This window comes from Flavobacterium cheongpyeongense (assembly GCF_003202435.1).
GTDB classification, from domain to species: domain Bacteria; phylum Bacteroidota; class Bacteroidia; order Flavobacteriales; family Flavobacteriaceae; genus Flavobacterium; species Flavobacterium cheongpyeongense.
This window is the reverse complement of record NZ_QJHK01000001.1, coordinates 173015-403700: the sequence shown is the minus strand read 5'-3', so window position 1 is coordinate 403700 and position 230686 is coordinate 173015. Positions and strand designations below refer to the sequence as shown.

Sequence of the window (230686 nt, the reverse complement as noted above, 5' to 3'; positions counted from 1 at the left end):
AAGATATCGTATCTATTTTATCCGATACTCCAGACGAAAAAAGTACATGGTTGTTCTCTGCAACTATGCCACAGGAAGTTGCCAGAATTGCAAAACAATTTATGAGTGAACCAGTAGAGATTACTGTTGGTACTAAAAACTCAGGTTCTGCAACTGTTTCTCACGAATTTTACTTAGTGAATGCGCGTGATCGATACGAAGCCCTAAAACGTATCGCCGACGCCAATCCGGATATTTTCTCTGTAGTTTTCTGCAGAACAAAACGTGACACACAAGCTGTAGCAGAAAAATTAATAGAAGATGGATATAGTGCCGCTGCATTGCACGGAGATTTATCTCAGGCACAGCGTGATGGTGTAATGAAATCTTTCCGTGGAAGACAAATTCAGATGCTTGTAGCTACTGACGTTGCTGCACGTGGAATTGACGTTGACAACGTAACTCACGTTGTAAACTATCAACTACCTGACGAAATTGAAACATACAACCACCGCTCAGGCCGTACCGGTAGAGCTGGAAGATTAGGAACTTCTATCGTGATTGTCACTAAAAGTGAATTACGTAAAATTTCTTCTATCGAAAGAATCATTAAACAAAAATTCGAAGAAAAAGCTATTCCATCCGGAATAGAGATCTGCGAAATCCAATTATTACACTTAGCAACTAAGATTAAAGATACCGAGGTTGATCACGAAATTGACAACTATCTGCCTGCAATCAACAATGTTCTTGAAGATTTATCTAAAGAAGAATTGATCAAGAAAATGGTTTCAGTAGAATTTAACCGTTTTATTGCTTATTACAAGAAAAACAGAGATTTATCAACTCAATCTGGTGAAAGACGTGAAAGAAATGATTCTGAACCAAGAGAATTCAACAATAACGGAGCAGTTCGTTATTTCGTAAATATTGGTTCAAGAGATAATTTTGACTGGATGACTCTGAAAGATTACCTTAAAGAAACATTAGACTTAGGTCGTGATGACGTTTTCAAAGTAGATGTAAAAGAAGGTTTCTCTTTCTTCAATACTGATCCTGAGCATACTGACAAAGTAATGGAAGTATTAAACAATGTACAATTAGAAGGACGTCGTATTAATGTTGAGATCTCGAAAAATGACGGTGGCGGAAGACGCGACCATAATAATCGTGGTGGCGGAAGAAGTTCCGGACCAAGAAGAGAAGGAAGCTTTGCCCCAAGACGTGAGGGTTCTGGCGGTGGATTCAGGAGCGACCGAAATTCTGCTCCAAGACGTGAAAGTTCAGGAGGAGGTTTTAGAAGCGAAAGAAATTCTGCTCCAAAAGAAGGTGGTTTCAGAAGAAGTGAAGGAAGTTCAGACAGAGCGCCAAGGCGTTCAGAAAGCTTTGGTGATTCGCCAAGACCAAGAAGACCAAGAAGAGATTAATTCTCTTTGTTAATTTTCTGATAATTATATTCAGATACTGCGAAATATTTAATCCCGATTTACTACTTTTAGTGCTTTAAATCAGGATATGAAATATTTCGCAGTTTTCTTTTTTACACTATTCTCAACTATAGGTTTCGCACAAGAAGCAGTACCTACAGTTCCTCAAAGGGTTTCCGGTTATATTTATAACGATAACAGTAAAGAACCTATCCCCAATGTAAATGTCATCAATACAAACAAGGTACGTGGTGCAATGTCGAATGCAAAAGGATATTTTGAAATAGATGTTCAGGTCAATGACACACTTCATTTCTCTATCTTAGGTTTTCAATCCCTAAGAATCAGAGTAACAAACGACTGGGTAAAAAACAAGGTCACCAGAATTCAGCTTACTGAAAAAGCAATTGCCCTTGAGGAAGTTGTCATTGCACCCTTTCATTTAACCGGTTACCTTGAAGTTGATTCGAAATTAATTCCGACCAAAGAAAACTACCGTTACAGTATTTCCGGTCTTACACAAGGTTATGAAGCAGGTGAATACTCTCCAAACGCTTTCGGAAAAGTTTTGGGTTCTATTTTTAACCCCGCCGATATGCTTTATAATTTCTTTGGCAAAAACGGAAGAGAACTAAAGAAACTGAAAGAAATGAGAAAAGATGATACTGTCCGGAATCTATTAGAATCAAAATATGACCGTGAAACAGTAGCTGTTCTTTTAGGGATAAGCAAAGATGAAATTCCTCAAATTTTAGAGCGCTGCAGCTACTCCGAAGCTTTTATCCAGGAAGCAAATGATTTACAGATTATGGATGCCATCAGTGCCTGTTACGAACAATACAAAGTGCTAAAAAGAAATTAATCCCATAAATAGAACAATCCTCAATTTTTATTAATTGGGGATTTTTTTTACTCCGAAAAGCAATAAATAATTCATTACAAACTTTAATACGTACAACCACTAAATTAAAAACTATGTCAAAAGGCCAGGATGCTAAAAAAACAGCAAAAAAAGAACCACTAAAAACGGCTAAAGAAAAGAAAGAAGAAAAAAGAGAAAAGAAAAACACTCCTAAAAGAGATTAGTTTTCAGTCGCAGTGGCAGTTTTCAGTCTCAAAAGAGAAACTGAAAACTGTTACTGAAAACTGATTACTTTATTTCACCGGAATATTCGAAAGAATTTCCAATACAAATTTCCAATATTTCTGAGCAGATGAAATGCTTGCTCTCTCGTCTGGAGAATGCGCTCCGTGAATAGTGGGGCCAAAAGAAATCATGTCCATTTCCGGATAGTTTGTTCCTAAAATCCCACATTCTAAGCCTGCGTGGCAAGCTACTACTTTAGGTTTTTCGCCATTTTGTCTTTCGTAGATATCTTTTAAAACTTCTAATATTTCAGAATTTACGTTTGGGGTCCATCCTGGATAAGAACCAGAAAGTTCTACTTCACAGCCTACTAATTCAAAAGCTGAACGTAAAGAATTAGCCAGATCAAATTTGGATGATTCTACAGAAGATCGCGTCAGACATCCTATTAAAAGTTCTCCGTCTTTAATAATGACACGGGCAATATTATTTGATGTTTCTACTAAATCAGCCATATCTGCGCTCATTTTATAAACGCCATTATGAGCCGCATAAATTGCTCTTATAATACCTTCCTGAACACCAAGATCCATTACATTTTCAGGTAAATCACATTTTACGATTTCTATTGAAAGATTGGGTTCAGTTGTTTTATACTCCGCTTTTATATCGTTAATAATTTCCTGCATGTCAAAAATGTAAGCCTCATCAAACATTTCGGAAATAATCACTTTTGCAGTACTTTCTCTTGGAATCGCATTACGTAAGCTTCCCCCATTAATTTCAGCAATCTGTAGTCCAAAATTTTCAAAAGCGTCGAATAACAAACGGTTCATTATTTTATTGGCATTTCCTAATCCTTTATGAATATCCATTCCTGAATGTCCGCCATTTAGTCCTTTCACCGTAATGTTATAACCTACAGAACCTTCCGGTACTTCTTCTTCATGATAAGCTCTTGTTGCAGTTACGTCAATTCCTCCGGCACAGCCTATATCAATTTCGTCATCCTCTTCAGTATCTAAGTTCAAAAGAATCTCTCCCTTCAAAATTCCTCCCTTAAGGTTTAAAGCCCCTGTCATTCCGGTTTCTTCATCAATTGTAAACAAAGCCTCAATTGCAGGATGCGGAATATCTTTGCTTTCCAGAATCGCCATAATGGTCGCTACTCCTAACCCATTGTCAGCCCCAAGTGTAGTTCCTCGCGCACGAACCCAATCCCCATCCACATACATATCAATTCCCTGATTATCAAAATCAAAAACAGTGTCGGCATTTTTTTGGTGTACCATATCAAGGTGTCCCTGCATTACGATTGGCTTACGATTCTCCATTCCTGAAGTTGCCGGTTTCCTGATGATTACATTTCGGATTTCGTCTTCAAAAGTTTCTAAACCTAAACTGTTTCCAAAGTTTTTCATAAACTCAATTACACGTTCTTCTTTTTTAGAGGGACGCGGAACGGCATTTAAATCTGCAAATTTATTCCAAAGTGCTTTTGGCTCCAGATTTCTTATTTCCTGACTCATTATATTTTGTTTGAAGTTTAACATTTAAGTGGCTCAAAGTTACAAAGTTTAAAAGTTTTTCTGCCACGAATTACACAAATTAGCACAAATTATAATAGCTCTAAAAGTAGCTTTCATATATATCAATATTTTTATAGAATTATATACAATCGAGGATATTAATTATTGAAAAAATCGTGTTATTTGCGGCTAACTTTTTTTAATCAGTCAATAATGTCTTTATATTTACGTATCTAAAATTCAAATTGTGAACCGAAAATACATTTTACCTTTATTTCTTCTTCTTCAAATAATCATTTTAAAAATACTGCCCTATTTTTCAGATTACGTTGAAGGATTCTATAGCAACAATTTATATATTAGAATTTCTCATGTGTTAAGAACTGTATTAGGCAAAATTCCATTTTCTGTCGGCGATTGTGTATATGGATTACTAATCGTTTCTTTCATTAGCTGGTTTTGGAGCATACGAAAAACCTGGAAAATAAGCTGGCAAGATCATGTATTAAAAATACTGGGCAAAATTTCTGTTTTTTACTTTTTCTTTCATCTCTTATGGGCTTTTAACTATTATCGCGAGCCTCTCTTTGAAAAAATGAATATCAAAAAAGAATATACTGATGCTGAATTATTAGCTTTCACAAAAAGATTAATCGTCAAAACGAATGACATTCAGTTTCAGATTACCAAAAACGATAGTACAAAAGTAGTCTTCCCATATTCTCAAAAAGAAGTTTTTCAGATGAATTTAGACGGGTATGACAATTTAGCCAAAGAGCATCCTTACTTTAAATACAAGACTTTAAGCGTTAAAAAATCATTATTCAGCGTTCCGCTAACCTATATGGGGTTTGGAGGTTATTTAAATCCGTTTACCAATGAAGCACAGGTAAATGATTTATTACCTATGTATAACTTTCCTCTGACAAGTTCGCATGAAATGGCACATCAGATGGGTTTTGCCAGCGAAAGCGAATGTAATTTTATTGGCGTTCTTGCATCAGTTAAGAATAATAACCTATATTACCAATACTCTGGTTATAGTTTTGCCCTGCGTTATTGTTTAGGAATCTGGCAGATTAAAAACGAAAAAATTTTCGAACAATTAAAGAAACAAACCCATACCGGTATTTTAAAAAACTACAAAGAAAGCTATGATTTCTGGAGACAATACGACACGTTTATCGATAAGGGCTTTCATTTTCTGTATGATAATTTCTTAAAAACCAATAATCAAAAAGACGGAATGGAAGGTTACAGCAAGTTTGTAGATTTAATCGTGAATTATTATAAAACCAGAAAATTATAGTTTAGCTGTAACAAAATAGATTTTGATACTACTAATACCAATATGAGCGAAAACCTTGAACAGTCATTTGTTACGCAATTGCAGGAAAATCAGAATATAATCCACAAGATTTGTAGATTATATACTGCCGGCGAAGATGCCCATAAAGACTTGTTTCAGGAAATCACTATTCAGCTTTGGAAAGCATATCCAAAATTTAGAGGTGACAGTAAATTTTCGACCTGGGCTTATCGTGTAGCCTTAAATACTGCTATTACCTTATACCGAAAAACCAAACGAACCGTATCGACTGTAGCGTATGAAAGCCATCAGCATTTTGTAAAAGATGTTGATTATAATTATGAAGAAGAAGAGCAGATCAAATTGATGTACAAAGCGGTTTATCTGCTCAATGACATTGAAAAAGCATTGGTTTTCATGTACCTTGAAGACAAAGATTACCATGAAATAGCCGAAACTTTAGGAATCAGTGAAGTGAATGCACGTGTGAAAATGAACCGAATTAAAGGGAAACTTAAAAAAATATTAAATCCTTAAAATACCTCCATGAAAGAACTGGATTTATTAAAAAAAGACTGGAAAAAGAATGCGAATTCTTTTGAACAAATTTCTGAAATAGAAATTTATAATATGATTCATAAAAAATCATCTTCTATTGTGAAGTGGATTTTAATTATAAGCATTTTAGAGATTTCTTTCTGGACTTTTTCAAATATATTTATAAACACCGATGAAGTTTTACAAAAAATAAATCATCCTGAAATTGTATTAGCATTAGAATTTCTAACCTATTTTAATTATATCGTCGTACTTATTTTTGTTTTTATCTTTTATAAAAATTACAAAACCATTTCAACAACAGTAGCCACAAAATCTTTAATGACTGCCATTCTGCGAACCCGTAAAACAGTTCAGTATTATGTTTGGTATAATTTAGGAATGATTGTTATAACCACAATATTGAGCTTTTTTGTAGCCTTTGTTTACAATCCTGATATGGCATTTTTAAAAGAAAAAATGGCTGGAAACGGAAAAGCAATGTTTCTTTCTATTGCTATTTTAACTCTCGTCCTATTAGGTTTCTTTGGAATATTCTGGTGTTTTTACCGACTATTGTATGGAACGTTATTACGCCGCTTATATGCAAATTATAAGGAATTGAAAAAGATAGACTTCTAAAAACGCTTAAAACAAAGTTTCTCTAAATTTACTTTTGGGTCTTTAATTTAGAAACTAATTTTCATTTTCCGGGGACTTGTAACTCCATCTTCTCATTTCATTAAGTTCTTCTTCAACTTTGATTTCTTCAGCAGGAATAACTTTCAGGAATGACGGATGCTGCTCTATCGCATATTCTACTTTTTCTACGATTTCCTCTATCGTATCATTTTCGTAATCAATTTGAAGAGGTTCTTTGATAATGAATGACTGAAGAATATTTTTCTTTTTCATTCTCAGACCCTTTTTATCAAATGAACGACGGAACCCGTCAATAACAATGGGGATAACAATAGGTTTGTGTTGCTTTATTATATGCGCAGTTCCTTTTCGTACGGGTTTAAACGATTTTGTAGTACCTTGAGGAAACGTAATTACCCAGCCATCTTCTAGTGCAATCCTGATATTTTCAGTATCATTTGGATTGACATCTCTTTTTTCTGTTACGTCAACACCCTTGGCACGCCAGGTTCTTTCGACTGTGATTGCACCCACATAGGCTAAAATCCTTGGCAGCAAACCTGCCTGCATCGTCTCTTTGGCAGCAACATAATAAATATTCATCTTGGGCTGCCATAAATATCCAATATTTTTAATGGTATCCTGACGACCGCTTAGACTTGCATTAAACACATGAAACATAGCCACAACATCAGCAAAATACGTCTGATGGTTGGATATAAACAAAACGTTGGCATCAGGCAGCGTTTTAATAATTTCAGAACCCTCTATCTGTAATTCGTTAAAACCTCTGTATCGTCTGTGTGTCATGGTACCCAGAATTCGTATCAGCCATTTTTTGATAAGTAATATATGTCCGAAAGGATTTCGTTTAAACAATCCCATAGTAGTAAATTATGTGTTTTTGTTGAGTCGCAAACATACAAAAATTATTTTTTTGGTAATTATTATAAACAATTACCAAAAGAAATAATTATTATAATGAATATCAAATTATTAAATTTACGTTTTTAAATCCTTTCCTCAAAAGTAATTTTCAAAACTTCTCTTAATTCACTTAACATCATTGCAGTCGCGCCCCAAACCACATGGTTTTGAATATTAAATGCAGGAACTGATATATTTGCTGCATAAGAAGTTGACAAAATGGTTTCAATTATAATTTCATCATTTAAAAAAACAGAAAGTGGAAGTTCAATAATATCCGCTACTTCCCTTGCATCTGGATAAAATGAAAGCTCTTCTGAAGAAATTCCCAAAAAAGGATGTACTAAAAAATTACTTGGCGGAATATACATTGGTGTAAATTGCTTGATTACTTCTATCTTTTCCGGAGTAATTCCAATTTCTTCATTTGTTTCCCTTAGTGCAGTTGCTGCAAAATCGCTATCGGTCGTTTCGTATTTTCCTCCGGGAAATGCAATCTGGGAAGAATGTACCCCATTGTAGGCATTACGAACAATTAAAACTAAATGTGTTTTTTCATTCTTAGGGTAAAGAAGCATCATCACCGCAGCAATTCTAGGTTTTTTTGCGTCTATGTCTAAATTTTTCAACGTTTGAATACGTTCTAACGGAGCCATTTTGACATGTGCCGTTTCTGCCGGAAGTACAACCGGAATTAAATTAGGAACATATTGCAAAAAATCTTGAAAATCCATAATCAAAGTTTATTTTTGTATTTAAAACATAAATATAGTCCAGAAAACGCGTTTGCACAAGTTTTCTAAAATCAAACCCCTGAAAATGTACAGCAGAGAAGAATCACAAAAACTAAAAAGAGAATTCTGGGTGGCTTTTGCCGAGAAATATCCAAGAAAGTGGGTGCTTTACGATACAAAAATCAAAGACTTTTCTTTTAAATTTTATGTTGATAATAAAAAAGCGCAAGTCTTGATTGATATCGAACATCGAAGCGATGAAAAACGAATCCTTTATTTTGAAAAATTAGAAGCACTAAAAAACATCTTAGAAGAAGAATTCATTAAAGATTTGGTTTTTGAAAAAAATTATACGCTCGACAGCGGCAAAACCATCAGCAGGATCTGGGTTGAAAAACCTGGGGTTGGTTTTAGCAATCGCAATAACTGGAATCCTATTTTTGATTTCTTTTTTGAAAAAATGAATGCTCTTGAAATGTTTTATCTAGAGTATGATGAGTTTATTAAAGATATTGATTAGACTAAATCTTTATTTTTTTATGATGGGCTGTCCGAAAAGTACAATCAATGATTGTATTTCTGTATTTTGAAGAGAATTTAATAAAAGATTATGTTCTTAAAGAGTTTTTACTGAAACATGGTTAATACCCTCTGAAAATTATTGCTATTTTTCAGAGAGGTACTTTTCTTATAGCCTCATTGTGTGACTCTCGTTTGATTCCTGTTTATAATCAATGTTTTAGTATTTTATCATTCCACATAACTTCCTCTTAAGAACGTGTAAAAATAATTAATAAAGAAATCCCTATAATTGATTAAGGTTTATCCAAAATTTTTATATTTGAAAAACCTAAAACCATAATGAGAAAATTTTTATTAGTGTTTTTTTTAGTTTCATTTTCAAAAAACTATGCCCAGACTGATTACACTTCTGTTTACAATAGTGCGTCCATAATTAGCCAAGCTGAAAGCTTACGCGATAATAAAAAATATGACGAAGCCTTAAAAGAATATTACAAAATCAGCAAAACAGATCCCAAATATCTAAATGCTCAATATGAAATAGGTTTAACACTTAGCGCTCAGGAGAAAAAGGGCGAACTCAAAACATTATTAGAGGATTTATATTCGAAAGGAAAAATGGCTGAATATCCGGATTTATACAAGATGTACGCTGTATTTTTAAGCAATGAAAAAGAATATGATACTTCTGAAAAAATATTTAATGAAGGTGAAAAATATTTACCCAATTCATCTACATTTCTATATAATTACGCAATACTCTATATCCGTAAAAAAGAAAATCAAAAAGCACTTGACCTACTGGAACGAATTATTACAAATAATCCAAATCATGCACTATCGCATTATTTATTGGGTGTAATGGCTTTTGAAAACGGAAAAATAACCGAAGGCACTATGGCTTTAATGAGTTATCTTGCCATTGCTCCTACAGGACAATATGCTAATGAGGCTATTCTGACTCTGAATGCTAATTTTGGTCAAAATTACCTTACTGAAAACAAGTTAATCTTTTCAAAGTCAGGAGATAATTTTGAAGAAATTGAAACAATTCTAAGAAATCAACTACCACTAAAAAAGGTCTATAAAATTAAATCCAATATCGATGATAAAATAACACGTCAGGTTCAGGCAGTTGCCGAATACGCGACAGAACATAAAATGGGGGATGGCTTTTTTGAAACTACCTACATTCCGTGGATAAAAGATCTGGTTGAAAAAAATCAATTAGAGGGGTACTCTTACTTCAGTTTACTTTCTATGGAAGATAAACTTGGCAAAGAACTGAACAAACAAAAGAAAAAAATTACTTCTTTCCGTGATGATTATTTGCTAAAAGATTTTTGGTCTGTTTTTGCAAAAAGAAAACTGGATATTTTTGGAAACACAGAGGATGTTATCGTTACGATCAGAAATGAAAAACCTTTTATAATTGGGCCTCAAATAAATGGGGAATTCCACGGTAAATGCAAATACTTAAATGTTTATGGAAATTTAAACGGAGAATTGAATTTTAAAAATGGACTTCTTGACGGGCAACAAAAGTATTATAATGAAAAAGGAATCCTAAATGAAGAAAAATATTTTACTGCGGGAAAATTAGATGGTAAAAGAACTACCTATTATGAAAATGGAAATTTAGAATTAATTGAAAATTATAAAGATGACAAACTCGATGGAATCAGCACTTCCTATTATCCAAATGGTGGTAAAAACTGTGAAGTAAATTTTACTAAAGGTGTACGTAACGGTACTTTTATCTGTTTGTACGAAACTGGAACCAAAAAAATCGAAATTGATTTAACAGATGGAAAGCTTAGCGGAAAGTATAACTCTTATAATGAGACAGGAGCTTTAACAGAAACTTATAATTGTTTAAATGATAAAATTGAAGGGAACTATTTTCAATATTTTGATGGTAAACTTTTGAAATCTGAAGCAGTTTATAAAAATGGAGTAATCGAAGGAATATACAAATCTTACACCCCTAATACGGCTCTTGAAAAAGAGAATAGCTACACTTTAGGCAATATTACCAAATCAACCGATTATTTTGAAAATGGTAAAAAATCATATGAAGGTCTTTATAATGACAAAGGAGAACTAGAAACATATAGTTTTTTTGACAATGACGGAAATAAATATTTTGAAGAGAAATATAAATCCGGAGAGTTAAAATCTGGTGTTCAGTTTACTTCAAATTCACCAAAAGGAACAGAAGTAAATCTGACCAAAAAAAGTTTTGAAATCAAAAATTTTGATGGTTCGTTTAAAATAAAAGGTGCCTTTGAAAAAGGAAAAAGAACAGGCGAATGGAATTATTTATATTCCTCTGGTATTACCAGTCTAAATCAATTCTATCTTAATGGAAAGGCAAATGGAATTAGTACAAATTATTATTTAAATGGTGACTTATCAAGCAAATACAATTACATTAACGACACTATAAGCGGACGCTACGAAACTTATGATGGAAATAAAGTAAATCAAATTTATAACTACGAAAAAGGAGAACAAAACGGACCGTTCCAAACTTTTTATCCTGACGGAAAAGTCAGCACCGAAGGATTTATGGTTGCCGATAATGTTGCCTATGACAAATTTATATATTCTCAAAGCGGAAACGTATCTATGATTGAGCACTATATAAACAACTATTTGGTTAATCGAAAAACATTTGATGCCAAAGGAAAACTGGAAAATGAAATTGATTATAAAAACAAAAACGAAAAATTTACCGTATCCTTTCAAAATGGAACATACCTAAAAAATTATGAAATGACAAACGGTATTTTGAATGGTAAATTTAGTGCATTAGATAAATTTAAAACTAAAATAACTGAAGCTGAATATATAAATGGAAAGGTTCATAATGTATATAAAACATATAGTCCGCTTGGGCTTCTTCTTTCAGAAAGAAACTACTATTGCGGGAAATTAAACGGTCCAAGCAAACATCATGATTATGCCGGAAATTTAAGGCTTACTGAAGAATATCTTTTTGGAATTGAAAATGGAAAAACGATTCGTTACTATCACAACAAATCAAAAATGATGGAATACTCATCAGTTAACGGCTCAACTGAGGGGGAAACCATTTATTACAATCAAAAAGGAGAAGCTCTGGTAATTATTGGTTATCAAAACAATATCCCAAGGTATTTTATACAAAAAAACAAAACAGGAGAATTAAATAAAAAAGTAATTATTGAAAATCAAACTGCTGAAATTTCATCTTCTTATCCTAATGGAAAAATTGCAATTCAGTTTACTTTCAATAAAGGAAACATAAACGGTAAATTTATCATCAATAATAACGAAGGTAAACCAGAATATGAATGTACTTACAAAAATAACAATTTAGAAGGTGAAAGAATTGAATACTATGCCAATGGAAAACCATATAAAAAAGAAAACTTTGCTAATAGTGATTTTGAAGGCAAACAATTGTATTTTAACGAAGACGGAACACTCATTGCCGATCTATCTTTTAGAAACGATGAATTGCACGGAAACACTTTGATTTATACTGCCGGAAAACTTACACAAACCAAAAAATATGATTCAGATGAATTGGTCGAAATTATTAAATAAAACTTTTATTCTGACCGTATTCTTTGCTTTAAACTCAATTTTAGCAATTGCACAAAAATCTTTTCAGGATATCAAAAAGTTGTATCCGGATTATAATGAAATCATTTTGCAAAATTCTGAAGTGTATGATATTTCTATTGAAAATAATGGTTTGAAGATCATACAGGACAATCATTATGAATCAATGATTCTGACACAAAACGGAATCTTTAATAACAAAGAATCTTTTTCTTATTCAGATTTGATTTTATTAAAAAGTTATAATGCTTATACCATCACGAATGATAATGGAAAAGAAAAAAAGATAAAGGTAACCCAGAGTATTGAAAAACAATCACAGCAAAGTTCTGTGTTTTATAATGATGTAAAAGAACGCCAGCTTACTTTTCCAAATATAGAAACCGGAGCGAAAAAAGTATATGACTATCAAACACAATTTTTAGACCCGCATTTGCTTCATAAATTCATATTTGGTGATGCTTTACCAATACAAAGCTCTTTTTTGGAGATCAGAACTGACAAAAACATTGTCATTGATTACAAAATTTTTAACGATCCTAATGAAACCATTACCTATTCAAGAACAGAAAAAAAAGGAAAATGGATTCATAAATGGAGCTTATCTGATATAAAACCTGCTAAATATGAAGAAAATACACCCGGTTATTTATACATAGTACCACATGTAAATTTTTATATACGTGAATATACCGTAAACGGCAAAACTACTCCTGTTTTAGGAAACATTCCTGCGTTATATAATTATTATCAACAGTTTGTAAAAAACTTAAACAAGAAAGAGGACCCTAACTTAAAAGAACTGTCTTTAGAAATCACCAAAGACAAAAAAACAGATGAAGAAAAAATTAAAAGTATTTTTTATTGGGTCAAAGAAAACATAAAATACATTGCCTTTGAAAATGGATACGAAGGTTTTATTCCGCGTGAAGCCAGTTTGGTATTCGAACGAAAGTTTGGAGACTGTAAAGATATGGGCAGTATTATTTCATGCATGGCACAATATGCCAATGTAAAAGATGTTACCATTGCCTGGATTGGAACCCGAAGTATTCCGTATTCTTATAATGATCTGGCCACACCGTCAGTAGATAATCATATGATTGCCATTTTTAAAAAAGGTGATGATTATGTGTTCTTAGATGCAACTGATAAAGAAACACGCTACGGAATTCCAACAGCATTTATACAGGGAAAAGAAGTTCTTTTTAGTGAAAATAATCAGTATAAAATCCATAAGGTTCCTGTTGTTCCTGCCAATCAAAATGAAATTAAGGAAACAGTAAATTTAAAAATTGAAAACAATAAATTGACCGGATCTGCTAAAATGGAACGTTACGGTTACAATCGAAGCCATACTTTAATGCAAATTGGTGACGCATCAAATAAAGCACGTCAGGAAATGGTTAAAGGTTTAGTTTTAAAAGGAAACAATAAATTTGATTTAAAAACTTTTAAAGAAGAAAATCTGACCGACAAAGATTTGCCGTACGCAATTGATTACAATTTTGATCTCGATAACTATATCGTGAAAGTAGACAAAGAAATTTATGTTAATCTATTTTTAGATAAATTTTTAGAAAAAGCAATGCTTGCAAAAGATCGGGTTTCACAATATGAATTTGAATATCTGACACAGTTTACGACGCTATATAGCTTAGAAATCCCTAAAAACTATACTATAAAATACCTTCCCAAAAACTTCGATTTGGATAATGATTATTTAAAAGCACATTTTGCTTACCAATTAAAAAACAATATTCTTTACCTAAACATCAGCTTGATACAAAAAAAAATATTGCTCAATAAAAACGATTTTGAACCCTGGAACGAAGCAATCAAAAAACTAAAAACCAACTATAACGAAACCATAATTTTACAAGAAAAATAATGACAAAACAATTCCTAAAAATGTTCCTTGCATTTATTGCATTCCTAAGCACATCTGTTTTTTTTGCTCAGGATTATAGTTTTAAGACCTATGACTGGAGTGAAAAAGACACCAAAATTGACGTGCCAAAAAAGTATGAAGATGAAAAGGAATTTTTCCTAAACCGTACTATAAAAATCGAAATTGTTGTAGATAAAAATACAGCTACCCAGTACCGCTTAATACATGAAAAAAAATACATTAACTCTGATGATGCCATAGAACGCAACAACAAAGTTTACATTCCGTTTGGCAATCAGGAAAATATTCTGATTACCAAAGTACGTGTAATCCTGAAAAATGGAAAAACCATTATTTTGGATAAAAAGGATATTAAAGAAGAAATAGATGAGGAAAAAGGTATGAAATATAACTATTTTGCTCTCAATGGTCTTGAAAAAGGAGCTATTATCGAAAAGTTGTATGTATTGGAAGAAAATCCGGATTTAAATGGCAACACCATTAAAATGCAGGACGAATACCCAATCGCCGAATTTAATTTTGATTTGATTGCTCCAGCCCATCTGATTTTCAAAACTAAATCATACAATGGTCTAAGCGAACCTGTTTTAGACGAAAAAAAGATAGAAAATAAAAAAGTGCTGAGCATATCCGAAAAAGATATAACGGCTTTAAAGGATGACGAAGAATATTCGAATTGGGATGTGAGAATAAAACTTTTCCGTTACAAATTAGATCAGAATTTAATCTCTGGTGCCAAAAACCTTAATAACTTTAAAGAATATGCGACTAATACCTATGAGCGAATTAATCCGGTTTTAGATAAAAAACAAGAAAAAGCAATAGCAACATTCTGCAAATCCATTCCTGAATCTAAAGATCCTCAGGAGCAGATTTGGAATATTGAAAACAAGATTAAAAAAACTGTTATTTATGACAAATACATAGACTCAAAATTATCATTAAGCGATGTTATCAGTACAAAACAAGCAAATAGTCTGGATATTATAAAACTATATAGCGCGGTTTTTAAATATTTTAAAATAGAACAAAATATTGTTTTAACTTCAAACCGATATAAAATTCCTTTTGACAAAGACTTTGAAAGTCAAGAAAACCTGAGCGAGTTTTTATTTTATTTTCCAGGCATTAAAAAATACCTAAGTCCTACTGAAATTGAATATCGTTTGCCGCTTTTCCCAAATTATTTAGGGAACAATAATGGGTTATTTATAAAAGAAAAAGTTTTCGCAGGAATTTCTATGGGAATTGGTGAAGTAAATTTCATCGAAATCCCCGGAACTGAAATCACCCATGATTACATGGATATTACTGTTGATTTTACAAAAGACATAGAAAATCCTTTGGTAACAAGTAACATGACATATGGAGGGTATTCCGGATTAAATTTTCAACCCATGAAAGATTTTGTTTCCGCTGAACAATACAAATCAATGTTGAAAAATATTTCTGAAAATTATACTTTACAAGGCGAATACAAAACACTTACTACAGAAAATGACGGAACTGAGTTTGTTGGAAAAAAACCTTACAAACTTAACTTAACTTTTGATGGAAAAGAAATGATCCAGAAAGCAGGAGAAAATTATTTATTTTCTGTTGGACAAACTATTGGAAGACAAATGGAGCTTTATCAAAAAGACAAACGTATGCTTCCGATAGAAATTCATTATCCACATTACTACACCAGAAAGATTAAAATCATATTACCAGATGGGGCTACTATTAAAAATCTGGATAAATTTGTAATGGATTTCAAAACTGATCTGAATGGTAAAACAGAAGCTGCTTTTACAAGTAATTATACGCAGAACAAGAATGAAATTACAGTTGAAAACACAGAATTTTACAATCTTATAAATTATCCTTTAACGAGTTTTGAACAATACAAAGCAGTTATTAATGCCGCTGCTGATTTTAATAAAATAGTAGTTATTGTTACGAAATAAATTTCCGAAAACCCAAAAAATACCCCTGTAGTTTATTAAAAACGATAAGGGGTATTATTATTGTGACCTAAAGATTTTTAATACTTACACATTAAAAATATTATAAACAATAATATGTTCATCATAATTAATGTAAAGCTGTTTACGGTAATCTTGTTTCTTACGGGTAATAATTGAAATTTTGCAGTCAATTCCATTATTATCTTTACATATAAATGAGTAGACAATATCAGTATCATTTTCTTCCCTCTCCATATATTCTATGATATTAAAAAGCTGTATTTCTTGCGAATACACTACAATTCGGTGCTTTTCAGTGTCTAAAATTACCGACAGATTAACTAAATCAAGTTTTGACCATTCTCCCCATTTCCCTTTATCATTCTTTTCTAAAACACTAAAGCCTGAAGTCTTAAAACGATAAGACTGGCTATAGGATTGCTGTATCCCAATTACAAGAAAAAGAAGTACTATAGAGTTGCGTAAAATATTCATAATGTTTTTAAGGGGGCTATTAAAATTCAAATTTACCTTTTTCCTGATTGGCAATGTCAAAATCTGAAATAATTTGCTGAATAATTTGCTCTACAGGCAAAATGTCATGAATTAATCCTGCTATTTGTCCTATTTCTAGTTCCCCTTCTTCAAGATCACCTTCAAACATTCCTTTTTTTGCCCTTGCTCTTCCTAAAAGCTGTACTAAATCTTCTTTTGAAGGACACTTTTTATATAAATCCTGAACATCTTCATAAAACTTGTTTTTAATCAAACGCACAGGGGCTAATTCTTTCAATATCAACTGTGTATCCCCTTCTTTTACAGCAACTATCTTTTGTTTGAAATTATGGTGTGAAGATGATTCTGTCGACGCTGCAAAACGGCTTCCTATCTGGACTCCGTCAGCCCCTAAAATCATCACTGCCAGCATTCCTCTTCCGGTAGCGATTCCACCCGCTGCAATAACCGGAATCTCTATTTTTTCTTTTACCATCGGAATTAATGTCAACGTAGTGGTTTCATCACGACCGTTGTGTCCTCCGGCCTCAAAACCTTCTGCTACAATAGCATCAACTCCGGCTTCTTGTGCTTTTAAAGCAAAAATACTGCTGCTGACAACATGCGCAACCGTAATTCCTTTTGATTTTAAAAATGAAGTCCAGGTTTTAGGATTTCCTGCCGAAGTAAAAACAATTTTCACCCCTTCATCGACCACTATATTCATGATCTCTTCAATATTTGGATACAACATCGGGATATTAACACCAAACGGTTTATCAGTCGCTTTTTTGCATTTCTGAATATGCTCCCGTAAAACTTCAGGATACATCGAACCAGCACCAATAAGCCCCAGACCGCCAGCATTACTTACTGCAGAAGCTAATTTATAACCACTGTTCCAAATCATTCCTCCCTGAATAATTGGGTATTTTATATTAAAAAGCTGCGTAATTTTATTCATTCAAAACCTATTATTGTTTTATAATCTTTCCCGTTTTATGCAAACCATCTGCATCTAAAGTATAAAAATAGAGTCCGCTTTTTAATGATTCAACTGAAAGATTTGAGTCCTGGTTCGATATTTTTTTGTCGAGTACTTTTTGTCCTAAAATCGAATAAATAATAACGTAAGCACTATGTATTTCCGTTGAAGATGAAAATGTAATATAGGTATCAGCAGGATTAGGATACACAACAAAATCGTCATTTACAAAACTGTTAACCGTCAATGACGTACCAAAATTAGGAATTCCGTAGCCGTAGTTATTATCAGGTGTTAAATACTTATCAGAGGACTGAATGACCATATTTCTAATTTCCTGATTCGTTTTTTCCGGAAAAGCCTGCCATAAACAAGCAATCATTCCGGCCATAATTGGACATGAAAACGAAGTTCCGTCTGAGGTGACAATATTACCTGAGGTATCAGAAATTACAGCTGCAGAACCTTGCGCCATAACATCTGGTTTTATCCTTCCGTCATAACTTGGCCCTATAGAACTAAAATACGATTTTACTTTTGTACTTGTAACAGAACCTACTGCAATAACAGAAACTGCATCAGCAGGGCCTCCAATATGTTTTTCAGTCTTACCGCCTTCATTACCTGCAGAAGCTACAACGATTATACCTTTACTAAAAGCAATTTCTGCACCTCTTGATATAAAATTGGTTTTTCCGTCCATATCACTGTAGGTATGATTGTATTCAGGTTTTGTAAATTCTCCAAAATATCCCAATGAAGTAGTGATTATATCAACACCTAAACTATCTGCTTTTTCCGCTGCTTCGACCCACAGCGATTCTTCAACAGGACCTTCTGAAGCATTATCCTCTGTAATAAATAAATAATAAGACGAGTCAGGAGCTGTTCCTACCAACTGGTTTTCTTTATATCCTCCCATAGTTGAAAGTACTAAAGTCCCATGACTGTCTCCAGTATAAAAATCAGCATTTCGGGCAACATAATTATAGCCTCCGAGAATTTGGTTATTATCTCTTAACTTTTGAAAAGGCTGGGCTGTATTCACTCCCGGAAAACCACCATCCATCACAGCAATTATTTTTCCTGATCCTGTATAGTTTTGCTGATGAAGAACTTGTCCGTTTAGCATCTGAATCTGGTTTGCAGAAGTTCCGTAATTATAATTTACTGTCGTCTCAAGCTTGTTTTCTGTTTGTGAAACTGCACTTTGAGAAACCTTTTTCCCTGTTAAATTAAGTGATTTATTTGCAAAAACTACTTCATCAACAAAGGCAAATGCCTTTAAAGCATTAATATTTATCTGAGTTCCCCTTATATGAAGAGCATTCAGCCATTTTGACTTTGCCATGACGGTAATTCCCGTACTTGCTTTTACCTGATTAACATAGGTTGTTTCTAAAGGAGCGTCCGTAAAATTTAAAGCAATATTCTGATTTGTCCTACGCTCTATGGCACGCTGCGAAAGCATTAACAACGGAGAATTGAGATATGTCTGCGCACTAGGTTTGGCATTAAAATAAACCCAGGCATCTTCCTGTGAAAACATCACAGTAGAAATCAATAAGAATATAAAAGCGTAATGTATTTTCATAGTATTTCTTTTTTAAGACCAAAGTCTGATAAAAGTATAAAGCTATGAAATTACTCCCGAACCAACTAATTCATTTTCTAAATACCAGGCAACAAATTGTCCTTCTGTTATTGCTGACTGAGGTTCTTCAAAACCAACATACATTCCGTCCTCAAATTGATGCAAAGTTGCTTTTTGCAATGGCTGTCGGTAACGGATTCTTGCCATTACCTGCATTTTCTCTCCAGCTTTCAGGATCAGATCTTCACGAACCCAGTGTACTTCAGATTTTTCTATGAACAAGGCTTTTTTAAATAAACCAGGATGATGGCTGGTAAGACCTGTATAAATTGTGTTCGTTTCAACATCTGTTGCAATAACAAATAGCGGATCAGTAGTTCCGCCTACATTTAACCCTTTTCGCTGTCCAACCGTAAAATAATGAGCTCCCTGATGCTTGCCCATGATTTTTCCCATCTCCGGACGATATTTCAATTTTTGAGCTTCCTTTTTGAGTTCTTCTTCTAAAGATAAACCAGCAGGTTTTTCAATAGTGTAAATCGGGTCATTTTTATCAATCTGAACAATTTTTCCTTCTTTAGGCTGTAATTTTTGCTGCAAAAATTCAGGTAAACGTACTTTTCCAATGAAACATAGGCCTTGAGAATCTTTCTTTTCAGCAGTTACCAATTCCATTTCGGCAGCAATTTCACGAACCTCAGGTTTTGTCAAAGCTCCGATTGGAAACAAAGCCTTGGACAATTGTTCCTGAGAAAGCTGGCATAAAAAGTACGATTGGTCTTTATTGTTATCTGCTCCGGCAATCAATTGATAAACAGTTTTCCCGCCAACTTCAATTTCACTTTTTTGACAGTAATGTCCCGTTGCTACATAATCGGCACCAAGGCTTAATGCAATTTTCATGAAAACATCAAACTTGATTTCACGATTACAAAGCACATCAGGATTGGGAGTTCTTCCTTTTTCGTATTCGTTGAACATATAATCAACGATTTTTTCTTTGTATTCTTCACTTAAATCGACAGTCTGAAACGGTATTCCAAGTTTTTCAGCAACCAACAGAGCGTCATTGCTATCTTCTAACCACGGACATTCATTTGAAATAGTAACAGAATCATCGTGCCAGTTTTTCATAAAAAGGCCAATAACTTCGTATCCCTGCTGCTGCAATAAATAGGCTGCAACACTCGAATCTACTCCACCAGAAAGTCCAACAACTACACGTTTCATTCTAAATCGTTTATATTTTTACAAGGGTGCAAAGATAAATCAAATTATAGATAATCATGCTGCTTTTGATTAGTTTATGCAATCAAAGTGTAGATAAAACCTATGCCTTTTTTAATTACTTTTAACCATCAATTAAGATACCATGCTAAAATCCTTTTTTACTTTTGTTTTCTTTATCATTCTAACTGTTTCAAGTGCACAAAGCTATCGTTCTTCATTACCGGACTATAACGCTTACAAAGCTTTTAGAGGCAAACCTTTATCTGACAAATTCTCCAATATCGAATCAGTGAAGATGATTTATGACTTGAAAAAGCAAAAAATGTATTATTTTAACAGTACTCTTATACGGCTTCATTATGAGTTTGTTACCAATTATCTGGGGTATCCCAAAGATCTCGACATTTTTAATGATAACAATTACAGTAATACAGAGAAAGGCAGAGAATTTTTACTGGGAAACCTAAATCACATTAAAGGAACCAACAAATGGATTTTTGAATTAGCAGCTTCAGATCATATGCCGATTTTGTTAATTGAACGCTTTTATAATTTAATTGTAAATTCTTCTTTTATTGGTCAGGATTTAAAATTTTACCTCAATAATCCTGAGCAAGCTGAGTGGTTCCAACAACAAAAATTCAAGATTCCTTGTATAAAATCAAATTACATTTTTAATGAGATTAGCTATCAGGAAGTGGTTTCAGGAAGCAATGTCGGTATTCTGAAACAATATAAAATAAAGGATTTAGAAAAAACAAAACCAAGTCCTGATGAAATTATAATTCTGGACGGAACGCCTGATATTTTGCCCAATGTAAGAGGAATTATTGTAAATGAACTACAGACTCCGTTAAGCCACTTAGTACTTTTGGGTAAAAACAGAAAAATTCCGATAATGGCTTATACAACCGTTGATAAAGACCATAATATTAAAAATTTACTTTCAAAAAAAGTAGAATTAACAATCAAGGTAGATACGTTTTTCATTAAAGAAAGTAACAAAAAAATAGTTCCGAAAAACAATCTAAAAAAGAAAAAACTCATCATTGACAGTAGTGTCACCCAATTGGTAGATTTGTCTAAAATTACTAAAAAGGGAGTAAATTACATTGGTGCAAAAGCACAAAATATGGCGTATTTGATTGCGATTTCAAAAGAACTTTCTTTTAAAACACCTGAAGATGCGCATGCAATTCCGTTTTATTTCTATACCAGACATATTCAAAAGAAAACAATTTCGCCTCTGATAAAAGAACTTTTAACTTATCCAAATAAAGATTCTTCACAATGGGTAAATCAGCAGCTCAAAAAAATCAGGGATGCTATTAAAAAAGAACCCGTTGATCCTAAATTAATTGCTACTCTTAACAAAACCTTTGAAAATAAAGCTTTCAAAAATTTCAGATTCCGGTCTTCAACAAATGCGGAAGATTTAGATGATTTTAACGGAGCCGGCTTGTACGATTCTAAAACCGGGATTTTGGGTGATAGCATCAAAACATTTGAAAAAGCCATTAAACAGGTTTGGGCAAGTGTATGGAATGAGGCTTCTTATAACGAAAGAGAACTTTTTGGAATTGATCAGCAAAACATCGCAATGGGTGTTCTGGTACATCGTTCTTTCCCGGACGAACTGGCTAATGGCGTTGTGATTACAAAAAATATATTCCGGACCAATTTCTCCGGAATTACCGTTAACGTTCAAAAAGGAGAGAATTCAGTTGTAAAGCCAGAAAAAGGAGAAGTCTGCGAACAATTTATTATTTATCACTTTAATACCGGTACAAGCGATACAGATTTTGATGTAGATTATACTTCTAATTCAAATCTTAATAACAATGAACCCATATTGAATAGAAAAGAAATCAATAATCTTTTTGTGGTCAGTAGGAAAATTGAAGAAAAAATGTATCGCTACTGGAGAAAAAACCAATATCATCCTGTCGATATTGAATTCAAAATTGTTGGCGAAAACAGGGAGTTATACATCAAACAAGTAAGACCATTTAATGAATAATCAGTAAAAAACTAAAACATCAATTTCGTTTGTGACAGTATTTATATTTATGATTTTAAAGTCTAAATCTTTGATATTCATTTTGTCCTGTATAGATTTCCTGATAGTTTCATTATTTAAAGAAAAGTTAGGGTCTAATACAATTTTAACATTGACAGTATTCAAATATCTGGATACCTTTCTGTTCACTATTATGGAAGCAGCAATATAAAATCCTATTATAATGAATTGAAAAAATAGCAGAATTTCTATTTTTTCGTATGGATACATGATGTCTAAAATAGAAAGTGTAATCGTAGCAAAAAGAAAGATAATAGCATTTACGGTAAAAGATTGCGTACGAAATCTTAAAATTGAAAAAATGGCAAATAAGCCAAAACCGATTCCCACCCCAATTTCGATTTTTGTAAATAAATAACAAAGGGAAAAAGTACAAAGCCCCACAATGACCATTAAGGGATTTATAGTTTCATTATCCTTTCTGTTGGAGAAAAAATACAAAACCAAAATTGAAAAAAACAATAAAAAAAACCTTCCGGAAAGTTCGTTTATATCCATTTAATCAAAATATTAACAAATCAAATTTAACTCAATTATCCTTTTAAAACCTATTCCATTTTAGGTTTTGAATCTGCCTTATAGTTGCTTTTAGGATCGCTCATATTGACCTCCTTAGTTAATTTCCCTCTCAGGTAAAATTGCCACATTCCAACTTTTTTACCATTTAGGAATTTACCTTTCGAAGCTACTACCCCATCTAAATCATAAAAAACAGCATCCCCATTAAATTGGTTATTAGAATAAGTTGTTTGCTCTAAAATGATTCCGTTTTGTCCAAACTTTTTATAAACACCTTCTTTTAATCCATTTTTATAAGTTATTTCTTCAGCAACTTTTGCATTTGGATAGTAAACGGTTCTTTGCCCTTCTAACTTTCCGTTTTTATAGTTTTCAAGTGTCATTAACACTTTAGAAGCCTTATGGTAATATTTCCATTCTCCTTCATAATTTTTCCCAACAACTTTTCCTTCGCTTACTATGTTTTTCTTCTGGTCATAAAAAATAGTATAGGCACTTCCGTCATTTGCGCTAAAATCACGTGTTGCTATAACATCCCCTTTTTTAGTATCATCAAAAAACTTAAAAATTCCAGTTTCTTTTCCATGAATAAATGTACCTTCATAACGAGGTCTTTTAGAAGGTTCGTAAATACCCTTCCAAACACCGTCTTTTTTGCCGTTAGCATCTAATTTATTAAAATCCTGCGCAAAACAAGTGGCGCTTATTAAAAACAAAATCAAAAACTTTTTCATATTCTTTTTTTCTATACAACAACAAATATTGCATTTTAGTATTGCAAATGTATAACCATAAAAGAAAACATATTTATTTCATCAATAAAAAATCATCTAAAAATTAAAATAATCATTTTCTCAAATTCAATAAAATTTTAAAAAAGCTTTATAATTTATAGAATAACTTTTCCAATTTAAACTATATTCGCAGAAAATAATCCCCAAAAAAAAAATTAAATATTGACATTCATGAAAATCTTAAAATCACTTTTAATTACCCTTTTTGTAGGTGCTACACAGTTACATGCACAAGCTAAGGTTACCTCAATTATGTACAAATTCCACGAACATTTTATGACTACAGACATAGGTCAGCCTGTAGCTGGTATTTATTTAATTGAAGGGACAAAAAAACCTATTATTCAGATCAATGCTGATGGAACCGGTGTTTTTCAATTAGAAAATATGTCTAAAAAAGAGATGGTATGGGGAATCAAATGCAGTAATGAAGGTATTCCTATCTTTAAAGAAGGGTTCGACAGTGCCGCTTATACGTTTTGGTACAAAATAAAAGGAACAGGTGAATGGATTTACACCCAATTTCTGATTGTTCCCAATAAGAAAAAAATGTATCTCATGGGGGATCGTGTAAAAGACTATGGAGATAATACTGAAGTAAAGACTCCCGAATCTAACTAATTAGTTGTTATTTATATTATGATGTTACAGTGAAAATGAAAACGTTTTCGCTGTATTTAAAAAGCCTCCCAAGATTTTCGGATATTATTTTCCTAAATTAAAAATTTTATCTGTTTTTTATTTAATTTGCGGTAAAATTCAATATATCATATAAAATGGTTACAATCACACGCCTTTTTGATTTTCCCTATTATCAACAAGAAACTTACAATCTTCCAGTTGCATTGGCTACCAAAAAAAATGGTATCTGGGAAAAAACATCCAGCAGCGAATACATTGCTAAAGCGAATGCCGTTTCCAGAGCATTATTGCGAATGGGGGTTCAAAAAGATGATAAAATTGCCTTAATAACTTCTAATAACCGTACGGAGTGGAATATAATGGATATTGGTATCCTGCAGACAGGTGCACAAAACATACCCATTTACCCTACTATTTCGCAAGAAGATTATGAATATATTTTAAACCACAGTGGCAGTATCTATTGTTTTGTTTCTGATGAAGAAGTACTACAGAAGGTAAATGCCATAAAAGCAAATGTCCCTACATTAAAGGAAGTGTATTCTTTTAACGAAATTGCAGGAAGCAAACATTGGTCGGAATTATTGACTTTGGGTGCTGATGAAAGTAATCAGACAGAAGTTGAAATCAGAAAAAACAGCATCAAAGAAGACAATCTTGCTACGATTATCTATACATCGGGAACTACCGGAAAACCAAAAGGCGTAATGCTTTCTCATAAAAATATTGTTTCAAATGTTTTGGACAGTGCGCCAAGAATTCCGTTTGATGCAGGAAAAAGTACTGCTTTGAGCTTTTTGCCTATCTGCCATATTTTCGAAAGAATGATTTTGTATATCTATCAATATTATGGTGTTTCGGTTTATTTTGGAGAATCCATTGAAAAAATCAGTGATAATCTAAAAGAGGTACGCCCAACGGTAATTACAGCTGTACCAAGGCTCTTAGAAAAGGTTTATGATAAGATTTACGCTAAAGGAGCTGAACTAACCGGAATTAAGAAAAAATTATTCTTCTGGGCGATTGATTTAGGATTACGATACGAACCATACGGAGCCAACGGTTTCTGGTATGAATTCCAATTAAAAATCGCCCGTAAACTAATTTTCAGCAAATGGAAAGAAGGTTTGGGAGGAAGGCTGGAATTAATGGTTTCCGGAAGCGCTGCTTTACAGCCACGATTGTCAAGGGTTTTTGCGGCTGCCGAAATTCCTGTAATGGAGGGTTATGGTTTATCTGAAACATCTCCCGTAATTGCAGTAAACGACCAGAGAAACAAAGGTTTTAAAATTGGGACCGTCGGAAAAGTAATCCGCAATGTAGAAGTAAAAATTGCCCAAGACGGTGAAATTTTATGCAAAGGATCAAACGTTATGCTGGGTTACTATAAAGATGAGGAAAAAACAGCAGAGGCTTTACAGGATGGGTATTTTCATACAGGAGATATTGGAGAAATCGACAGTGAAGGTTTCCTGAAAATTACCGATCGTAAAAAAGAAATGTTCAAGACTTCCGGCGGAAAATATATTGCACCACAGCTTATTGAAAACGCCATGAAACAATCCCGTTTTATTGAACAGATTATGGTAATTGGAGAGGGCGAAAAAATGCCGGCTGCTTTTATTCAGCCAAATTTTGAATTTGTAAAAGAATGGGCGAAAATCCATAAAATTACTTTAGGAAGCACCAATGCTGAAATTGCATCAAACCCTGATGTCATTAAACGTATTGACAGCGAAATCGAAGAAGTAAACAAGAAATTCGGGCACTGGGAACAAATTAAACGTTTTGAATTAACACCAGATGTCTGGTCTATCGATGGCGGGCAGCTTACCCCTACTTTAAAACTAAAACGTAAAATCATCAAAGAAATTTACAAAGGTCTTTACGATAAAATCTACGGAATCCAGAATTAATCAAAATATAAATTAATCAACCCAAAAACGGCTGTCTTTTTAGAACAGCCGTTTTTTTTAGTCATTCCCATGTACAATTTATACTAATTCTTTTTTTTTAACAATTCAAAAATTTACTGGTATAAGGCTATAGTATAAAAAAACGCTGTTTTTATTAGTCTATATTTGGATACCTAATTTTTATTATTCTATTATAAATTTGTTTTCAACTCATAATTAAATCGTTATAAGCAACTTTAAAAAAACATAATATCTATTTTAAATTAGTTCTATTACAATCAAATTTTTTTTATTATGTTTGTTTTGAGTTTAAGAAATACCTTGCTTTTTCTTGTATAAAGAAAATGATGATGTTTCGTCATCGATGTAAAATTATTTCACATTCAGCACTACTTCTATCTTATGGATGAGAAAGGGTACTATACGTACAGTTTCGGTTCCACCTCCTTGAGATTAACTGTACGTATAGTACCCTTTCTCGGGAGTTGATAGACATAGTCCTCAGAAAATACGAAGGTTTTAAACTTTTAAGCCCTATTGCTGCAATAGGGCTTTTTTTAATATAAAAACAGCGATTATACTATGTCTGAACAGCTAAGTAAACAACAAATTTATGATAGAATAAGAGCAACTTCAAAAGATAGCTACATATTAGAAGAAATGCAGCGTTTAGGATTTTGGCAGTCAGGAGCTGAGCCTACACTTTCTGAAATCCTTATCAAACAGGAAGCTAAAATTGAAAAAGAATTAAATGATCTTTTAGCGCAAGACAGAAAGTACAGCAATAGAGAATCTATGATTCTTGAAATGCGCAAAGCAAGAATGAAAGCTGCGAAAGAGAAGAGGGCTGAAACCAAATTAAATAATGAGAAAAAACGTCGCGAAAAAGCTGAGAACTGGCAATTATTACAGCAACAGCAAATTTTATATTTAGGCGAAGAAGTATCAAAAGGGCTTTATTATAAAGAAAGTAATCTTACGCTTTTAGAAAAATACAAGCTGCCTTTTTATAAAGATGCGCTGGCGCTCGCAAAAAGTATGCAGATAGATCTGAAAGCATTACAATATCTTGCTTACAACAGAAAAGTATCCAAAATTAACCATTATCATACTTTTGAACTTGAAAAAAAATCAGGAGGCAAGCGAAAAATATCAGCCCCAAAACCGAAATTAAAAGAAATTCAAAACTGGATTTTAGAAAACATACTTCAAAAAATACCTTACACCACGGAGGCGCATGGTTTTATCAAAGAACGTTCTATTGTAACCAATGCCCAGCCCCACATCAACAAAGACATTGTAGTTAATATCGATTTAAAAGATTTTTTCCCAACGGTAACGTATAAAAGAGTAAAAGGATTGTTTCATAAAATGGGTTATTCTGAAGAAGTTGCTGTTATTTTAGGTTTGTTATGTACTCACTCTGAAATTAACGAGACAATATTAGACGGAGTTACTTATTATGTTCAGTCCGGTGAACGAAAATTACCGCAGGGTTCGCCTGCCAGTCCGGCTATAAGCAATTTGATAGTTTATAAAATGGATAAAAAAATCAATGGATTAGCTAAAAAATTAAATTTCAACTATACGCGTTATGCAGACGACATGAGTTTTTCTACAACTCAGGAAAACAGCAAAAATGTTTCGCGTTTACTATATTTTACTAAAAAAATAATCGAAACGGAAGGTTTTGTGATTCATCCCGATAAAATCCATGTGATGCGAAAAGGAATACAGCAAAAAGTGACCGGAATTGTTGTTAATAAAAAACCAAATATTGACCGAAATCAATTGCGGAAATTTCGCGCCTTACTTCATAATATTGAAAAAAACGGATGGAAAGACCAAAAATGGGGAAAAGCCATACATGTCATTAATGCGATAGAAGGTTACATCAATTATGTACGTATGGTGAATCCTGAAAAAGGAATCGTATTCAGACAAAATTTGAAAGATATTATAAAACAACATGGTTTACCTTATGTAGAAAAAATAAGTATTCCAGAAAAAATTACTCCAATCGTTATTCCGGTTCCGGATGAAACAAAGGAAATACCAATCGAGAAAAAACCGGAAAACTGGTGGGATATTTTTTAATTAACAGCCTTTTCGATTATGAAATTAATTAAGCAGATCAAACTTTTCTATAAAGAAGGAAATTCAGATAAAGTATACGAAATAGACTTATGTGCTATTGACGCCAATAATTATGTGGTAAATTTTAGATATGGAAGAAGAGGTACCGTATTAAAAGAAGGAACTAAAACTCCGGAATATGTTTCGGCTGAAAAAGCACAAGTTATTTTTGATAAGCTTGAAAATGAAAAAAAAGCAAAAGGTTACGCCTCAGAAATAGAAACGCTTATTGATCTTCCTTCATTAGAAAGCATAGAACCGGATTCTAAAAACGGTGTAATCCTGCAGCGTTTAGAAGATGCCGTAACAGGCAGACAGACTTTTAATACCGAATGGAAAACCAGCCGAGTAATTTGGAAAGCCGGTTTATTAAACATACAGGAAGCGATTCCGTACATTATTAAATTAGCATCAAAAGGAGATGATTTACAAACCTATTCGGCTATCTGGGCTTTAATAAAACTAAAAGCAGTTGCTGGTAAAGAAGTTTTTAAATCTAACGCTTTTCAGGGAAGACAAAAAGAATATATAAAAAACCTGGCTCATGAGGGGGTATTAGAAATCTTAAAAGAAGCTGAATTACAACAACATATCGAATCACTCCTGGAGACGATACCTCAGGAAGCAAAGTACTATATTGACAAAAAAGATTTTGATGCCCTAATTCATTTTCTAAAAGAGGAATTAGAAAATAATGCGATTACCTATCTGACCACTTTGTATTTAGTTTCTAAGTTTGATGCGAAACTACATGAAATTGTTGTATTTTTATTAGAAGCAGTTCCTTTTAAACCGCCTTATTTTAAGCATGTAAGGGCTATTTACAAACTAGCTCATTTACGAAATGATGCAGAGGCAATTGCCGTCCTAGCCTACCGTTTTGAAAATGAAAATCCAATGTTTACACGAACAGTTTCATTAGAAAGTGACTACGCTAACTCACAATTCATTTTCTCTTTAAATGAAAGAGTAAACATCGGTAAAGAACTTCGCAGTAAAGACAGTAAAATTGCATTTTCTAACTTTACTAAACTTTATTTTCAGAAAAACAGCCTTACTTTTTTGAAAGAAATGCATGCAACAGAGGATGCCAAAAAATACCTCAAATTTGCCGTTTCCATTTTATCAAAATACACCGAAGACGATTATACCAAAGCCGACAAATCACCTGTAAATATGTATGGTCAGTACAATTATAATGACAAAAGATACTATTATACTGTAATAGATTATCCGGAGTGTTCTAATCTGGCTTTGCTGTCAACCATTTTATTTGGAAATGATAAAACCCGAATTTTAAATTCGAAAATGAAGTTTATTTTGGGGCAGGAAGTTTTTTCCAGTAAAAATTATTATTATTCCGAAAATGATCCAACCAGAATAATAGACCGTAAACCAACCCAACAAACAAACAGAAATACCAATCAAAGTTCCAGCTCTGTTCTGGATGTGGCAAAAAAAGCCTTTGCTACTTTTTTTGGTAAAAAAGAAGAAAAAAAGACTCAATCACTGATAGTTTCCCTAGAAGAAAAACCCATCCAAAATGATAATCAAGATCGCTTAGAATTATTCCCGGAACATTGGGATGCTTTTCCGGAAGCTTATATTCAGCTGATTATGGAAGCGCAGATGAATATCATACATGAGTTTGCTTATAATAATCTAAAAGTCAGAAGCGATTTTAATACTCTGATCAATCGTTTTGATGAAACCAGCATTTTAAATTTGCTGAATAGTGATTTTGCTATTCCAAACTATTTAGGATTTGAAACCATACGCCTCAAAAATGACACACTCGTTTCTCAGGCTGGTTTTGTTGCCAATGTGCTGAATTCTAAAACAGAGGTTGCACGAAATTGGGCAAAAAAACAGATTGAATCTAATACAGCATTATTTCTAAACGATATTGAGGCTGTTGTAAAAATCTTTTTTAACGAGATTCCGGGTTTAAAAAACTGGATAAAAAACACTTTAGAAAACTTTGTATTTACTGAAGATAAAGCCAAAGTCATTACCGGAAAAGTAATTATTGAGCTGCTTTTACTTGAAGAATCCACTGCTAACAATACCTTAGCAGCACTTGCAATAAACAGGCTTAAAACAATAGCAACATCGCATCTGGAACAATTAAGCTGGGATATTGTGGCACGTTTAATTGCCTCTGATTTAAAAACGAACAACTTATTAGCCAGTAGTATTTTAATTTTGAAATCTAAAAAAGTAGCGTCACAGGAAATTCCGTTTTCGCTTATTGCCCTTTTTCTGCAAGATGATAATTTCGAAATTAGACAAAATGGCATCCTGCTTTTACATCAATATCAGGAAGATTATTTATTAGCCAATACGGAAACTTTATTAGAGTTATTACAAAATGAATATTCTGATGTCATTACGGCTGTTCTCGATCGCATTGTTCAATTAGGAAAATCAAATTCAGGCATACTTGACGCTGCCCTTCGCAGCAATGTTTATGCCCTGATTAGAAAAGAAAAATTTGGAGGTGCCCATATAATATTCAAAAAATTCACACTCGAACAAACTGCAATTCAATGGAATACAGCCTTAAATCCTCGTGACATCATCAAATTAATTTATGCCAATTACAGAGAAAGCCAGTTAACCGGATACGAAATATTGAAACAATATTCCCGTACTTCTGAATTTACAATTCTGCAGATTATCGCATTAGCAAACCACGAAATCCTGGCTGTAAGACAATGGTCATGGAATTATTTTATAGCCAATAAAGAACGAATTCGTACAGAGAGAAATAATGCGCTTACTCTGTTAGAAACCACTTGGGACGATACCAGGGCATTTGCATTTCATTTCTTTAAAACCGAATTTGTCGAGACCGACTGGGATTTAGAATGCCTGATCAGCATTGCAGATTCTGTCTTGCCCGCCGTTGAACAATTTGGAAAAGAAATGATTACACAACATTTTAATCCGGAAGACGGTATAACTTATTTAACAAAGTTAAGCCAGCATCCAAGCGTAAACATGCAGCTTTTTGTGACCAATTACCTCAACACTTACGCTGTAGATAATCTGCCAAAACTAAAAGAACTTACTTTTTATTTCCGTTCTGTACTGACACGAGTGCACAAAGCCAGAATTGCCAAACAACGCATTTTTCAGTTTTTACACCAGGAAGGAAAGAAAAATGAAGAAGCAGCTCTTTTTGTAACAGAAATTATGAATGACATTTCGGCTACTGTGGCTATACAGGATAAGGCAAGCTGTATCACTATTCTGACCGATTTAAAAACGCTTTATCCGCAATTGCATACCCATTTAATCCTTAAAAACTAAGTTATGTTATTTGATTATAAATATAACGGCAGCACGATTGTAAATAACACTTCTAATAGTACCAGCATGAGTTTTTCGCCGGATACTTTGCGGGAACCGACTTTTTTTGTTGGAAAACTCAATCAAAAAATAGCTTTTAGAGAGGCCATGTCTGCACTTCATGATGTCGTGATTTCAGATTTGCGTTTTTTTCCAAAAGATAAAGAACAATATAAACTATGGGCAGCTGAGCAGGAGAAAATCTGGCTGAGTGAATATATGGCCGATTTTCAAATCGAAAATGTACGGGCTCGCATTCAGGAACTAAAAGAAGAATTACGTGCTGTTCATAAAGAAAAAGCAACCGTAATGGGACCTTTTAACAAAGCTAAATCTGCCTATTTCGATTATCTATACAAAAATGATAAAGATGCCTGGTATGTTCTGGATCCTGTAATTACCGTTCATCCCGATGAAGTTTTTTTTGAATGTTTCAGCAAAGACGAATCGTCTTACGGTAAATTAAGCTGTAATTATAATGTGTTTACAGAAATCAGCGACTTTAAATGTGGGACAACCAATATTGATTATTCTGAAGGACTCTATAATGAATTTCAGAAAATAAGAAATTACAAAGAAACCGAGTTTAAGATTGATCCTTCTGGTTTTGAAGCTAAAACAACCAACGAAGAAGTTTACAAAGAAGTAAAAATAGAGCTGCCAGATTCCTGGGTTAGAGGATTTCTGCAGGTAAGTTCTGCAATGACGTTACCAGCAACAGTGCTTGATTTACATCCCATGGATATTTTTAGTTTGTGTCAGTATTTAAGACGTTTTAAAGAGAAGAAAGGACCGAGAGCTTTACGTTTTATACTCGAACCGGACAAACCTATAAAAGTGGTATTTGAACCTGCTTATGACGAATTAACGTTTCACCGCTCTCTTTTTCAGGGAAATGAAGCTAAAACAATCCGCATTTGGGGAAGACGCCGGTTATTGATCCTCGAAAGATTAATTCCTGTTGCACAAAATTTTAAAGTCGTATTATTAGGATCCGGACTACCATCGTTTTTTATTGCAGATCTTGGTGATATGTCGTATACATTAGGATTATCTGGCTGGACAAAAAATGACTGGAGCACAGCAGGAAATTTTGATTTGATGGCGCCAAGAACCAATGTAGATTTGTTTACGCAGGAAAAAGTTTTTGATGCCTTAAAAGAAAATTGGTTTGATACCTCTGCCAATCTGGCTAAAAAACTACAGCTTGATCCATCGGTAATTTCGGCATCCCTGACTGCTTACACTCAGGCAGGACGTGTTATTTACGATTTAAATTTAGGTTTATACCGTGTCCGGGAATTAACTCAGGAACCACTAAACATGAAAGCATTACGTTTTGCAAGTCCGCAGGAAGAAGTCGCCAATGGTTACATCACGCAAAACCGTGTCAAAATTGAAACAACGGTAAAAGGCGAACAATTACAGATCAAAGGAAAAGTAAACGACAACTATTTTACTTATACGACTTTGGCCGTTTTAGACAAAGACAACCGACTGATTGAGGGCAATTGTGAATGTTCTTTCTACAAATCCAATCAATTGCGAAAAGGCCCTTGCGAACATATTCTGGCTACCAGAATGGCATTGCATATCAAATAACCCTTCAAAATGTAAACAGCCATTTCAATACTGAAACGGCTGTTTCTATTTTACAAACTGCAAACATTACTTTTTCAGCTTCAGTTTATACTTCATCACATCTTTCAGCATTGACTTATTTTCTTTATTAAAATGAAGCAATTCTGAAGCTATATCCGGATTTTTATCAATCCTGCCTGCTGCTATTTCGTAAGCCATATTTTTGATCATCTCTTCAAGCTCTTCGTATTTAGTAAATTCATGTTTTAATAAGTGAAAAAAAACCGCCACATTAGTCTCAGCAACATCATTCTGATAAACACTTTGAATTGCCATTGATAATTCTTGTGCCTAATTAGTATTTGCAAAATAGTTATTGAGGCATTTTCCGGCATCTTTGTTAGCCCTCCAGCCCTCCATCAACAAATCCTGAGCCTGACTGCAATCCCCTATTTTATTTTTATAAACCAATGAAGCTTTTACGTATTGGAAATTCGTTTTATAATTTTCAATTACTTTTTCAAAATACTTATTTGCTTTTACTTTATCATTTAAAATGACATACAAATCTCCTACCTTTTCATCTTCATTAAGCTCTTTGTACAATGCAATTGCCTCCTTATACGCATGACCTTTTTCATTACATTCTGCCGCTTTGTTTTTGTTACGAAGGTATTTTAAATAAACAGCTCCGGCTTAACTTATAGTGAAGCTTTTTCACAAATATATCATTAAATCTAAACTTTGTTAAAATATTATTTATGCCTAAAATCACCACAATTTGGTTTATGCTTTGGTAAAAAGAGAAACCGCAAATACACAAATATCTGCAGTTCCTTCTGTCGCTATCACTTTTGTAAATGATCGCTGGTAACAAAAAACAATTCTAATTCTTTAAACACCAATGCAAAATCTTAGCAATATTTTTAGCATCATCAATTCCGCGGTGATGCGTTCCCTCCAACGGAATATTCAACAGATGCAAAGCACCGTTCATTCCGGTTGGTTTCTTTAAACCGAATTTCTCGGCAAACCATGTTTTTACATTAATATGCTCATCACCCATGGGATACGGAATTCCAAAAGATTTACATTGTTTCTGCAACATATTCAGGTCGTACTGACCGTAACTTGCCCAAGTATATAAATCGGGTTGGTATTCATCTGTTAATTGATTAATGGCATCTTCAAAACTTACTCCGTTTTTATCAAGTAAATCCTGTGTAATGGTGGTAAGTTCCGTACAAAACAAACTCACCGTTGAGCGTTGCGGCTTTATGAGAATACCTATGTTTTGGGTAATCTCTCCAGTTTCAGCATCCAAGACCGCTAATCCAATCTCAATAATTTCATTTTGTTGCCCTTTCGGGACTTCGCTCTGCCAGCATGTGGCCTCTAAATCGATAATAATAATTTTATCTGTAGTTTTCATTTTTGTTTAAATTTTAATAATTAATTTTTTAAAACCACCAGCCTTTTAAACTGGCGGTTATCCTCATTTAACGAAATCTTTTAGCTAATTGATCATCTTTTAGTTTTAATCATGATTCCCCAAAATCAGTAATTGGTACAACTCCATCTTTTCAATCTCTAAAATAATTTTGTCTTCCTCCTTCAATCCATTTTCAATAACTCCTGTCAGCGTTTATTCTTCCCTTATTTCCTGAGCAAAGATTCCTATATAACTGCGCAATTATTTTGCGTAGTTGCATTTTTTATTAAACTCAGTTGTTGATCCATTCTATAATACTCGAGACAAACCTCTCTCACAGCCTCATATCGGATAATATTCGGAATATGATTTATTTCTGACAGATAGGTTCAGTAGTGGCGGTAAATTCGCTTTCCCATTCTCTTGTAAAACGATGTTTGTTTTCGTAACAATGCCAGTTTCCCTGTTTTGCAACAGTATCTTCTGCTACGGTTACAGATGCGCCTGCACTTATAGTTTTAGCCTCTCACAAAGTCTTTTACACTTTAATAGTCATAAACTCTTCTTTAATTAAGCATATCACTTGGTTATTGATGCTTTTATTAATGCTTTTTTGTTCTTCTTTTTCCAAAACATCAAAAGCGGTTGGGTTGTCTTTTTTAAAATCAGTAATAATATCTTGTGATAACAATCCTACCAATTTCCCCATTAATTTTGGCTGAAATTCTCCATCTTTACTCAACACATTATACAATCTGTTGGTTGTAATATAGTTTTGAATATGCTCCCAAACACTTTGCGCTTCTCCTGAAAAATAAACTTCTTTATGTTCTTTTTTAAGCTTGTTGTTTTTACCTACCTCTGCCCATTTTTGATTCTTATTTTTCAAAATTACTCGTGATCCATTTCCAAAATACTTAGGAACATTAGGTTTAATAATAACTCCTTCACAAATATTATTTTCTAATTGAGGAAAACCCAACCAACCTGGTATCAAGGAATTAAACTCATTTGGATAACGAAATACTTCTTCTAAAGTCCCTTTAAACAAGGTCTTTGCATAAAAGAAACCTATTTTTTCAAACACACTATTTGCCGAATCAACGGTTAAATAATGCGTACCATTTACTTTAATGTCAAAAGCATAAAAATCGTTTTCCGGACAATAGTCTACTCCTTTTTGTACTTTGATAGCGTTTTTTGCTACGGGTACTTCTTTATGATTGTAATTCCCACCAAACAATTCCCCAAAAATGACAATAAATTGGGTTTCCTGAAATTCTGATTGTACGGTTTTAAAAGCTTCCAAAACTTTTTCTTTATAACGTTTTGCTACTTCATGAGCATTGTAAAAAGTCTCTTCTTCACTAACGAAATCAGTTCGCTTTGCAATTTTAATTGTTTCTCCATCAGTGTAGAAAGAGAAGTTAGCACCATGAACTTTTTCTTGTACGATATAGGTTTCTTTTTCAAAACCATGCATGATAATTTGTTCCAAAACTTGTCTTTGGTGTGTATTTTCTATTGAATTATATTTTCTAAATTCCATTTTTCTATTTTTTACTTTTATTGTTTATTTTGGATATCTCTCCGAGTGCGAAGCGTATCAAGAAACATTCTTCTAAAAATGACTATCGATACTTTTTTTGAAATTGCTTTCGAATTCTTAAAAAAACTCGAACTGACACTCTCCTAATCACTAATAACTCTTTACTAATTAGTATTATTCATTAAGCACTACTTCCAATCGCTTAATACCAAAATCAGATTTTCTTAACTTACACATTCTGCCATCTAGTTTGTGATGGAAAACAATACCTTCCATATCTGTTTCATCACTCATTAAGAAGGCTTTTAAATCTTCAAAGGCAACACTTTCCAGATCGATTATTTCAGAACCATGTTTTACCAATTGATGTGTTACTAATCTTTCCGGGTTACCTTGTACTTTGGGACCGCATAACTCGTAAGTTCCGTCTGTTTTGATTACTAAATTATCAAAACCTTCAAAGAAAAATTGATCTTCCGATTTTGTGCGATCGCATTTTAACCAGTGCGGGTGGTGTCCGGAAATTAAATCTGCTTCCTGACACGGAATTGCGCCTGACGGAATTTTTCTTCCTTTTTTGGCATCAAATCTCTTAAACAACTCTCCTTCAATAATAGCAACTGCCGTACCATCAAATTTTCTTGTCGCAATGGCTTCTCCATTTATTACCCAGGCATTTTCTGCATTTATTTTATTTACTACTCTTGCCAAATTTTTTGGATCTTTAGCAAACAAGGTGCTGATCTTTTTCATTTTAAATTTCTTAAAATTAAACTTCATTTTTGTACAGGAAGGGAGACTTGAACACTCAGAAAACAAATCCTAAATCTGCCATTTCACCATTCCTGTATTTGTCTGGGAAGCATTAAGGTGTTCACGAATGCAAAGCATTTAGAACCTGCTGCCTCCCGCATCCAAGGCGGGTATACAAGCACCGTTATCTTCCCCGGTTTGGGTGTTTTCAGGAATCGAACCCTTTTCTTCGGATTCACTGCCCGAGGTTTTACCAGATAAACTAAAAACACCATTTGCGGCTCATACGGGAGTCGAACCCGTTTCTCCCGAGAGACAGTCGGGAAGGTTAGCCAGTAACCCCAATGAGCCTGTTCTTTCTAGAGAACATTTTTTTGATTTTGGAAGGGTTCGAACCTTCAGCCTCCTGGGTAGTATCCAATTGCTCTGCCAATTGAGCTACAAAATCATTTTATTTTTCGGGCATAAAAAAAGCACCCGGTTAAAGGTGCTACATAAGATATAATAAGATATACGTATCCTATTGCCTGTATTCATGCACCTGTGCTGTAAAACATCCGTGATCTAATCCCGGTGTTTGCAGTTCTACGCTATATATTTTATAATTGAAATTCATTTTATATGCTGTATTATATTTTGAAATCTCTTTATGATATTGAAATTCTTTTTTCAGATTTTCTTCGGCAAAGATAAAGTCGAAAAAATCAATTATCCAAATCTTTTTTGAATTTATTTTGTTGATTATTAGTATTTTATAATAAAAATAGCGGTAAAAATCCCTGTCCGCATTCTTTGGCAGATTCTGTTTTGTATCAAATGACTGTCTCTCATCAGATTACTTTTCAAGATTATATTTCAATATTTAGGTTATGCATTAAACATTTGATTCTTTATTTTTTTAATTATTTTTAGTTAGGCGTCTGTTTTAAATCATTTTTTACTTCTATTTTCTAAAATCCTGATTGGTTTCTCTTTTGCTTTTTGATTGAAAACTGTCAGAAAACAAAAAAAGCGTCTCATTTTGAGGACGCTTTTTTGTATTTATGCTGATTTTAAAACTATACTTTACACTTCAATTTCATAAAAAATACTATCACATCCTGAGATCTCAGCCGGAAGAAATCCTTCTAAACGATCGTACTTTGGTTGTATTGACATGATAGTTGTTTTTATTTATTGTTATATTTCGAGTGCAAATATAGTTTTTATTACCTTATTTTAACAATTATTTATGAAAATTTAAAAATGGTACACGTTAAGAGCTAATTTAAGCATACGTTTTATCAATCTGTGTCAAAATTGTCGGATCCTGAATTTCATTATCTTTTGCCAGCAATAAAACCTTAGACATTACCTCTGCCGATTTTGGATCATCATCGGCAAACGGAAGAAACAAACGTCCGCGGTGTTGTGAATGAACCGGAAGAATCGACAGGTATTTTCCCGGCATTTGATGAACAACTGCGCTTCCTAAATGAACACTGTAATTGGCAAGTTCTCCTTTTATAAGGGCATGTTTTTCCTGGATTTCGACATTCTTTATTTTAAACAAACGCAATGTTTCTCTTAATAAAACGGTCCTCATTTCGATTGACGAATGACTTGCTTCAGGATCAACGCCACCAACATGGGCAATGCTTACCACCAAATCAATATCCCGCATGACTTCTGAGAAAATACGCGGATTGATATCTTCAAACGGAATGTTTTTATAGTCTTTTAAAGAATGAAATTCAATCGTTTCCAAAGTCGGACTTTCTACATCTGCCGGTGAGAACCAGTCTGCCATAGCGTACATTTTTACCTGATACCCTTCTTTATGGAAAACTTTCTGCAATCCTTCTTCATAATCAACTTTCCATCCCCTGTTTTTCAGTAAAGCCAACGTTTGTTTCGGCTGTACCTGATGTCCTGCGTAACGTCTTGAAATAGCTTTTTCGTTTAACTCATCTGCAGTCGGGATATATAATTCCCTAAAAATTTGCTTAAAGGGCTGCTGCAATTTATTATCAAAACAATACGACTGAAAATCGATCCAGACGTCGTTTTTATGCAAGTCAAAACAATGTGCAATCCTGAAAGTCTGCTTTTCGTTCAAATACAAAACTTCTCCCAGAGCCGAAATGAGGTTTCCATCTACATAAAAACCAATTTGATTATCATTTGATATAAAAACCAGTTTCTCCAGATGTTTCGAAATAATCGGATGCTCAAAAAGATTTTGCATTTCTGAGAATAAAAATTCGTCTCCGCGAATCATACTTTCTTCGAGACCTTTTCTGGATCTTGCCCATTGCTCGCGCATTGTTTTTCTATAATCTGTGAGTTCCAGTATGGCTTTTTCTTTCTTGTATTTTGGCGGAATCGCTTTTAATTCCTTGTCTCCTTTCAGCGTTACCAGATCTGCTTTTCCATCGTTATTGATGACCAGTTTTATAATTACATCATCAAGTCTGACTTCCGTTTCTTTGGATAAAATATTCTGTACCTGTTTGGTTTCCATCGCCCATGTTAAACGCACAGGATCCGGATAACCGGCATTTCTGGCCAGATTTTCGAGTGCTACCCTTATTGCAAGTGCTTCGCTGGTTTGTTTCATCGAGCCAAATTCCCGGCTTTCTTTTTTAAACTGCTGCAGGTATTCGTAACGCGACAAAATATCTTTTTCAGGACTGGTTTTACTCAACGGAACCAATCCGTAAACTCTTAGGTAATCCTGATCTCGTTTGTCTTTTACTTTTGTGGTAACTTCCCTGATTTTTAAATCGCCTGTCAACGTGCTTGCGTATAACTTTGCTCTTCGCTGACCGTTACCATCTGTTATGTATTTTGAGGACTCGTAAAGAATTTCCCATTTGGCTTTTCCTAATTTTTTATAGGCCGATGTAAACCAGTCTTTGTCAACAGCACCGTCTTTAAAATCCTGAATGTCCAAAGCTGAATATTTTGCTGCTTCACTTTCTAATTCTGCATTTACGCTTCCGTAGGCTGCAGTTTTGGTATGTGCATGAAGCCACCAGATTCCTTCATCAAGTCCGTTCCAGTCGAGGTAATTGCTGATAAATTGCTGCCATTGTGGTGCATAAATTGCTGCCTGAATTAACCTTTCTTCTGATATTTTCGCTTTTTTAATGGATTCATTAAAAAGTTCCTGAGTGTCTGATCTGAGCGGAAAGCATCTTTTTAATAAATAGCTAAACAATTTTTGTTTAGTCAAATCGGTATAATTCCAGGAATAAATATAGCCTTTGTATACACTCGCTTTTCCAAGTGCTGTAAGCAATTCGACCAGACGACTGATGCCAAAAATCTTCTCGAAGCTCTGCACCAAATGCGTAACCGGGGTATTTGAATCGCCTCTTTTGACTTCGATATCCAAAAAGGTTTCGCGAATTTTATCGATCATCGGAACCAAAAACGGAAACCTCTCCAATAATGCTTCACCCGCAACGTGCCTGTGCTGTTTTTTGTTTTCGCTGGTTAAAGTAGAGATTCTGTCACTTTCGAGAATCCCTTCATAAAGTTCTCCTTCTGTAATTGCATTTTGCTCAAAAGCGGCACAATACAAATACAATAGCGGTTTATTGTACGTACTATTGTGCTGCAATCCGTTTAATTGTCTCCATCTGTACAGGTTCCAGACTTTTATATTTTGCTCTTTGGTTAGATTTTCGACATTAATTGCATTCAGATAAATATCAAAAAAGTGCTGATTCTGCCAGCCGTTTCCGTTATTGGTATTATAATAATACTCGTCTTTTCCGGGTTTGTATTCAAATTCCAGAATCGATTTTGGCAGATCGGCATATAAGGCACTACAGGCATCGATTAAGAAATCGGTTTTTTCGTTAAACGAATATTTTTGCTGTAAAGCATTCAGGATTTGCAGAATCGCATTGTCCCAGTCGTAACCATTTTTTTTCTGATGTGGCAATAATTCTTTATAATAAAAAACATGTTTCTCCAGAAAATCACGAAAAACCTTTCGGTCACAACTGCTGATTAAGGTTAAAAGAAACAAATCTCTTTCTGCCAGTCCCGAGTTCTCAAACCAGCCCGACCAAACTTCGTACAACGGATAATTTGTGGCTGCAATTTGGGCATTTTCCTCTTTTAGATATTTAATCCGTCTAAAAGTATTTCCCAATAACAGTGTTATTTTGCTATTGTCATAATTCTCGACTTCGTATTCATAATTGCTGTTTTCGTGATAGCATTTGTAGAGCTTATCGATTTCTTTTTTAATATGCGGCATGGGTTTCGAAAAACCATATTGTGCTGTTTTTACTGCTTTTGCATACAACGAATCGGCTTCCGGTTTTGGCAGGTCGTAAGGCGAAATTTCGTTTGGCGTATAGAAACCGTATCCGTTTTCGGCACTTAAAATGTCTTTCTTTTTCTCTGGTTCTAACTGCTCCAGGAATTTGGTTTCTTTCTCTGTAATTTTTGGTTTGGCCAAATATTCCTTTACCCAGTCGTTTACTTTATCCGTAAGTTTATTGTTTTTTTGCAACTGCAGCATTACATCTAAAACTGACATACGCTGTTCCAGATCGCCTTTTTCTAAAGTCTGATTGACGAAGTTTTCGATTTTAGAATCTTCCTGTTTTAAAATAATGGCAATCAGGTTTTTCTTTAAAGTCGAATTTTTACGTTTGAACAATTCCTGAAAAATCTCTAATGCTGTTTCTGAGAGCACTACCCGATTCAAAACATTTATTGCCGAAGCTACCAAAGATTCTCCTCTGTCTTTTAAAATGCGAAGTGCAAAATCCCTTTGGAAGTCGGTTGGAATTTTTTCTTCGTTTCCGTTATTGTTTTTCATCGAATAATACGAATAGCTGTAGAAATTACCGAGAATTTCTCTTGTCAGGTTCTCTCTTAACGTCAACGACAAACTTTCGAATTTACGTAAAACCAGTTCCAGTCGCTCGTTGCTATCGCCAATTAAGTAAATAGCAGCAGCATAAAGCGAATCTCTTTCGAACTTTACGGTAAGCCAGGAAAATACTTTGCTTTCAAAAACTTTCTCTTTTTCGGTTATCGCTTCCGCTAAAGTGTAGACCTTCTCAAAAAACTGTGGATAATCCGGATTTTCGATGTAAAATTTAGATTTTGAATTGGCGTTTAACAAAGCATTCATTTGGGGTAATATAAAGGCCAGAACCTGAAGATTCTCATGCTCTAAAGCTTTAAAAAACAGTGGCATTTCGATATACGGATCTCCTGTTTCTCCTGCAAATTTCAGTGCGAGGCATTTTTTTTCGACCGAACCGTTTTCTAATAATTCATGCAGGTACGGAACTGTTTTTTCGACATCAAAAACGCCCTGTACCCAAAGTGCCATATATACCTCGTTGTTGTTTTTGCTCAGAATAGCTTTGGCAATCGAATCCGGATTGGCAAAATATCCGGCTGCAAGCTGCAGTATGTTCCTTACCGTGGTTTCTTTTTCAGATTCCCAGCCCAAACCTGTCCACGTATCAATTGCGCGTACTACCGATGAGAAACGGGTTAGTTTGTTTTCTAAAATCACATTCATCATATAGTGCAGTGCGCCAATACTTGTTTCGTCAAGCGCTTCCAGCACCGTTTGTCGCAAGCCTTCCTGTCTTTGTGCCGCCAGCAATAATTTTTCGACCAGCTCCCAGCATTCTTTTTTCTCCGTGTTTAAAAGTGCTTTGATGATATTTCGTGATACTTTTCCTCTTGGGTCTTTGTTGAAAATAATAGCTTCAAACAGCTGAAAAAGCCCTTCTTTTCCCTGTTCCAGTGCCGAAGACCAAAGCCTGAACTGATTCACGGGATTGTGCAACTCGGTATCGTACCGAATCTGGTCTTCGATACTTAAATCATAATAACTGCTGTTTTGATAATTGTAAATACTGGGACCGCCCAAAAGCGAGCGTAAAAAATTAACCTGGTTCACCAATAAAAAGCGGGCATTGTTGGGCGCTCTGAAAGAACGTCTGGCATATCCGTCCTGATACATTTTCTTCGGCAGGCGGTTCCAGGCATCTTTTACATACGCCGCACTTTCTGCACCAAAAAAGTAAACCAGCAGCTCGTAGTAATTTTTATCTTCCCACAGCTCTGTTTTGACGTATTTCTCAAATTCAGTATAATCCTTAGAACCCAGCGCAATATACACTCCGGCATAGTTGTCGTTGAGTTTTAGTAAAAGAAGACCCAATTCAGCCACCTCTTTTTTGAGTTTGCTTTTAGACAACAGCTGCGAAATAAGACCTGTATTTGCTATTGCTGCCAATTCCTTTTTAAACCTCTTAATCGGGTTTTCTACTTTTTTACTTCCGAGTATATCTTCGATTGTCATGTGTATTATTTAAGATTATAAATTATATCATTTTAGATTATACAACATCAAATATGATATAATTTGAATTTGTAATTGTAATTTGCCATTGCCTTTTGAAATTGTTTTTTTGAATTTGTTTTTTTGAATTTGTTTTTTTGAATTTGAATACTACCAATAACTCCCTGCCAAAAAGGTAAGCCTGATAAACGTGAGTGGTTTGTTTTCTTCGAGGTCGATTTCCTGATGCAACGTTTCCAGCTGATCGTCGCCGTAAAAGATGGCATACATTCCGTCTTCGAAAGCCTGGAGGGCGGTTTCCTGCGCTTTTGCCAGATCCACTTTATTGTGGTTGTAAAGAGCTCCAAAACCTGCTTTTCCGGTATCAGTAAGAAGGGGCAAATAGTTTTCTTTGGGAAGGTGTATTTTGTCTTGGTCTTCAAATTCAAACGACGATGCATGAAACAATTGTACCTGATGATCTACAATCGATTCTATGAGCTTTTGCGTGGTAATGACAGGATTTTCTATCGCCAGCGCTATACTTTTTTCCTGCAGGAGCGGATGTTTTTTTCCTAATTGTTTAACTGAGATGCTTATATTCATTAATGTCAGCTTTTATTTTGAAATGGTAAAGTAAGAATTTTAGAGTAATTTTTCCTTAAAATAATGTCTTTTTAATGTTAAAAAAATATTAGAAGTAAACTCTTCTGCGTAATTATTTTCAACACATAGAAACATAGTCTTTCCTTACGTTTAAAGGCGTTTCACTATTTTAAATTCACATAGTTTAGCTATTTTCAAAGTTTGTTTTCATGGAATTTGTCATTTCGACGTAAGGAGAAATCTTCGCAAGTAGCTCTACAAAGATTGGCAATATGCGCTAATGACAAGATTCTGTAGAATATGCCTATATTATGTACAGAAATTTATTTCTTATAAAATTAAAAAACTATTTCAAAAAAATACCCCGCCAATTGGTATTTGCGGGGTTTGGGTTTTTATTCGAATGATTTAGATTCTTTTCTTCTTTACTTTAGAAGTACTATTTTCACTAAGCCATTTTGCTTGTGCTCTTGCTTGCTCTAAAGTGACTCCTTTCTGTTTGGATATTTGCTCCATGCTTAACCTGGCTCTTTCCTGAAATGGTATTTTGTAGTTCATGTTTCATGAAGTCAAAGTTCAAAGACAAGAATAATCTTATTTATACAATTCTTCCCTGATTTCAATCAAAGTCTGAATAGCTTTATGCTCATTTGGTCTTTCAGGTAAAGTTGATGTCTGATAATGATTTTCGATTGAAGCTATTAGATTATCTGCCATTTGAAGTAAATCATCGTATTCTTTATTTCCGGCTTTGATGTCCAGAAGTTCCTCGCGGTTTTGAACCCTGATATTTAATTTTCCGGTTGACAGAATCTGCTCAGCGGTTTGCAAAAGCCTGATGGTGTGCATCATGTTTTTGCTGTCGTAATTTTTGCCGTGCTGCTGATTGGTATTGTAGCGGTCTTCGTTGCGTTTTTCGATCCAGTTCCAGTACTCGGTGTATTCTTTGCAATATTTGGAATAGCCATCCTGATTGCAAGACAAATAACCGATTGGTTTTTCACCTTTTGGAATCGATGAAAGCGAAACTTCATTGGAGTTTTCTTTCTGAATAATGCCTTTGTAACCTATGGTCTTATTTTCGTCGTAAAACATCGCAAACATTCCTTTTGAATTGGGCAAATCGACCAAACCAATTTGTTCCTGCTTTAAATTCTTTTCCGTTAGAAATTCTAATACCGAAACGGTTTTATAATCTTCTAAAACATAACAAAAATCCAAAAGGCTTTTCTTTTCCTTTGGCAGCGGATTTACGATTTTCTTGTTTAAACCTCTCGCCTTTTTGATTTGCGTTACGGCATAACCCGCAAAAGAATCTTTGCAGAGTTTAGATAGAAAATCTTTTAGTTGCAAATGCTCCATTAAAGGATGTTTGTACAAAATACAATCCTCAGGCGAAGCCAGAATTTCGAGAATATTAGGATTGTTTTTAAGTAACAATTCTACAAAACGACCAATCTCGTAATACACCTCATCATTGGTTTCATTACTGATTTGCGGAATATACTCCAAACCGTAAAATTGTTCTTTAGGCAAATAATAAACACCTTTTATATCGGTATCTGATGTGGGCGTATTTAACCCAAAAGATTTACTTCCTGAAATGACTTCGAAAAGAATTAGATTTTGGGATTTTAGGTTTTGGATGGTCATTTAAACTTTTATAATATTTTATCTAACTAAGATATTTACTTTAAATTTCAATCCTCTTGATAAAGTTGTGGAACTTTATGAACGTTTGGTTCAGGCTGAAAAAGATAAGGTTGAGTATTTAGAGAAGTTGTTGAAATTGAAATAGGAATTTTCTTTTTCTTTTATATAGAATAGAATTGGAAAAGCGCAAACTTTTTAAAAGGAGTTTGCGCTTTTTAGTTTTATTCAAATGTACAATGAAAAAAATTATTACTATTGGTATATTAATTCTTTAATTTACATAATACAAACCTTAATATATTGCTTAACTACAAATTGAAATAATACATATTTTGACTATGGAAATACTATTTTTATATATAGATGATTATAAAATCCTTAAAGAGGCAAACATAAATTTTGGAGGTGAATATCTATTCGAATATTCTAAGAAAACAAATAAATTATCGTATATAATTAATAAAAATTATATTGAAGGATTTTACAGTTTAGATGATAGTCAAGGAATAACAAATTATTCATATTTAGTTGGTAATAACGGAGCTGGAAAAAGTACAACTTTAGAATTTATAAAAGAAAATCTGGTTCAGGGCAGTAATCTTCGCAGTGAAGCAATCATCATCTATAAGATCAATAATGGTTTTAAAATAGAAACAACCTTTAGCATCAAAACTGATTTTAACTTTGCATCCCCAATAAAAAAACTAACCAAACCTAAATCTCAATTAGATTCAGGTTTCGATTTCGGTTATTCATTACGAGGTATTGAAAATTTAGATATAATTTTCTTTTCAAATATTTTTGATGGTAAAATTGAAGGAGGTCTAAAAGGTCTTCATAATATATCTACAAATTGTCTGATAATTGATGATTATAAGTTTTATGTTGAGCAAAAATTAATTAAACCAAATGAAAACCCCATAAACATTCATATCTCAGAAGAAGTATATCGGCAATTTAATTTTCTCACTTCTCAATTTAAAGAAGATTTTAATTTATTTAATATTTCTAAAGTACTCTATCTCAAAGTCTCTTTTAACACTGAAGCAACCCTTTTAGTAGAATTTTCCGATAAAAAATTATCTTCACAATACAATTTATGGAAAGATATCCTTTTAAATCATATAATTAATTTAAGATCAGAATTAAATGACTCCTTAAAATCTTATATCTGTTTTCTTATTCTGAATTTAATTAAAGAAATATTATCATATAATAATAGCAACATTGATATTAATATTCAAATTAAACATCGTTTTCCATATAGTTCAGAAGATGGATTTTCAGATATTCTAAATCGTATATTTCAAAATATTAATGAAGAAGCAAAAAAAACTGAGACCGTTTATCATTTAATTGAATCAGATATACAAAGGACATTTGATTTTATCGAATTCATTATTGTAAATAATGAAAAATTAATTAATAGAATTGGTAGCATTAATGATCCCTCATTTTATATATCAAGTGAGGAACAAATATTGATAAAAGAAATATTTAAACTATACAATAATTCAGTAAAAATAAATCCTCATAGTTTTTTCAATTTTAGCGGATTAAGTTCTGGTGAAAGGGCAATGTTAAATATTTTTTCTAGATTTTATAAAATTATAATGGATAATAATAAATACGGAAATTTATCCAATAATGTTCTTATTTTAATGGATGAACCTGACTTATATCTTCATCCATCATGGCATAAAAAGCTTAATTACTTCTTAATTAAATATCTGCCAAAATTATTTTTTAATACTAAAATTAATTCAAATAGAAATATACAGGTAATTATTACGTCCAATTCGCCAATTCCTCTGTCTGACATCACTTCTAATAATGTTAGTTTTTTTAAAATAAGAAATATAAACTCTGAAAATGAAATAAAAGAACTTGAAATTTCAAATTTTGAAACAAATAATACTCAAACATTTGCGGAAAATATTTATAGTTTATTTAAAGATTCTTTTTTTATCGATGATGGAATGTCAGGTAATTTTTCCACTCAGAAAATTACCGAATTAATTACTTTTTTAGAAAAGGATCAAGAAAAATCTTCATTTTGGGAAAAAAATGCCCTTAGATTGATAAACATGATTGGTGAACCAATCGTTAGGAATAGTTTAAGAGAATTATATTTTAAAAAATTTCAAAACCAAATTGACGATGAAATTAAACGATTAATGAAATTAAAATCTACATAAAAATGGTTCAAATAAATGAAAAGATACTAATCGCTAATATTGTAAAGTTTGATAAAGAAATAACCATATTAAACAAAAAGCTTTACAGTAAACTTATTAATTTTAGAAAAAACCATTCACACAAATTAGATATTCAACAAACAAATTATTTAAACAAATTAATTAGAATCTTAAAAAATGAAAACTTCATTAAACTAAATAAAAAGAGTATTAAGAACTATAAAACAGCTATTGGAAAAGTTCCTACTGGCATTTTTTTTTACAAAAAGAAAAATAAAGATTTTAAGGAGGTTATCAAAACAATTTTTAATTATTCTGATTTAAGAAATGAATTTTTACCTTCATTTTTTTATTCATTAAATATAAAAGCTTGTGTCTACTGCAATGCTAATTATACTACTGCAATTGAAAAAGAAAAAAATGTATTTGAAGCTAGATTTCAATTTGATCATGTCCTTCCTAGTTCAGAATACCCTCATTTTTCAGTGTCACTAATTAATCTTGTTCCTGCTTGTTTCAAATGCAATCATAATAAATCTGATCGTCCAATAAAATTTGATTTTTATTGTGAAACTCTTCCAAAAAATGAATATACTTTTAATTTAGATAAATCAAGTGTAATTAATTTTTTTAATAGTTTCAACAACAATGATTTAAAAATTATTTTCAACGATCCATATAGAATAACGCACAAAAAAACTTCTATTGATAACAACTTTCATATAAATAAAATTTATAATGAACATAAAGATATTGCTGAAGAAATCATAATTAAGTCTTACATATACAATAATTCATATTTGGACGATTTAAAAAAATTTTACGCAGAAAAATTACCTCATAGCAAAGTACCTTTTGAAAGATTAATTTCTGGAAATTATATGACTGAAAATGATATTCTACTAAGACCTATGGCAAAATTTACGCAAGATCTATATAAAGAGATTAAGCTTTTAAAGAATGATATTAACAAAATAATAGATTAGACATTCTTAAATCCAAAAAAGCTTTTAGCATTCCTCGTCGTTTCCTCCGCCACTTTATCCAAAGTAATTCCTTTAAACTGCGCAATTGTTCCGGCAACATAGGGAAGAAATGCAGGTTCACACCTTCGTTCTTGGTATTTTTTTAAAAGGCTGTTTGGGACATTTTTCGGGAGCATAAACGGCGCATCGGTTTCAATCATCATTCGGTCCAGCGGAACGTACTGAATTACTTCTTTTAAATGCTCAAAACGTTTACTGTCTGAAATCGCTCCAGTAAAACCCAAATAGAATCCGTTGTCGAGATACGTTTTGGCTTCCTGTAAAGTTCCGGTAAAACAATGTACCACAGCTTGGGGCAGTTTTGGCAGATACTCGTTTGTAATACTCATAAAGCGGCTAAAAGCGGCTCTTTCGTGCAAAAACAAAGGTTTCTGAACTTCAATTGCCAGTTCTAATTGGGCTTTGTAGCATTCTTCCTGCTTGTTTCGGGGCGAAAAATCGCGGTCAAAATCGAGCCCGCATTCGCCTACTGAAACTACGTGTTTTTGTTTTAATAAATTCCGCAGTTTTGAAATGCTTTGTGCATCAAAACGCTGCGCATCATGCGGATGGATTCCGGCTGTCGCATATAAAACGCCCGGATACTGCCTGGCAATTTTTGATGATTCTTCGCTGTTTCTTACGCTTGTTCCGGTAAGGATCATTTTGGTTACGTCAGCATCGATTGCGTCTTGTACGATATCGTCTGTATCGTTTTGGAATTGTTTATTCGTTAAATTAATTCCGATATCTATGTATGTATTCATTTTTTACTTTTAAGATTTTGTAGAAGAAAGAAGCAAGAGACAAGACTTTACAATCTTTTTTTCTTACTCTTCTATCTTTCTTTTTTTATACTTTTTATTTTAGAGAAAAGAGCAAAGACCTACACTTACTCTAAAGTCTATTTTCTTTACTCTATTCTCTTGCTTCTTGTTTCTTGCTTCTTGCTTCTCGTTAAAAATCCCCGTAATACACCTGGAAGCAAGGTAATTTCAGATCGTTTCGCCATGTGTCAACTACCTGATTTCTATCATCCAAAACAAATTCTACAAAATATTTGTCTTTTATAAGCTCGTTATAGATTTCAGTTTTGATGATGGAATCTTTTCGGCTGTCTTTGGTTTTTCGCATAATCAGATTGTTGTATTCTATTTCGTGTTTTTGAAGAAATCGTAATGTTGGTTCTTTGTATCGGTCTTCTCTTCCGGAAACTAGGAGAATTTCATAACCGAGTTTCTTGTAATTTCTCAAAACATTCGCTACTGGATTATTGATTTCGTCTTCGTCACATTTGCTCGCATCAAAAGGGTTTCGTCCGTTCATTAAAGCAAGCGTTCCGTCAAGATCACAAATTATGGCTTTTGGCAGATTGGAGTTTTGCTCGCAGTATTCCAAATTTTTATTTACTTTTCTAATGGGTTTAAAATCAAATTTTTCTTTTGTCTTTTGCAATTGATGGTACATGCTTTCAATTACCTTTTTTGGTACTTTTCGGTCTCTTTTTTCATTTCGGATAAAAAGTTCTTCCAATGGTAAATCAAAAACTTTGAATTCAATATTGGCCATTTCAGAAAAATCATTTATTGGTTGTTTGATATATTCTGACTTTACATTACAAGTATCCAAAATCACATTCCAACCATTTGCGAGCAGCGTTTTAATCTGTCCGTTTATGATTTTAGAAATCATACTTTCTGAGGCCTGATCCAAAGTTTCCTGAAATTGCGAAAACCTGATTTCATCACGACTGATTCGCATGGTTTTGGCTTCAGTTCTCACTTTCCATTCGGCAAACGTACTTTTTCCTGATGCCGGGCAGCCGACTAATATCGTTAATGTAGGTATCTTTTTCATTTTGTGTTTTATAATCTTGGATCTAATGTTTTTTCTATTTCTTCGTTATTGATTCGCTTTAAAAGCAATAAACGCATTAAATAATTTTCGTCTCCTAAATCTTTGTACGGAATCTGAAGCATCTTCTGATTGATTTCCCAGCCGTTTATGGATTGTTCCAGTTTCTTTTTTATGTTTCTCTTATCAATATAATGATCAAAATCCTGATGGAAATTCACGCCGTAAATCATCGTCAGGTAGTTGTTATTTCTAACTTTAAAACAAGGAGGAAGATTTTTTATATAATTCTGAACTGGTTTTATCATGATTCCTTCTTCATTGTCATTGGTTAGTTTTTCGAAGAAAGAATAAATCTCTTTTAGCTTTTGTTCTTTATTAGAAGCTGTAATTTCTAAATGCAGAAAAGCATCATCGTTTACCAGTTCATACGTTAAATTGCTATTTGGCAATGTTTCATCTCCAGAAGCTGTAACTATCTTTAGGATTGTAAAAGGTTTGAAATGTATTTCGCCTTCATTTCCAAAAGTATCAATCTGATTTTTGAATACCGTTAAAGACTCTTGCTGTTTATCTAAATCCGGAATTTTTACTGCCTGTACAGCTTCATACTGACGAACAATATGCGTTTTGTATGTACTCCCAAATTCTTTTCTGGTCAATTGCTTTTTATCCAAAACATAAGTTGTAAACGATTCCTCATTTTTTACCGAAACCAATTTCTCAAGCAATCCCGAAGCTTTCAAATACTCATTATACGTTTTTAAAGCTTCATAATATCCTGCAAATTCTTTTTCGATTAATCCCGCTCCTAAAATTTTCCATGGCAATACTTCGGATGCAATTAATATTGTTTCGAAATCAGGGAAAGTACTTACCATTTTAGTATGCAGCTCTTTCAAACTATCAATAGCTTTTTCAACATCGATATGATCCATTTTAAAACCGTTTCTGGAAACAAAATAGGTTTCTTCGAGATTTCTTTTTAAGTAAATAGTGCAATAAGAACCCATGTATTTTTTTTGAACCACGAATTCGTTCACATTTTTATCTAAATAATAGTTTATGGCTTCTTCAATGCTTTCTATTTCATTTTTTGACTTGTTTTTTGGAGCTGGAGAAATAGTTGGCGAAAAGTCATTTATTTTATTTTTACAAAACCAATCGATTCTGTTTCTTACTTTATAGTCTAGCATTTTTTTACTTTTTTTGAATGATTACTGCACTTGTTGGGTAAACTCCTTTTACATAATCTCCTACTCCGTAAAAAGTTTTGGGATTTGGAAAAATTTCATTAATCAACGTTACAAACTCTGCGTTTGATAATTCAAAATCGTGATCATCGTGCCTGAATTCTTCTGTTAGTTCATAATTTACATTGAAATCCTTATCCGGTGTTGTTACGAATAAGTTTGTAAACTTTGTATTGTCACGAATCCAGATTAATATTTTTTTTGCTTCTTGGAAAGAATTGTGTTCAATAACTTCACTCAAAATAATTTGACCTTGAAAATCTTTAAGCTCTTCTAATTTTTCAACCCAAACCAAATGATCTGCTCTTTCATTAGCCTGAATTTTATCCGCAACATGTTTAAAATCTACCTCATCGTAAGCATAATATTCCTGTGCAAATCCTCTTTTATTTAATAATTTGAAATATTGTAATTCTCCACAGCCGAAATCCAGAACAGTTTCATCAAAATTGATTTTACTGCAAATAAATTCTTTTCTGGATTGATGCGTATCTGTAAAAACAAATTGTACTTCGTTGTCAAAATAAGCTTCTAATTGTGGTTTGAATTTTTCAAACTGTACTGGCGAACGCATGATTCGTTTGATAAAAAGATAAAATACAAAATACGGAATACCCGAAATATTAGTCAGCATTGTGATATGCTTTTGAATAAAATAATCATCAATAAACGTGTAAACAGCGTATCTGTTGGTAAAATGGGTAAACAATGCAATTAGCGAAAATTTCTGAATTGCTTCCCTTACCGTTGCTCCTTCAATCGTTAATTCATAGTTATTCCCAATCTTATGTTTGATTGTTATTCCGTCAATATATTTCGACAAAAGATATTTTTCGTTTTTATACCAGCCGGAATCTATAAAGAACGTAGGAACTTCAATTGTTGCTTTTTCTGTGTCAATTTGACTATACGTTTTTTCAAGCCATAGAATAAACGTTTCATTTAGACTGTTTTTTTCTTTGTACAAATGATTGAAAAATTCCGTTCCCATATTCAGTGCCAATAATGGACTGCAATAACTTTGAAAATCGATTTGATTTCCTTCTTCGGGTAAATAACTGTGTTTACCATCTAAAAACACACAATGATATTCACTAGCAGAGATCACATTTCCTATAATAATTCCGTCTTTTAATTCTTTCAAATACAGACCTTGATCTGTATTGGGGTTTTTATATAGAATATCTAAAAAGTATTTATTTTCTGATTTAAGTTTTATAATCATGACATTTATTTTTGTTTGACAAATATAGTTTTGTCACTGCGCAATTATTTTGCGTAGTATTTGTTTTTTTTGATTATTTGTCTTTATGTGCAAATGGTTTTTCGAAATTTGGTTTGATTTTTTTCCAAATTATTTCTTTGTAATCTCTATCGTGAAGCATCGAAAACAGTACGCTCGGATGCTTACAAGTTTGAAAATACAATGCTGTTTCTTTTATGGTCTCATAAATTCGATATTCTTGCTTGCATTGGTATTCAATTGCTTTGAATTGATTTTCCAAATCGGCTTTGGTTTCTTTTACCCATTCAAAAAATTCATCGGGCACGCGTTCTAGAATTTCTTCCATAGATTGATTGGTTCTAAGATATTCCCAAATGTTTTTGTTGGAAACCTGTGTTACAATTCGATGCAGACGCAAATATTCGTCGAACTTAACTTTTACCCGAAAATTATCTGCGTATTTAATTACAAAGCCTTCTTTGTTTTCCTGGTTTAGTGCTGATAAAGTTCTGATATCTTTTATTCCGTCAAACATCAGAACTATTGGAAAACCAATATCTTCCAGCGGAAATTCTGCTCCGGACTGCGTATCGATAACAGCCAGTAAAACTAATTCTTCGGCTAATCCGTAATTTAAAACAATTCGGTTTTCAGGATAAATAATTTCAAACAAATAAGTCTTATTTTTATCCAAAAGCGGCCAGGAATTAATGTATTTTCCATGGAGCATTTCATTTGCTTTATCCGACTGATCGCTGGCAAACGAGCCCCGGCTCGCCATAAATGGAACATCATTTATCCAGTACAAAATGCCAAGCGAACCGTCCATTTTATCAAACACTTCAAAAGTTGTATTAGGAAGCATTTGATTTTCTATTTCACCCAAATTAAAAAACTTAGGAAAAGGTCTGGCTACAACATTAAAATTTTTATCTAAAATTAGACCTCGGCAGCTCAACGTTATTTCGTTCCAGACTCTCTCAAATTGGGCATTTTGAGTGTAATTATAAATATACAAATCATGTTCAGGGTGTTTGTTTACCCGCACATAATTTTGCGAAATCATTTCTTTTAAAAGTGCTGTATTCATGTGTTCTAATCTTTAAAACAAAGATTCAAAATTAAGTGCGCAATAATTCTGCGTAATTATATTATATTTTATTTTCATCTTCATATTTATACTCTGCCTTTTTTTTCATTTCAAAGCTTCTGTTTCTGAGTATAATGATAAAATTGAAAAGCCATTGCTGCAAGTTTTCAAAATCAGTATTTTCTTCTCTAAAAAGATATTTTCGCAAATCAGGAAACTCAAGTGCAATCTCGTTTTTTGTATAAAGTTCTTTTCCGTCATGAAGCGAAATCGCCTGTCCTAATTGAAATGCAATTGATTTTATGCTATCCAGGTTGTTTTTATCTTTTCCGAAAGAATCAATATGTTTTAAATCTATTTTTTCTAATGCCTGAATCTTTTCTTCCAAATCGCCTTTTAAAGCGTTTTTGATTAACAACCGATATGCTGTTTTACTTAAAAAAGACAAAATCATTCGGGTGCTTCTCAAAAACTTCAAATCGATATCTCTAACCAAAATTTTTGTTATTTGATTATCAAATTTCTGACTATGATTTTGATAGGTGTAGAATAATGCATTATTCAATTCGTCTGTTGTGCCTTTGTAAACCTGGATTAAATGACCATTTTTTTGAACGGCAAGATTGGCATTGATTTGCTTTTCGGGGTAAAATGATGTTATCGGTTCACTGAGTTTTTTGGATAATGAGAGTTTTTCCAAAATCGTTTCCGGCATTTCTTCAATAAAGAAAACCAAATCGAGATCGAGAGAATTTTCAGAACCGAATATTTGATGGATTGGTGGTTTCATTTTTTAATTTTTAAATAAATTTCACTTCAACTTAAATCGATCACCATTTTCTTGTTGCCGTAATAAAATTTCATGAATTCTATTAATCTCTTCTATAATTGGTTCTATTTGATATTCTACATTGAACATTTTAAAAATATGCTTATCATAAAAATATGCTCTAAAAAATGTTCTATTATTATCTACATAAGTTATTGGTCCCACGTATTTCGGCATTACTATTCCAATTGTAAACTCTTTTAAAAAATCATCTAATCTTTCATCAAAATGTTCCATAAGATTTCGCATATCTCTATTTTTTAAAACACTTGAATCATTAACATGATAAACTTCACGTAGCTTTTCCCCTCTAATCTTATAATCCACCATATTCTTATTCTTCGGATTATTCGGAGGCCAAAAAAATCGAGAAATACCTCCTACACTAAGAATTATGTTTTGAAGCAAATCTAAAATCACATCATCGTTCTGACAATCATAATATTCACTTTCGAAAATTTTATTTAATAATTCAACATCATTAAAAATTGAACGTGTTTTAGTTAATAAAGCTTGAATATAAAAAGCTTCATTAAAAGGATGGATTTCAAATTCTGAATTTCTCATGTTTATTAATTTATTTTTCAAAGATTCAAACTCTACTACGCAGTTATTTTGCGTAGTTTAAAATTATACAAAAATCAATGATCATTTTGAATCAAATTTTGAATTTAAAAGTTCTTCTATCTTTTTTTGGGTTTCAATAGATGCTTCTTCTTCATTCAAAAGATCTCGAGTTTTGAAAAGAATATCGTAATTATCAATACCAAGTTTTATAAATGGTTTTCCAACTTGCAATCGAAATTTGGCATGTTTAGAAATCTTATCTAACATATCCTTAGTAATAATTTCAGATGGTGTGCAAAATTCTCCATCCTTGTAAGAAGTGTAGAGACTATAATTTTTATAATCATTCGAAATAATAACATCATCTCTTTGAAATATAAATTCTTCAATCATTTTTTTAGAATAGCGACTTTTCTCAATTTGCAAAGCAAACATAAAATCAATACCCTGAGAAGTTTTAGTTTTAACTGTATGATTTCTAAAATCTTTAAAAAACCTTTTTGTCTCTTCAGCATCTTCTATATTACCATTTAAAACAAATTGAAATGTTAAAAATGCCTTTCCTATTTCTTCAATAGAAAGTTGAAAAAGTGTATAAGCTCGAGCCTTCTTATTATGTTTTGCTAGAATTTCAGCATCTTCAATTAATTCTTCTGCGTTATTAAAAGCTTTGTCAATAGCTTGAAAATATTTTTCTTTAACAAGTTTCATAAATATTTGATTTTAATTAAAAAAATGCCCTTCTTCATTAATAAACTTAAAACCACGAAATCAATTGAATGAATCCGTGGTTTAAATTTAATCTATTAATAATTGTGTCACAACCGCCGGATTCATCGCCCATTGCGCTGTATACACCTCATCAGCCATTTCATTTTCGGTAATCGTTAAGCCTTGAGCTTCCGCTTTTAGCTGTAACAAATTACCAATATTCAATTTGCTGTTCAATTTTGCCAATAGTGCCTGAACTCCTTTGAAATCCAAACCTCCAACAACCTGACCCCCGAAAGTCATCTCTAACCAAACGATTTCTCTTTTGGCTACATCCAACACTCCAAAAACCAAACCTTTGGCAACATTCTGCGTCACACGAACCTGATGATCGACACACGACGGATCGTACGCTACACCTGTTCGCTCCGAAATTTTCATCGGGTGTTTGCTGTTCATCCAACCTACAACCAAATTTGGCGTAATACTTCCGTTGCTGTATGCATTGCAGGTAAAAGTTACAAATTTTGCGTTGGCTTTCGCCAATTGGTCAATATTGATGTTGATATATTCAGCTGTTCCAATTTTATTCGGAATACTTCTGATATCACCACTATGCTGACATCCCGTTGTTGTCAATCGGCTGAAAGAACAAATATCTGAACTGTTTTCGTAAGCGATATGGCAGCTTAAATCCATATCCAGATGCTGAGCCGGCAAATCTTTACCCCATTGCATAAACAATCGCACTTCGTTACCTTCAACCGGAAAACGTGTTCCCATTAAAGCAACCGGCAAATCCTGAATGGTTTCGCTTCGATCTCCAATAGAAACCGGCATATTAAACAATTGCGGATCAATATAGATCGTTTTGTTTGAATTTGAAACCGATGCAAATCGTTTTTTCATTGCCAAAATAGTCAGGTTTTCAATTTGAGTTTTCATTGTATCCAACTGAGCACCATCATATAACTTCAACAACTGATTTGACGTAATTCTTTTGTTTGTTCCGCCCAAAGGTTTCACACTTCTCTGGATGTTTACATCAAAGTAATTCTGCGCATACATGTTTAATGTAAACACCAGTCTTGCCGGAACTTTATCGATGATTTCTTCAAAATGAACGATGGTTTCATCGGCTCCAAACCAAAGCATATTCGAAAATAACGACCGTGCAAACAAACCCGGACGCTGCTTCAATAAAGCAAATGTCTTATCGGCATCAAATTTCAATCTTGACGAATTCACTTTACTTTGCCAAACATCATACACCTGGTTGTAGAATACATCCATTAAAAAATTCAATTTCTCAAATCCTTTTCTTTTGCTGTATTCTGCCAAACGAAGCGCACGGATAAAACGAACCCACATTCCTCTTTTTGGATGCATAATTTCGCACATTGCTTCCACTTCCATATCCAAATTATTCAACCAATTGGCAACCATCAAACATTCTTTTCTTGAATATTTAAGCTTTAAGTCATTTTTAGATACGATTTTGGCGTGCGCACTTGTATCCATAAACTCATAAAAATGAGAATGGTTTTTCAATGCTCTTTTAAAAATCGTTTTTGGCTCAATTATTTGCAATAAACCTGTGTTTTTAAACCATAAATATCTTAAAATATCTGTTGGCGATTTAAAGTACTGAGACGCTTTTTCGGCCTGACCTTCTTCAATTAAAATATCGATTACCAACATCAAAGTTTCCTTCATTTCGATATCAACTTTTGGCAAAGGCAAATGTTTTAAAGCTATTTTTAAACTATCAACCTGAGTTGCGTCTAAAGCTGTTTTTGATTGTAATAATGAAATATAAAAATCCTGTAATTCTTTCTCACTCCATAATTCAAGGACTTTTAATTTGCTTCCTTGTCCGATATTTTCCAGTTTTCCAAATTCAAATGGAGTTCCGCAGAACGGGCAACCGTTATATCTTGCTAACGGAAAAGTATTATCCGGGATAATATGTCCGCATTGTAAAGTTGTTCCGTTTTTGACACCTAAAACATTCCAGAAATAAGTTAGAATATGATCCAAAACAGATTCTCCTGTTGGAATATTCCATTCTTTTATCAAAGGTGTCCAGTTTTTATCGGTTCCTAAAACTTCTCTTAGAACTTCTAAAACCTCGATTTTATAATTTGGGCTGACATTATTTAAAGCATGTAATAATGATTCGGAAAATGTAAATCCAAGTTTGGAAACATTGGCTACTAAAACCGATGTTGTTCCAGATAAATTTTTGTTATCATTCACAATCATTTCTGTTGGAATGAAAATTGCGTTTTGACGCAAACTGATTTTTAATAATTCTCTTGTTTTCATTTTTTTTAATTTTTAAAATTTAGATAATGGTGCTTCTGAGTTCTACCTAAAAGAGTGTTTGAAGTAAGAAGCACTTGACCTGAAATTTGAGTGTAATGGATTAACTTAACAAAATATCGGATTGGTAGAAGTAAGTTAATCTTGACCCTCTTTTTTTATTAATAATGATTTAAAACTTGCCGTACCCGAACCAGAAAAACCAATTTCCTGAAGTAAGTTTTAATTGACCATTACTAGTGGAGCAGACGGGATTCGAACCCGCGACCCGGACATTAGAAGTGTACGAAGTAAGTTTTGATTGACCTTTGAAGGATAATTTCAAAACTACCTGCTCTAACCGCTGAGCTACTGCCTCATAATAATTGAATAAAAAGGTAATGGTGTAAGTATGTACGTGGAAAGTGTTTTCGAAGTAACTCAAATTTGACCTGTTTTATTCTTTATTTTATTTCTATGAACGTTTGTTTTATTTCCTGAACAAAGATTTTAAAAGTACTACGCAGTTATTTTGCGCAGTAAAATAAATTATTTTAAAAAACAAAAAAAGCGTTCGGTCTGAACGCTTTTAAAACATTAAATTCAATCTAAAATTGACTAATATGCACTAAATCAACTTTATTGTATTTCGATATTATTTTACCAAAACCGCATTTACTTTGTTATTGGGAAATTTGTATTTAGCAATAAAATCTAAATTGTTAAGGTTTGATTCCCAAATTTTACCTTCATCGTTCATTCCTTTTTCATCTAATCCGGATCCCGCAGTATAAATTTTATTGTTTTTGATAATGATAGATTTAGGATTAGCTCCATTAATTTCCTTAACAAGAGTTCCGTTTTTCCAAATTTTACCAACAAAGTCATATTGATGTGTGTCGATATGACAACCTACGACATATACATCTGTGTTGTGGACAAATAAAGCATTGGCTTGTGAAAAGTCGTTTTCATCAGACAATGTAGCAGGACTATTATTTTTCCAAAGTATAGCCTTAGATTTAAATGAATTTCTTAAATATCCGGTAACATAAATGGCATTCGCATCCACATAAATATCTGTCGCTATACTCTCCAAATCATCTTGCTCTGAAGTTAAAACAGTTTCAACGCCATTTTTCCATACAATTGCTGTTTTTTTATCATCGATTATTTTGTAACCCGTTGCATATACATCATTGTTATACACATAAATAGCATTGGCTTCTGAAGTTTTATCACTTAGGCGAATGGCTTGTCCGTTTTTCCAGATCGTTGCGATTGAGGAATTCAAGGTTCCAATAAATTCATTTCCGGATATATAAACATTTCCCTCGTTTACAGTCAGATCTGTTGCTTCTACCGTATGGTTTCCGTCTGTTAAACTTTCACCGGTATTATTTTTCCATATTTTTAGTATAGCGTTGCCATTATTCAAAGATTCAGTTCCAACAATATAAGTGTCATTGTTATAGAAAGTAACAGCATTAGCCACAGATGACGATGCTGTGTTTGATAGAATAGTTGGTACGCCATCTATCCAAACCGAAGCAAGCTGGGTAAAATTATTGTCTTTATTTTTTCCGTAAGTACTGCCAACCGCATAGTATTTTCCGCCGCTTATCTGATTGTCATCAGCAGAATCATCTGAATTAGAACAAGAAATAATCGATTGGGTAAGTATCAAAAATGCAATTATTTTTTTCATGTTTTTTTTTGTAGGTTAATTAACACGCAATAATACAAGTTTTTTCTACTATTAAAATCATCATATTTAATGATTTATAAGATAATCTTTTACGCAATTGTTTTACGCAGTTAAAAAAGAATCTTATTTTTGAGAAAAAACATCATGAACCTCAAACAAAAATATTCTGAACTGCTTTTGAATATTGGTTTTAATGAAAAAGAGATTCAGCAAAACTGGCTTGATTTGGAAAAAGCATATTCAAAAAAATCAAGGCATTATCATAATCTGACGCATCTAAAAGAAATGATCGATGCTTATGAAACGTATTTTGATCAACTTCAGTTTCCGAACGAAATATTATTATGCATTTTTTATCATGATTATGTTTATCTAAGTTCAAAAAAAGATAATGAACTAAAAAGTGCTGAATATGCTTTAGCCATTTTACCTGAAAATGCGAAACTTGATAGGCAATTGGTTTTTGAAGCTATTTGTGCGACACAACTCCATCAGCATAATGAGATAGAAGATATCAACTGGTTAATCGATTTTGATTTGAAAATCCTGTCAAAAGAGTGGGAAGATTATAAAATCTATTTTGAGCAAATACGAAAAGAATACCGCATTTATCCTGATTTTTTATACAAACCCGGACGCGCAAAGGCTTTGAAACATTTTCTGGAGAATGAATTTATTTTTCAAACTGAGGAATTTCGGAGTTTGTATGAAGAGAAAGCGAGAAGAAATATTGAAAAAGAGATAAAGTTATTAAGCTAAAGAATTGAATCTCGCTAAGACGGTAAGACGCAAAGTTTTTATTTAAAGTATTAATTAAACGCACAGTTTGTCATTTCGACATAAGGAGAAATCTTCGCGAGAAGTTCTACAAAGATTGGCTTCTCGGTGTGGAGTTACTTGTGGAGATTTCTCCTTTGTCGAAATGACATAAAATGAGGAAAATCCTTTTAATCCTTTATCCCGATAGCTATCGGGAGTGGCAAAAAAAACTTTGTGCCTTCGCGACTTTGCGAGCAAAACCACACACAACCATGTCACAAAACAAAAATGCCTTAATACGATACAAAACGATCGACAAATGTCTGCAGAATAAATACCGGCAATGGACACTCGAAGATTTAATAGAAGAATGTTCTGAAGCTTTATCAGAATATGAAGGCCGTCAGAACCCAATAAGTAAACGAACCATTCAGATGGATATTCAATTGATGCGAAGTGAAAAACTGGGTTATAATGCGCCAATTGTAGTTTACGATAAAAAGTATTATAAATATGAAGATGAAGATTTTACGATAACCGATATTCCGCTGACAGAAACCGATATGAATGTTTTGACTGAAACGGTTTCGATGTTAAAGCAGTTTAAGGATTTCTCTTTATTTAATGATGTGTCCGATATTTTACAACGATTAGAGGATAAAATCTATGCAGAAAAATCGCACACCAAGCCGGTTATTTATCTGGATAAAAATGAAAAACTCAAAGGCCTTCATTATTTAGACGAAATTTATCAGGCGATTATCAAAAAAATGGTTTTGATCATTACTTATAAATCATTTAAGTCAAGAGAGGAAACCAAGTTTCATTTTCATCCTTTTATTTTGAAGGAATTTAATAACCGCTGGTTTTTAGTCGGAAAGAAAAAAAAATCGCAACCTATTACGAATTTGGCTTTGGACCGTATTATTTCGATTGATTATGATTTCAATTTGCCTTATCTGGAAGAAGATTTTGATGCCGATTTGTTTTATAAAAACATCATTGGCGTTACGGTAAACTCGGGTTTGCAACCCAGACGAATCGAACTTTGGATTGATGCTGAAAATGCGCCTTATGTTTTGACAAAACCACTGCATCATACGCAAAGACTGATTCAGGAAAATGAGGACAAAAGTATCATTGTTCATTTGTTAATTGCCCCTAATTATGAAATGGAACGCCTTTTATTGGGTTTTGGCTGCGGAATTGAAATCCTTCGTCCGGAGGGTCTGCGAAACCGAATGAAAAAAACACTTGAAAAGGCTCTTGAAAAATATAAAAATGATACCGAACAAAACACTGTTGCGGAAAAGGAAATTTAAGACCTTTTTTTTGCCTGAACAATAATTTTAAATAGCTTAATTTGATTAAAACTTAAAAAAGATTTGGTATATTTCAATCTAAAAAATGCATTTAATATGCTCCGGTTCAGAAAAATTTTCCTCACAAACAAAAATTTATCAAAAAATTATATGCACGCATAGTATTTTTTGATTATATTTGAAATCGATATAGTTATTTTATGAAAGATAAAACAATAGATTATATTTTAAGAGCAACCTGGCAGGCTGTTTCTCGAATGTACAATGAAGAAGCTGCAAAATATGATGCCACCATGGCAACCGGATTTGCGCTTTTAAGTATTGACAAAGAAGAAGGAACACCCTCTACTGCTTTAGGCCCAAGAATGGGAATGGAAGCCACGAGCCTTACCAGAACATTAAAATCAATGGAAGATAAAGGTCTGATCATCCGTAAGAAAAATCCAAGTGACGGACGCGGGGTTTTAATCTACCTGACCGAACACGGAAAAGAAAAAAGAGAGTTATCTAAAAATACCGTCCTGAAATTTAATGAAACCGTTAGAAAACATGTTTCAGAAGAAAAGCTTCAGCATTTTATCGAAGTTTCTGAAATCATAAATGAATTAATTCAGGATAAAAACATATTTAATCAAACAGAAAAAATAGAAAATGAAACGCACAATTAAGAAAGTTGCTGTAATTGGATCTGGAATTATGGGTTCAGGGATAGCTTGTCATTTTGCCAATATTGGTGTTGAAGTTTTACTGCTGGACATCGTTCCTCGCGAACTGACTGAAGCTGAAGCTAAAAAAGGATTAACACTTGAAAATAAAGCCGTTCGCAACCGTGTGGTAAACGAACATTTGGCGAATTCATTAAAATCAAAACCCTCTCCTATTTACAGTCAGAAATTTGCTAGCCGGATCACGACTGGAAATACGACTGATGATATGGCGAAAATTGCCAATGTTGACTGGATTATTGAGGTTGTGGTTGAACGTTTGGATATCAAGAAATTAGTATTCGAACAAATTGAGAAATTCCGTAAACCGGGAACCTTGGTTACATCTAACACCTCCGGTATTCCAATTCATTTTATGAGTGAAGGAAGAAGCGAAGATTTTCAACAGCACTTCTGCGGCACACACTTTTTTAATCCTGCGCGTTACTTAAAATTATTTGAAATTATTCCTGGCCCAAAGACTTCAACTGAAGTATTGGATTTCTTAAACGAATACGGATCTAAATTTTTAGGAAAAACGTCGGTTGTTGCAAAAGATACTCCGGCATTTATTGGAAACAGAATTGGTATTTACGGAATCCAGAGTTTATTTCATTTGGTTAAAGAAATGGGATTAACAATTGAAGAAGTGGATAAATTGACTGGTCCGGTTATTGGTCGTCCAAAATCGGCTACTTTCCGTACGGTTGACGTTGTTGGTTTAGATACTTTGGTACATGTTGCCAATGGTATTTATGAAAACTGCCCGACAGACGAACAACACGAATTGTTTAAACTTCCTGATTTCATCACAAAAATGATGGAAAATAATTGGTTAGGAAGCAAAACCGGACAAGGTTTTTATAAAAAAGTAGATAAAGACATTCTTTCTTTAGACTTAGATACATTAGAATACCGTGCTGCTAAAAAAGCAAATTTTGCTACACTTGAACTAACAAAAACTATCGATAAACCAATCAATCGTTTTAAAGTTTTAGTAAAAGGAAAAGACAAAGCGGGAGAATTCTACCGTAAGAGTTTCTCTGGAATGTTTGCTTATGTATCCAACAGAATTCCTGAAATCTCAGACGAATTATACAAAATTGATGATGCGATGAAAGCCGGTTTTGGATGGGAAAATGGTCCATTCGAAATTTGGGACGCTATTGGCGTTGCCAACGGAATCGAAATCATGAAAGCAGAAGGTTTAGAGCCAGCTGCGTGGGTTACTGAAATGTTAGCTTCCGGAAGTGAGAGTTTCTACACCGTAAAAGAAGGTGCTACGTATTTCTATGATATCCCTTCAAAATCACAAACTAAAGTGGCAGGTCAGGATTCCTTTATTATTCTGAACAACATCCGCGAAAGTAAAAAAGTTTGGAGCAATAGCGGTGCAATCATTCAGGATTTAGGAGACGGAATTTTGAACTTAGAATTCCAATCTAAAATGAATACAATTGGTGGCGATGTACTTCAGGCTATCAATAAAGCAATCGACTTATCTGAAAAAGAATATCAAGGTTTAGTTATTGGTAACCAGGCAGCCAATTTCTCTGTTGGGGCTAATATCGGAATGATTTTCATGATGGCAGTTGAGCAGGAATATGACGAATTGAATATGGCAATCAAATTGTTCCAGGACACTATGATGCGTGTTCGCTACTCTTCAATTCCAGTTGTGGTTGCACCTCACGGAATGACTTTTGGTGGTGGATGCGAAATGAGCTTACATGCTGATAAAGTAGTTGCTGCTGCAGAAACCTACATGGGATTAGTTGAATTTGGTGTTGGTGTTATTCCTGGTGGTGGTGGCTCTAAAGAATTAACTTTAAGAGCTTCCGATTTATTCCGCAAAAACGATGTGGAATTAAATGTTCTTCAGGAGTATTTCCTGACTATCGCAATGGCAAAAGTATCTACTTCCGGTTACGAAGCTTTTGATACAGGACTTCTTCAGCATGGTAAAGATGTTATCGTAGTGAACAAAGATCGTCAGATTGCTGAAGCTAAAAAACATGCTTTGTTAATGGCAGAAGCTGGTTATACACAACCGATCAGAAGAACTGATGTTAAGGTTCTAGGTAAACAAGCTCTTGGAATGTTCTTAGTTGGAACAGATCAGATGGAAGCTGGAAAATACATTTCTGAACACGATAAAAAAATCGCTAATAAACTGGCTTACGTAATGGCCGGAGGTGATTTATCTGAAGCGACTTTAGTTTCTGAACAATATTTATTAGATATCGAACGTGAAGCTTTCTTGAGTTTATGTACAGAAAGAAAGACTTTAGAGAGAATTCAGTATATGTTAACTAAAGGAAAACCACTTCGTAATTAGAGAATAGATGCAAGAAACAAGAAGCAAGACTTTAGAAATATCTTGCCTCTTGCCTCTTTCTTCTAATCAATCTTAAAAAACAAAAACAAATGAAAACAGCATATATAGTTAAAGCATATAGAACCGCAGTTGGAAAAGCACCAAAAGGGGTTTTTAGATTTAAAAGACCTGATGAATTAGCAGCAGAAACTATCCAATTTATGATGGATGAACTGCCTGATTTTGACAAAAAACGTATCGATGACGTGATGGTAGGAAACGCCATGCCGGAAGCAGAACAAGGACTAAACGTTGGACGTTTGATCTCATTAATGGGATTAAAAATAGAAGATGTTCCAGGAGTTACTGTAAATCGTTATTGCGCATCCGGATTAGAAACTATCGGAATGGCTACTGCTAAAATCCAATCGGGAATGGCAGATTGTATTATTGCCGGTGGTGCAGAAAGTATGAGTTTTATTCCGATGGGAGGTTACAAACCTACTCCGGATTACAAAGTTGCTGCTGCAGGTCACGAAGATTATTATTGGGGAATGGGTTTAACTGCTGAAGCGGTTGCCAAACAATATAATGTTTCAAGAGAAGATCAGGATGAGTTTGCTTATAACTCTCATATGAAAGCTTTGAAAGCGCAGGCTGAAGGTAAATTCGACAAACAAATCGTTCCGATTACGGTTGAACAGACTTTCATCAATGAAAATGGAAAAAAAGAAACTAAGTCATATGTAGTAAAACAAGATGAAGGGCCAAGAGCCGGAACATCTATCGCAGCTTTATCTGGTTTAAAACCCGTTTTTGCTGCCGACGGAAGTGTTACAGCAGGTAACTCATCACAAATGAGTGATGGAGCTGCTTTTGTTTTAATCATGAGTGAGGACATGGTTAAAGAATTAAACCTAGAACCAATTGCCAGATTAGTAAACTTTGCTTCATCTGGTGTTGAGCCAAGAATTATGGGTATCGGCCCAGTAAAAGCAATTCCGAAAGCATTAAAACAAGCTGGTCTAGAATTGAAAGACATTGACCTGGTTGAATTAAACGAGGCTTTTGCTTCCCAGTCTCTGGCTGTAATTCGTGAGCTAGGTTTAAATCCTGATATCGTAAACGTAAACGGTGGTGCCATCGCTTTAGGTCATCCTCTGGGATGTACAGGTGCTAAACTTTCTGTTCAGTTATTCGACGAAATGAAACGCAGAGGTAGCAAATACGGAATCGTGAGTATGTGTGTGGGAACTGGACAAGGTTCTGCTGGGGTTTACGAGGTGTTGTAGTCTTTTAAGAGGAAAGAAGCAAGAAACAAGACTTTATTTTGGAATGAAAATATTCTGAAAGCATGTTTTTGAAAGTAGTAAAAAACTTACTTTTAATTTTTCTTTCTTATCTTGCCTCAAAAAAACATGAGACATAATTTTAAGAATTTGAAAATTTGGATTTTAGCGATGAGTATTACAAATGATATTTATAAACTGACCTTAACTTTTCCAAAATTCGAGATCTATAGTTTGGTAAGTCAGATGAATAGATGCTCTGTTTCAATGCCATCAAATATTGCCGAAGGCTCAAACAGAGGAAATAAACATTTTCAACATTATTTGAATATTAGTTTAGGATCTTCATTTGAATTACAAACTCAATTATTGATAGCGTTTCAGAACGACTATTTATCAAAAGAAAAAACAGAAGAAATAGAAAACAAAATAATTGAATTTCAAAAGATGACCACTGGTTTCATAAGTAAGTTAGACAAAAATCTTTCTTCTTGATTCTTTCATCTTTTATTTAAACAAAAACAAAATGGCAGATACAATCGAAAAAAACGTAACCCGTGGTGGTCAGTTTTTAGTTAAGGAAACAAAGTGCGAAGATATCTTTACACCAGAAGATTTTTCGGAAGAGCAATTAATGATGCGTGACTCTGTAAAGGAATTTGTAGACAAAGAAATTTGGCCTAACAAAAATCGTTTTGAGAAAAAAGATTACGCATTTACAGAAGAAAGCATGCGTAAAGCTGGTGAACTGGGACTTTTAGGGGTTGCGGTTCCTGAAGAATACGGCGGATTAGGAATGGGATTCGTTTCTACCATGTTGGTCTGCGATTACATTTCGGGAGCAACGGGATCTTTCTCAACTGCTTTTGGTGCACATACAGGTATTGGAACTATGCCAATTACCCTTTATGGAACTGAAGAACAAAAGAAAAAATACGTTCCGAAATTGGCTTCAGGAGAATGGTTTGGCGCTTATTGCTTAACGGAACCAGGTGCAGGATCTGATGCTAACTCAGGAAAAACAAAAGCTGTTTTATCTGAAGATGGAACACATTATAAAATTACAGGCCAAAAAATGTGGATTTCGAATGCAGGTTTTTGCAGCGTTTTCATCGTTTTTGCCCGTATTGGAGATGATAAAAACATTACCGGTTTCATCGTAGAAAACGATCCGTCAAACGGAATTTCTATGAATGAAGAAGAGCATAAATTAGGGATTCGTGCCTCTTCTACCCGCCAGGTTTTCTTTAACGAAACAAAAGTTCCTGTTGAAAACATGTTGTCTGAAAGAGGAAACGGTTTTAAAATCGCAATGAATGCCTTAAACGTTGGTCGTATTAAATTGGCTGCTGCTTGTTTAGATGCTCAAAGAAGAGTTACCTCGGGGGCGGTTAAATACGCTAACGAAAGAATTCAGTTCAATACATCTATTGCAACTTTTGGCGCTATCCGTTCTAAATTGGCTGAAATGGCAACTAGCGCTTACGCCGGAGAAAGTGCTTCTTATCGTGCAGCAAAAAATATTGAAGACAGAATTGCTGCCCGTGAAGCTGAAGGAACTTCTCATCAGGAAGCAGAATTAAAAGGTGTTGAAGAATACGCTATCGAATGTTCTATTTTGAAAGTTGCCGTTTCTGAGGATGTTCAGAACTGTGCTGATGAAGGAATCCAGATTTTTGGAGGAATGGGATTCTCTGAGGATACTCCAATGGAAAGTGCCTGGAGAGATGCCCGTATCGCCCGTATTTATGAAGGAACCAACGAAATCAACAGAATGCTTTCTGTAGGGATGTTAATCAAAAAAGCAATGAAAGGACATGTTGATTTACTTGGACCAGCAATGAAAGTTCAGGAAGAATTAATGGGAATTCCATCTTTCGACACTCCTGATTTCTCTGAATTATTTGCAGAAGAAAAAGGAATCGTTGCCAACCTGAAAAAAGTATTCTTAATGGTTGCCGGAAGTGCTGTTCAAAAATACGGAGCAGATTTAGATGCTCACCAGCAATTATTAATGGCAGCTTCTGATATCTTAATCGAAATCTACATGGCGGAAAGTACCATTTTAAGAACGGAGAAATTAGCAAAATCTCAAGGTGAAGATAACGTTCAGGAGCAGATAGCCATGGCCAAATTATATTTATACAAAGCTGTAGATATTGTAAACTCAAAAGGAAAAGAAGGAATTGCCTCTTTCTCTGAAGGCGACGAACAACGTATGATGTTAATGGGATTAAAACGTTTTACAAAATATACTAACCTGCCAAACGTTGTGGCACTGAGAGAAAAAATCGCAGAAAAATTAGTAGCAGAAAATTCATATTGCTTCTAATTCAAAATAGTTTTTTAGCTTTTAATTTGTTAATCCGCATTTGTTTTAGGACAAATGCGGATTTTATAAAAAATGACATTGGTCTCAATATTGTTATTCTTTAACCTTTTCGGTATCTTGCTTTTTAATTTCCCCATCATAAGAAACCGGCGACCTGTTATTACTATTCACTAAAAGAGAAGCATTTCCGTTAGAAAAAATAGTAAAGAAGAGATTGTAAATATCATTATTGCCTTTTACAACTGCTTTTATATTATATGATTTGTTCTTTTTTACAATCTTAATATCTTCAGGAGTACCTTCGAATTTTATGCCACCATCTCCACTCCCATACGGAACACTAAATCCCCGTCCAAAAAAAGGCAAATCACAGATAGTCCTGGTTTCATTGAATTTCAAAAAATAAGTATTGTAATCCAAATTTAAAAGCCTGCCTCCCTGAGGTATAACTCTTTGTGCATCAAAAACAAAATTTTTAGAATTGATCATTACTTCGATCTCTTTTTGTTTTTGGGACTCTCTTTCTGCTTTAAGTTCTTTCTTAGATTTTTCCTGTGCTGATGATGGAATACTAAAAGAAAACAACAACACTAATAAGATCAATAGTTTAGTTTTCATAAATTATCTATTTAATAGTTCAAGAAAAGAGTTCTATTTTTTTGTGAATCGCATCCTTGCAGTATCACCTGAAATAAGATTTAAAGTTTTTCCGCCATCAGTAATGGTATAAGATGTTACACTTTCCAGCGTACTCATATAAACCTGTTCTCCCTGACCATCACCATCCAGGCACATCATTTTAGTTGCTGCCATAGGTTGCGTAAAATCAATTTTGTTTTCGGTTACGTTAGATTTCCCAGTATAAAAATTACAGCTGTTATTGCCCGAAACCAAATTTTCTTTAGTATTGAAATTTATCGTGGGTTTTTTATTTGGATACAAACCATCAAATGCGATTTGTGATCCGGTTATATCAGTAAGTTCCCAATTCCCTTCGAGTTTAGAAACAGCATCTTTCTTTTTGCATTTAAACACATTACAGGAAATTATTAAAAAGCTAAACAAAGCCAAAGTACATAGAATCTTTATCACAGTATTAAAATTTTAAAAATCAATGAATTACAAAAAAGTTAACATTTTATGATTAAAAAGATTTCACGAATTTAAAGAATATTTTTGAGTTCCTTTTCCAGAGAGAATTAAATTAAAGAGAATTGTTTTAGTTTTTTTTAACTTAAAGCTTTAAAAGATATCCTTTGTTTTATGCTAAATTTACTTCATCTTTAATTTTAAAGTCTCCTATATGAAAAAAATAATTGTTTCTTTCGCAATAATTACTGCCTTAATAATTGGCTGTAAAACTAGTACAAAATCAAATGATGTAAAAACATTAACCATAACTTTAGAACCCAAAAGCAATAGTACCGTTACAGGAACTGCAACTTTTACTGAAAAAAATGGAAAAGTAACTTTTACAGCAAAATTGGCCGGTTTACAGCCTGGAGTTCATGCCATTCACATCCATGAAAAATCAGATTGTACTGCTGCAGACGGAAGTTCAGCAGGCGGGCACTGGAACCCAACTTTTAAAAAACATGGTAAATGGGGAGTTGGGGAATATCACAGAGGCGATATCGGTAACTTTACAGCAAACGCAAATGGAAATGGAACTATATCAATGACGACTGATGAATGGGCTATTGGCGGTGACGATGAAACTAAAAATATTCTAGGCAAAGGATTAATTGTTCATCAGGGAGCTGATGATTTTACCTCTCAGCCAGCAGGAAATGCAGGTGCCAGAGTTGCCTGTTCCGGGATCATTAAATAATAAAAACCTAATAACCACTATTTTTTATCAATCTAGTGGTTATTTCATTTAAAAATTAATCTTAACAGAAGAAAAAGATATAGCTTTGCATCTTCAAATTAAAGTTAATGATTAACCCATCTGCACCCGGCTGGATAGATAAGTTTTTTAGTGAACAAAAATTCTCAGAAGCTATTCCTTTTGAGACTGCAGATTCCTTTTATTATAAAGTCAGGGAAACCGGTTTTATTTATGGCCATATCATTTCAATTGATTCTCAAATTCCAATTCAGATAAAAGGCTGGTTTAAGACTGAAATTTCAAAAATAGCCTTATTAAATACATTGTATCATGTTTTTTGTCTGGAAAAAAGAAATTCTGAACCTGATAACTTTATTTCTGAAGTTTTAAAATTTTATAAGGAAATGAATCCGGAAGGGTTTAATTTGTTTAAAATTTTACTTCCAAAAGACACGCCTTCACTTTCGTTAGAAACTATAATAGATCAGAGAGTGCAGACCAATGACAGTATCATTAGTAAAAATTTCTCTCATCTCGTAACTAATGCCTTGTTGTTTATCGATGTACTCGCCTTTAGACAATACCTGGAACATGGTGAAATCCCGGAAAAATATCTGAAACGAATTGAAGAAACTGTTCTAGGTATTGTAGGTTTGGCTTTAAAAACTAAGACCGTAAAATCTCATCATGACGACTTGCTTATTAAACTTTTTGAAGCTTCAATACGCTATTCTAAATTTTCTAAGGTAACAGTTGAAACTTTAGAAACTTTGCAACTGAATCACTTTAACAATACATTAGAGCATTATTATTTAATTGACATGGCAGGAATGGCTTTGTGGAGTGATGGCGTAGTAGAAAATGAAGAGGCTTATTTTTTGTATTCACTAGGGGCTATGATGAATGTTTCGGATGAATTTGTAACGAACAGTATTAAAACAACGAATACTTTTATAACAACTCATAAAAATAAAATTCCGTATTTCAATTATTCAAATCCGGTAAAGCATTTTTATGATCAGATGACACATACAGTTGTAAAATTGATTATAAGAAACAAAAACAGATTAGTTAAGGAAATTGTTCAAAGCAAAGAATTAATGGTTCTTCTTGCTTATTCTACCACAAGGGATTTAGATGCAAGCGAAAAGAAAAAAGTAAAAAAACAGCTTTTGGATATTTGCAAAACAATTCCGTCGCTGACCATATTTTTACTTCCCGGTGGAAGTTTATTGCTGCCTATTTTGATAAAATTTATCCCTACGATGCTGCCATCTGCTTTTAATGAAAACCTGGAAGAAAACGAATAAAAAAATCGCCCTTTTTAGGCGATTTTTATGTTTGACTTATACTTTTTCTTAAAGATCTAACTGATAAACCTGATCTAGTTCATCATTTGAACTGATTGTTACATTCAAATCCGTAACAAAACCTGAGTTCAATCCATAAACCCAACCGTGAATCATTAATTCCTGACCACTTTTCCACGCTCCCTGAACAATTGAGGTCTTAGCAAGGTTATACACCTGTTCTTTAGCATTGATTTCAACAAAAGTATTAAAACGTGCATCTTCATCCTCAATAGAATTCAGATATTTATCATGCAAACGGTATTCATCCTTAATATGACGAAGCCAGTTATCGATAATTCCAACAGACTGGTTGCCCATCGCTGCCTTAACACCGCCACAACCATAGTGTCCACAAACAATAACATGCTTTACTTTTAAAACATTAACCGCATAATCAAGAACACTTAGCATATTCATATCTGAATGAACTACCATGTTTGCAATATTCCTATGTACAAAAACTTCGCCCGGTTTAGCACCAATAATTTCATTTGCAGGAACACGGCTGTCAGAACATCCAATCCATAACAATGGCGGGGTTTGCCCCTTTGCTAAATCTGCAAAATAATTAGGGTCTTTTGCTAGTGAATCTTCGACCCATTTTTTGTTATTTTCAAGTATCTGTTTATAAAATTCTATCATTATTTTTTGTTTTTGAATGTATTGATGTGTGGTAAAGATTCTATAAGAACTCCTGTAAAATTAGGTAAATTTTAAGGTTACGCACTCTTTAGAAATACATTAATTACTTAATTTGTTTTAAAATTTTTCTTTTACCTGCTCTTTTTTCACTAATACCCTCTTAGCTACATCATAATAATGTTCAATAGAAACATGATTATTATTATCAGGAGTATTTTCTAGTTCGTAAGCTTCTTTAAAACCTTTAAGTTTTACCTTGATATTTTCATCAATTGCACGAGTTTCTTTAAATTCTCTGATTAAATCCAACACATCATGTGCAATATATTCGGTATCATGTGCATTGATGATAACTTTAGAGTTTTCAGGAATATCATTTAAAGTTTGTTTTATAGCTGCCTTATTCAAAAATGAAACTTCCTGAGCTAAATCGATGTGGATTATATCTCCATCTTCGTATTCTTCTTTTTTGAAAATATAAGCTCTTTTTAAGTTTCCTCTTAAAACAAAGATGATGCTAATAATAATTCCGATACCAACTCCCCAAAGCAAATCAATAAAAACCACAAAAAATAAAGTTGCAATAAATGGTATAAATTGATAAACCTTATCTTTTTTCCAGAAATGTAAAATGGTTGCTGGTTTTGCTAATTTATATCCCACCAAAATCAAAACAGTAGCCAAAGTCGCTAATGGAATCTTGTTTAAAATGGCCGGAATAGCTAACACACTTATTAACAAAAGTATTCCATGAATAATTGCCGACATTTTAGATTTTGCCCCTGCATTATTGTTTGCCGATGATCGAACCACAACTGATGTCATGGGTAAACCTCCTAAAAGAGAACTCACTATATTACCAATTCCTTGCGCCTTAAGTTCGACATTAGTATCAGTGTAGCGTTTTTGAACATCCATTCGATCCGATGCCTCAATACACAAAAGTGTTTCGATTGAAGCTACAATGGCAATTGTTCCTCCAGTAAGCCAAACCTTTCCCTGAGTAATCGCAGTAAAATCAGGCATTATCAGAATTGATTTAAATTCTTCAAAAGACTTTGGAACCGGTAATGAAACCAAATGTTCTTTCGCGATTGCAAGCGAACTTCCTGACGAAGTAAAGATTTCGTTTAAAACTACTCCAAGAATAACAGCAACAAGAGCTCCCGGAACCAATTTTAATCTCTTTAGGAAAGGAACTTTATCCCAGGAAATCAATATAAATAATGATACTAACGAAATTACGACAGCTCCTAACTGAATATGATTAATTACGTCGAATAAAAACGAAAATGAATTACTCCCGTCATTTTGAATAAAAGCCTGATCGCCTTCAAAATCTGCATCATAACCAAAAGCATGTGGGATTTGCTTGAGAATAATAATAATTCCAATACCCGCAAGCATTCCTTCGATTACATTGGTTGGAAAATAATTCGATATACTTCCGGCTTTTAAAAATCCTAATGCTAATTGAATTAATCCTGCAATGAATACCGACAGCAAAAACACATCAAAAGCACCAAAATCAGTAATTGCTGTTAAAATAATTGCTGTTAAACCTGCAGCAGGCCCTGAAACACTAATATGTGACTGGCTTAAAGAACCTATGACTATACCACCTATAACACCCGCAATAATTCCAGAAAATAACGGCGCACCTGAAGCCATTGCAATACCTAAGCACAATGGAAGAGCCACCAAAAAAACCACTAAACCTGAAGCAAAATCAGACTTAAGGTTGGCAAAAAGATTGATTTTTTTTGTCATAATACAATACTAAAAAATTATTCATTAAAGATTTACCACATTTAAAGAAATGCGGTTTAATTTCAAATAATCGGAAGTATCATATCAGGTTGGGAGGTGGAGCAAATATGCTTGGTGAAATATTGTCCAGTTTTACAATATTTTCAGATATAATTGTTTTTTTCTCTATACGAAGAGGCTCTAAAACCTCATGCTCCATAATCATAGCATGTACTGCTGCCTTAAATTCTTTATGAGCCTGTTCTTCTTCAGAAAAGTTGATAGTAATAGTTGCATTATTACTTTTCTTTATCGCCTGAACAATTGTTGGGGTCGATAAGAAAGCAATAAATATAAATAATAATATTCTGGCTTTTAACTTCATCAAAGCAAAAATAGCGTTAAACAAATAAAATCAAAGCGGGTAGTTAAAATTTTTATAGAAATTTAACATAAACAAAAAAGCGGAATATTGATTAAAAAACATACAGCTCCTTATTTCACTAACAAACAACTCATTAAAGTAAATCATCGAGCTACGCATTCATCATCCAGATGTTTTTTTTCTGTTCTGAAATTAAGTAACTCGTCTTAGCATTTGTACCTTTGTCGTTAATTTCACCCGATTTATTTAAAATTTCAAGTTCCATTTTTAGCAAATCAGAAAGAGAATTCAAAATTAACTGAAAAGCCTTTCATTCTTTGAAATATTCTTTCCAACCGTCAGTTTGTTGTTGTTTTGTAATCATCGAAAGCATTAAAATTATTCTTTGTATCCTTAAAGACCCTTTTTGGTATTCTATCCTTTTTAAATTCAGAACCAGTGTACAATTCTTCAAATCTCACATGTAAATCGAAGAGTCTTTTTTCACGGACATCCCAGTTAATTTCTCTTAGATTTTGATAATAAAGCTGAAAGTCAGACAGCAATATATTTTATTCTCTAACCAGTAAATCTGATTCTTTAATTTGGTAAACCTAAAATATTTGTTTTCATTTTTCATTAATTTTGTAGTATTTTTTAGAAATTGAAACAACTTCATCAAAAAAAACATAGTTAAAAATTATATTTCCTTATTTTTGCATCACAAAATACTATTAGATGACTATCACACAATTACAATATGTTTTGGCAGTAGCTGAACATAAGAATTTCACACTAGCAGCAGAAAAATGTTTCGTGACACAGCCCACGTTAAGCATGCAGATACAGAAAATTGAAGAAGAACTTAATATTTTAATTTTCGACAGGAGCAAAAAACCGATACAGCTTACAGATATCGGTCAGAAAATTGTAAATCAGGCTAAAAATATTGTAAACGAAGCAAATCGTATTCAGGATATTGTTGAGCAGCAAAAAGGTTTTATTGGAGGTGAATTTCGTTTAGGGATTATTCCAACGATCATGCCTACCCTTTTGCCTATGTTTTTAAATAATTTTATAAAAAAATATCCTAAAGTAAAGCTTTTGATTGAAGAATTAAATACGGATGAAATTATTGTAAAGCTAAAAAATGGTCATTTGGATGCTGCTATAGCCGCTACACCTCTTGAAGATGAAAAAATCAAGGAAATTGTATTGTATTTTGAACCATTTGTAGCTTATATACCAGAACATCATTCGAGCTTCCAAAAAGAAGAAATCGAAGTTTCTGATTTGAATATCAATGAAATTTTGCTTTTACAAGACGGACATTGTTTTAGAGACGGGATTTTGAATTTATGCAAAAATGGGACAGATATTGAGCAAAACAATTTTCAGATTCAAAGCGGCAGTTTTGAAACCTTAATAAAACTGGCAGATGAAGGTTTGGGCACAACATTACTTCCGTACTTGCATACTATGGATTTAAAGGATTCTGACAAATTAAAACTTCGCAATTTCAAAGAACCAAAACCGGCGCGTGAGGTTAGCTTAATTTACCCGAAGAGTGAATTAAAAATTCAGATTATAGATGCTTTAAGAAGTACGATTGCCGGAGTTGTAAAGGGCGCTATTGTTTTTCAGAATGTTCAAATTATTAGTCCTTTACAAAAAAAATAATCCCTGAAAAATTTGATTTTTTTTAAACTAAAAATCGTATCCGAACTATTAAAAAAGCTATTCGGATACGATTTTTTTATGATACTCACATCGATGGTTATTTAATTCCTTTTTTTAGTTTTTCAAGAGATGGATCATCCAAAAGTTTTATCTGATTAACCACTATTTCTGCAATTTCTGTTGCACCTTTTAATGAAAGATGTGTATCGTCATCTTTATCCTCTTTATAATATGGATTTTCTCCTGCTTTGAAATGCAAATGCAGCTGTTTTGATTTTTCAGGTCCATAAGATTGTTCTAATAATTCGGTATAATATTCTAAATCAATAAACGGAACGTTATATTCCTGTGCAACTAATCTTGTTTCTAAAGGATAATCTCCATGCGTACCAATTAACACCCCTTTTTCATTAAAATTTCTTCTTGCAATTGAACTCAGTAAAATTGGAATTGCACCCTTTGCACGCGTCTCTTTAACAAAACGAATCAAATTATGTCTGTATGCTGTATGAGGATTTGTGTAACGTAATGAATCCATATTTTTTGCATCATTATGACCAAACTCAATAAAAACATAATCTCCTTTTTTCAAATTCTGATATACGGCATCCCATTGTTTTTCTGCGATAAAACTTTTGGTACTTCTACCATTTAAAGCTCTATTATCTACAATGATATTCTCTTTAAAAAATGGCTGTAATACCTGAGCCCAACCATGCTCTGGATTTTTATCCGGATCTTTTTTGTTTGCCATTGTTGAATCTCCAATGGTATAAACAGTTGTTTTTTGTGCAAAACAAGTGACTGAAATCAACCAAAGAATTAAAATATAATATTTCATTTTTTATTATTTATTATTTATTGAACTATTTTGCTGCTGAAGGAATGGTAGCTTTCTCTCCAATGAAAACTTCATTTAAAATTACATTCTCAGCATTTGTGCTGGATATGGCATTTTTAGCCGATTTGATTTCGATATTGTTTAAAGAAATATTCTTGATCTTTTTATCTGCGAATCCCTCTATAACGATTCCTGATGCTGATGCTTTGTTACACGTAATATCAGAAAAAGAAACATTTGATATTTCAGACTGAAACCCTTTGCCTTCTCCGTGATAATTAGCTGTTATATAAAGACAATCTTCTACTTCGTCTAATTGGATATTTCGAACAAAAACATTTTTTATGAAACCACCTCTGTCTGCATTGGTTTTTAAATAAATCCCTCTTTTTAAATATCCTACTGTTTTGCAGTTTTCAACAAACACATTTTGTACTCCGGCAGACATTTCACTTCCAATTACCACTCCATGAAGTCCTTTAAAATTACAGTTTCTAACAACAATGTTTTCACTTGGAGTAGCTGTATGAGCTCTTCCTTCATGATCTCTTCCTGCTTTTATTGCAACGTTATCGTCGCCATTATTAAAAGTTACATTTTCGATCAAAACATTTTTGGCATATTCAGGATCTATTCCGTCATTGTTGTAATTTAATGATTTATAACTTATCCCTCTAATTGTGATACTTTCTGATTTTAGCAAATGCAAACACCAAAAAGGAGAATTCTCAATACGAACATTTTCAACCAAGATGTTCTTACAGTTAAAAAACTGAATCATTTGCGGACGCAAAAAGTAGCCTGTTCCAAATTTTCTATCTTTTAAAGGGACATTATCATGATTCATTTCACGACTCAGCTCTTTGCCTTTTCCTTCTTGTGCTTTAAAACTCTTCCAGGTCCTGCCTCCTTCTCCATCAATTGTTCCTTCACCAGTTAAAGCAATATTTGTACAATCGTATGCATAAATTAACGGACTGTAATTATAAAGCATTGTACCTTCCCAGCTGGTTAAAACCATTGGCAAATAATCTTCAGGAGTATCACTAAATTTGATTTTGGCTCCTTTTTCAAGCTTTAAATTGACATTGCTAGTGAAGTGAACAGGTCCCTTAAGAAAATAAACTCCTTTTGGCACTACAATGGTGCCTCCATTATTCTTTTTACACAATGCCATCGCTTTGTCAAAAAAAGGCTTAGAATTCGAAATCGAATCTCCTTTGGCTCCCAGTTTTACTACGTTAATCTGAAAAGACGGGAATTTTGGCAATTGTATGGCGTTCACTATTGAATCTACCTTTGCTGTTGGAAATTGATTATTCTGAGCAAAAGCAAAAGTGGTAAACGACAGAATTAAAAAAAGCCTGATATTCATATTTTTTATTTTAAAAGAATAGTGTTCAACAAAGAAATCAGATCTAATTAATGTTTAGAGAATTATTCTGTCTCACTTCTTTCAACATCATTCTTTTTAGCCCATTTTTTATATTTTTTCAAAACTTCTTTTGGCTCATTTGAATACCAGGAATAACCGTTTCTTCTTTCTTCTCCAATATCGGTTATATATTTCTTTTTAATTCCGTCACGGTCACAAAAGAATGCTTCGTTCGTATCAAGTTCAGCAAATCTTGGCCAAATTGGTGCAACATCCTCCATTGGATACATTTTTTTACCAATCACTTTTCCATTTTCATCATAAATGCGTTCTTCCTTAAGATTTGTAATTTTTGTTTTTTCAAACCAATCATAAGCACTTTTAACAGCCGTTTTGATTTCAGGTGAGGGATTATCAACAGACATTAGAAACAAAGTTACTTTAGCTGATTCTTTTCCGCTTAATGAAGCAAGCTCATAAGCTCTGGCATCTGCCGGAGCAAAAGTAACTTCGTCATGTTGTGCACACCAAACTGTCAGAACGCCATTCTGTTTGTATTGTGTTTTTAAAATACACTCAATTCCTTTGTTAACTGCAATTTTGGCTTTATCAACAACTTCCTTTGATGGTTTAATACTGTAATATGGTGTTTCATTTGCTATTTCCTTCAATACATTCAAAACATCCACCATTGAATTATCATTATAGGTGATGTGTGAATAATACCCTTTTTTCAACGGAAAATACTGAGGCCACCCTCCATTAGGATATTGCGCTGAGAGTAAATAATCAATTGCTCTTAAAAATGAATCTTTATATCTTTCATCATTAGTCTGCGCATACATTTTAGATACAAAAAGTATTTCCTGTGTAGTAGCTCTGTTGTCAATTGTACAATCTTTTCCTGAAGATTTTAGTGCCAATAATTTCGCTTTCTCTTCTTCGGTCAATTCATTCAACATCGGAATATTTTTTGGCCAACCACCTATATCTCTTTGGTATAGCAGGACATTTTCGCCTATTTTCTTCCCTTCCTCAGAGCCAAACCATGCGGAGTAACTTTTTACGATTAAATCCGGCCATTTTTTTGCTTTTTCCTGCGCATTAATATAACAGCTGGTTATGAGTAAAAGTAATAGTGCTGTCTTTTTAAGTTGATTCATTTAATTGGATAATTTAGTTATTTAATTATTTAGTTTTAGTTAGTTATTCTGAACCAGTCTATCGCAACACTTCCTGCATCATTTATAAATCCTTCTCGAAGTGCAAGAAATCCTACTTTAGCACCAATCCATTTGCCTTCCCTGGCTGTAAAACTACTACCAACGGGGTTGAATTTTTGTCCGTCTTCACTATAGAAAAAATTACAAATTCCACCTTGTTTTACTTTTACCTGCAGGAATATTGTTTTATCATTTACCGGAATTCTCGTACTCTCAGACTCTACACCTTTTTTATCAGCCTTTAAAGCTGTTTTTTGTGAAAGATACAATTTCCCCTCTTCTTGTTTCAAACATAAAAAACTATAATCCAGTCCCATAATTACCAATCCTGTATATTCACCGTCAAATCTGGAATTGAATGTAATTTTTGTTGTAGCTGTAAACTCATTCGCAGGTAACTTTTGTAAAAGCAGATTTGGAACATCAAACAGATTATTATAATCCTTTGGAACAGGAATACAATTTAAATTATAATATCCCATAGAAGTAGGAAGTCCCCAGGTTATTTGCGGATTTGCATGCCACTGCCATTGAAGTCCAAGCTGGGGCGCATCAAATTCATCACTGTCCGGAGGTGTTGCAATTGGATATGTTTTTTTACCTACATTTGGTTTTTTATACACCATAACTGGTTCCCCAATACCATCATTATTTTCATCATTTCCAATCACCGGCCAATCATTCTTCCATTTCATTGGCTGCAAATGAACTACCCTTCCGTAAGCAAACTGATCCTGAAAATGAATAAACCAGTCCTCACCCGTTTGTGTCTGAACCCAGGCTCCCTGATGAGGGCCATTTACAGTTGATTTTCCCTGATCCATTACTTTCCTCTTTTCATAAGGTCCAAAAACGTTTTTAGATCTCATAACAGTTTGCCACCCTGTAGCAACTCCTCCTGCCGGAGCAAATATGTAATAATAACCATTTCGTTTGTAAAACTTTGGGCCTTCAATGGTCGCTTCATCTTTATGACCGTCAATTACCATAATGTCATCATTATTTGCAGATAAGCCATCAGGATTCATTGAACAGACTGTCAAAACACTTTTTATACCAGCCCTGCTTCCTGCAAATGCATAACCTAAATATGCTTTACCATCTTCATCCCATAATGGAGTTGGATCGATTAAGCCCTTGCCTTCTTTAACCATAACGGGTTCTGACCACGGACCTTGTGCTTTTTTGGCTTTAACAACATAAATTCCAAAATCGGGATCAGGGTAATAAATATAAAATTCATTGTTATGAAAACGAATACAAGGAGCCCAGACTCCGTTACCGTGCTGGACTTTATTGTAAACTTCTAAAGGTTTTTGTTTCGAGAGTGCATATCCAATTAATTTCCAGTTTACTAAATCCTTTGAATGAAGAATAGGCAATCCCGGAATACAATTGAATGATGAAGCTGTCATATAATAGTCATCATCTACCCTGATAGCATCTGGATCTGAATAATCAGCATATAAAACAGGGTTTTTATAAGTCCCGTCACCCTGATCAGAAACCCAGACTTTCGAAAAATTATTTTCGTTCTTTTCCTGTGCTGTTAAATTTTGTATTATCGTACAGCAAATCAAAAGAGATGTTATTTTTATAAATTTCATTTGAAGATATTCTACTTATCTGTTTAATTCTAATGCAGCTAATATAAATGGCCCTGTAGCCTTCGGATCATTATCTTTCTTTTTTTCATTCACATAATATTCATACGAACCATCTCTGTATGGATTTCCTCCAAGTCCTGCTACCTGACAAGCCTGAGTTAGTGTGATTGTTCCATCAGCATCAACTTTTATTAATTGAGTTGTCAATCCGTCAAAAGCTTTGTTGGCTATTTTTTTGAATTTTGCAGGCAAATAGCCTTTGTTTACACCTTTTGCAAATGCATAAGCAAACATTGAGGAACCAGAAGCTTCCAGATAATTTCCTTCTTTACCCATTTTATCTGTTACCTGATACCACAAACCGGATTTATCCTGAAATTTCGCTAAACTTTCCGATACATTGTTCAAATACCCAACCAGTTCTTTTTGTTTTGGATGCTCTTTTGGAAAATAATCCAAAGCATCAACCAAAGCCATTACATACCAGCCTAAAGCCCTTGACCAGAAGTTTGGTGAATTTCCGGTTTCTTTATCGGCCCATGGCATTTGTTTACTTTCATCCCAACCGTGATATAATAAGCCTGTTACCGGATCGGTTGCGTGCAATTGAATTTGTTCGAACTGATGTGCAACATCGTCAAGATTTTTTCCGTTTTCAAAAGTTGCTGTATACTGGGCATAAAAAGGCTCACCCATATACAAACCGTCTAACCACATTTGGTTAGGATAGATTTTTTTATGCCAAAATCCTCCCGATTGTGTTCTTGGGTGCTCTGTTAATTGCTGACGCAATAATTGCATTGCTTTTAAATATTTCTCATCTTTTGTTTTGTCATAAGCATTAAACAGCAAACGACCGGCAACAATCATATCAATATTGTGTTTTTCTATTTCATACGTTTTTATTTTACCATCATTTTGAATCAATGCATCTAAATATCCCTGCACATAAGAGGCGTATCTTGCATCTGGATTCTTTTTATATAATTGCTCGAATGAATATAAAACAAGACCATGAACATAGTCCCATTTCGGAGCCTGTGAATCGTCAATCTGCCAGGATTCCGGATGACGCTTCATTAGGGTTAAAGCCATTTTATCAGACCACTTTAAATCTTTTGAAATTATAGTTTGATTTTGTAAATCAGCAGTTTTTAATGGTTTTGGAGAAGCCGTTTTACAACTAAAAAATGTGAATGAAACCAAAAGCGCCGTGACTTTTAAAGTGTTTAGTGTGTTCTTTAACATAGTAATTTATTTTGACTTTATTGAAATTCTATTTATCTAATTCTATTGCTGCAAGCAGAAAAGCACCTAATCCGTGAGAATTGTCGGTTACAATTTTTTCGTTCATGTAATATTCAAAAGAACCATCCCTGTATGGATTTCCGCCTAATCCTGCACTACCGCATACCTGAACCATGTGTATTTCTCCATTTTCATCTGCCGTAATAACCTTCTTTATTAATCCATTAAATCCTTTATTGGCCACTTTTTCAAATTTCGCAGGCAAATAACCATTATGAACTCCTTTGGCAAGAAAATATACTAACATTGAAGAACCTGAAGATTCTAAATAATTTCCTTTTTGATTTTGTAAATTCGGAATTTGATACCATAAACCGGATTTGTGCTGATATTTAGCTATTGCAGCAGCTAATTCATTCAAGTATCCAATCAATTCATTTCGTTTTGGATGGTCTTTTGGAAAATAATCTAATGCATCTACTAATGCCATGCCATACCAGCCAAGTGCTCTTAACCAGATATGAGGAGCTGTCCCCGTTTCCTTATTAGCCCATGCCATTTGTTTGCTTTCATCCCATGCATGAAAATATAAATCCGTTTTTCTATCAAATGTATGTTTGTGAAGGAGCTCAAATTGATGGGCAACATCATTTAATTTTTCTCCTCCCTCAAATTCAGCTGTATATCTTGCATAAAAAGGCTCTCCCATATAAAGTCCGTCCAGCCACATTTGATTCGGATAGATTTTTTTATGCCAAAAACCACCGGATTGTGTTCTTGGATAGTCATCAAAATTACTTCTTAATATTTTTATAGCTGTCAGGTATTTTTCTTGTTTTGTTTTAACATACAAATCAAAAAGTATTTTTCCGGCATTTATATTATCAAGACTATGATTTTTTGGATCAAACTTTTTAATCACACCAGTTTCATCTATAAAAACATCAGCGTATCCTTTGACATAATCATAATATTTAGGATCGTTTGTCTTGCCATATAATTTTTGATAAGCAGTCAGAATCATACCAATTTTATAATCCCATTTTGGTACCTCGTGCTTATCAATTTTCCATGCCTCAGGATATCTTTTAATTATTGACAAAGCCATTCTTTCTGACCATTTTAATTTATCAGAAATAATCCGATTCTGATCAACATCCTGAGCAATTGTTTTACCACAACAAAAAAGTAACATTACAATTACTTTTTTATAGAAATTATTTTTTGGTAAAAATATCATGTTTGTTATTATTTAATTTTCGTTTTTTGCTCTAATTGCTTTTAGTTAACGAGTTAAAAGACTTCTCAGAATATTCTTTTTTTATTAAATTATTTTAAAACTTTATCTAAAAACTGCGTCGTATAAAAAACAGTTTCACTAAACCAGGGGTTAAAAAACCAAAATGAATGAGGCGAATCTTTAATTGTATGAACTTCGTTATAAATGTTGTTCTGATTTAAAATCGCAATCATATCATCTCTTCCGGCATGAAACCGGGGAACACTACTGTTTATAAATACTATTGGTGGTGTATTTTTATCAGTATGTGTCAAAGCAGAAGCATTTTTCCAATTTTCAGGATTTTCTGCTACGGTCCCTTTTAGCCAGAAAGCTGCCATTTCACCCTCAGAAGATTCCGGATGTTTAAAAGCTAAAACGCCGTCTATATTGATAATTGCATTTACTTTAGATGACGATTTACTATTATTCTGAGCATCATTAAAAGCTGAATTTCCATTTGTAGTACCAGTCAAAGCAGCCATTTGACCTCCTGAAGAGCATCCTAAAACAGCAATTTTGTCTGGATCTACATTGAATTTTCCGGCATTATCTTTTATAAACTTAATTGCATTTTTAACATCATAAACGCCTTCTGGATATTTAGCTTCAAGAGACAATCTGTATTCTATTGCAAAACAGGAATAGCCTTTTGAAGCAATTTCCTGTGCCATTGTTTTCATCTGACTCTTATTTCCTGATCTCCAGCCTCCACCATGAATCATGATTACAGCAGGGTTTCTTTTTTTTGCTGTGTTAAAGAAAGCATCGAAATGCAAAGCTCTGTTTTTATCCTGATTATAAACCACATCACTAATTTTTTTGACATTTTTGTTTTTTGTCTCTTCAGCTATTCTTATAAAAGGATATTTTTTTATTAGTTTAGTGTAGCTACTTTTTATAGTATATGAGGTGTCTATTCTATACTGACTTTGAGCTAGCATCCAATAGAAAACGAATACTGATATTAACACTATTTTTCTCATTTGACTATATTGTTTTATTTAAGAAAGGAGTTTGGCAAATTGCCAAACTCCTTTTTAAAACTAACTCAAAAACAATGTTTTATTTAACACTTAAATGAATTAATATGCCGGATTTTGTGGGAAATTTTTATTTTGATTTAAGTCAAGAGCTAATTGAGGAATTGGTCTCAATATTTTCTTCTCACCATTTTTGCCATCAAAATTAGCAGCAGATTTGATTGTATAATTATACATTGAAGCTCTTACAATAAGAGTTCCTGTACGTTTCAAATCAAACCATCTTGTGTATTCCCCTAATAATTCTCTTCCTCTTTCATCAAGAATATAATCGATGTTGAACTGACCAGCAGTAGCATTGGCAACACCAGCCCGTCTGCGTACTTCGTTTAATCTAGCCAATCCAGTTGTAGGATCGCCTGCTTTTAAATAGGCCTCAGCAGCAATTAAATATGTTTCAGCTAAACGAGCTACCATAATGTCTCTCGTACTTACATTTCCTGTAGTTATAGGTGTAGTAGGAGTTGGATCGTCAAATTTCTTAACTGGTATAGTACCACAATCATTGGCTTTGTCTGGAGATGATGGATCATAAGTCCCCCATGCATGGTACTTATAGTTTGATGATTTTCTTATAGACGCTTCATAAGCAATTTTGTCAGCTGCGGTAAACCATTTTGGTTCGTAGAAATGTCTAACTTTTAAGTTTACATCTGTAGGCGAAATTGATTTGTCATAGTACGGAACATATAAAACGATTTTACCATCAGAAGGTCTCTTATATTCATAGATTTCGGTCATAAAAGTAGCAGCCCATCTTGTGTCTCCTTTTTCGTATAATCCCAATGCGTAAGCAGTCGGACATAAAGTGTAGCTTCTTAAAGGAGCACCATTTGTTTCAGCTCCACCTAAGTAAGGACCAAAATAATAGAATTGATTGTTCCCTAATGAAGTAGGACTTGTACTAGTTGAACTTAAATCATATTGAATTGAAAATAGTACCTCTGCATTCAAGTCATTATTTGCATTTGGTGAAATAGATATTTTAAACAAATCCGCAAAAGGCAAATTTAAAGCTTGCCCGGCAATAGCAGCATCAGCATATGCAGCAGCAGTTGCAAAATCTGTTGATTTTCCAAAAGTTTCATAACCTCTTGTTAGATATACTTTAGCAAGTAAATCATTTACAGCTCTTTTGTTTATTTTTCCGGAACTAGTATAAGAAGTTGTTCCTACAGCAACTAAAGATTCTTCAAGATCTTTGATGATATGATTATATACTTCTTCAGCAGTATTTCTATTGAAGGATAATACAGAACTGGTAATATGCTCATCTACAATCGGAACTCCTCCGTAGGTTTGTACCAACAAGAAATACGCTTGAGCTCTAATAAATTTAGCTTCACCAACGAGTAGAGGAACATCAGTGTTTTGTTCAGTTAAAGTTGAATAATAGATGGTTTTGTTTACCGATTGAATTGTTTGGTAACAACTCTGATATAATTGTTCAACAAATTGTGAATCTGGGATTAATTGTATGTACTGACTTAATCCTGCTGGTTCAGCATTTCTTCCTTCGGCATACATGTCGGTTCCAGCACAAAATAACCAAGGAGCACCGCCATATATATTTTTAAGACTAGCATAATTAGAATTAACTAATAGTTTAAAACCTGAAACTGTTTTATAAGTTGCATCAGCTGGAACGTTAGAAAGACTTTCTTCTTCGATATAATCGTTGCATGAGGTAAACAAAGCAGCGAAGAGGCCTAATAATATTATAGTTTTTTTCATTTTCTTAAGATTAAAATTTAGCACTTATACCTAATTGTGTTGTAACAGAAGCTGGACGGTTTACTCCAAAAGAAGAAGAAGCCCATTCTGGATCGTATCCATCAAAATCAGTAAATACAAATGGATCCAATACATTTATATAAAGTCTAAGATTGCTCATTTTTATTTTTTTAAGTAGCTCTGAATTAAATGTATATCCTAAAGAGATATTTTTGATTTTTACATAATCAACTTCCCTATAATAAGCCATTCCTGAGCTCCAAAATGCACCTGCACCTGTTGCTACTGGCCCCGGACGTGGATTTGTATTATTGGCATTTGCAGGAAGTCCTGCACCATTGGTAGGTACGAAGTATTCCATAGCTATTTTTTGGAATGACCTACCGCTTACATCTGCAAAATTTTGATGGAATGTACTAAGTACTGTTTGCCCTTGGCTGGTAAGTATAGAGAAATTAAAATCGAATTGTCCTATATTTAATTTTGAATACATACTTCCCTGCCATTCAGGGTTAGCATTACCAATTACTGTTCTGTCTTTTGCATCAAATTTACCATCGCCATTTAAATCTTTTATTTTAGCCTGGCCAGGAGCCATACTGTATTTAGCAGCTTCAGTTGCTTCACTTTCCTGCCAAACACCATCATAAATATAATTATAGTTAGGGTTTAATTCAGATCCTAAAATTAATTTATTTCCAATATCACTTACCTGATCTTGGTTGTATATTGATTCCAAGCTGTTTACGTTTTTAGTAAAAGTAAAAGTAGTTTCCCATGTAACAAGACTAGATTGTATGTTTTTCGTAGTTAATCCTACCTCAATTCCTTTGTTACTTACCGATCCAACATTAGAATAAGTATTATTCCAACCTGTTTCATAAGGTAATTTTTGTAAGTAAATTAATTTATCGGATAAACGATCGTAAACATCAACAGAACCTGTAATTCTATTATTTAAGAAACCAAAATCAAGACCTAAGTTAAGCTCTCTGGTTTTTTCCCAAGTCAAATCAGTATTGGCTAAGTTTTTAGATTGCCACCCAGGAACAACATTACTTCCATTAGCATAGAATGTTTGTTGGTCCAATAGTGCTTGAGAAGTATAAGGAGCTACATTGTCATTTCCAGTATAACCAAAACTAGCACGTAATTTTAAGTTAGAAACGCTACTGCTATTTGCTAAAAATGATTCTTTACTAATGTTCCAACCTAATGCTACAGAAGGGAAACTTTCCCATTTGTTTCCTTCAGCCAAAACTGAAGATCCATCCCAGCGAACAGATGCTGTTAGCAAATATTTGTCTTTGTACCCGTAGTTTACACGAGCAGCATATGAATTTAAAGTGTTTTTAGCATAAGCCGACGTAATTTGATAACTTGTTTGCACTCCAGAACCCATATTGTTCGATTCAACATTAAAAGGTTGATTGTTAGAATACATGTATTGGTTTTCATCGACATTAGAGTAGAAACTTTGTAGTAAAAGCCCACTTACAGCATGGTCTTCATTGAAAGTGTATTTCATATCAATTTGGTTATCCCATGTATAGTTGAAGTTTTGTATGTTTCTTACAGAAGCTGAATTTTTATTAGTTAATTGTACGCCTGCTTCAGTTTGAGCAGTGTAAGCAGTGCTATTTTTGCCATTAAGGATTCCTGCAGCAAATGTTGTCTTGAATGATAACCATTTTAAAGCTTGGTATTGGAAATATACATTTCCGATAGTTTGCCAGCTTTTTTCAGTCTGTGACGAATTAGCAATTTCCATTAGAGGATTCACTACACTGGTTTTATTTATAGCAAATGATCCATTAGGATAAGTCAGTTTTCCAGGTTGAAAAAATAAAGTACCTACTAACTCTTGTCCATTTGCATCAACAGCCCATGGTGACATAAGCGGATTTATTCTAAATGCATTTTGCATTGCTAAGTCACTTCCGAGTTCTGTTTCTACTCGTGCAACGGTAAGATTGGCACCTGTTGAAAATTTATCATTTATTTTATGGTTAACACCTAATTTGAAAGAGTATTTGTCCATAGAATCTTTATCGATTAGACCTTCATCGTTTTGAATACCGAAGCCTAAATTGTAAGATAAGCCATTATCTCCACGACCAGATAAGTTAATGTAATTGTTGGCTGTCATACCTGGTTGAAGTACGGCGTCATACCAATCAAAATTATAACCGCTGTTAGCTCTTGAAAGTAAAAGTGCATTTTGATTTGGTGTAAGTAATACTGATGATGCAAGTTGTGCCGGCGTTTGAGTTAAAGGAGTAGCGCTCAAAAAGGCAGCTTGGTGATATGCCCACCATTCAGCTCCTGTCATCATTTTTGGTAATCTTACAGCTGTTTTGGTTCCGTAAGAAGATTCCAAAGATATGCTTACACCACTTTTAGCAGTTGTTCCACTTTTTGTTGTAATAATGATAACCCCGCTAGCTCCTCTAGAACCGTAAATTGCTGCAGAAGAGGCGTCTTTCAATACATCCATACGAGCAATATCTTGTGGGTTCAAAAAGTCAATATTATCTGTTGGTACACCATCTACCACATATAGAGGAGTCGCATCAGATAATAAAGAGTTTTTTCCTCTAATTACTACATTATATCCATCTCCAGCCCGACCAGTACTAGAAGTAATTTGTACCCCAGGAGTGCTTCCTTGAATAGCTTCTAATGGATTGGTTGAATTTCTTTCAGTAATTGTAGCAGCACTTATGGTACTAATAGAACCAGTAACATCAGATTTTTTTGCAGTACCGTATCCAACTACAACAACTTCAGTAAGTGTGTTTGATTCTTCTGTAAGACTGACATTCACTTTCGATTTTCCGGCAACACTCACTTCCTGAGTCTTAAATCCTAAATAGCTAATTACTAAAATCGCTTTGCTGTTTGAAACAGTTATTTTAAAACTCCCCTCAAAATCTGTTGATGTACCGTTTTTAGTTCCCTTTTCCACAACATTCACCCCAGGCAGGGAAAGCCCGGTAGCATCAGTTATTTTACCTTCAATCGTATTGGATTGTCCTGATTGAGCATTCATAGTAATGCTCAACAGAAAATTAAGAAAAAATAAAAATACGAGATTGTATTTCATTCTTTTTTTTAATAATTGCTTAATATTCATAATTTTATTTTAATGGTTAATTGATAGTTAATTTTTAGTTTTTAATTGATTCTACTTTTTTGTCATTGATATAGGTATTTATAAAATTAAAATTCTTAATATTTTTCAATAGGTAAATGGAGTCCGCCTTTTCGATAACCACATTATTCAGTGTTATGTTTTCGACTGGAGATTCTTTATATCCTTCGGCCCAAACCCCATATTTTCCCGCTTTTTTTACTTTTACATTCTCTAAACTTACATTTCTGATAACCGGAATAAAGTTTCCTGTCTGAGAACCATATACATTATAAAACATGTTCAATTTCAGTACACATTCTTTAACGGTTCCTACTTCCAGATTTCTCACATAAACATGTTCAATTGTCCCACCTCGTTTAGAATTTGTCTTAATACGAATCGCTCTGTCCAGATTTGGACTATCCATAACACAATTTTCAACAAATACATTATTTACTCCTGCAGATATTTCGCTGCCAATTACCACTCCTCCATGCCCATCAATCATTTTGCAATTCTGCACAATAATATTTTTACTCGGTATTGCTACTCTTCTTCCGTCAGCATCCCTTCCTGACTTTATAGCTATACAATCATCCCCGGTATTAAATACACAGTTTTTAATAATTATATTTTGCGAATATTCAGGATCGCAGCCATCGTTATTTGGACCATGACTATTTATTGTAACCCCGTCTATAATAATATTATTAGATTTGATTGGATGTAAAATCCAAAAAGGCGCATTGATGATCTTAACATCTTTTATTAAAACGGTATTACATTCAAAGAATTCAATAAAATTAGGCCGCAAGTAACGCCCTTCTCCAAAAACTCTTTCTGCAACTGGCACGCCTTTTTCTGCCATATCAACCAAAACCTCACGATTTTCAGGATCATTTTGAGAGGGAACCCCTTTTTGCCAGCCATAACTTTTACCTCCTGACCATGCCCACCAGTTACTGTTATTTGCCTGACCATTCAGAGTACCTTTACCTGTTATCGCTACATTGGTTTTGTTTTTGGCATAAATAAGAGGTGAATAATTCATCAATTCTGTTCCTTCAAACGAGGTATGAACTACAGGGTAATCTTTCGGATTTGTGCTAAAAAATATTTCAGCACCTTCCTCCAGATGTAAATTTACATTACTCTCTAAATGAATAGGTCCGGTCAGGAACTTCCCACTTGGTACAATAACTTTTCCACCGCCATTATTAGCACAAAATTTTATTGCCTTTTCAAAAGCGACTGAATTAAATGTCACTCCATCTGCAACAGCACCAAAATCTTTTATATTAAAATTTTTATCCAAAAATCTCACCTGAGGAACACTCTCTTCAATTAAGCTCATTCTTTCCCATGGATTATCGATCGTCTTTTCTAACGTCTTACCACCACAAGACATAAAAAACACAATACAAGCCACTATTAAAAACACCAAATTCTTGTTTAAAGCCTTATATACTTCCATTTTGTACTACTTCTATTTCAGAATTAAGATTTTATTAACTATGTAATCGATTACACGAAAGTAAAAAAATAGATTGAATTCAACAAATTAATTTATCAAAAATTTACAAATATCTTTTTTATTATAATTTAAATTACATTTACAATAAAAAATAACATATATTTTTATTATAGCTAAATCTTTATTTGGCAATTAAAAGATTTTTGGTAATCGATAACATTTTATATTGGAATATCCAAAAAAAATGTATTTTTGTGTTAAAATAATCAAAATATTTTTTTTGAATGAGTGAAAAAATAACCATTTATGATATTGCAAAAAAACTAAATATCACTGCTGCTACGGTTTCAAGAGCTTTAAATAACAATCCTAAAATAAAGGAAAGCACAAAACAATTAGTCTTAGAGACTGCTTCTTTAATGAACTACAAGCAAAACAAATTAGCTTTAGCGTTGAAAAGTGGCAGAAGCAATAACATTGGTGTAATCGTTCCCCGAATAGACAGTAATTTTTTTGCATCTGTAATCAGAGGGATCGAAGAAGAACTATATCCTCATGGTTATCAGGTTATCATTTGCCAGACTCATGAAAATCCAAAAAGGGAAAGCGAGAATCTATATACCCTAATTGATGCACAGGTAGATGGTATTTTAATGTCTGTTACTGATGTTAATAATGAAAATGATGATGCATTTCATAACGTCCTAAAAAAAAATGTACCACTCATATTTTTTGACAGAAGTAAACACATAGATGGTGTAAGTTCTGTAACAATAAATGATTTTAAGGGAGGATACATTGCAACTAAACAATTAATTAATCAGGGCTGCAAGTGCATAGCACATCTTTCCGGAGATCAATCTCTGGAAATTTTCAAAAATCGTTTCCTGGGGTATAAACAGGCATTATTAGACAACGGAATTACATTTAACGAAAAGTATGTTATTCAGTCTAAAAGTAGTGTAGATGCAGGAAAAAAGGCAATTGATATGCTATTAGAACTTGATTCACCTCCAGATGCCATATTTTCTTCGAGCGACTTTGCTGCCTTGGGAGTTATTCAGGAATTAAAAGAAAGAAATATTGCCATTCCGGATGATTTTTGTGTAGCAGGCTTTAGCAACGAACCCTTTACTAAGTTTATGGAATTATCTATAACTTCTGTTGACCAGTCACCTCTCGAAATGGGAAGAATGGCTGCTCGTGTTTTCCTTGAACAAGTTGAAAAAACAGACACCATAAAAATCGAAAAAAAGGTAGTCCTTGCGCCAGAATTACATATTCGTAAATCTTCAACAAGAAAAAACTCTTAATATATCATTAACTAATTATAGTTTTAGCCTATCATCAGATTTATGAAAGTACAAAACATAAAAAAAATGAAATTTCTTATTTTATCTTCTTCCAATTTAATCAATTAAATGTGCTTTTTTCATTTATTTATTTTTTAGCATCAATTGCATTTATCGAAAAATTAGAAACTTTATATTTCTATTCTTACACGATAATTAAAATTATTATACCATTTTAGTAATCGATAATAATTTACATTGAATTATTCAAAAAAGAGGTATTTTTGTGCCAAAATAATCAAAGATATTTTTTTTGAATGAGCGAGAAAACCACTATTTACGATATTGCCAAAAGACTTAACATTACTGCTGCTACCGTCTCCAGAGCATTAAATAACAGCCCAAAAATAAAAAAAAGTACGCGTGAATTGGTCAAGGAAACGGCTGATTTGATGAACTACAAACAAAACAAATTAGCTTTGGCTTTAAAAAGCGGAAGAAGCAACAATATTGGTATTATTGTTCCTCGTGTTGATAATAATTTTTTTGGAACTGTAATTAGGGGGATCGAGGAAGAACTTAATCCTCATGGTTATCATGTAATTATTTCACAAACACATGATGATCCAAAAAGAGAAAACGAAAACCTTTATGCTTTAATAGATGCACAGGTTGATGGTATTTTAATGTCGGTTACAGATGTTGGTGATCAAAACTATGATGCATTTCTGAACGTATTACAAAAAAATGTTCCTTTGATTTTTTTTGACAGAACCCGACATTTTAATGGTGTTAGCTCAGTTACTATTAACGATTTTAAAGGGGGGTATCTTACTACAAAACACTTAATCAATGAAGGTTGCAGACATATTGCTCATTTTTCCAGAGACCAGTCACTTGATATTTTTAAGAATAGGTTTTTAGGCTACAAACAAGCGTTATTAGATAGCGGACTAACTTTTAAAGAGGAGTATGTAATTCCTATCAAGAGTAGTGTGGAATCAGGAAAAGAAGCGATAAGTATTTTATTACAACTTGAAACTCCACCAGACGCTATATTTTCCTCAAGTGATTTTGCTGCTTTGGGAGCTATTCAGGAATTAAAAGAGAGAAATATAAGCATTCCAACTGATTTTTGTGTAGCAGGTTTCAGTAACGAACCTTTTACTAAATTTATGGAACTTTCTATAACTTCTGTAGATCAGTCACCACTTGAAATGGGAAGAATGTCCGCACGTGTTTTCCTTGAACAAGTAGACAAAAACGACACTATTAAAATCGAAAAAAAGGTAGTTCTTGCACCAGAATTACACATTCGTAAATCTTCAACAAGAACCACCTTTTAATAGTTTTATATTCAGTTTAATTAAAGTGAAACTCCTCTTTTCCAAGGAATAAAATCATTCTGATTTAAAATCGCTGCTTTGGTCTTGATTGTTCCACTAGCAACATCAATTATAAACTCTAGCATTTCGTCTGCCATTTCATTAATTGATTTTTCTCCGGTAATAATACCACCAGTGTCAATATCAATAATATCAGACATTTTTGTAGCCAATTGCGTATTTGAAGATACTTTTACAACCGGAGCAATCGGATTTCCTGTTGGTGTTCCTAAACCTGTAGTAAACAATACCATATTCGCTCCGGAGCCTACCATTGCAGTAGTACACTCAACGTCATTACCAGGAGTACACAATAATGTAAAACCAGGTTCATTGATATATTCTCCATAATCATAAACGCCAACGATTGGTGAAGTACCTCCTTTTTTGGCAGCACCTGCAGATTTCATGGCATCTGTAATCAAACCATCTTTGATGTTACCCGGAGACGGATTCATATCAAATCCTGATCCTGCATCCACAACAGTTTTTTCATACCATTGCATTAATTCTAAGAAACGTTTTCCGTCTTTATCATCTACGCAACGGTTTACCAACTCTTGTTCTACACCACATAATTCAGGGAATTCCGAAAGAATTGTAGTTCCGCCCAAAGCAACTAAATTATCAGACAATACGCCTAACGTCGGGTTAGCAGAAATCCCTGAAAATCCATCAGAACCACCACACTCTAAACCAATTCTTAATTTTGACAATGGAGCAGGCTTTCTTACTATTTTATTAGCTTCTTTTATAGCAGCAAAAGAGTCTTTTACTACGGTACTCAACATTTCTTCAATTGTTCCAATTTGCTGTTGATCATAAATCAAAACAGGCTTATCACTATTTGGATTAATCGCATTCATTGCATCCTGAAAAATAGAGATTTGCAGGTTTTGACAACCTAAACTCAATACGGTAGCTCCTGCAACGTTTGGATTATTAACATACCCTGCTAATAATTTAGCCAAAGAGTGTGAATCCTGACGAATTCCTCCACAACCACCCTGATGCTGAATGAATTTTACTTCAATATTTTCAAACAAATCAACTTCTGTTGATTTTGCGACCGCATCTTCAGCCCCTTTTTCAGAATTCACTAAAGAACGAAGCAGCAATTGGTAGTCGTTTTCTTTTGGTTTTTTCAATTCTTTTTCAAAAATTCCTTTTAAGATTTCGATATTTCTGTTTTCACAAAATACCAATGGGAAGAACAACCATACGTTTTCAGTACCAACTTGTCCGTCTGTTCTGTGATAACCCATGAAAGTTTTATCTTTCCATTTATCAACATTAGGAACCGTCCAGCCGATAGATTCAGTTTTAGCAGTTACCTTTGCACTTTCGTGCTTCACATTTTCAGTAGAAAGTAAGCCTCCTTTTGCAATTGGAGCACTCGCTTTACCCACCAAAACTCCATACATAATAATGCGTTCTCCTTGTTCGAAAGGATACATCGCAATTTTATGCTTCATTTTCACATCAGACTCGATAGTGATTTCTTCTCCTTCAAAGTTAACAACTTCGCCAGCAACCAGATTAACTAATGCTACAGCTACATTATCAGAAGGGTTTACTTTTATTAATTTTTTTTGCATGATAATAATTTTAGAAAGTAACTATTCTAATTAATATTGTTTGCTGAAATGAGCATAACCTTTTTCAATTCCGTTAGCTTCAATTTCAGTTAAAGCTACTACTAATGCCTCAGACAGACCGTTAATTTTTGTTAAATCTTCACCCCAAAAATCTGTATTCGCTAAAACAGCAGCTACAACCGCATCCAAAGCCCCTAATTCCCACGCATCTTTAAATGCTTCCACTAATTCCGGAGTATCTTTTACTGGCAATGCTTCGTTATTCCATGTTCCTTTGTAAAACTGAATCAAAGAAGCCAGTGAAAAAGTCAAACTAACAGGTAATTTGTTGTTTGCATTATAATATCCTAATAAACTTGGCAAAACTCTTACTTTGAATTTTGAGATAGAATTTAAAGCAATATCAGCAAGTGCATGTTTGATAAATGGATTTTTAAAACGATCCATTACCTCTTCAGTATAGGCAGTGATTTCATTTTTATCCATTGCCAGAGTTTCGCTAATTTCACTGATAACACTGTTTACGAATTTTCCGGTAAAATCACCGTTAACAGTTTCCATAACTAATTTGTTACCGTACAAAAGTGAAGTAGGAACCATCGCTGTATGTGCACCATTCAAAATACGAACTTTTATCATTTTGAAAGGACGAATATCATCAACGATTTTCACATTCAAATCTGTTTTATGGAAAGGCAGTTTTTGTTTTAAATCTTCACCGCCTTCAATTGCCCAAAGGAAAAAAGGTTCAGCAGCAACAATTAAATTATCCTGATAATCTAATTTGCTATTATAATCTTCAATTTCTGCTCTTGGATATCCAGGAACAATTCTGTCGACCAAAGTACTGTGATACGTACACGCTTCTGAAACCCAAGTTTTAAATGCATCTTCTAATTTCCATAAATCACAATATTGTAAGATACATTTTTTTAGGGTTTCTGAGTTATAATCAATCAATTCACAAGGAATAACAGTCACTCCTTTTGAAGCATCTCCGTTGAAATGTTTGAATCTTTCGTGTAACAAAACCGTCAATTTTGCTGGAAAAGCTGCAGGCGGCTGCATATCTGGAGTATCTGTATCAAGAAATTCAATTCCGGCTTCAGTAGTATTTGAAACTATGAATTGAAGTTCTTCTTCTTTGGCTAGTGCTAAATAATCTGCAAAATCGCTATATGGATTTATCGCTTTTACAATATTAGAAATTAACTGGATATCTTGTATCTTTTCACCTTTTTTAATACCGTTCATAAACAAAGTATAAAGACCATCCTGATCGTTAATCAGGTGCACCATACCATCTTTTAATGGCTGAACAATTGCAATACCTGCATTAAAATCAACTTCGTTGTTTAATCTTTGAAAAGCATAATCAACGAAAGCTCTTAAAAAGTTACCTTCTCCAAACTGAACTACTTTAATTGGATTTAATTTTTCTAATCCTGTATTTACTCTATTTAATTTTTTCATTTTAAATCTTCTCTTAAAAGTGTTATAAATAACCTCATTAATCCCTTATCCGTTTTTTATTGTAAAAGAAACATTACACTTGTAAAGATTAAAATAAAGCTTGCTGTGAGGAGTGACAAGCTTTATTTTTCAAGCGTAATGTTCAATTACAACCTTTAAAACTCTAAAAAAAACTGCTTTAAAATAAGGAACTAACTAATTTATCCCTTATTAATTTTTTCTAATATCTTTTATGATGTTTAAAACATCACTTACTTTGTTTTTTAATCCTTCAAAATCTTGTTTATCAAGCAAATCTTTTGAAATTAATTGTGAACCAAGACCAACACAGGTAGCACCTGCATTTAACCATGACGACAAACTTTCAACCGTTGGATAAACACCTCCAGTAGGCATGATTGTTGTCCAAGGACAAGGTCCTTTTATCGCTTTAATAAACTCTGGTCCGTAAATATCTGCGGGAAACAATTTTACGACTTCACAGCCTAATTCTTCAGCCCTTGCAATTTCTGAAAGAGTTCCACAACCCGGAGACCATAAAACTTTTCTACGATTGCAGGCAATTGCAATATCCTCTCTAAAAACAGGAGTAACAATAAAATTAGCACCAAGCTGCATGTACAATGAAGCTGCAGCAGCATCAGTAACAGAACCAACACCTAACATCATTCCCGGCAATTCAGCCAGCGCATATTTATTTAATGCTCCAAAAACTTCAAAAGCAAAATCACCTCTGCTTGTAAATTCCATTAATCTGGAACCTCCATCGTAACAGGCTTTTAATACTTTTTTACTAATTTCAATATCCGAATGAAAAAACAAGGGAACCATTCCGTTGTCTTTCATCATCTGAGCTACTTCAATTCTTGAATACTTTGCCATACTTTATTTATCTTGATACTAATCCGGCCGAGTTACCTCCAGCCATATTTTCAACTTCTTTTAACGTAACTAAATTATAATCTCCGGCAATAGTGTGTTTCAGGCAACAAGCCGCAACTGCAAAATCTAATGCCTTTTGTTTATTATCTTTATATTCAACTAATCCATAAATTAATCCTCCCATAAAGGCGTCTCCGCTACCAACACGGTCAATCACCGGTGTTACTTCCTGTACAGCAGCATTATAAACTGAAGTCCCGTCAAATAAAACACCGCCAATTCTTTGATGAGAAGCACTTACAGAATAACGTAATGTAGTAGCTACCGTTTTTAAATTTGGACAAAGTTCATATAGTTTAGAATATAAAGCCGGCAATGATTTTTCATCCTGATAATCCGGATTTACTTTAGGAATTCCTAACATAAAATAGGCCGTATCAATATCTCCTAAAATAACGTGACTGTATTTTAATAACTCAGGCATAACCTCACTTGGAGTTTTTCCGTATTGCCATAATTTTGATCTGTAATTTAAATCGCATGAAATAGTTAATCCTAATTCGTATGCGATCTGAACTGCTTCAAGACAGGCTTCTGCAGCACTTTGAGAAATTGCAGCTGAAATTCCGCTAAAGTGAAACCAGGTTGCTCCTTGAAGCACCTTCTTCCAGTCAATATCTCCTTTCTGAATAGTTGCCATCGAACTATGTGCGCGGTCGTACACAACATTACTTCCTCTGGTTCCTGCTCCCGTTTCTAAATAATAAGTCCCTAAACGTTCTCCGCCGTAAACAATACTTTTAGATTCAACATTCATTTTACGCATTTCCTGCACTGCGCAGTAACCTATTTCATTTTCAGGTAATCTGGTAACAAACTCAGCATTAATACCGTAATTTGCCAAAGAAACACAAACATTAAATTCACCTCCACCATAAGATGCTGTAAATGCTTTAGCCTGAGAAAAACGCAAATGTCTTTCTGTAGAAAAACGCAACATTATTTCGCCGAATGCAACTACTTTAGTCATTTTCAATACTTAATTAAAATTTAAAATATTCTTTTGCATTGTTATATGAAATATCAGAAACCATTTTTCCGATCCATTGCATATCAGCAGGAAGTTCACCTCTTTGAATTTCATCTCCTAAAAGATTACAAAGAATACGTCTGAAATATTCGTGTCTAGGAAAAGATAAGAAGCTTCTTGAGTCGGTCAGCATTCCCACGAAACAGCTAATTAATCCCATGTTTGAAAGAGCATTTAATTGTTTTGTCATTCCGTCTTTCTGATCCAAAAACCACCATCCTGATCCGAACTGCACTTTTCCTCTAACACTTCCGTCATTAAAGTTACCGATCATGGTAGCCATCACTTCGTTATCAGCAGGATTTAAGTTATAAATAATTGTTTTTGTTAATTTATCTTTACTGTCTAAGGCATTTAAGAAAGCAGACAATTTTTGAGCCTGTGGATAATCCCCAATTGAATCCCACCCTGTATCAGGCCCTAAAATTCTGTGCATACGGGCATTATTATTACGCAAAGCACCCAGGTGAAATTGCTGAACCCATCCAAGTTCATGATACGTTTCAGATAAAAACAACAATACAGCACTTTGGAATTTCAAGGCTTCTTCAGGAGTTATCGTTTGATTTTCTCTTTTCTTTTTGAAAATTGCATTTACTTCAGCTTCGGTAAAGTTTTCAAAATAAATCTGATCTAAACCATGGTCACTTAATTTACATCCATTTTCATTAAAAAATTGAATTCTCTTTCTTAATGCTGAAAGTAAATCTGAATAGGTATTAATTGCCACACCGGATACATCCCCCAATGTGTCCAGATAAGCGTTGTAACCGTCATTCGAAATCAAAATAGCTTTATCTGGCCTGAAAGCCGTACTCATTTTAGTTTCAAAAGGATTACTATTTAATTTTTGGTGAAACTCTAAAGTATCAATAGGGTCTTCAGTAGTACAAACCAGTTCAGCATTTACTTTTTTAAGTAAATTACGTGTACTGTATTCTGCCGAATTTACTTTTGCAGAGGCCTCTTCATATATTCTTTCAGCTGATTTTTCATTCAACAAATCGTAAATATCAAAATAGCGTGCTAATTCTAAATGTGTCCAGTGGTACAAAGGATTACGCATAGTATACGGAACTGTTTTTGCCCAGTTAATGAATTTATCCTTATCTGCGCCATTTCCTGTAATAAACTGCTCATTAACACCTAATGTACGCATTGCGCGCCATTTGTAGTGATCTCCGTTTATCCACACATTTGTAATATTGTCAAAAATTTTATCTTCTGCAATAAATTGTGGATTGAGGTGATTGTGATAATCTATAATAGGCTGATTTTTTGAGTAATTATGGTATAATTCTTCAGCGTATTTATTTTCAAGTAAAAAATTATCGTTTATGAATGTTTTATTCGAGCTCATGATTTAAATATAAAATAGAATATTATTCTTCGTTAGATGGTTTTCCAATTGTAGCAAGGATTCCGCCATCAACATATAAAATGTGACCGTTTACAAAATCACTGGCTTTTGATGATAAAAATATTGCAGCTCCTGCTAGATCACTTGGATCACCCCATTTAGCTGCCGGAGTCCTGCTGATAATAAAATCATTAAATGGGTGTCCGTTCACTCTGATCGGCTTAGTCTGTTCTGTAGCAAAATAACCAGGCCCGATTCCGTTGATCTGAACGTTGTATTTTGCCCATTCGGTAGCCATATTTTTAGTCAGCATTTTCAAGCCTCCTTTTGCAGCAGCATAGGCAGAAACAGTATTTCTTCCCAACTCACTCATCATTGAACAGATATTGATAATCTTACCTTGCCTTCTTTCGATCATTCCTTTTGCTACATGCTTAGAAACAATAAAAGGACTTACTAAATCAATATCAATCACTTCTCTGAAATCAGCAACTTCCATATCGATTAACGGAATTCGTTTGATAATTCCGGCGTTGTTGATTAAGATATCAATTGCTCCAACTTCACCTTCAATTTTTTGAACAGCACTTTTTACTTCCTCTTCCACAGTTACATTAAATTTGTAACCTACGGCTTTTATACCTTGGTCCTGAAGTTCTTTTACAGCTGCATCGATCTTTTCCTGAGAAGAATTTCCGTTTACAACGATAGTTGCTCCAGCCTGACCTAATCCTTTTGCCATTGCCATTCCCAGTCCGTGTGTACTTCCTGTAATTAAGGCAACTTTTCCATTTATATCAAATAAGTTTGTCATGATTCTTATCTTAAATCCGTGATTTTACAAACATCCATATCACCGTAATCTAAATTCTCACCTGCCATTCCCCAGATAAAAGTATAATTACTTGTCCCTGAACCTGAGTGAATAGACCATGGTGGAGAAATAACTGCCTGATGATTATTCATCCAGATGTGTCTGGTTTCTTGTGGTTGCCCCATAAAATGGCAAACTGCCTGGTTTTCGGGAATATCAAGATAAAAATATACTTCCATACGACGATCGTGTACGTGAGCAGGCATTGTATTCCAAACACTTCCCGGTCTTAATTCTGTCATTCCCATTTGCAATTGACAAGTGGTAACTACACTTCCAATAATCATTTGGTTTACGGTACGGTGATTTGCAGTTTCCATCGTACCCAGTTGCAATTTATTTGCTTCTGCCAAACTTACTTTTACTGTTGGGTAAGTAGTATGAGCCGGTGCAGAGTTAATATAGAATTTTGCAGGATTGTTTTTGTCTTCACTTTTAAAAATCACTTCTTTATTACCGCTTCCGATGTATAAAGCATCTTTTAATCCTAATTGATATGTAGTTCCTTCAACAACTACAGAACCGTTTCCTCCTACATTAATAATACCAATTTCTCTTCGCTCTAAGAAATAGGGTGCTTTTAGCGGGTCAATAGTTTCTAATGCTAAATCTCCTTTTACCGGAACTGCAGAACCTGTAATATATCGGTCATAATGTGAATAAACCAACACCACTTCATCTTCCTGCATCAAATCATCAATCAGAAACTCATTTCTCAATTCCTGAGTATCGTATTTTTTCACAGCTTCAGGGCTTGAAGCATATCTAGAACTATATTTTGTCATAATTTTATTTTTAATGTAATCGATTGCACAAAATTATATTTTTATATTTAAATATCATAATACAAATGAAAATTTATTTGTGTAATTTCTACACTTCTACTTTTTTCATCTTTGGAACTAAAATATGCATAATAAGCCAGGCTAATAAATAGGCAGCCCCGCAAATACAAAACATAATAAAGTAACCTGTTTCAATTTTACCAATTTTGGTATAGTATACAAACATATTTTTTTGAACTAAAACAGTTAGTAAAATTCCGCCAAGTGCTCCAAACATTCCTCCTATTCCGGTAACTGAGGCAGTAGCTTTTTTAGGAAACATATCAGAAACCGTTGTAAAGATATTGGCGCTCCAGGCCTGATGAGCCGAGACAGCGAAACCAATTACCAGAATTGCCAACCACATGTTTACAGCTCCTAAATATTGAGAAAACAGCACAGGTAAAACTGCAAATGCATACAGCAGCATACTTGTTTTGCGGGCTTTGTATGCCGGCCAGTTTTTTTCAATTAATTTTAAAGGAAGCCAGCCTCCAAAGATACTTCCTATACTTCCTATCACATACACCAAAGCACAAGGCCAAATAATTTCAGTTGCAGAAAGTTTATATTGTTTCATAAGGAAATCAGGCAACCAGAATAAGTAAAACCACCAAACAGGATCTGTCAACAACTTCCCAATTGCAAAAGCCCATGTCTGACGGAAAGCTAACAATTTTAACCAAGATACTTTATCAGTATCTTTTTCTTTAACTATATCCGTTTTATCAGCAGTAATATAGTCTAACTCTGCCTGAGATAAGCGTTTTTGTTTTTGAGGTACTTCATAAAAAACAAACCATAATGCCAGCCATATAAATCCTATAATACCAGTTGCAATAAAAGCCCACTGCCAACCATAGTTTTCAGCTATAAAAGGCACTGAAAGAGGGACAATTATGGCTCCGATATTACTCCCTGAATTAAAAATACCTGTTGCCAAAGCACGTTCCTTTTGCGGAAACCATTCGGCTGTCGCTTTTATTGCAGCAGGAAAATTTCCTGCTTCTGTAACTCCTAAAAACACACGGGCAATTAAAAAACCAACAGTACCAGTTGCAAACGCATGTCCTACAGCGGCTAAACTCCACAAACCAGTCGCTATCGCATACCCCAGTTTTGTACCTAATTTATCAATAATTCCTCCTGCAACGAGCATTCCCAGTGCGTAAGCAATTTTAAAAGCCAATTCTATGTTAGAATAATCAATTACTTCCTGCTCAGGAGTCCAATGAAAGGCTTCTGCAAGAAAAGGCCTCAAATAACTGATTACATTTCGGTCTAAATAATTTACAGTAGTAGCAAAAAATACTAAACTACAGATTGTCCAGCGATATTTTCCTATCCCTGCATTGGTTTGGTTCATGATTTTGGTTGGTTTGATTGGTTATTAGCTAGTTAAAACTTTTTAAAGATCTGTAATTGGTCTGTATTTTGGTACTAAAGATTTCATTACGACCCAGCCTGTTAAATAACATACTGCACAAATTGAAAAAATGATAAAATATCCAGCCTCAATTCCATGAAAGCCCATAAAAGACATATTTGTATCTTTACTATAATCAAATAATAATCCAGAACCTTTGTTAATTAAAGTAGACCCCAATCCTCCTGCTAAACCTCCAATACCTGTAATCGTTGCAATTGCTTTTTTAGGAAACATATCTCCTACAGTTGTAAAAATATTAGCCGACCATGATTGATGTGCCGCTCCTGCAATACCAATAATAATTACCGGAGCCCAGTAACTAATATACCCCAAAGGCTGTGCTACTAATGCCAATAACGGAAAGAATGCAAAAATTAACATTGCTCTCATTCTTCCTTCATACGGATTCATACCTTTCTTTTCAACGAAATAGGTTGGAAGCCATCCTCCGATGATTGATAATAATGTAATCATATATAAAACAAACAATGGAAAGGCAGCTTCAGTAGAATCCATTCCGTAAACTGAACTTAAATATGCCGGAGTCCAGAACAAGAAGAACCACCAGACACCATCAGTCATAAATTTCCCAAAAGCAAAAGCCCAGGTTTGTTTGTATTTAAAACAGTCTGCAAGAGAAACTTTTGTTGTAGTTTCAGCCACATACCCCACTAATTTACTATCTGCAACATCATCTTGCTGGATATACGCTAATTCTGCTGCATTAACTCTCGAATGTCTCTCTGGTTTGTCATACATAAAAATCCAAAATCCCATCCAAATAAAACCTAAAGCACCAATAATAATAAAGGCCATTTCCCATCCAAAAGCTTCTGCAATAAACGGAATCGTTATTGGAGCAGCTAAAGCCCCTACCGTTGCACCTGCATTAAAGATACTTGTTGCAAACGCCCTGTCTTTTTTAGGAAAATATTCAGCTGTAGTTTTAATGGCTGCGGGAAAATTTCCTGCCTCTCCAACTGCCAAAACAAAACGTGCAAAAATAAACAAGGTAACACTCACGTTAAGAACCAAAGCTGTATCCTCTATATTATGGATTGCTTCTTTTGCACCTTGAAATCCAAGAAACCAGTCGCCTGTTATGTATCCGGCTGTTGCAATTCCTGCAAAAGCATGTAAACAAGCTCCAACAGACCATATACCAATAGCCCACAGAAATCCTTTTTTCGTATCCATAAAATCTACAAATTTCCCTGCAAACAATAAAGAAACTGCATAAAAAATAGAGAATAAGGCTGTAATATTACCGTAATCACTATTTGTCCAATGAAACTCAGGCGCAATAAAATCCGTCCAAGTTAAAGAAAGTACTTGTCTGTCTAAATAATTAATTGTTGTTGCAAAAAACAGTAATGCGCATATACTCCAGCGATAATTTCCAATAGATTTGTTGGTTTGACTCATAGTAACTATGTTTGTTTTGGTTAAAAAACCTTTAAATTAATTTTAAAACAAATATTTCAATTTATTAAATCGATTTCGTGTTAAATTACAAAGTTTCAAAAGTATAACTATTTGTAATACAAACCTAAAAATGTAATCGATTGCACAAATATAAGTTTAAATACTTATATTCCAAATTAATTACTTATAAAATTATTTCATGCAATAAATTAAACATATTTAGTAAAAAAACAGGTGTAAAATTACATAATAAATAATACTTTTGTTAAATCAAAAACCAGTTAAAACATTGATATAATGTTAAATAAAATTGATTATTATTACGTTTTTTTACTGATCTTTCATTAAACAATCTGTTCTGCAGGTTATAATTAATTAAGCATTCCATTCTGGTAAAACAATTAGTATTTAAATTCTAATTCCTCTTAAGTTGAAAACATTTACAAACATTATTCAAAAAACAAATCTTTATTCATTCTTTTTTTTATTTGGAATCATCACTAATTTACATTCTCAAAATGAAATTCTACCTCTATGGAATAAAATACCTGATGAGATAAATACACCCGATTATAACGAAAATGAAGTGATAAAAGAAGGCAGAATCCAAAGTACAAGTTTCGTTACTATTCCGACATTACGGATATTCATCCCAAAAGAAATAAAACCTGCTCAAACTGCTATCCTTATTTTTCCGGGCGGGGGGTATTCGCATTTATCAATGAATAAAGAAGGAAGTAAAATAGCAGAATGGCTAAACACTTTAGGGATCGTGGCTTTTGTTGTAAAATATCGATTACCAAGCGATTTAATTATGAAAAACAAATCCATTGGCCCTTTGCAGGATGCTCAGGAAGCCATTCGCTATATTAGATCTAATGCGGCAAAATGGAATATTGATCCAAATAAAATTGGCACAATAGGCTTTTCCGCCGGAGGACATTTAGCATCAACATTAGCGACACATTTTGATGATAAAGTATATGAATCCAAATTCAGCATCAGTGCCAGACCAGACTTTTCAATTTTAATTTATCCGGTAATATCTATGGAAAACGCTATTACACACAAAGGCTCACAAACAAGCCTATTAGGCAAAAATCCATCTCAGGCTCTTCTTGATGCTTTCTCTAATGAAAAAAAAGTAACCCCACAAACACCTCCAACATTTTTAGTACATGCTTCAGATGACGGAGCCGTTTTGCCTGAAAACAGCATCAACTATTATTTAGCTTTAAAGAAAAATAATATCCCTGCTGAATTGCATATTTACGAAAAAGGCGGGCATGGGTTTGGTTTAGGAGCAAAAGACACCAGTCAGTTTTGGACTATTGCCCTGAGAGAATGGCTCATAGACAATCATTACATCTTATAAAAACGAATCGCTTATCATAAAATTTATCTAAAATTATTTTTAATTAATTCACATATCGAGAAAAGTCGATATATTTGTATCATGGAACAAGTAGAAATTTTTAAGGCATTGTCCAACAAGTCCAGATTACAAATGCTGGAGTGGCTAAAAGAACCAGAGACAAACTTTCCTGAACAAATCACTGCAGGATTTGAACATGGTGTTTGTGTTGGTCAGATACAAGCCAAGGCTGGACTTACGCAATCTACAGTTTCTGAATATTTGTCGATTTTGCAACGCGCCGGATTTATAGAATCTACACGTGTCGGACAATGGACATACTACAAACGCAACGAAAGTGCCTTTGAAGCACTCAGTAAATTAATTCAATCTAATTTATAAATTATTATGAATACAAATAGTCTGTTTTCGCCATTTGACCTGAAAACACTACATCTTAAAAACAGAATTGTGATGGCTCCCATGACGCGATCCTTTTCTCCAAACGGAATTCCAACTGACGAAGTTGCTACTTACTATCAAAAAAGAGCTGAAGGCGAAGTTGGCCTGATATTATCTGAAGGAACTGTTATCGACAGGCCTTCATCATCAAATGATGCTAATGTCCCGCACTTTTATGGAGAGGATGCATTAAAAGGCTGGAAAAAAGTTATTGACGGAGTTCATGAAGCCGGAGGTAAGATGGGGCCGCAGATCTGGCATATGGGAATTATGGACAACCATCATTCAGGATGGGTACCCCCTGCTCCTTTCGAAGGTCCTTCAGGATTAAACAGACCTGATTTTAATAACGGCAATACAATGTCTGAAAAAGATATTGAAAACACAATTTTAGCCTTTGGAAAAGCAGCGGCTGATGCCAAAAAATCAGGTTTTGACACTATCGAAATTCACGGAGCACACGGTTATTTGATTGATCAGTTTTTTAGAGCCGAAACTAATTTACGTACCGATGTTTATGGTGGAAAAACGCTGCCTGAACGTAATCGTTTTGCCATTGAAGTAATAAAAGAAATCAGAAAACAAGTTGGAAATAATTTCGCCGTAATCATGCGTTTTTCTCAATTTAAACCTTCTGATTACAATTATAAACTGGCAAAAAATCCACAGGAGTTAGAAGCCTGGCTGAATCCTATTGTTGATGCCGGAGTCGATATTTTACACTGCTCACAAAGAAGATTCTGGGAGCCAGAATTTGAAGATTCTGACTTGAATTTTGCAGGATGGGCTAAAAAAGTAACAGGCGCTCCCACTATTACGGTAGGTTCTGTTGGTTTATCGAATGATTTCTTTGGTGCGTTTGCAGGAGAAAGTTCTGAACCAACTTCTTTAGAAGAATTAAACCGACGTTTCGACAGGGGCGATTTTGATTTAGTTGCCGTTGGAAGACCTCTCCTTTCAGATCCAAACTGGGTGACTAAAATTAAAGCAGGAAAAACAGATCAATTAAAAGGTTTCAGTAAAGAAGCTTTGGCAGAACTGGTTTTAGAATAAATTTAAAAAAAAGGTTTAAAGTGACAAAGGTTCAAAGTGGTTAAGTTTTTTTCTTTCCCTGAGTCTGTGAAACTTTGTCACTTTGAATCTACCTATAGTATTTAAGCTACTTTCCTTTTTTGAAAATTGATGCTAAAGCCATCTTCGAACCAGTTCGTCGTACATTTTCAAACATAATAAGCAAGTACAATACTGACAACCAATACCCCAATACCTAACAGATATTCATCCTGTAACGAAATTTTATCATCTACACCCCAGGCTGTAAACCAATAAATCAGTAGATAATGTGCAATAGAGAGCGGATACGAAATGTCACATACAACTTTACAGATTTTTAAGCGAAAACAGATTTTTTATTCACCTCCTGATCCCATTGGTATTATTAAAGGGAATATCCGAATAATGCAAAACGATTCATGTAAACCGTTCATCCAAAGGCTATTTTCGTCTCCAATTCTTGGCACCATAAGTACAATTGCTCTGGAAAGCAAAATTCCCCCGAAGAAGGGATATAATAAACGTGTAAACCCAATATTTATTTGTTCAGGATTGAGTGACTAGCCTCCAATAAATTAATCCGAACTTTTTTCGTCTTTTTCAGCTAATTACTTCAAAAATTAAAAAGCAAAGCTGCAACTTTTTACAATTACAGCTTTACAACCAACCAATTTTAGAAATAATGAAATTATTGAAGTGAGAAATTCACTTTAGATTTTATATCTGTTGAGGATGCACCAACAATAGCTTCAAAAACTCCGGGTTCTGCAACCCATTCGTGTTTTTTATCGTCAAAAAAGCTCAAAGCCGTTTTATCTATTGTAAAAGCTACTGTTTTTTCTTCACCCGCTTTAAGCGAAATTTTCTCAAACCCTTTTAATTCCTTTATCGGGCGAGGCAATGACGATTTTAAATCGCTGATATAAAGCTGAACAATCTCTGAACCTTCCCTGTTTCCGGTATTTTTTACTTTTACTGAAAATGTAATCTGCTCATTGACTGACAACTGTTTTTTATCAGCCGTTACTTTTCCGTACGCAAAAGTTGTATAGCTCAATCCGTGACCAAAAGAGAACAATGGTTTTGCTTTTTGTTTGTCTGCCCAACGGTAACCTACAAAAATACTTTCATTGTATTTCACCTCATCACCACCCGGAAATTCACCTAAAGCATGTGATGCGTTATCAGATAATTTTACAGGAAAAGTAAAACTCAGTTTTCCTGACGGATTTACATCACCTACTAAAACATTTGCCAATGCATTTCCGGCTTCAGTACCTAGAAACCATCCCTGCACAATCCCCGGAACTTCTTTAACCCAAGGCATTGCTGTGGCATTTCCTGAAATATTTACAAAAACTATATTCTTATTTACTTTTACTACTTCAGTAATTAATTTATCCTGATTGTATGGAAGTCCTAAATCTTTACGGTCTGCTCCTTCAGCATCCTGATTATCGCTTTTGTTTAATCCTCCAATAAAAAGTACTATATCGGCATCTTTGGCAACCTTCAAAGCCTCAGCAGTCAATTCAGCAACAGAACGTTTGTCTTCTAAACTCACTTTTGCTACTACTCCGTTATAATTGCTTGTCGGATCGCCAACATAACCCCGGGCGAATACAATCTCAGCCTGATTACCAATTCTTTTCTTTAAACCTTCAAGCGGAGTGATTTCATATCTTGCTTTTAATGATGAGCTTCCTCCTCCAACTGTCATCATTTTGATAGCGTTTTCACCAATCACAGCTATTTTTTTAGTCTTAGAAAGATTAATGGGTAAAATATTGTTGTTATTCTGAAGCAATACAATTCCTTCTTCAGCAATTTTCAAACCTGCTTTTGCATGTTCTTCTGTTCCGAAAGAACCGAAAGGTCTTTCTTTATTCATATTTGTCAGGAAAGACAAACGCAAAATACGACGCACTTTTTCGTCTAATTCTTTAGTTCCTGCTTCCCCTTTTTTTATCATTTCAGAATACGGCTTTGCCAGGTAATAATTATCATACGCATTACTTGTCCCCCAAGAAAGTCCGTTTGTCCAGGAACCAAACTCCATATCCAAACCGTTGTAAATAGCCTGTCTGGTATCATGAACTCCTCCCCAATCTGAAATAACAACACCTTTGAATCCCCATTCACCACGAAGAATATCATTAAGTAAAAACTCATTATGACAACAATGCTGTCCTTTGTATCTATTGTAGGAACCCATAATTGCCCAGGTATCGCCTTCCTGAACGGCTGCTTTAAAAGCCGGCAAATAGATTTCGTACAAGGCACGGTCATCTACAATTACGTTGACCGAATTACGATTAGTCTCCTGATTGTTCAGGGCAAAATGTTTTACACAGGCAGCCACACCATTTGATTGAACACCCTTGATGTATGGAACAACCATTTTGGATGTCAGGAAAGGATCTTCTCCCATATACTCGAAGTTACGGCCGTTTAATGGGCTTCTGTAAATATTTACACCAGGCCCTAAGAGTACATTTTTATTTCGAAAACGGGCTTCTTCTCCCAATGATTTTCCATACAAAGAGGCTAATTCTTTATTCCATGTGGCAGATAAAGCAGTTAACGCCGGAAAAGCAATACAGGAATCGTTTGTCCAGCCTGCCTGATCCCACTCATCCCATTTGACTTCAGTACGAATTCCGTGCGGACCATCAGTCATCCAGTTTTCAGGAATTCCTAAACGCGGTACACCCGGCGAACTAAATTTAGACTGCGCATGAATCATGGCAATTTTTTCATCAGTTGTCAGTCGCCAAAGTGCATCTTCTACACGCTCATTAATTGGCTTTTTATCATCAAGATAATTTGGAATTTTATGTTGTGCATTAATTCCAAATGAATTCAGTAAAAGTAAAACCACTATTACTTTAACGTTTTTAAACATACCTTCTTTATTTATTGTTCATTACTATATTTTTTAGACTTACATTTCAAATGCTTTCTAAATAATAAGGTAAAACTAAAACGTTATTGCATTGGTAATAATTTTGAATAAAAAAAGTAGTGCTTAAAAGAATTAAATCATTAATAAACAAATACTTAAAAGCAAATAAATATTAAAAAAAGTAGTAATTTTAAAAGTAAACAATTAGGATTTCTGAGAAATCAGACCTATTTTCATTACCATTTCTTCAAAATCATTTCGGGAAACTACAGCCTTATTTCTGGCTTTGGTTCGGTAATTATAAATGGTGCTTAAGGAATAACGAAGGAAAGCAGCAATTTTTACACTATCTGTTATTCCAAGTCTTATGAGTGCAAAAATTCGAAGTTCTGTGTTAAGCATTTCTCCTTGCTTCAATACAATTTGCTCGTCGTTAACAAGTAAGGCATTAAAATCTTTTACAAAAGTGGGGTATAAGTTTAAAAAGATGATGTCGAAATTTTTATATAATTCCTCCAGCTCATTATCAACCAGAGTCGTCGATTTGAGCATTCTGTAAATCTCATCAAATTGTTTGGCTGTCGCTTTTTTATTTAAAATAACACGGTAATTTTCTAACTTATTAATGTAAGCAGAACACAGATTAAAGAAATGTGCAATGTATTCTTCTTTGATATGATTGGATTCAGATAATTGCGCATTTCGATCCTGAAGCTGCTTATTCGTTTCGGTAATATCTTTGTTTAATTCGGCTAATTTTTGGCTGGATTCATAAAGTTCTCCTCTGATTCGGGATACTTTTTTCATTTGTTTGTAAACGTAAATAATGGCGACAATTAAAAAGAGGGATAACAGACTAATACATAAAAGATAGACCTTAAGTTCTGTTTTTCTTTGGGCTTCCCGCTCTAAATAAGCCGTATTGATAATCGAATACACTTGTGACATCAAAAGCGTACGGAATTGTACATTGCAATAAAGAGCATCTTCAATAGCCGATTGAGTGAGTTTATAAGCCATATCGACATCTCCCAAATCATAGAAAACCATTGCCAGTTCCTGTAGTGAAGCATTATCTTTTATGGCTTGTTTAATATCTGAGGTCGCTGAAAGAGCATAATATTTTTTGACTAATTCTATCTGATTGGTCTTTTCTGAAATATTTCCCAAAAGATACGTAATCATAGCATATTGCGGATTATCATCTTTTCTGTCTTTCAACAAAACCAGCAGCTCCTTCTTGGCAATATCAAATTGCCTGTGATAAATGTTTTTCTGAATCTTATTGATTTTATAATCTAACGAACTGGGGTTTAAAACTCCCAGCAATGAGTCACGATATTTACCAATTTGACCAAGAAACTCTCTATTACGGCTGTTTGCATTATAATGTTCATAAAATTCACGATAGGTAATATAATAATTTGCCAATAATGATTTTTCTAATTCTTTTTTACTGATACTTTTTAAAATGGTTTCTGATTCACGATACTTTCCTGATGAAGAATAAAGGTTTGCCAATTGCAATTGAGCCAGATTCAGTAATTTTTTTTCACGAAGCTCTTCAGCGATCTTAAGGTTTTTCTTTACATAAAAAATAGCCGAATCTGAATTGAATTTCTGATACTCTTTGTATAGGGCTTCATTATAATTATACTCCTGCTCCTTTGAAAGATTTTGTGATTTTAGTTTTTTAAAATTTAAGATGCGTTCTTCTTTTAAGCGGACATAATGCTGTTTGTTTTTAACAGCATCGTTTAGCTTATTCAAAATAGTATCTTTATTATTCGATGAATAACAAAAAAAGGAAACCAGGAGCGTTATAAAAAACAGAAAATAATTTTTCAAGTGGCCAGCAAATAAGATTTATAAATTTACAATTAAACAGCAATTGGAGCCGCCAGACAACTCTGCGGAATATCAAATGTATTTACCAAAGAAAGCGCATCCGGTCTGATGTCCCAGCAAAGCTGATTGACCATTTTACGGATGGTTTTGGTTTTTACCGCTTCCATATAGCCATCTTCAAGGTACCAGCCTTTGTTTTTTTCTATTTGTGAAAGTGCATACAACTGATTCAATTTCAACAAAATACTCTTAATTTTTGCATCTTCCACTTTTGAAATCGCAATTTGAAATTGTTCCAGAACAACTCTTTCCAAATAAGCCTGAGCCACATCGATCATTTGGTGCTGAACCACATTAAAAGCATCATACGCTTCCAGACCTTCATCAATCAGCTTTTTGACACGTCTTGCTGCCGATGCTAAAATTGTTTTTTCCCTGTGTACAAAAGCCTGCAGATGAAACTGATCGTCAAGCAAATGTTCATCATCAGTTTTGCGGGTAATGATTGGATTTTTTTCAGCAATCGCTGTTTTGGCATTTTCATACACATAATTAATGATTCCAAAAGACCCCATTTCGCCAAATGATTTTCTGAATTCGGCCAGACGGTTTTTGGCAACCAATTGCATCAAAACGGTATTATCACCTTCAAAAGTGGTATAGATTTCAGTATCGTTTTTTAATGCATCAATTCTATTTTCAGACAAATATCCTTTTCCGCCAATAGCTTCTCGGCATTCCTGCAAAATATCTCTGGTGCTCCAGGTCGAATAGGATTTCATTCCGGCTGCTAAGGCTTCGATTTCCTGCATTTCAGACTCGGTTCTGTTTAAAAAACGACTGGTAAGATATTGTAGTCCAAAATGAACCGCATAGGTTTTTGCCAAATGCGGGAGCAATCTGCGTTGGTGCATTCTGTAATTTAAAATTGGAACTTCAGGATCTCCTTCGGGTCCGAATTGTCTTCTTTGATCGCTGTAGCGAATGGCAATGGTAAGACCGGATTTCGCTGCTGCCAAAGCCGAACGCGGAATCCCAATTCGGCCTCCAACCAAAGTGCCCAGCATCGTAAAAAAACGTCTGTTGTCACTTGGAATCGGACTTTCGAATTCGCCTTTGTCATTTACAGAAGCAAAACGGTCCAGCATATTTTCCTTTGGAATTGCCACATTTTCAAAACGGATTGTTCCGTTATCCACTCCGTTAAGTCCCATTTTATGACCACAATCGCCAATTGTAATTCCGTTTAAAATATTTCCCTTGGTATCCCGCAACTGCACTATAAAGGCATTTACACCATAATCGTGACCGTCAATAATCAGTTTGGCAAAAACGGTCGCCATTTGTCCGTGAACTGCGGCATTGCCTATGTATTCTTTCTGTGCTTTTTCGTGAGGTGTGTGAATAGTAAATGTCTGATCGCTATGATTGTAAGTAGCTGTTGTTTCAAGTCCTTTTACGTTCGATCCGTGATGGGTTTCAGTCATCGCAAAACAGCCCGGAAGTTTTAAGGAGCCAATATCTTTTAAGTATTTAGCATAATGCTTCTCTGTTCCTAATGACTGAACACTCATTCCCCAAAGTCCAAACTGCACTCCAAATTTTATCACCAGACTCAAATCGTGGTAACTCAGCGTTTCCATAATTGCAAAATAATCTGCAATGTTTTCCTCTCCGCCATATTGTTTCGGATACGCCATATTTCCGAAGTTTTCATCGGCTAAGATTTTGCACCAATTGTAAACCGTCTGACGATAGACATTGATATCTGTTGAAGTTTCATAAGCAAACTCAGGTCTTGAAATAACCGATTTTACTTTTTTTATAATTCTAGATTCGTTACCATCCAGAATTTCAGTAAGTTTTAAAACATTAAAATTGTTATTGGTTTGAGAAGTTGCCGTAAAAGAATCGGCTTTTGTCTTGAAGTTCTGAATTAATTCTTCCCCTAAAACACCAAGATCATTTTCCAGTTTCGTAAACTTTAATTCTAATCCTGAAATATCAAAGTCTTTTTCAGAAAGTGCCAGCGCAATATCAAAAATGCATTTTACAGATGCTTTATCTTTAATACTTTTTTCAATATCCGATTTCCATTGCATGAGTTCCTTTCGCGAAGGCGGATTAGAAATATCCACTTTCGAAAGAAGGTATTGTTGCTCTTCAGACGAAAGCTGGGCCAGAGAATTAATAAACTGCTGCAGTGTAGAAAACTCTTTTTGGGTTAAAAGATCATCTGACCAAACAAGATATAAAAGTGGTATAAAAGCCTTCATTTTCGAATCGTTCATAGTAAACTAAAATAGTAATTTGTCTGTGGTTAAATTAAGATAATTAATTGAGGTTTTCTATAAATCAAGCTCAATTAGGATTTTTTTCACATTTCAATAAATCAAAGGCAAATCTCCATAATGGTAAATTCCTGACCTGCTTTGGTAAAGGTTTTAAAAGTATCTGTCATGCCTAACTTTTCATAAAACGATTTTTTACCGCATCTGGCATTGCACCAAACTCTTTTTACATCCTTTTTTTCGGCTAATTCAAAAATATACTTTAAAAGTTCAGAAGCTATTCCCTGACCCTGAAACTCTTTTAGAGTAGCCAGTTTTCTAAATTGCATTGCATTATCTGAAATAAAACAAGATACAATTGAAACGAGTTTTCCTTGTATAAAAAAGCCTAAATGGAAGCCCAATTCATCTTCTTCCAACTGCACAAATTCCAAAGGCTGATCCGGCCACATTACTTCATGCCTGATTTGCCAGGTATCCGAAGCTTTAATTAATTTTATCATCATATTAAAAAACAAAAACCGTCTAAATCCACAAAGGAACAGACGGTTCTAAAATAATCTAATTTTTTATTTTATTTCGCTAACGGACTATATTGTTCTAATGTAAAATATTCTTCTGTTTTCTTTTCAGACAGCCCACGAGTCAGCCATCCTTTTTTATGTGCCGTAACAATAGCATACGGAGTGATCCAAAACAGGCTGAAGGTATAAAACACACTATAAGAATATGCCCAAATTGATTCAGAATAACTATATTTTTTACCGTAAAAGAAAGCTGAAAAACTGGATATAATTAGTATGCTTAACAAGGTAGAGCTAAAAAACAACAGCGGATGTGTGGCGATAAAAAAGAACATAAAGATTAAGTATGGAAAAGACATTATAATTTTTGCGGTCTGGTCTAAGTACAAAAGTCTGGTTCCTAATTTGGATTCACTTCTGAAATTTTTAAAAACATATTTTGCCATCATCAGGTTTTCACGAACGTTGCTTCTCCCCCATCTGATCAACATTTTATACAATCCTGTATATTCTTCGGGAACATTAGTTAATACAACCGAATTTCTTTGAAACAACACTTTATATCCCTGTTTCAAAATCATATTGGTCATCGCACGATCTTCTCCTATGTCTGATGGTTCGCCCATAAAAGTCTGATTGATCCATTCTTCCAGGCACGCAAATAGCGAAGTTTTACGATATGCGGCCAAAGCTCCCGGAGTACAAAACACTGACCCCAATACACTTTCTACAGAACGCACAAATTCAAAACTCATTACAAAACTTATGTTCAGCATTTTTGGAAGTATTGCTTTTTTATTGTTCAGCACATGAACATTTCCGGCAACAGCCCCGCATTTTTTGTTGTGGACAAAAGGGCTGACTAAATTTCGTAACGTGTCTTTTTTTACAATAGAATCACTGTCCACGGTTACAAAAATCTCGCCTGTTCCCAATTTAAACCCTCTGTAAAGCGCGTGACGTTTTCCTTTGTTTTGAGGCTGCTGATAAATGGCTAAACGGTCTCCCAATTTTATTTTGGCCTGTTGGATCCAATACCAGGTATCATCTTTACTTCCGTCGTCAATAGTCAGAATTTGCATTTTATCTTCCGGATAGTCACTGTCTGCCAAACTTAGTAGGGTTTCCCAAACCAGTTTACCTTCATTATAAGCCGGAACTATAACTGTACAAGTAGGCAGTAAATCATCTGAAACAGATTCAATAGGCTTATATTTGAAATAAAGAAATGACTTGTACAGAAAAACTCCGGCTTTGAAAAAAAATAAAATGGCAGCCACGATCAAAAATGGAAAACCTATTGTAGATTCTATTCTTTCGAATTGAAACTGTTCAAAATCTGACTGGAATTTATAAACCAAAAAAGCTCCTGTAAATAGTAAGGTAACAGTGCCACTAAGAATAAAAACCGGTAATAGATTTAAAGTTTTACTGATAGCTTTTGTTGCAGCTTTCTGATTCATTTCAAAAACAGTATTTTGTAAAATGTGCTCATTTTTATTTTTTCTCTTTGTTGAGTAAAATTGTTTTGAAGTTATTGTTTCTATTTCCATGTGATGTTGATATTAATTCCTGAATGGTCTTTATTAAATGTTGTTGTATATCATTTTACAAGCGTTATACCAATAATCCTTAGGCCAGATTATCAATGAATTAACCAAATAACAACAAAAAATTGATGTGTAAATTTTACCCATTCACGCTCATTTTACACAGCTGTCAGCGTGTACTATCAATTTTAAGATCGAAAAAATCTATAAAGAAAAACCGCCTGATTCAGAAGAAAAAGGCGGTTTTGAAAATTAATATATAATCTGAAAATTATAAAATATAATCTGTATTGATGAAATTAGATTCTTTACTGTTCAATAATTCCTGAAGGATTTCATTATTATAAGCAATGTCTTTTGACGCCACAAACGTACGGATAGAGAACGAACGCAATGCATCCGGAATACTCAATGTTCCTACTGCTGAATCTTTACGACCTGTAAACGGAAACGCATCCGGTCCTCTCTGGCAAGAACTGTTTAAATTTACCCTGCACACTAAATTTACCAAAGCATCAATAAGTGGAGCCAGGGTTTTGATGTCTTTACCGAATAGACTTACTTGTTGTCCGTAATTTGATTCAGCCATATCTCCTAAAGGCTCATTGATATCCTTGAAAGAAATAATAGGCACTACTGGTCCAAATTGTTCTTCATGATACACTCTCATATCTTTATTTACTGGATATAAAACTGCCGGAAAAATATAATTTTCTGAATGTTTCCCTCCTTTTGTATTTAAGATTTTTGCTCCTTTACTTGTAGCATCATCAATTAATCCCTGAATATATTCTGGTTTTTCCGGTTCAGGAAGCGGTGTTAAAGAAGCTCCTTTTTCCCATGGATTTCCAAATACCAAAGCATCAACTTTTTCTGAAAAACGTTTATTAAATTCCTCGGCAATAGACTCATGCACATACAATACTTTCAAAGCTGTACAACGCTGACCGTTAAAAGATAATGATCCTGTAATACACTCCTGAATGGCCAAATCCAAGTCTGCATCCGGTAAAATAATCGCCGGGTTTTTAGCTTCTAGACCTAAAATCAAACGCAGTCTGTTTTTATTTGGATGCTGATCCTGCAAAGCAATTGCAGATTTACTGTTTCCGATTAATGCCAGAACATCAATTTTGCCTGACTTCATAATAGGAGACGCTACTTCACGACCTCTTCCGTATACGATATTGATAACGCCTTTGGGGAAACTGCTTCTAAACGCTTCCAACAATGGCGAAATACATAAAACGCCAAATTTTGCCGGTTTAAAAATTACGGCATTTCCCATAATCAATGCCGGAATCAACAACGAGAAGGTTTCGTTAAGAGGATAGTTGTAAGGGCCAAGACACAGAACAACACCAAGAGGTCCGCGACGGATCATCGCATTTACGCCCTGAACTTTAGAGAATTTAGAACTGCGCCCGTTTAATTCTTTATAACTGTCAATTGTATCCTGAATGTATTCAACGGTTCTGTCAAATTCTTTTTGCGAATCGCCTAGGTTTTTTCCAATCTCCCACATCAAAAGTTTCACCACCTCTTCACGGGTTTCCTTCATTTGTCTTACGAAGTTTTCCATGCATTTGATCCGGTCAATCACTTTCATGGTTGGCCATAACCCCTGACCTTTATCGTAGGCAGAAGTAGCAGCTTCTACTACCTCGGCAGCTTCTTTTTCGGCCATGAACGGGATAGATCCTAATAAGGTAGGCGCATATTTTTCTGTAGAAGAAATAGTTGAAAACACCGGAGTTGTCTGACCTATCCACTGTTTTAATTCTCCGTTTACAAGATAAGTATCCTGATTTAGAAGTTCTTTAATTTGATATTCATCGGGTATAAAACTCATAATCTGGTAGTTTTAGTTTTAGTTATTTAATTGTTTTTAAAAGAAAAAAGAGGCTTCTTTCGCCTCTCTTAGTCTTTTTATGGATTTACGATTTCACCTTCCCAATCCAGGATTCCACCAAGCAGATTATAGGCATTCTCAAAACCTAATTCATTCATAATCTGACATGCTTTTGCGCTTCTCGCCCCTGAACGGCAATACACGTAATAATTTTTATTTTTATCCAGTTCTTCTATTTCATAAATAAAAGCCTGGCCTTTATTTATGTCGATATTTACAGCGTTTTCAATATAGCCGTCATTAAACTCGTCTTCAGTTCTTACGTCAAGTATAACCGCATTTTCATCAGACTCTAATTGTGCAACCCAATCTTCTTGTGATAAATTCATAGTATTGTGTTTTTTGTAAAATTAAAAGTTTTTACTACATAAAATACGTTCAAAATACGTTTTCGATTATTATTCAGAGAAAACGTTTTAGAATAAGCATTATAATTAGTGTTTTACAAATTTACTCACTATTTTTAAAAAATCGTTCTTCAATTTCCATAGAAAATAGGATTTTTTCATTTCAGGAATTCTAATCTTAAAAATAGTTTTCTGACAATTGACGCATTCGAATCTATTATCTTTGTCGTAACTCTAACTTTTGTAAATCTTTTTTGTAAACTTATTTTATCTAATTTTTATTATTGATCGATGCAAAATTCATTAAAAACACTTTTTCCAAATTTCTCGGGTGAACTGATTAATACTATTGAAGAGAATGGAAGTCCTCAGGATTTCAAAACCGGAACCGTTTTGATGCGCACCGGACAATACATAAAAAATACAATTCTGATTATCGAAGGGAAAATCAAAATCTTCCGTGAAGACGAAGACGGAGGCGAATTTTTATTGTATTATCTGCATCCAGGGCAAGCCTGCGCCATTTCTATGATCTGTACCGCAAAAAGCGAAAAAAGCCAGATCATGGCCAAAGTTGTTGAAGATGTTTCGGTTATGATGATTCCGCTTCAGCTAATGGACAAATGGATGATGGAACACAGAACCTGGTACGAATTTGTAATCGAAACCTACCGAAGCCGTTTTGAAGAAGTCCTCGAAGTCGTTGACAATATCGCATTTCGATCTATGGATGAGCGCCTGGAATTTTATTTAAAACGGCATTCCGATTCCTGTGGCTGCAACGAAATAAAATTGTCACATCAGGAAATTGCAAACGAACTTAATACGTCTAGAGAAGTCGTTTCAAGACTGCTCAAAAAAATGGAACAGCGAGGTCTGGTCAAATTAAACCGAAACCAGATTGAACTTTTGAAAAAGAATTAAAACACGAATTTACTTTGTCAGTTCGCTTCGCTCGTGTCACTAATTTGCACTAATTCAACTGTCACATTGAGCAGAGTCAAGATGCTTGGCGGTTCTCGACTCGGCTCGAACTAACAGTGCTTATAAATAGTATTAGTAACAATTCGTAAAATTCATGTTTACTGTTCCATCTGTGATAAATGTTACTGTGGGTTTCCATTTTACAAAGCATCTTTGCTAAAAAAACAATAGCAATGGAATATATCGGTTATTTTGCATCCATCATCATTGGAATTTCACTGGGTTTAATTGGAGGAGGCGGTTCTATACTGACCATTCCTATTTTAGTGTATTTATTTAAAGTCAATCCTGAACAGGCCACTTCATATTCCTTGTTTATTGTAGGCTTGACCTCCATTTTTGGAAGTTACAACCATTACAAAATGGGCAACCTCAAACTCAAATCGGCGTTGTATTTTGCTATTCCTTCTGTGATCTCAATTTTAATCATCCGAGAAGTTATTTTCCCTCAGATTGCAGCTACCTTATTTTCTGTTGCCTCCTATTCGGTTTCGAAAGATTTCCTGATTATGATTGTCTTTTCTGTTTTAATGATTACTGCGGCAATTTCAATGATTCGAAAAACCCAGCCCGAAATAAAAGCCACCGAAACCAATTATATGCGATTAAGTTTAATAGGATTTGCCGTTGGAATTGTAAGTGGATTTCTGGGTGCCGGAGGCGGATTCTTAATTATTCCTGCTCTTTTATTTTTCGCCAAATTACCTATGAAACAGGCCGTAGGAACTTCATTGCTAATTATTACCATCAATTCCTTAATTGGTTTCACAGGCGATTTGTATATCGGAACACCAATAGAGTATCCTTTTTTACTCAGTATTTCGGCTATGGCACTCATCGGAATGTTAATAGGAAGCCAGCTTTCCAAAAAAATAGACGGAACAAAACTGAAGCCGCTTTTTGGGTGGTTTGTACTTGTTATGGGAGTTTATATTATTGCTAAAGAAGTTTTGTTTTAATTCTTTATAAAAAAGCTTTTAGCCCAAAAAGATTTTGGGCTAAAAACAGGACACATTTTATCTGGGGTTACATCAAATTTCCCCAAATTTTTGTTTATAACACCCAGACTCAACTTCTATCCTGCTTAAAAGCTTTTCTATTTATTTATTTTATAAAGTTCATTCCCATGCTTTATTTCATTATTTTTTTCTGATAGTGATAAAATAACCATACATCAAAGCAGCCATTATGAAAAACAAATCCTGTTGAATTCCAAATACATACATTTTCTTTTTTTCTTTATTTAAGCAGTATTTTTTATATTTCTTTCAAACTGAAAATACAGATATTGATCTATCTGCCTGCCTATCAGAAAACGATCATTTGATTCAATTTTAATTCTTGTTTCTTTTTGATAAATATCTTTTACATAAACAAAATATATAAACTCTGAAGCATTATGAAATCTTGCGATTATAATACAAGCGTAACATACAACTGTGGCAATAATACCGTATAAATTCATTATTTCAGTAAAATCATACAAAAATATACTACGGCTGTTACTGCAATAAAAGCAATGCTTTCAAGAAAATATTCTTTCTTTTTTCTTAGCAATCCAAGTTCTTTAATTTCATCAAAATTATACTGCCAGTTTTTTGATTTGTATTTAAATTTAATTGTATCGCTAAAAATTGTTATGAACATAATAAAATAAGAAATAAAAGTTTGAATAAAACATCTTTCTTAAGACAACTTCCGGAAAATCTTACGTGTGCAATATTACGCATTAACCTCTTTTTTTTTCTACAAATCAAATTATAAAATATAACTCGTAGTTGTAATTAAATACTTAAAAAAAACAAGCCTAATTACCTTAAATTTTATTCATATTTGCTAAAAATCGAGAATATCATCATGGCATTTGGTAAGGCTGGACTATCCGCTAAATTCCCTGCTAACAAAACCTACGGCTGAAAAGCGCTTTTTTCGTATAGGGAGATACCGGTGCTATCTCTAATGCGGTCAACTAATCATAATGTTTTTTATTACGTATCTGGAAAAGTCTGGAATGATCCATTTTTTTGAGAATTGAGAAACATCTAAAATTTAATTACAAACTAGAGAGGTTTAGTATGGAGTAGGTTTTACATGAGGAAAAATAATTTGAATAACCGGTATATTTTGCCTGTTCCAACAGATTAGATTTTGAAAAATCAGGCTATTTATAGTGCTTACAAATTGACTAAATTCAAGTATAAAAATAAATTACTATTTTTGCTTTTTAAGGTGGCCATAATATATACAAATACCACATGACAGATATAATTGCATTCTCTTCAAGCTTATTAGGTTTGTTTTTTCTAATATTGAATACCTTTTTATTTTTTAAAAATAAACAAGTACGTGAAAAAACTGAAAAAACTTTTTTGTGGTATCTATTTTCTCTTTGTATTGTAGAAATAATATGCCATCTGATAGGATTTTTATACTTTGGACAAAACTTTTTTGTATCGCACTTTTATTTTTATTTCCAACTATTATTTTTATCTATACTTTTCAAAAAATTAATTTCAAATACGATTTTGAAAAAAGTTATATGGACAGTTTTAATCGCACAAACCGTAATTTTAGCGTCAATGTATATAAAAGATCCAAATTCATTTTGGAACTTTAATAATTATGAAATTATTTCCATCTCTATAATTTTAATACTTTATGCGCTTTATTATATTATCTCCAATTTAGCAACCGAGCATCGTTATTTCAACTTTTCTATTGGTTTAATTCTATATTTTGCGTGTAGTGTCACGATTTTTTCTGTAGGCAATTTAGAATTAGTTTTATGTGAGGATCCTTTTATAGATATATGGATTTTTAATATTGTCTTCTATATTATTTTTCAAATCTTTATCTTTAAGGAGTATCTTTTTCTGAAATCAAAAAAACAAATGGAATGAACATTAAAGTGTTTCTAAAACCCATTTTGTTTATTTTTTATGCAGTCGTTTTTTTTAATACGTCGCTTGTTTTTTCTTTTCAAACAAAGAATTTTTCACTTCAAAACCCAAATGGTGATGTTACCACAATTGAAAAAACATTTCTAAATAAAAAGCAGCCTATTTCTGACCAGACGATAAATGAAGTAAAGAAAAGCCAAATTTTATTACTGGTTGTTGTTACTTTTTTTGTGAGTGGGTTTCTGTTCTTAATTTATCACTTAAAAAAAGTACGAATTATAAACCAGCAGTTAGAAAGTTATTCCAAACAAAACGAATTTTTAATTAGCGAAACCAATCATCGGGTCAATAATAATTTACAACTAATTTCATTACTTATAGCTGATACACTTCGTAAAAAGCAAGGGGACGAGAATAGAAATGATTTTGTCAAGCTTTTATCAAAAGTAGAAACTATTGCTTCTTTACATAGACATCTGTATCAAACAAAAACCAACAATGAAATTGACTTAAAGGAATATCTTCTGGAAGTAAAAAATAATTTTACAAGTTTAGAAGAAGATAAAGAATTTGAGATTACTTTTGAGATCGATTCGATTCAAATTCATTCTGATAATGCTATGTATATTGGTTTACTAGTTACCGAATTAATCATAAATTCGGTAAAACATGCCTTTGAAAAAAATCATGAAAAACGAATGAATTTAGAAATTAACAAAGAGAATAATTTCATTTCATTTGATTATAAAGACAATGGATTAAATTCGACAGATAAAAAAGTTAGTCCTAAATTAGTACTACAACTTTGTCAGCAATTAAAAGTCAACCCAACGATAGAAACTGCCAAAGGTTTCCATTTATATTTTAATTTATAGCCTTTATGCCTAAAATAGTAATTGTAGAAGACCAGGTTTTAATTGCAAATCATATAAAAAATATTTTAACAGATTGCGGTTATGCCTCTATTGAATTGGCTTTCAATTTAAATGATGCTACAATTACATTACATCACTTTTCTCCCGAAATTATTTTATTAGACATCAATGTAGAAGACCACGATACCGGAATTGAATGGGCAAAAATGAACCTAACTAATGAAAAAGTCATTTTCATTACGGGTCAAACGGAAATGGAAACCTTACAAAAGGCATTAAAAATTCAGCCTGTTGCCTATTTAACAAAACCTATAAAAAAAATCGATTTAATTGCTGCTATCGAAGTAGCAAGAGAACAATCCAAACCAAAATCAATCACTGTTAAAGATGGTTATAAGGATGTGAAAATTTTATTAGATTCTATTTTATTTATTAAAAGTGATAAAAATTATATCGATATTATAACCACTTCTAAAACCCATACCATTCGAACTACTTTAGATAATTTTCATAAAGAATTAGATGCTTCCACTTTTTACAAAGTCCATCGCTCATATATTGTAAATAAAGATAAAATTTCAATAAAATCCAGTTCGTTTGTAAAAATTGAACAGTATGAAATTCCTATTTCCAGAGAGATCGACTTCCGAATTTAGATTCGTCCACAAAGTTCTGCTGTTCGTCCCAAATTAAGACTTGAGGTGCTTTTTTGTGATAATTTTGGGTATTAAATACCACATTATATGAAACAAAAATACTTCATTACAGTTTTTCTGTCTTTACTATTTGGAATCACAAATGCGCAAAACAATGCATTACAAATGAGTAATGACAGTTATTTTAGTAGCTACAATAGAAACTCCTCTTTTTACAGTGATTATTACTTAAACAGTACTAGTTTTACTATCGAGTATGATTTTTATTTAAACGCATCAAATAATTACAATGCTCGATTTAGTTCCTTTGCCAGCAATGGGGTTGTTGCAAAACCTATCCATTTTTATGTGAATAATACAGGGGCTTCTGCCTTATTATTAGGAAACGGCACAACAGAAGAAGCGGTTCCTGGAATGCCAACTTTTAACGCACAACAGTGGTATCATATTGCCTTTGTCGTGACAAATTCAGGTACTAAAAATGTAAAGGTATATGTAAATGGAGTACCTACTATTGACTATAATTTTACTGCTACTTTAGATGGTTTTGACGGACTAACCGATATTAATCTTGGCGCCACCAGTTACAGTTCTACCACTAATACGGGGAATGCTAAATATGATAATTTCCGTATATGGTCTTCGGCAAGAACGACATCAGAAATAGCGAATAATTATGCTTCCTGTTTGGTTGGGAATGAACCTGGACTAGTGAGTTATTTTAATTTTGATGGATATAATGGCCGACGTATTGAAAACTTGTTTACCTATAGTCCTGAATATAGTATATTTTATATTTTTAATAACTATTCTTTCGTTTCAGGTAGTGGTTGTGCTATGCCTCCTTTATACGACCCTATCACCGTAACGGGTGATTTTAATGCAACTTTTTATTATGCAGATCAAATCAACGGAAAACCAAACTATAAAACAGATCGTGTGGATTGCGGTATCAATACCAGTCAAGCCCGATGTGCTAGTTCACCTTCATATTCAGAAATAATTTGGGAAAACAACCAATGGATAATACGCACTGGAGGTTGTGTTTGGGAGCTTGGAGAAGCTTGTGTTCCAGTGTCTTATTCGGGATTAGCTGTTGGTATTAATTCAAATGATACAACACTGCCTCCCTGTGCAGGATGGACTAGTAATGTTACTGTTTACACTACACACTGTACTACTTTAGCCACTACAAATCAAAAATTAGAAGAAAATATTTCCATTTACCCTAATCCAACCCCTAATATCTTGAATGTTGAAGTCAAAGAAAAGGTTACTATTCAGGTTTTTGATGTTATGGGTAAAATGATTTTGGTTAGAAATAATGTACTGGATTCAGAAAAAATAAACCTCACTAACTTTCCTAATGGGTTATATTTAGTAAAAGTAACCGATGCTACTGGAAACAATAAAAGTTATAAGATAATTAAAGAATAACTACATAATACGCCTTTTAAATGAAAAAAAATTACGCTTTTCTAATCGTAGTACTGTTATGTGGAATAACCACTGCGCTACATGCACAAAACAATGCACTCAATCTTGATGGAACGGCTAATTATGTAAGCATTCCTAATACCTATTCTATAAACAGTAGTGCCTTTACTGTCGAATTTGATTTTTATATGAATTCCTTACAGGATTATAATGGAGGGATTTCCTCAACCAATAATGCTGGCATCCCTCAACCCTTTGATTTCTATGTAAATAATCTGGGAGAAGCTAAACTGGCTTTAGGCAATGGTTCCCAATCTGACACTATTAATTTAACTACCTTAAATGCAGGGCAATGGTACCATATTGCTATAGTGGTAGGTGATGGAACTTTGAGAGTACAGATAAATGGCAACCTAACAACTCTTTCTTTTATAGGTAGTTCATTATCAAGCACTGGTAATATTAGAATTGGAGACCGTATGGATGGCGTAACAGACGCCAATGCAAAATTTGACAACGTTCGCATTTGGTCTGTAGCAAGAGCCTTTTCAGAAATACAAAATAACAGAAGTACCTGTTTAACTGGAAATGAAGCAGGCTTAGATATTTATTACACCTTTGAAAACATTTCCGGAAATACCGTTCCTGATATGGCTGGAAATAACGGCAGCCAAAATGGTACTATTACAGGTAGTTTTTCAAATACGGCTGGTACAGGTTGTACACCAATGGTTCCAGCTGCTCCCACAACAAATTATGCTACACAAATTTTTGCAGGCGACGACAAAACACTAGCCGATCTTCAAATTACTGGAAACAACATCAAATGGTATTATGAACCTCCAGGAAATTACTTACTATCCAACAATTATCCGTTATATGATAAATTAATGTACTATGCGACACAAACTGTAACAGGTGTAGAAAGTACAAATCGATTAGCCATACCCGTAAACAGAATTTCTAATGCTACACAAATTGTGCCTCCAGCCAGTACTGTTGCCAATTTAGTTGCTAATACGCTTACAGGCGCAACAGCACAATGGTTTACAACTCCGTCTGGCGGTAGTCCTTTAGCTAGTTCGGATGCCATTACTTCTGGAACTTATTATGTAGAACAAGTACTAACAACAGGTATAGAAACTCTTGGAAATGGGTTTAATTTACCTGCAGGAATTGCGATTGAAACTGATGGTAAAATTATAGTAGCAGATTATGCTAATAATTCAATAAAGCGCATGAATGTTGACGGTACTGATGTGATTACTTTAGGTTCAGGATTTTCTCTTCCGGTAGGAGTTGCCATACAAGCAGACGGTAAAATCATAGTAGCAGATACTGGTAATAATGCCGTTAAACGAATGAATGCCGATGGAACCAATATAGAAATAGTAGGTTCAGGTTTTAACCAACCAACAGGAGTTGCCCTACAAGCCGATGGTAAAATTGTAGTAGCAGATTATAATAATAATGCTATCAAAAGTATGAATGCCGATGGAACCAATATACTAACATTAGGTTCAGGGTTTAATTATCCTTCTGGTGTTGCCTTACAAGCGGATGGTAAAATTATCGTAACTGATTCTTATAATAATGCTATCAAACGTATGGATCCAGATGGTATGAATATCGCTACACTAGGTTCGGGATTTAATGAACCATATGGAGTTGTCGTGCAAGCCGATGGTAAAATTGTAATAGCTGATTATGGAAATAATGCCGTTAAACGTATGAATACCGATGGAACCAATATAATAACATTGGGTTCAGGGTTTTACCAACCAACCGGAGTTGCCTTACAAGCCGATGGTAAAATTATAGTGGCAGATTATAGTAATAATGTCATAAAACGCATCACTGAAGCCTCAACCAGTAACCGTGTAGCGGTACAAGTAGCCACTACAACAACCCCTGCTACTCATTTACATTTTGATGGTACTAATGATTACATTCCATTAACTCATTTTGAAAAACCAAACGAATTTACCATCGAGGCTTGGGTAAAAAATGATTATGACTCTGGTACTATTATCTGCTGGGGTAAAAACACCAATGATACCAGTCATACTAAATTACGTGTACATGATGGAGATGTAGATTTCTACACTTATGATAATGTCAATGATGTAAGTAGTACTATTTCATCTTCAATCCATATCAATAGTAACTGGCATCATATAGCCGTAGTAAAAAATGCAAATCCTACAAATAACCTTGAAATTTATGTGGATGGTGTTTTAGGAGCAACTGGTACCGTAAACATTAATATTACCTCAGATAATTTATTGATTGGGGGCAGAACCTATAATAATTCAGGTCCTTTTGAATTTTATGAAGGCGAACTAGATGAAATACGAATTTGGAATGTTGCCAGAACAGCTACTCAAATTAATGCGTCTAAAGACTGCGAATTACTTGGTAACGAAAATGGCTTACTAGCCTACTATAAATTCAATCAAGGATATGACCAAGCGAATAATACTGCTATTAGTACTTTGACCAACTCGGTTACTGGAGGTTCAAATGGTGTTTTGAATAACTTTAATCTTTATGGAACCAAATCAAATTGGTTAAACGGTTCTCCTATTACATCTGGAGTAACCTGTGCCAGCCTTGGAACTGATGATTTTCTAAGTTCGAATAATTTTCAAGTCTACCCAAATCCGTCATCAGGAATTTTTAACATACAAACTAAAGAAGATGGTTTATTGGAAGTGTATGATGTTACAGGTAGAAAAGTAACATCTCAAAAAGCAACTTCAGCAACTTCACAAGTCGATTTGTCTGGGTACAATAATGGGGTTTATTTCCTGAAAACTAATCAAGGAACAACAAAGTTGATTAAAAAAGGCTTATAGTTTTTCTTATAAAAGCCAATTACTAAAAGACTAAAAAGCGCAAGGAGGTGTATTTCTTCTTGCGCTTTTTTTGGTTGGCTTTCTTTTTAATGAATAATACCATTTTTGAATAAATAACAGTCTAATTTTATTGAAAAAAAACTAAATCCACAAACTCTGTAATTACAGTTTCTTCTATTGGGTCTAGCCCTATTTTGAGCTCTTCCCTTGTATTGTATATAATTATGCTCTATTTTTTGAGTAGAATATTAAAATACTTTAATGCTCCCCATACCCAACATCATCCATCTTTCCGCTAAAAACATGATACTGAATAATAAAATACACAATCACCAGAAACAAAGCCACAAAAAACCAGCTCAGACCGGCATTGAGTCCGTATTCGCCGGCAGCAGTATTGTAAATCGTAAGCGAAGGATTTACCTTATTGGTAGACGGCAGAACATTTGGGAAAATCGAAACGGCTGTTGAAGCAAATCCGCCAACAAGAAATAAGGTAGAAAATATAAAAGCCTGTCCGTCTTTTTTAAAAGTCCGCACTTTGAACAATCCTAAAATTCCAACAAAAGTCATTACAGGAAAAAACCATAAAATTGGATTTTCGACAAAATTATGAAATGGTTTCGGTTCAATAAAATGCCAGATCTGAAGTGAAATAATCACTAAAACCAACAAAGCAATATTCAGTTTAAAAACTAAGTTTTTAAGTTTTTCGTTTAAGGAAGAATTCGTTTTATAAATAATCCAGTTCGCACCGTGAATCATCAATGCGACAACACTTACGATTCCCAAAAACAAAGTAAACCAATCGATAATTCCCAATTGATCTGCCTGCGGGCTAAAAGTCGGATTCCATAAAGGAAGAAAAAAATAATGTGGCTCCTGCGTAGAAACACCGTTTTCTACCATTCCGAGATTTACTCCGCGAACGATATTTCCCAAAGCAATTCCGAAGAACAAAGCCAGAAGCAGACTTGCAATCCCGAAAGCCTTATCCCAAATGGCTTCCCACATGTGATGATGCACCTGACCACGCATTTCCAGACCAATAGCACGGAAAATCAACAGCCATAAAATCATAATCAGGGGCAAATAAAAACCACTGAAAGACGACGCGTACAAAGTTGGAAAAGCAAAAAACAAAACCCCTCCGGCTGCAATCAGCCAGACTTCATTGGCATCCCAAAACGGACCAATCGAGTTTGTAATGACTTTTTTATCTCTTTCAGTTTCCGCAAAAAACAAGTGAATAATTCCTGCCCCAAAATCGTAGCCGTCCAACACAATATAAACGGCAAGGATTCCCATTAAAACTACATACCAAAAAAATTCCATACCTATATTTTTTCTGTTGAAAGTTCCACATAATGCGGCCCTTTATTGATAATTTTTCCAATTAAAAGCAAAAACAGCATACCAAGCAATAGATACAATCCGATAAAACCCAGTAAAGTAAACAAGGTATTTCCGGATGAAACCGTTGGCGAAGCACCGGAAGCCGTTCGCATTAAATTATAAACCAGCCACGGCTGTCTTCCTAATTCTGCGGTGTACCATCCTGTAGTGTTAGCGATATAAGGGAATGGCATCATAAACATCAGCGACCATAAAAGCCATTTGGTTTCAAACAATTTCCCTCTGATTAACTGAAAAAGTGAAATAATCATTAATCCAATAAAAACAGTTCCGAGCCCTACCATAATATGATAGGCATAATACAATCCTGAAATATTGGTTGGATGCAAATCCGCTTCAAACTGATCCAGTCCTTTAATTTCCTGATCCCAGTTGCCGTAAGTCAGGAAGCTCAGGATATTAGGAACGGCGATTTTATTATCCAGTTTTTTATCTTTTACATCCGGCTGACCGATTAAAACAATTTCAGAACCTTTTTTCTCGGTATGAAAAATCCCTTCCATTCCGGCAAAAGTTACGGGCTGGTATTTTACAACGTTTTTAGCTAATAAATCTCCCGTTGGCACTGCTACAACAATACTCGAAATCAATCCAAAGATTACTCCGGTTTTCAAGAACAATTTCCCAAAAGAAACATTCTTTCTGCTTAAAATATAAAATGCGCCAATTCCGGCAACGACAAATGAACTCGTTATCATAGAAGCTGCCTGATTGTGCAGATAAGAAGGCCACAACCACGGATTTAAAAATAATGCCTGAAAATTATTTAAGACAAATTTTCCGTTTTCCAGAATTTCATAACCTACAGGATTCTGCATCCACGAATGGGTTGCTATGATTAAAAATCCACTGGCCCATGAGCCAATCATAATTAATAATCCGGTTACAAAATGCCATTTATGCCCAAGAAGTTTTTCGCCAAATAAAAATATTCCTAAAAAGGACGATTCCAGAAAAAAAGAGAACATCCCTTCCATCGCCAGTGTCTGCCCTATAATTCCTCCTGTCAATTCAGAGAATTTGGCCCAGTTGGTTCCAAACTGAAATTCCATCGGAATACCGGTTACAACACCCATAGCAAAATTCAGGGCAAAAATCTTCATCCAAAAATGAGTAGCGTGATTGTAGTGTTCATTGTTCGTTTTTAAATATTTCCACTTAAAGTACACAATGATGAGCGAAAGCCCCATTGTAAGCTGTGGAAAAAGATAGTGAAAGGTAATGGTGAAGGCAAATTGCATTCGGTCATAAAAGAGCATTTCTTCCATAAGGTAATTTGTTTATGAAGTTCCACAAATTTACCCATTAAAACCCAAACAGCTATCCTGCCAAAGCAGTTTATTTGTAAAGTTTTGAACCACATACGTGATATAAGTACATTTAAGTTTGTTGCGCTTAGTTTCTTTTAAAACAGAGGAGAAACAGAAATTTATGTTATAATAAATAAAGAGTTTAAAAGAAACTCCTTTACACACATAGTTATGTGAATTGATGATGAGTAAAACAACTTTTTTTAACGTTTTCAAAATCCGCATATCTACTTGAAAGATAAATCTTATATTATTTTATTTCGATTTTTCATCTAAAAAAAACAAATTTCTGTAACATTAGTCACTTACATTGCTCCAAAACAAATATACCTTTGTTATACAATTATTTATTACGAAAATCATGAAAATTGAACAAATTTATACCGGATGCCTCGCACAAGGTGCGTACTATATTACTTCAAATGGAGAAGCTGCCATTATTGATCCGCTTCGGGAAATCCAGCCTTATCTGGATCGTTTAGAGCGCGATGGCGTAAAACTGAAATATATTTTTGAAACGCATTTCCATGCTGATTTCGTTTCCGGTCATGTCGATTTAAGCAAAGAAACTCAGGCTCCAATCGTGTATGGACCAAATGCGACCTGTGAATTTGACTGTATTTCTGCGAAAGACGGGCAGGAATTCAAAATTGGAAAAATTACCATAAAAGTCCTTCACACACCCGGGCATACTATGGAAAGTACTACTTTTTTACTGATTGACGAAAACGGAAAAGATCACGCTATTTTCTCCGGAGATACATTATTTATTGGCGATGTCGGTCGTCCAGATTTGGCACAAAAAGCAGCAGGAATGACTCAGGATCAGTTAGCCGGAATTTTATTTCATTCGTTAAGAGATAAAATCATGACTTTGTCTGATGATGTCATCGTGTATCCTGCACACGGTGCGGGAAGCGCCTGCGGAAAAAACATGAGCAAAGAAACGATTTCGACTATTGGGAATCAAAAAGCTACTAATTATGCTTTGCGTGCTAATATGACCGAAGCCGAATTTATCAAAGAGGTTACAGATGGTCTACTGCCTCCCCCAGCCTATTTTGGCATGAATGTCGCCATGAATAAAAATGGTTACGAAAGCTTTGAAACAGTTTTGCATAACGGAATGAAAGCTATTGACGTTAAAGATTTTGAAGCTGTCACCAAAGATACCGGAGCTTTGATTCTGGATACCAGAAATGCAGTTGATTTCAGTAAAGGATTTATTCCGCAATCCATTAATATCGGAATCAATGGCGATTTTGCTCCCTGGGTGGGAACTTTGATTGCCAATGTAAAACAGCCTATCATTTTAGTGACTGAAGCTGGTCTGGAAGAAGAAACTGTTACCCGTTTAAGCCGTGTAGGTTTTGATACGATCATCGGACATTTGGACGGCGGTTTTGAAGCCTGGCAAAAAGCGGGTTTCGAAACAGATGCTGTAAACCGAATTTCAGCAGCACAATTTGCATCTGAATTTAAAACTGAAAACAATAAAGTAATTGACGTTCGCAAAGAAACAGAATACGAAGCAGAACATATTGAAAACGCTTATAGCAAACCACTTGCCTACATTAATGACTGGGTAAAAGATATCGAACCAAAAGAGCATTTTTACCTGCACTGTGCCGGTGGATACCGTAGCATGATTGCAGCTTCTATCTTGCAAGCTCGCGGTTTCAGAAATTTTACCGAAATAGAAGGTGGTTTTGGGGCAATTGCAAAAACCAATATCCCAAAATCCGATTTTGTTTGCCAGAGTAAGGTTTTGAAAGCATAAACATTAAACAACAATTCATCATATAAGTTTTTTAAGTTAATATTAGTTTAACTCCTATTTTCTTTCATACCTTATATGGTGAAAAACATTTTAATTATAAAATAAACATGAGTATACTAGAAATTATAAAAGAACCTTGGCCGTGGTACATTGCAGGTCCGTTAATCGGATTAACTGTACCTATATTATTAATTATCGGAAATAAATCTTTTGGGATCAGTTCTTCACTAAGGCATATTTGTGCCGCCTGCATTCCATCCAACATTTCATTCTTTAAATACGACTGGAAAAAAGAAAGCTGGAATTTATTTTTCATCTTCGGAATTTTCCTTGGCGGGATCATTGCTGCTTATTTTTTATCCAATCCAAACCAAGTTGAGATTACACCACAACTTTCAGCACAACTAGCCAGTTACGGAATCGCAGACCATTCCGGATTATTACCAAAAGAACTTTTCTCCTGGGAAAGCTTATTCACCATCCGTGGATTTATCATGATTGTCGCAGGCGGATTTTTAGTCGGTTTCGGAACCCGTTATGCCGGCGGATGTACCAGCGGTCATGCCATTATGGGATTATCTAACCTGCAGTGGCCTTCATTGGTAGCCACAATCTGCTTTATGATTGGCGGTTTTATCATGGCAAATTTACTTCTGCCTCATATTCTTTCACTTTAAAACTTCAAAAATGAATTTAGAAAATAAAATTACTGACACTAAAGGAAAAAACAGTAGCTTATTAAAAGATTCCGGCTTTTCAAATTTCAAATATTTAATTGTCGGAATCTTTTTCGGGATCGTATTTGTAAAAGCCGAAATCATCAGTTGGTTTCGCATTCAGGAAATGTTTCAACTGCAGTCTTTCTTCATGTATGGCGTAATTGGAAGCGCAATTGTAGTCGGAATAATTTCAATTCAATTAATTAAAAAATTGAATATCAAAACCATTCAGGGCGAGAAAATAGAAATCCAGCCCAAGACTTTTAACAAAGGGCAAATTTATGGTGGGTTATTATTTGGTTTTGGATGGGCAATTACTGGAGCTTGCCCGGGACCACTATTTGCTCAAATAGGAACCGGCGTTACTGTAATTGTAGTTACTTTATTAAGTGCTATTGCAGGAACCTGGGTTTATGGATTGATTAAAGACAAACTGCCACATTAAAATTTGTTTCAAGTTTCAAATTGACATAAGAAGACCCGGCAAATTTTTAAAATCTGTCGGGTTTACTTTTTTATCTAAAATCCTAAAATTAATCCGGGCGTGCCACCATCTAAAAAAAGGCCTGAAATTCATTGCGCTCATGAGGCCTTTTCTTAAATGCTGTCGGGCTATCCAGGCTACTTCGGTAGCTTCTTTCTATCCCTCACGCGCAATATCGATACTAAGATCAATATAATAGCACATTTTTTTCACATACAATTATAAATTCCGCAGGCTGTTTTTAGTTTCATTTTGTTAAGTTTGTCTTTGAACAGCCCTCCGTAAAACAAGCCTGAAAAACAATATGAATCGCTCAGAACAATTATCAAAACTACAAAACACAGAAAATTGGGACGTAATAATAATAGGCGGAGGAGCAAGCGGCCTCGGAACTGCTCTTGATGCTTCCAGCAGAGGTTATAAAACCATTTTATTCGAAGGAATTGATTTTGCAAAAGGAACATCCAGCAGAAGTACAAAACTCGTTCATGGCGGCGTGCGCTATCTCGAACAAGGAAATATACATTTGGTCAGGGAAGCCTTAAAAGAAAGAGGTTTACTCGCTCAAAACGCAGGTCACTTAGTCAAAAATCAATCTTTTGTCATTCCAAATTACAATTGGTGGGGAGGCTATTTTTATACTCTCGGACTCAAGATTTATGATCTATTGGCTGGTCGCTTAAGTTTAGGTACTTCAAAATACATTTCAAAACAGAAAACAGTCGAAATGCTTCCTAATGTGCAGAAAACCGGTTTGGTAAATGGTGTTATTTATCATGACGGCCAATTTGATGATTCCCGTTTAGCTATTAATCTTGCTCAGACTGCTATTGAAAATGGAGCCTGTGTACTGAATTATTCAAAAGTGGTTAATTTATTAAAGAACGAGAAAGGAATTCTTATTGGTGTTCAGGTAACCGATCAGGAAACCGGAAATAAATATGATGCAAAAGGATCTGTGATAATAAATGCAACTGGCGTTTTCACTAATGCGATCATGAAACTAAACGACAACGTTTATAAAAAGTATATCGTTCCAAGTCAGGGAATACATCTCGTGTTTGATCCATCTTTTTTACCTGGTGATCACGCCCTGATGATTCCAAAAACCAAAGACGGAAGGGTTTTATTTGCTGTTCCGTGGCATAATCGTGTTGTTGTTGGCACAACAGATACCTTAATCAAAAGCCATAGCTTAGAACCAATTGCTTTAGAAAACGAAATTCAGTTTATACTTGAAACAGCCCAGCGATTTTTAGCAAAAAAACCTACCAGAGCCGATGTTTTATCAGTTTTTGCAGGTTTACGTCCGTTAGCAGCACCTAAAGAAGAAGGAAAAAGTACCAAAGAAGTTTCGAGAAGCCATAAAATTCTCGTTTCAAAAACCGGCTTAATTACCATTACAGGAGGAAAATGGACCACTTACAGAAAAATAGCAGAGGATATTATTGATAAGGCAATCAGTACAGGTAAACTGCCAAAAAAAATGTGTGTTACAGAACATCTTTCTATACACGGAAACAAATCTACTACCACTTTTGATCGTGAAAATCACTTATATATTTATGGTTCTGATATTCCGAAAATAATCGAATTACAAAATAACGAACCTCATTTGAACGAAAAACTGCACCCTGATCACGAATTCACTATGGCAGAAGTTGTCTGGGCTATTCGCTATGAAATGGCAAGAACTGTCGATGATGTACTGGCAAGACGTGTCCGTTTATTATTTTTAGATGCCAGAGCAGCAATTGAGTGTTCAGAAAAAACAGCAAGACTGATTGCCAAAGAACTTGGACATGATGAGACCTGGGTAACTAAAGAAATTTCAAATTTCAGGTCCATTTCCAAAGGTTTTCTTTTATCAGAATATCAATAAGCCGTATTAAAATAAACACTTTGGTGTAATTAGTTTTTGATGATAATTTTTTTCGGCTGTTCGTAATTTTCGATTGAAAGTTGTATCGGAAACAGAAAAATTTTCTTTGAAAAGGTTCCCTACCATTTTTTGTTTCTTTTCTCTGCCCGAAAATATTCGAGCTGACGTTTTTGAATCCTTGCACCCGACAGGTTACCATTAAGTTAATTATTACAAAATCAATGTTTTAAAAAATAAAATTCATTAATTTCATAGAGTTGAAATTCCAGTTTTTATTGAATAATCGCAAAACTCGCATCTTAACAAAAGATTAACATAAACATTTGTATATACAACAATTAAAAGATATACATTTGTATATACAAATTATACACTTACAACTATGACGATTGAAGAAGTTATAAAAAGCACAGTTAAGATGGATAATGCGAAAAAAGTTATTCTGAATATCATGTACACGCAAAATGTGCTTCAGGATCATTTCAACGAGTTGATAAAACCGTATGATCTGTCCGGAGAACAGTATAATGTACTACGGATATTAAGAGGACAAAAAGGGAATCCTGCTAATATGTGTGTAATACAGGAACGTATGCTGGCTAAAACCAGCAACACAACACGATTAGTTGACAAGTTATTACTAAAAGACTATGTTACCAGAAATGTATGTCCGGATAATCGTCGAAAAATTGAAGTCCTGATTACCCAGAAAGGATTGGACGTTTTAAAAGAATTAGACCCGAAAATAGATGCACACGAGCGTGAATTTGCTGCCAATATAAGCCCGGAAGAATTAGAATTATTAAATCAATTATTAGAAAAATACAGAACCCAATAAAATTAAATATTTATGAGTACATTTTTAGAAAGTCAGAATTGGAGATATGCAACAAAACAATTTGATGCTACAAAAAAAATCTCTACTGAAGATTTAAATACACTTAAAGAAGTTGTTAGACTTAGCCCTTCTTCATACGGATTACAGCCTTATAAAGTTGTTATCGTTGAAAATCCGGAATTGAGAGAACAGTTAAAAGCTGCTGCTTACGGACAAACCCAAATCACAGATGCCTCTCACCTGTTTATTTTTGCAAATGATCTTAACCTTGATGCAAAATCAGTTGAGGCATACATTAAAAACATCAGCGAAACCAGAGGTGTTCCTACAGATGCTTTGGGCGGCTTTAGCGATATGATGAATAATGTCATTTCTAACTTATCAAATGAAGCTAAAAACAACTGGACAGCAAAACAAACTTATATCGCTTTAGGAAATTTATTGGGTGCTGCTGCCGAATTAAAAATTGATACTACACCAATGGAAGGTTTCAATCCAGCCGCTTTCAATGAAATTTTAGGTTTCGACAAATTAGGCTTAAACGCTGCTGTTATTGCTGCCATCGGGTACAGACATACTGAAGATGAGGCACAGCATTACAAAAAAGTCAGAAAACCACAAGAAGATTTTTTTATCACATTATAAATTATTAATAAACAATCAAAATCATTTTACAACATGAAAAATTTAAAAACAATTGCAATAGCATTATTCGTAGCAGTAGCTGGTGTTTCAGTAAACGCACAAACTAAAAAAATCGACGTAAAAGCGAGTACTATCAAATGGGTAGGTAAAAAAGTAACAGGAGAGCACTCCGGAACTGTAAACTTCAAAGAGGGAGCTGTAGTATTAAAAGGAAAAAAATTAGTTGGAGGTAGTTTTACTGTTGACATGACTTCTTTAACATCAACTGATTTGACAGGAGAATACCAAGGAAAATTAAACGGTCACTTAAAAGCTGATGATTTCTTTGGAACTGAAAAATATCCAACTGCAACCTTAGTAATCAAAACTATCGGAACTAAATCTAAAGATCTTTACACTGCAACTGCAGATTTAACTATCAAAGGAATTACTAAACCGGTAACTTTTGACATCGCTGTAAACGAAAATACTGCCACTACTGTATTTAAAGTTGACAGAACTAAATACGATATCAAATACGGTTCAGGAAGTTTCTTTGATGGTTTAGGAGACAAAACAATCAAAGACGAATTTGAATTGGCTGTTTCTTTGAAATTCTAAATTTCAACAAACTTTTTTCAGGAAACCTCAACAAATAAAATTGTTGGGGTTTCTTTTTTTTTTAATATCAACAGAAAACAAAATAGTAACGTTCTTAAAGTTATACTAACACTATGATAATATGATAGGATGATTTGATTAACATTCTGCTTCTAATTTTGGCTTCGTTAAGAAACAATAAATCAAAAACTAGAAATCAAAATTATAGTTATGAAAACTAAAATTCACATTATCATTATAACATTATTCAGCACTTTCTTTCTTCAGGCACAACAACAAAAAGGAATCATCGGAGCATCAAACTGGATGAATAACTGGACTAATTTTAAGCCAGCTGCAGTTGAATACAACGAAGCTACAAATATCATTGCCGGAACGATCGATAAAGACACAAAACTTACCAAACGGAATACTTATCAGTTAGTTGGTGTTGTTTACGTGACCAATAATGCTGTGCTTACAATCGAGCCCGGAACTGTTATCAGGGGCGATGACAAAACCTGCGGAACATTAGTAATTACAAATGGTGCAAAAATTATAGCTGAAGGCCTAGAAACAGACCCCATAATTTTTACTTCAAATAAAGAAACTACTGAAAGAAGACCAGGTGACTGGGGCGGAATTATAATCATGGGAAAAGCTCCTATCAGTAAACTAGGCGGTATAGCTACTTTACCATTTAACCTCGACGAAATGGTGAATCATTACGGAGGTCAGGATGCAGAAGATAATTCAGGAATCCTGAAATATGTACGCATTGAATTTTCAGGCAGAAAATTAAGCGCTTTAAAAGAACTTAACGGACTTTCACTGGCTGGTGTCGGGAGAAAAACAGTTTTAAACAACATCCAAATTAGTTATTCTAATGATGATTCTTTTGAATGTTATGGAGGCGATCTGAATCTGAATAACTTAATTTCATACCGAACTACAGACGATGACTTTGATTTTACTCAGGGAGCTCAAATCAATATCATTAACAGTATTGCTATCCGCCATCCTTTTTCATCAGACATTTCAGGATCCAGATGTTTCGAAGTAGATTCATACGACAAAATTGAAAATACGGACATGACTAAAAAAATGACCAAAATAAATGCCAGTAATATCACACTGGTAAATCTGGAAGAAAATAATCAGGGACTGGTTCGTGAATCTGCTCACATTGGAGAAAATACTTTTTTCAATTTAACCAATAGCGTTGTTTCCGGGTTCACACCTTTCATCCTTTTGAATGGAAATATTGGAACTGATAACGAAAATTTATCAAAAGTTACAGTAAAAAACGTGATAGTTAACAATTGTAACGGGGAAATTATGAGCGAATCTTCAAGCAATAATACTGCAATTAAAAATTGGTACAGCAATCCTGAATTTGCAATAGAAACCACAAAAATAAAAAGCAGCGAACTGTTCCTGACCCCTAATATTAAAGGAAATCCAGACTTTAGAATAAAACTCAACAATACAGTTGCAAGTGGCAAATAAGCAGCTAAAACAACCTGCCCTTTTACATATTTAACAAATTTATAAATTAAGGAAAGTTTTTTTTTGCTTTTGACCCATTTTAATTCAAATTACATTTATATATTTGCAGTATCAAAATAATTTTATGAAAATTACAATGAACAATACTTGGTGGTGGAAGAATTTACGTCAAACGTCGTGAACAAAGCTTCCTATGGTATTGTAAACTATAAATATAAAAGGCTTGTCATCACGACAGGCCTTTTTTTTTGTCCAGAACTTTAGCAAATAATTAAAAACTAAAAAACAACATACATTGAAACCTTTTATACTCAACACGCACTACAAACAAATTCTGGCAGACACGATTACGCCGGTTAGTGTTTATTTTAAAATAAGAGATAAATTCCCTAATAGCTTATTACTGGAAAGTAGTGATTATCACGGAAATGACAATAGCTTCTCTTACATCTGCTGTAATCCGATTGCAACGATTAAAATCGAAAACGAAGTTATTACGAAAAATTTCCCTGACGGAACATCGCAGCAAATCAACATTGATGCAGCAACAAATATCCCACAGGTAATTCAGGAATTTTCAGGCCAGTTCAAATCGGAGAAAAACGATTTTAAATTCATCAATAATGGTTTGTTTGGATACATTTCTTACGATGCTGTCCGTTATTTCGAAAAAGTTGAAATTGCTAAAAAAGATAACGCTACTTTAATTCCGGATGTTTTTTATGCGGTGTATCAAAACATTATTGCCATCAATCACTTTAAAAACGAGGCCTATATTTTTTGTCACAGCCTGGACGGAAAAAATAATATCTCAGAAATTGAACAATTATTACAATCCAGAAATATAGCGTCTTATAAATTCTCAAAAGAAGGCGAAGGTTTCTCTAACCTGACCGATGATGAATTTAAACACAATGTGGCTTTAGCCAAAAAACACTGTTTTCGTGGAGACGTTTTCCAATTGGTTTTATCACGTCGCTTTACACAAGGTTTCAAAGGTGATGAATTCAATGTGTATCGTGCTTTACGAAGCATTAATCCATCTCCGTACTTATTCTTTTTTGATTATGGTGATTTTAAAATATTTGGTTCTTCACCTGAAGCCCAGATTATTGTAAAAAACAGAAAAGCAGAAATTCATCCAATTGCCGGAACTTTCAGAAGAACGGGGAATGATGAAAAAGATGCCGAATTAGCGAAAAAATTATCCGAAGACAAAAAAGAAAACAGCGAACACGTAATGCTGGTAGATTTGGCAAGAAACGATTTAAGCCGAAATGGGCATGAAGTAAATGTAGAAAGATACAGAGAAGTTCAGTTTTTCTCACATGTTATTCACCTGGTTTCAAAAGTTACAGGACATTTACACGATAAAGCGACAACGATGCAGGTGGTTGCCGATACTTTTCCGGCAGGAACTTTAAGCGGTGCACCAAAACACAGAGCGATGCAATTGATTGAAGATTATGAAAAAACAAACCGTAATTTCTACGGAGGTGCCATTGGCTTTATGGATTTTGATGGGAATTTCAATCATGCGATTATGATTCGGACTTTCCTTTCAAAAAACCATCAATTACATTGTCAGGCCGGAGCAGGAATCGTTGCAAGCTCTGACGAAGAAAGCGAAATGCAGGAAGTTTATAATAAGTTAAGAGCATTGAATACGGCTTTAGAAATGGCTGAGAAAATATAAATAGTATTCAGTTTTCAGTTACAGTTCTCAGTTGCAGAACCTGAAACCTGAAACAAAAACAAAACATCATGAAAAAAATATTAGTTATAGACAATTACGATAGTTTCACTTACAACTTAGTACACTATCTGGAAGATTTAAACTGCGAAGTAACCGTTTACAGAAACGACGAATTTGATATTGACGAAATCGCTTCTTTCGATAAAATATTGCTTTCCCCTGGCCCGGGAATTCCGGATGAAGCGGGTTTGCTTAAGGACGTAATTCGCAAGTATGCCCCGACAAAAAGTATTTTAGGAGTTTGCTTAGGACAACAGGCCATCGGGGAAGTTTTTGGAGGAACACTCTCAAACCTGGACAAAGTATATCACGGTGTTGCCACCAATGTAAAAAAAGCAGTTTCAGACGAATCCTTATTTGAAGGACTGGAAGACGAATTTGAAGTAGGAAGATACCATTCGTGGGTTGTTGACGCAGATCTTCCGGAGGTTTTAGAAGCAACTTCATTTGAAGAACATGGTCAGGTAATGTCTTTACGTCATAAAACATACGATGTTCGCGGCGTACAATTTCATCCTGAAAGCGTGTTAACACCAAACGGAAAAAGAATTTTAGAGAACTGGATTAAAGGATAGAAACTAGTCCAAAGTTTTAAAGTCCAAAGTCATAAAGTCAAATATTAAAAACTTAGACTTTCGGTATTTTAAAAAACATGTAATTAAAATTAATATTAAAAGTCAAAGACTTTAAGACCTTCGACTTTAGACTTTAAGACTTATGCAAATAACAATTTTAGAAACTAAAGAAATCAATATTGAAGATATTTTAGTATTGTATAAAGCTAATAAATGGAGTTCTGCTAATAAACCAAATGAGTTGTATAACGGACTTCTGAATTCTGAAACTTTAGTAACGGCCTGGGAGGGAAAGAAATTAGTGGGATTAGGAAATGCAATTTCAGACGGGTATTTAACCGTTTATTATCCGCATTTATTAGTACTTCCTGAATATCAGGGAAAAGGGATCGGGAAATTGATTATGGATAAAATGCAGGAGAAATACAAACACTTCCATATGCAGATGTTAACTGCTGATGGAAGAGCAGTTGATTTTTACAAAAAAAACGGATTCGAACGTGCAGGGAAAACAGAACCAATGTGGATTTATCAGGGAAATGAACATTAAAGCCGTTTTCAGTCCCAGTCTCAATTTTCAAAAAAACTTAGAGCCTCAGTAACTTAGAACTTTAGCAACTTAAAAAAATGAAAAATATATTAAATAAATTAATCAACCACGAAGTGCTTACCAAAGAAGAAGCAAAAAATGTATTGATTAATATTTCAAGCGGTCAGTATAATCCGAGTCAGATTTCGGCTTTTTTGACCGTATTTATGATGCGAAGCATTACGATTGATGAACTTTCGGGTTTTCGTGAAGCTTTATTAGAATTGTGCATTCGTGTAGATTTATCAGCTTACAACACCATCGATTTATGCGGAACGGGAGGTGACGGAAAAGACACTTTCAATATTTCAACCTTAGCTTCATTTGTTGCTGCAGGAGCCGGAATAAAAGTAGCCAAACACGGAAATTATGGTGTTTCATCTATTTCAGGATCAAGCAACGTAATGGAAAAAATGGGGATTAAATTCAGCAATGATCCTTCTTTTTTAGAAAAATGTATCGATGAGGCAGGAATTTGTGTTTTACATGCACCGTTATTTCACCCTGCAATGAAACATGTTGGGCCAATCCGTAAAGAACTGGCTGTAAAAACATTCTTTAATATGTTGGGGCCAATGGTAAATCCTGCGTTTCCACAAAATCAGCTGGTTGGCGTTTTCAACCTTGAATTAGCAAGAATGTATGCTTATTTATATCAAAGTACCCATGTGAATTTTACGATTTTACATTCGCTTGACGGCTATGACGAAATTTCATTAACGGGACCAACCAAAATCATTACCAGCAATATGGAAGGAATGCTAAAACCGGAAGATTTTGGCGTTCGTCTTTTATCACAAACCGAAATCGAAGGTGGGAAAACCATTGAAGAATCGGCAGAAATCTTTACTAATATCATTTCAGGAAAAGGTACAGAAGCCCAGAATAATGTAGTTTTAGCCAATGCTGCAATGGCAATTGCAACAGTAACAAAATGTTCACCGATGGAAGGATTTGAATTAGCGAAGGAAAGCTTATTTTCCGGAAAAGGATTAGTAGCTTTGAATAAATTGAAAGAATTAAGTAAATAAAATTTAGTTTCAAGTTTTCTTAGTTTCAGGTTTCAAGTTGTTGGAACGTGAAGCTTGAAACCTGAAACCAGAAACAAAGAAAAAATGAATATTTTAGATAAAATCATATTTGACAAACAACGAGAAGTTATTCTTAAAAAATCAATCATACCGGTTTCGCAATTGGAAAATTCAGTATTTTTTGAAAGACAAACGATTTCTCTAAGTCAAAAATTAAGACAAAGCTCAACTGGAATTATTGCAGAACATAAACGTCGTTCGCCTTCAAAATCAATTATCAACAACAATTTCACAGTTGAAGAAGTCGTTAAAGGATATGAAGATGCAGGAGCTTGCGGAATTTCAGTTTTAACTGATGGAAAATACTTTGGCGGTTCACTGGACGATTTACTTTTAGCACGAGCAAGTGTAAATATTCCGCTATTGCGAAAAGAATTTATTGTTGATGAATACCAGATTCTCGAAGCAAAAGCGCATGGAGCTGATTTGATTTTATTGATTGCCGCCGTTTTAACCCGTGAAGAAATCAAATCCTTATCTGAATTTGCAAAGAAATTAGGTCTCGAAGTTTTACTGGAAGTCCACAATCAGGAGGAACTCGAAAAATCGATTATGCCAAGTCTGGATATGATTGGCGTGAACAACAGAAACCTGAAAACTTTTGAAGTAAGCCTTGATTTCAGCAAACAGCTGGCATCTCAAATCCCGGATGAATTTGTAAAAGTGTCCGAAAGCGGAATCTCGTCAATCGAAGCGATTCAGGAACTAAAACCATATGGCTACAAAGGTTTCCTAATTGGAGAAAACTTTATGAAAACAGATAATGCCGGACAGGCAGCAACAGAATTTATTAAACAGCTATAAAGCTTCCAGCTGTGGGCAATCAGCCCAAAGCCCAAAGCCCAAAGCCCAAAGCCCAAAGCGAACAAAATGAAACTCAAAATATGCGGCATGAAATATCCCGAAAATATCCTCGAAGTAGGTGCGCTCCTACCCGATTATATGGGATTTATTTTCTGGGATAAATCCGCAAGATATTGTGACGGAAACATTCCGGAACTTATAAAAACAATTAAAAAAGTCGGTGTTTTCGTCAATCAAAGCGAGGAAGAAATTCTGGAAAAAGTCGAAAAACACCATTTACAGGCCGTTCAGTTACATGGAAATGAATCGGTAGCTTTTTGCTCGGAACTAAAAAAACAATTACCCCAAAAAACCGAAATCATAAAAGTTTTTTCTGCCGATGAAAATTTTGATTTTGATATGATAAAACCATTTGAAAATGTCTGCGATTATTTTCTGTTTGACACCAAAGGAAAATTACCAGGCGGTAACGGAACCACTTTTGACTGGACAATATTAAAAAAATACAATTCGGAGAAGCCTTTCATTTTAAGTGGCGGCATCGGAATGAACGAATTAAAAGCCATCGAAGAAATTTCAAAAAGCAAATTACCTATCTATGCTGTCGATATAAATAGTAAATTTGAAATCGAACCGGGACTGAAGAATAAAAACCTATTAAGCAATTTCAAACGAAAATTTGAAATTGTCAACATCTAAAATTTAAACAAAATGAATTTTAACGTAGACGAAAAAGGATATTATGGAGAATTTGGAGGCGCTTATATTCCGGAAATGCTCTATCCAAATGTCGAAGAATTACGCCAGAATTATTTAAAAATTACAGCTGAACCTGATTTTAAAGCAGAGTTTGACCAATTGCTCAAAGATTACGTTGGCCGCCCTAGTCCGCTTTATTTTGCCAAACGCTTATCTGAAAAATACAATACCAAAGTTTATCTGAAAAGAGAGGACCTAAACCATACCGGAGCCCATAAAGTGAACAACACTATTGGTCAAATATTAGTTGCCAGACGTTTGGGCAAAAAACGAATTATTGCCGAAACCGGTGCCGGTCAGCACGGAGTTGCAACAGCGACAGTTTGTGCTCTAATGGGAATGGAATGCATCGTGTACATGGGCGAAATCGACATTGCACGTCAGGCACCAAACGTAGCACGAATGAAAATGCTGGGTGCCGAAGTTCGTCCGGCACTTTCTGGTTCAAGAACCTTAAAAGATGCTACAAACGAAGCCATTAGAGACTGGATCAATAATCCGGTTGATACTCATTATATCATTGGTTCTGCAATTGGACCTCATCCGTATCCGGACATGGTAACCCGTTTTCAGAGCATTATTTCAGAAGAAATCAAATGGCAGCTAAAAGAAAAAGAAGGCCGCGAAAACCCGGATTACGTAGTCGCTTGTATTGGTGGTGGAAGTAATGCTGCCGGAACCTATTATCACTTTTTACACGAGCCTGAAGTGGGAATTATCGCAGTCGAAGCAGCCGGAAAAGGTGTTGACAGCGGTCATAGTGCTGCGACAAGCAAACTGGGAAAAGTAGGCGTTATTCACGGATGTAAAACCCTTTTAATGCAAACTCCTGACGGTCAAATTACAGAACCATATTCGATTTCTGCAGGTCTTGATTATCCCGGAGTTGGCCCTATGCACGCACATTTGGCACAATCAGGACGTGGCGAATTCTTCTCAGTGACCGATGACGATGCTATGAATGCAGGCTTGCAACTTACGAAATTAGAAGGAATTATTCCGGCAATTGAAAGTGCTCACGCCTTTGCTGTTCTCGACCAGAAACAATTCAAACCAACAGATATTGTGGTAATCAGCCTTTCGGGGCGTGGCGATAAAGATTTAGATAATTACATAGATTATTTTAAATTGTAATAAAAATCGTAATTTGGGCGTTCCCTACGGTCGGGCTATCCGCTAAATTCCCGTTTAACAAAAACTACGGCAAAAAAGCCTTGTTTTTCTAAAACGGGAGATACCGCTGCTATCCCTAACGCAAACAATAACGAGAAAAATAAAATTTATGGAACAGATATTTTCTTACGGAACATTACAGTCAAAAGAAATTCAGATGCAGGTTTTTAATAAACTGTTAACCGGAACACCAGACCAATTGACAGGCTATAAACTAAAAGACCTGCAAATAGAAGAAGAATTTGGAATTGAAGACTATTTTGTCGCTGCTCCCAGCGAAAATCCATCGGATGCAATTGATGGTATCGTTTATAGTATTTCCAGCTCAGATCTGGTCAAAGCGGACCAATTTGAATCCAATGCCTATAAAAGAGTTCAGATAACACTGAAATCCGGAATAACAGCATGGATTTATATTGAAAATTAATCTGTAAAAGATTCCAATTTAACTATTTCAGGTTTTAAGGCCCTTGAAGATTTAGAAAAATTTACTTTAGATAAAATACCCCTTTTAGTTTTTAAAAAACTTAAAGGAATAAATAATTAAGACATAAAATGAACAGAATAACTCAAAAACTACAAGAAGATAAAAAGATTCTTTCTATTTATTTTTCTGCAGGATATCCAGATTTAAATGATACCGTTCCAATCATTCAGGATTTAGAAAAAAACGGTGTTGACTTAATCGAAATTGGTTTGCCGTTTAGTGATCCGTTGGCAGATGGCCCAACCATTCAGGCAAGTTCTACGCAGGCGCTTCATAACGGAATGACAACAGAAGTTCTTTTCAATCAGCTGGCTAACATCCGCGAAAGCGTAAAAATCCCATTGATCATCATGGGCTACTTTAACCCAATGCTACAATACGGGGTCGAAGCCTTTTGTAAAAAGTGTGCCGAAATTGGTATCGACGGTTTAATCATCCCGGATCTTCCGGTAGATGTTTATGCAGACCAATACAAAGCTATTTTCGAAAAATACGGTTTAATTAATGTGTTTTTAATTACACCGCAAACTTCAGAAGAGCGTATTCGTTTTATTGACAGTGTTTCAAACGGATTTATCTATATGGTAAGCTCTGCAAGTGTTACAGGTTCTCAGTCCGGTTTTGGAAATGTTCAGGAAAGTTATTTCGAAAGAATTGGAAACATGAACTTGAAAAATCCACAGATAGTTGGTTTCGGAATTTCAAATAAAGAAACCTTCAGTCAGGCTACCAAATATGCAAAAGGGGCGATTATTGGGAGTGCTTTCATCAAACATTTATCTGAAAACGGAAGTGGGAAGATTGCGGAATTTGTTGGTAAAATTAAATAGTTAGACGGCATTTCAGATAAATACTATTCAAATGAGCTATATTAAAACATTTCTATTATTTTGTTTGATCGGTTTTTCTCAATTTTGTTTGGCAAAAACTGAAACAGATACGATTACAAATTGGCAGATATACAAAGGCTCAGAATTATTATTTCATAGCAATGAGTTCGAATGTTATAAACTAACAGGAATAGTAAAGAAGAACGATGATTTTAAGTCTTTAAAAATTGTTCTTTTTCGTGATACAAAGTCATATGGAAAACAAAAAATTAAATTATTGAACGGAGAAAGAGTCGTGATAGAATTTGATTATGAAAATAATAACGAATTAGAAATAGTCAGAAGTAAAATTCAAAGTTTATTTGAAAAAACAAAAATAGATTTGACAATAATGTATTACGATGAAAGAGAAGTGAAAGGAATATTGTTAGGATACTTACAATTAGAAAACTAAATACAGTGGGCTAAAATACTATAAAAAGAATGACAAGATTGCAAAAAAAGCTGAAATACTAATGTGTTTCAGCTTTTTTTATTTCAAAAACATAAAATTAACACAAATTATCGAAACCGTTTTATGTTAATATTGCGTTAAAACAAAACTAAACAAGTGTTTAATTTAAACAAGTGTTTAATTTTGTATTCGATTAGAAACACGATCATGTCAAACATCGAATTAAACGACAAAAAAATTCAGATTCTGGAGGTAGCTGAAAAGCTGTTTTCTGAGAAGGGATTTGAAGGCACCTCAATACGGGATATTTCAAAGATTGCAAAAATTAATGTGGCCATGATTTCGTATTATTTTGGTTCAAAAGACCGATTACTTGAATCACTCATTATCTACAAAACTTCTGATTTAAAATTAAAACTTGAAAATTTATTGCAGGAAAATATCGAACCACTTGAGAAGGTAAATAAGTTAATTGAAATTTACATTACCAGAATCAATTGTAACAAAGGTATTTTCAGGGTTTTACATTTTGAACTCAATTCAAAAGAGAGAGAAAAAAGCATGACCGCTTTTACCGAATTAAAAAAAGGGAATCTAAAGTCGGTAGAAAGCATTATTAAGCAGGGTCAGTCAAAAGGCGTTTTTAGAAAAGATGTTATTATTCCGCTCATTACACCTACAATAATTGGCACTTTTTTTCATTTTCATATGAACAAACCTTTCTTCGTCGAGTTACTGAATTTAAACACTGAAGAATTGTATGATAATTATATAAAAACGACTCTTAAAAAGCACATTCAACAAACTATAAAAGCACTACTTGTTTATGAAAATTAGTCAATTAATGCTCTTTGGAGTTTTCTTTATCGGAATATCTTCAGTAGAAGCACAAGAAAAAACAAGTTTAACCTTAGATGAGGCTGTTAAACTGGCCTGGGAAAAAAGTAACGAAGTTACTCTCGCTAACACTAAGGTAAACACGAAAAAATACGAATTACAGTCGGTTAAAAATAATCAGTATCCAGACCTGAAAGTTTCGGGTCAATACCAACGCTTAGGAAAAGCTTCGATTGATATGCACAATGACCAAGCAAGCTCTGAGCCAATTGCATCTCCGGATCGCGCTATGTTAGGAATGGCTAATCTTAGTTTACCCCTTTTTTCCGGATTTAAAATCCAGAGCAGTATTGACGCTTACGATAATTTATACGAAGCTGAAACAGCAAATGCAGCTAAAACCAAAGAAGATGTAGCACTTCGTGTGATTACGTATTATACTGCATTATACAAAGCTCAAAAAACATTAGATCTTTTAAACGAAAATCAAAAACAAGCGAAACAGCGTGTAACTGATTTTACCGAATTAGAGAAAAACGGAATTATTCCGAGAAATGATTTATTGAAAGCACAATTGTTGGTATCCAGAACGCAATTATCAATAGATGAAGCGAATAACAATCTCAACAACATCAATTTCTACTTAACAACGTTACTAAAATTAGAGCCTTCTGTAAAACTTCAGGTGAATGAGCAGGATTTCTTTAATTTAAAAACAAGCAATGCTCCAACATCTGATGCATTAGCTTTAGAAAACAGAAAAGACTTAGAGGCAATTCGTTTACAGTCAAAAGCCAGTGAAGCAAACATCAGGGTTGCAAAAGCAGGCTATTATCCTTCCCTTGTTTTGTTGGGTGGCTACACTGCTTTTGATCTTAAGGATTTTATTACTGTAAAATATGCCATGAATTTTGGCGTTGGTTTATCATATGATTTATCCGGAATTCTCAAGAACAATTCTCATGTAAAAGAAGCCGAAAGCAGAGCCCTTGAAGTAAAAAATTCTGAAGCACTTTTAACGGATCGCATCAAAATTGAAGTTCAAAAATCTATTGAAGATTATGACTTAGCCATTAATCAAAGTGTGGTTTATAATGAGGCACTTCAACAGGCAACTGAAAACTACAGACTCGTAAAAGATAAATTTGATAATGGTTTATCAGATACTAATGATTTGGTAGAGGCCGATGTTGAAAATCTTAGTGCTAAAATCAACACCGCTTTATCAAAAGCGACTATTATTCAAAAATATTATGAACTGCTTTCAGTATCAGGACAATTATCTCAATCATTCAATCTTTCTAAAATATAATCGCTAGCTCTCATGGAAAAGAAAAAGACAAATAAAAAATTCATCATCATACTAACCGTTTTGGTTTTAGTGGGAGGAACTTACGGAATTTCAAAATATTTACACTCTCAGGCTCACGAAGAAACAGACGATGCTCAAATCGAGAAAAAAATGAACCCAATTATCCCGAGAGTTTCCGGATATATTAGTAAAGTATTTGTAAAAGATAACGATTTTGTAAAAAAAGGAGATACTTTATTTACTATTGACAAAAGAGATTATCAGTTAAAAATTGATGAAGCTCAAGCAGCATTATTAGGTGCTGAAAGTCAATACGAAGCTGCAAAAGCGGATATTGGAAGTGCATATGCCAGCATAAATGTTTCTGATGCCAATATGAAATCAGCTAGCGGATCAATTGAAAGTGCGAAAATCAGACTGAGACAGCTTACAAACGATTATAACCGTTACAATAATCTGTACAAAACGCATACTATTACAAAACAGCAGTACGAGCAGGCATTAACTGCAAAAGAAGAAGCAGAAAATCAGGTACGTGTTTTAGAGCAGCAACAAAGAGCAAGTTCTTACCAAAAATCGGTTATCCAATCAAAATCTAAAGTTTCTGACAAACAAACAGAAGTTGCGGCAGCTAATATCAAAAAAGCTCAGACTATGCTCGAAGTAGCAAAACTAAACCTTACCTACACAGTTGTAACCGCTGCAATAGATGGTCAGGTCTCTAAAGTAGATATTCAGCCAGGACAATTGGTTCAACCGGGACAATCTTTATTTTACATCATCAATAACAATGAAGCCTGGGTTGTAGCTAACTTCAAGGAAACACAATTAAACAAGATGATTGTGGGACAAAAAGTAAGTTTAAAAGTAGACGCTTACCCTAACTACGAGTTTAAGGGTACTTTAACGTCATTTTCTCCTGCTACAGGATCCCGTTTTTCATTATTGCCTCCTGACAATGCGACAGGAAACTTCGTCAAAACAATCCAGAGATTACCCGTTAAAATCAGTTTAGATTCTTCAAACGATCCTGAGAAAGTAAAACTTTTGAGACCAGGAATGAATGTTGATGTAGACGTACACCTGAAATAAAATAAATGGCAGCAGCAGTACAATCAGATGATGATTTAGTAGAATACGGTTATAGACGTGTTATCATTACAATTACAGCAGTACTTTGTGCATTGCTTGAAATTGTAGATACCACGATTGTAAACGTAGCACTGACAGACATGCGGGGAAGTCTTGGGGCAACCCTGACTGACGTTGCGTGGGTAATTACAGCATACGCCATTGCGAATGTGATTGTAATTCCGATGACGAGCTGGCTATCGCAGCAATTTGGAAGACGTAATTATTTTGTGGCCTCCATTATAATATTTACAGTCTGTTCTTTTTTATGCGGAAATGCCACTAATATATGGGAACTGGTTGCTTTTCGATTCGTACAAGGTATGGGTGGGGGCGCGTTGCTGGTAACAGCCCAAACGATTATTACAGAAAGTTATCCGGTAGCAAAACGTGGAATGGCACAGGCGATTTATGGAATGGGTGTAATTGTTGGACCTACCCTAGGACCACCTTTAGGGGGATATTTAGTTGAACATTATTCCTGGCCCTATATTTTTTATATCAACATACCGTTAGGAATTATTGCTACAGTTTTAGCTATTTCATTTGTAAGAAGCCCTAAATATGGTGAAAAATTAAAAGCCAATCAGGTTGACTGGTGGGGAATCATATTATTAGCTACTTTTATTGGATCTTTACAATTTGTTCTGGAACACGGGCAACAAGATGACTGGTTTGATGATTCTTTAATCATAACCTTAAGTGTTGTAACAGTTTTAGGATTGGTTTTATTTATCTGGAGAGAGCTTACTTATAAATACCCAATCGTAAACTTAAGTGTTTTAAAAGACGGAAACTTAAGAATTGGAATCGTAATGTGTTTTATTCTTGGCTTCGGTTTATATGGATCAACTTTGATTATTCCGATTTATACACAGTCAATTTTAGGATGGACAGCTACTGAAGCCGGATTATTACTGATTCCCGGATCAATCACAACTGCATTAATGATGCCTTTTGTTGGAAATATGATTCAAAAAGGCGTTCCTCAGGGTTATATGGTGGGAGTTGGATTTTTAATTTTCTTTTTCTTTACTTTCATGATGCATAATCGTTTGACTCCTGACACGGGTGAAGAACATTTATTCTGGCCATTAATTTTAAGAGGTATTGGTTTGGGATTGCTTTTTGTTCCTATTACCACACTTTCTCTTTCAACTTTAAAAGGAAAACAGATTGGTGAAGGAGCAGCTTTTACCGGAATGATGCGTCAGTTAGGCGGATCTTTTGGTATTGCTATTATTACCACTTTCATTACACGTTTTAGCCAGGAACACAGAGTAAATCTAATCAACAATTTAGATCCTGCAAAATTTGATGTTCAGCAGCGTATTGCAGGAATGCAGCACGCTTTTATGGCAAAAGGATATAGTGCCGATGTCGCTTTGAAAAAAGCATATCAGGCTATAGACCTTTCCGTACTTAAACAAAGTACTGTAATGGCTTACATGGATATTTTCATGTACTTAGGACTACTGTTTTTATGTTGTATTCCAATTATCTTTTTTATCAAAAGAGGTAAGAACAAGATTAATCCCGCAGATGCGATGCATTAATATTTAGTAATTTATAATACAAAAAATCCGTATCAGTTTCCTGTGACACGGATTTTTTAGTTTTTTGTAAAATGTGCTTTGTAAGAAGTAAAATATTTTGAAAAAAAAACTTAAACGTTAAAGCTTAAAAATAACATCTTAGAGTCTTAGCTGCTTTAAAATCATCTTGTAAAAACCAAATGATTTCCTTTTGAAAGATTGGCATCAAACTGATAGCCCTCATAATTAAAACCTTTTAGATCATCAATAGTTTCTGCATTGGTATCAATAATATAACGAACCATCATTCCTCTCGCTTTTTTGGCAAAAAAACTGATCATTTTAAGTTTTCCATCTTTATAATCTTTAAAGTCCGGTGTGATTACGGGAACTTTTAAAGCTTTAACATCAACAGCTGAGAAATATTCATTACTGGCTAAATTCACGAATAATTCTCCTTTTTCTAATTCTTTATTTAAAGCTTTTGTAACCGTTGGCTTCCAGAATTCATGCAGGTTTTTATATTCACCCACAGGCAATTTTGTACCCATTTCTAAACGATAGGCCTGCATTAAATCCAGTGGTTTTAGAACGCCGTAAAGTCCGGATAAAATCCTTAATTTGTGTTGTAAAGCATCTAATTTATCTAACGGAATTGTATAGGCATCCAGACCGGTATAAACATCTCCATCAAAAGTATAAACTGCCGGGCGTGCATTTTCAGGCGTGAAAGGCGTTTTCCAATCTTGATTTCTCTGCCAGTTTAAGTCGGCCAGTTTTTCTGAAATAGCCATTAATTCTGCCAAATCAGCTGGCTTTTTGGGTTTTAAAACTTTATGTACCTGACGTGCTTCTTTTAAAAATGACGGTTCAGTATGTTGAGATGTTGGTAATTCTTTTTCGAAATTCAAAGACTTAGCAGGAGAGATAACAATTTTCATTTGTACGTTTTTCTATGATTCAAAAATACAAATTGAATTTCTAAAAACAGATTATCGTAATTGATTTGTTTTATTGCGGTATAGTTTTTTTGCCACAAATTCACAAATTATTTTTTAAATCTTTGGGGTATGATCTGTATTAATTCATGTAATTCAGAAGTAGTATTTTTTATTTTGATAAAATTCAATTGAAGAATTGTGAATTTATTCAAAAAAGTCTACAATAGATTATAAAAGGCATTTTCTATGTTGTAAATTTGCATGCATTTTATTTCGTCTGAAATTTGAAATGCCTTTACTCAAAAATTAGTGAATTCGTGGCCATACAAACAAATTATAAAGCAGCTTTACAAAACAAAATCTTTGGTATCATTTCTAAAGCCTCTCAGGAATTGAATCTCGATTCGTATGTTATCGGCGGATTTGTTCGTGATTTGCTTTTAAAAAGAGGCTCCAAAAAAGATATTGACGTTGTTGCGGTTGGAAGCGGTATCGAATTAGCTTTAAAGGTTTCAGAATTACTTCCGAATAAACCCAAAGTTCAGGTTTTTAAATCCTACGGAACAGCGATGCTTCGTTTTGAAGATACGGATATTGAATTTGTAGGAGCACGAAAAGAATCCTATAATCGTGACAGCCGAAATCCGGTTGTGGAGAACGGAACTTTGCAGGATGATCAAAACCGTCGTGATTTTACAATAAACGCTTTTGCACTTTCGCTAAACGAAAATAACTTCGGTGAACTTCTCGATCCTTTCAATGGTTTGGAAGATTTAGAAAACAAAACCATCAAAACACCTTTAGATCCGGATATTACGTACTCTGATGATCCTTTGCGAATGCTTCGTGCGATTCGTTTTGCAACGCAATTAAATTTCGAAATCGAAGAAAATTCATTAAATGCCATCACCAAAAATGCAGATCGAATCAAAATTATCTCAGGTGAAAGAATTGTAGATGAACTGAATAAAATTCTTTCAACAGACAAGCCTTCAACAGGATTTTTGCTTTTATACAAAACCGGTCTTTTAGATTTAATTTTGCCTGAATTGACAGCTTTGAATCAGGTGGAAGAAATTGAAGGTCATACCCATAAAAACAATTTTTATCATACGCTGGAAGTAGTTGATAACATTTGCCCCAATACCAATGATGTCTGGCTACGCTGGTCTGCCTTGCTGCACGATATTGGTAAAGCACCAACAAAACGTTTCAATAAAAAACAAGGCTGGACATTTCACGGACATGAATTTCTGGGCGGAAAAATGGCTAAGAAAATATTTGAACGCCTGCACATGCCACTGAACCATAAAATGAAGTTTGTACAAAAAATGGTGATTATGAGCTCCCGCCCGATTGTTCTGGCGCAGGATCTTGTAACCGACAGTGCTGTTCGCCGTCTGGTTTTTGATGCAGGTGAAGATGTAGAAAGTCTGATGACTTTATGCGAAGCAGATATTACCACCAAGAATCCGGCAAAATTCAAGAAATATCATAAAAATTTTGAGGTAGTCCGCCAAAAAATTGTTGAAGTCGAAGAACGCGATCAGGTTCGTAATTTTCAGCCTCCAATTTCCGGAGAAGAAATTATGGAAATGTTTGATTTGAAACCTTCACGCGAAATCGGAATTTTGAAAGAAGCGGTAAAAGAAGCTATTTTAGAAGGAGATATTCCGAATGAATATCAGGCGGCTTATGATTTTGTGATTAAAAGAGCGGAGAAGTTAAATTTAAAACTTAAAAAATAATGGATTTTTTAGGTGGAATTTTTATATCTATATTTTTATTGATAATTATTTATTCAAATTTTATCTTTTTAAAAGGATTAAAAAGAATTGAAGAAAAACGTTCAAAATACAAAATATTTTTCTTTTTGAGTTCTGTTATTTTTCCATGTTTTGTTGTTTTTATTATTGCTGCTATCTTAACAAGTCCTGCTCTAATTGAAATGTCAAATTTAAAATTCGATATGAGTAATTACAATTACAGAATTATTTTTGGAATTATAATTTTCCCTCCAAGCATTTTATTAAATATTTATTTCTCGAAATTCTATTTAAAAAGAATATCAACTACAAAAAAAGAAAACGAAATCGAATTAATTGGAACAGAATGAAAAAAGAGAATAAATCAGTAATCATCTGGTTACTATCGGGCTGTGTTTTATTATTTTTAATGGTTGTTGTGGGAGGTATTACCCGTTTGACCAATTCAGGTTTATCCATGACCGACTGGCATTTGGTAACAGATACTTTTCCGCCTTTAACAGAAGCGAAATGGCAGGCCGCTTTTGATGAGTATAAAAAATTTCCGGAGTATCAAAAAATCAATATCCACAACGATTTTCAATTAGCAGATTATAAATTTATTTACTTCTGGGAATGGTTTCACCGTTTTATCGGTCGCATTATCGGATTGGTTTTCTTTGTCCCGTTTGTTTATTTTTTAATCAAAAAGAAATTAGATACTGAAACTATTAAAAAATGCATTGTTCTTTTGGCAATGGGAGGTTTTCAGGGTTTTCTTGGATGGTTTATGGTTCGCAGCGGATTAATTGATAACCCGGATGTAAGCCACTTCAGGCTTTCATTACACTTAACTTTTGCTTTTATCACTTTTGCTTATACGCTTTGGGTTGCACTGGATTTAATCTATCCTGAAAGAAATATTAATAAAATTCTGCCACTTCGTAAAATTGCACGATATGCTTTAGCAGCTTTATTAATCCAGATTATTTACGGAGGTTTTGTAGCAGGATTAAACGCGGGATTAATTCATAATCACTGGCCTTTAATGAGTGACGGAGAATTTATTCATGAATCTGTTTTTATTGAGCAATCGTCATTAGTAAAAAATTTAATTGAAGGGAAAAGCGGGGTTCAGTTTGTACACAGGACTTTTGCTTATGTAGTCGTTGCTATTATTCTTTTTCTTTTTTTCAAAAGCAAAAAATATTCACTTACCAGAACCCAATTAAACGGAATTAATACTCTGGTAGTTTTTGTATTTATTCAGTTTCTGCTTGGGGTTTTTACCTTATTGTATAGTGTTCCTTTGGCTTTAGGATTGATTCACCAGATTATGGCCTTTTTCCTTTTAAGTGCTATGACTTATACTTTGCATCGAGTAAGTAAATAAGATGATTTTATACCAAACACAAAAAGAGCCAATTTACGGCTCTTTTTTATTTATCTTTTTTAGTAGAATATTTCGTAAAGTTTTACCCTAACCAGTTCTTAAAATCCTGAACTCTTTCACGGCTTACGATTACCTCATCATCTTTATAACTTGGCAAAATTACTTTGAGCCGTGAATTGGTATAAACCTGAATTTCTTTAATTGCTTTTAACGGTACAATAAATTTCCTGCTTACACGAAAAAAATTCTTCATGTCTACTTCCTGTTCAAGAATCTCTAAAGTAGAATCGATTAAATAGTTTCTGTTGTCGAAAGTGTGAATGTAAGTTCCTTTATTCTCACTAAAGATACATTCAATTTCTTCTGTCGTAATGACTTTTAAATGCTGTCCTATTTTGACTGTAAATCTATTTTTATAAGTTCTCTCAAAAGGATTAGTCAGCATTTTTCTAATTTGCTCAAAATCAAGCTGAAGATTCTTATTTCCTGGATCTTGTTTCGGAATTCTGGTTTTATATTTTTCAACCGCCACTTCCAGATCATCTTCATCAATTGGTTTTAAAAGATAATCAATACTATTTAATTTAAAGGCTTTTAATGCATATTCATCATAAGCTGTTGTAAAAATGATAGCGCTTTTGATATCTATTTTTTCAAAAATTTCAAACGATAAACCATCGGAAAGCTGAATGTCTAGAAAGATCAAATCAGGATGTTCGTTGTTTGCAAACCAGTCTATTGATTCTTCTACAGAATGCAACATTGTTTGCACATCAATATCTAGTTTTTCTAATTTTCGTTGTAATAATCTTGCAGCCGGTTTTTCGTCTTCTATAATTAAGGTGGTCATTTATTAAATTTGAAAAATTAAAATCCTGGTTTGGTTAGGGTAAAATTACTCCCATTTATTGGCATTCTGAGATTCTTTATCCATATACTTCTGGATTTTTTTCTGTTCCCAGTCTGCTCCAAAAAACAAATCAGGTCCAAAAATGGTGAAAGCATGAATCAATAAACCGATTCCCCAAAATAATGCAGTCGAGTACGTATGCCAGTCGAACAATCCACTATCATTAAATCTGCTTTCAATAAAATCTCGGTTTATATTTGAAATAATGATAACTGCATTAACAATTAAATATACTTTTAAGTGCGAATAAAAACCTTTTATCCTTTTTACTTGTTTGTATGCGATTTCAAAACTTTCATCATTTTCAAACTCTTGCCCGTACTGTTCGTAAAAGCGTTTTCTACAGCGTCCCATCTTATTCTGATTTAAAAGTTATTGCCATTTATTTTGTTTCTCTTTTTCTTTATCCATAATTTCCCGGATCTTTCTTTCTTGCCAGCCTTTTCCTAAGACCGGAAATACTTCGAAAACCTTTAAACCGTGAAATACAACTCCTAGTCCCCACCAAATTAGCGGCCAGTAAAACCATAAATGATTTGGCGAAGTGTATAAATTGACAAAAATCAAAACTATATTAACCCCTATATAAGAAGTTAAATTACTGTAAAAATCTTTTATATTCCCGACCTTCTTTTTGGCCTGATAATATTTATCCTCTTCGTTATAATTGATTTCCATGATTATTCCCATTTTTGTTTGTTATTTTCTTTCTGCAACAGTTCATCAATTTTTCTTTTTTCCCATTCTTTACTAAAAAAAGGGAAACGATCAAAGGCTTTCAGTCCATGTAAAGTAATCGCAACTCCCCAGCCTAACAAAGAATACCAAAAATATAAATAACCCGGTGAAGTAATGAGGTTTACAGCAATTACAATTGGATTACAGAGCAAAAACACTGTTAAATGTTGATAAAACGCTCTAATCTCTTTTACTTTTTTTTGAGCCTGATAATAACGTTCTGCTTCAGCATTATTTGGTTTCATACTATTTCCAGGTTTGTTTCTTATTTTCTTTTTCCAGAATTTCCCTAATTTTTCTTTCCTCCCAATCTGAGCTGTAGCCAAAGACTTTAAAAGCATGCATAACGACTCCAAATCCCCAGCCTATAGCCGAAAACCAAAACCATTGAAATCCAGGAGAAAACCTCAAATTTATAAAAACTAAAAATGGTACCACGCAACAATACGAAATTACATTTGCGTAAAATCCTTTCAGTTCTTCTACTCTTTTTTTAGCTCTGAAATATGCTTTATTTTCATCACTATAATCTGCATTTGTTTCCATAACTGCTATTTGTTTAGTTAAAATCGGGATCTTAACGGTGAATGTTTGTTCATTTTGTTCAATTAATACCTTTCTGTTGGTTATAATTGCATATCGATTTACGATATTTTGTAATCCAACACCTTGTCTATCCTGTAAAACTTCTTTCTTCTGAAAATCATTTTGCACAGCTAAACAATCTCCATCAATGAAAATTCGAATATGCAATGGCTTTTGTTCACTTACTACATTATGTTTCACCGTATTTTCCAATAAAAGCTGTAACGATAACGGAACCACTTTTGCATCCGGATTAATCACTGTCGCCGGCAACTCGTAAAACAAACTGTTTTCGAAACGCATTTTCAGCAAATTCATATACGTTTTGGCAAACGATAATTCATCTTCAACCGAAACAAGTTCCTTATCTTTTTGTTCTAAAACGTAACGGTAAATTTTTGATAACGAAGTTGTAAATCGTTGTGCATTGTCCGGGTTTTCTTCAATCAAAGAACTTAATACATTTAGGCTATTGAAAAGAAAATGCGGGTCGATTTGATTTTTTAAGCTTTCGAATTTAGCATTTGCTGTTCCTGCGATAATTTTTTGCTGCGTTATCTCAAATTTTGATGCCTGTTTCCATTTTACCATAAAACTTCTGGCCTGCATAAAAGTAGAAACTGCTAAAGATAAAATGATATAAAAAAGATGTATCCAGATCATTCTTTCACTAAAAAATTTGTCTATAGGCAGATTTTGAAGGTAAACAAAAATGTAATAATTTATTCCTAAAACGACCGGAACAGTATACAAAATTGTAACGATAATTCCGTAGTAAACTCTTAGATTGGTCTGGTCCAGCCAATCCCACTTTTTATCAAGAAGAACGTTAAGAAATCCATTTCCAAAACCTACTCCAAAAGAATAAAGACAGCTAATGAAAAAAGTTATAAGAACGTTTTGAATATTTAAATCATCTCCTAAAAAAGCTGAAAATATTACTGTAAAAATCATAGAAATCTTAAACGAAACAATAGTTCCGCTTTTTAGATCTGCATATGTATTTCCATTATGTTTCATTATAATCAGCTGAAATTAGTTTTTATTTTTTGCAGTTTTTTTGTGCCTCCAAAGCTCTTTCCAATCCCCATTTTGGAGAAAATTGAGTTTCAGGTTTAAAAGTACCAAAAAGTTCGATAGCTTTATCAACTTGTACACACAGTGGTTTTGTATCAACACCTGTCCATTTTGCGCCGCCTAATTGATAATCTGCTTCTCCAAAAACGGCTCTCGGATTGTTTGGATCTATTGCTTTTGCTTTTGCGTAAGCTTCCATTACTTTGCCAGAGTATTTCATTCCGTTTGTCATTGGATCAGCTACCACATATCCTGTGTAAATCAAAGCCTGCAAAATATATAATTCGGCATTGTTTTGATCTTTTATTATTTCCTTATCTAAAGCATCTTGTGCCTTTGTCAATAACAAATCAATTTTTGTTTTGTCTTTTTCCGTAAAAACTGCTGTTGTATTAATTAAGGCAACATAATAATTAGGTAAATAGCTGGTTTTGTCTGCTGCTGCAATTCTTTCAAACATTGCCGAAGCTTCAGCATTTTTTCCTTCTTTCCAAAGCTCGAAAGCTTTACCCATTCCTTGTTCAAATTGTGTTTGTGCAGATAATAAACTGCAGATAAATAATGTAAAGGCTGTAATAATTTTGGTCATGATTTCTTTGTTTTAAAGTTATTTTAGTTTTTAATGTTCTGATATCTAAATCTCTAAGTTTTTTATTGATGATTAAAACTCTGATTATTAATTTATACTTCAAAAGTATGCTGGTTTTTAATCTTATAAAATTAAATGATACTGAGTTGTCGAATTTGGTTACTGAATTGTTTTTTAATATCTAAAAATAAACATATTAGAACTTAACACCTATAAATTCTTCAACTGATTGTCATTCTTATTCTTACTAATGGTCCAGAAGAAACCTAAGAAGAAAAAGCGGTCTGCAGTTGGCACAACAGCCTGTCTTTGGTAAACTCCATTTGCATCCGGCAGTTTTGCGTAATCATACCCAAAAACGTTTTGGCTCCCTAATATATTTGAAACAGAGAAATACAGGATTTTTTGGGTTGTTAATAAATACGCCCAGTTAAAACTCAAACTGTTATATGACTTTGTTTTTCCGTTCATGAACTGCGTTTGGTTTGGATCATTATAGGGACGTCCTGAACTATAACTGTTTGTGAAACCAATTTGCGATTTCCAGTCAGTAATAAAATATTTCGTTACAATTGACAAACTATGATTCCCAATAAAACTCGGAGTAGCCATTGTTGGAAAATTTTTATATTGCCTTTCTGAATCGATATACGAATAGGAAATCCAATATTCTAAGTTTTTGTATAAATTGCTGTCCCTCCAAAATAAATCCAATCCTTTAGCATAACCTGATCCGTTATTATTGAAAACCGAATTATAAGCGATATCTCTTGTATCATATTGAACTAAATTACTATAATCTTTATAATATGCTTCGGCTCTAAAAGTCTGTCCGGGTTTTGTAAATTGATAGTTTAAGATATAATGTCTTGCCTTTTCACTTTCAAATTGGTGGTACTTTGAATATTTGATGTAATCGACAACCGGTGTTTGTGTAAAATCTCCGTAAGCAAAAGAAAACTGACTGCTCTTTGAAATTTTATAAGCAATGGATGCTCTCGGTGCTATATTGGTTTCATTAAGCAAACTATTATTTGAAAGTCGTAAACCTACTTTTGCTGCTAAATTTTTCGAAAATAAAATGTCTCCTTCTGTATAAAAAGCTGCAATATTTGAATCGTAACCATTTGAAGTCTGGATATTGCCATTATTATCAAAATTTTCATTGAATTTGGTAATGAAATAGTCAGCTCCAAAGGATAATTTAAAATAATCTGAAACACTTTTTCTTAATTTTAGTTTCAATTGTGCTGCATTCTCATCATTATCAACATCATTTACATCATATTTGATTTTGTTTACACTGTATCCATAACCAATTCCTGATGTTAGTTGCCAGCCAGTGCCAAAAGTTCCTTTGTAAGATGCATTAAGATAGAAATTATTATTGTTTAAATCAGTTCTGACTTTGTCTTCGAAATTGATATTTTTCTGATTCAGATCAAATTTAGAAGCATCGAAAGCTGCATATAATTTGAAAATTCCGTTTGTAAAATGATATCGATAAACGGTTTCTCCGGATAAGGACTGATAAGGACTATTCCAATCTACATTTTGTGGAATCACTGCCTGATAAGGTGCCAGATTAATGTAAGCCGTATTCACACTCAACGAGCTTTTTTTCCATTTCTGTGTGTTTCCCAACCCTAAACCAACGGTCATTAAAGCAATATCGGTTTTGTTCATATCAGGTTCATCCTGAGTATTCAGTAATAAAACACTTGACAAAGCTTCACCATACTCGGCCGAATAACCTCCTGTTGAAAATGCAATTCCGCTGAATAAAAAAGGAGAAAATCTTCCTCGGGTTGGCAAATTATTAGTTGTTGCTCCGTACGGTTGTGCTACACGAATTCCATCAACAAAAGTCTGGGTTTCGCTGGCTTCACCACCACGTACAAATAAACGTCCGTCTTCTCCAACAGTTTGGGTTCCCGGCAAAGTCTGCAAAGCGGCAATAATATTTCCGGCAGAACCTGCAGTAGTTACAATATCTAAAGGTTTTAAAACCGAAACCCTCGCTTTATCGCCGGATTCTAAAGTTCCTGCAGTAATTACAACAGCATCAAGTGCATTTACATTTTCTCTTAGTTTAACCGTTTGATCTTTAAAATTGGTAACATCTATTTCTTTTTTGAATGTTTCATACAATAAAAAACTTATGACTATAAATTGATTTCCTGTAGAAGTGGTTTCAAAAGAGAAATCTCCTGTTTCAGAACTGGTAGCCCCATCATAAGTTCCGTCGATATAAATATTTGCACCTGTCACTGGTTTTCCTTTTTGGTCAACTACTTTTCCGGAAATAGTAGTTTGGGCAAAAATGAAAATCGTAAGAAATAAAAAACTGATTGTAAAAAGTAATTTGGTTTTCATAAAATTGATTTTGATGAAGCAAATGTATTCCAATCATTCTTGTTAAAAAATATATAATAACCCAATTGTAGAATTTTAGGGATGAGTTGTAAAATACTAATTTGTATCTTAGCTATGAATTGCAAAAAACCATTTATTATGTCAGAGAGCAAGAGAATTTCAAATTTATATCAATCCATTTATAATGGAAATCCGTGGCTTGAAGTCACTTTGGCAGATACTTTAAAAAATATTACTGCAGGACAGGCTTACAAAAAGGCACATCCCAATCTCAATACAATCTGGGAAATTGTCAATCATCTAATACAATGGAGAAGAAACATTTTAAAACGGGTTCAGGGTGAGGTAATTATAACTCCTGATCATAATTATTTTGTACCTGTTTTAGATCCATCCGAAGCTGCCTGGGAGCAATCACTTCAAAATCTGGCAAAATCTCAGGAATCATGGAATGCTTTTTTTCAAGGTTTTGATGATGCTGATTTATCAAAAATATACATTAACAATAATCATACGTATTACGAACACATTCACGGAATTATTCAGCATGATATTTACCATTTAGGACAGATTGTTATTCTGAAGAAAATGCTTTAATCGTTAAAGAAACATTATGAAAAACACTCTTTTTATTTTTGTTTTTTTCTTATTCAGCTTAATTAGTTTCTCCCAAGAAACAGAGATTAAGTTTGATGAGAAGCTTGCAAAATCCCTCAATGCCGACGAATACGGAATGAAAAAATATGTCTTTTGTCTTTTAAAATCGGGAAGCAATACCACGGTTTCCAAAGAAGAAAGTAAAAAATTGTTTGAAGGCCACATGGCAAACATTAATAAATTAGCCAAAGAAGGAAAACTGGTTGTAGCCGGTCCTTTTATGAAAAATGACAGAAACTACAGAGGGATTTATATTTTTAATGTAGAAACTATAGAAGAAGCCAAAACGCTTGTTGCCACTGACCCAGCTATAAAAGCCAATTTGCTTGAAGCTGAATTAACACCGTGGTATTGCACCGCAGCTTTGCAGGAAACCGTAAAGATACACGAGAAAATTGCCAGGACGAAAATGTAATTATGAAAACCGAAAAAGAAAAAATGGTAAGCGGCGAATATTACAACGCTTTTGATCCCGAATTAGTAAAAGGGCGCCGAGCTGCAAAAATCTTACTTCATAATCTGAATGTAAAAGAATACCGCATTACCAAAAAAGCAAAAGAAATTTTAGCAGCATTAATTCCAAATGCCGGATCAGGCTTTTACATTGAACCTCCTTTTCATTGTGATTACGGCTATAATATTTTCTGCGGAGAAAATGTTTATTTCAATGTAAATTGTGTTGTTTTAGACTGTGCACCAGTAACCATTGGATCAAATGTATTTATTGCACCGAATGTTCAGATTTACACTGCATCACACCCACTTGATGCTGAATTAAGAAAAACATTGGAAAATGCTTATCCGGTTACGATTGGAGACGATTGCTGGATTGGCGGAAACGCTGTAATTTGTCCGGGTGTAACAATTGGCAAAGGATCTGTTATTGGTGCAGGATCTGTCGTTACAAAAGATATTCCTGACAATTCGTTAGCTGTTGGAAACCCCGCCAAGGTAATTCGGAAATTAAATCAGGAATCTGAATCAAATATATAATGCTTACCTTAAACAAAGTTCACCACATTGCTATCTTATGCTCTGATTATCAAAAATCTAAAACTTTTTATACCGAAGTTTTAGGATTAACTATTATTAGAGAAATATACCGCGAAGAACGTCAATCTTACAAACTCGATTTAGCCTTAAACGGCACTTACATTGTAGAATTATTTTCATTCCCAAATCCACCCAAAAGGCCTTCAAGACCTGAAGCTGTTGGCTTACGTCATTTGGCTTTTGAAGTTATTAATTTAGAAGAAACAGTTACTTTTTTAAATTCTAAAAACATCGAATCAGAACCTGTAAGGATTGATGAAACAACTGAAAAACGATTTACTTTTATCACCGATCCTGATGAATTACCTATAGAATTCTATGAAAGATAATTATTAGATGATTAAATTCTGTGAGATATTTCATCGATGTGTCAGTAAAAACACACCGAAAGAATTTTCTTATATTCTCAATTTTAACATAATATACTGAGTATTTTTTATTAAAAACCGAATATGATTATCTAATTTTGTAATACACATAAAAATATTGTGGCTTACAAATTTACTTAATGATGAACAAAACGGCTCAAATCAAAAAAAATCATCAATTTATTAAATTCCGAAAATTAGTTATTGTTTCTATCTTAATTGGCTTTCTTTCTGCTTTTCTCGGAATTTCACTAAAAAAAATAACCGAATATTACGAAGAAATCTTTTTTCATGAAGTATCGGTAAATCCAATTTTTTATATCGTTTTCCCCGTTTTTGGATTATCTGTAATTTATTTTCTAAGACAATATCTTTTTAAGAAAAAAGAAAACAAAGGAATCAAGGAAGTCTTTGAGAGTACAGGTTCAAAATCAAAAAATTTGCCTTCTTATAAAATTCCTTCTCATTTCATCAACGGATTATTAACCGTTATTTTTGGAGGTTCAACCGGAATCGAAGTTTCTACTGTTGTGGCTACAGCGACTATTGGTTCTGTTGCACACGAAAAAGAAAATGTTTTCCGTCAATATAAAACCGAATTAATTTGTGCTGGTATTGCTGCGGGAGTTACGGCACTTTTTAGTAGTCCGATTGCCGGAATTTTATTTGCTCTTGAAGTCATTTCAAGAAAAGTGACCAAAGCTTTTATTATTTCAAATGTTATAGCGGTTTCAATTGCTTTTGGATTGCTTTCTATTCTAAAAGAAGAACCTTTGTTTGCGATTTCAATCACAACCTGGCATTTTAAAGCCATTCCATATTTTATTCTTTTAGGAATTTTGGCCGGAATGAATTCAGTTTATCTGACTCGCTGTGTTTTGTTTTTTAAATCTCAATTTGGAAAAATCGATACCCATTACTACAAAATCATAATAGGATCAGTAGTTTTAAGTATTTCGCTGTTTATTTTTCCGCAATTATATGGTGAAGGGTACCATGCTATTAAAACCAGCTTTATTGCTCCAAACCAAATAATGACATTCACTTTAGCCTTAACTTTTATTGGCATATTGCTTCTTAAACCAATTGTTACTTCTATTACGTTAGCTTCAGGTGGTGATGGAGGCGTTTTTGCGCCAAGTCTTTTTATAGGGGCTTTTTTAGGATTATTACTGGCTTCCGTTTTAAATACTTTTTTTCAGATTCATGTAATTCCTGTTAACTTTATGATCATCGGAATGGCCGCCGTACTAAGCGCAAGTATCCACGCACCATTTACAGCTATATTTTTAGTATGCGGGCTTACAAACGATTACACCTTATTTTTTCCAATTATGGTAGTTTGTTTAATTTCGAAATACACTGCAAAAATGATTTATCCTTACACTGTGTATAGTTATTCGCCAAGTTTAGTAAAATAGAAATCATGCCTGTTCAAAAAATAAAAAGAGGATACCGCAAAACACGTTACATTCTTTATAAAGAAACTTTAGTAGATTATAAAGAACACTTTTGGTCTTTTTTAGGCTCATTTGTAGGTATTGGAATCCTGGCTTACATTCAGTCAATACATTTTTCAGGAAATGATGCCGTTTATTTAATTGGTTCATTTGGAGCATCGAGTGTACTTGTCTACGGAATTATTCAGAGCCCCTTTTCTCAGCCCCGTAATCTCGTTGGTGGTCATTTAGTTTCAGCTTTTATTGGTGTCACTGTTCATAAATTTACCCCTGATATTATTTGGATTGCTGCGCCACTGGCAGTTTCACTTGCTATAATTTTAATGCAGATTACTAAAACTTTACACCCTCCCGGAGGTGCAACAGCTCTTATTGCAGTTATTGGTTCTGATAAAATAAAAGACCTGGGCTATATGTATGTCCTTTCTCCGGTATTAATTGGTGTTTTGATTTTGCTTTTTACAGCTTTAATCTTCAACAATATGACTTCGAGCAGAACTTATCCCAGTCATAGCACATATCATAAACATTATCATAAAATTAAAAAAAGATTGGGCAAAAAATAGAATGTTCTTTTTACTAATGTCACCCTGAGCGAAGTCAAAGCCTTACTAATTAAATTTTAGAATTTACCTAAACTCAGACTGGCAATGAAAAATCTTTTCAACAAATCGTTATTCCTAATTCGTATTTCGTTTTTTATATTTTACCTTTGACGTCTCAATAAAAACAAAGATTATGGTTTATAAATTTAGAGTAATCCTGGACGCCGAAGAAGATATATTCAGAGACATCGCAATTCTTGAAGACGACACACTTGAAGATTTACACAATGCAATCTTCAACGCTTTTGGTTTTGACGGATCAGAAGTAGCTTCGTTTTACACTTGCGACGATACCTGGAATCAGGAGGATGAAATTCCACTTTTTGATACCGGAGATATTCCAGGCGAAATAAGAACTATGAATGATTATCCATTATCTAGTATCTTAGACAAAGAAAACACTAAAATTATCTATGTTTATGATTTCATCAGTATGTGGACTTTCTTAGTTGAATTGGCTGCGATAGAAGAAGAATCTGTTGGGGCAATTTATCCTGAAACATTATTTTCACACGGAGAAATGCCAGATGAAGCCGGAGAAAAAAACTTCGAAGCCGATATGCATGACGATATTTACGGGGAATTTGAAGACGATTTAGACGAAGACGATCTTGATATGTTTGAAGGCGACGACAGCTTTGAAGATTTTGGATTTGAGGAAAATTGGAATTAATTTTCTTTAGGTACAGAATTCAAATTTGCAAAAGGTTCATAGATTTTCTCAATAATCTAAATTATTTTTTTTGTAAGAATATTTTTTGTTTTTATGTTTTAAATTTTAAACATAAAAATATGAGCACCTTTAGAAATCTTTTAATTTGGCAGAAGTCAATGAACTTTGTCACAGAAATTTACAAATTAACATCTGTATTACCGAAAGAAGAAATTATGGACTAACTTCACAAATTCGAAGAAGTTCAATATCAATTCCAAGTAACATTGCAGAAGGGTCCGGGAAAAATGGCGACAATGATTATTTGCGATTTTTAAATATTGCAATTTCTTCATTATTTGAAATACAAACACAATTGGAGGTTTCTTATAATCTTAAATTTATAAACGAAAATCAATTTAATCAAATACACAAAGTCAGTAAAGAAATTGAACGAATGTTAAGTACTTTTATTCGAAAAATAAAAGACCGTAAATAAACCTTTGTCCCTATGAACCTTTGCTGCTTTGGACCTAAATAAAAAAAATGATCAACCTATTCAACACCCACATCGAGACGCTTGCGATTCATCGTGTAGGAAACAAAAGCAGAAACGAAGCGATTTTTTTATCGGAACAGCCATTTAATTTAAATGATGAAATTGTACCTCTAATAAAAGAGTACTTTTTTAAACCCTTTAGAGAAAAAGAAGAAAACTATTATCAGTTTGCACACGAAGTCGATCTGGATTACAACGACATGTTTAAATATGCTACGGAGATTTTTAATAATCCAGGCAATTTACAAGAAATTTCAAAAAAAATTACCACACATTTATTTGAACAGTCCAATCATCCACACATTAAAAATGGAGAGGTTTATGTCACGTATTTAACCAATTTAAGTATTGACAATAATGTTGTTGATGCTATTGGGATTTTTAAAAGCGAGCTGCAAGCCGATTTTTTACAGTTTGAAGAAAAAGACAGTAATCTCGAAATGATTTTACAACAGGGAATCAACCTAAGCAAATTAGATAAAGGATGTTTGATTTTCAATTATAAAAAAGAAGAAGGTTATAAAATTCTAACAGTAGACAGTAACCGTTATGATGCACGTTACTGGTTAGAGCATTTTTTATCTGTTGATGCTTTTGAAGATGAAAATTTCATTACCAAAAAATATTTAAAATTCTGCCAAAACTTTGCAAAAGACGTGGTTTTACCGGCAGAAGACAAAAAAGAAGAAGTTATGTTCATGAACCGTTCTGTGAATTATTTTGCTAAAAATGATCAATTTGAAGAGCAAAATTTCCTGAATGAAGTACTGGACAATCCTGATTTAATTCCTGAATTCAAAAACTATAAAGTTGATAAAGGAGAAAAATACAGCATCGAGGATGTAACCTCATTCCCTATTGCCAATGCAGCTGTTTCTGACGCCAGAAAATCGATTAAAAATGTAATTAATCTGGATACTCACATTCAGATTAAAATGGATTTCATTAATCCTGAAAGTGCTGAGAAATTTGTTGAAAAAGGCTGGGATGAAGAAAAACAAATGTATTACTACTTAGTGTATTTCAATAAAGAAGAAAAAAGCTAGGAAGCTATTCATTTTCTATTTACTTACTTAAAATAAAAAACGGAAATTATAAATATAATTTCCGTTTTTTATTTATAGTTCAATTTTATTTTTCAGATATTCAAGCATTTGTAATGTTATAGGCTTGGAGAGAAAATCAATAATAATAGGATATTTTTTTGCTTTCGCTAAATCTTCAGGATTAATTGTAGAGGACAAAACTATAACATTTACCGAATTAAATTCATCGTAATCAGAAGTTGTAAAATGATCCAGGAACTCCCAGCCACCCATAATCGGCATATTTAAATCTAGAAAAATTAATTGAGGTATTTTTACTGGCTGATCTTTGCTATACTTTAATGTATTAAAAAATGACAACGCTTCTTCACCATTTTGAGCTGTACTGATAAAATCAGAAAAACCTGCCTTTGAAATCACCTTTTTAGACAGCATCAATGTAATAGGGTCGTCATCAATACATAAAATTTGTTCCAACATAACTTATTTTTTAAATGATATGATAAATGAGGTTCCTTTGTTTACCTCGCTTTTAACACTAATAGTCCCTCCCATAGTTTCAACTTGAGATTTTACAAGATACAAACCAAGGCCTTTACTATCGGGATAATTATGAAACCTTTGATACAGTCCAAAAACTTTATCACCATTTCTTTCTAAATCAATTCCGATTCCATTATCAGTAAAAGTCAAAAAAACTCTTTGATCAATTTCTTCAGCAGTTATAGAAATTTTTAATTTTCTATTCTCAGATTTATATTTTATCGAATTCGTTAACAAATTTAATAATATACTTTCAATATATGCCTTATTGGTATTAAGTAAAGGGACTTTATCTAATTTAAGTTTTATTATTGGCTTATGTGCTTCTATTTGAAAAGATAACTGACCAAACACATTTTCAAAAACCTCACTCAAAGAAACCATCTCTTTTTGCATCGAAGGATTATCTTTTATAATGATCACTTTTACTAAATCATTAATCGTTTCATTAAGAAGGTGTGTCGACTTATAAAAACCGCCTAATATCTCTTCTAACTCAGGATTTTCAACAGGAATATCCTCTATTAAGTTTAACAGCCCCATCAAGTTAGATAACGGAGCTCTTAAATTATGTGACGTGATATAAGAAAACTGTTTTAAATCCTTATTATTTTGAGTCAATTCACGGATTAATTGCTCTTTTTCAGTTTCTAATTTTCTTTCCTCAGTAATATCCTGTTGAATAGATATCCAATGAGACAATACCCCTTCAACAGTAAAAATTGGAATCATCGAAAAACGCACCCAATATTCTCTTTTGTTTTTACTGTAACTTATCGTTTCGATTAAACATTCCTGTTCTTCTTTGATTGCTTTTAATACTTTTTTTAAGGCCTCAGAATCAGAATTAGGACCTTTAAAAACATTTGGCGACTGCCCTAAAATTTCATCGGATTCATATCCTGACATTTTAGTGAAAGCAGGGTTTACATAAACAATTCTAGGAATTTTACCATCTGTAGAATTTGCTTCAGTAATCAAAATAGAATCTTTAGATTGTGTAATTACTGTTTCTAACAGTTTAAGCCTTTGTTCTTCTTCCTTTTGTTTTGTAATATCCTGAATAGCTCCAATCATTCTGATACCTTTACCATTATCGTCTTTTAAAAGAAAGCCTCTGTCCAAAACGTATTTATAAGTACCATCGGCACATCTGAAACGGTATTGATCCTGCCATTTTTCAGTTTTAAGTTCAATAAACGAATATAATCTAACAGACATTTTTATAGTATCTTCAGGATGAATTTTATCAAACCACCATTTCGAAGTCATACCTACTTCTTCCTGTTTATATCCAAAAACATTTTCGATTCCTTTATTCCACGTAATGTAATCTTCCGGAATCCTCCAATCCCATATAGTATCACTGGTGGCTTTTGCAACGATGTCATACTTTTCATTAGATTTCTTGATTTCTTCATTAGCAGATTGCATTTTTTTCAAAATAGCAATATTTCTACTTTCATTTTTCGATAAAATATAATTAAAAATCAGACCTGTAAAAAATATAAAAGCAATATCCTTTACAAAACTTAAATAAAAGAATTCTGTTTTTAAAGCATAGTAAACTAGAAATTTATGACATAAGATTGCCATAAATAACGAAAAGATAATATAGATCAGTATAATTTGTTTGGGTTTACTTTTCATCACTCAAATATAGGAAAATTAACCAAATTGAAATGCTTTTAAAGCTATAGAATTTTTAAGTATTCATTAAACTAATTCGTTGGCATTACGTAAACTATCTGCAAAACGTTTTTTATATCAAAATAAAGTGTACCTTTGCACCCATTAAAAATCTCAGATGGAATCTATTAGAAACATTGCAATTATTGCCCACGTCGATCACGGTAAAACCACTTTGGTTGATAAAATTATGTATCACTGTCAATTATTTCGTGACAACGAAAACACAGGTGATTTAATTCTTGATAATAACGATTTGGAGCGTGAAAGAGGTATCACAATTACTTCAAAAAACGTATCTGTTCAATATAAAGGAACGAAAATCAATATTATTGACACTCCTGGTCACGCCGATTTTGGAGGTGAAGTAGAACGTGTACTTAACATGGCCGATGGTGTATGTTTGCTAGTGGATGCTTTTGAAGGTCCGATGCCACAAACTCGTTTCGTTTTACAAAAAGCGATTGATTTAGGTCTTAAGCCTTGTGTAGTTATCAACAAAGTTGATAAAGAAAACTGTACTCCTGAAGAAGTTCACGAAAAAGTTTTTGACTTAATGTTTGAATTAGGTGCTGAAGAATGGCAATTGGATTTCCCAACAGTTTATGGTTCTGCAAAGAACAACTGGATGTCTGATCATTGGGAAAACGTAACTGATAATGTTGAAGCATTATTGGATATGGTTGTTGAAAATGTGCCAGCTCCTAAAGTTTCTGAAGGAACACCACAAATGTTGATTACTTCTTTAGATTTCTCTGCATTTACAGGTCGTATTGCTATCGGACGTCTTGAAAGAGGTATTTTAAAAGAAGGTATGCCAATTTCTTTGGTAAAAAGAGACGGTACTGTAACAAAATCAAGAATCAAAGAATTACATACTTTTGAAGGTCTTGGCCGTAAAAAAGTTACAGAAGTAATTGCTGGAGATATTTGTGCTGTTGTAGGTATTGAAGGTTTTGAAATTGGAGATACTATCTCTGATCATGAAAATCCTGAAGGATTAGCATCTATTGCTATCGATGAGCCTACAATGAGTATGTTATTCACTATTAATGACTCTCCATTCTTTGGTAAAGAGGGTAAATTTGTAACTTCTCGTCATATTAGAGAACGTTTAACAAAAGAATTAGAGAAAAACTTAGCGATGAAGTTAGGTGAAACTGATTCTGCAGATAAATTCATGGTTTTTGGTCGTGGTGTACTTCACTTGTCTGTTCTTATTGAAACAATGAGAAGAGAAGGTTACGAATTACAAATCGGTCAGCCACAGGTTATCATCAAAGAAATTGATGGCAAAAAATGTGAGCCAATCGAAGAATTAACAATCGACTTACCAGAAAACCTTTCAGGAAGAGCAGTTGAATTCGTTACAGTTCGTAAAGGAGAAATGCTTTCTATGGAAACCAAAGGTGAGCGAATGATTATTAAATTCAATATTCCATCTCGTGGAATTATTGGATTACGTAACCAATTGCTTACTGCAACAGCTGGTGAAGCTATTATGTCACACCGTTTTATAGGATATGAGCCTTACAAGGGAGAAATCTCCGGACGTAATAAAGGTTCATTGATCTCTATGGAAAAAGGAAAAGCGATTCCTTATTCTATCGACAAATTACAAGATCGTGGTAAGTTTTTTGTTGAACCAAATACCGAAATTTACGAAGGTCAGGTAATTGGAGAAAACTCTCGTGGAGATGATATGTGTGTAAACGTAACGAAAGAGAAAAAACAATCTAACGTTCGTTCATCCGGAAATGATGAGAAAGCGAGAATCATACCGCCAATCATTTTCTCTCTTGAAGAAGCTTTAGAGTACATTCAAAAAGATGAATATGTAGAGGTAACTCCAAAATCTATTCGTTTGAGAAAAATCTATTTGACAGAAACTGATAGAAAAAGATTTAAAATCTAATCATTTTAAATTTTAATATACAAATCCCAAATTCCAATTTTTACGGAATTTGGGATTTTTTTTTAAAGAATTTTAGTCTAATGAAGCCTTGAATTTTTTATTTAGAATTTGGAATTTAAGATTTATCTTTTCAAAGCAAAATGTCCTTTTACCTGCCTTCCATCTTCAAATTTTGCATGATACCAATAATCATCTGCGGGCAATGGATTACCCTGAAAAGTACCATCCCAACCTGAATCTAAACCAGAAAGTTGTGTGATCACTTTTCCATATCGGTCAAAAATATAAATAATTGATTTTGAGAAAAAATCTGCACTTACACCTTCGACTTTCCATACATCATTATGCCTATCTCCGTTTGGAGTAAAAAATTTCGGAACTCCAAGAACGGCAATTTCTTTTTCTGTGACTCCACATCCCTTCAAATCTTTGATATAAACAGTATGAAAACCTACAGGGACATTTTCGAATAAACTTGAATCCTGATAAGGCCCATTTGAATCTGTAATACTATAAACATATTCCCCGGGTCCGGCCACATCTATTGAAACCGAATTATACTCGCTTAAATCCCTGACTTTAATAGCTGTAATCTCAGCAATATCTGAGGCAAGAACTTTTATTATTCGGGTTCTCGAACAATTATTTGTATTTTTTACCTCAACACTATAAACCCCTTCTTTGTTAACTTCTATAGCATAAGTTGTTGAACCCGAAATTACATCTCCATTCAAATACCACTGATAGGTATAATCATTTATAGGCGTACCGTCATTAATTCCTGCTTCAAGTTTTACCCTAAATTCGGGCAGATTTTTACAGACAATTTCATTTTCTAAACCGTCCCTATTTAAATCTATATTTGGAAACGAATTTACTATTAAATCAAAAGTTGTAAATCCAAAACAATCATTAGATATAGAATTTTCTACTCTCGCCCATATTTTTTGATTATTTGGATATTCTATATTTCGATAATCTGCAATATTCGTAATTGCTAATGAATTTCCTGAAGCATCGGTTTCAGCAAGAAAATCACTCTCCTTTTTATAATACTTAATGGTATAATTTGCTGCAGAAATCGGAAGTGTATTTTTGATTTGCTGCGTTACATTGCTAAAATCAAAACTGGAAATTCCATCTGTATCAGCACTAACTCCATCAATAAAATCATCGCAAACCTGATAATCTGCAATTTTAAAACTATTCGGTATTTGAGTCACAGAAACAACCAGATTTAATTGCGATACACTAAAACAGCCATTTGCATTTTCAATACGTACATAAATTGTTTTGTCTGAAGTGGTATAAGCAAGGGGATTTGTAATTAATAACGAACTATCTTTTGATTCTGCAGCTGTCTTAGTAGTGTAATAACTAAAAGTCTCCAAGGTTGAATTTAATGAAATACTATTATTTTTCTGTGTCAGATTAAATGTCGAAATACCGTCTGTATCATCGTCACATTGTACTAAAGTTATCGGTGAATTAATTATTGGCAAAGCTAATATTGCCAAAGTTACAGCTTTAGAATATAATCCGCATGAATTTCCTGTTCGTCTCAAAAACACTCTGTATTGATAAGCATTCATTGATTTTAAAACATTCGAAACTGTCAAGGATGATGAATTTACTCCTGAGTATGTGGCATTATTAACCAGGTCAGTCCAGCTTGCACCATAATTTGTGGAAATCTGCCATTGATAATCGGAAATTGAAGTAGCGACAACTGCAAAAATTGTATTTTGAAATTCACAAACCGATTTATTTTCCGGTTGCTCATCAATAACAATGGGTGCAGCAATCGTATAATTCAAATTTGGGTTTGTATAAGCTGTTCCACTTGTAACGATACCGTTTTTATTTACTATCGGAGGAGAAATTGCGCCAAGATAATTATCTCCATTACTATCAATGAATCCTGCTTCTATAACATCTGAACATAAATCATTATCACTATCCTGTTCTACATAATTATAAACGCCGTCCCAATCAGTATCTGTTATGTTATAAATTAGTTTTCCACTTTCCAAAAAGGTTTCTATAGCATTTTCCAATCCGTTTGCTCCAAAATTATTACCGTCAATTACTCCATTTAAATTAATATCTGCCACATTACTTCCCGATTCTGTCAAATCATAAATTCCGTCATTATCACTATCCAAATCTAAATAATTGGGAACATTATCCTTATCGAAATCCGACGGTGTTAGTCCGTTTCCATAAACATCGTCTATTCCATCGTGATTGGTATCAAGATTTAATACATTTTTTAAGTTTGCATCTTGTGCTTCAACAGCATCCGGAATCCCATCATTATCACTATCTAAATCTAACTGATCCGGAATCCCATCATGATCTGAATCTTTAGGAACACAAACTAAATAAAATTTTAATGCTGTTCTGTTTATTGCTGTATCAGAAAGATTCTGATGTTTAAATGTAATCATCTTAGAATCATGGGCTAAAAACTTAAAAGTTCCGGTTCCAGCTGCTAATGGAACAGCTCCATTTAACCTGAAACGAATTTCAAATGATGAAAATTCAGTCACACCACTTTCATAAAAACCGTCATAGTTGGTATCAATCAATAATTGATTGTTTGGATTTAATACCGTTACTGTTTTATTTATTTCTGAATTCACAGTATACTCAGCTGTGGAATTCAGAAAATCAGCAGGATTTCCGGTTGAAATATAATCTAGTCCGACTGAAACGGGCTGAGCAAAATTCATCGTATATTTTACCCAATTCGTTTTTCCAGGAGGTACTTCGCTCACAAAAATTCCGTTAGCATTCCCAGTAAAAGGCACACCACTTGCTGTTATCGAAGTACTTACAGATGCTGTAAATGAATTAGTGTAAGTACCAATAGAAATATTTTTCGAACTTGTAGTAGAAATATCTACAGGATAATTTCCTAAAGATTCTGTACAATTTGTTATGCCATCCTCATCATTATCCAAATCAATATTATCATTTGCATGGTCATTATCCATATCCTCAGGACAATCGCTAACGGGAATTTCGTCTGAAAAAAATTCCGTACCACAGGCCGACAATGTTGCTTTTACTTTATAATATCCCGGTTCTGTTGGAAAATATGAATTTGAAACAGCCCCAGGGATTTCGGCATTATTAAAATACCACTGAAACACATCAAAACCTGCCACAGAACTCACATTAAGCCAGACATTAGGAATACACCCCGATTGGGTTACATTTAATTGCTGAAAATTGATTTCAGGTTTAAAAGTAAAACCAGAGTAATACCCCCCAAATGTTGCTGCCTCATCATTTCCATAAGCTGCTAAGTACAATTGAGAAGTCGAAAAAACAGATACATTTCCGGTTAGCCCGGTTAGAACATAACATTCATATTCTGAATTTCCTGTAACAGTTGTGGGTCCCGAAACATTTACTTTTTTACGAAGTGCAGCCAAAGTATAAGGAACCTTATCTATTATAAAATTTAAATCTGAACCTGTTTTAGTGGTAAGTGTAACCCTGCCTTTGAAAACACGATTGCCGACCGACTCAATGGCTGGAATATTGTCTATTGATTTTGGCGTCTGACAGCTTAAAGGCGGGACAAAAAACATTTCCTGATTAGCCTCGTCCCCTCTTAAATCATCACCTATACTCTGATAAGCAAAGATATTTTTGCTGGAGCGCACATAAAGATTACCCTGAGCATTATAATCTGAGCCTAAAAGCGAAATATATTCCCCAGCATCAATAGAATAATCTGAAGTTGCAGAACCGTTTAGAAATATTTCAGTGTTATCTTCGTGGGCTATTAATATGACTTTTTCCACATCCGGTGAACCTGTACTTTTAATAAATATATACTCAGTACCGGTTCTCTCTGCAGACACAATCTGATCGATTCCCAGATCTACATTATTTGTCATCAAGCCATTCGACCCTGCAAAAGAACCACAATTTACTGCTATCGGTTTGTTTGACGTAATTAATGCCCCAATAAGCGCATCATTATTCGCAGGAATAGGACCTTGTACAGCAATAGTATAACTTTCACCACTATTGAGAGTAATACTCGGAAGCGAATTCCCCGTAAGGATATTATTAATCAGAACTGCACCTGTTTTAATGTCTTTAAAATTGACTGTAGTATTGTTTTCAGTAGCTAAAACAGATGCAAATGTCAAATGTCTGTCTGAATAGCCCAGATTAAACTTGTTGGTTAGTCCGCTAATTCTGAACTGAGTTCCCAGGGCAGCTAACCCTTTTGATACTATTTCACTTGCCTGATTTCCAGTCCTGTCAGCAATTCGCAAAGTGGCATACACAACATCTCCTGCTTCAATAGTGTACCCCTGATTGGATTTAATAGTACTCACTTCAAACTCATCAAGAACCAGTTGATTGGCATTGTGCGCATTAATATCAAAAATATAAGGAGCATCCCTGGAAACTATTCCTTTAACAGATGCTCCTCCAATTTCGTTTATGCTAAAATTAACCGGTGTTAAACTTGGAGTAGAAATGTAAATATACTGCTCACCTACAGGCACACCAAATGAAGCCACTACAGGCGGAATATAATGAGTTTTACTAAATTGCGAAAAACTCAAAAATGGCAACAACAGCAGTGAAAGATATAAAAGTATATTTTTTAGCATATTTTAAAAGTAATAATTTTTGCATTACTTTTAAAATCAAAATATTATTTTACAACTCTTTACAAAATGATTTCTCCGAATACATTCAAATAATCTAAAAAAAACTACATTATACAGAAGACTATAAATCTCTTTTTTTCAACAGTTTATATGAAAGATAAACAAATAAGAAAGTCCATACTAAAACAATCAGAACTGAAAAGTAATCAACACTATAGTCTTTAACATTTTCAACGCCCATTTGTGCGCCAATAGTTTTAATTACTGAAAATCTTGTGAATGGCTCAATAATTAAATTTGACATTGCCTCTAAAGGAAAAAACTGAGTGATTTTTTCATCTATATTGCTATTAGGAAAAACCCAAAATGCTAAAATACCTTTAGCAATAGATTCTATAAAAAGCCATACTAAAAGAAAACCTAATGCAAAAGCCGAGCGTTTTACTAAAATCCCCAAAAACAAACAAAAAGAAAAGAAACACGTTAACTTAACAAAAAAAGCTACCAGATAATCTAAATCCATTAAAATTACATCAAACTCGTTATAAGATGAAAAACATAATCCCAGAATTAAACTCATAACAAAAACGAAAATGGTAGAGCATAACGCAAAAAGTATTACTGTCAAAAATTTTGACAACACAAATTCTTTTTTGCTTAAACCATCAATCAAATTTTGTTTTAAAGTCCCATAGCTATATTCGTTTGCCATCATGGAAACAATTACAATAGCCAGAAAAAATTTCAGCCAGGCAGCTACATACGTATTAAAATGCCAGATAAACGGAAAATTAAAAATTCCCATTTCGGCCAAATGGAATTTAAAAATCCCAAGATCAAATTTTATTGACGCAATTAAAGCTATAAATGAAAGTAAAATAAAATAAGTCAGTGTTAATACTTTACTGGCTTTATTTTTCCAGATTTTTTGAAATTCTATAGAGATAAGTCTGTTCATGATTCGTTATTTTGAACGCTGGCGTTTTTGGTTAATTCTAAAAATTGGGCTTCTAAACTATTTTTGCGTTTCACCAAATGGCTTAATGCAATATTTTTTGAAAATAGAAATCTATTTAACTCGGAAGCAGATAACTCTGATTTTAAATAAACCAAAATTTTCCCTTCTTCTTCAGCAATCCTGTCTACAGCAGGATGCTCATTCAAAATAGTCTTCAAAGCTTCATTATTTTCAGACTGAATTTCAAAGAAACCTTCATTTGCAGACATTCCATCCACAGAACCTGAGTAAAGCATCTCCCCTTTTCGCAAAACAACTACATGCGAACAAACTTTTTCAACTTCATCCAATAAATGCGAAGCCAGTAAAATGGTAGTTCCCTGAGAAGCAATTTTTTTGATAATATCCCGAATCTGATGGATTCCCTGTGGATCTAAACCATTTGTGGGCTCATCTAAAATTAAAATTTCCGGATCATTTAAAAGTGCTGAAGCAATGGCAAGACGCTGCTTCATTCCAAGCGAAAAAGTACTGAATTTGCTATTCTTTCTTTCTGTTAAACCTACCAAATCGAGTTTTTCAAGGATTTTAGAATAATCAATGCTTTTTATTTTGCAGACCAATTTCAGGTTTTCTTCAGCGGTCATATAAGGATAAAAATTGGGGCGTTCTATAATAGCACCCACTTTTTTCAAAGCTTCGTGTGTCTGCATTTTACCGCCAAACCAGCTGTAATTCCCTGATGTTCGGTTTACAACATTCAGCACAATACCTAAAGTTGTCGATTTTCCGCTTCCGTTTGGTCCTAAAATACCATAAACGCGTCCTTTTTGTATTTCAAAAGATATATTTTTAAGAGCCTGAATCCGCCCATATCTTTTATGAAGATTCTCAATTCTAAGTATGGTTTCCAAATTTATTTTGATTTTAGTTTTTAGTAAGACGTTTCAACTTTCTTTTTGTTACTCCTGAAAATAAATTAATGTAAATTTGCATTAAAGATATTGAAAATGAACGAGCCTTTAATGCTGTTAAAAAAACCTTCTTATCCTTTAACACAATCCCTTTTAAGTTATCTGGAAAGATACGAACGAATCTCAAAAGTTTCTGTGTTTTATGATGATTTATTGCGTTTCTCGGGTTCTATAAATGTATATGACAAACATAATGTCGATACTTTATGGATCAGGGTTTACTATAATGAATTTGAAAGGAATGAAATTGACCTGAACCTAAAAAAAATCTATTCTCTTTTACATTCAGATGGAAACAGCGAAATTATTCAGTACTTAAATATTGATGCCATTGACTATTGTACTTTTGGGAATTCAAAACCTTTCCGAATTAAAGTACGAAATATCCTAAATGACAATTATGTTCACTTTTACATCAAAAAAGCAGATGCTTCAAGAATTTACGGTCTGGAATTAGAAGATATCCTTTCACCGGATAAAATCAATTTTCTGGTTTACAACAATACGTTGATCGAAGAACATATTATCGGAATTCCGGGTGATGTTTTCATGGATACTTTACTGGATTCCTGTACCGAAACTGAGAAATCCCAAATAGCAAAGGAGTTTGTGAAATTTAACGAACGCTGTATGATTCGGTTATTGGGCGACATGAGAGCTTATAATTATGTAATTGTGCCGATTCATGATTTTGATCAGGTTGTTTATAAAATACGACCGATAGATTTTGACCAGCAATGTTATGAAGGCAATTTCAAAGTGTATCGTCCACAGTTTTTCAAAGAAAATTATCCCATGATAAAACTAATTAAGGACAAACTTGAAGAGCGTTCTATTTTTCAATATAAAGATGAAGAGCGCGCTATTTTGGCAAAACGTATTCACTCGGCAGAAAACAGAATTAAAAAGCTTTTGAATATTATGTGCCACGATACCATTTCTACAGAAGAACATCTGAATCAGCTAAAAATGGAATTGTACCGTTATACCAACGACATGAAATTTAAAAATGCCAGATCAATGGGACATATTATGCATGCCGCATTCGAATTTATAACACGTAATTTTAAAAACACTAATTTGGTTTAAAAATAAATAATCTATGAAAAAGTTTTTTTTGTTTGGAATTTCTATAGTTTTATTAGCCTGTCAACAACAATCCAATACTGATTTAAAAACGCTTTATTCACTTCCGAAAAAGTTAAAGGAAGTCTCTGGCATTACTTATTTTCCCGAAACCAATATGATTTACACCTTGGAAGACAGTGGTAATAAAAATGAAATTTATGCCCTAAATCCAGAAGGGAAATTAGAAAAAACCATTGCTATTACCAATGCTGTAAATACAGATTGGGAAGATATCACAAAAGACAAGGAAGGAAATATTTACATTGGTGATTTTGGCAACAATGACAACAAACGTCAGGACTTGTGTATCTATAAAGTTGCAAAAGGTGAATTAAATAAAGAAAATGCAGTTTCTGAATATAAAGTTTCTTTTTCATATCCCGAACAAACTGAATTTCCTCCAAAGAAAAAAGAGTTGTTTTATGATGTTGAAGGCTTTTTTGAACAAAATGGTTATTTTTATCTTTTCACCAAAAACCGAAGCAAAGGTTTTGACGGAACGGCTTTTATTTATAAAATTAAAAATGCTCCAGGTACTCAAGAAGCGGTTCGAATAGGTAAATTCAAAACCTGTAACAATTATAATCATTGTGTTTTGACCAGTGCAACCATCAGCCCTGACGGAAAGAAAGTTGCTCTATTAAGCCATGACAAAATCGTTTTATTCAAAGACTTTACCGGAAATCAATTTCACAAAGGATCTCAAACAGAAATAAGTCTAAACCATTTTTCGCAAAAAGAAGCCATCGTTTTTAAAGACAATAACACTTTATTCATTGCTGATGAAAAAACAAATAAAATTGGGGGAAATGTTTATGAATTCAAATTAAAGTAATGAAAATATAAAGTCGCTAAAGTTTTAAGGGTCAGAAACCCTTAAAACTTTAGCATCCTATCTTAGTCTAGAAACTATAGGCGGCTCCAAAAACCACTCTTCCACGCTCATCTGGTGACTGAAAATAAGAGATTCTTGCCGTAACTAAGTTTATAGCATTCAGCCATAGACCTCCTCCAAAATCCTGATGCCATTTTTTTGAATTTTCTCCATCAAGCCAGATTCTTCCGTAATCAAATCCTGCGAGAACCCCATAGGTCATAGGTGCTATAATACGATGGATTTTTCCAATACTCCATCTCAAATCTGTACTTTGAGAAAAATAAGAGTTCCCCAGAAAGCGTTCATTCCTGTAACCGCGTAAATCAGAATCACCTCCTAAAGATGCACCGTGATAAAAGTAAAAATTATCATTCATAATGGCCTTACCTTTAAAAGAAGTTGCGAAAACTAATTTTCCGTTATGATCTATTTTATGAGTAATACCTAAAGTACTTTCAAGCGTTGGAAAATTCTGTTCGGCATCAATTAAATTAGTGGTCCACATACCCGAAATCATAAAGTGAATACCAAGTGTAGGTTTTGCTGCAAAATCAGCATTTTTAAAAACATATTTTACTTTTACGGCTGCGTAATTCTGGCTGTCAAACACTTTAGTATCTACTATGACCGGAATGCCGATAAATCTGTCATCTGTTTCTTCAACCGTCATTCTTTGAAAAATAGGCTGAATGCTAAATTCACTTCCAAACCGCCCCACATGCCTTGCAGCACCAGAAACATGCAATTTCCTTATACGAACTCTGTTAAAATCCATTCCTAGATCTTTATCATTATTATCAGTTTCATTGCCGTATCCAAAATAATTCATCGCAAAATTTGGTGTGGTGTACTGAGAATCAACATCTATTACCCATTTTCCTAATAGTCCCGGAAAATGAGCTTCGTAGTTAAATTCTAAACCTCCGGTAGCAAAATAATAAAACCCGTTAAAAATATGTTTTTGCGTATAGGGATTCTGTTGAAAATTATTTACTATATAGTTTATATTAACTCCCGTTTTCACCCCGTCATCAGGATTATAACCAATATTGGGAAGTCCGGCGACTACATTATATTTTGGTCTTTCGTAATTATACAAATTAACATCATAGTCATCCGTAAGCTGTGTTTTGGCTTTCGAATCTAAATTATAGGTGTTTGGTTTGGATTTGAAATCGTATACAATCACTTTTTTACCATTTTCGATAGTATAAATATCATGATTCTGGCCTCCGATCAACCGAATCTTTATTTTTGATTTTTGATTTCCTTTTACTTCAAAAACATCATCGTCATCAAGTCCGTAAATCCATAAATTTTGGGTTTTGGTATCAGTTACAGTTTTTTTATAAACCATTTCCTCTCCCTCTTTTTTAAGCCTGAAAACTTGTATTTCAATACTTTTTTTCGACTTATGACTGATAACAAACTTATCTTTCTTATCAGTTCCGGCTATCATAACGGTACGACTTAGCACATCAAAATATTCAGAAGCATATTTTTGAAGGTCTTTTTTTCTGCTTTTTAATTTATTTTTGATGTCTTCTACCGTTTCATCCTGAACTTCTTTTGGCATGTTTGTAAAAGCGTTATCAATATCCGTATCTGATAAACTTTCCTGAATAAATTTAGCCTGAGCAATCCAGTCGTTTTCTTCTGCCGCTCTCAGGAAAGCCAAATCCATTGGATAAGGTTCTCTTCCAAGCCATTTAACATTGATTTTATCACCCTTAAAAGTACGCATATGACGAAGCGCAGGAATATTCATTAAAAGCGAAAGTAAAGCTCCATCATACTTCACAAAAGCCTGGTCACGATCACGCGGAATTGGTTTGTAAATAACCTTATCTTCTTTTTTATATTCACCCCAGCGCCATTGGTCGCTATGCCTGTCCCAATCACCAATCAGGATATCAAACAAACGGGCTTTTATATATTCCTTTTCATCGACTGTATATTTCTCATCCCTGTGAAGGTTTTTCATCATATCATCTGTACTGATAATATTAGATGGATTTCCAAAATTTTTAGCATCCAGATGATTGTCTGCCGGACGTTCTTCAACCATGTACAACTGGTTCCCGAAACTGGAGTTAAACTCTTTTAATCCTTCTTGTTTCGGAATATAATATAAAACCGGATTCGTATGTGAAAGTCCTATCTGATCAGACATACTCGCAGTTACAAAAGGTGTGTATGGATGAGACGTCGTGTAAAAATCGAGTAAAAAATCCTCTGTGTATGTATTTTGGAAACCGGTCGCAACGTATTGGTCTTTAAAAGCAACCGACTGCAAAAATGCGGTTGCACTTTTTTTCATAGCCCGCATCACATATTCCCTGCCTTTTGGATCTGACATTCGTAATGAAACAGATTGATGACCACCACCTTCCCGAATAGGTATCAAGCCGCCCTTTAAAGTATCGGTTGTAGCTATTCTGGCTTCAATTGGCATACTGTAAAATTTTCTGTAATGTTTGCCAAATAAGAGCTTATAAAACAAACTTTTATCGGTCATTTCAGGAGAATAGATTGAAGTTTTAATAGTTGATGGAAATTTATCCGAAATATCTGAAGCCCCGTTAAACTCTTTCGTTTTTATGATTTCCTGTTCAAAAAGCATTTTCTCCTTGTTATTCTCATTTCCGAAGAAGGCTACTTTTGCATCACCGCTATTGTATAAAGTCAAAGTTGCATAACCATTCCCCCCATATGAAAAATCAGTCGAGTTGATGGCTCTTGCAGCTTCAGATTTTGAACCGGCTCCACTAATAATCTGCCTGATATTTTCTTTACTGATATACTGAAGGTTATGATCATGTCCTGAAACGACAATCACATTTTTTTGCTTTTGAAGGAGTGTTTTAATTCTTTTTGAGTAAATCGTGTATTGTTTATTTTGAAGATCCTGCGGACTCACACCAGATGTTTTTCTTAGTAAATTGATAAACGACCCAATTACCGGAAGCGGAATCTTTTTCTCTAAAGGGAACAATTGTTTTTCTAATGAAAACTGACCACCATGCGTTCCGTTGCTCATCAAAGGATGATGAATCGCAAGCACCACTGTTTTTTCCTGATTTTTATTAAAAACACTTTCCAGTTCATCAAAAAAATCTTCTCTGGTTTTAATATCACAATTGTCATTAATTGTTGGGTGATTATCCCAGTCTTCTAAAAACCATTCACTATCAACAGTTACTAATACTATAGTGCTGTCAATTTTTACATCTTCAATTGGACAGGATTTTCTAGGCAGAAATGCTTTTTTATCATTTAAAAATTGGGTTACAAAATCAGCTTGGCGTTCCAATCCTTTTATTCCGTTGTACCAATCGTGATTTCCTGGAATTACAATCGTTTTCCCCTTAAATCCTTTACTTAATTTTAATTGATTCGTTAGTTTTTTTTCTGCCTCAGTAATATCAGTAATATTATTGTCTTTCGGAAACCCTTTTGGATAGATGTTATCTCCTAAAAACAATAAAGTTGCTTTTTTATTAGACTTTTTAAGTTTTTGATGCAACAATTCCAGTGTTTGCTGTGCCTGCTCTTCATCAGCATTGCCAGCATCTCCAACTAAATAAAAAGTATGCGCAATTTTTATGGTATCTGTTGCGTTTTGTGTTTCGTTAACACTTACATCTTTTCCGTACTGCGCTTTGTGTGTTGCACAGGAATAAAGAAAAAAAATAGCCGCTGTTGTCAAAAGAAAGTTTTTAATCTTTGCAATAAAATGATTATCCAAAAACAATTTCATAATTTAGTGGTATAAAAAATATTCTCTATGAATCTAGTAGAACAATCCGAAGATTTCGTTATTAATTTACTCAAAGATAAACTATCTAATTTATATTCTTACCACAATTTTAGCCATACTCAAAGTGTGGTAAATGCAACAAAAGAATTGTGTGAAAAAGAAAAAATAAATGCTGACGAGAAGGAATTACTTTTGGTTGCCGCATGGTTTCATGATACCGGATACACAAAAGGTTATGAAAATCACGAAAATGAAAGTATAAAGATTGCTGCAGAATTTCTAAAAAAAAGCAATCAATCAGAGGATTTTATAAAAAAAGTAGGTGAACTGATTTCGGCTACAGCCAAAGAATATGAACCAAAAAATCATTTAGAAAAAATAATTAAAGATGCGGACTTCATACACATTATTAGTCCCGAATATACGAGTACGTGTGAATTATTACGCCTGGAATTAAAAAATACTGGAATTGTAGATTTTTCTAATTTGGAATGGGCTACAGAAAACTTCAAATTTTTAATGACAAGACATCGATTTTATACGGATTATGCTCAAAAAAAATGGCAGCCTTTGAAAGAAAAAAACCTGGTTAGAATTCAGAAAAAAATAAACAAACAAGAAACAAAAGAAGCCATTGCTGTTAAAGATGAAAATCAGAAAAAGGAAAAATCAGAAAAAACGGATCGCGGTGTTGATACGCTATTTCGTGTTACTTTAGGCAATCATACACGTCTAAGCGGAATTGCTGACAGCAAAGCGAATATTTTATTATCCGTAAATGCTATTATTATTTCAATTGCACTTTCTTCTATTATTCCAAAATTAGATAGCCCTAAAAATGTTCATTTGGTTATCCCTACTTTTATAATGCTGATCTCAAGCGTCATTACTATCATTTTTGCTATTCTATCAACAAGACCTAAAGTGACCTCTGGTATCTTTACACGCGAAGACGTAGAAGCTAAAAAAGTAAACCTAATGTTTTTTGGGAATTTTTATAAAATGCCATTAAACGAATATGAGTGGGCTATGAACGAAATGATGAAAGACCGGGAGTATTTATATTCTACTATGATAAAAGATTTATATTATCTGGGTTTGGTTTTACAACGAAAATATAATCTGCTGCGAATTGCATACAACTTTTTTATGATCGGACTTATTATTACAGTAATTGCTTTTGTAATAGCATTTAAAAGCATTTAAGAAAGCTCAACTAATTTAGTTGAGCTCATCTAATAAATCCTGATAGGTTATTTTTTTTATTGACTGACCTGCGTTTTGATTAATTACTTTTACTCGAATCGCTCTCAATCCTGAAACACCTTGTAAATCTTCAACTTCAAACTGCTCAATAGCTGGCTCTAGTATTTTTTTATGCTGTAAGTATTTAATGTATTTTAAATATTCTGTTTCTTCATTATTTTGAGAATAGACAATTGTAATCTTTTCCTTTTCTGTAATTCTTTCATTTGTTCCTTTGATATTTGATTTATCAATACGTTTCTTAACAACCTCATATCTTGCATTATAGGTTCCATCAACATCAAAACGCTTTTCATCCATTCGAAAACGGATAGAAAGCGGAACGCTGAAAACCAAAATTAATGAAGTCACATCCAATTCATACGGAAGTGATTCCTTAAGCTGATGATGCTCTAATTCCATTTCACACAAGGTCTGTAATTGCCACAATCTAAGATTATGCAAATACATAATATCAAATGGCCTCGAAGGAGAAATTGATGCGCCTATATACAAATTATGCTCAACACCGTCTGTTTTAAAACGCTCGTAATAATGTGGATAAATCTGCTGTGCTTCTATTTGTTTTTTATCTAAAACCGAAGCTAGTTTTTTATTGATAATCGACATAGCATTATCAAATTTCTTTCTTTCCTGATAAAACATTCCTGTTTTTTCATCCAGACTTTGAAAATACAGTTCTTCTAATTTTTTATTTTTTGCTGTATCATTTGTGTTTTTTAGAATAGGATGAATTTCTTCTTCAATATAGCGCTGAATGTGTTGTTCTGTATCCGCTTTTAAGGGTTCGTCTAATTCATTCCGAAGCGATTCTAATTCAAATTTACGTTGCTCCAAAAGCATTAAACTACTATTAGGCTTTTGATTTTCAAAAATTTCTAAAATAGTACTAAGCTGATTTTTCAAATCCCTTTTAACTGTTTCATTGCGATGTTCAGACGAACTTTTAATATCAATTTGTCCGTAAAGCGGAAAAACATTTTTAAAAACAATTTCTTTAAAAATATAATCTTTCGAAGGATTATTATTCTGAAAATAATTCTGAGACTCTTTTTTGAATTTCCAGTAAACACTAGGATGAATTGTTGTGTATTCGCGTTGAATAACAGCCTCTACCTGATGTTGCATATCCGTATTATAACGATCAATTGTATCCGTAAGATATGGTAAAACCAATTCTAGTTTTGTCACATTTACACTATTTAAAGCTTTAGGCTTTTCTGACACCAATTCAAAGACGCCCAATAAATTTCCGTCTTTAATAACCGGTGCAAAAATACAGCTATGAATATTTTGACTTAATAAATGTTCTCCAAGTCTTTTATTTGTTGATTCTTCTATAAATTTAGTCACATTAGAAATTACAAAAGTTTCTTTATTGTCTAAAAGTTTGTCAAAAGAATATCCGAAAAAAGCATTTTTACAATCGACTTCCTGATCAGAAGAAAGTAAAAAACTTTTTAGCTCTGTTTCATGCTTTTGTGGGTGAATCAACTTTTCTTCTTCCGGGTTATAAATAATAAAACCAACTTTTAAGTTTGGAATATTAAAAATTGACTGAAAAATATTTGAGATTTCCTGTTCTTTCGCAACGCTTTTTGGATCTGATTTTAATAAATTACTTTTTAAAGTCGAAATAGCACTTTCTGTTGTAGCATCAAATAAAGAAACAATTCCAAACCCCCTCAAAAGCCAGCTCTCTTTTGGAAATTTAGATTTCCACAAATCAATATCATTATAATTATCAATCAACAAATCAATATCTTCCTGAGTTAAATGCACCGCACGTTCTGTTGGAATAATTTCTATAAAATCGGCATTGTACAAAATCCGATAGTGTTTTTCAACTCCTTCTTCGTTTGGAATATCATAGAAAAAAGGTTTATTAAAATCAATATGCTGTTTGTAGTAACTACTTAAAACCAGACAGCAGTTGTTAATATAAAATTGATGCTCATCAAAATCACGGATTTCCATATCAAATTCCGAGCCTGCGTTACTCAAAATTTTCCTGAATCGCTCTGTATAATTGAAAGTTAAATTTTGAAATGGAATTGTAACTGCTTTTATTTCATTATGTGTTAAGGCAGTCGGAAACAAATCTGCCAACAGGTTTTTTATCAGGCCTTCATTTTTTTGAATAATCTTATAATCTTCAATACCTGTTCTAAACTCCGGAAGAGGTTCTATTTCTTTCAGGATTGCTTTTGCATAATTTGATCGATAATCAACATCTGACAAGGCAATTTCTTCGAAAGATTCAATTAATTTATGAAATGATATTATAGTTCTGAAAGGACTTTCTTTAAACAAATGAGTATTCATCTGAAATGTAATTTAGAATACAAAATTAACAAATATGTCAATCTAATTACTTATTTGATCTGTTTATTTCTTATTTTCAAATTTCAAAAATTAAATTTTATGTTTTTTAAACAAAAAAGTCCTCTAAAAGAGGACTTTTTATATTATTTGGGAAATTGTAATTAATTACAATTTAGCAACATGTTTCGTTAATTTAGACTTCAGGTTAGAAGCTTTATTATCATGAATAATGTTCTTTTTTGCTAATTTATCAATCATTGAAATTACAGTTGATAATTTAGAAGCAGCATCAGATTTTTCAGTAGCTAATCTTAATGCTTTAATAGCATTACGAGTAGTTTTATGTTGGTATCTGTTAAGAACTCTTCTTTTTTCGTTACTTCTGATTCTTTTTAATGCTGACTTATGATTTGCCATTTTTTTTAATTTTAGATGTAATAATTTATTATAAATACTAGTTAAAAAAGAAAAACCTCCCACAATTGCAAAACAATCACTTTGGTTTTAACTAACAAAATAAAAACCGAGACACCAATTTTTATTTTATAAAACTTATTTACAACTAATTTAGTAGTCCGTGGGGGAATCGAACCCCCCTTACCAGGATGAAAACCTGGCGTCCTAACCGATAGACGAACGGACCATTAACATCAAGTTAGATAACTTAAATCGCATAAAAAAAGTAGTCCGTGGGGGAATCGAACCCCCCTTACCAGGATGAAAACCTGGCGTCCTAACCGATAGACGAACGGACCGTGTTTCTCTAATGCGGATGCAAAAATACAACTATTTTTAAGATGTACAATACCTGATGCAAAAAAAATATTTTTTTTTTAATAAGCCTTCGCAAACAACACTCTTTTTACAGATGGATTCCCTGTAAACACACAGCTTCCCGCCTCTTCCAGATGACTTAAAGGAATACAACGAATCGTTGCTTTTGTCAAGTCTTTTATTTTTTCTTCAGTAGCAGCTGTACCATCCCAATGAGCCGAAACAAACCCTCCTTTACCCTCTAAAACCTCTTTAAATTCCTCAAAACTATTCACTTCCGTAATATGTGCATTACGATAGTCTAATGCTTTGTTAAATAAATCTGTCTGAATCTGTTCTAAAAGCTCATTTATATAATTTACAATTCCCTCACCAGAGACTGTTTCTTTCGACAATGTATCACGTCTTGCAACCTCAAAAGTTCCATTTTCTAAATCTTTTGGACCAACAGCAATTCGGACAGGAACCCCTTTCAATTCCCACTCTGCAAACTTAAATCCTGGTTTTTGAGTTGTTCTGTCATCATACCTAACAGAAATCTTTAACTTTCTAAGTTTAGCTGTCAAATCATTAACCGAAGCCGTAATTTCGGCTAACTGCTCATCTGTTTTATAAATTGGAACAATTACGACTTGTATAGGCGCTAAATTTGGAGGCAAAACCAATCCCTGATCATCAGAATGTGTCATAACCAAAGCCCCCATTAAACGAGTTGAAACTCCCCAGGAAGTTCCCCAAACATGTTCCTGTTTTCCTTCAGCGTTTGCAAACTTCACATCAAATGCCTTTGCAAAATTCTGTCCCAGAAAATGAGATGTCCCTGCCTGTAATGCTTTTCCATCCTGCATTAAGGCCTCAATACAATAGGTTTCATCTGCTCCTGCAAAACGTTCAGTTTCGGTTTTTATACCTTTTACAACAGGAATCGCCATAAAGTTTTCTACAAAATCTGCATAAACATTCATCATTTTCTCAGACTCTTCTACTGCTTCTGCTTTTGTAGCGTGTGCCGTATGCCCTTCCTGCCATAAAAACTCAGCAGTCCTTAAAAACAAACGGGTTCGCATTTCCCAACGCACGACGTTTGCCCATTGATTAATCAACAAAGGTAAATCTCTATAAGACTGCACCCATCCTTTATATGTAGACCAGATAATGGCCTCACTTGTTGGACGAACGATAAGCTCTTCCTCTAATTTAGCATTCGGATCCACCATTAATTTTCCCGGTTTATCAGGATCGTTTTTTAACCTGTAGTGTGTTACGATAGCACATTCTTTCGCAAATCCTTCTGCATTTTTTTCTTCAGCTTCAAACATGCTTTTAGGCACAAACAAAGGAAAGTATGCGTTTTGATGTCCGGTTTCTTTAAACATCCTGTCTAACTCTGCCTGCATTTTTTCCCAGATAGCATATCCGTATGGCTTAATAACCATACATCCCCTTACTCCTGAATTTTCTGCTAGATCTGCTTTGACAACCAGTTCGTTATACCATTTCGAATAATCTTCTGATCTTGTAGTGAGGTTCTTACTCATATTGAATAGTTTGGCACAAATTTTGTTTTATTTTTTTAACTAAATAGTTTGACAAAACTAACTATTTTTGTAATGTGCAACAATAAAAAACACCACAGATATGAAAACTTCTATATACCTTCGCCAAAACTCAGTTTATTTTTATGCAATTGGAATGCTGAGTTTTCTATTAGCATCATGTGGTTCTTACCAAAACACTTCATATAATGATAACGATGGAGTTTATGGCAGTACCCGCACCTATGCCTATGCCCAGTCAACTACAACTGCTACTAATAACCAATATCAGGAGTATTTTAAGGCGTTACAAGATGACAATATGCCTACAGAAATTTTTACAGATGTAGACAGTTACAGTAATTACACAGAAACTGACAGCACGCAAACTGCTGTTGCGCCTACTGCATATCCTGCATGGGGAAGTTCCAGTTCAGAGGTTTCAATAAACGTTTATTCAGACCCATATTGGTCAATGGGATTTGGATGGGGATATCCTTATTATGGATACGGATGGAACTCACCTTATTACGGATGGGGTTATGGAGGAGGTTATTGGGGATACCCTGGATACGGATGGGGACACGCCGGATATTGGGGGTCTGGATGGGGTTATTCAGGATATTGGGGAGCAGGTTACGGATACAACAACTACTCTTATAACTACGGAAGAAGAGGATCTGCTGCTTACTATGGAGGAAGAAATTATGTTTCTAACAGAAGCTATAACACCGGAAGAAACTATAGCACAGGTAGAAACTATACCTCTAGCAGAAATTACACAACCAACAGAGGCTTAACAAGCAGACAAAACAGTTATTCAGATTACAGAAGAAACTCTTCTTTAAATGGAAGAACTTATAATTCAAGTCCGACTTTTACAAATCGAAGAAACACAACAACACAAAGCAACAGTACTGACTACTTTAGCAGAAGATCAAGCAGTACCACTACTAACAGAACTTACAACAATAACGGCGGCAACTCCTCAAGGAGCTATTCAACACCGAATTCCTCTTCATCATCTTCCCGTTCATACAACAACAGCGGAAGTAGTAGCGGAAGCATGAGATCATCTGGCGGAAACAGTGGCGGCGGCGGAAGATCTTACGGCGGCGGCGGAAGAAGGTAACATTTTCTTCTTCAGTGTATCTGATTACATATTAAAACTCGATCAAAATGAAAAAAACACTTATCCTACTTATAACAGGACTAACTGTCAGTGTCACACATTCTCAGGAAATTTCAGACGCTATGCGATATGCACAGGACAACATAACCGGAACTGCCCGTTTTAGAGCCATGGGAGGTGCTTTTGGTGCACTCGGAGGAGACCTTTCTTCCTTAAGTGTCAACCCTGCAGGATCTGCCATCTTTTTAAACAACCAGGTTGGAATTACTTTGAGTAATCATAATATCAAAAACAACTCTAATTATTTTAACGAAGAAACAAGCGACAAAGAAAATTCCTTTATTTTAAATCAAGCTGGTGCTGTTTTTGTTTTTAATGATCGTAATCCAAATAATAATTGGAAAAAAATTGTTATCGGGGCTACGTACGAGAACACCAATAATTTCAATAATAATATTTTCTCGAAAGGCACAAATAAATACAACTCCATTGATGCTTATTTTTTAGAGTTTGCTAACGGAGTTTCATTAGAAACATTACAAACAGTTCCTTATGAAAATATGTCATACAAAGAACAGCAAGCTCATTTTGGATATGAAGGATACATTATAAATCCTGATACCCCCCTAGACCTTAACAATACAAAATACAACACCAATGTTCCCAACGGAGGAAATTACTATCAGGAAAATGAAATTGACACAAAGGGATACAACAGTAAACTGAGTTTTAATATCGCAACGTCATATAAAGACCGTATTTATCTGGGAGCCAATGTAAATGTTCATGTTACAGACTACAGAAGTTCTAGCAGTTTTTTTGAAAGAAACAGTAACGATCTAGAACCAACACAAACCATATCTAATGTACGTTTCAATAACAATCTATACACTTACGGAAACGGATTTTCGTTTCAGTTAGGTGCAATTGCTAAAGTTACTAATGCTTTAAGACTTGGATTGGCATACGAGTCAAATACATGGTACACTTTATACGATGAAATTTCTCAAAGTTTGTATTCTACAACAGAGAACAATGCTAATCAAGCTATTGATTATAGTGTAAACCCAAACATTACAAACGTTTACGAATCATATACTTTGCAAACTCCGGGAAAATTCACTTTTAGCGGTGCTTATATATTTGGAAAAACAGGATTAATTAGTATTGACTATGCTATTAAGGATTACGGAAATACTAAGTTTAAACCAACCAGCGATTCGGGATTTAAAGAATTAAACAGCTCTATGAACAATGAGTTACTATCAAATGGTGAATTGCGGATTGGAGGTGAACTCAAAATCAAACGCCTGAGTTTACGCGGAGGATATCGCTTTGAAGGAAGTCCATATAAAAACGAAAAAACTATCGGAGACCTAAATAGTTATTCCGGTGGTTTGGGTTACAACTTTGGGGCAACAAAATTAGATCTCGCCTATTCTTTTACAGAAAGAAAAACCAGTCAGGGCTTTTTTGCAACCGGATTAACTGATCCGGCACATATTACATCAAAATTAAACAATGTTACACTTACTTTATTATTTGAATTGTAATTAGAAATTAAATAGATGAATGAAGATTTCCGTCTGGTCTTTACCCGGCGGATTTTTTTTAGCCCCGATAGCAGTCTACCGTCTGGACACAAATATCTATATTTGTTAAAAAAATAAGTTTTGAAAGAAAGACTATTAAGCGATATAAAGGATCCTCGTTTATTGAAGAGAGGCAATATAATTTTAGACAAATTATTCAAGAATAGCGTTCATTCGATTCGTCAAATTACTCAAAGTGATTCTGAGGCAAAATCTTTTTATCGTTTTTTACAAAATGATAATGTTTCCGAAGCTGATATTATACGGAACATGACGGCTAACTGTGTTTTCTCTAGTGCAAATAAAGTTCTTCTGTGCATTGAGGACACTACTGAAGTTAATTTATATAACCATAAAAACAGAGTAAAAAAGGACCAGTATATTGGTAGGACTAATGCTGTTAAGGGAGGTATTGGATTTTTACTCCACCCTAGTTTTGTTTTAGACGCTCAGACCTTAGTTCCTTATGGCTTTTCTGATGTTAAGATATGGAATAGGCCATTAGAGAAATTAACTAAAAAAGACCGGGATTACAATAAACTTCCCATAGAAGAAAAAGAATCTTAATAAATGGATAGAATCTTCTCAAAACTCAAAAAAGGTATTAAGCCAGGCAAAAGAAATCATAATCATTCAAGATAGAGAAGGCGATATTTATGAGCAATTCGGGATTGTTCCAGATCAAAGAACACATCTATTGGTTCGTGCAAGAGCAAATAGAACTCTTTCAGACAAGACAAAGCTTTTTGATTATATCGCAGACCAGCCATCCAAAGGAACTTATAGAATAGAATTGGAGGGAGATAAAAGAAAGAATATAAAAAAAAGAGAAGCAATTTTAGAAGTTCGCTTCTCTGAAGTGAGGATAAATAAAAATGACTTAAGTTCTAAAACTGCTCCGCAAAACATCACACTCAATATCATAGAAGCCAAAGAAATAAATACCGATGTTGAAAATCCGATATGTTGGAGATTATTGACCACTATAAATATTGAGAATATAGAAACAGCTTTGAACTGTATTACCTGGTATACATGCCGATGGGTTATAGAAGAAGTCTTTAGAATCTTGAAAAAAGAAGGTTTTAACATAGAAGCAAGTGAATTAACTTATGCTAAATCCATACGTAAACTTTCTTTACTGATGATGGAAACTATTGTGAAGCTATTTTTAATGCAAATAGCCTATAATTGTCCTGAAGAAGAAATTGAATCTGGTAGTTGTTTTTCAGAAGATGAAATAAAATGTCTGGAATATCAAATAATAGCTTTAGAAGGAAAGACTGAAAAGTTGAAAAACCCTTATCTGGACAAAGATTTAAAACGTTATGTTTGGGCAATTGCCAGATTAGGAGGATGGAAAGGCTATACTTCAGAACGCAAACCTGGAATAACTACATTTTGGATTGGAGTGCAAAAATTTACTTCAATTATGCAGGGATGGCAATTATTCCAAGATGTGTCCAGACGGTAGGATAGCAGTGGAAATCCTTTCGCTTTTTCTTTAAAAAGTGAAAGATTGGAACGGATAGCGGGAAATAGCTCCTGAAAAACACCTAAAACAACTCTAAACAAGCCGTGTTTGAATAAAAAAGTGTAATTTTGCACTCCAATTTATAAAAGTATGAGAACCAGGTCTTTAAAAAAAAATAAAATTAACGTAATCACTCTTGGGTGTTCGAAAAATGTATATGACAGTGAAGTGCTTATGGGTCAGCTTCGCGCCAATGGCAAAGAAGTACAGCATGAAGCACCTGAAAAAGAAGAAGGAAACATTATCGTAATTAACACTTGTGGTTTTATTGACAATGCAAAAGCAGAATCGGTAAATATGATTTTGGAGTATGCTGATAAAAAAGACAAAGGTTTAGTTGATAAGGTTTTCGTTACAGGATGTTTATCTGAACGTTACAGACCGGATTTAGAAAAAGAAATCCCGAATGTAGACCAATATTTTGGCACAACAGAATTGCCTCAGCTGCTGAAAGCTCTGGGTGCCGACTATAAACATGAATTATTAGGGGAACGTTTAACGACTACTCCAAAAAATTACGCTTATTTAAAAATTGCCGAAGGCTGTGACAGACCCTGTAGTTTTTGTGCTATTCCGTTAATGCGTGGCTCACATGTTTCTCAACCAATTGAAAAATTAGTAAAGGAAGCACAAGGTTTAGCCAAAAACGGCGTAAAAGAACTAATTTTGATCGCTCAGGATTTAACTTATTACGGTCTTGATCTTTATAAAAAAAGAAATCTTGCTGAACTTTTAGAAGCATTGGCAGCCGTTGAAGGAATTGAATGGATTCGTTTACATTATGCCTATCCTACCGGTTTCCCGATGGATGTTTTGGAATTAATGAAACGCGAACCTAAAATCTGTAATTATATTGATATTCCGTTACAGCATATTTCGGATAAAATTTTAAAATCGATGCGTCGTGGTACAACTCAGGCTAAAACGACTCAGTTATTGAAAGATTTTCGTGCTGCGGTGCCGGGAATGGCCATCAGAACTACTTTGATTGTTGGTTATCCGGGCGAAACCCAGGAAGATTTTGAGATTTTGAAGGATTTTGTTCAGGAAATGAAATTTGACAGAATGGGCTGTTTTGCTTATTCTCATGAAGAAAACACTCATGCTTATTTATTAGAAGATGATGTTCCTGCTGATGTAAAACAAGCCAGAGCCAATGAGATTATGGAATTACAATCGCAAATTTCATGGGATTTGAATCAGGAAAAAGTAGGTCAGGTTTACAAATGTATTATTGACAGAAAAGAAGGCGCCCATTTTGTTGGAAGATCCGAATTTGACAGTCCGGATGTCGATAATGAAGTTTTAATAGATGCCTCTAAACATTATGTAAAAACAGGGGAATTTGTTAATATCAAGATAATAGAAGCAACAGAATTTGATTTATACGGAGAACCTGCTTAAATTTACGGTAATTGATTATTCATTATCAACTTAGACATACTTTTATGAAATCTATACATTCTTTTTTTATTTTAGCTTTTGCTTTATTAAGTTTTACATCTGTATTGGCACAGTATGGAAATGGCTACAATAACGGTTATGGAAACGGTTACGGCAGAGGCAACGGAATGGGCATGGACAGAAGCATGATGCAGGGCCCACAAAGCAGCCCAAGCAAACCTAAAGAAGTACCGGTTGAAGAAACAGCTGCTAAAATTGTTGAACAAATGAAACCTGAAGTAAATCTTGATGAATTGCAAGTCATTGCCATTACCAATGTTTTAGCAGACAGCATGAGAGAACAAGGTGTTCTCTTAAAAAACGAAAGCAGTAGTCAGGATCAGAAAATTGAACAAATAAATGCATTAAGAGAAGTTACGACTAAAAAGATAACCGCTTTTTTAAATCCTGCACAGATAGAAAAATACACAACTTTTATGGCTAATTTTAAAGAAATAAAAAAGACTAAGTCAAAAAAGAAGAAAGAAAAAAAAGAAGTTAAAGAAGATACTGAAGAAATAAAACCTGCAGACTAACTATTTCTACTTAATCTTAAAATGTAAAACATGTTAAAAAAACATTTTTGTTATCTCATTTCAGCAATTATAATTACTTCTTGCGGAACAAAAAACCCTTACAGAACAACAGAAAAAGTTTATGATCAGCAGCTTAAAACTTTAGAAAATCAAATTACAAGCAAAGAAGTTGCGCCAATACCAGCTACCCCGGTTATCATTGATACTACTTACGCAACGCAATTAGGTATTGTAAAAGATACCTTATCAAAAACAGGATCTACACCCTTATTAAATGGTATCAGCACAGAATGGATAGGGACTGTCAACTTCAATCTGAGAAAACCCAGTTTCATTATCATTCATCATACTGCACAAGATTCCCTACAGCAAACCATTAGCACTTTTACAAAAACAAAAACACAGGTAAGCTCCCACTATATAATTTCTGAAAACGGAAAAGTTGTTCAGATGTTAAATGATTATTTAAGGGCGTGGCATGCAGGTGCTTCAACATGGGGGAAAAATACAGATTTAAATTCAAGCTCTATCGGTATCGAACTTGACAATAATGGTTTCAAACCCTTTACTGAAGCTCAAATTGGAAGTTTAATTGCTCTTTTGACAAAATTGAAAAAAGATTATAACATTCCAACACAAAATATATTAGGGCATGCTGATATTGCTCCAGGCAGAAAACAAGATCCAAGCGCCTTATTTCCATGGAAGACATTAGCTGAAAAAGGATTCGGAATATGGCCTGATGAAATTTTAGAAGAAGCTCCTTTTGATTTTAAAATTGAACCTGCATTGCGAATTATTGGTTATAACACTAAAAATCTTTCAGCAGCAATAATGGCTTTTAAGTTGCATTATATCCAAACTGACGCCTCTTCTATTTTAGATCGAAAAACAATAGATACTATTTATTCGATTTATAAAAAGCAGGTTCAATAACTTTAAATTTCATATTTAAAAATGCGTTTCTAAATTGAATTAGAAACGCATTTTATTTAACAATAGTAGTCAAACTAAAGAATTATATCAAATCTACAGCAACGTATAAAGTTTTTGTGACTCTTTAATAGCTTTTATGCTTTCAGGTGAAGTATGATACCTAAGTAATGTCTGATCGGTACTATTACTTGCTGTATTCCCATACCTGTTGGTTCTGTTTGGCTTTGTAAGGACTTTTCATAAGCTAGTTGAGCTTCGTTAGTTGCAGTATTAATATTTCCCGCAATAACTGTAGCAGAAGGTTTAACATCTGTCACAAACCAAATACCTGAACCGGCATTCCAATCGTTGCCCGAGTATGTGAAGTTTTCCGATTTTGTAACATTTCGTGTATGCTGCTACGAACTTTTTGGGTAGTTGCATACGCACCGACAATCCTTTAAACAAATACAATTATTAAGACATTCACGGAAAAAGTCAGGAGACTTTTATCATGTTTTAAGGCTTTCAAGAACTTTTAAAAATGCGCAAAGTCATGAGACTTTGCGTAGCAACTCACGCTTTCTAATAACACTTTGCGGAGCGGGTGTAATGCTGCACCACTGTTGCTCCACCATAATAATTTACACTTCTTACTCGTCCAAGTGCATTAGCTCCTAATGACACACCTAAACCAAGTAAAGTCTGAGGTGACTCTTTGGTAAATCTACTTCCTATTTGCCTAATATTACCTTGAAACATACCTCCAAAGATCCTAAATTGATTGTTAAGTATAGAAGTATTTTTGAAACCCGAACCAATAGATTGCGCAGCTACTCCGTATAATTGACATAAAAATCGGTACTTTGCAAATCTTGTAATGTCAAATCATATCGTTTTAAAATTCTATAATTCAACCGTACATCTTCCCAATCGTATTTTTTTAAGGTATCCGAATCAAAAATATAAATACTCATTTTGTCCGAAGGCAATTTTGAATATTGTTTCTCCCACTTTATACTCGAATCGACATAACCTGATAAACTTGGAAAAATTACAGGACTACCTATTTTTTTGGTTGGCAGTGTAGTATCAGGGTATAAAAACTCTGAACCTGGCCTGGCAACAAAAAATTGAATATTATGATTGGATTTATTTTTGACAATAATAGTATAAACAGTAAACTTTGCCTCTTCACAACTTGAAAATAAACATAACACAAGTAATGCTTTTAAATATATATTTTTCATAATAATCTGTTTTTTTAGTTTGTTGGATAGTCCGATGATTCGCTTAAACTCAACCAATCAATTCCATAATGTTTCTTAAAATATCTTGAAGCTTTGTTATTTGCCCTTGTTTCAGTCCAATAATGATGATGTTCATCTTCAGTTGATTTCCAAGAACTTATTCCGCTTGGTATACCAATTGCAGGTAAATAAAATCCTCCCCAATACTGGCTGTCTAAAGTATGCCCATATTCGTGCATATACAATTGATCTGTCAGTACCCTATTTTCAAAGCTTCCTTCGATTTTATCTTTTGTATTAATGTTAATATAATTACCAAAAGTAATCCCATTCCTTTTTTTACTGTTTTCATTTGTGGCAAAAGTAGCACCTCCAAAATAATCTACTCTATCAACGTTTCCAGTAATATTATTAACTTGGGTATATAATTTGCCAAGGTCTGTTTGCGCTGATTCCCAAGTAAATCTTCCTAATATTTGCAAAACTTGTCCTCCAAAAGTTCTGTTTTTATCTACCTGGAACAATCCCATTTCTATTCTAAAAGCATTTTTAATTATTTTAAAAACCGACTTAAAAGACAACTCCCCACTAGGATCTGTGTATTTTAATGGATTATTCAGCACATAACCATAACGGTTATAGTTTTGCGTATCATCAGGATTTTGTACATAATTATCAGGCTGCAGGAAACGGTGCAGTTTAGCATCATACAAACGCCCGTTCATGTGTATGAGTCCTACACTTTGCAAATGTTCATGCCCGGTATAACCTCTATCCAACAAACTAAGACCGTTTAATGTATTTCCTGGCCCATCTTGTATTAACACATTCCCCCAGGCATCAAACAAACGTTTTTCCAGCACTTGTCCTGTGGCATCACTTATGGCAACAATACTGCCCTGATAATCCCTTTGTAAATATAGATAATTTTGGGTAGTGCCATCACTTTTTAACACTACAGGAGCGCTGTAACCATCGCCGCCTATATACGTTACCAACTCTACTGCTCCAGTTTGAATATTGTGTTTAATCTCCATACTGCCATCGGCAGAGTAGTATTTACGTAAGGGTCTTAATAGTTTGTCGTTATCGATACTACCATAAAATACGGTACTACGATTGTTAGCATCATTGTATGTAAAACTAATTTTATCCTTGCCTGTTTCTTCAATCTGGTAAGGGCTTTTAAAGACATTATAGGTAATATTTTGCTCCTGATTTACCTGATAATGAGTTAAAGCGTCAGGCGTAACTGTTATCGAGGTGTTTTGGTACGCTTTGGCAGTATTGGTATAATTATAAGTTCCTACTGCATTTTGGGTTATCCTTCCGCGGTCGTCATAGCTTTGCGTTTCGGTTATACCTGCGGTGTTTTTAAACGAAGTAAGGCGGTCTAAAGCATCATAAGTAAAACTTTCATTCCAGTTGAATAAATTGTTGGTTCTGCTGGTTAAATTTGCTTTTTGAGGTTCAAACACCGTATTAAGGGTCATGATGTTTCCCGGGGAAACAATCAATCGATCCTGTTTGGTTTGAGAAATAAATCCGTAAGAATCATAAGTATTTGTAATGGAAATATTTCCATTAGCCATAGTCGCGCCAGTAAGCTGTCCTCTTGCATTAATGGTATTGGTTTGCCATAATACCTGAGAATTGGCTGCGTCTATTATTTGCCAGGGCTGTCCGTTTTTATAGGTCTGCTGCCCAGTCTTGGTATTTGATTTTCCAGCTGCAGTAGCCGTTGAAGTTTCAGTATCTACCCTGCCAAAGGCATCATAAGTCAGTTGTTTGGTAAAGCTGGCATAAGGAGTTGTTTCAACCGAAGAGGTCAATCTTTTATTACTGTCATGCGTATAAACAGTTGTAGTTGTTGCATTATTTTCTAAGGCATCAACAAAAGTACTGGATGTTAGTAATTTGCTGGCAGCATCATAGGCATACGTAGTTGTACTGTTGGTATTCGTTCCTACAATTGTTTTTTGCGTTAGTTTGCCTACTGTGTTTAGGGTGTAAGTTGTGGTGCCATTAGGTGTTGTTTCGGTTAAGACCTGCCCTACATCATTATAAGTGTAATTATATTCACCAGCCGATGGGTCAGTAAGTTTAGTTTTTCTGCCCCAGCCATTCTGCTCAATAGTCGTTACTTCTCCATTATAATTGGATGATTTTAGATTGCCATTGGCAAAATAAGTATAGGTAAGCGTTCCGCCTGGGGTATCGGTCAAAGATACTGTATTGCCTAATGCATTTTTGGTTACTGATTTTGTTTTAGTACCGTCATTAATGGTAGTGGTCAAACCGGAATAACTGATGCTTGTCGTTTTGCCTGTAAAAGAGATATTTTGGGTTGGTCTGCCATAAGCATCATATTGGGTTTCGTTCCATTGCGTGGCACTACTGCCGTCATAGGGTTCACTTACCTTAAAATTACGGTCATAAATATCATATAGATAAGAAACACTCGAGATATTCCCATTTAAGTCTTTTGCACTGACGGTTATTTTTCGTCCTAAATCATCATAGAGTTCTTCATTAAAACTGCCGTCATCACCGGTTGTAGTTATTTTTGCCTTTTCGTTAGTTCGGGTATAGGTATAAATATTATTTTTCCCTAAGTAATCTGTAGTCTTTGTTTTCTTGAACCAGGCATCATATAAATACGAAGTAGTTAATCCATACGGATTGGTTTCAGAATTTAATACACCATTAGCAGTATTGTAACTATAAGTGGTTGCTAGTCCTTCTATATCAATGCTTTTGGTTAAAAATCTTCCCGAAGGGTCATATTCATAAATTGTTTCTCTTGGATAAACATTATTACCCGAAATTATTTTTTTGATAATGTTGCCAAAGGAGTCATAGATATTGTTTTCGGTAATAAAGTTAGTATTATGTCCTTTTTTCTTCACTTGAGTCAATAAACCACCTGTATTGTAAACGTATTGTTCTTCAGTAGTCATAGTGTCTCCTGAAACTGTCACGCTTTGGGTTTTATTCGTAGGCCTGCCTACAACATAAGGAGAGCTTGTAGGCGTAGCATACGTCAAATTAGTTACTGTAGTTTGTTGGGTTGCACCTCCTTCTTTTACTGTAACTGTTGATGTTGTTGGATTATTATAAACATCATACACAATGGAGGAAGTTTCTGTGCTGGTATTTTCCAGTCCATTGTATTGTTGAGAACTGGTAAGCTTGAGATTGAATACTTTAGCAGCACTTAAAGTACTAGTGTAGCTGGATGTTGATTTACTAATAAAATCAGACGGAGCATCGTAGCTACTGGCGTTGTACTGCCCAATAACAGTATAGCTTTCGGTATTTGCTCCACGCAGGTTAGTATCAAATTTTGATACTGTTGAAATAATAGGATTATTATTGTCAAACCAATTGGTAGTAGCTGTTGATTTAAAGCCTAAAAAGCCTAAACCTTCAGTATTTGAAATCGCATCATAATAGGAATACAACTGTTTTTTATAATCTGTAGTACTTTGTTTTTCTAACATAGAAACCACCTGCATGCTGGAAGCCGATTCAATATTGGAATTAGGGTAAACCTCTGAATAAGAGCTGTTATAAATGGTACTAGAGGGGCCAGTATTACTATCAAAATCTGAATTCAAGGGTTTATAGGTAATCGACTCCGTTACACCATTTCCTGTTCTAATGGAGCGTAACAATTGATCCTTAGTATTATCCTTACCAGAATTAAAATAGAAAATTTTATTGTTACTTAAGAACGCAATTTCCAGCGTTGGGTTATAAGGTTTGTCTTTGCTTTGAATTCCTTTTCCTGTAGGGAGATAAATAGGAAGTGAGTTGAGGTTAATATCGGCTACATAAGGGCTACTAGCTGCAACTGAACTACTGTTGTTGAAAATCCCATTAAGATTTTTATAAGATGTAACAGTTAAGTTACCTGAGGTATTTCCTGAATTACGGTTACTTTTGGTTAAAATTAAATCCGATTTACCATCTTTATCATAATCTGATGCAATGTAATTATAGGTATTTGTAGAATTGTTTTGTAAAAAGCTAATTCCGGAATAAGTTTGAACCGTTTTTATAAAACTGGTTCCTGTAGAAGTATATTTATACCACGTTGTAGAACCATATCCACTAGGAATGATAAAATCAGTTTTACGATCACCATTATAATCACCTAATATAATTGTTTTAGTGCTAGCGACTGATATATTTGTATCTGTATAGATTGACAATAAAGACAACTGGTTTGTATCATTAAGCGTATATGTGCTCACTTTGCCATTTTCAAAAATCATAAAATCTGTTTTCCCATCTCCATCAACATCGGCAGCTTCAACCCTTGTAGAAGCTGTTAGATATGTTGACAATTCACCAGAATAAGTCAAAAAATTACCGGTATTGTCCCGCTTTAGATCTATAAAATAAACCTTTTTAGAAGATTCACTTGAAGTTCTAGTTGTACAATTTTGATCATAGTTATCCCAATCGCAATACCCATAACCGAGAGTCTTATCAATTGCAATTACATCAGTTAAACCATCTCCATTAAAGTCACCAGAGATTATCTTCTTAGGTAAAATTGTCGTTATAGTACCTACAGACTGGCAATTAGAATCACATGTTCCGTCCGGAATTTCAATAGTTGGAAAATTTACAACCCTTTCATATTGATATAGTATGGGTGTAGTACCACTATTAGAATATACTGTAAAGGTGTAATTACTTCCTGTACTTTTAACGACAGTCCATCCTTGCTTAGGCATCAGGTGATTATTCCAGCTTAACCAAGTGGTTGGGAAAATTTCCTGAAATGCTCCTACATTGTGTTCCCATCCAAAATTGGTGTAATTTGCTGCACCAAGATCCGAAAATAACCAATACTTAGCTTTGCTATTCGTACCAGTAGTTGGATAAAGTATAAACTCCATTTTTTCATCACCATCAAAATCCCCGGATACAGTTCCTGCATTTAAAGAAGTTATATTTCCAACACTTAAACTACTAGTAATATTGGCATACGCAATTGTATCATTAGTGTTTTCATAAGTAAAAACAGTAGGGTTATAGCTTTTGGTATTATCACCACTTTTTTCGGTTATACTTGTCAATCGTTGATAGCCCAGAGAATTTGTATTATAAGCCAATTGATAATTTCTAAAACCAACACTATTAGCTGTAACAACAATGTTGTTTAAAATTTTGTCCTGTACAATCTTTTGACTGCCTACATAAAATTCTTCAGACCTATTAGCCGTATTATAATTAAACTGAATTTTGTTTATACCAGTTGTTGCTCCTAATGTTCCATAATTAATAGTAGCAATGCTTAAGCTGTTATTGATATTATTATAAGTATAACTGATACGAACTCCCTGTGGATTTTCCCAATAGGTAATGGAATATTCCATTATACTTCTTGAATCCGTAGAATTGCCATAATAGGCCTTTGAACCATCAGGATATTCCACTAAAAAATAAGAAGGACCATAAGCAGAACCACCAGGGTGTACTCCATAAGAAGTAATTTTTATATTTGAAAAATTTTCTGTTTCATAAACGGTTCCATTAGCACCATAAGTTCCGGTTTTAACTATCAGTCGTTGTCCGTCTAAAGCAAATCGATCTAAATTGTCGAAATCTACTCCATCAATCACACCATCATGAAATTTTGTTGCAGGTATCCTTGTAATTTTGGAAACTCCGGTAATATTCCAGCCATATCCGGCCATGCCATTGCCTCCCTGGCTATTATAGGCTAAACTTACTTGAGGAATAACCCCATTAATTCCGGAAGGAACCATAATAGGAATGTTGTAAGTAGCACCTCCTGAAAGCGAAACTGATAATTGCCCTTCGGTAATTCCTACCTCATTAGAGTTACCCGTAGGTGTTATTGTAGCTGTAGACAGCATCTTTGCAGTAGATGTAGATCTAAATGAATTAGTTGTAATTGTATTATTTTCCGGAGTATCCATTCTTTTTATAGGAATTAAACCTTTCACAGGTATACCTCCCATATCTTGTGCAGACATAAAAAAAGAAAACCCTAAAAAAAGCAGGCTAAAGTAAAATTGCTTCATATTTATTCTTTAATGATTTTAATTGATTTTTCTTCTCCATTACTGTAATTAAGCAAAACAGCATAAATACCACTTGGGTAACTCTGAAAAGGAATATTTTGGCTATTTGCTTTAGCATCTACTTTATACTCGATTAATAACTGCCCTGTTATGGAGAAAACCTTAATTAAAGAAACATTATTCTCTGCCGGGAGTTGCCATGCAAGGTAAAGTTCTTCCTTTACCGGATTAGGGTAATAGGAAATTACATCTTCCTGAGAAAATTTCAACAAATCATCTTCAGTAAGAGCTTCGATCTCTTTTATTTCTTTTGCAGGTTTTGAAGTGCATGATAAACACAATACACGTGTAATCTGATTTCCCGCATTGTCGTAACTAAATTCTAATTTTTGTTGTGCCTGTGTTAGAAAAGAAAATAGCAATATCACAAATAGTAATTCTTTTTTCATATAAATAGCATTGTTGGGTAAGTTTTAATTTTGTGCAAATATCACTTAAAGTGATGCTTATAAGCAATACCTACTTTTAGTGATATTATGAATAAATTCGTGTAACTAAAATGAAAAAACTCTATGTTTTTTTGTTCTGGCTTATCAATAATCTCCAAAAAGATACAAGAAACCAACGCCTATTTTTGCAAATAACTGATCTATAGAAACCAATAAAAAAGCTGCCAAAAATTTTACAATTTTTGACAGCTTTCAAAAAAAAAAAAAAATATCAATCTTTATCTCTTTTCCAGAAAGAGTATGTTTTTAAAATTCATCTTAGAATCCGTAAACAAGGGCTAAAAGCACCTGAGAAGCAGATTTAGTTACTGCTAAATCAGAATCTTTAAATACTTTATCAGAATTAGAATCAAGTCTAAACTCTGGAATAATAGTTAAACCGTTTATTTTGTAATTTCCTGACAAAGTAAAAGCTGTTACATTTGTATTACTTGAATCACCATATCCTTCTTTGAATTTAAAGTATTCGCCACGCAAACCTAAAGCAAAAGCATCAGTAATCGCATAAGATGGGTATAAAGCTGCTCCTGTATAACCTACATCACCTTCGTTTGAAAAATCAGCAGCGTTTAAACCTAATTTGAATTTATCCGTTAATTGGAATGTTGCAGTCAAATCAACAATAGTACCACTTACTGAGCCATCCATAAAATTCAAATAAGCACTTGCTTTATCTGTAACATAAGACAATTGACCTCCTACAGCATTTAATCCTTTTTGCGGATCAGCATTATATTTATTCCACGAGTCATTAAATACTCCTACCATTGCTCCAAATTTTTCAGTTATAGCATAATTTGCTTTAACTCCTGCATTTTGGAATGGGCCATTGGTAAACATATAAGAAGTAGAGTAATGAAAGTTCCCCACCGGAGAGATTACCTCATACCCAATAAATGTTCCCATATAACCTGCAGTCAAACTCAGTTTATCCGAAACTGCATAAGTAGCGTATAAATTTTGGATGTGGAATGAATTTGCTTCATTTGCATCAGTTCCATCACCATTTGGAATAGATTGATATTGCCCTCTTGGTCCAAAAGAAATTTCACCTACAAAAGAAATATTTTTTATTTTTTTCTTCAAAGCAATGTCTAACATTCCTAAAGAAACTGAATTGTGATCTGTTGCGAAACTTGTTGGTATATTAGGAACTTTGGCAAAATCATATTTGTAATATATATCTCCAGAACCTGAAATTTCTAAAGGAGTAGTTGCTGGAGTTTCATCTTGTGCAAATGCAATACCTGTTGTTAAGGCTAATGATAAAATACATAATAATTTTTTCATGTGTAAATTGGTTTTAGTTATTAATTGATTCTGGTTAGTTAAATTTTTATCTTTTATTAATTAATATGTTGTCATTTTATGGGCTTCAAATTTGCTTAAATCACCATCATTTTCTTCAGCGAATTTATTAACTTTTGTATGACTAAAAGAATTGAAAACTATTTTTTTAATGTTTTAGATAAAGAATTACGGATTACAAAAATTAAATTAAAAATAATCGTTTTTTCATATTTATAAGGATACGTTTTTAAAAATATAATAACGGTTTTTTACAAATTACAAGCAAAAAAATACGGGTTAATCAATTATTAAAGACGAAAAAGACATGTTTTTAAACCAATTTTATCAAAAAAAATAAAATAACCCCATAAAAAACAAGGGGTACTAGTTAAAAAAAATCAAAACACACAAAAACCAATTAACCCAAACACTAATTAACATTTAAAATAAAGCAATCAAAATTCTTACAAAAAAAAGACCTGACTAATGTAACGTATAACCTTTAAAAACACAAAAGCCCGTTCAAAACAAACGGGCTCTTCTTAATCACAAAAAATGACATTATTCCTGGCTATTGTATTTTCTTAAAAATTGACGAACTTTTACTCCGGACTCTTTCAAATCTTTTTCTTTCCAGCCTCCTGTTGATTTCGCAGATTTTTGTAAAACCGAACACGTTTCATCTTTATCAGAAACAGACCATGTTATCCAACTTAACTTTCGGGATTCCATCCAATCAATATATTCCTGCCAGGCTTTAATGTTTAGAGGCCCGTCACCTGTAGCCTCCATACCTGCTGATTCTGAAATAAAAATTGGAAGTCCGCTTTTAATTGCTTCATCGGTTCTGTCCCTCAATTCCTTTCCATGCGTTGCAGCATAAAAATGCATCGTATACATTATGTTATGGTATCCTAAAATAGGATCGGCTGCCGGAAGATTCACATCCTGATCCCAATTTGGCGAACCAACCAAAATAATATTTTTAGAATCATTGCTTCTTATCACCTTAATGATTTCTTCTGCATAGCTTTTAACTTCCGGCCATGTTTCATGATCAGGTTCATTGAATATTTCATATATTATATTTGGATATTTACAATACTTTTTAGACATCTCGTCGAAAAAAAACCTCGCTTCTTCTAAATTTATATTATGACTATGCCAATCTATAATTACGTATATATCAGATTTTATTGCACCTTTTACAACTGTTTCAATTTTATCTTTTGAAAACTGTGGTTCCTTTGTATAGGGCATCTGCCCTAATTCGATTCCCATAGCTGCACGAACTACATTGCAATTAAAGTCTTTTTTTAGCCAGCTAACTACTTTTTGATTATAAAATCTTGGCCACATACTATGCCACCCAAAACTCATACCCCTTAAAACCACGGGAATATTATCTTTATCAACCAATTGAGTTCCGTGAACACTTAACTGCCCATGCTTTTTCACAAATTGAGCATTAGCAAAACAGCCGATTAATAATAAGGTAGAGACAAAAAGTCTAATTTCTGTTTTCATATCAAAAACTGTTATGGAGTTAATCTGAGAGTTATAACATTGTGAGGAGTAATATCAGCAATGAAATTCTTTTTTGTATTCCCTGCTTCCTTATTTTTCCAAAGATCTTTTATCCTGAAAACTGTTTTATTAAAATCTGCTTCATAACCAAAATCAGCATCTTTAATTATATATTTTTTCCAATCGAAATTGATTTTCTTTGAAACTTCACTCCTATTTAAGAACGTTACTGCCCAATTCCCCTCTGATAAAGGTTTTACCCAAACTTCCAATCCATCCTCTGCAAGATATTTAAAACCCTGAATTCCTAATTTATCCTGATTAACCGCAATTAATTCTTTGTTGGTTAAAATTGCTAACGTTTCTTTTGACATTTTTCTGTAATCATTTCCGCTAAACAAAGGCGACGCCAACATACACCATAAACTAAAATGCGCTTTATCTTCGGTATCGTTCATTTCATTCCCTACTTCCATCATATCAAAATCATTCCAGTGATCAGGTCCTGAATATTTACGAATATCTTTACGCATGTCTGCAATTTTCATAAATCCCCAGGATGACCAATTTTCAGGGTGTTTAAATTCGCAGTCAAAACATGGATAAATATCTCCTGAGATTCTCCAAAGGTTCCCAACGGGTTTTCCCCACTCCCAAGGCTGGTTATCACCCCACTCACAAAGACTAAACACAATAGGTCTTCCGGCAGTTTTTAAGGCATTACTCATTGTTGTATACGCTTCTGGAGCGGTAATTCCTTTTGTGTTACACCAGTCGTATTTCAAAAAATCGATTCCGAGCTTAGCATAAAAACGTGCATCCTGATATTCATAACCCCTTGTTCCGGGATATCCTGCACAAGTTTGGATTCCTGCACAATTATACAATCCAAATTTCAAACCTTTGCCATGTACATAATCAATTACTGCTTTCATTCCGTTAGGAAATTTAACAGGATCAGCAACCAAATCGCCATTAACATCGCGTTCTTTTGCCATCCAGCCATCGTCAAGCACAATATAATTGTAACCTGCCGCTGCCATTCCGGATGAAACCATAATATCCGCTGTTTCTTTTACTAATTTTTCATCGATACTAGTTCCAAAAGTATTCCATGAGTTCCAACCCATTGGAGGTGTCATGGCTAAACCTTCAAATTTTCCTCCGGATTGTGTGTGAGTGTTTCCCTGACTGAAGCCTAAACCTGAAATACCTAAAGCCAGTACTAAAATTATTTTTTTCATTTTTTTTAAAATTAAAAATACATTATAAAAAGAATTCCCTAATTTTTCAATTAGGGAATATCTTAAACTAACTCAAATTGACCAATTCTTATTTTATAAAAATCCTAGATCGTCTATATAAATAACACTACCAGGAGTTAGTGAGATTCCTGAAAATTCCTGAATAAGAATTTCATCAAAATTCCCTCCACTTATAAGCTCAGGATGTAGGTCTGAAATAGGTATTGAAATATTATTCCATTGACCTGGCACCAAAGTAACTGTCGTACCTTTAGCTGAGTTATATAAATCATTACTATTTATATTAACAAAAATCTTAGTACTTTCAGTAGAAAAAACAGACATTTTAAAAAATTGATAATCCGTAGTATTTAGAATTATATTAGATTTCATCGTAATTCCTTCCCAGTTCCCTATTACTTTTTTAATTGAATATGTCCCTCTGCTAACTTTTTCGGTACTTTGCCAGATAACTTCACCTCCCCAGCCACCTCCGGTGCCTTTTAATGAGTCTTCGTATAGCAAGTATTTAAGACCTATACTGCTAGAGGCAGATATTCCAAAATCTGTCTCTACAACAATTAGTGAGTACGAATCAAAATCAGATGGAACAGTTGCCTTTATTTCTGTTCTAGACACTACAGTAATTGCAGCTGCAGTAGATCCGAACCTTACACTCTTAACTTTTACAAAATTTTGCCCTGTGATTGTAATAACATCTCCTGGGGAAGCCAATACTTGTGACAGACTTGTAATTACCGGAGCAGGAGGCGTTAACTCAATTACATTACTTAAAACATTTACAAAACCATTTGTCCCGTAATAATCTAATCCTGGTGCTACTTTATCAGATCCGTTTACCTTCAAAACACCATTGGTTACATTGATACTCAATAAATACAAATCAGGATTTACTGCATTTGCCATTGTAGCATACTCCCCTGTTTCTAAATAATCAGCTTCTACACCTTCAAGCTTAGCAACTCTCTTTTTGAAACCTTTAACAACATGACTTAAAACAAGTTGCTTTAAATTTTCTACAGGAACTAAATTAATATCCGGATATCCTAAATCATTTACGTAACCGTTAGCTACCAAATAAGCATCTAGAGTAGTATTATCAGGAACAAAATAGGTAAAATCTTCAGTTGTATTTAATATAGATTCCAAACCTGTTAATTCTATTGCTTTTGCAAACGTAGTTAAATTAGTATTTGCGTGAAGCAACCCGTATGCTGTGTTGTAATTTTGTTCTGCTCCTCCAATATCTTCAATATCATTATTACAAGAAGAAACCGCAACAGCCAAAAAGACACATACAGCAATATGTTTTACTTTATTATATATATTTTTCATAAATTCTCTTTTAGTTTTTAATTATGGATTCTAATAAACAAACTCAACTAACTATCGAAATTATTTTTTAAAATCCTTCACAATTATTTTAATACCAATCCAATGTCATCAAGTAAGATTGTGTTTCCACCAAAACCACCAAACTCCTGCCATCCTATTTTGCTTAATACATTTGGATTACCTAAGTCACTAAAAGGGACTTCTATATAAGTCCAAGAATCAGATTTAAATTCTACTACTTTAAAATTATTATTAGGTTCTCCATTAATAAACAACTTCGCTTTTCCGGCTTTTAAACCTTTAACCGAGAATCTCACTGCTTTGAATTTATCTGTATCTGTAAAATTCCAAAAAGCAAGAGCAATAATATAAGCATCCCATTCACCTGATTTCCATTCAATACACTTAGATCCTTGACTAAAATCTTTAGTATATGCTAAATCAAAAGTGTTGGTAGCATCCCATTTTTCTTCCCAACCCCAAATATTAGTAGGAGCATCGTCGTAAATAGCGCTTCCAAATGCCTGATTAGCAACAGTTGTACCTGAAACATTCGTAATCGAAAGATATTTATATTTAATATCCTCTGGAACTTTCACTTTTATTTCAGTCAGCGATGATTCAATAGGTTCAACTGTTGTAGTCCCAAAATTCACCACAGGTCGTAAAAAATATTCTCCTGTAATCGTGATTATATCTCCAGGGTTAGGATTAATTGGAAATCCTTTAATATTAGGGTTTGGAGGTCTGACAGCTACAGTATAGTTCAAAGTACCTTTACTGGTAACTATTTTCATTTCGTCCATTTCATTATAATATGGCGTTTTTTGATCCACTAATACAACGATTGTATTATCTGTTACCATTGTCGGATTAAAATAAGATTCTAATCCATTAAATGAAATTGATTTTAATGTTGCAAAACCAGATCCCCTAATAATATAATAATTTCCTGCGTTAATAATCTCTGTAGGGACATCAACTTCTCTATCTCCATCCACCAAAGGATCATCCACTACAGATTTACTAATTCCTGTTACTTCAAGCTTACCGGATGAATTTTCAGAATCATTTGAACATGAAGTGAATAGTAAAATTGAAATCGAAACCAAAAAACACAACTTCAATAACATTCTATTTTTTATATTTTTCATATTGATTTACTTTTAAAAAATTAGTTAAAATTGTAAGGGACCGGTGCTTCTTTCAGTTTTGGATTTTTTCTAACTTCAATATCTGGTTTTGGGTAAACAAAATCAGTTGGTGTAGGTGTATAATGCATTACCCCTTGAGAATCAAAACCCCTATCCTGTTGAGAGATTATACTAATTGCTTCCTGACGAGGAAGTCTTCCCAAATCGAACCAAAATTCTCCTTCAAAAGCGAATTCAACTCTACGTTCACGAAATAAAGCCGTTTTTGTTAAAGCTGCATTAGTTCCTAAAATATCAAGACCTGCTCTAGATCTTACTTTATTATATGATTCTTTTGCAGCAGCATTAGTAGTCTCATCAGCCCCTGCCATAATTGCCTCAGCATGAATCAATAAAAGATCAGCATAACGCATAATATAATTGCAATTATTCATTCCTCCCCATGAATCTGCCGGTCCTGTTTCACTAGTAGCCTGACCCACTACATATTTCTTAACAGCCGCACCTGTGTTGCCCAAAACACTTGGGTATTTATCTTGATCCATTACAAAACCTACCACACCATCAGCTTTGATATTTGGATAAGAATCACCATAAATCATAAAAGACTCTTTTCTTCTTAAATCTCCAATTTCAAAAGCATCCTGAACATCATTACTTGGTACATAAGTAGCACCGTACGAAGCATTATCATTTAAAATATCCAGTCCATATTGAATATTAGAAAAATTTCCTCCTCCATAAGTATTTATAGCACCAGACCATTGCCAGGAATAAATAGACTCTTCATTATTATTTTTACTTGTCAAAAACAAATCTGCAAAATTTGGCATTAAACCAAACTCCCCAGAATTAATTACTTTTTCAGCCATTAATTTAGAATCTGCATATTTTTTTTCATACAAATATACTTTGGCTAAAAATGCTTCAGCAGAACCTTGCGTTACAAATACATTTTCACTACCAGGAGTTCTGGATCTAATTTTTGATTTTAGATTTGCTGCTGCATGTTTTAAATCGTTTTCAATAAATGTATAAACATCTTCAACTCTATTTGTATTAACTAACGGGTCTTTTGCCAAAGCTAAATTATCTTCAATAATAGGCACCGGTCCATACAAACGAACTAAATAAAAATAAGCAATGGCTCTAAAAAAATGGGCCTCTGCAATAGTGTTTTTAATTACAGCAGGACTGACGTTTGAAGTAGCATTTTTTTCAATATTATTAATTAAATTATTTGATTGTGCTACAACTGCAAAACAAGCTCTCCATGGATCTAACAAGATAGGGCTGTCAGAAGTTAATTTAAACTGAATCAGTTCTGGACCATCTGCATAGGCTAAACAATTTCCTGATGATAACTCAGACAATGCGTAAAAATTTTTGGTATAATAAGGAGACCACATTGCGCCGTACATCCCATAAGTAGTTCGTGTTACTTGTTCGTCAGTATTATAAAACTGATCACTGCTATAACTATCTTCAGATGGACGATCCAAGAAATCTTCGCTACAAGAAGTAGTTACCAAACCTAGTATTAAGAACAAAACTAAGGTCTTTATATTGATATATTTTTTCATAAGAGTAGTAATTAAAATTCTAAATTCAATCCAAAAGTAAAAGTACGGTTGGTAGGATAACGTCCTGAATCAACTCCAGACAATAAAGGATCCTGATTATAAGAACCTACCTCTGGATCATAACCTGTATATTTGGTAAATGTGTAAAGATTTTGGACACCTAAGTAAAATCTTAATTTACTAATACTTGCTTTTGAAATAAAATCCGAAGGTAAATTATACCCTAAAGTCACTTGCTGAATTCTTAGATATGAGCCATCTTCTACATAACGATCAGAGATTGCTATATTTGGATGCCCGTCTGCACCATCAGGTCTTGGATATTTTGCATCAACATTTTCTGGTGTCCAAAAATCTACAGCTTCTGCTAATTGATTTTCATATAAACGTTGGTTTTTAGTACCGGCACGTCTGGTTAAGTTCATTACTTTATTTCCATAAGACCCTTGTAAAAAGACCCCTAAATCAATATTTTTGTATTTAAACGTATTATTGAAACCAAAATTAAATTTAGGCTGTGGATTACCTATGTAGGTCAAATCCTTATCATCAATCAAACCATCTTTATTCTGATCCACATACTCAACATCTCCTAATTGACTTTTCACAGCTTTATTCCCCGTAAAAGGAATAGGTGCATTGGCTAATTGCTCATTAGTTCTGATAATTCCAACTGTTTCATATCCGTAGAACTGACCAACTGGTAAACCAACAACAGTTTTGGTCACCGCTTTAGTGGTATAATCATTAAGTAGTGCATCTTTTGTTAAATCAAAATTATCCTGTAAGCTTAATAGTTTATTTTTATTAGTAGAGAAATTCACTTTAGAACTCCAAGTAAAATCTTTACCAAACTTTTCATTGTAATCTAAAGTCATCTCAAAACCTTGATTTCTTAAGCTTCCTAAATTTACACTTGGTGCTCCTAAACCTCCTTGATAATTATCTGTACCAGTAACATAATAAGGCAATGGCAAGACGAATAAAAATCCAGCCGACTGTTTTCTATAGACTTCAAATGTTGCCTGAAGTTTTGAATTAAAAAGTGTAAAATCCAAACCTAAGTTTGTTTGTTCAGAAGTTTCCCAAGTTAAGTCAGGATTTGCAATATTGTTAACTGTAAAGTAGTTACCCAATGCAGATTTTATCGCACGAACAGTACTCATGTAAGCTCCACCTCCAATATTTTGATTTCCGGTTTCACCATAACCAAGTCTAATCTTGATATTATCAATATATTCTTTAGCTCCTTGCATAAAACTTTCATTTGAAAGTTTCCAATATCCTGAAAATGAAGGAAAGTAGCCCCATTTTTGACCTGGTCCAAAATTAGAACTTCCATCCGCTCTCATTGTTGCCTGTAATCCATATCGATTGTTATAATCGTAATTAAAAGTTCCAAAGAAAGAGTATAAGGCAGAGCTTCCTTTGTATTCTGAAGCTGTAAGTGTATCAGGATCACCTAAACTAATAGAATGAATATCATTACTCAACAAACCAGAAACCGTTTGTGAATTTCCAAACCAATGACTATCGTTAGCCTCCTGACCTGCTAAAACATTAAAATGGTGTTCGCCAGCATCATGCCTATAAGTTAAAACATTTTTAACATTAATACCATACCAATTGTTAGCTCTCTCTGTCAACTGATTAGTTTCTCTAACAGCTGCACCCCATACATAAGTAGGCTGAAAGCCTTCAAAATTATCAATATTAGTAGAACCACCGAAATCAAATCTGTATTCAAGTCCTTTTGCAATTCTAAAATTAGCATAAAAATTTCCTAAGAAATTCTTTTTGACCAACTTGTTAGTATTCATCAAAGCTGAAGCTACAGGGTTAATCCAAACACCTATTGATCCATCTGCTGGGGGTCCTGCATAATTTCCATTAGTATCTCTTACTGCAACATCTGGAGTAGACAAAATAGAAGTACTGATAATACCATTGCTTGCGCCATTGATTGTAATATCCTCATTTGTTATTCCCGCTCCAATAGAAACGCCAACAGACAACCAATTTTTTATTTTAGTATCTATATTTGTTTTAAAATTATATCTCCCGAAGCCGGAACCCACAACAATACCTTCCTGATTAAGATAACCTCCAGAAATATAGTAATTAGTCCCATCTTTTGAGCCGGAAAATGAAACCTGGTGATTACTCATTACTGCCGTTTTATAAATCTCATCCTGCCAATTTGTTCCTTTACCCAAAACAGACGGAACAGCAAATTCATCCCTCGGAGCTACACCATAAACAGCTGCCAAAGCATTTTGCTGTGTCGCATATTGACTCAAAGTCATCGTATCCAATAAACGAGTTACATTTTGAACAGAATAATACGAGTCATAAGTTATTTTACCTGTACCTTTTTTACCTCTTTTAGTAGTAATAATCACAACACCATTAGATGCTCTGGATCCATAAATAGCAGTAGCAGAAGCATCTTTTAGAATATCCATTGTTTCGATATCATTAGGATTTAAAAATGCAATAGGACTTGTAGTTACGTTCCCTGTATTTGCACCCAGATAACCACTCACAATAGTACCACCTGTAGCAGTATTGGCAGCATCTCCAGAAATCGGAATACCATCTACAATATACAATGGCTCATTAGTTCCTGAAATAGAAGTTGTTCCACGTATTTTAACCGACACATTACCTCCCGGCTGGCCTGAATTATTCGTAACCGAAACCCCTGCAGCACGTCCTTGTAACAATTGTTCTACTGATACTTGGGGAGAATCTGCTATATCCTTTGTAGTGACAGAAGAAATAGCACCCGTTAAATCCTTTCTCTTAACACTTCTATATCCTACATTTACCAACACTTCACGTAAATCTTCTGCGCTTAGTTTTAAAACTACGTTGACTGTCCCACCATTTTTAACATTAATTGTCTGAGTAACATAACCAATAAAAGACACCGAAATAGAAGCATTTGCTGGTACATCAATAGAATATTTACCATCAAAATCTGTAGTAACTGTTTTTTTTGATCCTATAACCGAAATATTAGCACCCGGTATAGAAAGTCCTTTATCATCCGTTATCACTCCCGTTAATTTAACCTGAGCCGTAATAAAATTACTGGTCAGCAACAGAAATAAAATCAATGGAATTGCTCTGTGGTTAGCATTCCAATGAATAAAATTAGTCATTAGTTTTTTCATAATAATGTTTTGGTTAGTTTAAGTTTAATACTTCTATAAAGAGAGTAAAATGATAGTTGAACATTTTACTATTTTATTTTAACAAATCTATAACAGATCCACATATAAAATTAATAGTATTATATCATTTAATGATAATATTTTTACTTTAACGATTTAAAAAAACACATAGTGAAATAAAAATATTGTTTTTTTACATTATTCGTAATTAACACCCTGACTTAGACCAAAACAATAAATATTATTTAACAATTCCCAAAAACTACAACGATTTCGTTAAAAATAATATTTGTTTATGCAAAAAAAGTATCATTACAAAATCCTCTTTAATCCAGAAAAATCTTCTCTATACTGACTAGGCGTGCAGTTCTTAATAGCTTTAAAACTACGGTTGAAATTTGCGATGTTATTAAATCCAGACTTAAAGGCTACTTCCGAAACACTCATATCTTTTTCAACCAACCAACGGGCTGCATAACCTATACGGATATCGTTGATATAATTTACAAAAGTTTTTCCTGTACGCTTTTTTATAAACCGGTTAAACGAAATTATAGACATACTTGCAATATTGGCCACATCTTCTAAAGTAATTTTATCAGCAAAATGTTTCTGCACATATTCATACACTAACTTCATTTTATCATAATCTTCGAAAGTATCATAATCTACTGTGTAAGTAGAAAGCAACCTTTGATTTCTGGAATTAGCCAAATCATACAATAACGAGGTGATTTCCAAAAAATAATCTATTCCATCTAATTTTGAGAGCTTTACCAGCCTAGGGGTTAATTCTTCAGCCACTTTTTTAGAAAATAAAATACCGTGTATTGAACGGTTAAACATATCCCGAATCGGATTCATAATCCGTCTGGAAAGCAAGGTTTCATGAAATAAATCATTATGAAACTGTATCGTAATTTCATGTATTTTTTTACTTGTGCATTTATTTAACTCCCAGCCGTGATACAAATTTGGTCCTATCAAAACCAACTCAATATTATCAATTTCTTCAATATTATCTCCAACAACGCGCTTAACTCCTTTTCCGTTTAAAATAAAATTAATCTCAAATTCCGGATGATAATGTACCGGAAAATCAAAACTGTCTTTAACCCTGTCAAAGACTAAAAAACTATCTCCGCTTGAAAGTGGCGCAATTTCTCTATAAAAATTTTTAGCAGTACTCATCCTATTATATACTTTTAAGAATATGAAACAATAAATTTAACTGCAATAATATGATATATAATTGATAAAATAATATTAATTCTACTTCAAACATCCAATTATCTTTGAAAAATAAAATTATCAATTCTTTTAAAACAATATTAATTATAAACATTAATCGTTTTTAAGCTAGTATATTTTTATAGTTTTAATAATTTTAAACAAAATACAGCTCCAAATCAGTGTTGCTAAAATTATTAAACAGCAATGATCACTATTGTACTGGAACTAATAAAAATTTTAAATGAAAAAAAACATACTAACCCTAATCATAACTGTATTTACAGGAGTTTCTTGTTCTTCTCAGGGTATTATCGACAATACTAATTTATCAGTTTCAGATAAAAAAGCGACACCTGCAACGGTCTCTCTTTATAAAAAACTGAATGTTTTAGCACAAAAGGGATATCTTTTTGGGCATCAGGATGATCTCGCTTATGGAGTAAACTGGAAATATGAAGATCTCCGCAGCGACATAAAAGAAGTTGTCGGGGATTATCCTGCAGTTTACGGATGGGATATTGCAGGTTTAGAAAAAGACGCTGTTAACAATATTGATGGAGTGCCGTTTGAAAAGATGAAGCGTTACATTAAAGAAGCTAATGAAAGAGGTGGAATTTCGACAATAAGCTGGCACTTTGATAATCCTGCAACCGAAAAAAATGCTTGGGATAATACTCCAAACTCCCTAAAAACAATTTTATCAGGTGCTGAAAACCATAAAAAATTCACTTCGTGGCTGGATAAGGCTGCCAATTTCTTTTTGTCATTAAAGGATAAAAAAGGAAAACACATACCTGTTCTTTTCAGACCTTATCATGAACTTACAGGAGGCTGGTTCTGGTGGGGAAAAGGGAATGGAACGCCAGAAGAGTTTAAAGCTGCATGGAAATTCACCTTCGAGTATCTGCAAAAAAAAGGAGTTCATAATTTGATTTATGTCTATAACACTAGTAGTTTCAGTTCGAAAGAAGATTATTTAGCCAATTACGCAGGTGATAATTATGTAGATATTCTGAGTTTTGATGCCTATCAAAATAGTGATGATAAAGGGGGTGAAAAGTTTATAGCCGAAGTTCAGAACCAGCTAAAAATCATCAACGAAATTGGTACTGAAAAACACAAATTAACCGCTGTAGCTGAAGCAGGATACGAAGCTATTCCCGATGCAAAATGGTGGACAGAAACTTTAACAAAAGCTATAGGCGATTATAAAATATCTTATGTTTTACTCTGGAGAAATCATGGCTGGCAGGAAAAAGAACAAAAAATGCATTATTATGTTCCTTATTCAGGTCAAATAAGCGCAAAAGACTTCGTAGATTTTTATAATCTTGATAAAACCTTATTCGAAAAAGACATTAAAAAAATATTAAAATAACGAACTAACCAAACTACCAACCCTTAAAAAGAAACTAAATGCACGACAAAATCAGTTTGAAAGAAAAAATAGGCTACGGACTCGGAGATGCCGCCTCTTCTATGTTCTGGAAAATCTTCAGTATGTATCTTCTGTTTTTCTATACCGATGTTTTCGGACTAGCGCCAGCAATAGTAGGAACCATGTTTTTAATTACCAGAATCTGGGATTCTTGTTTCGACCCTATAGTTGGCATTATTGCTGACAGAACCAAAACAAAATGGGGAAAATTCAGACCTTACTTGCTTTGGGTTGCCGTGCCATTTGCCGTTATCGGGGTTTTGACTTTTTATACACCTGATTTTGATGAAAAAGGAAAAATAATTTATGCCTACGTCACCTATTCGGCTATGATGATGATTTACTCATTGATCAATGTTCCTTATGCTTCGCTTTTGGGGGTAATGTCTTCTGATCGTAAAGAAAGAAACACTTTGTCTTCTTACCGAATGGTTTTTGCGTTTGGAGGTAGCCTTCTGGCACTTTGGCTCATTGAACCTTTAGTTAATTATTTTGGAGGAAACCTTAATTCAAAAACAGGATGGCTGACTACAATTGTCATATTCGGAATCATAACAACTGCTTTTTTCTGGGCTTGTTTTTTCTGGACAAAAGAAAGAATAAAACCAATAGATGAAGAACAGACAAACCTAAAGGAAGACTTGAAAGATTTAATAAAAAACAGACCCTGGTGGATTTTACTTGGAGCTGGAATTGGCGCATTGATATTCAATTCTATACGCGACGGAGCGGCGGTTTACTATTTTAAATATTATGTAAGCAGTAGTGTGAATTTTGATTTCTCTCTTTTTGGAACCAACTTTCACATGACACCAACTTCTATTTATTTGGTATTAGGTCAAGCCGCAAACATTATTGGAGTTATAGCAGCAACACCGCTTGCTAATAAATTTGGTAAAAAGAAAACCTTTTTTGGCGCAATGGCATTAGCTGCAATCTTAAGTTTAATTTTCTATTTATTCGGAAAAGAAGATATTTTACTCATCATGAGTTTTCAGGTATTAATTAGTATCTGTGCCGGTTGCATCTTCCCTTTAATCTGGTCCATGTATGCCGACAGTGCTGACTATTCTGAATGGAGACAAGGGCGCAGAGCTACAGGACTGGTTTTCTCTGCATCATCAATGTCACAAAAATTCGGATGGACCATTGGCGGTGCCGGAGCAGGATGGCTTTTGGGGTACTATGGCTTTAAGGCAAATGTTGAACAGACTGCTACAGCTCAAAACGGAATTCAATTAATGTTAAGCATACTTCCCGCAATCGCTGCAGCAATATCAGTAGCATTTATTGCATTCTATCCTTTATCTGAAGAAAAATTACAAATAATAGAACAGGACTTAAACGAAAAAAGGGACAAAAAAAATTAAAATTACAGATTTAGAAATTGATTTATATGACAACAATAACCACTTCAGCTACTTTTCTGGATAGAAAAGCAGCATTAGAAAAAGAGCATCAAACGCTCATTGAACAAAAAAATGAGCCTCAAAATACAATAGGCAACGGTATTTATCAGCGTTATAAAAACCCAGTAGTTACAGCAGCACATGTACCTCTGAACTGGCGTTTTGATTTTAACGAGGAAGCCAATCCGTTTTTACAGGAACGTATCGGAATAAATGCTGCTTTCAATGCAGGTGCGATGAAATGGAATGGTAAATATCTGCTGGCAGTACGAGTGGAAGGAATTGACAGAAAGTCTTTTTTCGCTATTGCGGAAAGTCCAAACGGTATCGACAATTTCAAGTTTTGGGATAAACCCTGTGTGATTCCACAAACAGAAGAACCGGACACCAATGTTTACGATATGCGTCTGGTACAGCATGAAGACGGCTGGATTTATGGAATATTTTGTACAGAAAGAAAAGATCCAAAAGCAACTAAGGCTGACACAAGTTCAGCTGTAGCTAATGCAGGGATCGTTCGCTCAAAAGATTTAGTGAATTGGGAAAGGCTTCCTGATTTGATTTCGAATACCGGTCAGCAACGAAATGTCGTTTTACACCCTGAATTCATTAACGGAAAATATGCTTTATACACGCGCCCTCAGGATGGTTTTATTGATGTTGGTGCAGGTGGCGGTATCGGTTTAGGTTATGTTGATGACATGAAAAATCCTGTTGTTAATGACGAGAAAATCATTTTTGGAAAACACTATCATACTGTTTATGAGTTAAAAAACGGCCTCGGTCCTGCTCCTATCAAAACAGAAAAAGGCTGGCTCCATCTGGCACACGGTGTCCGTAATACCGCCGCAGGATTGCGCTACACATTATACATGTTCATGACAGACCTTAATGATATTTCAAAAGTTACCCACGTTCCGGCAGGACATTTTATGGGACCAGAAGGAATAGAAAGGGTTGGAGATGTTTCGAATGTGTTGTTTTCTAACGGATGGATTGAAGACACAGACGGAACTGTTTATGTGTATTATGCTTCTTCGGATACCAGAATGCATGTTGCCGTATCTTCAGTAGAAAAATTAGTTGATTATGTCACTAATACTCCGGCTGATACCTATATATCTGCTGGATCTGTTGAAACAATAATCAGCCAGATCGAAAAAAACAACGCAATATAATTTATCGTGTCATTAAAATTACAGCAGCTTAAAGCCGAATTATCCGCTGAACTGGATTCTATTTTAGCGTACTGGTCAAAAAATACAATTGACAAACCAAATGGCGGTTTTATTGGTCAAATAGATTCTAATGAAGAAACAATTCCAGATGCTGAAAAAGGATCTGTCTTAAATGCCCGAATATTATGGTCATTTTCTGCCAGTTATCAGGTTACAAAAGACGAATCTCATAAACAAATTGCCAAAAGAGCTTACGAATATCTTTCTCAACATTTTTATGATCCTGAATTTGGAGGCTTGTTTTGGAGTATCAATGCCGATACAACTCCAAAAGACACTAAAAACCAAATTTACGCTTTAGCATTTGCCATTTATGGATTATCTGAATATTATGTTATTTCAAAAGATGAAAAAGCTTTAGCTACGGCAATCAATTTATATTTAACGATACAAAAACACAGTTACGATCCCGTAAACAAAGGTTATTTAGAAGCTTTTACACGCAATTGGCAGCCTATTGAAGACTTACGCCTGAGCAGCAAAGATGCCAACGAAAAAAAAACCATGAATACACATTTGCATATTATTGAGGCGTATGCAAATTTATTTAAGGTGTGGAAAGATCCAAAACTGCAAAGTGATATTATTGAATTATTACAAACGATCGAAGAACATTTCATCAATACCCAAACAGGTCATTTGCATTTGTTTTTTGATGAAAACTGGATTGAAAAACCTGATGTTATCTCTTATGGACATGATATTGAAGCAGCATGGCTTTTATTGCAGTGTGCCGAAATTTCAGAAGATAAAATCCTGATTTCGAATTATAAAAAACATGCTATTCAAATAGCAGAAGTAACCTGTGAAGGATTGGATTCAGACGGAGGATTATGGTATGAATTTGACCCTAAAAAGAATGAATTGGTTGCTGAAAAACATTGGTGGGTACAAGCAGAAGCTCTGATAGGCTTTTATAATGCTTATCAATTAACAGGAAATGAAAATTATCTGGATATTATTTTCAAAAACTGGGATTTTATAAAAAAACACATTCTTGATTCTAAAAACGGAGAATGGTTCTGGGGAGTTTATCGCGATTATTCTTTAATAGAAAAAGACAAAGCCGGTTTTTGGAAATGTCCGTATCATAACAGTCGCGCCTGTTTAGAACTTATACACCGAATAAAAGCCTAAAAAGATTCACTTAAAGGTTAATTTTTATATTAAAAATAATAATTATGAAACAATTTCTTTTTTTTAGCTTACTGTTTATAACTACAATAACAAACGCCCAGATCAATCTGATTAAGAATGGCGGATTTGAAAATGAATTAATCAATTGGCGTGGCGAAGAAATGGCATCGCTTTCTTCCTATATTAAAAAAACAGGAAAAAACAGTGCTATGATTAATCAGTTTGTAGGCGCTGAATGGAAAGCACTCGACCAGACTATTTATATTCCAAAAAACACCTACGCAGTCGAATGCAGTGTCTGGATGAAATCTGATGGTATAGAAGAGCAAAAAGAAAATTACAAATCAGGTGAAATGATTGCTGAATTTACTAATTCATCTGACAAACAACTGTTTTCAGAACCAGTTGCCCAAATAAAAGGAACCACTGACTGGGTAAATTATAAAAAGACTTTCAAAATTACTGCTGATGTAAAAAAACTCAGAATTATGCTGGCTTTGGCACAAACTAACGGAACTGTTTTTTTTGATGATGTACAAGTCATTGCTCTCACTGAAGAAGAATACTTTAAATTAAACCCTATAATTACGGTTGCTGAAGGCCAAAAAATAAAACAATTTTCAAATGGAAATTTTGAAGAGAACCTTTCGTCATGGAATGGATTCGGATTAATTTCTACAGACAGTAAAGAAGGAAATACAGCAGCAGAAATAATTTCTGAAACAGCTGAATGGAGATCAATCGATCAATTGGCAGAAATTAATGATGGTGATAAAACAATAGAAATTTCGGGCTGGTTAAAAGCCAAAAATATCATACAAGGTAAAGACCCCTGGAATACCGGTTTGCTATTTATTAAATTTGAAAAAGACGACACAACTCAAGCTTCTGAAGATCAGGTAATAGGCACAATTACAGGAAATACTGACTGGATATTATTTAAAAAATCATTCCCAATTCCTAAAACAGCTACAAAATACCGAATAATGATCGCAATGAGTGTTTGTACAGGCACATTACTTGCTGACGATATTCAGGTTAAACTCTCTAATTAAAATGAAAAATATTTTATTAAAAACCACATTTATAAGCCTTATCCTGTTAACATTTGTAAACTGTTCATCAGATAAAGACCCAGAAAATGAAGTTATAATTGATCCACCAGTGGCCGAAACTGCCCCGTTAACAACTTCAAATGCAACCACTTATATGGTTGATCCAAATGCTACAAAAGAAACTGTAGCTTTATTTTATAATTTAAAAAAACTGGCTAAAACCAAAACTGCAATTGGGCAACAAGATGCTTTTAACAGCTTTTATCAGGATGCCAGTGGCGATTCTGATATCAAGAAAAATACTGGTTATGATCCTGCCATATTAGGTTCGGATTTTATGTTTATAACCGACAAAAACAATAATAATCAGTCTGACAATTGGTTTTATCAGCAAGAGCAAAAAATTACTTCAGATGTAAAATCAGCTTACGCCAAAGGCATAATCAATACTTTTTCATGGCATTTGAGAGAACCTAATAATGAAGATTCATTTTATGCAGCTGACATGACTACTGAGCAAAAAAATACTGCTTTTAAAAGTATTTTACCTGGCGGGAGCAATAATGAGTGGTACAAGAAAAAACTAGATAAAGTAGCCAGTGTAGTTTCTAATTTAAAAGGTGTAAATGGTGAATTAATCCCTATAATATTCAGGCCATTTCACGAATTTGACGGAAGCTGGTTCTGGTGGGGGGCAAATTTCTGTACTGCAGAAGAATACAAAGCCGCTTATAAATTTACGGTTGAATATTTAAGAGATACAAAAGGGGTTCACAATGTTTTGTATGCTTTTTCACCGGATAACTCTTATTCTACAGAAACGAATTACTTAAGCCGGTATCCCGGAGACAAGTACGTTGATGTTTTAGGAATGGATAATTACGGGGATTTTAACAATCAGGGACAAACAGGTGCAGATAAAGCAAATACCAAGCTGAAAATCATTTCAGATTATGCTAAATCAAAAGTAAAAATTGCTGCTCTGACCGAAACCGGTTATCGTGTAACAAGTTCAACCCCTCCTGTTGCAAATTGGTTTTCGACTTATTTATACAGTGCTTTGACATCAAATAGTATTGAAATCAGTTATGTAATGTTTTGGAACAACGACAGCGCCGGTTATTATGTTCCGAATGGTTCGGCTTCGAATGATGCTGATTTTAAAACGTTTGCAATAAAAACAAAATCGGCTTTGGTAAACTCTTTGCCAAAAATGTATGAGTTACCTAAATAAATAGTTAAGATGAAAAAAATAATCCTTGTAACAGTTAGTATTCTTTTATTACAACTTTCATCTTGCTCCAAACAAGATGACTCTCCGGATCCAACACCAACACCAGAAGATCCTGTAATAAAACCACAAACAGATCCATCAGTATCAAATACAATTGGTTTTTTTCTGGATAATTGGGCATCTAAAAGCTTAACATCTCCAACCAATTATACTGTTGCTGCAGTTCCCGAAGCAACAACTTCTACTGTTACTGTTGATTATGCCAATGTAATTACTAAAATCCCCAGCTCCATTTACGGAAACAATGCCAATTTATGGTCCGGAAAAATGATTACCAATACAACTCTGGTAAATGACATAAAAAATCTAAAGCCCAATATTATCAGATTTCCCGGAGGAAGCATTAGTGATGTTTATTTTTGGAATGCGCTAAATGCTCCTTCAACTGCTCCTTCAAAATTAATAAAAGCCGATGGTACTGAAGTAGAATCTGGCTTTTGGTTTGGTAAAAATGATGCTGACTGGACCATATCCTTAGATAATTATTATCAACTTTTGCAATCGACCAACAGTAAAGGAATTATTACTGTAAATTATGGTTATGCCAGATATGGAACTGGCGCAAATCCTGTTCAAGATGCTGCAAAATTAGCTGCAGACTGGGTAACTTATGATAATGGCAGAACACAATACTGGGAAATTGGAAATGAAGTTTTTGCCGATTGGGAAGCGAGTTACAGAATTAATACAGCTAATAATAAAGACGGCCAGCCTGAACTTTTAAATGGAAAGTTATATGCTGAGCATTTTAAAATAATAGCTGCTGCCATGCGTCTGGCTGCTGCTGCGGTTGGAAATTCAAATATTAAAATTGGAGCAGTTATGGTAGAAAACACTCCTGCCAGCTATTTGCCAGACTGCCATAAAACATGGAATGATAAATTGCTAAGAAACATAGATGGTAAAGCCGATTACTATATAATTCATAATTATTATACTGATTATAATACAAATGCCCCTGCTGCTGAGATTTTAGAAACTCCAAAAAAAGTAACTTCAGAAATGATGGCTTTTTGCAAAAATGAGTTATCAATAACAAACAATGAAATAAAACCTTTTGCTTTAGATGAATGGAATATCTTCTCTACAGGAAGTAAACAACAGGTTTCACATATAAACGGAATGCATGCTGTTTTGATTCTAGGTGAAGTTTTAAAAAACAAAATTGGTCTTTCAGCACGTTGGGATTTAGCAAATGGATGGTCAAACGGAGACGATCACGGAACATTCAGTAACGGAGATGAACCAAATATACCTAAAGGCACACCAAGACCAGCCTTCTATCATATGTATTATTTTCAAAAATACATGGGAGACCGCCTGATAGAAGCTACCAAAGATGCCAACGGAAATTATGAAGTATATGCATCCTCATTCTCTGACGGAAAAGTAGGCCTGGCCTTTGTAAATAAAGCGACAACTTCTATTAACATAAAAGTAAAACTTAACAATTTCCTTACCGGAAAAAGAATGTTTTGGTACACTTTGGTTGGTGATACCGATAATGGTGAGTTTTCAAGAAAAGTAATTATTAACGGAACAGGTCCAAGTTTAGTTGCAGGTGGACCAATTAATTATGCATCCTTAAAACCATTTTCAGCAGAAACAACAAAAGGAACCAATATAACATTACCAGCCCGATCATCTGTTTTTGTTGTTATTGAAAAAAAATAAATAAAATCATGAAAAATTCTATTTCAAAATTAATACTGTTTGTTTTTTGCCTCATGAATTTAAATAGCCAGGCACAAAAACAGCAACCAAGAATTACTGTAAAAGGAACCCAATTTTATAAAGGTGACAAACCCTACTCTTATATTGGAACCAATTATTGGTATGGAAGTTTACTGGCATCCAAAAAAATAGGCGACAGAAAAAGACTAACTCGGGAACTGGATTTCATGCAAAAAAACGGCATTGATAATTTACGAATTTTAGTGGGTGCCGATGGCGGAAAATATGATTTTACAGTACGTCCGGCTTTGCAGTACGAGCAGGGAAAATACGATGAGGATTTGCTGGATGCACTGGATTTTCTAATAAATGAAATGAACAAACGAAAAATGTATGCCGTTTTATACCTGACCAATAACTGGGAATGGTCGGGCGGAATGTCGCAATATTTGGAGTGGAATGGCAAAGGCGTTATTCCGGTTCCGAATATTGCTCCGAATACCTGGCCACAGTTTATGGCATACACCGAACAGTTTCATAGTTGTGAGCCTTGCATGAAAGCATTAGAAGATCATGTAAAATTTATTATGAGCAGAACAAACACCTATTCTAAAAAGAAATATACAGAAGACAATACGATTATGGCCTGGCAGGTTGGTAACGAACCTAGGCTTTTTACGGTAGAAAACGAAAAAAAATTCACCATTTGGCTGAATAATATTGTCAACTTAATGGATAGTTTAGATAAAAATCACTTAATTTCTACAGGCTCTGAAGGTTTGAACAGTTCGAACGACCAAATAGAAATC

General features: G+C 33.9%; 179 protein-coding genes, 6 tRNA genes and 1 pseudogene (2 of these 186 cut by a window edge). 91 read left to right on the top strand and 95 right to left on the bottom strand.

The genetic code is table 11. From position 1 onward, the window contains the following. Window positions 1-1406, top strand: the 3' portion of a protein-coding gene (locus tag DMB65_RS01725; RefSeq protein ID WP_110304942.1) for a DEAD/DEAH box helicase. Its footprint begins 493 nt before the window's first position; only the last 1406 of its 1899 coding nucleotides appear in the window; the start codon falls outside the window, past its left edge; its stop codon occupies window positions 1404-1406. Between the two features lie 88 nt (window positions 1407-1494). Further along, a complete protein-coding gene (locus DMB65_RS01720) occupies window positions 1495-2268 on the top strand; it encodes a carboxypeptidase-like regulatory domain-containing protein (protein ID WP_110304941.1) in 774 nt (257 codons plus the stop codon). Between the two features lie 293 nt (window positions 2269-2561). Here DMB65_RS01720 and DMB65_RS01710 read toward each other — a convergent pair whose 3' ends face one another. Further along, window positions 2562-4022 carry an aminoacyl-histidine dipeptidase gene (locus DMB65_RS01710; protein WP_110305049.1) on the bottom strand — a complete coding sequence of 487 codons (1461 nt, stop codon included), beginning with the start codon at window positions 4020-4022 and terminating at the stop codon, window positions 2562-2564. A 247-nt stretch (window positions 4023-4269) separates the two neighbouring features. Between DMB65_RS01710 and DMB65_RS01705 the strand changes: the two genes are divergently transcribed. Genes DMB65_RS01705 through DMB65_RS01695 form a run of 3 tightly spaced genes read left to right on the top strand, consistent with a single transcriptional unit; the run spans window position 4270 to window position 6510 of the window. Continuing rightward, window positions 4270-5331 carry a DUF3810 domain-containing protein gene (locus DMB65_RS01705; RefSeq protein ID WP_110304939.1) on the top strand — a complete coding sequence of 354 codons (1062 nt, stop codon included), beginning with the start codon at window positions 4270-4272 and terminating at the stop codon, window positions 5329-5331. Window positions 5332-5373: 42 nt separating this feature from the next. Beyond that, complete coding sequence (locus DMB65_RS01700) at window positions 5374-5868, top strand: RNA polymerase sigma factor (protein ID WP_110304938.1); 495 nt, start codon at window positions 5374-5376, stop codon at window positions 5866-5868. A 9-nt stretch (window positions 5869-5877) separates the two neighbouring features. Further along, the gene (locus tag DMB65_RS01695; protein ID WP_110304937.1) at window positions 5878-6510 is read left to right on the top strand and encodes a hypothetical protein; all 633 of its coding nucleotides are present in this window, start codon (window positions 5878-5880) and stop codon (window positions 6508-6510) included. A gap of 54 nt (window positions 6511-6564) precedes the next feature. Here DMB65_RS01695 and DMB65_RS01690 read toward each other — a convergent pair whose 3' ends face one another. Together DMB65_RS01690 and DMB65_RS01685 are read right to left on the bottom strand one after the other, a co-directional pair. Next, window positions 6565-7395, bottom strand: a complete 831-nt coding sequence (locus DMB65_RS01690; RefSeq protein ID WP_110304936.1) for a lysophospholipid acyltransferase family protein — start codon at window positions 7393-7395, stop codon at window positions 6565-6567. A gap of 125 nt (window positions 7396-7520) precedes the next feature. After that, window positions 7521-8171, bottom strand: a complete 651-nt coding sequence (locus DMB65_RS01685; RefSeq protein WP_110304935.1) for an NUDIX hydrolase — start codon at window positions 8169-8171, stop codon at window positions 7521-7523. An 85-nt stretch (window positions 8172-8256) separates the two neighbouring features. On the opposite strand from DMB65_RS01685, the gene DMB65_RS01680 reads away from it, so the two are divergent. The 4 genes from DMB65_RS01680 to DMB65_RS01665 all read left to right on the top strand — a co-directional run bounded on the left by DMB65_RS01680 (window position 8257) and on the right by DMB65_RS01665 (window position 16166). Continuing rightward, a complete protein-coding gene (locus DMB65_RS01680) occupies window positions 8257-8691 on the top strand; it encodes a DUF4268 domain-containing protein (RefSeq protein ID WP_110304934.1) in 435 nt (144 codons plus the stop codon). A gap of 341 nt (window positions 8692-9032) precedes the next feature. After that, a complete protein-coding gene (locus tag DMB65_RS01675) occupies window positions 9033-12287 on the top strand; it encodes a toxin-antitoxin system YwqK family antitoxin (RefSeq protein WP_110304933.1) in 3255 nt (1084 codons plus the stop codon). Next, entirely contained in the window at window positions 12262-14196 is a 1935-nt protein-coding gene (locus tag DMB65_RS01670) for a DUF3857 domain-containing protein (RefSeq protein ID WP_165834821.1), read from the top strand. The genes DMB65_RS01675 and DMB65_RS01670 overlap by 26 nt, the downstream gene beginning before the upstream one ends. Continuing rightward, on the top strand, window positions 14196-16166 hold the full coding sequence (locus tag DMB65_RS01665; RefSeq protein ID WP_110304931.1) for a DUF3857 domain-containing protein: 1971 nt from the start codon (window positions 14196-14198) through the stop codon (window positions 16164-16166). Before DMB65_RS01670 ends, DMB65_RS01665 begins: the two co-directional genes overlap by 1 nt. A gap of 84 nt (window positions 16167-16250) precedes the next feature. Here the strand turns inward: DMB65_RS01665 and DMB65_RS01660 are convergent, their stop codons facing one another. The 4 genes from DMB65_RS01660 to mnmA are packed head-to-tail and all read right to left on the bottom strand — an operon-like array spanning window position 16251 to window position 20470. After that, window positions 16251-16661, bottom strand: a complete 411-nt coding sequence (locus tag DMB65_RS01660; RefSeq protein ID WP_110304930.1) for a hypothetical protein — start codon at window positions 16659-16661, stop codon at window positions 16251-16253. 19 nt (window positions 16662-16680) lie between these two features. Beyond that, on the bottom strand, window positions 16681-17625 hold the full coding sequence (locus DMB65_RS01655; RefSeq protein WP_110304929.1) for an NAD(P)H-dependent flavin oxidoreductase: 945 nt from the start codon (window positions 17623-17625) through the stop codon (window positions 16681-16683). A gap of 10 nt (window positions 17626-17635) precedes the next feature. Beyond that, window positions 17636-19240 carry a S8 family serine peptidase gene (locus DMB65_RS01650; RefSeq protein ID WP_110304928.1) on the bottom strand — a complete coding sequence of 535 codons (1605 nt, stop codon included), beginning with the start codon at window positions 19238-19240 and terminating at the stop codon, window positions 17636-17638. A gap of 42 nt (window positions 19241-19282) precedes the next feature. Further along, window positions 19283-20470, bottom strand: a complete 1188-nt coding sequence (mnmA, locus tag DMB65_RS01645) for a tRNA 2-thiouridine(34) synthase MnmA (RefSeq protein WP_110304927.1) — start codon at window positions 20468-20470, stop codon at window positions 19283-19285. Window positions 20471-20612: 142 nt separating this feature from the next. Here mnmA and DMB65_RS01640 point away from each other — a divergent pair, with 142 nt between their 5' ends. Further along, window positions 20613-22490 carry a PEP/pyruvate-binding domain-containing protein gene (locus tag DMB65_RS01640; RefSeq protein WP_110304926.1) on the top strand — a complete coding sequence of 626 codons (1878 nt, stop codon included), beginning with the start codon at window positions 20613-20615 and terminating at the stop codon, window positions 22488-22490. On the opposite strand, the gene DMB65_RS01635 is transcribed toward DMB65_RS01640, so the two are convergent. Continuing rightward, window positions 22491-23048, bottom strand: a complete 558-nt coding sequence (locus tag DMB65_RS01635) for a DUF4956 domain-containing protein (RefSeq protein ID WP_110304925.1) — start codon at window positions 23046-23048, stop codon at window positions 22491-22493. A 50-nt stretch (window positions 23049-23098) separates the two neighbouring features. Continuing rightward, complete coding sequence (locus tag DMB65_RS01630; RefSeq protein ID WP_110304924.1) at window positions 23099-23803, bottom strand: toxin-antitoxin system YwqK family antitoxin; 705 nt, start codon at window positions 23801-23803, stop codon at window positions 23099-23101. Window positions 23804-24034: 231 nt separating this feature from the next. On the opposite strand from DMB65_RS01630, the gene DMB65_RS01625 reads away from it, so the two are divergent. The 5 genes from DMB65_RS01625 to DMB65_RS01605 all read left to right on the top strand — a co-directional run bounded on the left by DMB65_RS01625 (window position 24035) and on the right by DMB65_RS01605 (window position 33513). Next, window positions 24035-24484, top strand: a complete 450-nt coding sequence (locus DMB65_RS01625) for a hypothetical protein (RefSeq protein WP_110304923.1) — start codon at window positions 24035-24037, stop codon at window positions 24482-24484. 155 nt (window positions 24485-24639) lie between these two features. After that, on the top strand, window positions 24640-26421 hold the full coding sequence (locus DMB65_RS01620; protein WP_110304922.1) for an AMP-dependent synthetase/ligase: 1782 nt from the start codon (window positions 24640-24642) through the stop codon (window positions 26419-26421). A gap of 582 nt (window positions 26422-27003) precedes the next feature. Further along, on the top strand, window positions 27004-28518 hold the full coding sequence (locus DMB65_RS01615) for a reverse transcriptase family protein (protein WP_110304921.1): 1515 nt from the start codon (window positions 27004-27006) through the stop codon (window positions 28516-28518). Between the two features lie 18 nt (window positions 28519-28536). Beyond that, on the top strand, window positions 28537-31872 hold the full coding sequence (locus DMB65_RS01610) for a WGR domain-containing protein (protein ID WP_110304920.1): 3336 nt from the start codon (window positions 28537-28539) through the stop codon (window positions 31870-31872). A gap of 3 nt (window positions 31873-31875) precedes the next feature. Further along, complete coding sequence (locus tag DMB65_RS01605; RefSeq protein ID WP_110304919.1) at window positions 31876-33513, top strand: SWIM zinc finger family protein; 1638 nt, start codon at window positions 31876-31878, stop codon at window positions 33511-33513. A 66-nt stretch (window positions 33514-33579) separates the two neighbouring features. Here the strand turns inward: DMB65_RS01605 and DMB65_RS01600 are convergent, their stop codons facing one another. From DMB65_RS01600 to DMB65_RS01560, 12 genes are all read right to left on the bottom strand, one after another. Next, window positions 33580-33828: a hypothetical protein gene (locus DMB65_RS01600; protein WP_110304918.1), complete on the bottom strand. Its 249-nt coding sequence runs from the start codon at window positions 33826-33828 to the stop codon at window positions 33580-33582. 15 nt (window positions 33829-33843) lie between these two features. Then, a complete protein-coding gene (locus DMB65_RS01595; protein WP_110304917.1) occupies window positions 33844-34098 on the bottom strand; it encodes a hypothetical protein in 255 nt (84 codons plus the stop codon). 280 nt (window positions 34099-34378) lie between these two features. Beyond that, entirely contained in the window at window positions 34379-34924 is a 546-nt protein-coding gene (locus DMB65_RS01590) for a 3'-5' exonuclease (protein WP_110304916.1), read from the bottom strand. Between the two features lie 538 nt (window positions 34925-35462). After that, entirely contained in the window at window positions 35463-36473 is a 1011-nt protein-coding gene (locus tag DMB65_RS01585; protein WP_110304915.1) for an RNA ligase family protein, read from the bottom strand. Between the two features lie 174 nt (window positions 36474-36647). Beyond that, a complete protein-coding gene (locus tag DMB65_RS01580; RefSeq protein ID WP_110304914.1) occupies window positions 36648-37226 on the bottom strand; it encodes an RNA ligase 1 family protein in 579 nt (192 codons plus the stop codon). 200 nt (window positions 37227-37426) lie between these two features. Then, window positions 37427-37499 (bottom strand) — tRNA-His (locus DMB65_RS22055). Between the two features lie 5 nt (window positions 37500-37504). Further along, window positions 37505-37577: transfer RNA gene (locus DMB65_RS22050), tRNA-Asp, on the bottom strand. A 24-nt stretch (window positions 37578-37601) separates the two neighbouring features. After that, window positions 37602-37674 (bottom strand) — tRNA-Ser (locus DMB65_RS01575). Between the two features lie 819 nt (window positions 37675-38493). Further along, the gene (locus tag DMB65_RS01570; protein ID WP_110304913.1) at window positions 38494-43560 is read right to left on the bottom strand and encodes a DUF4132 domain-containing protein; all 5067 of its coding nucleotides are present in this window, start codon (window positions 43558-43560) and stop codon (window positions 38494-38496) included. Between the two features lie 150 nt (window positions 43561-43710). Then, the gene (locus tag DMB65_RS01565; RefSeq protein WP_110304912.1) at window positions 43711-44145 is read right to left on the bottom strand and encodes a hypothetical protein; all 435 of its coding nucleotides are present in this window, start codon (window positions 44143-44145) and stop codon (window positions 43711-43713) included. A gap of 408 nt (window positions 44146-44553) precedes the next feature. Then, on the bottom strand, window positions 44554-44703 hold the full coding sequence (locus DMB65_RS22045; protein ID WP_165834819.1) for a hypothetical protein: 150 nt from the start codon (window positions 44701-44703) through the stop codon (window positions 44554-44556). Window positions 44704-44739: 36 nt separating this feature from the next. After that, window positions 44740-45798: a nucleotidyltransferase domain-containing protein gene (locus DMB65_RS01560; protein ID WP_110304911.1), complete on the bottom strand. Its 1059-nt coding sequence runs from the start codon at window positions 45796-45798 to the stop codon at window positions 44740-44742. Window positions 45799-45841: 43 nt separating this feature from the next. On the opposite strand from DMB65_RS01560, the pseudogene DMB65_RS22340 reads away from it, so the two are divergent. The 3 genes and pseudogenes from DMB65_RS22340 to DMB65_RS01545 form a co-directional block, all read left to right on the top strand. Beyond that, a pseudogene (locus DMB65_RS22340) lies at window positions 45842-45943 on the top strand (transcriptional regulator); the annotation flags it as partial. 193 nt (window positions 45944-46136) lie between these two features. Next, window positions 46137-47996 (top strand): ATP-binding protein, encoded by a 1860-nt coding sequence (locus DMB65_RS01550; RefSeq protein WP_110304910.1) that lies wholly within the window; start codon window positions 46137-46139, stop codon window positions 47994-47996. Between the two features lie 2 nt (window positions 47997-47998). Continuing rightward, window positions 47999-48982 (top strand): HNH endonuclease, encoded by a 984-nt coding sequence (locus DMB65_RS01545; protein WP_110304909.1) that lies wholly within the window; start codon window positions 47999-48001, stop codon window positions 48980-48982. On the opposite strand, the gene DMB65_RS01540 is transcribed toward DMB65_RS01545, so the two are convergent. From DMB65_RS01540 to DMB65_RS01495, 11 genes are all read right to left on the bottom strand, one after another. Continuing rightward, the gene (locus DMB65_RS01540; protein WP_110304908.1) at window positions 48979-49788 is read right to left on the bottom strand and encodes a TatD family hydrolase; all 810 of its coding nucleotides are present in this window, start codon (window positions 49786-49788) and stop codon (window positions 48979-48981) included. The two genes, DMB65_RS01545 and DMB65_RS01540, sit on opposite strands and share 4 nt — an antisense overlap. Before the next feature lie 190 nt (window positions 49789-49978). Next, window positions 49979-50878 carry a phosphatase domain-containing protein gene (locus DMB65_RS01535; RefSeq protein ID WP_110304907.1) on the bottom strand — a complete coding sequence of 300 codons (900 nt, stop codon included), beginning with the start codon at window positions 50876-50878 and terminating at the stop codon, window positions 49979-49981. An 8-nt stretch (window positions 50879-50886) separates the two neighbouring features. Next, a complete protein-coding gene (locus DMB65_RS01530; protein ID WP_110304906.1) occupies window positions 50887-52071 on the bottom strand; it encodes a DNA ligase-like domain-containing protein in 1185 nt (394 codons plus the stop codon). Between the two features lie 4 nt (window positions 52072-52075). Continuing rightward, window positions 52076-53353: a methyltransferase domain-containing protein gene (locus DMB65_RS01525; RefSeq protein ID WP_110304905.1), complete on the bottom strand. Its 1278-nt coding sequence runs from the start codon at window positions 53351-53353 to the stop codon at window positions 52076-52078. A 73-nt stretch (window positions 53354-53426) separates the two neighbouring features. Then, window positions 53427-54443, bottom strand: coding sequence for a T4 RnlA family RNA ligase (locus DMB65_RS01520; RefSeq protein ID WP_110304904.1), 1017 nt, complete (start codon window positions 54441-54443; stop codon window positions 53427-53429). 61 nt (window positions 54444-54504) lie between these two features. Then, on the bottom strand, window positions 54505-55233 hold the full coding sequence (locus tag DMB65_RS01515) for a hypothetical protein (protein ID WP_110304903.1): 729 nt from the start codon (window positions 55231-55233) through the stop codon (window positions 54505-54507). A gap of 21 nt (window positions 55234-55254) precedes the next feature. Then, on the bottom strand, window positions 55255-55839 hold the full coding sequence (locus tag DMB65_RS01510; protein ID WP_110304902.1) for a hypothetical protein: 585 nt from the start codon (window positions 55837-55839) through the stop codon (window positions 55255-55257). Between the two features lie 81 nt (window positions 55840-55920). After that, entirely contained in the window at window positions 55921-56550 is a 630-nt protein-coding gene (locus DMB65_RS01505) for an AbiV family abortive infection protein (RefSeq protein ID WP_110304901.1), read from the bottom strand. An 87-nt stretch (window positions 56551-56637) separates the two neighbouring features. Continuing rightward, window positions 56638-58878: a hypothetical protein gene (locus DMB65_RS01500; protein ID WP_110304900.1), complete on the bottom strand. Its 2241-nt coding sequence runs from the start codon at window positions 58876-58878 to the stop codon at window positions 56638-56640. A gap of 237 nt (window positions 58879-59115) precedes the next feature. Then, window positions 59116-59233: transfer RNA gene (locus tag DMB65_RS22040), tRNA-OTHER, on the bottom strand. A 276-nt stretch (window positions 59234-59509) separates the two neighbouring features. After that, a complete protein-coding gene (locus tag DMB65_RS01495; RefSeq protein WP_110304899.1) occupies window positions 59510-60562 on the bottom strand; it encodes a hypothetical protein in 1053 nt (350 codons plus the stop codon). A 129-nt stretch (window positions 60563-60691) separates the two neighbouring features. On the opposite strand from DMB65_RS01495, the gene DMB65_RS01490 reads away from it, so the two are divergent. The 7 genes from DMB65_RS01490 (at window position 60692) to DMB65_RS01460 (ending at window position 69285) form a co-directional block, all read left to right on the top strand. Continuing rightward, complete coding sequence (locus DMB65_RS01490; protein WP_317048102.1) at window positions 60692-61321, top strand: HD domain-containing protein; 630 nt, start codon at window positions 60692-60694, stop codon at window positions 61319-61321. Between the two features lie 272 nt (window positions 61322-61593). Next, complete coding sequence (locus DMB65_RS01485; RefSeq protein ID WP_110304897.1) at window positions 61594-62643, top strand: helix-turn-helix transcriptional regulator; 1050 nt, start codon at window positions 61594-61596, stop codon at window positions 62641-62643. A gap of 200 nt (window positions 62644-62843) precedes the next feature. Next, complete coding sequence (locus DMB65_RS01480; protein ID WP_110304896.1) at window positions 62844-63311, top strand: MarR family winged helix-turn-helix transcriptional regulator; 468 nt, start codon at window positions 62844-62846, stop codon at window positions 63309-63311. Next, window positions 63295-65685, top strand: a complete 2391-nt coding sequence (locus tag DMB65_RS01475; RefSeq protein ID WP_110304895.1) for a 3-hydroxyacyl-CoA dehydrogenase/enoyl-CoA hydratase family protein — start codon at window positions 63295-63297, stop codon at window positions 65683-65685. Before DMB65_RS01480 ends, DMB65_RS01475 begins: the two co-directional genes overlap by 17 nt. A gap of 89 nt (window positions 65686-65774) precedes the next feature. Next, window positions 65775-66956 (top strand): thiolase family protein, encoded by a 1182-nt coding sequence (locus tag DMB65_RS01470; RefSeq protein WP_110304894.1) that lies wholly within the window; start codon window positions 65775-65777, stop codon window positions 66954-66956. A gap of 126 nt (window positions 66957-67082) precedes the next feature. Next, complete coding sequence (locus DMB65_RS01465) at window positions 67083-67448, top strand: four helix bundle protein (protein ID WP_110304893.1); 366 nt, start codon at window positions 67083-67085, stop codon at window positions 67446-67448. Between the two features lie 31 nt (window positions 67449-67479). After that, window positions 67480-69285, top strand: a complete 1806-nt coding sequence (locus DMB65_RS01460) for an acyl-CoA dehydrogenase family protein (protein WP_110304892.1) — start codon at window positions 67480-67482, stop codon at window positions 69283-69285. 93 nt (window positions 69286-69378) lie between these two features. On the opposite strand, the gene DMB65_RS01455 is transcribed toward DMB65_RS01460, so the two are convergent. Together DMB65_RS01455 and DMB65_RS01450 are read right to left on the bottom strand one after the other, a co-directional pair. After that, a complete protein-coding gene (locus tag DMB65_RS01455; protein ID WP_110304891.1) occupies window positions 69379-69903 on the bottom strand; it encodes a DUF4251 domain-containing protein in 525 nt (174 codons plus the stop codon). Window positions 69904-69936: 33 nt separating this feature from the next. Next, window positions 69937-70377: an META domain-containing protein gene (locus tag DMB65_RS01450; RefSeq protein ID WP_165834817.1), complete on the bottom strand. Its 441-nt coding sequence runs from the start codon at window positions 70375-70377 to the stop codon at window positions 69937-69939. Window positions 70378-70588: 211 nt separating this feature from the next. Between DMB65_RS01450 and DMB65_RS01445 the strand changes: the two genes are divergently transcribed. Both DMB65_RS01445 and DMB65_RS01440 read left to right on the top strand, forming a co-directional pair. Beyond that, on the top strand, window positions 70589-71116 hold the full coding sequence (locus DMB65_RS01445; protein ID WP_110304890.1) for a superoxide dismutase family protein: 528 nt from the start codon (window positions 70589-70591) through the stop codon (window positions 71114-71116). Between the two features lie 107 nt (window positions 71117-71223). Beyond that, window positions 71224-72426, top strand: coding sequence for an LETM1-related biofilm-associated protein (locus DMB65_RS01440; protein WP_110304889.1), 1203 nt, complete (start codon window positions 71224-71226; stop codon window positions 72424-72426). A gap of 48 nt (window positions 72427-72474) precedes the next feature. Here the strand turns inward: DMB65_RS01440 and can are convergent, their stop codons facing one another. The 3 genes from can to DMB65_RS01425 form a co-directional block, all read right to left on the bottom strand. Beyond that, window positions 72475-73110 carry a carbonate dehydratase gene (can, locus tag DMB65_RS01435; protein WP_110304888.1) on the bottom strand — a complete coding sequence of 212 codons (636 nt, stop codon included), beginning with the start codon at window positions 73108-73110 and terminating at the stop codon, window positions 72475-72477. A gap of 117 nt (window positions 73111-73227) precedes the next feature. Continuing rightward, on the bottom strand, window positions 73228-74880 hold the full coding sequence (locus tag DMB65_RS01430; RefSeq protein WP_110304887.1) for a SulP family inorganic anion transporter: 1653 nt from the start codon (window positions 74878-74880) through the stop codon (window positions 73228-73230). A gap of 79 nt (window positions 74881-74959) precedes the next feature. After that, complete coding sequence (locus DMB65_RS01425) at window positions 74960-75244, bottom strand: hypothetical protein (protein ID WP_230470576.1); 285 nt, start codon at window positions 75242-75244, stop codon at window positions 74960-74962. 717 nt (window positions 75245-75961) lie between these two features. Between DMB65_RS01425 and DMB65_RS01415 the strand changes: the two genes are divergently transcribed. Then, complete coding sequence (locus DMB65_RS01415; RefSeq protein WP_110304885.1) at window positions 75962-76903, top strand: LysR substrate-binding domain-containing protein; 942 nt, start codon at window positions 75962-75964, stop codon at window positions 76901-76903. Window positions 76904-77000: 97 nt separating this feature from the next. On the opposite strand, the gene DMB65_RS01410 is transcribed toward DMB65_RS01415, so the two are convergent. From DMB65_RS01410 to DMB65_RS01365, 10 genes are all read right to left on the bottom strand, one after another. Continuing rightward, the gene (locus DMB65_RS01410) at window positions 77001-77744 is read right to left on the bottom strand and encodes a rhamnogalacturonan acetylesterase (RefSeq protein WP_110304884.1); all 744 of its coding nucleotides are present in this window, start codon (window positions 77742-77744) and stop codon (window positions 77001-77003) included. 25 nt (window positions 77745-77769) lie between these two features. Further along, on the bottom strand, window positions 77770-79119 hold the full coding sequence (locus DMB65_RS01405) for a glycoside hydrolase family 28 protein (protein WP_110304883.1): 1350 nt from the start codon (window positions 79117-79119) through the stop codon (window positions 77770-77772). A gap of 62 nt (window positions 79120-79181) precedes the next feature. Beyond that, entirely contained in the window at window positions 79182-80282 is a 1101-nt protein-coding gene (gene pelA / locus DMB65_RS01400) for a pectate lyase (protein WP_110304882.1), read from the bottom strand. A 35-nt stretch (window positions 80283-80317) separates the two neighbouring features. Further along, window positions 80318-81949, bottom strand: a complete 1632-nt coding sequence (locus DMB65_RS01395) for a glycoside hydrolase family 43 protein (protein ID WP_110304881.1) — start codon at window positions 81947-81949, stop codon at window positions 80318-80320. 15 nt (window positions 81950-81964) lie between these two features. Further along, window positions 81965-83197 (bottom strand): glycoside hydrolase family 88/105 protein, encoded by a 1233-nt coding sequence (locus DMB65_RS01390; RefSeq protein ID WP_110304880.1) that lies wholly within the window; start codon window positions 83195-83197, stop codon window positions 81965-81967. A gap of 28 nt (window positions 83198-83225) precedes the next feature. Then, a complete protein-coding gene (locus tag DMB65_RS01385; RefSeq protein WP_110304879.1) occupies window positions 83226-84437 on the bottom strand; it encodes a glycoside hydrolase family 88/105 protein in 1212 nt (403 codons plus the stop codon). A gap of 89 nt (window positions 84438-84526) precedes the next feature. Further along, window positions 84527-85462 (bottom strand): alpha/beta hydrolase, encoded by a 936-nt coding sequence (locus tag DMB65_RS01380; RefSeq protein WP_110304878.1) that lies wholly within the window; start codon window positions 85460-85462, stop codon window positions 84527-84529. Between the two features lie 99 nt (window positions 85463-85561). Then, window positions 85562-87253, bottom strand: coding sequence for a RagB/SusD family nutrient uptake outer membrane protein (locus DMB65_RS01375; protein WP_110304877.1), 1692 nt, complete (start codon window positions 87251-87253; stop codon window positions 85562-85564). A 10-nt stretch (window positions 87254-87263) separates the two neighbouring features. Further along, complete coding sequence (locus DMB65_RS01370) at window positions 87264-90359, bottom strand: SusC/RagA family TonB-linked outer membrane protein (RefSeq protein ID WP_230470571.1); 3096 nt, start codon at window positions 90357-90359, stop codon at window positions 87264-87266. A 64-nt stretch (window positions 90360-90423) separates the two neighbouring features. Then, entirely contained in the window at window positions 90424-91863 is a 1440-nt protein-coding gene (locus tag DMB65_RS01365; RefSeq protein ID WP_110304875.1) for a glycoside hydrolase family 28 protein, read from the bottom strand. 284 nt (window positions 91864-92147) lie between these two features. Here DMB65_RS01365 and DMB65_RS01360 point away from each other — a divergent pair, with 284 nt between their 5' ends. Further along, entirely contained in the window at window positions 92148-93176 is a 1029-nt protein-coding gene (locus tag DMB65_RS01360; protein WP_110304874.1) for a LacI family DNA-binding transcriptional regulator, read from the top strand. Window positions 93177-93472: 296 nt separating this feature from the next. Beyond that, window positions 93473-94501: a LacI family DNA-binding transcriptional regulator gene (locus DMB65_RS01355; RefSeq protein WP_110304873.1), complete on the top strand. Its 1029-nt coding sequence runs from the start codon at window positions 93473-93475 to the stop codon at window positions 94499-94501. A gap of 20 nt (window positions 94502-94521) precedes the next feature. Here the strand turns inward: DMB65_RS01355 and DMB65_RS01350 are convergent, their stop codons facing one another. From DMB65_RS01350 to DMB65_RS01310, 9 genes are all read right to left on the bottom strand, one after another. Continuing rightward, window positions 94522-96138: a UxaA family hydrolase gene (locus DMB65_RS01350; protein WP_110304872.1), complete on the bottom strand. Its 1617-nt coding sequence runs from the start codon at window positions 96136-96138 to the stop codon at window positions 94522-94524. Between the two features lie 30 nt (window positions 96139-96168). Next, window positions 96169-97611 (bottom strand): tagaturonate reductase, encoded by a 1443-nt coding sequence (locus DMB65_RS01345; protein WP_110304871.1) that lies wholly within the window; start codon window positions 97609-97611, stop codon window positions 96169-96171. 210 nt (window positions 97612-97821) lie between these two features. Then, window positions 97822-98493 carry a bifunctional 4-hydroxy-2-oxoglutarate aldolase/2-dehydro-3-deoxy-phosphogluconate aldolase gene (locus tag DMB65_RS01340; RefSeq protein WP_110304870.1) on the bottom strand — a complete coding sequence of 224 codons (672 nt, stop codon included), beginning with the start codon at window positions 98491-98493 and terminating at the stop codon, window positions 97822-97824. A 7-nt stretch (window positions 98494-98500) separates the two neighbouring features. Then, window positions 98501-99523: a sugar kinase gene (locus DMB65_RS01335; RefSeq protein ID WP_110304869.1), complete on the bottom strand. Its 1023-nt coding sequence runs from the start codon at window positions 99521-99523 to the stop codon at window positions 98501-98503. Between the two features lie 13 nt (window positions 99524-99536). Continuing rightward, complete coding sequence (gene uxaC, locus DMB65_RS01330; protein WP_110304868.1) at window positions 99537-100943, bottom strand: glucuronate isomerase; 1407 nt, start codon at window positions 100941-100943, stop codon at window positions 99537-99539. Window positions 100944-100965: 22 nt separating this feature from the next. Continuing rightward, window positions 100966-101757, bottom strand: coding sequence for a gluconate 5-dehydrogenase (locus DMB65_RS01325; protein ID WP_110304867.1), 792 nt, complete (start codon window positions 101755-101757; stop codon window positions 100966-100968). 5 nt (window positions 101758-101762) lie between these two features. Then, window positions 101763-102602 carry a 5-dehydro-4-deoxy-D-glucuronate isomerase gene (kduI, locus tag DMB65_RS01320; RefSeq protein WP_110304866.1) on the bottom strand — a complete coding sequence of 280 codons (840 nt, stop codon included), beginning with the start codon at window positions 102600-102602 and terminating at the stop codon, window positions 101763-101765. 88 nt (window positions 102603-102690) lie between these two features. Then, window positions 102691-104007: an MFS transporter gene (locus DMB65_RS01315; protein WP_110304865.1), complete on the bottom strand. Its 1317-nt coding sequence runs from the start codon at window positions 104005-104007 to the stop codon at window positions 102691-102693. Window positions 104008-104049: 42 nt separating this feature from the next. Next, window positions 104050-105495, bottom strand: coding sequence for an MFS transporter (locus tag DMB65_RS01310; RefSeq protein ID WP_110304864.1), 1446 nt, complete (start codon window positions 105493-105495; stop codon window positions 104050-104052). A gap of 430 nt (window positions 105496-105925) precedes the next feature. On the opposite strand from DMB65_RS01310, the gene DMB65_RS01305 reads away from it, so the two are divergent. The 3 genes from DMB65_RS01305 (at window position 105926) to DMB65_RS01295 (ending at window position 108364) form a co-directional block, all read left to right on the top strand. Continuing rightward, entirely contained in the window at window positions 105926-106870 is a 945-nt protein-coding gene (locus DMB65_RS01305) for an alpha/beta hydrolase (RefSeq protein WP_230470570.1), read from the top strand. Window positions 106871-106951: 81 nt separating this feature from the next. Further along, window positions 106952-107251, top strand: coding sequence for an ArsR/SmtB family transcription factor (locus DMB65_RS01300; RefSeq protein ID WP_110304863.1), 300 nt, complete (start codon window positions 106952-106954; stop codon window positions 107249-107251). A 6-nt stretch (window positions 107252-107257) separates the two neighbouring features. Then, window positions 107258-108364 (top strand): NADH:flavin oxidoreductase, encoded by a 1107-nt coding sequence (locus DMB65_RS01295; protein ID WP_110304862.1) that lies wholly within the window; start codon window positions 107258-107260, stop codon window positions 108362-108364. Between the two features lie 688 nt (window positions 108365-109052). Here the strand turns inward: DMB65_RS01295 and DMB65_RS01285 are convergent. The 7 genes from DMB65_RS01285 to DMB65_RS01255 all read right to left on the bottom strand — a co-directional run bounded on the left by DMB65_RS01285 (window position 109053) and on the right by DMB65_RS01255 (window position 119723). After that, window positions 109053-111269, bottom strand: coding sequence for a glycoside hydrolase family 3 C-terminal domain-containing protein (locus DMB65_RS01285; protein WP_110304861.1), 2217 nt, complete (start codon window positions 111267-111269; stop codon window positions 109053-109055). 204 nt (window positions 111270-111473) lie between these two features. Then, a complete protein-coding gene (locus DMB65_RS01280) occupies window positions 111474-113039 on the bottom strand; it encodes a DUF6377 domain-containing protein (RefSeq protein WP_230470569.1) in 1566 nt (521 codons plus the stop codon). Window positions 113040-113149: 110 nt separating this feature from the next. Beyond that, window positions 113150-115408 (bottom strand): acyl-CoA dehydrogenase family protein, encoded by a 2259-nt coding sequence (locus tag DMB65_RS01275; RefSeq protein ID WP_110304859.1) that lies wholly within the window; start codon window positions 115406-115408, stop codon window positions 113150-113152. A gap of 101 nt (window positions 115409-115509) precedes the next feature. Beyond that, entirely contained in the window at window positions 115510-115914 is a 405-nt protein-coding gene (locus DMB65_RS01270) for a GNAT family N-acetyltransferase (RefSeq protein WP_110304858.1), read from the bottom strand. Window positions 115915-115982: 68 nt separating this feature from the next. Then, window positions 115983-117485, bottom strand: coding sequence for a glycosyltransferase (locus DMB65_RS01265; RefSeq protein ID WP_110304857.1), 1503 nt, complete (start codon window positions 117483-117485; stop codon window positions 115983-115985). Between the two features lie 268 nt (window positions 117486-117753). Beyond that, a complete protein-coding gene (locus tag DMB65_RS01260) occupies window positions 117754-119334 on the bottom strand; it encodes an NADP-dependent glyceraldehyde-3-phosphate dehydrogenase (protein WP_110304856.1) in 1581 nt (526 codons plus the stop codon). A 77-nt stretch (window positions 119335-119411) separates the two neighbouring features. Continuing rightward, a complete protein-coding gene (locus tag DMB65_RS01255; RefSeq protein ID WP_110304855.1) occupies window positions 119412-119723 on the bottom strand; it encodes a rhodanese-like domain-containing protein in 312 nt (103 codons plus the stop codon). A gap of 309 nt (window positions 119724-120032) precedes the next feature. Between DMB65_RS01255 and DMB65_RS01250 the strand changes: the two genes are divergently transcribed. From DMB65_RS01250 to DMB65_RS01215, 6 genes are all read left to right on the top strand, one after another. Then, window positions 120033-120665: a Crp/Fnr family transcriptional regulator gene (locus tag DMB65_RS01250; protein ID WP_110304854.1), complete on the top strand. Its 633-nt coding sequence runs from the start codon at window positions 120033-120035 to the stop codon at window positions 120663-120665. A 233-nt stretch (window positions 120666-120898) separates the two neighbouring features. After that, window positions 120899-121684 carry a sulfite exporter TauE/SafE family protein gene (locus DMB65_RS01245; RefSeq protein ID WP_110305046.1) on the top strand — a complete coding sequence of 262 codons (786 nt, stop codon included), beginning with the start codon at window positions 120899-120901 and terminating at the stop codon, window positions 121682-121684. 1937 nt (window positions 121685-123621) lie between these two features. Then, window positions 123622-124500, top strand: coding sequence for a sensor histidine kinase (locus tag DMB65_RS01230; RefSeq protein WP_110304852.1), 879 nt, complete (start codon window positions 123622-123624; stop codon window positions 124498-124500). Window positions 124501-124505: 5 nt separating this feature from the next. Next, window positions 124506-125156, top strand: coding sequence for a LytR/AlgR family response regulator transcription factor (locus DMB65_RS01225; RefSeq protein WP_110304851.1), 651 nt, complete (start codon window positions 124506-124508; stop codon window positions 125154-125156). Between the two features lie 87 nt (window positions 125157-125243). Beyond that, complete coding sequence (locus DMB65_RS01220) at window positions 125244-126593, top strand: LamG-like jellyroll fold domain-containing protein (RefSeq protein ID WP_110304850.1); 1350 nt, start codon at window positions 125244-125246, stop codon at window positions 126591-126593. A 20-nt stretch (window positions 126594-126613) separates the two neighbouring features. After that, complete coding sequence (locus DMB65_RS01215) at window positions 126614-129451, top strand: LamG-like jellyroll fold domain-containing protein (protein ID WP_110304849.1); 2838 nt, start codon at window positions 126614-126616, stop codon at window positions 129449-129451. A gap of 258 nt (window positions 129452-129709) precedes the next feature. Here DMB65_RS01215 and cydB read toward each other — a convergent pair whose 3' ends face one another. Both cydB and DMB65_RS01205 read right to left on the bottom strand, forming a co-directional pair. After that, complete coding sequence (cydB, locus tag DMB65_RS01210; RefSeq protein WP_110304848.1) at window positions 129710-130786, bottom strand: cytochrome d ubiquinol oxidase subunit II; 1077 nt, start codon at window positions 130784-130786, stop codon at window positions 129710-129712. Window positions 130787-130788: 2 nt separating this feature from the next. Then, a complete protein-coding gene (locus tag DMB65_RS01205; RefSeq protein WP_110304847.1) occupies window positions 130789-132135 on the bottom strand; it encodes a cytochrome ubiquinol oxidase subunit I in 1347 nt (448 codons plus the stop codon). 403 nt (window positions 132136-132538) lie between these two features. Here DMB65_RS01205 and DMB65_RS01200 point away from each other — a divergent pair, with 403 nt between their 5' ends. From DMB65_RS01200 to DMB65_RS01090, 22 genes are all read left to right on the top strand, one after another. After that, window positions 132539-133957, top strand: a complete 1419-nt coding sequence (locus tag DMB65_RS01200) for an MBL fold metallo-hydrolase (protein ID WP_110304846.1) — start codon at window positions 132539-132541, stop codon at window positions 133955-133957. Between the two features lie 113 nt (window positions 133958-134070). Then, a complete protein-coding gene (locus tag DMB65_RS01195; RefSeq protein WP_110305045.1) occupies window positions 134071-134634 on the top strand; it encodes a YeeE/YedE family protein in 564 nt (187 codons plus the stop codon). 10 nt (window positions 134635-134644) lie between these two features. After that, window positions 134645-135121, top strand: coding sequence for a DUF6691 family protein (locus DMB65_RS01190; RefSeq protein ID WP_110304845.1), 477 nt, complete (start codon window positions 134645-134647; stop codon window positions 135119-135121). Between the two features lie 343 nt (window positions 135122-135464). Beyond that, window positions 135465-137042 carry a glycerol-3-phosphate dehydrogenase/oxidase gene (locus DMB65_RS01185; protein WP_110304844.1) on the top strand — a complete coding sequence of 526 codons (1578 nt, stop codon included), beginning with the start codon at window positions 135465-135467 and terminating at the stop codon, window positions 137040-137042. Window positions 137043-137424: 382 nt separating this feature from the next. Continuing rightward, complete coding sequence (locus tag DMB65_RS01175; protein ID WP_110304842.1) at window positions 137425-137880, top strand: MarR family winged helix-turn-helix transcriptional regulator; 456 nt, start codon at window positions 137425-137427, stop codon at window positions 137878-137880. A gap of 12 nt (window positions 137881-137892) precedes the next feature. Continuing rightward, window positions 137893-138525: an NAD(P)H-dependent oxidoreductase gene (locus DMB65_RS01170; RefSeq protein ID WP_110304841.1), complete on the top strand. Its 633-nt coding sequence runs from the start codon at window positions 137893-137895 to the stop codon at window positions 138523-138525. A 33-nt stretch (window positions 138526-138558) separates the two neighbouring features. Further along, window positions 138559-139125, top strand: coding sequence for a YceI family protein (locus DMB65_RS01165; RefSeq protein WP_110304840.1), 567 nt, complete (start codon window positions 138559-138561; stop codon window positions 139123-139125). Window positions 139126-139335: 210 nt separating this feature from the next. Next, entirely contained in the window at window positions 139336-140613 is a 1278-nt protein-coding gene (locus tag DMB65_RS01160) for a hypothetical protein (RefSeq protein WP_110304839.1), read from the top strand. 295 nt (window positions 140614-140908) lie between these two features. Beyond that, window positions 140909-142309: an anthranilate synthase component I family protein gene (locus DMB65_RS01155; RefSeq protein ID WP_110304838.1), complete on the top strand. Its 1401-nt coding sequence runs from the start codon at window positions 140909-140911 to the stop codon at window positions 142307-142309. Window positions 142310-142377: 68 nt separating this feature from the next. Further along, entirely contained in the window at window positions 142378-142944 is a 567-nt protein-coding gene (locus DMB65_RS01150; RefSeq protein WP_110304837.1) for an anthranilate synthase component II, read from the top strand. 142 nt (window positions 142945-143086) lie between these two features. After that, a complete protein-coding gene (locus DMB65_RS01145) occupies window positions 143087-143494 on the top strand; it encodes a GNAT family N-acetyltransferase (RefSeq protein ID WP_110304836.1) in 408 nt (135 codons plus the stop codon). 77 nt (window positions 143495-143571) lie between these two features. After that, the gene (gene trpD / locus DMB65_RS01140) at window positions 143572-144564 is read left to right on the top strand and encodes an anthranilate phosphoribosyltransferase (protein ID WP_110304835.1); all 993 of its coding nucleotides are present in this window, start codon (window positions 143572-143574) and stop codon (window positions 144562-144564) included. A gap of 84 nt (window positions 144565-144648) precedes the next feature. Beyond that, window positions 144649-145428: an indole-3-glycerol phosphate synthase TrpC gene (gene trpC, locus DMB65_RS01135; protein ID WP_110305044.1), complete on the top strand. Its 780-nt coding sequence runs from the start codon at window positions 144649-144651 to the stop codon at window positions 145426-145428. A gap of 66 nt (window positions 145429-145494) precedes the next feature. After that, window positions 145495-146127 carry a phosphoribosylanthranilate isomerase gene (locus tag DMB65_RS01130; RefSeq protein ID WP_110304834.1) on the top strand — a complete coding sequence of 211 codons (633 nt, stop codon included), beginning with the start codon at window positions 145495-145497 and terminating at the stop codon, window positions 146125-146127. 12 nt (window positions 146128-146139) lie between these two features. Further along, window positions 146140-147321 (top strand): tryptophan synthase subunit beta, encoded by a 1182-nt coding sequence (gene trpB, locus DMB65_RS01125; RefSeq protein WP_110304833.1) that lies wholly within the window; start codon window positions 146140-146142, stop codon window positions 147319-147321. Between the two features lie 148 nt (window positions 147322-147469). Continuing rightward, window positions 147470-147787 (top strand): gamma-glutamylcyclotransferase family protein, encoded by a 318-nt coding sequence (locus DMB65_RS01120; RefSeq protein ID WP_110304832.1) that lies wholly within the window; start codon window positions 147470-147472, stop codon window positions 147785-147787. 128 nt (window positions 147788-147915) lie between these two features. Beyond that, on the top strand, window positions 147916-148677 hold the full coding sequence (gene trpA / locus DMB65_RS01115) for a tryptophan synthase subunit alpha (protein ID WP_110304831.1): 762 nt from the start codon (window positions 147916-147918) through the stop codon (window positions 148675-148677). A 31-nt stretch (window positions 148678-148708) separates the two neighbouring features. Next, on the top strand, window positions 148709-149131 hold the full coding sequence (locus DMB65_RS01110; protein WP_110304830.1) for a hypothetical protein: 423 nt from the start codon (window positions 148709-148711) through the stop codon (window positions 149129-149131). Window positions 149132-149338: 207 nt separating this feature from the next. Then, a complete protein-coding gene (locus tag DMB65_RS01105; protein ID WP_110304829.1) occupies window positions 149339-149968 on the top strand; it encodes a TetR/AcrR family transcriptional regulator in 630 nt (209 codons plus the stop codon). Next, complete coding sequence (locus tag DMB65_RS01100; RefSeq protein WP_110304828.1) at window positions 149958-151280, top strand: TolC family protein; 1323 nt, start codon at window positions 149958-149960, stop codon at window positions 151278-151280. The genes DMB65_RS01105 and DMB65_RS01100 overlap by 11 nt, the downstream gene beginning before the upstream one ends. 12 nt (window positions 151281-151292) lie before the next feature. Next, window positions 151293-152372, top strand: coding sequence for an HlyD family secretion protein (locus tag DMB65_RS01095; protein WP_110304827.1), 1080 nt, complete (start codon window positions 151293-151295; stop codon window positions 152370-152372). A gap of 5 nt (window positions 152373-152377) precedes the next feature. Beyond that, a complete protein-coding gene (locus DMB65_RS01090; RefSeq protein WP_110304826.1) occupies window positions 152378-153967 on the top strand; it encodes an MDR family MFS transporter in 1590 nt (529 codons plus the stop codon). A gap of 161 nt (window positions 153968-154128) precedes the next feature. On the opposite strand, the gene yaaA is transcribed toward DMB65_RS01090, so the two are convergent. Continuing rightward, window positions 154129-154887, bottom strand: coding sequence for a peroxide stress protein YaaA (gene yaaA / locus DMB65_RS01085; RefSeq protein WP_110304825.1), 759 nt, complete (start codon window positions 154885-154887; stop codon window positions 154129-154131). Window positions 154888-155204: 317 nt separating this feature from the next. Between yaaA and DMB65_RS01080 the strand changes: the two genes are divergently transcribed. Next, window positions 155205-156635, top strand: a complete 1431-nt coding sequence (locus DMB65_RS01080) for a CCA tRNA nucleotidyltransferase (protein ID WP_165834815.1) — start codon at window positions 155205-155207, stop codon at window positions 156633-156635. 364 nt (window positions 156636-156999) lie between these two features. Continuing rightward, window positions 157000-158025 (top strand): COX15/CtaA family protein, encoded by a 1026-nt coding sequence (locus DMB65_RS01070; RefSeq protein ID WP_110304823.1) that lies wholly within the window; start codon window positions 157000-157002, stop codon window positions 158023-158025. An 82-nt stretch (window positions 158026-158107) separates the two neighbouring features. On the opposite strand, the gene DMB65_RS01065 is transcribed toward DMB65_RS01070, so the two are convergent. The 7 genes from DMB65_RS01065 to DMB65_RS01035 all read right to left on the bottom strand — a co-directional run bounded on the left by DMB65_RS01065 (window position 158108) and on the right by DMB65_RS01035 (window position 164300). After that, complete coding sequence (locus DMB65_RS01065) at window positions 158108-158875, bottom strand: LytR/AlgR family response regulator transcription factor (protein WP_110304822.1); 768 nt, start codon at window positions 158873-158875, stop codon at window positions 158108-158110. Between the two features lie 45 nt (window positions 158876-158920). Continuing rightward, a complete protein-coding gene (locus DMB65_RS01060) occupies window positions 158921-159289 on the bottom strand; it encodes a 2TM domain-containing protein (RefSeq protein WP_110304821.1) in 369 nt (122 codons plus the stop codon). A gap of 18 nt (window positions 159290-159307) precedes the next feature. After that, window positions 159308-159613 carry a 2TM domain-containing protein gene (locus DMB65_RS01055; protein ID WP_230470568.1) on the bottom strand — a complete coding sequence of 102 codons (306 nt, stop codon included), beginning with the start codon at window positions 159611-159613 and terminating at the stop codon, window positions 159308-159310. A gap of 2 nt (window positions 159614-159615) precedes the next feature. After that, a complete protein-coding gene (locus DMB65_RS01050) occupies window positions 159616-159918 on the bottom strand; it encodes a 2TM domain-containing protein (protein WP_110304819.1) in 303 nt (100 codons plus the stop codon). 1 nt (window position 159919) lies between these two features. Further along, entirely contained in the window at window positions 159920-161278 is a 1359-nt protein-coding gene (locus DMB65_RS01045; RefSeq protein WP_110304818.1) for a histidine kinase, read from the bottom strand. A 22-nt stretch (window positions 161279-161300) separates the two neighbouring features. Further along, window positions 161301-161924, bottom strand: coding sequence for a tetratricopeptide repeat protein (locus tag DMB65_RS01040; protein WP_110304817.1), 624 nt, complete (start codon window positions 161922-161924; stop codon window positions 161301-161303). Window positions 161925-162134: 210 nt separating this feature from the next. Continuing rightward, the gene (locus DMB65_RS01035) at window positions 162135-164300 is read right to left on the bottom strand and encodes a TonB-dependent receptor (protein ID WP_110304816.1); all 2166 of its coding nucleotides are present in this window, start codon (window positions 164298-164300) and stop codon (window positions 162135-162137) included. Between the two features lie 138 nt (window positions 164301-164438). On the opposite strand from DMB65_RS01035, the gene DMB65_RS01030 reads away from it, so the two are divergent. From DMB65_RS01030 to DMB65_RS00990, 9 genes are all read left to right on the top strand, one after another. Beyond that, window positions 164439-164897 (top strand): DinB family protein, encoded by a 459-nt coding sequence (locus DMB65_RS01030; RefSeq protein WP_110304815.1) that lies wholly within the window; start codon window positions 164439-164441, stop codon window positions 164895-164897. Window positions 164898-164913: 16 nt separating this feature from the next. Continuing rightward, a complete protein-coding gene (locus DMB65_RS01025) occupies window positions 164914-165372 on the top strand; it encodes a YciI family protein (protein ID WP_110304814.1) in 459 nt (152 codons plus the stop codon). A gap of 2 nt (window positions 165373-165374) precedes the next feature. Further along, window positions 165375-165950 (top strand): sugar O-acetyltransferase, encoded by a 576-nt coding sequence (locus DMB65_RS01020; protein ID WP_110304813.1) that lies wholly within the window; start codon window positions 165375-165377, stop codon window positions 165948-165950. Beyond that, the gene (gene gloA2, locus DMB65_RS01015) at window positions 165950-166339 is read left to right on the top strand and encodes an SMU1112c/YaeR family gloxylase I-like metalloprotein (protein WP_110304812.1); all 390 of its coding nucleotides are present in this window, start codon (window positions 165950-165952) and stop codon (window positions 166337-166339) included. The genes DMB65_RS01020 and gloA2 overlap by 1 nt, the downstream gene beginning before the upstream one ends. A 179-nt stretch (window positions 166340-166518) precedes the next feature. Beyond that, complete coding sequence (locus DMB65_RS01010; protein WP_394336100.1) at window positions 166519-167799, top strand: chloride channel protein; 1281 nt, start codon at window positions 166519-166521, stop codon at window positions 167797-167799. Window positions 167800-167804: 5 nt separating this feature from the next. Then, window positions 167805-168404: an HPP family protein gene (locus DMB65_RS01005; RefSeq protein ID WP_110304810.1), complete on the top strand. Its 600-nt coding sequence runs from the start codon at window positions 167805-167807 to the stop codon at window positions 168402-168404. A 172-nt stretch (window positions 168405-168576) separates the two neighbouring features. Further along, a complete protein-coding gene (locus DMB65_RS01000; RefSeq protein WP_078226189.1) occupies window positions 168577-169116 on the top strand; it encodes an IS1096 element passenger TnpR family protein in 540 nt (179 codons plus the stop codon). A 145-nt stretch (window positions 169117-169261) separates the two neighbouring features. Next, complete coding sequence (locus DMB65_RS00995; protein WP_317048101.1) at window positions 169262-169594, top strand: four helix bundle protein; 333 nt, start codon at window positions 169262-169264, stop codon at window positions 169592-169594. A 47-nt stretch (window positions 169595-169641) separates the two neighbouring features. After that, window positions 169642-170700: a nucleoid-associated protein gene (locus DMB65_RS00990; RefSeq protein ID WP_110304809.1), complete on the top strand. Its 1059-nt coding sequence runs from the start codon at window positions 169642-169644 to the stop codon at window positions 170698-170700. Between the two features lie 72 nt (window positions 170701-170772). On the opposite strand, the gene DMB65_RS00985 is transcribed toward DMB65_RS00990, so the two are convergent. Beyond that, the gene (locus DMB65_RS00985) at window positions 170773-171180 is read right to left on the bottom strand and encodes a response regulator (protein WP_110304808.1); all 408 of its coding nucleotides are present in this window, start codon (window positions 171178-171180) and stop codon (window positions 170773-170775) included. Window positions 171181-171183: 3 nt separating this feature from the next. Then, entirely contained in the window at window positions 171184-172677 is a 1494-nt protein-coding gene (locus DMB65_RS00980; RefSeq protein ID WP_230470575.1) for a PAS domain-containing sensor histidine kinase, read from the bottom strand. 373 nt (window positions 172678-173050) lie between these two features. Here DMB65_RS00980 and typA point away from each other — a divergent pair, with 373 nt between their 5' ends. Then, entirely contained in the window at window positions 173051-174847 is a 1797-nt protein-coding gene (gene typA / locus DMB65_RS00975) for a translational GTPase TypA (RefSeq protein ID WP_110304806.1), read from the top strand. 122 nt (window positions 174848-174969) lie between these two features. On the opposite strand, the gene DMB65_RS00970 is transcribed toward typA, so the two are convergent. From DMB65_RS00970 to DMB65_RS00960, 3 genes are all read right to left on the bottom strand, one after another. Beyond that, window positions 174970-179493 carry a T9SS type B sorting domain-containing protein gene (locus DMB65_RS00970; RefSeq protein WP_110304805.1) on the bottom strand — a complete coding sequence of 1508 codons (4524 nt, stop codon included), beginning with the start codon at window positions 179491-179493 and terminating at the stop codon, window positions 174970-174972. A gap of 121 nt (window positions 179494-179614) precedes the next feature. Beyond that, window positions 179615-180451, bottom strand: coding sequence for an ABC transporter permease (locus DMB65_RS00965; RefSeq protein ID WP_110304804.1), 837 nt, complete (start codon window positions 180449-180451; stop codon window positions 179615-179617). Further along, window positions 180448-181365, bottom strand: a complete 918-nt coding sequence (locus DMB65_RS00960) for an ABC transporter ATP-binding protein (RefSeq protein ID WP_110304803.1) — start codon at window positions 181363-181365, stop codon at window positions 180448-180450. Before DMB65_RS00960 ends, DMB65_RS00965 begins: the two co-directional genes overlap by 4 nt. A 96-nt stretch (window positions 181366-181461) precedes the next feature. On the opposite strand from DMB65_RS00960, the gene DMB65_RS00955 reads away from it, so the two are divergent. Together DMB65_RS00955 and DMB65_RS00950 are read left to right on the top strand one after the other, a co-directional pair. Beyond that, window positions 181462-182514, top strand: coding sequence for a hypothetical protein (locus DMB65_RS00955; protein ID WP_110304802.1), 1053 nt, complete (start codon window positions 181462-181464; stop codon window positions 182512-182514). A 13-nt stretch (window positions 182515-182527) separates the two neighbouring features. Beyond that, window positions 182528-183388 (top strand): SdiA-regulated domain-containing protein, encoded by an 861-nt coding sequence (locus DMB65_RS00950; RefSeq protein ID WP_110304801.1) that lies wholly within the window; start codon window positions 182528-182530, stop codon window positions 183386-183388. 67 nt (window positions 183389-183455) lie between these two features. On the opposite strand, the gene DMB65_RS00945 is transcribed toward DMB65_RS00950, so the two are convergent. Beyond that, window positions 183456-187190 (bottom strand): metallophosphoesterase, encoded by a 3735-nt coding sequence (locus tag DMB65_RS00945; protein ID WP_110304800.1) that lies wholly within the window; start codon window positions 187188-187190, stop codon window positions 183456-183458. Window positions 187191-187217: 27 nt separating this feature from the next. Here DMB65_RS00945 and DMB65_RS00940 point away from each other — a divergent pair, with 27 nt between their 5' ends. Then, window positions 187218-188396 carry a Pycsar system effector family protein gene (locus DMB65_RS00940; protein ID WP_110304799.1) on the top strand — a complete coding sequence of 393 codons (1179 nt, stop codon included), beginning with the start codon at window positions 187218-187220 and terminating at the stop codon, window positions 188394-188396. 15 nt (window positions 188397-188411) lie between these two features. Here DMB65_RS00940 and DMB65_RS00935 read toward each other — a convergent pair whose 3' ends face one another. The 5 genes from DMB65_RS00935 to proS form a co-directional block, all read right to left on the bottom strand. Beyond that, window positions 188412-190781 (bottom strand): GAF domain-containing protein, encoded by a 2370-nt coding sequence (locus tag DMB65_RS00935; protein WP_110304798.1) that lies wholly within the window; start codon window positions 190779-190781, stop codon window positions 188412-188414. A gap of 165 nt (window positions 190782-190946) precedes the next feature. Next, entirely contained in the window at window positions 190947-191198 is a 252-nt protein-coding gene (rpsT, locus tag DMB65_RS00930) for a 30S ribosomal protein S20 (protein WP_007803459.1), read from the bottom strand. A 154-nt stretch (window positions 191199-191352) separates the two neighbouring features. Then, a tRNA-Glu gene (locus DMB65_RS00925) sits at window positions 191353-191424 on the bottom strand. Between the two features lie 40 nt (window positions 191425-191464). Next, window positions 191465-191536 (bottom strand) — tRNA-Glu (locus DMB65_RS00920). 78 nt (window positions 191537-191614) lie between these two features. Beyond that, a complete protein-coding gene (gene proS, locus DMB65_RS00915; RefSeq protein WP_110304797.1) occupies window positions 191615-193093 on the bottom strand; it encodes a proline--tRNA ligase in 1479 nt (492 codons plus the stop codon). 100 nt (window positions 193094-193193) lie between these two features. On the opposite strand from proS, the gene DMB65_RS00910 reads away from it, so the two are divergent. The 7 genes from DMB65_RS00910 to DMB65_RS00880 all read left to right on the top strand — a co-directional run bounded on the left by DMB65_RS00910 (window position 193194) and on the right by DMB65_RS00880 (window position 200263). Beyond that, the gene (locus DMB65_RS00910) at window positions 193194-194222 is read left to right on the top strand and encodes a hypothetical protein (protein ID WP_110304796.1); all 1029 of its coding nucleotides are present in this window, start codon (window positions 193194-193196) and stop codon (window positions 194220-194222) included. Between the two features lie 47 nt (window positions 194223-194269). Further along, entirely contained in the window at window positions 194270-195775 is a 1506-nt protein-coding gene (locus DMB65_RS00905; protein ID WP_110304795.1) for an OmpP1/FadL family transporter, read from the top strand. Window positions 195776-195895: 120 nt separating this feature from the next. Further along, on the top strand, window positions 195896-196381 hold the full coding sequence (locus tag DMB65_RS00900; protein ID WP_110304794.1) for a transposase DNA-binding-containing protein: 486 nt from the start codon (window positions 195896-195898) through the stop codon (window positions 196379-196381). Between the two features lie 7 nt (window positions 196382-196388). Further along, the gene (locus DMB65_RS00895) at window positions 196389-197288 is read left to right on the top strand and encodes an IS4 family transposase (RefSeq protein ID WP_110304793.1); all 900 of its coding nucleotides are present in this window, start codon (window positions 196389-196391) and stop codon (window positions 197286-197288) included. Window positions 197289-197438: 150 nt separating this feature from the next. Further along, window positions 197439-198752: a 30S ribosomal protein S12 methylthiotransferase RimO gene (gene rimO / locus DMB65_RS00890; protein ID WP_110304792.1), complete on the top strand. Its 1314-nt coding sequence runs from the start codon at window positions 197439-197441 to the stop codon at window positions 198750-198752. Between the two features lie 44 nt (window positions 198753-198796). Next, the gene (locus DMB65_RS00885; RefSeq protein ID WP_110304791.1) at window positions 198797-199327 is read left to right on the top strand and encodes a hypothetical protein; all 531 of its coding nucleotides are present in this window, start codon (window positions 198797-198799) and stop codon (window positions 199325-199327) included. Window positions 199328-199357: 30 nt separating this feature from the next. Next, window positions 199358-200263 carry an N-acetylmuramoyl-L-alanine amidase gene (locus tag DMB65_RS00880; RefSeq protein ID WP_110304790.1) on the top strand — a complete coding sequence of 302 codons (906 nt, stop codon included), beginning with the start codon at window positions 199358-199360 and terminating at the stop codon, window positions 200261-200263. 812 nt (window positions 200264-201075) lie between these two features. Here DMB65_RS00880 and DMB65_RS00870 read toward each other — a convergent pair. From DMB65_RS00870 to DMB65_RS00820, 11 genes are all read right to left on the bottom strand, one after another. Continuing rightward, window positions 201076-201492, bottom strand: a complete 417-nt coding sequence (locus DMB65_RS00870) for a hypothetical protein (protein WP_110304788.1) — start codon at window positions 201490-201492, stop codon at window positions 201076-201078. Between the two features lie 14 nt (window positions 201493-201506). Further along, window positions 201507-207557: an RHS repeat-associated core domain-containing protein gene (locus DMB65_RS00865; protein ID WP_110304787.1), complete on the bottom strand. Its 6051-nt coding sequence runs from the start codon at window positions 207555-207557 to the stop codon at window positions 201507-201509. A gap of 2 nt (window positions 207558-207559) precedes the next feature. After that, entirely contained in the window at window positions 207560-208006 is a 447-nt protein-coding gene (locus DMB65_RS00860) for a T9SS type A sorting domain-containing protein (protein ID WP_110304786.1), read from the bottom strand. Window positions 208007-208324: 318 nt separating this feature from the next. After that, a complete protein-coding gene (locus tag DMB65_RS00855; RefSeq protein ID WP_110304785.1) occupies window positions 208325-209356 on the bottom strand; it encodes a porin in 1032 nt (343 codons plus the stop codon). Window positions 209357-209917: 561 nt separating this feature from the next. Next, entirely contained in the window at window positions 209918-210883 is a 966-nt protein-coding gene (locus DMB65_RS00850) for a glycoside hydrolase family 5 protein (RefSeq protein WP_110304784.1), read from the bottom strand. Window positions 210884-210894: 11 nt separating this feature from the next. Next, window positions 210895-212127 (bottom strand): glycoside hydrolase family 27 protein, encoded by a 1233-nt coding sequence (locus DMB65_RS00845; protein WP_110304783.1) that lies wholly within the window; start codon window positions 212125-212127, stop codon window positions 210895-210897. 93 nt (window positions 212128-212220) lie between these two features. Continuing rightward, window positions 212221-213483, bottom strand: coding sequence for a fasciclin domain-containing protein (locus DMB65_RS00840; RefSeq protein ID WP_110304782.1), 1263 nt, complete (start codon window positions 213481-213483; stop codon window positions 212221-212223). Between the two features lie 83 nt (window positions 213484-213566). Beyond that, window positions 213567-214637 carry an IPT/TIG domain-containing protein gene (locus DMB65_RS00835; protein ID WP_110304781.1) on the bottom strand — a complete coding sequence of 357 codons (1071 nt, stop codon included), beginning with the start codon at window positions 214635-214637 and terminating at the stop codon, window positions 213567-213569. 20 nt (window positions 214638-214657) lie between these two features. Continuing rightward, window positions 214658-216220, bottom strand: a complete 1563-nt coding sequence (locus DMB65_RS00830; protein WP_110304780.1) for a RagB/SusD family nutrient uptake outer membrane protein — start codon at window positions 216218-216220, stop codon at window positions 214658-214660. 11 nt (window positions 216221-216231) lie between these two features. Next, window positions 216232-219399, bottom strand: coding sequence for a SusC/RagA family TonB-linked outer membrane protein (locus DMB65_RS00825; protein WP_110304779.1), 3168 nt, complete (start codon window positions 219397-219399; stop codon window positions 216232-216234). Window positions 219400-219711: 312 nt separating this feature from the next. Further along, window positions 219712-220590, bottom strand: coding sequence for an AraC family transcriptional regulator (locus DMB65_RS00820; protein WP_110304778.1), 879 nt, complete (start codon window positions 220588-220590; stop codon window positions 219712-219714). A 283-nt stretch (window positions 220591-220873) separates the two neighbouring features. Between DMB65_RS00820 and DMB65_RS00815 the strand changes: the two genes are divergently transcribed. The 8 genes in view from DMB65_RS00815 to DMB65_RS00780 are tightly spaced (at most 44 nt apart) and all read left to right on the top strand, a layout consistent with a single transcriptional unit that may run on beyond the window. After that, window positions 220874-222010 carry a glycoside hydrolase family 26 protein gene (locus DMB65_RS00815; RefSeq protein ID WP_110304777.1) on the top strand — a complete coding sequence of 379 codons (1137 nt, stop codon included), beginning with the start codon at window positions 220874-220876 and terminating at the stop codon, window positions 222008-222010. A gap of 38 nt (window positions 222011-222048) precedes the next feature. After that, complete coding sequence (locus DMB65_RS00810; RefSeq protein ID WP_110304776.1) at window positions 222049-223440, top strand: MFS transporter; 1392 nt, start codon at window positions 222049-222051, stop codon at window positions 223438-223440. 26 nt (window positions 223441-223466) lie between these two features. Beyond that, the gene (locus DMB65_RS00805; RefSeq protein ID WP_110304775.1) at window positions 223467-224657 is read left to right on the top strand and encodes a glycoside hydrolase family 130 protein; all 1191 of its coding nucleotides are present in this window, start codon (window positions 223467-223469) and stop codon (window positions 224655-224657) included. 6 nt (window positions 224658-224663) lie between these two features. Next, window positions 224664-225854, top strand: coding sequence for an AGE family epimerase/isomerase (locus DMB65_RS00800; RefSeq protein ID WP_110304774.1), 1191 nt, complete (start codon window positions 224664-224666; stop codon window positions 225852-225854). A gap of 44 nt (window positions 225855-225898) precedes the next feature. Then, the gene (locus DMB65_RS00795; protein WP_110304773.1) at window positions 225899-226909 is read left to right on the top strand and encodes a carbohydrate binding domain-containing protein; all 1011 of its coding nucleotides are present in this window, start codon (window positions 225899-225901) and stop codon (window positions 226907-226909) included. Window position 226910: 1 nt separating this feature from the next. After that, window positions 226911-228143 carry a glycoside hydrolase family 26 protein gene (locus DMB65_RS00790; protein ID WP_110304772.1) on the top strand — a complete coding sequence of 411 codons (1233 nt, stop codon included), beginning with the start codon at window positions 226911-226913 and terminating at the stop codon, window positions 228141-228143. A gap of 9 nt (window positions 228144-228152) precedes the next feature. Beyond that, window positions 228153-229877, top strand: coding sequence for an alpha-L-arabinofuranosidase (locus DMB65_RS00785; protein ID WP_110304771.1), 1725 nt, complete (start codon window positions 228153-228155; stop codon window positions 229875-229877). Window positions 229878-229885: 8 nt separating this feature from the next. After that, on the top strand, window positions 229886-230686 hold the 5' portion of the coding sequence (locus DMB65_RS00780; RefSeq protein WP_110304770.1) for a glycoside hydrolase 5 family protein. Its footprint extends 498 nt past the window's final position; only the first 801 of its 1299 coding nucleotides appear in the window; it begins with the start codon at window positions 229886-229888; its stop codon lies off the right edge, out of view.

What these genes read in the sequence shown, in the direction of transcription:
- DMB65_RS01605 (WP_110304919.1), top strand. Translation starts at nt 31,876, where the DNA reads ATGTTATTTGATTATAAATATAACGGCAGCACGATTGTAAATAACACT.
- DMB65_RS01465 (WP_110304893.1), top strand. Translation starts at nt 67,083, where the DNA reads ATGAGACATAATTTTAAGAATTTGAAAATTTGGATTTTAGCGATGAGT.
- DMB65_RS00870 (WP_110304788.1), bottom strand. Translation starts at nt 201,492, where the DNA reads ATGAAAAATATATATTTAAAAGCATTACTTGTGTTATGTTTATTTTCA.
- DMB65_RS01335 (WP_110304869.1), bottom strand. Translation starts at nt 99,523, where the DNA reads ATGACTAAAGTAGTTGCATTCGGCGAAATAATGTTGCGTTTTTCTACA.
- DMB65_RS01375 (WP_110304877.1), bottom strand. Translation starts at nt 87,253, where the DNA reads ATGAAAAAAACTATAATATTATTAGGCCTCTTCGCTGCTTTGTTTACC.
- DMB65_RS01650 (WP_110304928.1), bottom strand. Translation starts at nt 19,240, where the DNA reads ATGAAAATACATTACGCTTTTATATTCTTATTGATTTCTACTGTGATG.
- DMB65_RS00905 (WP_110304795.1), top strand. Translation starts at nt 194,270, where the DNA reads ATGAAAAAAACACTTATCCTACTTATAACAGGACTAACTGTCAGTGTC.
- DMB65_RS01150 (WP_110304837.1), top strand. Translation starts at nt 142,378, where the DNA reads ATGAAAAAAATATTAGTTATAGACAATTACGATAGTTTCACTTACAAC.
- trpA (WP_110304831.1), top strand. Translation starts at nt 147,916, where the DNA reads ATGAACAGAATAACTCAAAAACTACAAGAAGATAAAAAGATTCTTTCT.
- DMB65_RS01505 (WP_110304901.1), bottom strand. Translation starts at nt 56,550, where the DNA reads ATGAAACTTGTTAAAGAAAAATATTTTCAAGCTATTGACAAAGCTTTT.
- DMB65_RS01670 (WP_165834821.1), top strand. Translation starts at nt 12,262, where the DNA reads ATGAATTGGTCGAAATTATTAAATAAAACTTTTATTCTGACCGTATTC.
- DMB65_RS01340 (WP_110304870.1), bottom strand. Translation starts at nt 98,493, where the DNA reads ATGGCAAAGTATTCAAGAATTGAAGTAGCTCAGATGATGAAAGACAAC.
- DMB65_RS01560 (WP_110304911.1), bottom strand. Translation starts at nt 45,798, where the DNA reads ATGACCATCCAAAACCTAAAATCCCAAAATCTAATTCTTTTCGAAGTC.
- DMB65_RS00805 (WP_110304775.1), top strand. Translation starts at nt 223,467, where the DNA reads ATGACAACAATAACCACTTCAGCTACTTTTCTGGATAGAAAAGCAGCA.
- DMB65_RS01405 (WP_110304883.1), bottom strand. Translation starts at nt 79,119, where the DNA reads ATGAATATCAGGCTTTTTTTAATTCTGTCGTTTACCACTTTTGCTTTT.
- DMB65_RS01120 (WP_110304832.1), top strand. Translation starts at nt 147,470, where the DNA reads ATGGAACAGATATTTTCTTACGGAACATTACAGTCAAAAGAAATTCAG.
- DMB65_RS01720 (WP_110304941.1), top strand. Translation starts at nt 1,495, where the DNA reads ATGAAATATTTCGCAGTTTTCTTTTTTACACTATTCTCAACTATAGGT.
- DMB65_RS01530 (WP_110304906.1), bottom strand. Translation starts at nt 52,071, where the DNA reads ATGCTAGACTATAAAGTAAGAAACAGAATCGATTGGTTTTGTAAAAAT.
- DMB65_RS01520 (WP_110304904.1), bottom strand. Translation starts at nt 54,443, where the DNA reads ATGAATACAGCACTTTTAAAAGAAATGATTTCGCAAAATTATGTGCGG.
- DMB65_RS00985 (WP_110304808.1), bottom strand. Translation starts at nt 171,180, where the DNA reads ATGTTGGAACAAATTTTATGTATTGATGACGACCCTATTACATTGATG.
- DMB65_RS01105 (WP_110304829.1), top strand. Translation starts at nt 149,339, where the DNA reads ATGTCAAACATCGAATTAAACGACAAAAAAATTCAGATTCTGGAGGTA.
- DMB65_RS01635 (WP_110304925.1), bottom strand. Translation starts at nt 23,048, where the DNA reads ATGGATATAAACGAACTTTCCGGAAGGTTTTTTTTATTGTTTTTTTCA.
- DMB65_RS01220 (WP_110304850.1), top strand. Translation starts at nt 125,244, where the DNA reads ATGAAACAAAAATACTTCATTACAGTTTTTCTGTCTTTACTATTTGGA.
- DMB65_RS01535 (WP_110304907.1), bottom strand. Translation starts at nt 50,878, where the DNA reads ATGAAAAAGATACCTACATTAACGATATTAGTCGGCTGCCCGGCATCA.
- DMB65_RS00990 (WP_110304809.1), top strand. Translation starts at nt 169,642, where the DNA reads ATGATCAACCTATTCAACACCCACATCGAGACGCTTGCGATTCATCGT.
- DMB65_RS00855 (WP_110304785.1), bottom strand. Translation starts at nt 209,356, where the DNA reads ATGAAAAAATTATTATGTATTTTATCATTAGCCTTAACAACAGGTATT.
- trpD (WP_110304835.1), top strand. Translation starts at nt 143,572, where the DNA reads ATGAAAAATATATTAAATAAATTAATCAACCACGAAGTGCTTACCAAA.
- DMB65_RS00955 (WP_110304802.1), top strand. Translation starts at nt 181,462, where the DNA reads ATGAACGAGCCTTTAATGCTGTTAAAAAAACCTTCTTATCCTTTAACA.
- DMB65_RS01445 (WP_110304890.1), top strand. Translation starts at nt 70,589, where the DNA reads ATGAAAAAAATAATTGTTTCTTTCGCAATAATTACTGCCTTAATAATT.
- DMB65_RS01570 (WP_110304913.1), bottom strand. Translation starts at nt 43,560, where the DNA reads ATGACAATCGAAGATATACTCGGAAGTAAAAAAGTAGAAAACCCGATT.
- DMB65_RS01035 (WP_110304816.1), bottom strand. Translation starts at nt 164,300, where the DNA reads ATGAAAACCAAATTACTTTTTACAATCAGTTTTTTATTTCTTACGATT.
- DMB65_RS01245 (WP_110305046.1), top strand. Translation starts at nt 120,899, where the DNA reads ATGGAATATATCGGTTATTTTGCATCCATCATCATTGGAATTTCACTG.
- DMB65_RS01000 (WP_078226189.1), top strand. Translation starts at nt 168,577, where the DNA reads ATGGTTTATAAATTTAGAGTAATCCTGGACGCCGAAGAAGATATATTC.
- DMB65_RS01625 (WP_110304923.1), top strand. Translation starts at nt 24,035, where the DNA reads ATGAAAATCTTAAAATCACTTTTAATTACCCTTTTTGTAGGTGCTACA.
- DMB65_RS01425 (WP_230470576.1), bottom strand. Translation starts at nt 75,244, where the DNA reads ATGAAGTTAAAAGCCAGAATATTATTATTTATATTTATTGCTTTCTTA.
- DMB65_RS01175 (WP_110304842.1), top strand. Translation starts at nt 137,425, where the DNA reads ATGACGATTGAAGAAGTTATAAAAAGCACAGTTAAGATGGATAATGCG.
- DMB65_RS01165 (WP_110304840.1), top strand. Translation starts at nt 138,559, where the DNA reads ATGAAAAATTTAAAAACAATTGCAATAGCATTATTCGTAGCAGTAGCT.
- DMB65_RS00795 (WP_110304773.1), top strand. Translation starts at nt 225,899, where the DNA reads ATGAAACAATTTCTTTTTTTTAGCTTACTGTTTATAACTACAATAACA.
- mnmA (WP_110304927.1), bottom strand. Translation starts at nt 20,470, where the DNA reads ATGAAACGTGTAGTTGTTGGACTTTCTGGTGGAGTAGATTCGAGTGTT.
- DMB65_RS01565 (WP_110304912.1), bottom strand. Translation starts at nt 44,145, where the DNA reads ATGAATATAAGCATCTCAGTTAAACAATTAGGAAAAAAACATCCGCTC.
- DMB65_RS01460 (WP_110304892.1), top strand. Translation starts at nt 67,480, where the DNA reads ATGGCAGATACAATCGAAAAAAACGTAACCCGTGGTGGTCAGTTTTTA.
- DMB65_RS01430 (WP_110304887.1), bottom strand. Translation starts at nt 74,880, where the DNA reads ATGACAAAAAAAATCAATCTTTTTGCCAACCTTAAGTCTGATTTTGCT.
- DMB65_RS01590 (WP_110304916.1), bottom strand. Translation starts at nt 34,924, where the DNA reads ATGAAAACTACAGATAAAATTATTATTATCGATTTAGAGGCCACATGC.
- DMB65_RS01410 (WP_110304884.1), bottom strand. Translation starts at nt 77,744, where the DNA reads ATGAAATATTATATTTTAATTCTTTGGTTGATTTCAGTCACTTGTTTT.
- DMB65_RS01540 (WP_110304908.1), bottom strand. Translation starts at nt 49,788, where the DNA reads ATGAATACATACATAGATATCGGAATTAATTTAACGAATAAACAATTC.
- DMB65_RS01515 (WP_110304903.1), bottom strand. Translation starts at nt 55,233, where the DNA reads ATGAAACCACCAATCCATCAAATATTCGGTTCTGAAAATTCTCTCGAT.
- DMB65_RS00935 (WP_110304798.1), bottom strand. Translation starts at nt 190,781, where the DNA reads ATGAATACTCATTTGTTTAAAGAAAGTCCTTTCAGAACTATAATATCA.
- DMB65_RS00965 (WP_110304804.1), bottom strand. Translation starts at nt 180,451, where the DNA reads ATGAACAGACTTATCTCTATAGAATTTCAAAAAATCTGGAAAAATAAA.
- DMB65_RS01060 (WP_110304821.1), bottom strand. Translation starts at nt 159,289, where the DNA reads ATGGGACGCTGTAGAAAACGCTTTTACGAACAGTACGGGCAAGAGTTT.
- trpB (WP_110304833.1), top strand. Translation starts at nt 146,140, where the DNA reads ATGAATTTTAACGTAGACGAAAAAGGATATTATGGAGAATTTGGAGGC.
- DMB65_RS01470 (WP_110304894.1), top strand. Translation starts at nt 65,775, where the DNA reads ATGAAAACAGCATATATAGTTAAAGCATATAGAACCGCAGTTGGAAAA.
- DMB65_RS01550 (WP_110304910.1), top strand. Translation starts at nt 46,137, where the DNA reads ATGGAAATACTATTTTTATATATAGATGATTATAAAATCCTTAAAGAG.
- DMB65_RS01640 (WP_110304926.1), top strand. Translation starts at nt 20,613, where the DNA reads ATGCTAAAATCCTTTTTTACTTTTGTTTTCTTTATCATTCTAACTGTT.
- DMB65_RS01615 (WP_110304921.1), top strand. Translation starts at nt 27,004, where the DNA reads ATGTCTGAACAGCTAAGTAAACAACAAATTTATGATAGAATAAGAGCA.
- DMB65_RS01110 (WP_110304830.1), top strand. Translation starts at nt 148,709, where the DNA reads ATGAGCTATATTAAAACATTTCTATTATTTTGTTTGATCGGTTTTTCT.
- DMB65_RS01265 (WP_110304857.1), bottom strand. Translation starts at nt 117,485, where the DNA reads ATGGAAATAGAAACAATAACTTCAAAACAATTTTACTCAACAAAGAGA.
- DMB65_RS01230 (WP_110304852.1), top strand. Translation starts at nt 123,622, where the DNA reads ATGAACATTAAAGTGTTTCTAAAACCCATTTTGTTTATTTTTTATGCA.
- DMB65_RS00860 (WP_110304786.1), bottom strand. Translation starts at nt 208,006, where the DNA reads ATGAAAAAAGAATTACTATTTGTGATATTGCTATTTTCTTTTCTAACA.
- DMB65_RS01200 (WP_110304846.1), top strand. Translation starts at nt 132,539, where the DNA reads ATGAAAATTGAACAAATTTATACCGGATGCCTCGCACAAGGTGCGTAC.
- DMB65_RS01510 (WP_110304902.1), bottom strand. Translation starts at nt 55,839, where the DNA reads ATGAGAAATTCAGAATTTGAAATCCATCCTTTTAATGAAGCTTTTTAT.
- cydB (WP_110304848.1), bottom strand. Translation starts at nt 130,786, where the DNA reads ATGGAATTTTTTTGGTATGTAGTTTTAATGGGAATCCTTGCCGTTTAT.
- DMB65_RS01680 (WP_110304934.1), top strand. Translation starts at nt 8,257, where the DNA reads ATGTACAGCAGAGAAGAATCACAAAAACTAAAAAGAGAATTCTGGGTG.
- can (WP_110304888.1), bottom strand. Translation starts at nt 73,110, where the DNA reads ATGATAGAATTTTATAAACAGATACTTGAAAATAACAAAAAATGGGTC.
- DMB65_RS01295 (WP_110304862.1), top strand. Translation starts at nt 107,258, where the DNA reads ATGAATACAAATAGTCTGTTTTCGCCATTTGACCTGAAAACACTACAT.
- kduI (WP_110304866.1), bottom strand. Translation starts at nt 102,602, where the DNA reads ATGACAAAATATAGTTCTAGATATGCTTCAAGCCCTGAAGCTGTGAAA.
- DMB65_RS01345 (WP_110304871.1), bottom strand. Translation starts at nt 97,611, where the DNA reads ATGAAAAAATTAAATAGAGTAAATACAGGATTAGAAAAATTAAATCCA.
- DMB65_RS01630 (WP_110304924.1), bottom strand. Translation starts at nt 23,803, where the DNA reads ATGAAAAAGTTTTTGATTTTGTTTTTAATAAGCGCCACTTGTTTTGCG.
- DMB65_RS01475 (WP_110304895.1), top strand. Translation starts at nt 63,295, where the DNA reads ATGAAACGCACAATTAAGAAAGTTGCTGTAATTGGATCTGGAATTATG.
- DMB65_RS01260 (WP_110304856.1), bottom strand. Translation starts at nt 119,334, where the DNA reads ATGAGTTTTATACCCGATGAATATCAAATTAAAGAACTTCTAAATCAG.
- DMB65_RS00845 (WP_110304783.1), bottom strand. Translation starts at nt 212,127, where the DNA reads ATGAAAAAAATAATTTTAGTACTGGCTTTAGGTATTTCAGGTTTAGGC.
- DMB65_RS01170 (WP_110304841.1), top strand. Translation starts at nt 137,893, where the DNA reads ATGAGTACATTTTTAGAAAGTCAGAATTGGAGATATGCAACAAAACAA.
- DMB65_RS01655 (WP_110304929.1), bottom strand. Translation starts at nt 17,625, where the DNA reads ATGAATAAAATTACGCAGCTTTTTAATATAAAATACCCAATTATTCAG.
- DMB65_RS01695 (WP_110304937.1), top strand. Translation starts at nt 5,878, where the DNA reads ATGAAAGAACTGGATTTATTAAAAAAAGACTGGAAAAAGAATGCGAAT.
- typA (WP_110304806.1), top strand. Translation starts at nt 173,051, where the DNA reads ATGGAATCTATTAGAAACATTGCAATTATTGCCCACGTCGATCACGGT.
- DMB65_RS01185 (WP_110304844.1), top strand. Translation starts at nt 135,465, where the DNA reads ATGAATCGCTCAGAACAATTATCAAAACTACAAAACACAGAAAATTGG.
- DMB65_RS01610 (WP_110304920.1), top strand. Translation starts at nt 28,537, where the DNA reads ATGAAATTAATTAAGCAGATCAAACTTTTCTATAAAGAAGGAAATTCA.
- DMB65_RS00865 (WP_110304787.1), bottom strand. Translation starts at nt 207,557, where the DNA reads ATGAAGCAATTTTACTTTAGCCTGCTTTTTTTAGGGTTTTCTTTTTTT.
- uxaC (WP_110304868.1), bottom strand. Translation starts at nt 100,943, where the DNA reads ATGAGCTCGAATAAAACATTCATAAACGATAATTTTTTACTTGAAAAT.
- DMB65_RS00785 (WP_110304771.1), top strand. Translation starts at nt 228,153, where the DNA reads ATGAAAAAAATAATCCTTGTAACAGTTAGTATTCTTTTATTACAACTT.
- DMB65_RS01370 (WP_230470571.1), bottom strand. Translation starts at nt 90,359, where the DNA reads ATGAAATACAATCTCGTATTTTTATTTTTTCTTAATTTTCTGTTGAGC.
- DMB65_RS01225 (WP_110304851.1), top strand. Translation starts at nt 124,506, where the DNA reads ATGCCTAAAATAGTAATTGTAGAAGACCAGGTTTTAATTGCAAATCAT.
- DMB65_RS01040 (WP_110304817.1), bottom strand. Translation starts at nt 161,924, where the DNA reads ATGACCAAAATTATTACAGCCTTTACATTATTTATCTGCAGTTTATTA.
- rimO (WP_110304792.1), top strand. Translation starts at nt 197,439, where the DNA reads ATGAGAACCAGGTCTTTAAAAAAAAATAAAATTAACGTAATCACTCTT.
- DMB65_RS00940 (WP_110304799.1), top strand. Translation starts at nt 187,218, where the DNA reads ATGAATCTAGTAGAACAATCCGAAGATTTCGTTATTAATTTACTCAAA.
- DMB65_RS00815 (WP_110304777.1), top strand. Translation starts at nt 220,874, where the DNA reads ATGAAAAAAAACATACTAACCCTAATCATAACTGTATTTACAGGAGTT.
- DMB65_RS01415 (WP_110304885.1), top strand. Translation starts at nt 75,962, where the DNA reads ATGACTATCACACAATTACAATATGTTTTGGCAGTAGCTGAACATAAG.
- DMB65_RS01005 (WP_110304810.1), top strand. Translation starts at nt 167,805, where the DNA reads ATGCCTGTTCAAAAAATAAAAAGAGGATACCGCAAAACACGTTACATT.
- DMB65_RS01095 (WP_110304827.1), top strand. Translation starts at nt 151,293, where the DNA reads ATGGAAAAGAAAAAGACAAATAAAAAATTCATCATCATACTAACCGTT.
- DMB65_RS01675 (WP_110304933.1), top strand. Translation starts at nt 9,033, where the DNA reads ATGAGAAAATTTTTATTAGTGTTTTTTTTAGTTTCATTTTCAAAAAAC.
- DMB65_RS22045 (WP_165834819.1), bottom strand. Translation starts at nt 44,703, where the DNA reads ATGAACTACAAAATACCATTTCAGGAAAGAGCCAGGTTAAGCATGGAG.
- DMB65_RS01130 (WP_110304834.1), top strand. Translation starts at nt 145,495, where the DNA reads ATGAAACTCAAAATATGCGGCATGAAATATCCCGAAAATATCCTCGAA.
- DMB65_RS00945 (WP_110304800.1), bottom strand. Translation starts at nt 187,190, where the DNA reads ATGAAATTGTTTTTGGATAATCATTTTATTGCAAAGATTAAAAACTTT.
- DMB65_RS01690 (WP_110304936.1), bottom strand. Translation starts at nt 7,395, where the DNA reads ATGGGATTGTTTAAACGAAATCCTTTCGGACATATATTACTTATCAAA.
- DMB65_RS01620 (WP_110304922.1), top strand. Translation starts at nt 24,640, where the DNA reads ATGGTTACAATCACACGCCTTTTTGATTTTCCCTATTATCAACAAGAA.
- gloA2 (WP_110304812.1), top strand. Translation starts at nt 165,950, where the DNA reads ATGCTTACCTTAAACAAAGTTCACCACATTGCTATCTTATGCTCTGAT.
- DMB65_RS01665 (WP_110304931.1), top strand. Translation starts at nt 14,196, where the DNA reads ATGACAAAACAATTCCTAAAAATGTTCCTTGCATTTATTGCATTCCTA.
- DMB65_RS01050 (WP_110304819.1), bottom strand. Translation starts at nt 159,918, where the DNA reads ATGAAACCAAATAATGCTGAAGCAGAACGTTATTATCAGGCTCAAAAA.
- DMB65_RS01350 (WP_110304872.1), bottom strand. Translation starts at nt 96,138, where the DNA reads ATGCAAAAAAAATTAATAAAAGTAAACCCTTCTGATAATGTAGCTGTA.
- yaaA (WP_110304825.1), bottom strand. Translation starts at nt 154,887, where the DNA reads ATGAAAATTGTTATCTCTCCTGCTAAGTCTTTGAATTTCGAAAAAGAA.
- DMB65_RS01395 (WP_110304881.1), bottom strand. Translation starts at nt 81,949, where the DNA reads ATGAAATTTATAAAAATAACATCTCTTTTGATTTGCTGTACGATAATA.
- DMB65_RS01100 (WP_110304828.1), top strand. Translation starts at nt 149,958, where the DNA reads ATGAAAATTAGTCAATTAATGCTCTTTGGAGTTTTCTTTATCGGAATA.
- DMB65_RS00830 (WP_110304780.1), bottom strand. Translation starts at nt 216,220, where the DNA reads ATGAAAAAATATATCAATATAAAGACCTTAGTTTTGTTCTTAATACTA.
- DMB65_RS01600 (WP_110304918.1), bottom strand. Translation starts at nt 33,828, where the DNA reads ATGGCAATTCAAAGTGTTTATCAGAATGATGTTGCTGAGACTAATGTG.
- DMB65_RS00790 (WP_110304772.1), top strand. Translation starts at nt 226,911, where the DNA reads ATGAAAAATATTTTATTAAAAACCACATTTATAAGCCTTATCCTGTTA.
- rpsT (WP_007803459.1), bottom strand. Translation starts at nt 191,198, where the DNA reads ATGGCAAATCATAAGTCAGCATTAAAAAGAATCAGAAGTAACGAAAAA.
- DMB65_RS01685 (WP_110304935.1), bottom strand. Translation starts at nt 8,171, where the DNA reads ATGGATTTTCAAGATTTTTTGCAATATGTTCCTAATTTAATTCCGGTT.
- DMB65_RS01315 (WP_110304865.1), bottom strand. Translation starts at nt 104,007, where the DNA reads ATGAACCAAACCAATGCAGGGATAGGAAAATATCGCTGGACAATCTGT.
- DMB65_RS01010 (WP_394336100.1), top strand. Translation starts at nt 166,519, where the DNA reads ATGATGAACAAAACGGCTCAAATCAAAAAAAATCATCAATTTATTAAA.
- DMB65_RS01205 (WP_110304847.1), bottom strand. Translation starts at nt 132,135, where the DNA reads ATGGAAGAAATGCTCTTTTATGACCGAATGCAATTTGCCTTCACCATT.
- DMB65_RS01380 (WP_110304878.1), bottom strand. Translation starts at nt 85,462, where the DNA reads ATGAGAAAAATAGTGTTAATATCAGTATTCGTTTTCTATTGGATGCTA.
- DMB65_RS00820 (WP_110304778.1), bottom strand. Translation starts at nt 220,590, where the DNA reads ATGAGTACTGCTAAAAATTTTTATAGAGAAATTGCGCCACTTTCAAGC.
- DMB65_RS01390 (WP_110304880.1), bottom strand. Translation starts at nt 83,197, where the DNA reads ATGTTAAAGAACACACTAAACACTTTAAAAGTCACGGCGCTTTTGGTT.
- DMB65_RS01065 (WP_110304822.1), bottom strand. Translation starts at nt 158,875, where the DNA reads ATGACCACCTTAATTATAGAAGACGAAAAACCGGCTGCAAGATTATTA.
- DMB65_RS01355 (WP_110304873.1), top strand. Translation starts at nt 93,473, where the DNA reads ATGAGCGAGAAAACCACTATTTACGATATTGCCAAAAGACTTAACATT.
- DMB65_RS01440 (WP_110304889.1), top strand. Translation starts at nt 71,224, where the DNA reads ATGATTAACCCATCTGCACCCGGCTGGATAGATAAGTTTTTTAGTGAA.
- DMB65_RS01020 (WP_110304813.1), top strand. Translation starts at nt 165,375, where the DNA reads ATGAAAACCGAAAAAGAAAAAATGGTAAGCGGCGAATATTACAACGCT.
- DMB65_RS00950 (WP_110304801.1), top strand. Translation starts at nt 182,528, where the DNA reads ATGAAAAAGTTTTTTTTGTTTGGAATTTCTATAGTTTTATTAGCCTGT.
- DMB65_RS00980 (WP_230470575.1), bottom strand. Translation starts at nt 172,677, where the DNA reads ATGCAATCTGCTAATGAAGAAATCAAGAAATCTAATGAAAAGTATGAC.
- DMB65_RS00910 (WP_110304796.1), top strand. Translation starts at nt 193,194, where the DNA reads ATGAAAACTTCTATATACCTTCGCCAAAACTCAGTTTATTTTTATGCA.
- DMB65_RS01310 (WP_110304864.1), bottom strand. Translation starts at nt 105,495, where the DNA reads ATGAGTCAAACCAACAAATCTATTGGAAATTATCGCTGGAGTATATGC.
- DMB65_RS01190 (WP_110304845.1), top strand. Translation starts at nt 134,645, where the DNA reads ATGAATTTAGAAAATAAAATTACTGACACTAAAGGAAAAAACAGTAGC.
- DMB65_RS00885 (WP_110304791.1), top strand. Translation starts at nt 198,797, where the DNA reads ATGAAATCTATACATTCTTTTTTTATTTTAGCTTTTGCTTTATTAAGT.
- pelA (WP_110304882.1), bottom strand. Translation starts at nt 80,282, where the DNA reads ATGAATCAACTTAAAAAGACAGCACTATTACTTTTACTCATAACCAGC.
- DMB65_RS00825 (WP_110304779.1), bottom strand. Translation starts at nt 219,399, where the DNA reads ATGAAAAAACTAATGACTAATTTTATTCATTGGAATGCTAACCACAGA.
- DMB65_RS01700 (WP_110304938.1), top strand. Translation starts at nt 5,374, where the DNA reads ATGAGCGAAAACCTTGAACAGTCATTTGTTACGCAATTGCAGGAAAAT.
- DMB65_RS01250 (WP_110304854.1), top strand. Translation starts at nt 120,033, where the DNA reads ATGCAAAATTCATTAAAAACACTTTTTCCAAATTTCTCGGGTGAACTG.
- DMB65_RS01275 (WP_110304859.1), bottom strand. Translation starts at nt 115,408, where the DNA reads ATGAACGATTCGAAAATGAAGGCTTTTATACCACTTTTATATCTTGTT.
- DMB65_RS01070 (WP_110304823.1), top strand. Translation starts at nt 157,000, where the DNA reads ATGAAAAAAGAGAATAAATCAGTAATCATCTGGTTACTATCGGGCTGT.
- DMB65_RS01285 (WP_110304861.1), bottom strand. Translation starts at nt 111,269, where the DNA reads ATGTTTAAAAACGTTAAAGTAATAGTGGTTTTACTTTTACTGAATTCA.
- DMB65_RS01045 (WP_110304818.1), bottom strand. Translation starts at nt 161,278, where the DNA reads ATGAAACATAATGGAAATACATATGCAGATCTAAAAAGCGGAACTATT.
- DMB65_RS01215 (WP_110304849.1), top strand. Translation starts at nt 126,614, where the DNA reads ATGAAAAAAAATTACGCTTTTCTAATCGTAGTACTGTTATGTGGAATA.
- DMB65_RS01455 (WP_110304891.1), bottom strand. Translation starts at nt 69,903, where the DNA reads ATGAAAACTAAACTATTGATCTTATTAGTGTTGTTGTTTTCTTTTAGT.
- DMB65_RS01480 (WP_110304896.1), top strand. Translation starts at nt 62,844, where the DNA reads ATGAAAGATAAAACAATAGATTATATTTTAAGAGCAACCTGGCAGGCT.
- DMB65_RS01255 (WP_110304855.1), bottom strand. Translation starts at nt 119,723, where the DNA reads ATGAATTTATCACAAGAAGATTGGGTTGCACAATTAGAGTCTGATGAA.
- DMB65_RS01325 (WP_110304867.1), bottom strand. Translation starts at nt 101,757, where the DNA reads ATGACAAACTTATTTGATATAAATGGAAAAGTTGCCTTAATTACAGGA.
- DMB65_RS01365 (WP_110304875.1), bottom strand. Translation starts at nt 91,863, where the DNA reads ATGGAAGTATATAAGGCTTTAAACAAGAATTTGGTGTTTTTAATAGTG.
- DMB65_RS00840 (WP_110304782.1), bottom strand. Translation starts at nt 213,483, where the DNA reads ATGAAAAATATATATAATAAAGTAAAACATATTGCTGTATGTGTCTTT.
- DMB65_RS01025 (WP_110304814.1), top strand. Translation starts at nt 164,914, where the DNA reads ATGAAAAACACTCTTTTTATTTTTGTTTTTTTCTTATTCAGCTTAATT.
- DMB65_RS01385 (WP_110304879.1), bottom strand. Translation starts at nt 84,437, where the DNA reads ATGATATTTTTACCAAAAAATAATTTCTATAAAAAAGTAATTGTAATG.
- DMB65_RS01495 (WP_110304899.1), bottom strand. Translation starts at nt 60,562, where the DNA reads ATGAAAAAAATAATTGCATTTTTGATACTTACCCAATCGATTATTTCT.
- DMB65_RS01485 (WP_110304897.1), top strand. Translation starts at nt 61,594, where the DNA reads ATGTCACAAAACAAAAATGCCTTAATACGATACAAAACGATCGACAAA.
- DMB65_RS01660 (WP_110304930.1), bottom strand. Translation starts at nt 16,661, where the DNA reads ATGAATATTTTACGCAACTCTATAGTACTTCTTTTTCTTGTAATTGGG.
- DMB65_RS01525 (WP_110304905.1), bottom strand. Translation starts at nt 53,353, where the DNA reads ATGATTATAAAACTTAAATCAGAAAATAAATACTTTTTAGATATTCTA.
- DMB65_RS01360 (WP_110304874.1), top strand. Translation starts at nt 92,148, where the DNA reads ATGAGTGAAAAAATAACCATTTATGATATTGCAAAAAAACTAAATATC.
- DMB65_RS01545 (WP_110304909.1), top strand. Translation starts at nt 47,999, where the DNA reads ATGGTTCAAATAAATGAAAAGATACTAATCGCTAATATTGTAAAGTTT.
- trpC (WP_110305044.1), top strand. Translation starts at nt 144,649, where the DNA reads ATGAATATTTTAGATAAAATCATATTTGACAAACAACGAGAAGTTATT.
- DMB65_RS00810 (WP_110304776.1), top strand. Translation starts at nt 222,049, where the DNA reads ATGCACGACAAAATCAGTTTGAAAGAAAAAATAGGCTACGGACTCGGA.
- DMB65_RS01585 (WP_110304915.1), bottom strand. Translation starts at nt 36,473, where the DNA reads ATGGAATTTAGAAAATATAATTCAATAGAAAATACACACCAAAGACAA.
- DMB65_RS01090 (WP_110304826.1), top strand. Translation starts at nt 152,378, where the DNA reads ATGGCAGCAGCAGTACAATCAGATGATGATTTAGTAGAATACGGTTAT.
- DMB65_RS01030 (WP_110304815.1), top strand. Translation starts at nt 164,439, where the DNA reads ATGTCAGAGAGCAAGAGAATTTCAAATTTATATCAATCCATTTATAAT.
- DMB65_RS01055 (WP_230470568.1), bottom strand. Translation starts at nt 159,613, where the DNA reads ATGGAAATCAATTATAACGAAGAGGATAAATATTATCAGGCCAAAAAG.
- DMB65_RS01500 (WP_110304900.1), bottom strand. Translation starts at nt 58,878, where the DNA reads ATGAAAACAAGAGAATTATTAAAAATCAGTTTGCGTCAAAACGCAATT.
- DMB65_RS01160 (WP_110304839.1), top strand. Translation starts at nt 139,336, where the DNA reads ATGAAAACTAAAATTCACATTATCATTATAACATTATTCAGCACTTTC.
- DMB65_RS01300 (WP_110304863.1), top strand. Translation starts at nt 106,952, where the DNA reads ATGGAACAAGTAGAAATTTTTAAGGCATTGTCCAACAAGTCCAGATTA.
- proS (WP_110304797.1), bottom strand. Translation starts at nt 193,093, where the DNA reads ATGAGTAAGAACCTCACTACAAGATCAGAAGATTATTCGAAATGGTAT.
- DMB65_RS00880 (WP_110304790.1), top strand. Translation starts at nt 199,358, where the DNA reads ATGTTAAAAAAACATTTTTGTTATCTCATTTCAGCAATTATAATTACT.
- DMB65_RS01710 (WP_110305049.1), bottom strand. Translation starts at nt 4,022, where the DNA reads ATGAGTCAGGAAATAAGAAATCTGGAGCCAAAAGCACTTTGGAATAAA.
- DMB65_RS01270 (WP_110304858.1), bottom strand. Translation starts at nt 115,914, where the DNA reads ATGATGATAAAATTAATTAAAGCTTCGGATACCTGGCAAATCAGGCAT.
- DMB65_RS00850 (WP_110304784.1), bottom strand. Translation starts at nt 210,883, where the DNA reads ATGAAAACAGAAATTAGACTTTTTGTCTCTACCTTATTATTAATCGGC.
- DMB65_RS00835 (WP_110304781.1), bottom strand. Translation starts at nt 214,637, where the DNA reads ATGAAAAATATAAAAAATAGAATGTTATTGAAGTTGTGTTTTTTGGTT.
- DMB65_RS01580 (WP_110304914.1), bottom strand. Translation starts at nt 37,226, where the DNA reads ATGAAAAAGATCAGCACCTTGTTTGCTAAAGATCCAAAAAATTTGGCA.
- DMB65_RS01145 (WP_110304836.1), top strand. Translation starts at nt 143,087, where the DNA reads ATGCAAATAACAATTTTAGAAACTAAAGAAATCAATATTGAAGATATT.
- DMB65_RS00970 (WP_110304805.1), bottom strand. Translation starts at nt 179,493, where the DNA reads ATGCTAAAAAATATACTTTTATATCTTTCACTGCTGTTGTTGCCATTT.